This window comes from Caulobacter sp. FG121, from assembly GCF_057809815.1.
The window spans coordinates 1-180,294 of sequence record NZ_JBMDKR010000007.1; the positions used below are offsets into that span (position 1 = coordinate 1).

Annotated in this window: 195 protein-coding genes, 1 tRNA gene, 1 pseudogene and 2 riboswitches; of the genes and pseudogenes, 80 read left to right on the top strand and 117 right to left on the bottom strand. The window is 67.9% G+C overall.

Annotated features, from left to right (window positions below; genetic code table 11):
• The 31 genes from ACODSL_RS16015 to ACODSL_RS16165 form a co-directional block, all read right to left on the bottom strand.
• The coding region (locus ACODSL_RS16015; RefSeq protein WP_488901718.1) for a hypothetical protein at positions 1 to 1,321 on the bottom strand (1,321 nt) is incomplete at its 3' end.
• Positions 1,318 to 2,991 (bottom strand): DUF935 domain-containing protein, encoded by a 1,674-nt coding sequence (locus ACODSL_RS16020; protein ID WP_488901719.1) that lies wholly within the window; start codon positions 2,989 to 2,991, stop codon positions 1,318 to 1,320. The genes ACODSL_RS16015 and ACODSL_RS16020, both read right to left, overlap by 4 nt.
• Positions 2,991 to 4,568, bottom strand: coding sequence for a hypothetical protein (locus tag ACODSL_RS16025; RefSeq protein ID WP_488901720.1), 1,578 nt, complete (start codon positions 4,566 to 4,568; stop codon positions 2,991 to 2,993). Before ACODSL_RS16025 ends, ACODSL_RS16020 begins: the two co-directional genes overlap by 1 nt.
• Positions 4,565 to 5,140: a phage protein Gp27 family protein gene (locus ACODSL_RS16030; RefSeq protein ID WP_488901721.1), complete on the bottom strand. Its 576-nt coding sequence runs from the start codon at positions 5,138 to 5,140 to the stop codon at positions 4,565 to 4,567. Before ACODSL_RS16030 ends, ACODSL_RS16025 begins: the two co-directional genes overlap by 4 nt.
• A 4-nt stretch (positions 5,141 to 5,144) precedes the next feature.
• Positions 5,145 to 5,450: a VpaChn25_0724 family phage protein gene (locus ACODSL_RS16035; RefSeq protein ID WP_488901722.1), complete on the bottom strand. Its 306-nt coding sequence runs from the start codon at positions 5,448 to 5,450 to the stop codon at positions 5,145 to 5,147.
• Positions 5,447 to 5,827, bottom strand: a complete 381-nt coding sequence (locus tag ACODSL_RS16040; RefSeq protein ID WP_488901723.1) for a DUF2730 family protein — start codon at positions 5,825 to 5,827, stop codon at positions 5,447 to 5,449. Before ACODSL_RS16040 ends, ACODSL_RS16035 begins: the two co-directional genes overlap by 4 nt.
• Positions 5,824 to 6,060 carry a hypothetical protein gene (locus tag ACODSL_RS16045; RefSeq protein WP_488901724.1) on the bottom strand — a complete coding sequence of 79 codons (237 nt, stop codon included), beginning with the start codon at positions 6,058 to 6,060 and terminating at the stop codon, positions 5,824 to 5,826. The genes ACODSL_RS16040 and ACODSL_RS16045 overlap by 4 nt, the downstream gene beginning before the upstream one ends.
• Entirely contained in the window at positions 6,044 to 6,577 is a 534-nt protein-coding gene (locus tag ACODSL_RS16050) for a hypothetical protein (RefSeq protein WP_488901725.1), read from the bottom strand. The genes ACODSL_RS16045 and ACODSL_RS16050 overlap by 17 nt, the downstream gene beginning before the upstream one ends.
• Before the next feature lie 106 nt (positions 6,578 to 6,683).
• Positions 6,684 to 7,013, bottom strand: coding sequence for a hypothetical protein (locus tag ACODSL_RS16055; protein WP_488901726.1), 330 nt, complete (start codon positions 7,011 to 7,013; stop codon positions 6,684 to 6,686).
• Entirely contained in the window at positions 7,006 to 7,635 is a 630-nt protein-coding gene (locus ACODSL_RS16060) for a glycoside hydrolase family 108 protein (protein ID WP_488901727.1), read from the bottom strand. Before ACODSL_RS16060 ends, ACODSL_RS16055 begins: the two co-directional genes overlap by 8 nt.
• A gap of 62 nt (positions 7,636 to 7,697) precedes the next feature.
• A complete protein-coding gene (locus tag ACODSL_RS16065; RefSeq protein ID WP_488901728.1) occupies positions 7,698 to 8,093 on the bottom strand; it encodes a helix-turn-helix domain-containing protein in 396 nt (131 codons plus the stop codon).
• The gene (locus tag ACODSL_RS16070; protein ID WP_488901729.1) at positions 8,093 to 8,344 is read right to left on the bottom strand and encodes a hypothetical protein; all 252 of its coding nucleotides are present in this window, start codon (positions 8,342 to 8,344) and stop codon (positions 8,093 to 8,095) included. The genes ACODSL_RS16065 and ACODSL_RS16070 overlap by 1 nt, the downstream gene beginning before the upstream one ends.
• A complete protein-coding gene (locus ACODSL_RS16075; protein WP_488901730.1) occupies positions 8,341 to 8,592 on the bottom strand; it encodes a hypothetical protein in 252 nt (83 codons plus the stop codon). The genes ACODSL_RS16070 and ACODSL_RS16075 overlap by 4 nt, the downstream gene beginning before the upstream one ends.
• On the bottom strand, positions 8,592 to 9,161 hold the full coding sequence (locus tag ACODSL_RS16080) for a gp16 family protein (RefSeq protein WP_488901731.1): 570 nt from the start codon (positions 9,159 to 9,161) through the stop codon (positions 8,592 to 8,594). Before ACODSL_RS16080 ends, ACODSL_RS16075 begins: the two co-directional genes overlap by 1 nt.
• Positions 9,158 to 9,451, bottom strand: a complete 294-nt coding sequence (locus tag ACODSL_RS16085; protein ID WP_488901732.1) for a hypothetical protein — start codon at positions 9,449 to 9,451, stop codon at positions 9,158 to 9,160. Before ACODSL_RS16085 ends, ACODSL_RS16080 begins: the two co-directional genes overlap by 4 nt.
• Positions 9,448 to 10,290, bottom strand: coding sequence for a hypothetical protein (locus ACODSL_RS16090; RefSeq protein WP_488901733.1), 843 nt, complete (start codon positions 10,288 to 10,290; stop codon positions 9,448 to 9,450). The genes ACODSL_RS16085 and ACODSL_RS16090 overlap by 4 nt, the downstream gene beginning before the upstream one ends.
• Before the next feature lie 148 nt (positions 10,291 to 10,438).
• Positions 10,439 to 10,762: a hypothetical protein gene (locus ACODSL_RS16095; RefSeq protein WP_488901734.1), complete on the bottom strand. Its 324-nt coding sequence runs from the start codon at positions 10,760 to 10,762 to the stop codon at positions 10,439 to 10,441.
• Complete coding sequence (locus ACODSL_RS16100; protein WP_488901735.1) at positions 10,759 to 11,550, bottom strand: hypothetical protein; 792 nt, start codon at positions 11,548 to 11,550, stop codon at positions 10,759 to 10,761. Before ACODSL_RS16100 ends, ACODSL_RS16095 begins: the two co-directional genes overlap by 4 nt.
• The gene (locus tag ACODSL_RS16105; protein WP_488901736.1) at positions 11,550 to 11,774 is read right to left on the bottom strand and encodes a hypothetical protein; all 225 of its coding nucleotides are present in this window, start codon (positions 11,772 to 11,774) and stop codon (positions 11,550 to 11,552) included. Before ACODSL_RS16105 ends, ACODSL_RS16100 begins: the two co-directional genes overlap by 1 nt.
• Positions 11,771 to 12,070 carry a hypothetical protein gene (locus ACODSL_RS16110; protein ID WP_488901737.1) on the bottom strand — a complete coding sequence of 100 codons (300 nt, stop codon included), beginning with the start codon at positions 12,068 to 12,070 and terminating at the stop codon, positions 11,771 to 11,773. Before ACODSL_RS16110 ends, ACODSL_RS16105 begins: the two co-directional genes overlap by 4 nt.
• Positions 12,067 to 12,594 carry a host-nuclease inhibitor Gam family protein gene (locus ACODSL_RS16115; RefSeq protein ID WP_488901738.1) on the bottom strand — a complete coding sequence of 176 codons (528 nt, stop codon included), beginning with the start codon at positions 12,592 to 12,594 and terminating at the stop codon, positions 12,067 to 12,069. Before ACODSL_RS16115 ends, ACODSL_RS16110 begins: the two co-directional genes overlap by 4 nt.
• Positions 12,591 to 12,812: a hypothetical protein gene (locus ACODSL_RS16120; RefSeq protein WP_488901739.1), complete on the bottom strand. Its 222-nt coding sequence runs from the start codon at positions 12,810 to 12,812 to the stop codon at positions 12,591 to 12,593. The genes ACODSL_RS16115 and ACODSL_RS16120 overlap by 4 nt, the downstream gene beginning before the upstream one ends.
• Positions 12,809 to 13,087 carry a hypothetical protein gene (locus ACODSL_RS16125; protein ID WP_488901740.1) on the bottom strand — a complete coding sequence of 93 codons (279 nt, stop codon included), beginning with the start codon at positions 13,085 to 13,087 and terminating at the stop codon, positions 12,809 to 12,811. The genes ACODSL_RS16120 and ACODSL_RS16125 overlap by 4 nt, the downstream gene beginning before the upstream one ends.
• Positions 13,088 to 13,097: 10 nt before the next feature.
• Positions 13,098 to 14,087, bottom strand: a complete 990-nt coding sequence (locus ACODSL_RS16130; protein ID WP_488901741.1) for an AAA family ATPase — start codon at positions 14,085 to 14,087, stop codon at positions 13,098 to 13,100.
• Positions 14,088 to 14,167: 80 nt separating this feature from the next.
• Positions 14,168 to 16,144, bottom strand: a complete 1,977-nt coding sequence (locus ACODSL_RS16135) for a transposase domain-containing protein (RefSeq protein ID WP_488901742.1) — start codon at positions 16,142 to 16,144, stop codon at positions 14,168 to 14,170.
• Positions 16,141 to 16,605: a hypothetical protein gene (locus ACODSL_RS16140; RefSeq protein WP_488901743.1), complete on the bottom strand. Its 465-nt coding sequence runs from the start codon at positions 16,603 to 16,605 to the stop codon at positions 16,141 to 16,143. The genes ACODSL_RS16135 and ACODSL_RS16140 overlap by 4 nt, the downstream gene beginning before the upstream one ends.
• Positions 16,602 to 16,910 carry a hypothetical protein gene (locus ACODSL_RS16145; protein WP_488901744.1) on the bottom strand — a complete coding sequence of 103 codons (309 nt, stop codon included), beginning with the start codon at positions 16,908 to 16,910 and terminating at the stop codon, positions 16,602 to 16,604. Before ACODSL_RS16145 ends, ACODSL_RS16140 begins: the two co-directional genes overlap by 4 nt.
• On the bottom strand, positions 16,907 to 17,080 hold the full coding sequence (locus tag ACODSL_RS16150; RefSeq protein ID WP_488901745.1) for a hypothetical protein: 174 nt from the start codon (positions 17,078 to 17,080) through the stop codon (positions 16,907 to 16,909). Before ACODSL_RS16150 ends, ACODSL_RS16145 begins: the two co-directional genes overlap by 4 nt.
• Positions 17,077 to 17,283, bottom strand: coding sequence for a hypothetical protein (locus tag ACODSL_RS16155; protein WP_488901746.1), 207 nt, complete (start codon positions 17,281 to 17,283; stop codon positions 17,077 to 17,079). The genes ACODSL_RS16150 and ACODSL_RS16155 overlap by 4 nt, the downstream gene beginning before the upstream one ends.
• Positions 17,276 to 18,193, bottom strand: a complete 918-nt coding sequence (locus tag ACODSL_RS16160; RefSeq protein ID WP_488901747.1) for a ParB/RepB/Spo0J family partition protein — start codon at positions 18,191 to 18,193, stop codon at positions 17,276 to 17,278. The genes ACODSL_RS16155 and ACODSL_RS16160 overlap by 8 nt, the downstream gene beginning before the upstream one ends.
• Positions 18,194 to 18,195: 2 nt before the next feature.
• A complete protein-coding gene (locus ACODSL_RS16165; RefSeq protein ID WP_488901748.1) occupies positions 18,196 to 18,510 on the bottom strand; it encodes a helix-turn-helix domain-containing protein in 315 nt (104 codons plus the stop codon).
• Positions 18,511 to 18,570: 60 nt separating this feature from the next.
• Here ACODSL_RS16165 and ACODSL_RS16170 point away from each other — a divergent pair, with 60 nt between their 5' ends.
• Both ACODSL_RS16170 and ACODSL_RS16175 read left to right on the top strand, forming a co-directional pair.
• Positions 18,571 to 19,257: an XRE family transcriptional regulator gene (locus ACODSL_RS16170; protein ID WP_488901749.1), complete on the top strand. Its 687-nt coding sequence runs from the start codon at positions 18,571 to 18,573 to the stop codon at positions 19,255 to 19,257.
• A 111-nt stretch (positions 19,258 to 19,368) separates the two neighbouring features.
• A complete protein-coding gene (locus tag ACODSL_RS16175) occupies positions 19,369 to 19,785 on the top strand; it encodes a hypothetical protein (protein WP_488901750.1) in 417 nt (138 codons plus the stop codon).
• A 361-nt stretch (positions 19,786 to 20,146) separates the two neighbouring features.
• On the opposite strand, the gene ACODSL_RS16180 is transcribed toward ACODSL_RS16175, so the two are convergent.
• Positions 20,147 to 20,581, bottom strand: a complete 435-nt coding sequence (locus ACODSL_RS16180; RefSeq protein WP_488901751.1) for a hypothetical protein — start codon at positions 20,579 to 20,581, stop codon at positions 20,147 to 20,149.
• 32 nt (positions 20,582 to 20,613) lie between these two features.
• On the bottom strand, positions 20,614 to 20,955 hold the full coding sequence (locus tag ACODSL_RS16185) for a hypothetical protein (RefSeq protein WP_488901752.1): 342 nt from the start codon (positions 20,953 to 20,955) through the stop codon (positions 20,614 to 20,616).
• 148 nt (positions 20,956 to 21,103) lie between these two features.
• On the opposite strand from ACODSL_RS16185, the gene ACODSL_RS16190 reads away from it, so the two are divergent.
• The 7 genes from ACODSL_RS16190 to ACODSL_RS16220 all read left to right on the top strand — a co-directional run bounded on the left by ACODSL_RS16190 (position 21,104) and on the right by ACODSL_RS16220 (position 27,695).
• Positions 21,104 to 21,586: a MerR family transcriptional regulator gene (locus ACODSL_RS16190; RefSeq protein WP_488901753.1), complete on the top strand. Its 483-nt coding sequence runs from the start codon at positions 21,104 to 21,106 to the stop codon at positions 21,584 to 21,586.
• A 40-nt stretch (positions 21,587 to 21,626) separates the two neighbouring features.
• Positions 21,627 to 23,417 carry an acyl-CoA dehydrogenase C-terminal domain-containing protein gene (locus ACODSL_RS16195; protein WP_488901754.1) on the top strand — a complete coding sequence of 597 codons (1,791 nt, stop codon included), beginning with the start codon at positions 21,627 to 21,629 and terminating at the stop codon, positions 23,415 to 23,417.
• Entirely contained in the window at positions 23,417 to 24,580 is a 1,164-nt protein-coding gene (locus tag ACODSL_RS16200) for an acyl-CoA dehydrogenase family protein (RefSeq protein WP_488901755.1), read from the top strand. Before ACODSL_RS16195 ends, ACODSL_RS16200 begins: the two co-directional genes overlap by 1 nt.
• A 22-nt stretch (positions 24,581 to 24,602) precedes the next feature.
• A complete protein-coding gene (locus ACODSL_RS16205) occupies positions 24,603 to 24,983 on the top strand; it encodes a VOC family protein (RefSeq protein ID WP_488901756.1) in 381 nt (126 codons plus the stop codon).
• 2 nt (positions 24,984 to 24,985) lie between these two features.
• Entirely contained in the window at positions 24,986 to 25,369 is a 384-nt protein-coding gene (locus ACODSL_RS16210; RefSeq protein ID WP_488901757.1) for a hypothetical protein, read from the top strand.
• Positions 25,369 to 25,851: an OsmC family protein gene (locus tag ACODSL_RS16215; protein WP_488901758.1), complete on the top strand. Its 483-nt coding sequence runs from the start codon at positions 25,369 to 25,371 to the stop codon at positions 25,849 to 25,851. Before ACODSL_RS16210 ends, ACODSL_RS16215 begins: the two co-directional genes overlap by 1 nt.
• Before the next feature lie 107 nt (positions 25,852 to 25,958).
• Positions 25,959 to 27,695, top strand: a complete 1,737-nt coding sequence (locus ACODSL_RS16220) for an ATP-binding protein (RefSeq protein WP_488901759.1) — start codon at positions 25,959 to 25,961, stop codon at positions 27,693 to 27,695.
• Here ACODSL_RS16220 and ACODSL_RS16225 read toward each other — a convergent pair whose 3' ends face one another.
• The 4 genes from ACODSL_RS16225 to ACODSL_RS16240 all read right to left on the bottom strand — a co-directional run bounded on the left by ACODSL_RS16225 (position 27,696) and on the right by ACODSL_RS16240 (position 31,484).
• Positions 27,696 to 28,112 carry a very short patch repair endonuclease gene (locus ACODSL_RS16225; protein ID WP_488901760.1) on the bottom strand — a complete coding sequence of 139 codons (417 nt, stop codon included), beginning with the start codon at positions 28,110 to 28,112 and terminating at the stop codon, positions 27,696 to 27,698.
• Positions 28,109 to 29,308 carry an FAD-dependent oxidoreductase gene (locus ACODSL_RS16230; RefSeq protein WP_488901761.1) on the bottom strand — a complete coding sequence of 400 codons (1,200 nt, stop codon included), beginning with the start codon at positions 29,306 to 29,308 and terminating at the stop codon, positions 28,109 to 28,111. Before ACODSL_RS16230 ends, ACODSL_RS16225 begins: the two co-directional genes overlap by 4 nt.
• A gap of 6 nt (positions 29,309 to 29,314) precedes the next feature.
• Positions 29,315 to 30,289: a cysteine synthase A gene (cysK, locus tag ACODSL_RS16235; RefSeq protein WP_488901762.1), complete on the bottom strand. Its 975-nt coding sequence runs from the start codon at positions 30,287 to 30,289 to the stop codon at positions 29,315 to 29,317.
• A 73-nt stretch (positions 30,290 to 30,362) separates the two neighbouring features.
• Positions 30,363 to 31,484, bottom strand: coding sequence for a DNA cytosine methyltransferase (locus ACODSL_RS16240; protein WP_488901763.1), 1,122 nt, complete (start codon positions 31,482 to 31,484; stop codon positions 30,363 to 30,365).
• A 46-nt stretch (positions 31,485 to 31,530) separates the two neighbouring features.
• Here ACODSL_RS16240 and ACODSL_RS16245 point away from each other — a divergent pair, with 46 nt between their 5' ends.
• Positions 31,531 to 31,986 (top strand): COG3650 family protein, encoded by a 456-nt coding sequence (locus tag ACODSL_RS16245; protein WP_488901764.1) that lies wholly within the window; start codon positions 31,531 to 31,533, stop codon positions 31,984 to 31,986.
• A 3-nt stretch (positions 31,987 to 31,989) separates the two neighbouring features.
• Here ACODSL_RS16245 and ACODSL_RS16250 read toward each other — a convergent pair whose 3' ends face one another.
• Together ACODSL_RS16250 and ACODSL_RS16255 are read right to left on the bottom strand one after the other, a co-directional pair.
• Positions 31,990 to 32,121 carry a hypothetical protein gene (locus ACODSL_RS16250; protein WP_488901765.1) on the bottom strand — a complete coding sequence of 44 codons (132 nt, stop codon included), beginning with the start codon at positions 32,119 to 32,121 and terminating at the stop codon, positions 31,990 to 31,992.
• A 186-nt stretch (positions 32,122 to 32,307) separates the two neighbouring features.
• Entirely contained in the window at positions 32,308 to 33,483 is a 1,176-nt protein-coding gene (locus tag ACODSL_RS16255; protein WP_488901766.1) for an acetyl-CoA C-acyltransferase, read from the bottom strand.
• 195 nt (positions 33,484 to 33,678) lie between these two features.
• Here ACODSL_RS16255 and ACODSL_RS16260 point away from each other — a divergent pair, with 195 nt between their 5' ends.
• The gene (locus ACODSL_RS16260; RefSeq protein ID WP_488901767.1) at positions 33,679 to 35,421 is read left to right on the top strand and encodes an N-acyl-D-amino-acid deacylase family protein; all 1,743 of its coding nucleotides are present in this window, start codon (positions 33,679 to 33,681) and stop codon (positions 35,419 to 35,421) included.
• Positions 35,422 to 35,432: 11 nt separating this feature from the next.
• Positions 35,433 to 36,455 (top strand): TauD/TfdA family dioxygenase, encoded by a 1,023-nt coding sequence (locus ACODSL_RS16265; RefSeq protein WP_488901768.1) that lies wholly within the window; start codon positions 35,433 to 35,435, stop codon positions 36,453 to 36,455.
• Positions 36,456 to 36,491: 36 nt separating this feature from the next.
• Here ACODSL_RS16265 and ACODSL_RS16270 read toward each other — a convergent pair whose 3' ends face one another.
• The 7 genes from ACODSL_RS16270 to ACODSL_RS16300 form a co-directional block, all read right to left on the bottom strand.
• Positions 36,492 to 36,929 carry a DUF1330 domain-containing protein gene (locus ACODSL_RS16270; RefSeq protein ID WP_488901769.1) on the bottom strand — a complete coding sequence of 146 codons (438 nt, stop codon included), beginning with the start codon at positions 36,927 to 36,929 and terminating at the stop codon, positions 36,492 to 36,494.
• Between the two features lie 225 nt (positions 36,930 to 37,154).
• Positions 37,155 to 37,820, bottom strand: coding sequence for a polyamine aminopropyltransferase (locus ACODSL_RS16275; RefSeq protein ID WP_488901770.1), 666 nt, complete (start codon positions 37,818 to 37,820; stop codon positions 37,155 to 37,157).
• 3 nt (positions 37,821 to 37,823) lie between these two features.
• Positions 37,824 to 38,528, bottom strand: a complete 705-nt coding sequence (locus ACODSL_RS16280; RefSeq protein WP_488901771.1) for a TPM domain-containing protein — start codon at positions 38,526 to 38,528, stop codon at positions 37,824 to 37,826.
• A gap of 1 nt (position 38,529) precedes the next feature.
• Positions 38,530 to 39,273, bottom strand: coding sequence for a TPM domain-containing protein (locus ACODSL_RS16285; protein ID WP_488901772.1), 744 nt, complete (start codon positions 39,271 to 39,273; stop codon positions 38,530 to 38,532).
• A 70-nt stretch (positions 39,274 to 39,343) separates the two neighbouring features.
• Positions 39,344 to 39,994 (bottom strand): LemA family protein, encoded by a 651-nt coding sequence (locus tag ACODSL_RS16290; RefSeq protein ID WP_488901773.1) that lies wholly within the window; start codon positions 39,992 to 39,994, stop codon positions 39,344 to 39,346.
• A gap of 79 nt (positions 39,995 to 40,073) precedes the next feature.
• The gene (locus ACODSL_RS16295; RefSeq protein WP_488901774.1) at positions 40,074 to 40,481 is read right to left on the bottom strand and encodes a GFA family protein; all 408 of its coding nucleotides are present in this window, start codon (positions 40,479 to 40,481) and stop codon (positions 40,074 to 40,076) included.
• 12 nt (positions 40,482 to 40,493) lie between these two features.
• A complete protein-coding gene (locus ACODSL_RS16300) occupies positions 40,494 to 41,834 on the bottom strand; it encodes an acyl-CoA dehydrogenase family protein (RefSeq protein WP_488901775.1) in 1,341 nt (446 codons plus the stop codon).
• 151 nt (positions 41,835 to 41,985) lie between these two features.
• Here ACODSL_RS16300 and ACODSL_RS16305 point away from each other — a divergent pair, with 151 nt between their 5' ends.
• From ACODSL_RS16305 to ACODSL_RS16350, 10 genes are all read left to right on the top strand, one after another.
• Complete coding sequence (locus tag ACODSL_RS16305) at positions 41,986 to 42,411, top strand: hypothetical protein (RefSeq protein WP_488901776.1); 426 nt, start codon at positions 41,986 to 41,988, stop codon at positions 42,409 to 42,411.
• 199 nt (positions 42,412 to 42,610) lie between these two features.
• A complete protein-coding gene (locus ACODSL_RS16310; RefSeq protein WP_488901777.1) occupies positions 42,611 to 42,919 on the top strand; it encodes a DUF8200 family protein in 309 nt (102 codons plus the stop codon).
• Positions 42,920 to 43,046: 127 nt separating this feature from the next.
• Positions 43,047 to 43,298, top strand: a complete 252-nt coding sequence (locus tag ACODSL_RS16315; protein WP_488901778.1) for a hotdog family protein — start codon at positions 43,047 to 43,049, stop codon at positions 43,296 to 43,298.
• 181 nt (positions 43,299 to 43,479) lie between these two features.
• Complete coding sequence (locus tag ACODSL_RS16320) at positions 43,480 to 44,034, top strand: F0F1 ATP synthase subunit delta (protein ID WP_488901779.1); 555 nt, start codon at positions 43,480 to 43,482, stop codon at positions 44,032 to 44,034.
• Positions 44,035 to 44,039: 5 nt separating this feature from the next.
• Positions 44,040 to 45,575 carry a F0F1 ATP synthase subunit alpha gene (atpA, locus tag ACODSL_RS16325; protein ID WP_488901780.1) on the top strand — a complete coding sequence of 512 codons (1,536 nt, stop codon included), beginning with the start codon at positions 44,040 to 44,042 and terminating at the stop codon, positions 45,573 to 45,575.
• Positions 45,576 to 45,606: 31 nt separating this feature from the next.
• Positions 45,607 to 46,482, top strand: a complete 876-nt coding sequence (locus ACODSL_RS16330; protein WP_488901781.1) for a F0F1 ATP synthase subunit gamma — start codon at positions 45,607 to 45,609, stop codon at positions 46,480 to 46,482.
• Between the two features lie 31 nt (positions 46,483 to 46,513).
• On the top strand, positions 46,514 to 48,124 hold the full coding sequence (gene atpD, locus ACODSL_RS16335; RefSeq protein WP_488901782.1) for a F0F1 ATP synthase subunit beta: 1,611 nt from the start codon (positions 46,514 to 46,516) through the stop codon (positions 48,122 to 48,124).
• The gene (locus ACODSL_RS16340) at positions 48,124 to 48,384 is read left to right on the top strand and encodes an ATP synthase F1 subunit epsilon (protein ID WP_488901783.1); all 261 of its coding nucleotides are present in this window, start codon (positions 48,124 to 48,126) and stop codon (positions 48,382 to 48,384) included. The genes atpD and ACODSL_RS16340 overlap by 1 nt, the downstream gene beginning before the upstream one ends.
• A 101-nt stretch (positions 48,385 to 48,485) precedes the next feature.
• Positions 48,486 to 49,148, top strand: a complete 663-nt coding sequence (locus ACODSL_RS16345) for a hypothetical protein (protein ID WP_488901784.1) — start codon at positions 48,486 to 48,488, stop codon at positions 49,146 to 49,148.
• 6 nt (positions 49,149 to 49,154) lie between these two features.
• The gene (locus tag ACODSL_RS16350) at positions 49,155 to 49,415 is read left to right on the top strand and encodes a CBU_0592 family membrane protein (protein ID WP_488901785.1); all 261 of its coding nucleotides are present in this window, start codon (positions 49,155 to 49,157) and stop codon (positions 49,413 to 49,415) included.
• Here ACODSL_RS16350 and ACODSL_RS16355 read toward each other — a convergent pair.
• The 13 genes from ACODSL_RS16355 to obgE form a co-directional block, all read right to left on the bottom strand.
• Positions 49,387 to 50,142, bottom strand: coding sequence for an alpha/beta fold hydrolase (locus ACODSL_RS16355; RefSeq protein WP_488901786.1), 756 nt, complete (start codon positions 50,140 to 50,142; stop codon positions 49,387 to 49,389). The two genes, ACODSL_RS16350 and ACODSL_RS16355, sit on opposite strands and share 29 nt — an antisense overlap.
• A gap of 64 nt (positions 50,143 to 50,206) precedes the next feature.
• Entirely contained in the window at positions 50,207 to 51,343 is a 1,137-nt protein-coding gene (locus ACODSL_RS16360; protein ID WP_488901787.1) for an alpha/beta hydrolase, read from the bottom strand.
• Between the two features lie 16 nt (positions 51,344 to 51,359).
• Positions 51,360 to 51,833 (bottom strand): RNA pyrophosphohydrolase, encoded by a 474-nt coding sequence (locus ACODSL_RS16365; RefSeq protein WP_488901788.1) that lies wholly within the window; start codon positions 51,831 to 51,833, stop codon positions 51,360 to 51,362.
• Positions 51,830 to 53,014: a divergent polysaccharide deacetylase family protein gene (locus ACODSL_RS16370; RefSeq protein ID WP_488901789.1), complete on the bottom strand. Its 1,185-nt coding sequence runs from the start codon at positions 53,012 to 53,014 to the stop codon at positions 51,830 to 51,832. Before ACODSL_RS16370 ends, ACODSL_RS16365 begins: the two co-directional genes overlap by 4 nt.
• A 56-nt stretch (positions 53,015 to 53,070) precedes the next feature.
• Positions 53,071 to 54,507, bottom strand: a complete 1,437-nt coding sequence (locus ACODSL_RS16375) for a S41 family peptidase (protein WP_488901909.1) — start codon at positions 54,505 to 54,507, stop codon at positions 53,071 to 53,073.
• 80 nt (positions 54,508 to 54,587) lie between these two features.
• The gene (locus tag ACODSL_RS16380) at positions 54,588 to 55,682 is read right to left on the bottom strand and encodes a murein hydrolase activator EnvC family protein (protein WP_488901790.1); all 1,095 of its coding nucleotides are present in this window, start codon (positions 55,680 to 55,682) and stop codon (positions 54,588 to 54,590) included.
• A 27-nt stretch (positions 55,683 to 55,709) separates the two neighbouring features.
• On the bottom strand, positions 55,710 to 56,174 hold the full coding sequence (rlmH, locus tag ACODSL_RS16385) for a 23S rRNA (pseudouridine(1915)-N(3))-methyltransferase RlmH (protein ID WP_488901791.1): 465 nt from the start codon (positions 56,172 to 56,174) through the stop codon (positions 55,710 to 55,712).
• 96 nt (positions 56,175 to 56,270) lie between these two features.
• Positions 56,271 to 56,690, bottom strand: a complete 420-nt coding sequence (gene rsfS, locus ACODSL_RS16390) for a ribosome silencing factor (protein ID WP_488901910.1) — start codon at positions 56,688 to 56,690, stop codon at positions 56,271 to 56,273.
• Between the two features lie 82 nt (positions 56,691 to 56,772).
• Positions 56,773 to 57,450, bottom strand: coding sequence for a nicotinate-nucleotide adenylyltransferase (locus tag ACODSL_RS16395; RefSeq protein WP_488901792.1), 678 nt, complete (start codon positions 57,448 to 57,450; stop codon positions 56,773 to 56,775).
• Entirely contained in the window at positions 57,416 to 58,690 is a 1,275-nt protein-coding gene (locus ACODSL_RS16400; protein WP_488901793.1) for a glutamate-5-semialdehyde dehydrogenase, read from the bottom strand. The genes ACODSL_RS16395 and ACODSL_RS16400 overlap by 35 nt, the downstream gene beginning before the upstream one ends.
• Before the next feature lie 32 nt (positions 58,691 to 58,722).
• Positions 58,723 to 59,865, bottom strand: coding sequence for a glutamate 5-kinase (gene proB / locus ACODSL_RS16405; RefSeq protein ID WP_488901794.1), 1,143 nt, complete (start codon positions 59,863 to 59,865; stop codon positions 58,723 to 58,725).
• The gene (locus tag ACODSL_RS16410; protein ID WP_488901795.1) at positions 59,865 to 60,305 is read right to left on the bottom strand and encodes a hypothetical protein; all 441 of its coding nucleotides are present in this window, start codon (positions 60,303 to 60,305) and stop codon (positions 59,865 to 59,867) included. Before ACODSL_RS16410 ends, proB begins: the two co-directional genes overlap by 1 nt.
• A gap of 16 nt (positions 60,306 to 60,321) precedes the next feature.
• The gene (obgE, locus tag ACODSL_RS16415; RefSeq protein WP_488901796.1) at positions 60,322 to 61,383 is read right to left on the bottom strand and encodes a GTPase ObgE; all 1,062 of its coding nucleotides are present in this window, start codon (positions 61,381 to 61,383) and stop codon (positions 60,322 to 60,324) included.
• A 117-nt stretch (positions 61,384 to 61,500) separates the two neighbouring features.
• Between obgE and ACODSL_RS16420 the strand changes: the two genes are divergently transcribed.
• Entirely contained in the window at positions 61,501 to 62,169 is a 669-nt protein-coding gene (locus ACODSL_RS16420; RefSeq protein ID WP_488901797.1) for a DsbA family protein, read from the top strand.
• A gap of 4 nt (positions 62,170 to 62,173) precedes the next feature.
• Here ACODSL_RS16420 and ACODSL_RS16425 read toward each other — a convergent pair whose 3' ends face one another.
• From ACODSL_RS16425 to ACODSL_RS16440, 4 genes are all read right to left on the bottom strand, one after another.
• Positions 62,174 to 62,707: a GNAT family N-acetyltransferase gene (locus tag ACODSL_RS16425; RefSeq protein WP_488901798.1), complete on the bottom strand. Its 534-nt coding sequence runs from the start codon at positions 62,705 to 62,707 to the stop codon at positions 62,174 to 62,176.
• 130 nt (positions 62,708 to 62,837) lie between these two features.
• Positions 62,838 to 63,113, bottom strand: a complete 276-nt coding sequence (gene rpmA, locus ACODSL_RS16430) for a 50S ribosomal protein L27 (protein ID WP_488901799.1) — start codon at positions 63,111 to 63,113, stop codon at positions 62,838 to 62,840.
• 33 nt (positions 63,114 to 63,146) lie between these two features.
• A complete protein-coding gene (rplU, locus tag ACODSL_RS16435; RefSeq protein WP_488901800.1) occupies positions 63,147 to 63,743 on the bottom strand; it encodes a 50S ribosomal protein L21 in 597 nt (198 codons plus the stop codon).
• A gap of 190 nt (positions 63,744 to 63,933) precedes the next feature.
• On the bottom strand, positions 63,934 to 64,224 hold the full coding sequence (locus tag ACODSL_RS16440; RefSeq protein ID WP_488901801.1) for a DUF3147 family protein: 291 nt from the start codon (positions 64,222 to 64,224) through the stop codon (positions 63,934 to 63,936).
• A gap of 89 nt (positions 64,225 to 64,313) precedes the next feature.
• Here ACODSL_RS16440 and ACODSL_RS16445 point away from each other — a divergent pair, with 89 nt between their 5' ends.
• On the top strand, positions 64,314 to 64,961 hold the full coding sequence (locus ACODSL_RS16445; protein ID WP_488901802.1) for a hypothetical protein: 648 nt from the start codon (positions 64,314 to 64,316) through the stop codon (positions 64,959 to 64,961).
• A gap of 18 nt (positions 64,962 to 64,979) precedes the next feature.
• Positions 64,980 to 66,047 (top strand): CobW family GTP-binding protein, encoded by a 1,068-nt coding sequence (locus ACODSL_RS16450; protein WP_488901803.1) that lies wholly within the window; start codon positions 64,980 to 64,982, stop codon positions 66,045 to 66,047.
• A 210-nt stretch (positions 66,048 to 66,257) separates the two neighbouring features.
• Here ACODSL_RS16450 and ACODSL_RS16455 read toward each other — a convergent pair whose 3' ends face one another.
• Positions 66,258 to 66,710, bottom strand: coding sequence for a biopolymer transporter ExbD (locus tag ACODSL_RS16455; protein ID WP_488901804.1), 453 nt, complete (start codon positions 66,708 to 66,710; stop codon positions 66,258 to 66,260).
• A gap of 155 nt (positions 66,711 to 66,865) precedes the next feature.
• Between ACODSL_RS16455 and ACODSL_RS16460 the strand changes: the two genes are divergently transcribed.
• Entirely contained in the window at positions 66,866 to 67,858 is a 993-nt protein-coding gene (locus ACODSL_RS16460) for a WD40 repeat domain-containing protein (protein ID WP_488901805.1), read from the top strand.
• A 130-nt stretch (positions 67,859 to 67,988) separates the two neighbouring features.
• Here ACODSL_RS16460 and ACODSL_RS16465 read toward each other — a convergent pair whose 3' ends face one another.
• On the bottom strand, positions 67,989 to 68,651 hold the full coding sequence (locus tag ACODSL_RS16465; protein WP_488901806.1) for a nitroreductase: 663 nt from the start codon (positions 68,649 to 68,651) through the stop codon (positions 67,989 to 67,991).
• A gap of 326 nt (positions 68,652 to 68,977) precedes the next feature.
• Between ACODSL_RS16465 and mtgA the strand changes: the two are divergent.
• Together mtgA and ACODSL_RS16475 are read left to right on the top strand one after the other, a co-directional pair.
• A pseudogene (gene mtgA / locus ACODSL_RS16470) lies at positions 68,978 to 69,643 on the top strand (monofunctional biosynthetic peptidoglycan transglycosylase); the annotation flags it as partial.
• Positions 69,644 to 69,915: 272 nt separating this feature from the next.
• Positions 69,916 to 71,751, top strand: a complete 1,836-nt coding sequence (locus ACODSL_RS16475) for a M2 family metallopeptidase (RefSeq protein WP_488901807.1) — start codon at positions 69,916 to 69,918, stop codon at positions 71,749 to 71,751.
• 188 nt (positions 71,752 to 71,939) lie between these two features.
• Here ACODSL_RS16475 and ACODSL_RS16480 read toward each other — a convergent pair whose 3' ends face one another.
• Entirely contained in the window at positions 71,940 to 72,743 is an 804-nt protein-coding gene (locus ACODSL_RS16480) for a sterol desaturase family protein (protein ID WP_488901808.1), read from the bottom strand.
• A gap of 91 nt (positions 72,744 to 72,834) precedes the next feature.
• Positions 72,835 to 73,887, bottom strand: coding sequence for an AraC family transcriptional regulator (locus ACODSL_RS16485; protein ID WP_488901809.1), 1,053 nt, complete (start codon positions 73,885 to 73,887; stop codon positions 72,835 to 72,837).
• A gap of 161 nt (positions 73,888 to 74,048) precedes the next feature.
• On the opposite strand from ACODSL_RS16485, the gene ACODSL_RS16490 reads away from it, so the two are divergent.
• From ACODSL_RS16490 to ACODSL_RS16500, 3 genes are all read left to right on the top strand, one after another.
• Positions 74,049 to 75,404, top strand: a complete 1,356-nt coding sequence (locus tag ACODSL_RS16490; protein WP_488901810.1) for a pilus assembly protein TadG-related protein — start codon at positions 74,049 to 74,051, stop codon at positions 75,402 to 75,404.
• A gap of 85 nt (positions 75,405 to 75,489) precedes the next feature.
• Positions 75,490 to 76,959: a TadE/TadG family type IV pilus assembly protein gene (locus tag ACODSL_RS16495; RefSeq protein ID WP_488901811.1), complete on the top strand. Its 1,470-nt coding sequence runs from the start codon at positions 75,490 to 75,492 to the stop codon at positions 76,957 to 76,959.
• A 55-nt stretch (positions 76,960 to 77,014) separates the two neighbouring features.
• Complete coding sequence (locus ACODSL_RS16500; RefSeq protein WP_488901812.1) at positions 77,015 to 78,856, top strand: ubiquitin-activating E1 FCCH domain-containing protein; 1,842 nt, start codon at positions 77,015 to 77,017, stop codon at positions 78,854 to 78,856.
• 61 nt (positions 78,857 to 78,917) lie between these two features.
• Here ACODSL_RS16500 and ACODSL_RS16505 read toward each other — a convergent pair whose 3' ends face one another.
• The 4 genes from ACODSL_RS16505 to kefF all read right to left on the bottom strand — a co-directional run bounded on the left by ACODSL_RS16505 (position 78,918) and on the right by kefF (position 84,889).
• On the bottom strand, positions 78,918 to 81,344 hold the full coding sequence (locus ACODSL_RS16505; RefSeq protein ID WP_488901813.1) for an ATP-binding protein: 2,427 nt from the start codon (positions 81,342 to 81,344) through the stop codon (positions 78,918 to 78,920).
• A 69-nt stretch (positions 81,345 to 81,413) separates the two neighbouring features.
• Positions 81,414 to 82,349 carry an isopenicillin N synthase family dioxygenase gene (locus tag ACODSL_RS16510; RefSeq protein ID WP_488901814.1) on the bottom strand — a complete coding sequence of 312 codons (936 nt, stop codon included), beginning with the start codon at positions 82,347 to 82,349 and terminating at the stop codon, positions 81,414 to 81,416.
• A 75-nt stretch (positions 82,350 to 82,424) separates the two neighbouring features.
• Positions 82,425 to 84,323 carry a monovalent cation:proton antiporter-2 (CPA2) family protein gene (locus ACODSL_RS16515; protein ID WP_488901815.1) on the bottom strand — a complete coding sequence of 633 codons (1,899 nt, stop codon included), beginning with the start codon at positions 84,321 to 84,323 and terminating at the stop codon, positions 82,425 to 82,427.
• Complete coding sequence (gene kefF / locus ACODSL_RS16520) at positions 84,323 to 84,889, bottom strand: glutathione-regulated potassium-efflux system oxidoreductase KefF (protein WP_488901816.1); 567 nt, start codon at positions 84,887 to 84,889, stop codon at positions 84,323 to 84,325. Before kefF ends, ACODSL_RS16515 begins: the two co-directional genes overlap by 1 nt.
• A gap of 95 nt (positions 84,890 to 84,984) precedes the next feature.
• On the opposite strand from kefF, the gene ACODSL_RS16525 reads away from it, so the two are divergent.
• From ACODSL_RS16525 to msrA, 3 genes are all read left to right on the top strand, one after another.
• Entirely contained in the window at positions 84,985 to 85,695 is a 711-nt protein-coding gene (locus ACODSL_RS16525) for a CoA transferase subunit A (RefSeq protein WP_488901817.1), read from the top strand.
• The gene (locus ACODSL_RS16530) at positions 85,695 to 86,336 is read left to right on the top strand and encodes a 3-oxoacid CoA-transferase subunit B (RefSeq protein ID WP_488901818.1); all 642 of its coding nucleotides are present in this window, start codon (positions 85,695 to 85,697) and stop codon (positions 86,334 to 86,336) included. Before ACODSL_RS16525 ends, ACODSL_RS16530 begins: the two co-directional genes overlap by 1 nt.
• A 64-nt stretch (positions 86,337 to 86,400) precedes the next feature.
• Positions 86,401 to 86,982 (top strand): peptide-methionine (S)-S-oxide reductase MsrA, encoded by a 582-nt coding sequence (msrA, locus tag ACODSL_RS16535; protein WP_488901819.1) that lies wholly within the window; start codon positions 86,401 to 86,403, stop codon positions 86,980 to 86,982.
• Here msrA and ACODSL_RS16540 read toward each other — a convergent pair.
• Positions 86,979 to 88,556, bottom strand: coding sequence for an ArnT family glycosyltransferase (locus tag ACODSL_RS16540; protein ID WP_488901820.1), 1,578 nt, complete (start codon positions 88,554 to 88,556; stop codon positions 86,979 to 86,981). The genes msrA and ACODSL_RS16540 overlap by 4 nt on opposite strands.
• A 280-nt stretch (positions 88,557 to 88,836) precedes the next feature.
• Here ACODSL_RS16540 and ACODSL_RS16545 point away from each other — a divergent pair, with 280 nt between their 5' ends.
• From ACODSL_RS16545 to ACODSL_RS16575, 7 genes are all read left to right on the top strand, one after another.
• On the top strand, positions 88,837 to 91,395 hold the full coding sequence (locus tag ACODSL_RS16545) for a TonB-dependent receptor (protein ID WP_488901821.1): 2,559 nt from the start codon (positions 88,837 to 88,839) through the stop codon (positions 91,393 to 91,395).
• 118 nt (positions 91,396 to 91,513) lie between these two features.
• Positions 91,514 to 92,512, top strand: a complete 999-nt coding sequence (locus ACODSL_RS16550; RefSeq protein ID WP_488901822.1) for an agmatine deiminase family protein — start codon at positions 91,514 to 91,516, stop codon at positions 92,510 to 92,512.
• Positions 92,512 to 93,390, top strand: coding sequence for an N-carbamoylputrescine amidase (aguB, locus tag ACODSL_RS16555; RefSeq protein WP_488901823.1), 879 nt, complete (start codon positions 92,512 to 92,514; stop codon positions 93,388 to 93,390). Before ACODSL_RS16550 ends, aguB begins: the two co-directional genes overlap by 1 nt.
• Positions 93,387 to 93,920 (top strand): GNAT family N-acetyltransferase, encoded by a 534-nt coding sequence (locus ACODSL_RS16560; RefSeq protein WP_488901824.1) that lies wholly within the window; start codon positions 93,387 to 93,389, stop codon positions 93,918 to 93,920. The genes aguB and ACODSL_RS16560 overlap by 4 nt, the downstream gene beginning before the upstream one ends.
• Positions 93,921 to 94,109: 189 nt before the next feature.
• On the top strand, positions 94,110 to 95,486 hold the full coding sequence (locus ACODSL_RS16565; protein ID WP_488901825.1) for a hypothetical protein: 1,377 nt from the start codon (positions 94,110 to 94,112) through the stop codon (positions 95,484 to 95,486).
• Between the two features lie 11 nt (positions 95,487 to 95,497).
• Positions 95,498 to 96,400, top strand: a complete 903-nt coding sequence (locus tag ACODSL_RS16570; protein ID WP_488901826.1) for a metal ABC transporter solute-binding protein, Zn/Mn family — start codon at positions 95,498 to 95,500, stop codon at positions 96,398 to 96,400.
• Entirely contained in the window at positions 96,397 to 97,194 is a 798-nt protein-coding gene (locus tag ACODSL_RS16575) for a metal ABC transporter permease (RefSeq protein ID WP_488901827.1), read from the top strand. The genes ACODSL_RS16570 and ACODSL_RS16575 overlap by 4 nt, the downstream gene beginning before the upstream one ends.
• Before the next feature lie 86 nt (positions 97,195 to 97,280).
• Here the strand turns inward: ACODSL_RS16575 and ACODSL_RS16580 are convergent, their stop codons facing one another.
• Positions 97,281 to 98,132 (bottom strand): MaoC/PaaZ C-terminal domain-containing protein, encoded by an 852-nt coding sequence (locus ACODSL_RS16580; RefSeq protein ID WP_488901828.1) that lies wholly within the window; start codon positions 98,130 to 98,132, stop codon positions 97,281 to 97,283.
• 157 nt (positions 98,133 to 98,289) lie between these two features.
• Between ACODSL_RS16580 and ACODSL_RS16585 the strand changes: the two genes are divergently transcribed.
• The gene (locus ACODSL_RS16585; protein WP_488901829.1) at positions 98,290 to 99,084 is read left to right on the top strand and encodes a SapC family protein; all 795 of its coding nucleotides are present in this window, start codon (positions 98,290 to 98,292) and stop codon (positions 99,082 to 99,084) included.
• A gap of 48 nt (positions 99,085 to 99,132) precedes the next feature.
• Here the strand turns inward: ACODSL_RS16585 and ACODSL_RS16590 are convergent, their stop codons facing one another.
• Positions 99,133 to 99,525 (bottom strand): acyl dehydratase, encoded by a 393-nt coding sequence (locus ACODSL_RS16590; RefSeq protein WP_488901830.1) that lies wholly within the window; start codon positions 99,523 to 99,525, stop codon positions 99,133 to 99,135.
• Between the two features lie 4 nt (positions 99,526 to 99,529).
• Positions 99,530 to 100,546 carry an NADP-dependent oxidoreductase gene (locus ACODSL_RS16595; RefSeq protein WP_488901831.1) on the bottom strand — a complete coding sequence of 339 codons (1,017 nt, stop codon included), beginning with the start codon at positions 100,544 to 100,546 and terminating at the stop codon, positions 99,530 to 99,532.
• Positions 100,547 to 100,628: 82 nt separating this feature from the next.
• Here ACODSL_RS16595 and ACODSL_RS16600 point away from each other — a divergent pair, with 82 nt between their 5' ends.
• A complete protein-coding gene (locus ACODSL_RS16600; protein WP_488901832.1) occupies positions 100,629 to 102,764 on the top strand; it encodes a protein-disulfide reductase DsbD family protein in 2,136 nt (711 codons plus the stop codon).
• An 8-nt stretch (positions 102,765 to 102,772) separates the two neighbouring features.
• Here the strand turns inward: ACODSL_RS16600 and ACODSL_RS16605 are convergent, their stop codons facing one another.
• Complete coding sequence (locus ACODSL_RS16605) at positions 102,773 to 103,240, bottom strand: hypothetical protein (protein ID WP_488901833.1); 468 nt, start codon at positions 103,238 to 103,240, stop codon at positions 102,773 to 102,775.
• Between the two features lie 78 nt (positions 103,241 to 103,318).
• Here ACODSL_RS16605 and pgi point away from each other — a divergent pair, with 78 nt between their 5' ends.
• The 5 genes from pgi to ACODSL_RS16630 all read left to right on the top strand — a co-directional run bounded on the left by pgi (position 103,319) and on the right by ACODSL_RS16630 (position 109,836).
• Entirely contained in the window at positions 103,319 to 104,881 is a 1,563-nt protein-coding gene (pgi, locus tag ACODSL_RS16610) for a glucose-6-phosphate isomerase (protein WP_488901834.1), read from the top strand.
• Positions 104,882 to 105,234: 353 nt separating this feature from the next.
• Positions 105,235 to 106,707, top strand: coding sequence for a histidine--tRNA ligase (gene hisS, locus ACODSL_RS16615; protein ID WP_488901835.1), 1,473 nt, complete (start codon positions 105,235 to 105,237; stop codon positions 106,705 to 106,707).
• Positions 106,704 to 107,834 (top strand): ATP phosphoribosyltransferase regulatory subunit, encoded by a 1,131-nt coding sequence (locus ACODSL_RS16620; protein WP_488901836.1) that lies wholly within the window; start codon positions 106,704 to 106,706, stop codon positions 107,832 to 107,834. Before hisS ends, ACODSL_RS16620 begins: the two co-directional genes overlap by 4 nt.
• Positions 107,831 to 108,793: an ATP phosphoribosyltransferase gene (gene hisG, locus ACODSL_RS16625; protein WP_488901837.1), complete on the top strand. Its 963-nt coding sequence runs from the start codon at positions 107,831 to 107,833 to the stop codon at positions 108,791 to 108,793. The genes ACODSL_RS16620 and hisG overlap by 4 nt, the downstream gene beginning before the upstream one ends.
• A 455-nt stretch (positions 108,794 to 109,248) precedes the next feature.
• Positions 109,249 to 109,836 (top strand): AAA family ATPase, encoded by a 588-nt coding sequence (locus ACODSL_RS16630; protein ID WP_488901838.1) that lies wholly within the window; start codon positions 109,249 to 109,251, stop codon positions 109,834 to 109,836.
• A 65-nt stretch (positions 109,837 to 109,901) separates the two neighbouring features.
• Here ACODSL_RS16630 and ACODSL_RS16635 read toward each other — a convergent pair whose 3' ends face one another.
• The 8 genes from ACODSL_RS16635 to ACODSL_RS16670 form a co-directional block, all read right to left on the bottom strand.
• On the bottom strand, positions 109,902 to 112,019 hold the full coding sequence (locus ACODSL_RS16635) for a M13 family metallopeptidase (RefSeq protein WP_488901839.1): 2,118 nt from the start codon (positions 112,017 to 112,019) through the stop codon (positions 109,902 to 109,904).
• Positions 112,020 to 112,154: 135 nt separating this feature from the next.
• Positions 112,155 to 114,224, bottom strand: coding sequence for a M13 family metallopeptidase (locus ACODSL_RS16640; RefSeq protein ID WP_488901840.1), 2,070 nt, complete (start codon positions 114,222 to 114,224; stop codon positions 112,155 to 112,157).
• A gap of 124 nt (positions 114,225 to 114,348) precedes the next feature.
• Positions 114,349 to 115,998, bottom strand: a complete 1,650-nt coding sequence (locus tag ACODSL_RS16645; protein ID WP_488901841.1) for an acyl-CoA synthetase — start codon at positions 115,996 to 115,998, stop codon at positions 114,349 to 114,351.
• Positions 115,999 to 116,103: 105 nt separating this feature from the next.
• On the bottom strand, positions 116,104 to 116,538 hold the full coding sequence (locus ACODSL_RS16650) for a copper chaperone PCu(A)C (RefSeq protein ID WP_488901842.1): 435 nt from the start codon (positions 116,536 to 116,538) through the stop codon (positions 116,104 to 116,106).
• Positions 116,539 to 116,561: 23 nt separating this feature from the next.
• The gene (locus ACODSL_RS16655) at positions 116,562 to 117,038 is read right to left on the bottom strand and encodes a copper chaperone PCu(A)C (RefSeq protein ID WP_488901843.1); all 477 of its coding nucleotides are present in this window, start codon (positions 117,036 to 117,038) and stop codon (positions 116,562 to 116,564) included.
• A gap of 17 nt (positions 117,039 to 117,055) precedes the next feature.
• A complete protein-coding gene (locus ACODSL_RS16660) occupies positions 117,056 to 118,390 on the bottom strand; it encodes a PepSY-associated TM helix domain-containing protein (protein WP_488901844.1) in 1,335 nt (444 codons plus the stop codon).
• Positions 118,391 to 118,446: 56 nt separating this feature from the next.
• A complete protein-coding gene (locus ACODSL_RS16665) occupies positions 118,447 to 120,504 on the bottom strand; it encodes a TonB-dependent receptor family protein (protein WP_488901845.1) in 2,058 nt (685 codons plus the stop codon).
• Positions 120,505 to 120,561: 57 nt separating this feature from the next.
• A complete protein-coding gene (locus ACODSL_RS16670; RefSeq protein ID WP_488901846.1) occupies positions 120,562 to 120,963 on the bottom strand; it encodes a DUF2946 family protein in 402 nt (133 codons plus the stop codon).
• Between the two features lie 83 nt (positions 120,964 to 121,046).
• On the opposite strand from ACODSL_RS16670, the gene ACODSL_RS16675 reads away from it, so the two are divergent.
• Positions 121,047 to 122,831: a cation:proton antiporter domain-containing protein gene (locus ACODSL_RS16675; RefSeq protein ID WP_488901847.1), complete on the top strand. Its 1,785-nt coding sequence runs from the start codon at positions 121,047 to 121,049 to the stop codon at positions 122,829 to 122,831.
• On the opposite strand, the gene ACODSL_RS16680 is transcribed toward ACODSL_RS16675, so the two are convergent.
• Complete coding sequence (locus tag ACODSL_RS16680) at positions 122,773 to 123,117, bottom strand: hypothetical protein (protein ID WP_488901848.1); 345 nt, start codon at positions 123,115 to 123,117, stop codon at positions 122,773 to 122,775. The genes ACODSL_RS16675 and ACODSL_RS16680 overlap by 59 nt on opposite strands.
• A 141-nt stretch (positions 123,118 to 123,258) precedes the next feature.
• Here ACODSL_RS16680 and ACODSL_RS16685 point away from each other — a divergent pair, with 141 nt between their 5' ends.
• The 10 genes from ACODSL_RS16685 to ACODSL_RS16730 all read left to right on the top strand — a co-directional run bounded on the left by ACODSL_RS16685 (position 123,259) and on the right by ACODSL_RS16730 (position 130,876).
• Complete coding sequence (locus ACODSL_RS16685) at positions 123,259 to 123,897, top strand: TetR/AcrR family transcriptional regulator (RefSeq protein ID WP_488901849.1); 639 nt, start codon at positions 123,259 to 123,261, stop codon at positions 123,895 to 123,897.
• Positions 123,897 to 124,877, top strand: a complete 981-nt coding sequence (locus ACODSL_RS16690; RefSeq protein ID WP_488901850.1) for an HlyD family secretion protein — start codon at positions 123,897 to 123,899, stop codon at positions 124,875 to 124,877. Before ACODSL_RS16685 ends, ACODSL_RS16690 begins: the two co-directional genes overlap by 1 nt.
• On the top strand, positions 124,874 to 125,791 hold the full coding sequence (locus ACODSL_RS16695; protein ID WP_488901851.1) for an ABC transporter ATP-binding protein: 918 nt from the start codon (positions 124,874 to 124,876) through the stop codon (positions 125,789 to 125,791). Before ACODSL_RS16690 ends, ACODSL_RS16695 begins: the two co-directional genes overlap by 4 nt.
• Entirely contained in the window at positions 125,788 to 126,912 is a 1,125-nt protein-coding gene (locus ACODSL_RS16700) for an ABC transporter permease (RefSeq protein ID WP_488901852.1), read from the top strand. Before ACODSL_RS16695 ends, ACODSL_RS16700 begins: the two co-directional genes overlap by 4 nt.
• A 140-nt stretch (positions 126,913 to 127,052) precedes the next feature.
• Positions 127,053 to 128,105: an OmpA family protein gene (locus tag ACODSL_RS16705; protein WP_488901853.1), complete on the top strand. Its 1,053-nt coding sequence runs from the start codon at positions 127,053 to 127,055 to the stop codon at positions 128,103 to 128,105.
• Between the two features lie 204 nt (positions 128,106 to 128,309).
• Complete coding sequence (locus tag ACODSL_RS16710) at positions 128,310 to 128,669, top strand: AtpZ/AtpI family protein (RefSeq protein ID WP_488901854.1); 360 nt, start codon at positions 128,310 to 128,312, stop codon at positions 128,667 to 128,669.
• Between the two features lie 8 nt (positions 128,670 to 128,677).
• The gene (locus ACODSL_RS16715; RefSeq protein WP_488901855.1) at positions 128,678 to 129,454 is read left to right on the top strand and encodes a F0F1 ATP synthase subunit A; all 777 of its coding nucleotides are present in this window, start codon (positions 128,678 to 128,680) and stop codon (positions 129,452 to 129,454) included.
• A 57-nt stretch (positions 129,455 to 129,511) separates the two neighbouring features.
• The gene (locus ACODSL_RS16720) at positions 129,512 to 129,739 is read left to right on the top strand and encodes a F0F1 ATP synthase subunit C (RefSeq protein WP_488901856.1); all 228 of its coding nucleotides are present in this window, start codon (positions 129,512 to 129,514) and stop codon (positions 129,737 to 129,739) included.
• 61 nt (positions 129,740 to 129,800) lie between these two features.
• Entirely contained in the window at positions 129,801 to 130,364 is a 564-nt protein-coding gene (locus tag ACODSL_RS16725) for a F0F1 ATP synthase subunit B family protein (RefSeq protein WP_488901857.1), read from the top strand.
• Positions 130,364 to 130,876, top strand: coding sequence for a F0F1 ATP synthase subunit B (locus ACODSL_RS16730; protein ID WP_488901858.1), 513 nt, complete (start codon positions 130,364 to 130,366; stop codon positions 130,874 to 130,876). The genes ACODSL_RS16725 and ACODSL_RS16730 overlap by 1 nt, the downstream gene beginning before the upstream one ends.
• Before the next feature lie 101 nt (positions 130,877 to 130,977).
• Here the strand turns inward: ACODSL_RS16730 and ACODSL_RS16735 are convergent, their stop codons facing one another.
• The 7 genes from ACODSL_RS16735 to ACODSL_RS16765 all read right to left on the bottom strand — a co-directional run bounded on the left by ACODSL_RS16735 (position 130,978) and on the right by ACODSL_RS16765 (position 138,854).
• A complete protein-coding gene (locus ACODSL_RS16735) occupies positions 130,978 to 131,373 on the bottom strand; it encodes a hypothetical protein (RefSeq protein ID WP_488901859.1) in 396 nt (131 codons plus the stop codon).
• A 137-nt stretch (positions 131,374 to 131,510) separates the two neighbouring features.
• Positions 131,511 to 133,082, bottom strand: coding sequence for an aminomethyl-transferring glycine dehydrogenase subunit GcvPB (gcvPB, locus tag ACODSL_RS16740; RefSeq protein ID WP_488901860.1), 1,572 nt, complete (start codon positions 133,080 to 133,082; stop codon positions 131,511 to 131,513).
• Positions 133,079 to 134,422: an aminomethyl-transferring glycine dehydrogenase subunit GcvPA gene (gene gcvPA / locus ACODSL_RS16745; RefSeq protein ID WP_488901861.1), complete on the bottom strand. Its 1,344-nt coding sequence runs from the start codon at positions 134,420 to 134,422 to the stop codon at positions 133,079 to 133,081. The genes gcvPB and gcvPA overlap by 4 nt, the downstream gene beginning before the upstream one ends.
• 118 nt (positions 134,423 to 134,540) lie before the next feature.
• Positions 134,541 to 134,906 carry a glycine cleavage system protein GcvH gene (gene gcvH / locus ACODSL_RS16750; protein WP_488901862.1) on the bottom strand — a complete coding sequence of 122 codons (366 nt, stop codon included), beginning with the start codon at positions 134,904 to 134,906 and terminating at the stop codon, positions 134,541 to 134,543.
• A 14-nt stretch (positions 134,907 to 134,920) separates the two neighbouring features.
• Positions 134,921 to 136,033, bottom strand: a complete 1,113-nt coding sequence (gcvT, locus tag ACODSL_RS16755) for a glycine cleavage system aminomethyltransferase GcvT (protein ID WP_488901863.1) — start codon at positions 136,031 to 136,033, stop codon at positions 134,921 to 134,923.
• 59 nt (positions 136,034 to 136,092) lie between these two features.
• A riboswitch (glycine riboswitch) is annotated at positions 136,093 to 136,174 on the bottom strand.
• Between the two features lie 3 nt (positions 136,175 to 136,177).
• A riboswitch (glycine riboswitch) is annotated at positions 136,178 to 136,267 on the bottom strand.
• A gap of 50 nt (positions 136,268 to 136,317) precedes the next feature.
• Positions 136,318 to 138,156 (bottom strand): arginine--tRNA ligase, encoded by a 1,839-nt coding sequence (locus ACODSL_RS16760; RefSeq protein WP_488901864.1) that lies wholly within the window; start codon positions 138,154 to 138,156, stop codon positions 136,318 to 136,320.
• Positions 138,153 to 138,854: a Tat pathway signal sequence domain protein gene (locus ACODSL_RS16765; RefSeq protein ID WP_488901865.1), complete on the bottom strand. Its 702-nt coding sequence runs from the start codon at positions 138,852 to 138,854 to the stop codon at positions 138,153 to 138,155. The genes ACODSL_RS16760 and ACODSL_RS16765 overlap by 4 nt, the downstream gene beginning before the upstream one ends.
• 170 nt (positions 138,855 to 139,024) lie before the next feature.
• Here ACODSL_RS16765 and ispH point away from each other — a divergent pair, with 170 nt between their 5' ends.
• Positions 139,025 to 139,984: a 4-hydroxy-3-methylbut-2-enyl diphosphate reductase gene (gene ispH / locus ACODSL_RS16770; RefSeq protein ID WP_488901866.1), complete on the top strand. Its 960-nt coding sequence runs from the start codon at positions 139,025 to 139,027 to the stop codon at positions 139,982 to 139,984.
• Here the strand turns inward: ispH and ACODSL_RS16775 are convergent.
• Positions 139,981 to 140,370, bottom strand: coding sequence for a type II toxin-antitoxin system death-on-curing family toxin (locus ACODSL_RS16775; protein ID WP_488901867.1), 390 nt, complete (start codon positions 140,368 to 140,370; stop codon positions 139,981 to 139,983). The two genes, ispH and ACODSL_RS16775, sit on opposite strands and share 4 nt — an antisense overlap.
• Positions 140,371 to 140,376: 6 nt before the next feature.
• Positions 140,377 to 140,604 carry a hypothetical protein gene (locus ACODSL_RS16780; RefSeq protein ID WP_488901868.1) on the bottom strand — a complete coding sequence of 76 codons (228 nt, stop codon included), beginning with the start codon at positions 140,602 to 140,604 and terminating at the stop codon, positions 140,377 to 140,379.
• Positions 140,605 to 140,688: 84 nt separating this feature from the next.
• Here ACODSL_RS16780 and thrB point away from each other — a divergent pair, with 84 nt between their 5' ends.
• The 4 genes from thrB (at position 140,689) to ACODSL_RS16800 (ending at position 143,746) form a co-directional block, all read left to right on the top strand.
• The gene (gene thrB / locus ACODSL_RS16785; RefSeq protein ID WP_488901869.1) at positions 140,689 to 141,648 is read left to right on the top strand and encodes a homoserine kinase; all 960 of its coding nucleotides are present in this window, start codon (positions 140,689 to 140,691) and stop codon (positions 141,646 to 141,648) included.
• The gene (gene rnhA / locus ACODSL_RS16790) at positions 141,645 to 142,091 is read left to right on the top strand and encodes a ribonuclease HI (RefSeq protein ID WP_488901870.1); all 447 of its coding nucleotides are present in this window, start codon (positions 141,645 to 141,647) and stop codon (positions 142,089 to 142,091) included. Before thrB ends, rnhA begins: the two co-directional genes overlap by 4 nt.
• A 63-nt stretch (positions 142,092 to 142,154) precedes the next feature.
• On the top strand, positions 142,155 to 143,300 hold the full coding sequence (locus tag ACODSL_RS16795) for an Acg family FMN-binding oxidoreductase (RefSeq protein WP_488901871.1): 1,146 nt from the start codon (positions 142,155 to 142,157) through the stop codon (positions 143,298 to 143,300).
• Positions 143,300 to 143,746, top strand: coding sequence for a MarR family winged helix-turn-helix transcriptional regulator (locus tag ACODSL_RS16800; RefSeq protein ID WP_488901872.1), 447 nt, complete (start codon positions 143,300 to 143,302; stop codon positions 143,744 to 143,746). Before ACODSL_RS16795 ends, ACODSL_RS16800 begins: the two co-directional genes overlap by 1 nt.
• Before the next feature lie 9 nt (positions 143,747 to 143,755).
• On the opposite strand, the gene ACODSL_RS16805 is transcribed toward ACODSL_RS16800, so the two are convergent.
• The 6 genes from ACODSL_RS16805 to ACODSL_RS16830 all read right to left on the bottom strand — a co-directional run bounded on the left by ACODSL_RS16805 (position 143,756) and on the right by ACODSL_RS16830 (position 148,859).
• Positions 143,756 to 144,214 carry an NfeD family protein gene (locus ACODSL_RS16805; protein WP_488901873.1) on the bottom strand — a complete coding sequence of 153 codons (459 nt, stop codon included), beginning with the start codon at positions 144,212 to 144,214 and terminating at the stop codon, positions 143,756 to 143,758.
• Positions 144,215 to 144,226: 12 nt separating this feature from the next.
• Entirely contained in the window at positions 144,227 to 145,159 is a 933-nt protein-coding gene (locus tag ACODSL_RS16810) for an SPFH domain-containing protein (RefSeq protein ID WP_488901911.1), read from the bottom strand.
• A gap of 57 nt (positions 145,160 to 145,216) precedes the next feature.
• Entirely contained in the window at positions 145,217 to 145,684 is a 468-nt protein-coding gene (locus ACODSL_RS16815) for a TIGR02301 family protein (protein WP_488901874.1), read from the bottom strand.
• 67 nt (positions 145,685 to 145,751) lie between these two features.
• On the bottom strand, positions 145,752 to 146,132 hold the full coding sequence (locus tag ACODSL_RS16820) for a globin domain-containing protein (RefSeq protein WP_488901875.1): 381 nt from the start codon (positions 146,130 to 146,132) through the stop codon (positions 145,752 to 145,754).
• On the bottom strand, positions 146,129 to 147,244 hold the full coding sequence (locus tag ACODSL_RS16825; protein ID WP_488901876.1) for a Rieske 2Fe-2S domain-containing protein: 1,116 nt from the start codon (positions 147,242 to 147,244) through the stop codon (positions 146,129 to 146,131). The genes ACODSL_RS16820 and ACODSL_RS16825 overlap by 4 nt, the downstream gene beginning before the upstream one ends.
• A 139-nt stretch (positions 147,245 to 147,383) precedes the next feature.
• A complete protein-coding gene (locus ACODSL_RS16830) occupies positions 147,384 to 148,859 on the bottom strand; it encodes a M20 family peptidase (protein WP_488901877.1) in 1,476 nt (491 codons plus the stop codon).
• Between the two features lie 181 nt (positions 148,860 to 149,040).
• On the opposite strand from ACODSL_RS16830, the gene ACODSL_RS16835 reads away from it, so the two are divergent.
• Entirely contained in the window at positions 149,041 to 150,156 is a 1,116-nt protein-coding gene (locus ACODSL_RS16835) for a serine hydrolase domain-containing protein (protein ID WP_488901878.1), read from the top strand.
• A gap of 41 nt (positions 150,157 to 150,197) precedes the next feature.
• A complete protein-coding gene (locus ACODSL_RS16840) occupies positions 150,198 to 151,397 on the top strand; it encodes an MFS transporter (protein ID WP_488901879.1) in 1,200 nt (399 codons plus the stop codon).
• Positions 151,398 to 152,155: 758 nt separating this feature from the next.
• On the opposite strand, the gene ccrA is transcribed toward ACODSL_RS16840, so the two are convergent.
• Positions 152,156 to 153,436, bottom strand: a complete 1,281-nt coding sequence (gene ccrA, locus ACODSL_RS16845; RefSeq protein ID WP_488901880.1) for a crotonyl-CoA carboxylase/reductase — start codon at positions 153,434 to 153,436, stop codon at positions 152,156 to 152,158.
• 292 nt (positions 153,437 to 153,728) lie between these two features.
• On the opposite strand from ccrA, the gene ACODSL_RS16850 reads away from it, so the two are divergent.
• From ACODSL_RS16850 to ACODSL_RS16865, 4 genes are all read left to right on the top strand, one after another.
• Positions 153,729 to 154,475 carry an enoyl-CoA hydratase/isomerase family protein gene (locus ACODSL_RS16850; protein ID WP_488901881.1) on the top strand — a complete coding sequence of 249 codons (747 nt, stop codon included), beginning with the start codon at positions 153,729 to 153,731 and terminating at the stop codon, positions 154,473 to 154,475.
• 74 nt (positions 154,476 to 154,549) lie between these two features.
• Positions 154,550 to 155,338 carry a hypothetical protein gene (locus ACODSL_RS16855; RefSeq protein WP_488901882.1) on the top strand — a complete coding sequence of 263 codons (789 nt, stop codon included), beginning with the start codon at positions 154,550 to 154,552 and terminating at the stop codon, positions 155,336 to 155,338.
• 78 nt (positions 155,339 to 155,416) lie between these two features.
• Complete coding sequence (locus ACODSL_RS16860) at positions 155,417 to 157,408, top strand: methylmalonyl-CoA mutase family protein (protein ID WP_488901883.1); 1,992 nt, start codon at positions 155,417 to 155,419, stop codon at positions 157,406 to 157,408.
• An 85-nt stretch (positions 157,409 to 157,493) separates the two neighbouring features.
• Positions 157,494 to 157,661 (top strand): hypothetical protein, encoded by a 168-nt coding sequence (locus tag ACODSL_RS16865; protein ID WP_488901884.1) that lies wholly within the window; start codon positions 157,494 to 157,496, stop codon positions 157,659 to 157,661.
• Between the two features lie 202 nt (positions 157,662 to 157,863).
• On the opposite strand, the gene ACODSL_RS16870 is transcribed toward ACODSL_RS16865, so the two are convergent.
• Complete coding sequence (locus ACODSL_RS16870) at positions 157,864 to 159,273, bottom strand: MFS transporter (protein WP_488901885.1); 1,410 nt, start codon at positions 159,271 to 159,273, stop codon at positions 157,864 to 157,866.
• Between the two features lie 110 nt (positions 159,274 to 159,383).
• Between ACODSL_RS16870 and ACODSL_RS16875 the strand changes: the two genes are divergently transcribed.
• The 3 genes from ACODSL_RS16875 (at position 159,384) to ACODSL_RS16885 (ending at position 162,006) form a co-directional block, all read left to right on the top strand.
• Positions 159,384 to 159,935, top strand: a complete 552-nt coding sequence (locus ACODSL_RS16875; protein WP_488901886.1) for a carboxymuconolactone decarboxylase family protein — start codon at positions 159,384 to 159,386, stop codon at positions 159,933 to 159,935.
• 106 nt (positions 159,936 to 160,041) lie between these two features.
• Positions 160,042 to 160,797, top strand: a complete 756-nt coding sequence (locus tag ACODSL_RS16880) for an extensin-like domain-containing protein (protein WP_488901887.1) — start codon at positions 160,042 to 160,044, stop codon at positions 160,795 to 160,797.
• 66 nt (positions 160,798 to 160,863) lie between these two features.
• Entirely contained in the window at positions 160,864 to 162,006 is a 1,143-nt protein-coding gene (locus ACODSL_RS16885; protein WP_488901888.1) for an alpha-L-fucosidase, read from the top strand.
• A 1-nt stretch (position 162,007) separates the two neighbouring features.
• Here the strand turns inward: ACODSL_RS16885 and ACODSL_RS16890 are convergent, their stop codons facing one another.
• Complete coding sequence (locus tag ACODSL_RS16890; RefSeq protein ID WP_488901889.1) at positions 162,008 to 163,015, bottom strand: hypothetical protein; 1,008 nt, start codon at positions 163,013 to 163,015, stop codon at positions 162,008 to 162,010.
• Positions 163,012 to 163,383 carry a hypothetical protein gene (locus ACODSL_RS16895; protein ID WP_488901890.1) on the bottom strand — a complete coding sequence of 124 codons (372 nt, stop codon included), beginning with the start codon at positions 163,381 to 163,383 and terminating at the stop codon, positions 163,012 to 163,014. The genes ACODSL_RS16890 and ACODSL_RS16895 overlap by 4 nt, the downstream gene beginning before the upstream one ends.
• 182 nt (positions 163,384 to 163,565) lie before the next feature.
• On the opposite strand from ACODSL_RS16895, the gene ACODSL_RS16900 reads away from it, so the two are divergent.
• Positions 163,566 to 164,342, top strand: a complete 777-nt coding sequence (locus ACODSL_RS16900; RefSeq protein ID WP_488901891.1) for an SDR family oxidoreductase — start codon at positions 163,566 to 163,568, stop codon at positions 164,340 to 164,342.
• Here the strand turns inward: ACODSL_RS16900 and ACODSL_RS16905 are convergent.
• Genes ACODSL_RS16905 through ACODSL_RS16915 form a run of 3 tightly spaced genes read right to left on the bottom strand, consistent with a single transcriptional unit; the run spans position 164,339 to position 166,209 of the window.
• Positions 164,339 to 164,773 (bottom strand): type II toxin-antitoxin system VapC family toxin, encoded by a 435-nt coding sequence (locus ACODSL_RS16905; RefSeq protein ID WP_488901892.1) that lies wholly within the window; start codon positions 164,771 to 164,773, stop codon positions 164,339 to 164,341. The two genes, ACODSL_RS16900 and ACODSL_RS16905, sit on opposite strands and share 4 nt — an antisense overlap.
• A complete protein-coding gene (locus ACODSL_RS16910; protein WP_488901893.1) occupies positions 164,770 to 165,006 on the bottom strand; it encodes a FitA-like ribbon-helix-helix domain-containing protein in 237 nt (78 codons plus the stop codon). Before ACODSL_RS16910 ends, ACODSL_RS16905 begins: the two co-directional genes overlap by 4 nt.
• Before the next feature lie 39 nt (positions 165,007 to 165,045).
• On the bottom strand, positions 165,046 to 166,209 hold the full coding sequence (locus tag ACODSL_RS16915) for an aminotransferase (RefSeq protein ID WP_488901912.1): 1,164 nt from the start codon (positions 166,207 to 166,209) through the stop codon (positions 165,046 to 165,048).
• A 45-nt stretch (positions 166,210 to 166,254) separates the two neighbouring features.
• Between ACODSL_RS16915 and ACODSL_RS16920 the strand changes: the two genes are divergently transcribed.
• On the top strand, positions 166,255 to 166,710 hold the full coding sequence (locus tag ACODSL_RS16920; RefSeq protein ID WP_488901894.1) for a GNAT family N-acetyltransferase: 456 nt from the start codon (positions 166,255 to 166,257) through the stop codon (positions 166,708 to 166,710).
• On the opposite strand, the gene ACODSL_RS16925 is transcribed toward ACODSL_RS16920, so the two are convergent.
• On the bottom strand, positions 166,707 to 167,099 hold the full coding sequence (locus ACODSL_RS16925; RefSeq protein WP_488901895.1) for a nuclear transport factor 2 family protein: 393 nt from the start codon (positions 167,097 to 167,099) through the stop codon (positions 166,707 to 166,709). The genes ACODSL_RS16920 and ACODSL_RS16925 overlap by 4 nt on opposite strands.
• Before the next feature lie 122 nt (positions 167,100 to 167,221).
• Here ACODSL_RS16925 and ACODSL_RS16930 point away from each other — a divergent pair, with 122 nt between their 5' ends.
• Both ACODSL_RS16930 and ACODSL_RS16935 read left to right on the top strand, forming a co-directional pair.
• A complete protein-coding gene (locus tag ACODSL_RS16930) occupies positions 167,222 to 167,602 on the top strand; it encodes a DUF6481 family protein (protein WP_488901896.1) in 381 nt (126 codons plus the stop codon).
• A gap of 57 nt (positions 167,603 to 167,659) precedes the next feature.
• On the top strand, positions 167,660 to 168,052 hold the full coding sequence (locus tag ACODSL_RS16935) for a nuclear transport factor 2 family protein (protein ID WP_488901897.1): 393 nt from the start codon (positions 167,660 to 167,662) through the stop codon (positions 168,050 to 168,052).
• A 6-nt stretch (positions 168,053 to 168,058) separates the two neighbouring features.
• Here the strand turns inward: ACODSL_RS16935 and ACODSL_RS16940 are convergent, their stop codons facing one another.
• The 5 genes from ACODSL_RS16940 to ACODSL_RS16960 all read right to left on the bottom strand — a co-directional run bounded on the left by ACODSL_RS16940 (position 168,059) and on the right by ACODSL_RS16960 (position 176,732).
• Positions 168,059 to 170,401 (bottom strand): DEAD/DEAH box helicase, encoded by a 2,343-nt coding sequence (locus ACODSL_RS16940; protein ID WP_488901898.1) that lies wholly within the window; start codon positions 170,399 to 170,401, stop codon positions 168,059 to 168,061.
• Positions 170,402 to 170,867: 466 nt separating this feature from the next.
• Entirely contained in the window at positions 170,868 to 171,914 is a 1,047-nt protein-coding gene (locus tag ACODSL_RS16945; protein ID WP_488901899.1) for a DUF4238 domain-containing protein, read from the bottom strand.
• A 344-nt stretch (positions 171,915 to 172,258) separates the two neighbouring features.
• Entirely contained in the window at positions 172,259 to 173,383 is a 1,125-nt protein-coding gene (locus ACODSL_RS16950) for an AlbA family DNA-binding domain-containing protein (RefSeq protein ID WP_488901900.1), read from the bottom strand.
• Positions 173,384 to 173,596: 213 nt separating this feature from the next.
• A complete protein-coding gene (gene typA, locus ACODSL_RS16955) occupies positions 173,597 to 175,432 on the bottom strand; it encodes a translational GTPase TypA (protein WP_488901901.1) in 1,836 nt (611 codons plus the stop codon).
• A gap of 400 nt (positions 175,433 to 175,832) precedes the next feature.
• On the bottom strand, positions 175,833 to 176,732 hold the full coding sequence (locus ACODSL_RS16960) for an N-formylglutamate amidohydrolase (RefSeq protein WP_488901902.1): 900 nt from the start codon (positions 176,730 to 176,732) through the stop codon (positions 175,833 to 175,835).
• 147 nt (positions 176,733 to 176,879) lie between these two features.
• Between ACODSL_RS16960 and cpdR the strand changes: the two genes are divergently transcribed.
• Positions 176,880 to 177,236, top strand: a complete 357-nt coding sequence (cpdR, locus tag ACODSL_RS16965) for a cell cycle two-component system response regulator CpdR (RefSeq protein ID WP_488901903.1) — start codon at positions 176,880 to 176,882, stop codon at positions 177,234 to 177,236.
• 61 nt (positions 177,237 to 177,297) lie between these two features.
• A tRNA-Val gene (locus ACODSL_RS16970) sits at positions 177,298 to 177,372 on the top strand.
• A 92-nt stretch (positions 177,373 to 177,464) separates the two neighbouring features.
• Here ACODSL_RS16970 and ACODSL_RS16975 read toward each other — a convergent pair.
• A complete protein-coding gene (locus ACODSL_RS16975; RefSeq protein ID WP_488901904.1) occupies positions 177,465 to 178,298 on the bottom strand; it encodes an enoyl-CoA hydratase/isomerase family protein in 834 nt (277 codons plus the stop codon).
• Between the two features lie 61 nt (positions 178,299 to 178,359).
• Between ACODSL_RS16975 and ACODSL_RS16980 the strand changes: the two genes are divergently transcribed.
• Entirely contained in the window at positions 178,360 to 179,169 is an 810-nt protein-coding gene (locus ACODSL_RS16980) for an enoyl-CoA hydratase (RefSeq protein WP_488901905.1), read from the top strand.
• Here ACODSL_RS16980 and ACODSL_RS16985 read toward each other — a convergent pair.
• The 3 genes from ACODSL_RS16985 to ACODSL_RS16995 all read right to left on the bottom strand — a co-directional run.
• Positions 179,166 to 179,597 carry a hypothetical protein gene (locus ACODSL_RS16985; RefSeq protein WP_488901906.1) on the bottom strand — a complete coding sequence of 144 codons (432 nt, stop codon included), beginning with the start codon at positions 179,595 to 179,597 and terminating at the stop codon, positions 179,166 to 179,168. The two genes, ACODSL_RS16980 and ACODSL_RS16985, sit on opposite strands and share 4 nt — an antisense overlap.
• 66 nt (positions 179,598 to 179,663) lie before the next feature.
• On the bottom strand, positions 179,664 to 180,020 hold the full coding sequence (locus tag ACODSL_RS16990) for a hypothetical protein (RefSeq protein ID WP_488901907.1): 357 nt from the start codon (positions 180,018 to 180,020) through the stop codon (positions 179,664 to 179,666).
• A gap of 83 nt (positions 180,021 to 180,103) precedes the next feature.
• The coding region (locus ACODSL_RS16995) for a hypothetical protein (RefSeq protein WP_488901908.1) at positions 180,104 to 180,294 on the bottom strand (191 nt) is incomplete at its 5' end.

Below are 180,294 nucleotides of genomic sequence, written 5' to 3' on the forward strand. Positions count from 1 at the left end.
TGACCTTCAACTCAATGTCGGCGCCCGCCGTCGGCTCGAAGATCATGTCGGTGGCAGCGCCGGCGGTCATCAGGCCGGCGGTGAGCGTCAGGGTTCCCGAGATAGTCGCGGCGCCGTTGACATCCAGGGCGACGGTCGGCGTCTTGCGGATCCCCACGAGGCCGCCCTTGGTGATCGTGAACACGGTGTCGAACGACGCGGTCGCGTCGGCGGCGCCGGTGACGGCGGTATTGCTGTAGTAAAGCGACCCGTCCGACGCCAAGGTCAGCGCCGCCGCGTAGCCGCTCGCGTAGTACTTCCAGGCTCCCGAATAATAGGAGTTGAACCGAAGGCCGCGACCGCTTCCGCCAATCAGGATGTCGCCGCCGACGGTCAGCTCGGCCTTGACGTTGGTGGTCTTGACCCCCAGTCCGGTCGTAACCAGCCGCATCTGCTCAGCACCGCCGTTCGCCCACGCCTGGGTGTCGGCCGCCGGCTGAAACCATCCGGTGTTGGAGTCGCCGGCGAAGGCGACGCCCGGCGCGGCGGCCGTACCGATCGTAACGCCGAGGACGCCGGCCAACACCTGCGCGGCGATCGACGACATCGACAGGCGATCGCTGATGTCGGCCTGCACCGTCGGACCCACGGTGTCGAAGGCCTGGACCTGCGTGCCGATCGTCAGGCCCAGGGTGGCCCGCATCTGCGCATAGGTGGCGTCGTCGAATAGTGTTTGGGCGGCCGGCGTGATGCTGGCCAGCAGGTCCTGCACCTGCTGCGCCGCTGCCAGCGCGGGCGCCTGCAGGTACTCGACGAACTCGTCCTGGCCCGCGTCTTCTTCGAGCTCCCCGGACGCGATCAGCTCCTTCAGGAGCGAAAGGGGCGGCGCGCCGGCGTAGCGAACCAGGACAATGCCGACATTGGGCTGCAGCGACAGGACCGTCGATGGCATCCCGCGCCGGAGACTGCGAATGGCGAACGCGGCGCTGAAGATCTGATCAAACCCGTCAACGGTGACTTCGCCAATCACGTGGACCAGGTCACGCGCCACCACGCCGCCGGTGGGCAGCAAGGCTTGAGTGTCGGCCTCGCTGAGGGGAAAGGCGATCCGATGGGCCAGCCCATCGACGCCGTTGACGCCATAGATCTCCCGTAGGACGGAGCCCTCGCCGTCCATGATGCGCTGAAGGAAGACGCGTCCTGTCAGATCCTGCGGCAACGCGGGGCCGGACTCCTGGGTCGCGACCAGATCGACCTTCAGGGTGGCGGCGATGTCCCGGTAGCCCAGGAACGATCCGTCGGCCCGATAGAAGGCGCCTTCGGCGGGGATCTGTACGGTCATGCCGGCTCCTCGGTATCGGTCAGGGTCAGGCCGGTGACGCCGGCGAGGCGGGCGGCGAAGGCGGCCTGCGCCAGGCGCTCGGAGAAGGCCGAGACGTCCATCGTCTGGGCGGCGATCGCGAGCTTCTCGCGGGCCTCTTCCAGGCTCGAACAATCGGCCAGGACGTCATCGATCGCGGCGGCCATCGGGGCCATGACCCACTCGCCATCGCCGACGACGTCGTCGATCAGCTGGTCGATCGGGTCGGGCGCAGCGGGCGCAGGGCCATCGGCGCGGGCGACGTTCGGGGTTTGGTGCGGCCGTGAGAGGCTATGAGAAGCCTGAGAAGGGCCTCGGGTGGGTTTCCCGGGGGTCAGCGGCTCCCCGGGGGCGGCGGGCGGCCGTGGCGCGGCGTCCTGCGGGGCCGTCGCGGCCGGCGGCGGTGAGGGCGCGACGAGCACTTCAGCGCCGGCCTTGGCCTCTGGTATGCCGATGCGATCGCCGATGACCGAGGCCTCCACGCGACCGCCCAGTTCGACGAAGGCCTTGATCGCCGGCATCATGACCCCGACGTCCCAGGCGTCGGCCCGACCGATCACCAGGCGCGGATAGGCGCCCTTCTTCGGCGGCCCGCGATTGAGGTCGATCATCGGCCGGACCAGGTCGCGGTTTAGCGTGGCGGCCAGGCCCTTGGCGTCGGCGCGCTCGATGTCGCCGCGAACGTCGTTGTGTTCCTTTCCCGAACCCAGGCCACCGGTGACCGCGTCGGTGGTCGCGGTCTGGCCCAGGACGGCTTTGGAGATCTGCAGGTCGAACCATTCGGCCATGCCGCGGAACAGCGCGCCGTCGGCGGTGGAGCCCTTGCCGTCGACGAACTCGATGTCCATCGACTTGGGGACGGCGGCAGCGGCGTCCGCGCCAAAGTCGGCCAGGGCCCGCAGCAGGGTGCGGATCTCCTCGGGCGTCGCGCCGCTCTCGTACTTCCCGAGGCGGAATGGCATGCCGTAGACCTCGGCGAAGGCCACCCAGTCCTTCACCGTGTAGTTCTTGAACATCCACAACCAGCTGACCGGCCGGGCCAGGCCGCCGCGGATCGGCAGGCCGCTGCTGGCCCGCACCCGGTGGAAGATGAACTTGAAGGCCGCCAGATCCTCGGGCGTGCCGTTGTCGCCGATCAGCATGGGGAGACGGCCAGTGACGCGGTCGAACCGGACGAAGCGCGGATCCACGTATTCGATCCGGCCTGGCCACCACTGCCGCTCGCTCATGTCCCAGATCAGCTCGCAGAGGGAGAACCCTTTGCCGACCGCGTCCATGACGTCGAACAGGTCGTCGTCCAGGGTGTCGCGCTGCAGCCATTGGCGGACCAGGTCGGCGTTGGCGACGTCGTCGGCCGAGTCGCTCGCGGCCTCGACCGTGATCTCCAGCTGGCAGACCTGGCGCTTGCGCGTGCCCAGCACCGACAGGTAGTGGAGATCCTTCTCCTCCATGTCCTGGGCCAGCTCCAGGTAGGCGACCGGATCGTCTGCCTCGGCCTGGCGCAGGATGCTGGCCAGGCGCCCGGGGGTGAGCCCCTGGGCAGGGTGGCCGGAGATGATCTGCCGCACGCCCGACACCGTCGGCACGGCGACCTCCCGCTTCAGCTGGCCCAGGTCGATCGGGCGGCCGAGATGGTCAACGAGGCCGGCCATCACCAGGCTCCTGCGCGTTTGAGGTCTTGGGAAAGAGTGGCGGGCCGGTCGTCGTCGTCGTCGTGATCGCGGCCGATCGGCTGGTCGGCGCGGCGGGAGACGCCGGTGTAGGCATACTCGCTGACCTCGCCGCTGGACGCGGCGTAGGCCAGGGCCAGGGCGACCGCGAAGTCGCCGTGGCGCCAAAGCCCGTCCGAGCCCTTCGACCGCGCGTTCGGCGGGACCATGGGAACGCCTCGGGTGATCTTCACCTGGCGCAGGTCATCGACCACGTCCGCGTGCGCGGGGATCGAGATGTCGCGGTCTTCAAAGGCCGCCTTCATCGGCGGCATGTTTTCGCGGTACCACTCCTGGCTGGGCTTCACCGCTTCGATGCGGCTGGCCCCGAACTTCTGCAGGGTGACCTGGCCGAGGAACGAACCGTTGCCGTTGGCGTCCAGCTTGCCGCCGGAGAACCTGGGCAGGCGCTCGGTCACATAGAAGACGACCTGCTTTTGCTGCTCATGCGGGACGCCGCGCATCTCGATCAGGAAGGGCACGGACCGCTTCAGCGACCGCTCGATGCACATGGGCGCATAGCCCGACACATCGCCGGTCAGGGCGAAGTCCTGGCCGAAGAAGTGGCGCAGGCCTCGGTCGAGCTTCTTCAGCTCCGGCGCCACGATCTGCTCAAGCCAGGCGTCGACGTAGGACCGGCGTTCCGCCTCGGGCTTCAGCTCGAAGTCGGGCGGGACATGCAGGCGCAGGACCGGTCGGTCAGGAACCGAGCAGGCCTCGATCACCGCGCGGGTCAGGTAGACGCCGGAGCCCTGGCTGGGGATGACGTCCAGCTCTTCGGCCGCGCCGGCGCCGTAGTTGGCCCGGATGCCGGCCTCGAACTCGGCTTCCTTTTCGGGTGTCCACTCCACGCCCTGGGTCAGGCAGATGCGCCGATAGAGACCGTCGTCGAGCGCGTCGCGGAAAGTCGTCCGCAGCAGCTCGAACGGCTTCTTCCTCGCGCGGCACTCCTCGACCAACTCGTTGAACGGGTTGTCCACGCCGTCGTGGGTGGAGATGATCCAGACCCGGCCGCCCCAGATCAGCAGCGCGAAGGCCGCCTTCAGCATCTCCTCCAGGTCGTCCATGAAGGCCGCCTCGTCGAGGATGACGAAGCCTTGCTTGCCGCGCAGGTTGCGGGGGCGGGAGGTCAGGGCGACGATCTCGTTGCCCGAGGCGAACCGGATTCGGAAGGCCTGGATCGACCGGTCGCCGACGGGGTCCTGCTCGACGAACAGGAACTCCTCGACCGTGACGGCGGCGACGCTGAAATGCTTGGCCCAGAACGCGCAGTCGTCGATGAACCCGCGCGTCATCTCCTTCTCATAGCCGATGTAGAGGGTGTCCATCCCGCCGTCGGACTTGCTGACCGAGGAGGCGAGAACGGCCGCCGCCGCCGCCGCCCATGAGATGCCGATCCGCCGGCTCTTCTCGTAGACGACCACGTCCGCCGTCGAGGCCAGCAGCCGCTGCTGGTAGGACAGCATGACGGCGGGCGGACCTTGCAGCAGCTCCACGGTGGGCGGCGTGGTCAGCGTCATGTCGCGATGCCCAGGATGCTGGCCTTGATCGCGTCGGCCGTGGCCTTGGTCAGACCCTCGGCCTTGACCACCTTGTCCACCGCGGCGGCCGCTTCCTGGGCGGCTTCCTTGCGGGCCTCGACCCGCATCTTCATCTGCCGATCGGCGTCCACGCGCTGGGAGCTGATCAGGCGCTGCAGCGACAGCGAAAGGGCCTTCATTTCGCCGGCGTCGAGCCGGGCGACCTCACCGGTTTCCTCGTCGACCGGGCGCTCGGTGAGCAGCTCCATGATGGCGCCCTGCAGGATCGCCATGTTGGCGCGGCCGACGCGCTCATCGGTCTCCTCGCCGAACTGGTCGACCACGAACCGGGCCATCTCGCCGGCGCGGCGCATGTCCTCGCCGATCTCGGCCATCGACTTGACGTGACGGCCCACGGCCGATCGCGAAACGCCGGCCTGCAGCTGCTCCAGATGCTGGTGGATCTCGGTGACCGTCCGGCCTTCACGCTTGAGCTTGGCGATCAGGTCTCTCAGCTCGACCGGCAGGCGGTCTATGGTCGAAGGCTGGCGCTTCTGTCTGGGTCCGGCCATGGGTTCAGACCCCCATGGACGGTTCGGCGACGCCCTCGACCGTGATCTTCCCGTCGGTGACGGCCTTGCCGCGCTTGGTGATCTTGGCGACCTGGACGCGATCGCCGAACCATTCGGTCTTCACGCAGCCGGCGGTCTCCAGAAAGGTGAACTCCTCCCGCACAACATCGCGGTCCACGCCGACACGGTGGCCGAGCGCGCTGAGGCCCTTCTCGATGACGCTTTCGCTGGCCTCGCCCCTGGCCTCGACCAGCAGGCGCAGAATGGCCAGGCGACGATCCTGGGCTAGGAAGTCGGCGAAGTTGCTCACGCGCCCTTCTCCAGGAAGTAGCGGTACAGCCGATCGACGGAGTCCTGCGTGGACCCGGCCGACTCCTTGACGGCGTCGAGCTTGGCGCCTTGGGCCGCCTGGGTCTGGGCCACGCCGTGGATCGATGTCGCCAGCCGGGCCATGTCTTCCTTCGTGGGCAGGTTCCTGACGCCCTCCTCCAGGACGGTCAGGCGATGGCCGTGATCGTCGGTGATGCCCTCGATCCTGCGGTCTTCAGCGGAGAGCTGGTTGTGCGAGGCATCGACAAGCGCCTTGACCTCTTTCTGGGCCAGCTGGCGGAGGGACCAGGCCACGCCGGTGGTCACCGCGTTGATGACGAACAAGGCCAGCGGCCAATAATCGAGAAGCTGTTTCACTGAGGCGCGGCTCCGGCCAACTCGCACGCCTTCCGGGCCGCGAGGATAATTCCCAGGCGCGCGCCCGAGATGTCGATGAGATCGTCCAGCCAACGGCCGCCGGACGCGTTGTGATCGACCACCGCGTCATCGGCCGGCGCGAGGTCCGCGCCGGCGTCGCGCCAGAGGTCAGGCGGGCAGTAGAGCCGCGTCTCGGTGCGGACCTCGACGACCGGATCAGCCGCCCGGGTCATGGGTGTCTCCGGTCCCCTGGCGGTCGCGCAGGCAACGAGCGTCACAGCGGACACGGCCATCAGGAGTGCGAGGCGCGCGGTCAACGGCGGCTTGGGCACGGAGCTTCCTCTCGACTTGGGTTCTGGCGTCGGTCTCGGCGCGACGGATTGCGGCGGTCTGATTGGTGCGCAGGGCGGCCATCTCGGTGATCACGCCCGCCAGCTCGGAACTGACAGCGTCCCGCTGGGCCTGCACCGCCTTCACGGCGGTGGAGCAGTTGTTGGCCACGCCGTAGCGATTCTCGGGAACCGCACTCAGGGACGCGTCGCAGGTCTCGGCCTGGACGGCCCGGGCCCAGCGGGCGGCGGTCACGGGGTCGCAGAGCTTGCGGGGGTCGGCGCCCAGTTTCGCGTCTGGCCGGATGGCCGCGACGCAGGTCCGATGCGCGCTAACCGCGCGGCCCAGCGACAGGTTCAGGCCGACTGACGCCAGCAGCAGCACGCCGGCGATCATGGAGAGCTTGGCGGTCAGGCTCATCTGGGCCTCCCCACGGCGCGGAGATAGAGGCCGAACAGACCCAGCACCCCGACGCCGACATGGAACAGCAAGCCGCAGACCTGCAGGTATCCGGCGAGGAGGGCGCTCACGTCGTCACCTCCGCCTGCAGGTCCTTCGAGCGGTAGTGGGTCAGCACGCCCAGCGCCCCGACCAGGGCGGCGACGCCCTCCCAGGACAGCGGCTCCCCGGCAAACCCGAACAGGCGCGCCAGGGGCAGGACGATCGCGTTGACCACGATCGCCAGCACGCACACCCAGGCGGCGGCCGAGCGCCAGCCGCCGCGGATGTAACGGCCGAACGAGCCCCACTGACCCGTGACCACGCCGGGCAGGGTGATGTTCCGGGCCTTCAGCTCTTGCGCAAGCTGGGCCAGCAGGTCGTCAAATCGGGTGGGCAGGGCGGCGGGATCAGACACGACCAAGCTCCTGGGCGCGGCGCAGCCAGCCGTTCAGAAAGCGGGACTGGCCTGGGTCGATCGCGGCGATGGCGCGGTAGCGGTTGGCCGCCTCGGTGCGGTAGACCTCCAGCAGCCGGCCGCCCCGGATGGCCTCGGCGACGCCGGCCCGGGTGATCGGGCCCAGGACGCCGTCGTCCTTCAGCGCGACCCCGCATCGGGAGCAGGCGCGCTGCAGCAGGCGGATGGCGGCGGTGGTCCCGCCGTTGACGGCCTGGTCGAACACCGCCGCGTCGATCGGGCGAGGCAGCGACCAGAACCCGGGGCCTTTCCAGAAGTGCTGGAAGTAGAGCGCCTCGGCGATATCGGCGGTCAGGGTGCGGACATCGAACCCGTCGATCACGCCGTCCAGGTTCAGATCCAGATCCTGGAACCCGTCGCGGTTGGCGTCGATCCCGCCCTGGGCCTTGGCGAAGCGCAGGCTGATGCCGAACTTGGTGGCCCCACCCCGATCCCTGCCGTCATCGACGAAGCCGCCCTCGACGCGGAGGATGCGGGCGAAGACCTGGTTCCAGCGTTGCTGATCGCTGCTGGTCCAGCCCTGGGGCTTGGACGGGAACGGGTAAGTGTGGGCGGCGCTCATGCCACCGACGCTACGGTCGGAGCCAGGTGCGTTCTTTGCTGAAATACTTCAGCAGGAGCCGGTCAGAAGAGGCTCGGCTGCAGCGAGGGGGTCCCGGCGCGTTCCTCTTCGAGGATCTGGTAGACGCGCCGCTCGGTCATGCGGACCTTGGCCGCAATTGCGGCTTTCGTCCATCCAGCAGCGCCAAGGTCGATCACCTCCTGCCGGCGGGCCGGGGTGATCGGCAGGGTCAGGGTGCTGCCGGCGAAGTTGGCGGCCAGCTGCTGGGCGGCCTCCAGGCCGGCGGCGACCGCCAGCGGGTGGGCCTCACCCAGGCGCGCCGGAACATAGATCCTGCGGCCGCCGAACACGGCCGAGAGCTTCTGCACCGCCTCCTCGCCCAGCAGCGAAGTCAGGCTCCCCAGCGTCGGGCTGACATCGCCGGTGTCTGTGTAGAAGGGCTCGCGGGCGAGGGCCATCAGCCGTTCTCCCGAACCGGCACGCCGGTCTGGAACCGCAAGGAAACATGTCCCAGCTCGCAGGGACGATCGAACAGGATCTCCGCCACGAAGCTGCGGCCGATGACCATCATCAGCGCCGACTGGCGGAAGGTGACGCCCTGCATCTCCAGCCAACGCATCCGCTCGGCGATCGACTCCGGCGCCATGGCGCGGGCCGCCTCGATCGGCAGCAGCCAGATGGGGCTGAGGCGTGGCGCGGCGGCGGTCACTGACCGGCCTCCAGACGGCGGAGCGCGGCGGCGGCTTCGAGGGCCGCCACCGTGCAGGTTCGCAGATGCCGCGCGCGGACCTCGCGGTTGGACGGCGTCGCCCTGCGGTTCCAGTAGATCGCCTGCCGCCAGGCATCCTCGGCTTCCTCCAGGCGCGCCCTTGCCGCCGCGATGACGCTGACCTGGGCGATGCCCTGGTCGTCGCCGTCGAACGTATCGTCGCGGTAGGGCAGGCGGGCGGCGGTCATCAGAGGTCGCGCGCCTCCGCCGCCCTGACGGTCAGCAGCGCCTCCAGGCGATCGCGCAGAACCTGGCCCTGCTGGTCCAGCGGCACGCCGGCGACGTCCTGGGACCAGCCGGCGCGGGTGGCCATGGCCTTCAGCGCCTCGATCAGCTTGTAGACCAGCGCCTGGTCGGCCCACTGCAGGCGCTCGACCTTCAGCTGGCGGCGAGCGAACGCCTCCAGGCCGGCCTCGCTCGGATCACGGATGACGTCCAGGCGATGGAGCGAGATCCACAAGGCGCGGGCCTTGCCGGCCGCCGGGTGATCGGCCCGGCGTGGCCGGCGATCCGTGCGGCGGGGCGCGGCGACGGCGCTGCCGGCGACGACCGTGGGCTTCCAGCCCTTGGCCTTGAACTCGTCCAGCACCCGGTCGAGCTGGGCGTCGGTGCAGTCGGCCGAGCTGGTCTCGCCGGTCAGGCGCTGCAGGATGGCGCGATAGGTCTCGTCATCCAGGGCCAGCTCCTTGCGGGCGATGTGGATCTTCGCCAGGCGTGGATTGCGGCCCGGGCGCGGGGCGTGAGCGGCGGCAGTCATGAGGACAGCCTTCCCCGGACCCAGCCGTGGAGCGCAACGCTGAAGCACTCTGTGAACAGCTGGCTATGGTCGCCGATAACCTTCGCGAAGTCGGCCTTCGGACAGACGTGCTGAGCCCCAAGCGCCGCGGCGGCCATGAGCGCCGCCTCCATAAAATCGGCGGGATGAAGCGCGCCATGGGCGGCCTCCTCGTCGTCCCACTCGTCATGGAGAACAACCAGCAGGGCGTTGGAGAGTCGCTCCACCCTGGCAATCTCGGCAGGCGTCCGATCAGGAAGAGGCGCGCTCATTGATCCGCACCCCGGCGGCGACGCTTGCGGCACTTGCGGAAGCTGACCACGGCCAGGGCCTTCCAGGTCACCACGCCATGGGCGCCCGCGAAGAGGGCCGCTTCCTTTTCCAGGTCCCCGGCCGAGCCGGCGATCAAGGTCCTCAGGTCCTCGGCCTCCAGCACGCCTGCGTATTCCGAGCCGTGGAGCAGCAGATCGACGGCCTTGATCCAGTTCGCCCCTACCGGCGCGCAGCCGGCGGCGACCAGGATGGTCAGGACTTGGACGGCGGCGTTGTGATCGCGACGCTTCACCAGGGCGTCGATCGCGCCGACGGCGATGGTCTCTCCGGCGCGGAACCCGTCGTAGCGGGGCGACTTCAGGACCACCACGCCGGCCTCACGGCAGGCCCGGTTGATGGCCTGGGCGTCCACGTCGCCGGCGGCGGCCGCGGCCGCGTGCATCTGCATCGGCGTGAGGTTCAGGCGCTCCTTGTTGTGGCCGACGAACGCGGCCGCGCGCTCGGCCTGGTGATCAGCGACCACGATCATCACCGGGATCTTGTCGATGAGCGGATGGCTGGCCGCGCCGATCGCGGTGTGCTGGCCGTCCAGAACTTCCAGGCCGGCCGCCGTCCTGGCGACCACTGGCGGCTTGTATTTGCGCCAGTCCCAGCCGCCGACCATCCGCCGGATCAGCTTGATCGAGCGGTTCGACAGACCCCGCTGGTAGCTCTCGTCGACCAACAGATCCTGCGGATCGACCAGGGCGAACCGGGGAGCCTCCGTGGCCGGCACGTTCGGGGTCAGCTGCGCCAGCACTAGCGTGCGCACCGGGCGAAGACCGACCGGCGTTGGCACGGTCGCTGCAGGGGGGGGGGGGGCTGGATGTCGTCCAGGCAAAGCCGTCGGGCTTGGCCCGCAGGACCGCGCTAACATAGGCCTGGTCGCGGGCGAAGGCTTCACCATTGGTCCCGCCGAATGGCGAGATATCCGGAGCGTGGGTCACTTAGGCGGCCTCGATGTCAGGTTGATGGGCGGCGCGCAGATCCGCGCCGGAGATCCGCCACGAGAACTTCACACGGCTGTCGATCACCTCCGCTTCGGTGATCGGGTCCCAGCCATGGCGGAGACGGACGATGACGGTGGGCCGCTGGCCGGTGGCGGTCCCAAAGGTGGCCGTCCAGGTCGAACCCCGAACGGTCGGCTGGACCTTGACCTGATGGGGTGGCGTCCAGTCTTTGGCGAACCTGTCGAACAGCTCGGCGAACGATGGCTTCCACGCCAGCCATTGGGCGATCGGGCGGCCCGGCGACTTGATCCGGCGGCTCATGCCACGCCCTCGCGCTTGCGGACCAGGCGGGCGGCGCGGCGGTTCTGATCGACGGCCGCCTTCCAGTTGCCGTTGCCCGCTGGGGCCGTCCACAGATGGCGCTCCAGAGACGAGAGGCCGGCGGCCTGGCCAGGCTGCAGCACGGTCACCTTCCCGGCCGCCACGGCCGCATCGATCAGGGCGCGCAAGTCGGTGTCGATCACCGGGCCGGCGGGCTTGGGGGCCGGGCGGCCTCGGGCGGACTTATGTGACGGCGTGAACCCGGCGGCCCGCGCGGCCTGCCACTTGCGGCTGGTCGCCAGCGCACCGAGGGGCGCGTTCTCCCGCAGGATCTCGCGGCGCAGCTCGGCCAGGACGGAGGGATCGCGGCGCGAGGGCAGGCCCAGGCGCGAGGTCAGCGCCACGACCTGGCGAGCAGTGCAGCCGTCGCCCAGGCGGCGGGCAATCTGGTCGCCCGACAGATTGTCGATCAGGTAGAGCCTGGTCGTCAGGGCGATCCTGGCGTCATTCCAGACGAACAGGCCGCGCGCCGCATCCCGGGCCCGGCGTTTCTCACGGGCGCGGATGCCGACGGCGGAGCGCTGAGCCTTGATCATGGCCGGGTCCCGGCCCTTGGCCAGGCCCATGGTCGCCACCTTGCGGCTGACCACCCGAGGACCGACCGCGACGCCGGCGTCCTGGCTGAGCAGGTCGGCGATCTGGTCGACCTGCAGGCCTTCCTCGCGATAGGTGCGGACCAGCAGCGCGGTGCGCTCCGGGGTCCAGCGGAAGATCGGGGTTCGGGTCATCAGGCCGCTCCCCCGGCGGGGCCAGCGGCCATGCGAGCGGTCGCGGCCTTCTCACGCAGCTCAGCGGCGAAGGCGTCGGCCTGGTCGGCGGTCATCAACGTCTGGGTTCCAGGCGTGCGGATCAGGACGCCGGCGCATTGGCCGTCGAAGACCACCGGCGAGATCATCACCGGACCATCCTCAAGCTGCACCTGCCGGGACGGCGTGAGGGCCAGGCCGGTCATGGCCGGGCCTCCGAAGCCTGGGCCGCGCAGACGCCCCGAACGCCGCGCGGGTCCATCGGATCGGAGGCGACCGAAATGGTGAAGCCTGGGACGGCCAGCGAAGCCATCGCCCGCACCGCCTCCCGGAAGGCGCAGAATTCCTCGGGCGTGGTCCGCATGTCCGGACCGTCCTGGATGAACCGCTCGCAGATATCGGCCACCAGCGACCGCTCGAACTCCGACAGGACCTGAGAGCAGAAGGTGAACAGCACGCCGCCGGTGGCGATCTGGCTGACTTCGGTGTGGGTGATTTTCACGCCGCCACCTCGGCCAGCTCGCCGGCGAACGGCTCGACGATGAAGTCTTCGCCAGCCGACCCGATCTTCACGCCGGGGATGGTGGCGGCGAACTGCGGCGCGCCGAGCAGCGCCTCCTTGTTCACCTCCTCCTTGATGCGCAGGAAGCTCATGCCGCCCTTGGCCGAGCGCAGGAAGTTGATCACATCCTCGACCTTGCGCAGCGTCACTGACGGCGGCCGATGACGCCAGCTCACCTTGCCGGTGGTGAACTCGACCGTCTTGGTCTTGCCCTGGCGGGCCAGCTCCTCGCGATTGACCTCGCACCACCGGGCGATCTTGTCCTGGGCCGCGGCGATCTCCTGCTTCAACGGCAGGGCGCGCTCCTCGGCGTGGCGTTTGATCTCGGCCAGTCGGTCACCGAGGTTGGCCTCGTGCCGCTGCAGCTCGCGCTGATGTTGGCCGATCTGTGCGATCAGCTGCTCGACCTCGTCCCGCGACTGGGCGGCGGGCGCGGCGGCGGTCTTGGTCTTCGTCTTGGTCAACGGTCGTCTCCATGGGGCATGAGCGCGATGGCGCGCTGGTTGGGTGAAAGGTCGGCGAGAAAGGCGCGGCGGGCGGCGATGGCCTGGCGCTGGCGGTCGCGGTCGGGATTGCGTTCGCACTCCCGGTAGGCGGGGCCCGTGGTCACCAGCTGGCGGTAGGCGCGCCAGCGGCCGATCGCCGCCGGGATGCCAACCAGCCAGCGGGCGAGGGCGATCATGAGAGCCCTCCGTCGATGCACTTCAGGCGTCCGTAGGACCGCGCCTCGGTGTCGGTCGGGCCCGCGTCCAGGGCCGAGATGCCGTCGCGGGTGACCGCAAAGAACTCGGGCTCGCCCTCGATCGATTCCAGCTCGCGCTGGACGCCGTCCGTCGTGGTGAGCAGGCGGTCGATCAGGAAGTCGAAGCTCTCCTGGTCGAGGCGCTGGGCCAGGGCCAGGGTGCGCAGCATCTTGATGTCGCGGCGCAGGCGGTTGGGGAGGTAGAGGTCAACCATGATACCGCCCTCACGCCGCGGCCAGCGGGCGGGAGGAGAGTTGCTCCCACGCGCTTTCCAGGTGGTCGAGAACGCGGTCGTCGCCCTGCTGCTGGGCCAGCAGGGTGGCCAGCTCCAGGGTATGGGTCAGGCTGCGCACGCCGCCGCCGCCGGCCTTCAACGCGACCTTGCGCAGGAAGACGCGCTCGGGCTCGCGGGTCACGGCCCAGGCGTTGAGCAGCAGCTCCACGTCCTCGACTTCCGGCTTGGAAAAGATGTGGCGGATCGAGACCCGGCTGAACAGCTGGGCGAAGGCGGCGGTGCGGGCGGCGCCCTCGATCCGGGTCAGTACTTCCCGGTTTCCGACCAAGGCGATGCCGATGCCGGTGTCGTCGTGGATGGCGCGGATCTCTTCGAGCGCGCGCTCGGACATGTGCTGCGCCTCGTCGATCAGGAACAGGCCCTGGCGGTTGGCGACCTTGTCCCGGATCATGATTGACAAGGCTTCGCTCGCCCCGCCCAGGCGGCTCGCGCCGAGGGCGCGCATCAGGGCCAGCAGGCAGGCGTTGAGGGACGAGGTCGAGGGCGACATCGTCGCCTTCCAGACGTTCGATCCGGTGATGTGAAACTGGTCCAGGGCGGCGGTCTTGCCGGTCCCGGGGTCGCCGACGATGACCACGATCTTGCCGCGCTGGGCGAAGGTCAGACAGGCGTGGATCCGGCGGGCCGTGCGGGTCGCCTGAAACGGCGGAATGATCGCCGCTTCCCGGTCCAGCTGGCTCTGGCTTTCCACCCGCATGAAGAACCGGTGGACCTTGGTGGCGATCTCATGGGTCTCGTGGATCTTGCCGTTGTTGTAAGTGCCCGGGACCCATCCCGAGAGGGTGCCCTGGGCGACGCCGGTCAGTTGGCCGATGCGGCCCCAGCTGTAGCCGTTGGCTTCCTTGAAGGCCCTCAGACGCTCGCGCAGAGCGTCGATTTCGTCGGGCGTGAAGTGGGTTTGACCCCGGTCGAGGTTCATGCGACTCAATCTCCTGTTCCTGTTGGGCCTTTCGGCCCGGCTACCGGCCGCGAGGGGGTTCCAGCCCCTCGCGGCCGTTCTCATTCCAGGCCGCCGTCGACGACGGTGAAGGCCTGGCGTTTAGGGGTGGCTGCAATGGATTCCATGGCGTCGGCGAACTGATCGATGACGACGGTGCGCTGGGGCGCGGGGCGGGCCGCGACGGCCACGCCGCGGGTCCGCACGGGGCGCAGGGCCGCCGGCTGGGGCGGTGTTTCGTCTTCCTCGGCGTCGGGCAGCATGGCCGCCAGCTGGGCGGCGGTGAGCAGGTTCTCGGCCTGCTCCAGGGCCTTGGCCTTCTTCTTGACGTCGGCTTCCTGGCGGGCGCGGACCTTGGCCGCGCCGGCGTCCAGGAACCCGGTGGCGGCGATCACCGGCGCGCTGGCCAGGAAGGCTCCGTCCAGGGTGTAGACGTGGATCTCGGACTGCAGATCGTCCGGGTCGAACCGGACCGTCACCCGTTGGCCTGCCACCGCGTACAGCTCATCGGACCAGTAGCGGTTGCCGTAGAGCGAGATCTCGCCGGACTTGGGCGCGGCCCTCAGCTGGTCGGCGGCCAAGAGGGCCAGGCGCAGCTGTTCGGGACCGGCGTGGCGGATCGCCGAGCGGCGATACGAGGCCTCGAACGCCTGGTCGAAACTGCCCCCGCGGGCCATCTCGGTGCGGCGGCCGGTCTTGGCGTTGTGGGCGGCGATGCCCTGGTCGACGATGCGCCGGAACACGTCCAGGTCGATGGCGCGCGAGCCGTAGTTCTCGGGCTTGGCGTCGGGCCGGTTGCCGGTATAGGCGCCCTCGAAAGCGGGGTGTTTGGCGATGGCGTCGCAGAAGTCTCTGAAGCCCCGCTCAATGGGCTTTGAGGAGCCTCTGAAGGGCAAGGCCCAGTGGATCTTCACGCCCAGAGAGGTCAGCAGACCCGTGGGTTCTTCGGGCCTGATCTTGAACCGGAACCGGCTCTTGGCCCCGCCGGTGATCCATTTGCTGGCGAAGGCCCGGCCGTTGTCCATCAGGCAGGCGTCGGGGATGCCCCAGTGCTTGAAGAGGTCGGCGAACGCCAGCCGGGTCAGCACCGCCGACTCCGTCTCGGCGATGCGCCAGGCGACGAACTTGCGGCTCATCACGTCCTGGATGGCGACCATCATCGGCCGGGCGATCGTGCCGTCTGGCCAGCGGACGAACACGTCCCACCGGTGACCGTCGATATTGACCAGCTCCAGGGCGCGCAGGTCGGCGACCGACCGCTGCTGGTGGGGGATGGTCGCGCGCAGGGCGTCCTGACCAGACCGCTTGGCGATCACCAGCCGGCCGTCCACGTCGCGCTCCAGGCGGCGCTGGAAGGTCTTCAGATGGGGGATCTCGACGCCCTGCTTCTGGGCGAAATCGAGGGTGCGGCAGTAGACGCTGGCCATGGTCGGCGCGCTGGGCCGCAGATAGTCGGACAGGAACACCTGCCACACCGCCGGGTCGATCTCGGAGCAGGCTCCGCCACCCTGTCGGCGCGGGGCCAGGCGCGGCAGGCGATGCTCGGGCGCGGCGCCCTTGATCATGCCCAGCCAGAGCCAGAGGGTCGCCGGGCTGACGCCGCGTGTGGCTGCGGTCAGGGCCACGGCCGCCGACCGGGTGGAGCCGCCGGCCTCATGCGCCAGCACCGCGTCCACGGCCTCCAGCCGCGCCTGGGCCTCGGCCTTGACCTTCGAGGTCTGGCGCTCGAACCAGGACCACAGATGGTCGGCGGCGGTCGGGTTGGCGACGATGACATTGGCCGGGACCGCCAGGCCTCGGCGGATCAGCTCGGCGGCCGCCGCGGGCGGCAGGACGGAGTGATGATATTCCAGCCCGCCGCCGCGCTGGCCGGCCCTCGGCCGGGCCAGGGCCGCGCCGGCGCTGTCGACCTGCAGGGCCCAGCGGCGGGCCTTGGCCAACTCGTTGATCTTGCGTTTCACGCCGGGCAATCCGGGCAGCGCAAGGTCGGCCAGCTCGGCCGCCGTAAACCAGGTCTGACGCCCCCCCACCGTGGTCATTTTCGGCGACCTCCGGTGCGCGGTTCGGCGACCGATTTGAGGGTCCGAAGGCGGCTGTCGATCGTGCGCTTCTGAGCTTCCAGGTGGCCGATCTCGGCCAGGAACACTTCCTCGCCGACCAGCAGATCGCAGCCGATCCGGCGGAGCAGGGCGCGCAACACATCGTATCGGCCGGTGGCGGCGATCAGCACCAGCATGCGGTCGAACGACACGCGGTGACCGTCGCGGGCTTCGCTGGCGTAGGCGTCCAGCATGAGCTTGGAGACCTCGTCGTCGATCAGCGCGCTCATGGCGGCGGCGACGTCGTAGCGGTTCCGCGGGTCGCGCCGCAGGATCTCGGCGACGGCCGAGGCGCACTCCCGCGCCAGGGCGCTCAGGGCGCCATCGCTGGTCGCGGCCTCTGGCACGCCAAGGGCCAGGTCCAGCTGGGCGTCATCGAAGGCGTGGCGGCGCTTGGTCATGCGGCCTCCCGAACGGGGAGGTTGACGCGGTAGGAGGAGAGGTGGGCGACCTGGTCGCGGCAGCCGTTCACCGCGATCTCGGTGATCGCCTGGGCGCCATAGGTCGCCTTGATGATCTCGGGCAGGGGAGCGACGCCGAGGAACGAAGCCCAGACAAAGGCGCGCACAATGAACGGCTGCGGCCCCCAGCACATGCCGTCGGAGAACTGGCCGATGTAGAGGCGATCCGCGAGGGCATGCAGCTCGGCCGTCTTCTGGCGCAGCAGCTCGGCCTCGTCGGCGGTGGGGATGATGCGGTCCGTCATTGGCCCGCCCTTTCCCGGGCCAGCCGCGCCTTGCGATCGGCCCAGGTCTCGAACAGTTCCTTGTCCCAATTGTTCACCACCGAGCGGCCTGGCTCGATTTCGTGGGGATAGACCGGCTGGCCAGAACGAGGCGCGAGCCGAGCCTTGCCGGGCAGGGCGCGGCCGCTCATGCGTCACCTGCCGGGCAATGGCAGACGGCCAGGACCAGGTCGGACCGGCCGCCGTCGAAACGCACGGTGGCGAAGGTGTCCAGCTTGATCCGGAACACCTTCGCCATCGGCTCTGGACCGACGCCGGCGGCGATCCGGTCGCGGATCACGTCACACCAGATCGAGGTGGAGTGCTGCAGAACCCAGTCGATCGACCTAAGCATCCGTCGCCCCCGTGAGGAGCGCGATCTCTTCCTTGCTGAGCAGGGGGCGGATGGTCGTCAGGGCGGCCTTCCGCTCGGCGCGGCCCATGCGCTGCAGCGCCCCGATGAATGCCGACAGGCGCTTGGCCTCCGCCGAGGGCTGAACCTTGCCGGCCAACAGCGCGACGGCCTCGCCGGCGCTCTTGACCCGGCCCTGCAGGATCATCTCGCAGGCCCGCTTCTGATCGGCCTCTGACAGCTTGGTCAGGGCCCGCAGCTGGGCGGCGTTTCGGCCCACCGGATGGGCCCGGAGCTGAGCCGCGACGGAGGGGGTGAGGCGGCGGTAGAGTTCGAGATCGCGCTCGATCGAGCGCTTGTTCAAGTTGAGGCTTTCGCCGATCTCGGCGGTGAAGCCGTATACGAGCGACATCGTGTCGCTCGCATCCTGAGCTTCAGCTTTCAGGACCTTTTGCCACCGCGCGGCTATTGCGATGGCTTGTGGTGAGGCCTCCGGATCAACACCTGCCCGAGCGCGCATCACTTGGTGAAGCTCTGCAACGAAGGCCGCTCGATCGAGCGGGTCGAGGCCCTTGCGCCAGAGGTTCTCGGAGACCTCGCGCCGCCGCCGGTCGAGCGCGTCGGCCGACTTCACCACGGCCTTGATTTCGGTCCAGCCCTCGGCGCGGGCGCCGGCCAGGCGGTGGCCGCCGGTGATCAGCTTCCAGCCATTCCGACCAGGCAGCCGGCACACCGAGATGGGATCGTCCTGGCCGTCGGCGGTCATAATCCTGCCGAGCGCGGCGGCCCAGTTCGGATCAACCGGCCGCAGCCGGTCGCTGTCGTCGATCATGTCGATCGGCAGCATCACCGTCTGCTCGACGACCGCGAGGTCGGTGGTGGAAGTCGCGACGGAAAGAGCGGGAGAGGCCATGTCTAACGCGCCCCCGCCGATAGACGGTGCGTTGTCGGCTGTTCGGGATTATCTTCATCACGAACGTGACGGATGCGACCACCTTCAGGGTCGTATCTCGTCGGCCACAACTCATGGAGAGACACGCCCAGGAACTTTGAAATGACCTTGTCGGCTTCCGGCTGAGGTCTGATCAGGGCCGCACGAACCGCACTCTCATGGAGCCCGTGGTCCGTCGCGAGGCGCGAAAGCGTCATGCCCCGCATGCGGATATGCGCCTTGATCAGCTCCGGATGACGATCAACGGGCTTCTTGGCGGCCCGGGGAGAAGTCGACACGATTGGGGTCCTCACGTCACGAACGTGATATTTCCCCCCGTTTCAGGATTCCGTCAAGGCGTGACGGACCGTTTCGGCATGAACGATTTGGAATTTGACCCTAATTTCGACTACCGGGGCTTTGGCGCTCGCCTTCGCGAAGCGATGGAACCCGAGAAGCCGACGGCCTTCGCGGCCCGGGCGGACGTCCCCCAGAACACAGTCTCGAAATATGTGCGGGGCGACGGGAAGGCTGGGCCGCGGCTCGACATCGTAGCCAAGATGGCGGACGCGCTTGGGTGCTCGATCGACTGGTTGGTGTGGGGCCGGGGCGACGGCCCTGATTCGGATGGGACCTTTGTCAGGATCCCCCGTTATTCAGCGACGCTGGCCGCCGGCGCAGGGTCTTGGAACGATGGCCGGCGTCGCCTCGATGATGTTCCGTTTACGGGCGCGTTCCTCCGGAAGCGCCTAAACCGCACGTCGGCATCGGGCCTGGCTGTCTTGGAGGCTCGCGGGGATTCCATGGAGCCCGGCATCAAAGACGGCGCTCTCCTGATGATCGATGAAGGTGATCAGCGCATTTTCGATGGGATCTTCGCCTTCGTCCTGGCGGGCGACGCTCGCGTAAAACGATTCCGTCGTTTGGCCAGCGGGATCCAGCTGATATCTGACAACCCGGCCTATCCCGCTGAGACCATCGAAGGCGGCGACATGGGCAGTCTGCAGATCATCGGCCGCGTCCTCTGGGTCGGCCAGCTACTCTAGGAGCGCAGTGTGAAACGGTTCCTATGTTCACTTTCTTTGGGGCTGTTGGTGGGGTGCGGCCCCAACCCGCCTCCGCCGGAGACGGCCGCTGCGGAGACCTATCCCGCTAGGATGGACCGCCTGGCCGCGTTGCAGATCGCCAGCCATAATTACTCGCCTTCGGTGCCCAGTGCGGTCCTACACACCGCGCCTTCCGACGACGGATTCGCGTGCGATTTGGTTGTGGTCGAAGAGACCACCTTCCGTGCGTGCGGGCGCGGGCCGACGGCGATAGATAGTTTGGTCGCCTTCGGCGAGCATGCCAACCGGGGTAAGCGCTACGGGGCGATGGCGACGGCGACCAAAGCCATCTTCGACGTCGTCGATCCGAACGCCGACCCCGTTCATTTCGCTCGCGTCCAGCGAGAGGTCGAGGCTGCTACCGATATCGGCGGAGACAACGTCCGCGCCTGTACGCCGGCGGCCTGCGTCAAGGTCAGCGCCAGCGACGAGATATGGACCTTGGTCGCGACGGTTCGGCAGCCCTAGAGCTCCAGTAGACCCGACCAGCAGGGTCCCACTTCTTTAATCTGCCGGCGAAGGCGCCTCGCCGCCACGTTTGCTCTAACCCCTTATGGTGATAGCCTTCCCGGGAAGTGGGACCCCCAACCCTAAGTGGGACCCCCTGAGGTCCCACTTCGGCGTGCAGTCGGTCGGCCCGATTTTTCCGGACGCGCCTCGGCAAGCGCCAGCGCGAGTTCGGCAACCCCTTTCTGATAAGGCGTTTGGGCGGCCCTCATCGACCTCTGAGAGATCGGTGCGCCGGGGGCGCGGACTCTAGCCGGTCCTGTCCCGGGCCCGTCTAAACCGGCGGCGACTCTAGACAGCGCCGCGCCTTCGTCGATGATCGCTATCGGCCGATTTTTTCCTTGTGGGTCAAGGGTTCATCCCACGGTGTCCCGGCGAATCCCATCGTATGCCGCGACTCCAGCCTCTCTTGTCTCCCCACAGCCAGAACGCCGACCGCGCCGAAGGCCGTGACCGCGAGAAATGACAGGTGAACCGTGACCTCAAGGCTTGCCTGCACCCATTTGGCCAGATCGCCGGCCAGGGCGAGCATCTGGAACCCGCAGGCATAGACCGGCCACGGCCGTGGCGCGCGCCAGGACAGGCCGACGAGGGCTCCGAGCACAGTCGCGTCAATGATCGGCAGCCACAGGCCGGGTGAAGTCTCGCCGGACAGCCACTGGGCAAACAGCGACGCCAGCCAGGCGCAGATAAAGAGGGCCGCGCCCTGCCGCTCGACGAGTCCGCCTCTGAACAGCGCGCCGACCGCCGCGATCACCAGGAGGACGGCAAACGCTCCATGGGTCAGGGTCAGTCGAGTGACAGCCTTTCCATCCGGCCCTCCGCCGGCTTGATCAGCGGCCCGAAACCGAGGGTGTCGAGACCCAGCTGCCTGCCGACGCGTTCCAGTTCCTGATGGGTTCGGACAACTTCACGTCGCGCCTCAGTGAGCGCGTCGACCGCCGCCGCTACGCGCGCAAGCGCCAGGCTTCCGGCAGGGGGCGACAGGCCCAGCGCCGGTCCCGCCCCCTTCATCTGGCGTTTCAAACCCACGGCCCGGGCGATCGCCGTCTCTACGGCCCTCTCGGCCTCGAAAAGTGATTCCGCCACGGCTGATGCGACCTGAATCCGGTCCATGCCCGTCTCCGCCATTGTGATCTCCGGCGCGGACCACACCACTAAAGGTGATGGCAATCAATCATGCAATCTTCGGTAGGCATCACGGAATTGCGACTGTTGACGTTGACGTAAGGGGCATATACGCCTGTCCCAACAAGAAACGGTGGCACGGGAGGAAACAATGCCAACCGAACTGCGGCGTCCTGAACGCACTTTCACCATTCGCCAGCTCTGCACCGAGTTCAAAGCCACGCCTCGCGCGCTGCGCTTTTACGAGGACAAGGGCCTCCTGACCCCCGCCCGTGACGGCATGAACCGGGTCTATTCCTACAAGGATCGCGCCCGGCTGATCCTGATCCTGCGCGGGAAGCGCGTGGGCCTGTCGCTGCAGGAAATCCGCGAAATCCTCGAGCTCTATGGCGAGCACGACGAGGCGATGCAGCAGAACGCCCACTCCCTGAAGAAATTCAAGGAAAAGATCGTCGACCTCGAGCAGCAGCGCGAGGACATCGAAGGGGCCATCAACGAACTGCGCGCGGCCTGCGACCGCCTCGAAAAGCATCTCTCCGAAAAGCGGCCCGACCTTCTGCCGAAGGCCGCCGACTATGACCAGATGCTGCGGGCCCGCCTCGACGGTCATGCCGAGCACGCCCTCGGCAAGTAGCCGAGTCTGACGTCCAGACCCCCGACCCAACGGAGCGCCCATGGCCTATCAGCCGCCGGCTCGCGATCACGTGTTCCTCCTGCGCGATGTGCTGGAGATAGACCGGTATGCCAATTTGCCGACGTTCGCCGACGCCTCGATGGATGTCGTCGAGCAGATCATCGAAGAGGCGGCGAAGTTCACCAGCGAGGTGCTGGCGCCCCTGAATTCGGTCGGCGACAAGCAGGGCTGCCAATGGAGTCCTGATTTCACCGTCAAGACTCCCGACGGGTTCAAGGAAGCCTACAAGCAGCTTTGCGCCGGTGGCTGGACGGGTCTGGGATCCGACACGGCCTATGGCGGCCAGGGTCTGCCGCACGTGGTCAACCTTGCCTTCAGCGAGATGTCGAGCTCGGCCAACATGGCCTTCTCGATGTACCCGGGACTGGCCCACGGCGCCTATTCGGCGATCCATACCGGCGGCAGCGACGACCAGAAGCAGACCTACCTTCCGAAGATGGTCTCGGGCGAGTGGACCGGCACCATGAACCTGACCGAGCCGCACTGCGGCACGGATCTGGGCCTGCTTCGCACCAAGGCCGTTCCGGAGGCCGACGGCAGCTATCGCATCAGCGGCCAGAAGATCTGGATCAGCGCCGGCGAGCACGACATGGCGGACAATATCGTCCACCTCGTGCTGGCCCGAATCGAAGGCGCACCGGCCGGGGTGAAGGGCATCAGCCTGTTCATCGTGCCGAAGTTCCTGCCCAATGCCGACGGCTCGGTCGGCCCGCGTAACGAGGGCGTCAAGTGCGTCGGCCTCGAAGAGAAGATGGGCATCCACGGCAACGCCACCTGCGTGATGCAGTACGAGGAGGCCAGGGGCTTCCTCATCGGCGAAGAGAACAGCGGCCTCAGGATCATGTTCGTCATGATGAACGAGGCCCGCATCGGCGTCGGCCTGCAGGGTATCGCCCAGGGAGAAGCCGCCTACCAGGCCGCCCGGGACTTCGCGAAGGACCGATTGCAGGGCCGGTCCCTGACCGGACCGAAAAACCCCGATGGCCCGGCCGATCCGATCCTCGTCCACCCTGATGTGCGCCGCATGCTGCTCGACAGTCGCGCGGTCATCGAGGGCGGCCGCGCCTTCCTGTTCTGGACCGCCCTGCACGGCGACCTGAGCCACGGTCACCCCGATGAGGCAGTTCGCCAGAAGGCCAACGACTACATGGGGCTGCTGACGCCCGTGCTCAAAGGCTACCTGACGGACAAGGGCTTCAAGGCCTGTGTCGACGGCATGCAGGTGCACGGCGGCAGCGGCTTCACCGAGCATTTCCCGGCCAGCCAGTACCTGCGCGATTGCCGCATCGCGCTGATCTACGAGGGCACCAACGGCATTCAGGCGCTCGATCTGGTCGGCCGCAAGCTGGCCGCCAACGGCGGTCGCGCGGTGATGAGCTTCTTCGCCGAGATCGACGCCTTCGTTGAGGAGAACGCCGCCGACGCCGCCATGAAGCCGTTCCTTGACGGTCTGGCTTCGGCCAAGGCGCAGCTGCAGGACGGCACGATGTGGCTGATGCAGAACGGCCTGCAGAATCCGGACAATGCCGGCGCCGCCTCAACCGACTACATGCACCTCTTCGGCATCACGGGCCTGGCCTACATGTGGGCCCTGATGGCCAAGGTATCGCTCGCGAAGATCGCGGCCGGCGACACCGATCCCTTCTACGCGAGCAAGCTTTCGGTCGGTCAGTACTTCCTCGAGCGCATCCTGCCGGACACCGGCGCCCACCTGACGAAGATGAAGGCCGGCTCGGCCAACATGATGTCCATTCCCGCGGAGGCCTTCTGATGGGCGTTCTGAACCTCGAGCGCACGCCCTCCCTGGCGGAAGAAGACATCGTCATTTTCGAGGACGCCGTCGGCAAGTTCTTCGACGAGAAGGCCCCCGAATTCCGTGTCTCCAAATGGCGCGAGGACGGCAAGGTCGAGCGGGAGTTCTGGACCGAGGCCGCCGAGGCGGGGCTCTCCTGCCTGTCGATTCCCGAGGAATACGGCGGCATGGGCGGTGACTACCGCCATGAGGTCATCCTCATGGAGCAGCTGGGCGCCAAGGGCGTCGACGGCTTCGGCCTGTCCCTGCACAACGCCATCGTCGCGCCCTATATCCTGCACTGCGGGACCGAGGCGCAGAAGCAGCGCTGGCTGCCGAAGCTGGCGACCTGCGAACTGGTCAGCGCCATCGCCATGACCGAGCCGGGCGCCGGGTCCGACCTGCAGGGCATCAAGACCACGGCGAAGCTCGATGGCGACGAATACGTCATCAATGGCTCCAAGACCTTCATCACCAACGGCCAGACCGCCAACTTCATCATCGTCGTCTGCAAGACCGACCCGACCCAGGGCGCGCGCGGCACCTCGCTGATCGTCGTCGAAACCGACAACGCGCCGGGCTTCGAGCGCGGCCGGAACCTCGACAAGCTGGGCCAGGAAGCCGCTGACACGTCCGAACTGTTCTTCAACGACGTCCGGGTCCCGGCCGCCAATCTGCTCGGCGGCGGCGAAGGGCACGGGTTCTTCCAGCTGATGGGCCAGCTGCCGCAGGAGCGGCTGAACATCGCCGTTCAGGCTATCGCCACGATCGAGCGCGCGCTGGCGCTGACCATCGACTACGTCAAACAGCGCAACGCGTTCGGCAAGAAGATCATCGACTTCCAGAACACCCAGTTCGAGCTCGCCGAGTGCAAGACGGAGGCGACCGTCGCCCGGGTGTTCGTCGACCACTGCATCGAGCAGCATCTCAAGGGCAAGCTCGACGCCGCGACGGCTTCGATGGCCAAGTACTGGCTGACCGATCTCGAGAATAAGATCATTGACCGCTGCCTGCAGCTGTTCGGCGGGTTCGGCTACATGGCCGAGTACCCGATCGCCCGCATGTATCGCGACAGCCGCGTGCAACGGATCTACGGCGGCACCAACGAGATCATGAAGGTTCTGATCGCGCGCACGCTCTGAGGACGCCGCGCCGGGAGGGCGGATGATCGATCATCTTTCCATCGCGGTCAGCGACCTCACCCGCAGCGCGGTCTTCTACGACGCGGTGCTGGGTGCGCTGGGATACCGGCGACTGGTGGAGCGGCCGGGGACGGTCGGGTTCGGCAAGCGCTACCCCGAGGTCTGGCTCAATCACCGTCCCGGGATGACGCCGGCCGATCCGGACACCGGTCACCATGTCTGCCTTCGAGCTTCCAGCGATGAGGCTGTGCGCGCCTTTCACGACGCGGCGCTGGGCCATGGCGGTCGGGATGCCGGAGCGCCCGGCCCGCGTCAGGCGGCCCTGACGCCCTATTTCGGCGCCTTCATTTTCGACCCGGACGGCGCCAAGCTGGAGGCCGCCTGTTTTCCCCGGGAGGCGTAGCCGTGCTGGACGAGGTTCCTGCCATCATCTGCGTCGAGAACCACTCGGACCAGGCAATCCTCGGCCGCTTGCGCGACGGCAGGAGCCGGGTCGTGAAGGTCACGGCCGCCAACGGACAGTCATCGAGCGCCCGCGAGCCATTCTGGCAAACGCCGCTGGCAAGGGTGGCGCCGGGCGAAACCGGTTGTGTCGAAGGCCTGGCCTCGACCCTGAAGCGCCCCGTGCTGAACCTCTGGACCACCCGGCCCTCTCATGTGCTGTTCAACGGCCGTGAAGACTTCACCGACTGTCGGCTTCCCCGCCCACTCCCGGCCGGCGTCCGCCTGACCTATACCTACGCCCCCCGCGCCATTGGAGCGGCCTGTCGGGTCAAGGAGGACCGCTGATGGCAGCCTACACCGCGATCATCGACTGGACGCTGAAGCCTGACGAAGACTTCCTCGCCGGCCGCTACAGCCGCCTGCACAGCATCGCCTTTGACGGCGGGATCACTATTCCGGCCTCATCCTCGCCCAGCGTCGTGCCGTTGCCCTGGTCGTCCGCCGACGCAGTGGATCCGGAGGAGATGCTGGTGGCGGCCCTCAGCAACTGCCACATGCTGACCTTCCTGCATAAAGCCAGGGAGGCCGGTTTCGTGGTCACGGCCTATCGCGACCGGGCCGAGGGCGTGATGCGCAAGACGCCCGAGGGAAGGATCGCCGTGACCCGGGTGGCCCTTCGCCCCGAGATCACCTTCGACGAAAGGCAGCCGACCGGTCAGGAACTCGACGCGCTTCACCACGCCGCGCACGAAGAGTGTTTCATCGCCAATTCGGTGAAAACCGAGGTGGTTGTCGAAGCTCCGATCAAGGGCGCCGGTGCGGGCTGATTTTCGCCCGGAAGGTTCACGCCGTTAACCATTTCGGAAAACGTCGCTCTTTCACTGAGTCTTAGGGAGACTGCCCGCAGGATGTCCCCAAGACCGGGGAGGTCGACGTGACGACGAACACAAAGCCATTGGACAAATTCGGGATCGGGGCTTCGACATTTGCCCGGCAGCGCCATATCGGGCTGCGGATCGCCACCGCGCTCGTCGTCGGCGTCGCACTGCATCTGGCCCTTGGCTGGTGGATGACCTGGTTCTGGTCGGCCGCCTACATCGGCACCCAGTATCTTGAGTCCTGGATGGCCCCGCGCCTGTTGCGCAAGCCGGTCGAGACGCCCGCCGAAGCCGCCAATATCGCCGTCGCCCTGTTCTCCCCCGGGGCGCTCGTGTTCGGCGGGCTGGCGGTGGCCCTGTGGGTCAACGTTCCGGGCTACGGCCCCGCCCTGGGCGTCGCGGTCATCGCCAGCGCCATGATCAACCTGATCGCGCTGAGCCGCGGCTCCCGGCTGGCCTTCGCCGCCTCGGCGACCCCCTACGGTCTGTACCTCCTGGTCATGCCGATGCTCGACTACGGTCGCGTCGCCGGGCCGATGCTGACCACCATGATGATCGGCGTCGGCCTGATCATGCTCAACATCATCGGCGCCTGGATCAGCACCGAGGAAGCGCGTCGCGCCCAACTGCTGGCCCATGAGGAGGCCGATCGCCGCCGCGCCGAGGCCGAGGCCGCCGTCGAGGCCAAGTCCGCCTATCTGGCGATGATCAGTCATGAACTCCGCACGCCGATCAGCGCCATTCTCGCCGGCGCCACGGAACTGGAACGCACCGCCCCGGGACAGGGCCGCGCCCAGGCCCGCCTGATCCGGGGGGCCGGACAGATGATGCGCGGCCTGCTCGATGACCTGCTGGATCTGGCCAAGATCGAGGTCGGGCGGATGGAGGTCGAGAGCGTCGCGTTCGACCTGCGCGAAGCCGTCACCGAGGCGCTGCGCATGTGGCGACCGGAGGCGCGCAACAAGGGCCTGAAACTGCGCGTCGAGGGCGCGCACGAACTGCCCGACTGGGTCATGGGCGACCCGACCCGTATCCGGCAGGTGCTCAACAATCTGATTTCCAATGCCCTGAAGTTCACTGCTGAGGGCTCGATCACCCTGCGCCTGGCCGCGCAGCCGACCGGCGAGGGCTGGTCGATCCAGGTCGCCGTCGCCGATACCGGGCCCGGCATGACGCCCGACCAGGTCGCCCGTCTGTTCACGCCCTTCGACCAGCTCGATGCCGGGACGGCGCGCAAGCACGGCGGCTCCGGCCTGGGCCTGGCCATCAGCCGCGAACTGGCGCGCCTGATGGGCGGCGAGCTGACCGCTTCCAGCGCTCCGGGCGAAGGCGCTGTCTTCACCCTCAGCCTCACGCTGGCGAAGGCCGAGACGCCGGCCGAAGCCAAGGCCCCCGAGGCCGTCGAGGCGCGCGTGCTGGTCATCGACGATCATGTGATCAACCGTCAGGCCGTCGCGCTGATGCTCGCGCCGCTCGGCATCACGCCGGAAACGGCCGCCTCCGCCGAGGAGGGCCTCGAGCGCCTCGCTCGCGAGCGCTTCGACGTGGTTCTGATGGACGTCTACATGCCTGACATGGACGGCCGGGAAGCGACCCGCCGCCTGCGCGCCCAGGCCGGACCCAACCAGTCCGTGCCGGTCATCGCCATCACGGCGTCGGCGACCGAACGCGACTGGGAAGCCTGTCGCGCGGCGGGGATGACGGGGCACGTGGCCAAGCCGATCGACCCGGCCGCCCTCTACGCGGCGCTCGACGTCGCCCTTGGAGACGCGGACGACAGGGCTGCCGCCTGATCAGGCGGACTGGTCCAGAAGGCTCGAAAGTCGCGCTGCAAGCGCTGCCTCGTCCTTCATGTCGCATTCCCAGATCGTCTCGACACGCCAGCCGGCGGCCTCCAGCGAAGTCCGACTGACGACGTCGCGCTCGCGGTTGCGAGCGACCTTGCCCGGCCAGTAGTCGCGATTGGTCTTTGGAATGCGCGCGCCACGCGCGCAGTCGTGGCCATGCCAGAAGCAGCCGTGAACAAAGATCGCCAGGCGGCGACCGGGCATGACGATGTCCGGATTGCCCGGCAGATCCTTGCGGTGCAGCCGGTACCGCGCGCCCAGCGCCGTCAGCAGGCGGCGTATGGTCTTCTCCGGTCCGGTATCGCGTCCCTTGACCCGTCGCATGACGGCCGAGCGCTTCGCCGGATCGAAGACGTCGGTCATGGCCGTGTGGCGTCGGGCCAGCGGCTGAGCCGCGCCGTGCCGGTGAGAACCGCCGCGCCGAACTGGCGGATGCCCGGGGTTCGCGACAGCGGTGTGAACAGCCAGCGCCGTACGGCCGCCCAGAAGCCGCCGCGTGACTGGAACAGCGGCGTCATGGCCCATGAGATGAACTGATAGGGCATCACATGCCAGCGCCGGCTGGTTTCGTAGGCGCGGGCCGTGACGGCGACGGATGTCGTCGTGGACGCGAACCGCTCGCCCAGTTCCACGGCGTCGACCAGCGCCAGATTGGCGCCCTGGCCGAGTTGCGGGCTGGTCCCGTGGGCGGCGTCGCCGATCAGCAGGGTTGCGCCTTCGCTCCAGCGGCCGACCCAGACATCCCGATAGACGGCGCGGGCCATGACCTCTGGACCGGTGAGCGTATCGATCAGGGGCGTCGCCGCCGGCCACACCTGACGTACGTGCGCCTTCCAGGCGTCGAAGTCGCCCGCGAAGAAGGCGTCCATGTCGGCGACCGGCAGCGACCAGAACAGGCTCACCAGCGGGGTGTCGCCACCCTCCGGCCCGCGTCCCACCGGCAGCACGCCGACCATCACCTCGGCACGGTCGTAGATCTGGCGCAGGGCCCCGGTCCAGGCGCCGTCGGGGTCCGGCGCACTGGTCCAGACCGCCCCCCAGGGGTAGGGACGCGCGCGCGCGCGAGGCCTGACGATATTGCGCAGGCCTGACGCCGACCCATCCGCGACCACGGCCAGATCAAACGGTCCATGCGCCCGACCGACGGCGTCATGGAGCACGGGTCGCCCCCGGTCTTCGAGGCGCACGATCCGGGCGCCGGTCACCAGCGTCACACCGGCGGGCGACAGGGCCCGGTGCAGGGTATCGAACAGCACGCCCCGGTGGATGCCGATCCCGTGTCCGCCCTTTCGCCAGTCCGCGTAGTCGACGTCGAGCACCTTGCGGCCGGCCAGATCGCGGCCGTCGAGCCGATCGATCCGCGCGCCTCGTTCCCGAACCGACTCCTCCAGCCCCAGGACGCCAAGGGCCTTCAGGCCGGTCGGCTGCAGCAGCAGGCCCGAACCGACCGGGCGTGGCGCATCGACCGCCTCCAGAAGCGTGACCTCATGGCCGCGCCGGGCCAGGGCGACGGCCGCCGCCATGCCCCCGACCCCGCACCCGACGACGCCGACCTTCACGGGCGGCTACAGCCCTTCGAACAGGGCCGTCGACAGATACCGTTCGGCGAAGCTGGGGATGATGGTGACAATCACCTTGCCCGCGTATTCCGGTCGCGAGGCCAGATCGAAGGCCGCCGTCAGCGCCGCGCCGGACGAGATGCCGACCGGGATTCCCTCGACCGACGCGCACTTGCGGGCCATGGCGATGGCGTCGTCATTGCTGACCTTGACGATGTCGTCGATCACGCCGCGATCAAGGATGCCCGGCACGAACCCCGCGCCGATGCCCTGGATCTTGTGCGCGCCCGGCTGTCCGCCGGACAGCACCGGGGAGGCCTCGGGCTCGACGGCGACCATCTTGAGAGACGGCTTGCGCGCCTTGAGCACCTGTCCGACGCCGGTGATCGTGCCGCCCGTGCCCACGCCGGACACCACCGCGTCGACCGCGCCGGCGGTGTCGTTCCAGATCTCCTCGGCCGTCGAGACCCGGTGGATCAGCGGGTTGGCCTCATTCTCGAACTGCTGCGGCATCACCGAACCGGGGATTTCCTCGAGGATTTCCTGGGCCCGCGCCACCGCGCCGCGCATGCCCTTTTCGGCCGGGGTCAGTTCCAGCCGCGCGCCGAGGATCAGCAGCATCTTGCGCCGCTCCATCGACATGCTTTCGGGCATGACCAGCGTGATCCTGTAGCCCTTGGCGGCGGCGACGAAGGCCAGCGCGATGCCGGTGTTGCCGCTGGTCGGCTCGACGATCATACCGCCGGGCTTCAGGTGGCCCTCGGCCTCCAGCCACTCGACCATCGCCACCCCGATGCGGTCCTTGACCGAGTTCATCGGGTTGAAGAACTCGAGCTTGCCCAGCACGGTCGCGCGCGGCTTGAGCTCGGCGGTCAGGTTGGGCAAGCGCACCAGAGGCGTATCGCCGACGGTGTCGAGAATGGACTCGTAGATTTTGCCGCGACCGGCGCGCTTGTAGCGGGCGGCGTCATACTTGCTCATGGGGGAGGTCTCCGGAAGGTCAGGCGCCCTTTGTCGCGGGAAAACTATAGCCCCGCGATAGGGTTGTCAGCGCTCATTCGGCGGCGAAGGCGACGGTCCGGCCACTCGCAAGCAACGGCTCAAGCAGATGTGACGCCAGCCAGCGCACCACCGGAACCGCGACGCCGTCGCCAATGACGTGGAAGGCGGCGGTGTCCGAGTTTGGCAGGGTGTAACTGTCGGGCAGCCCCATCAGCCGGGCCCCTTCGCGCGGGGTCATCAGGCGCGAGCGAACGTCGCCGGCCTCGGCCACCACCACAGACTGCCGGGATGAGCCGCCCCGCGCGGTCCGAAGACAACCCGCCAGCCCGTCGATGCGCACTTCGGCCTGGGGCACACCCCCGCGGGTGCGGCGGTAGACCGCGCCGACCGTCCGGCCGTTCTGTGCATCAAGACGCGCGCGGTTGAGCGGCGTCATCTGGTTCAGCAGTTCGTCCGTCTTCGCCTGTGATCGCCAGGCAACCGCGCGGCTGTCTTCGAGCAATGCGGCGAGATCGGTATTGCACGTGGGCGGCGACGGCAGGTTCCACCACACCCATTTCGCCTGCAGATCGGCGGGAAGACGGGCGTGCGCCTGGTCAACAGCCCGGGTGTGGAACGCGCAGCGCCCCGTCAGTACGGGTGCGGCGTCCCGGGTCGCGACCACGAACACCCGCGGCCGGCTCTGGGGGGTGAACCGGGCGGCGTCGATTTCCAGAGCGCCGAAGCGATAACCCTGTCCGGCCAGCGCGCGACAAAGCGCCGTGAAATCCTCGCCACTATGCGAGGTGAACAGGCCGACGACGTTTTCGAGCACGATGGCGCGTGGCGCGCGGCCCTCGTGGTTCAGAGCCTCGATCAAGGTCCAGAAGCCGAAAAAGGCTGAGGACCGACCGCCGCCCAGGCCCGCGCGGCTGCCCGCGAGGCTGAAGTCCTGACAGGGGCTGGACGCCCAGGCGAGGTCGGCCTGTCCGGGCAGGTCGGCCGGCTTGACCTGCCAGACATCGCCCTCGTGAAGGTGCTCGTCAGCGTCGGTGAAATTGGCGCGGTAGGTCGCGGCCTTCACCGGGTCGAAGTCGTTGGCGTAGAGGCATGACCAGCCGTCTCCCAGGCCGAGGCGGGCCATGCCGCCTCCGGCGAAGAATTCATAGAATCCGAGAGGACCGTTCCGACTCATCAAAAGGCAGCGTAGCCTGTTCCGGCCCTGTCGAGGAGAAGCCGCCGTGCGCCGCATCATCGTCCTGTCCGCCGCCGCCCTGTTGCTCGCCGCCTGTCAGCCGGAAGCACCTGGCGGGGGGGAAGCAGCGCCGCCGGCCGACGCGCCTGCGGCCACGCCCGCGCCGGCGGCCGATGCCGGCGCTGCGTTCAGGGTCGACTTCAGCGCCAGTGGAACCGAGCCGTTCTGGCGGGTCGACATCAAGGGGACCGACATTGTCCTGACCCGTCCGGACGCACCGGCCGCGACCGCGACCAACGCTGGCCTCGCCGCGACGGACGCCGCCGCGACCTGGACGGCCCAGGCCGGAGCGACCCCGGTCACCGTGACAGTGACCGCAGGCGAGTGTTCCGACGGGATGAGTGATCTGAAGTACGGCTACACCGCCCAGGTGGTCTGGGGCGGCGAGACGCTGAAAGGCTGCGGGTTCCCGACGGCGGCCCAGCCGCGCGAAGGGCAATAGGGCTCAGCCCCGGCTCAGGTCCATGGTCTGGATCGACGAGGCGCGGGCTTCCGAACGCTGGTTCGGCAGCGGCAGCAGCATCGCAATGGCGACAGCCAGGGCGACGGCGGCGGCGAAGGCGGCCTTGACGGCCATGGTCGTTTCTCCTGAAGGGTCGACAGGACACAATTGCGCCCACAGCCTTAACGGCCGATGAACGGAAAAGTTGCGGCTGAATACAGAACGGCCCCCGGGAAGGTCCCGAGGGCCGCCAGACCCGGTAAAACCAGGCAAAGGTCGATCCGCGCCCTGACCATTCGGCCAGAAACGCGCCCGTCTATACTAGCTGTAGATTTCGAACAGGCCGGCGCCGCCCTGGCCGCCGCCGATGCACATGGTGACAACGCCCCACTTGGCCTTGCGGCGGATGCCTTCCTGCAGCAGGTGGCCGGTGCAGCGGGCGCCGGTCATGCCGAAGGGGTGGCCGATGGAGATGGAGCCGCCGTTGACGTTGTACTTGGCGGGATCGATGCCGAGCTTGTCGCGGCTGTAGAGGCACTGGCTGGCGAAGGCTTCGTTCAGTTCCCACAGGTCGATGTCGTCGACCTTCAGGCCCTGACGGGCGAGCAGCTTGGGCACCGCGTAGACCGGACCGATGCCCATTTCATCGGGTTCGCAGCCGGCGGCGGCCCAGGACACGAAACGGCCCAGGGGCTTCAGACCGCGGCGTTCGGCTTCCTTGGCTTCCATCAGCACCACGGCGGCGGCGCCGTCCGACAGCTGGCTGGCGTTGCCGGCGGTGACGAAGTTGCCCGGACCCTTGACCGGCTGCAGGGAGGCGAGGCCTTCCAGCGTGGTTTCAGGACGGTTGCACTCGTCCTTGTTGACCACGTAGTCGACCATGGACTCTTCCTTGGTCTCCTTGTTGACGACCTTCATCTTGGTCGCCATCGGCACGATTTCGTCGGCGAACAGGTTGGCGGCCTGGGCGGCGGCCATGCGCTGCTGGGACTGCAGGCTGTACTCGTCCTGGTACTCACGGCTGATGTTGTAGCGCTTGGCCACGATGTCGGCGGTGTCGATCATGGCCATGAAGATCGCCGGAGCGATGTTCATCAGTTCCGGATCAACCGTGCCCGAGCCGCCCATGCCGCCGCCCGGGATGGAGATGCTCTCCACGCCGCCGGCCACAACGCAGTCGCCGCCGCTGGCGCGGATGTAGTCGGCGCCCATGGCGATGGCCTGCAGGCCTGAGGAGCAGAAGCGGTTGATGGTCACGCCGCCGGTGTTCACCGGCATGCCGGCCAGCAGGGCGGCCAGGCGGCCGATGTTCGCGGCGCCGTGGGCGTTGTTGCCCAGGTAGCAGTCCTCGACGAAGTCCAGCTCGACGCCCGACTTGGCGACGGCGTGCTTGATGGCGTGCGCGGCCATCGACATCGGCGGCGTGGCGTTGAACCCGCCGCGACCCGCCTTGGCGAGGCCGGTACGGGCGTAGGACACGATTACGGCTTCGCGCATGGCGTTTTCCCTTTGCTCTCAAACAACAGTTTGAATTGTCGGTCGCGACCCTAGGCGAAGCCGACGAAAAGGAAAAGTTCACGCGCGCGTAAACCGACCGCCAGGCCCCGGAATGACGTCGCCTCGGCCAATGTCAGGGTTGACGTTCGCGTCACCCGGACCGACCATCCTGATCAACGATAAGGGATGGAAATCATGGCCGAACGGGCATTTGACCTCGTGGTGCGGGGCGGCAGCGTCATCGACGGATCCGGAGCGCCGGCCTTTGCGGCCGATGTCGGGGTCAAGGACGGCCTGATCGCCGCCATCGGCCCGAATCTGCCGGCCGGGACCGAGGAGATCGACGCGAGCGGCCGGATCGTGACGCCGGGCTTTGTCGACATTCACACTCACTATGATGGCCAGGCGACCTGGGACGAGCGACTGCAGCCCTCTTCCTGGCACGGTGTCACCACGGCCGTGATGGGCAACTGCGGCGTCGGCTTCGCGCCCTGCAAGCCGGAGGATCACGACCGCCTGATCCGGCTTATGGAAGGCGTCGAGGACATTCCCTTTCCTGTGCTGACCCAGGGCCTGCCGTGGACCTGGGAATCTTTCCCGCAGTACCTCGACGCGGTCGGAAAACGTCGCTTCGACATCGACATCGCCGCCCAGCTGCCGCACGCCGCGCTGCGGGTCTATGTGATGGGCGAGCGCGGGGCCAACCGTGAGCCGGCGACGGCCGAGGATATCGCCGCCATGGCCGTGATCGCCAAAGGGGCGGTCGAGGCCGGGGCGCTGGGTTTCTCCACCTCGCGCACCCTCAATCACCGCACCAGCGACGGCCAGCCGACCCCGACCCTGACGGCCGGGGAGGACGAACTGACGGGCATCGCCCTGGCGCTGAAGGCCGCCGGCAAGGGCGTGCTGCAGTTCGTCTCCGACTTCCAGGATCCGGCCGGGGAGTTCGCCATGTTCCGCCGGCTGGTCGAGGCCTCGGGCCGTCCGCTGAGTTTCTCACTGGCCCAGAGCGCGCGGGGCAAGGACGGCTGGAAGATTCTGCTCGCCGCTCTGACCGACGCCGTGGACGCCGGCTTGCCGATGAAGGCCCAGGTGGCCGGCCGGCCCGTCGGCGTGCTGTTCGGGCTGGAGCTGACCCTCAACCCGTTCAGCCAGCATGCGACCTACAAGGAGATCGCCCATCTGCCGCTGGCCGAGCGGGTGGCGCACCTTTCCGACCCCGCTTTCCGCGCCCGGCTGCTGAGCGAAGAGATCGACCCCAAGGGACCCTTCGCCGGCAGCGCGCTGCGCGCCTGGGACAACATGTTCCTGATGACCGAACAACCCGACTACGAGCCGACACAGGACGATACGGTCAAGGCGCTCGCCGCCGGCCGTGGCCTGTGGCCGGACGAGGTCGCGCTGGACCACATGCTCAGCAACGGCGGGCGGGGCATGCTCTACCACCCGTTCCTGAACTATGCGGACGGCTCGCTCGACCCCAGCTTCGCCATGCTCAGCCACCGGGACACCGTGCCGGGCCTGTCCGATGGCGGGGCCCATGTGGGCATGATCTGCGACGGCAGTTTCCCGACCTCGAACCTGACCCACTGGACCCGCGATCGCACGCGCGGGCCGAAACTGGCGCTGGAAGAGGTCATCCGCATGCAGACGCGGGACACGGCGGCGGCCGTCGGTCTGTTCGATCGCGGTCAGATCGCCGTGGGCTTGCGCGCGGACCTCAACGTCATCGACTACGACGGCCTGACCCTGCACGCCCCGAGCGTGGCGTACGACCTGCCGGCCGGCGGGCGACGGCTGGTGCAGCGGGCGGACGGCTATGTCGCCACCGTCGTCGCCGGCCAGATCACCTACCGCGACGGCGAGCCGACTGGCGCGCTACCGGGGCGTCTGGTGCGTGGCGCCCAGGCCGCGCCGATGGCCATGGCTGCGGAATAGGGAGACCGGCCATGACGCCCCGGACCCTTGAGGCCGAATGCGAGTGGACCGCCGCCGACGTCGCAGATCCGACGGCCTGGACCGAAATCCTGACCGAGGTTGAGATCGCCGAGATCGACGCCGCCCTGGTTCATGCCCGGTCCGTGTCCGACGACCTGCTCGACATCGGCAAGGCCGACTTCCCCCTGCCGACGCTCGGCAGGCGGCTTGAGGCCATCGAACAGACCCTGATCAACGGCCGGGGCTTCGTCCGCATCCGGGGCCTGCCCCGCGCCCGCTACAGCAATGACGACATGTGCCTGGCCTACTGGGGCATCGGGGCGCATCTCGGCAAACCCTGGCCGCAGAACAAGCACGGCCACCTGCTGGGCGATGTGACCGATCAGAACAAGGCGCCGGGCGACCCCACCGCGCGGGGCAACGAGATCGGGCTCGTCGGACTCGATTTCCACTGCGACGGCTCGGACCTCGTCGGTCTGATGTGTCTGCAGACGGGCGTCTCCGGCGGGCTCTCCGCGGTGTGCAACTCGGTCGCCATCCACAATGCGCTGGTGCGCGAACGCCCGGATCTGGCCGCTGAACTCTACAAGCCCCAGCCCTTCGACGCGCGGGGCGAGCAGGGACCCGGCAGACCGGGCTGGTACGGCCTGCCGGTGTTCAGCGAGATGAACGGCCGCCTCTTCGTGCGGCTGATCGCGCCCTACATCCATGCTTCCCAGCGCCACCCGGACGCGCCGCGTCTGACCGCAAAGGCGAAGGAGGCTCTCGCCTGGATTCTCGAGGCGTCGGAAAGCGGCCGCTACAGCGTGTTCATGGACTTCCAGCCCGGCGACATGCAGTTCATCAACAACTTCCACGTCCTGCACGGCCGCACCGCCTACGAAGACGACCGGGCGGCGGGGAAGATCCGCCACCTGAAGCGGCTGTGGCTCGAGACCCAGGCCCTGACTGATCGTCCCGCATACTTCCGCAACACGGTGTCGGATCACTGGGGACGGAAGAAGGTCATCAGCCGGCTGGATGCGGTGGGGTAGGGGACACGTACCGGCTTCGCCGGATACATGTCCCCGCTACTCCCCGAACCCTTCGCCCAGCTCGGTGATCGGGGCCATGCGGATCAGGCGGCTGTCCTCGACGCCGGCCTGACGGTGTTTGACCACCTCGCGGTATTCGGGGTCAGTGATCATGGCGAGGAACGCCCCGCCGCCCGGATATTCGGCGATGAAGGCGATGTCCCAGCGCTCGTCGGTCGGGCCGGTGACGACCACGTCGGGCCGCCCGGCCCAGACCTGCCGGCCGCCGACGCGCTTGAAGATGTGCGCGCTCTCCCGGCCGTAGGCGCGGTAGGCCTCAAGGCCCGTCATCCCCTTGCCGTGGTTCGGATGACCTTCCGGATAGTCGGCCAGGGCGCGTACCCGCACGAGATTGAGCATGTGGATCGGTTCGGCGCGGGGCAGGGCCTTGAAGACGTCGAACTGCGGACGTGTGGGGTCGATGGAGCCGGTCATGGGGGTATTCACCGCTGGAGATGATGGGGACCGCCGCCTTTTTCTGGCAGGGATCATCCTGATGTCTTGATGAGCATTCTTGCTCCGGCGGGACCTTCGTCAAGGACGGGCCCGAAAGGCCCGCCGCTGCGCGGCCGCGAAGCGGTCCTTGACCAAGGTCACCGTCCGGAGCGGACCATTCCATCAAGGCCTTCAGGGCGTGTCAGCATCAGCTGATCTTCCCGATCAGCCCTTTCTGGCCATCCAGATCGTGTGGCGCGCGCCCCGGCCGCGGTGGGCGCGGACCCCGATCTCTTCCACCGCGTAGCCCGCGCGTTTGAGGCGGTTGGTGAAGCCGTGGTCGGACGACGAGGACCAGACGCCGAGCATGCCGCCTGGGTTCAGCGCTGCCTTGGTCGCGCCCAGGCCACCGAAGCTGTAGAGCCCGTCGTTGCCGGCGCGGCTGAGACCCTGGGGGCCGTTGTCGACGTCCAGAAGGATGGAGTCCCAGCCGCCCTCGGCGATCATCGCCGCCACGTCGCCCTCGCGGATTTCGCCGCGTTTGTCGGACAGACTGTCCCCGTACAGGCCCGCCAGTGGCCCCTTCGCCCAGTCGACGACGGCCGGGACCAGCTCGGCGACAACGATCCGCGCCTTCGGCCCGAACGCGGCCAGCGCCGCCCGCAGGGTGAAGCCCATGCCCAGCCCGCCGATCAGCACGCGCGGCGCGGCGACCCCGGCCAGCCGTTCATGGGCCAGCGTCGCCAGCGCCTCTTCCGAGCCGCTCAGCCGACTGTTCATCAGCTCGATCGATCCGGCCATGATCGAATACTCGGTCCCGCGCCGCATCAGGCGCAGCTCGCCGCCGTCGCCGGGTACGACGGCGCTCGCCAGGTGTTCCCAGGGGATCAAGGGTCAGCCCTTGCCCGGACCCGGCAGCTCGACCAGCCGGTCGGGCAGCTCGTTGGGATTGTCCGCGCCCGGCGGGACGTGCGCGGCGAGAATCCGACCTGACAGCTCGACAGCGGCGACGAAGCCGTCGGCCGTCTTGCGCTTCTTCAGGCCGGCGATCAGCAGGGCGACGACCTCGTCCCAGACCACCGGGTCGGTGACCTTGAAGATGCCCTCGTCGGCCACGACCTCGGCGCGCCGCTCGGCGAGCGAGGCGAACAGCAGGACGCCGGTCCGGTCGCGGGTGGCGTGCAGGCCGTGGCTGAGGAACTGCTCCATGGCCGCCCGATGCACCCGCTCGGCCTTGAGGCTGGCGGGGGTCAGGGCCCGGCGGACCGGCGGAATAGCCACGAACAGTGCCGCGACGATGAAGACCGCCGCCTGCAGCGCCACATAGATGGTCAGGGCCGCCAGGATGGTCGAGTCGGTCGCCGCCGCGTGGCCCACCGTCCAGCCGCCGAACAGGGCGGTCAGGGTCTGGGGCTGGAACCCGAGCAGCAGGGCGCCGGCTGGAAGGATCAGCGCCGCCGCCGTGGCCCAGGCCAGAGGCGTTTCCCGGTAGTCGGACACCGCCGGCGCGAGCACGCAGTAGATCTCGCCGGCTGTCTTGAGCTCGGCGGCCGCGACCGCCGCGGCGATCCGATCGTGATCGGTTTCGGTCATCGCCATGTCACCAGCCTCCCGAGGAGCCGCCGCCGCCGAACGAGCCGCCGCCGCCGGAGAATCCGCCGCCGCCGCCGCCGCCCCAGCCGCCGCTGTCACGTCCGCCGCCGCCCATCGAGCCCAGGATGATCCAGGGCAGGGCCGAGCCGAGGCCGCCACGACGCCGGCCGCGCAGGCTGGCGATGATCACCCAGAACACGATGAAGAAGATAATGAAGGGAAGCGGCGGACCGCTCTTGTGCTCGCGCGCCTTGGCGGCCGCCGCCGTCGCGTTGGCCTTTGCCTGATCGTCCGGAAGGCTGAGCTGCTGAACCAGCGCGTCGGTCCCGGCGACGACGCCGCCCTCCATATCGCCGGCCTTGAACCGCGGCAATATGGCGCTCTGGATGATCACGCTGGACAGGGCGTCGGTCAGGACGCCCTCGAGACCGTAGCCGACTTCGATGCGCACCTTGCGATCATTGGGCGCGACGATCAGCAGGGCGCCGTCGTTGCCCTTCTTGTCGCCGATCGCCCAGGCCCGGCCCAGCTGGTAGCCGTAGTCCTCGATCTCGTAGCCCTGCAGTGTCGGCAGGGTGACCACGACCAGCTGGTGGCCAGACGAGGTCTCCAGTCCGGACAGCTTTTCGGTCAGGGAGGCTTCGACGGCCGGCGACAGGATGCCCGCGTCATCAACGACCCGGCCCGTGAGCTTCGGGAAGGTCGGCGCGGCGAGCGCCGGCAAGGCGATCAGCAGGATGGTGAGCGCCATCAGGGACGCCCACATCCTTCCCCACGCGATCGTTGATCGCGGGGGAAGGACCTTGGTGGTGGCGGTCAAGTTACTTCGTCGCTGGCGCGGTCGTCGGGGCCGGAGCGGCCACCGGCGGCGTCGGATCGAAGCTGACGGTCGGTGCGGTCTGCGCCGTGGCGGCGGCCTCGAAGGGCAATGCAGGCTTCTGGGCGCCGTAGAGTGTCTTGGCCCAGATCACCGTTGGGAAGGTCCGCAGGCTCGTATTGTAGAGGCGCACGGCCTCGTTGTAGTCGCGGCGCGAGACGGCGATGCGGTTCTCGGTGCCTTCCAGCTGGCTCTGAAGGGCCAGGAAGTTCTGGTTCGACTTCAGCTCGGGATAGTTCTCCTGGATCATCATCAGGCGGCCGAGCACGCCGCTCAGCTTGTCCTGCGCCGCCGCGTACTGCTGGAACTGCGCGGGGTTGGTGATGGTCGAGGCGTCGACGCGCACCTGGGTGGCGCTGGCGCGGGCCTCGGTGACGGCGGTCAGCACGTCCTTTTCCTGGGCGGCGTAGCCCTTCACGGTCGAGACCAGGTTCGGGATCAGGTCGGCGCGACGCTGGTACTGGTTCTGGACGTCGCCCCAGGCGGCCTTCACCTGCTCGTCGCGGGTGGGAATGGTGTTGATGCCGCAACCGGCAAGGCTCGCGGCGATCGCGAGCACGGGAATGAAGCGGACAAGACGGCGGATGGCGATCATGGATGACCCCTCGATACAGCCGCGAGCGCGGCCCGAGGTCTTTATATAGGGGATATCGGCGGCGCGTGGGAGAACCCCGCTAGCCGGGATTTTTTCCGAACGTCGGAATTCCTTCCGGGATCGCCGTGCAGGCCATCGCGCTCTCGGTCCAGATGTGAATCTGAGGCGTCACCCAGCTCGGGTCGTCGAGCGTCCCGGCCTTGATGAACACCAGCGCCGGGTTGGCCGGCGCTTCAGAGAATACCGGCGAACCGCAGTCGGGGCAGAACAGCCGGTCGACCGTCCCGCCGCTGTCGCCCTTGTCATGAAAGGTCTTGAGCGTCCCGGTGACCGTCAGCGCCCCCTTGGGGACGCCGACGATCACCGAAAAGGCCGTGCCGGCCTGGCGCTGGCAGTTCTTGCAGTGGCAGACGGCCTGGAAGGCCGGTTCCGCATCGCCGCTGTAGTGAACCTGGCCGCAGAGGCAGCCACCTTCGATATGCGCCATACCGGCCTCTCCCTACATGCCCAGTTCGCGGTCGTTCTTGCCGGCGGCGCGACCGGCGGCCCACTCTTCTTCCAGCGCCTTGAACTCCTGACGCTTCGGCCCGAGGTAGCCGAACAGGAAGGCCGCGACCTTGCGCTGCTGGATCTCTTCCGAGCCCTCCGTGATGCGGTAGCGGCGGTGGTGGCGATAGATGTGCTCGAACGCCTTGTGCCGGCTGTAGCCCATGCCGCCGTGCACCTGCATGGCCCGGTCGGCCGCCTCGCAGCAGAGGCGGTTGCCCCAGTAGTTGCAGATCGAGACCTTGTCGGAGATCTCCCGCTCGATGGTCTTGTGGTCCATCGTGTCCATCTGCCAGGCGGTCTGGCGGATCAGGAGGCGCAGCATCTCGCACTGGGCGTGCAGCTCGACGAGCGGGAACTGGATCGCCTGGTTGTCGCTCAGCGCCTTGCCGAACGGCTTGCGCATGCGGGCGTACTTGACGCTCTCGTTGATGCAGTAGACCGCCGCGCCGAGCGACGACGCCGCCTGGCGGATGCGGTTCTGGTGCACGAACGACTGGCCCAGACCGAGGCCCCGGTCGACCTGACCCCAGTAGCTGTCCTCCGGGATCCAGCAGTCAAACGAGATGCGCGGGTGATCGGTTGGCATGTTGAAGGTCCACATCCACTCCTCGATCTTGATGTGCTCGCGGGGCACCAGGAAGCAGGTGATGCCGAGGGCGTCTCCGTCCTTGCCGCTTGTCCGGGCGAAGACCATGACGTGGGTGACCACGTGCATGCCGGTGGTCCACATCTTCTCGCCCTTGATGCGCCAGCCGGGCTTGCCGTCCTTCACCTCGGGAACCCCCGTGGTCTCCATGAAGGTGGCGTCGCTGCCGTGATTGGGCTCCGTCAGGCCGAACGCCGCGCGCATGGTCCCGTGCAGCAGTTTGTCGCCGTCGCGGGCCACCTGCTCCGGCGTGGCGAATTCCTTGAACATCAGCACGAAGGGATTGTTGCCGACGATCGAGTGTTCGTTCTGCAGGTCGTTGAACAGCCCCAGGCCCTTGGCCGCCAGGTGTTCGCGGATCACGGCCATCCACAGCTGCGAGCCTTCCTTGCCCCCCATCTCTTTGGGCCAGGCGAAGCGATAGTGGCCGGCGTCGTCGGCGAGCTTGCGGGCCTTGGTGAGCAATTCTTCCCATTCAGGACGCGGCAGGCCGTCGTTGTCCCAGTCGGTGCGGGCGTGCTCGCGCCGGTGATCGAAGAACCGGTCGTTGTCGTCCTGCGCCTGCAACGGGTTGATCGTGGTCTCGATGAACTCGTCCAGCTCGGCGAGGTAGGCGACAAGCTTGGGGTCTAGGGCGAAATCCATGGGGCGCTCCCGTCGTTTCTGTTTGGTTTTGCGGTCCAGTATGCGCCGCCTTACGCGCACGGCAACCGTGACCCGACGGAAGCCGAAGGCTTTGGAAATCGAACCCCCGGGCGCCGTCGCGTCAGCACTTCATTCACCATGACGCTCGATAATGCCCGCCATGATCCTGATCATCGCCGCAGCGATTCTAGGGGCCGGCATCGGGCTGTTCCTGCAGCCCAGGATGTTCGCCATCGCCGTCTCCCTCTCCGTGGCGGGGGCGACGCATGTCGTGCTGACCTTCGTGCACCGGTTGGCGGCCAAGTCGCCGAACCGCGAGGTTCTGGCCGAACGGCTGGAAATGATCACGGGTACAGATCCAAATGGCATCTGGCCCGTCATGGCGGCCGCCGGCGCGGGGACGATTCTGGCAGCCGTGCTCTGGTCGCTCACCCAGCGCCAGTCGACAGATGCCTTCTGGTTCCTGCCGCAGGATGGAGACCGGCGGAACGGCATCCGGTCCATGGCCCTGGTCAAGGACAGGGACGAGGTGCACGACGAGGCCAAGCGCCGCCTGGACGAGCTTCTCGAGCGCTGAGAGCGATTCTCAAAAAAATCTAAGCACTGTGCAGATTCCGCTTGCGCGGCGTTTGTTATCGTTGATATCTAAGCAATGCTTAGTTCGTCTCGCGGCGTTGGTGGGGATACCAGCGTCACCTTAGCGGGGCGGATCGGGCCAGTAACGATCCAAGCTTGATCATCGATCACCACCCCGATTTACGCCGGAGGGCGAACCCATGAAACTCCGTATGCTGACGGCTGCCGCCGTTCTCTCCCTGTCCTTCGCCGGTGCGGCTTTCGCCGACGGCAAGGTTTCTGCTTCGCTGGCCGCCCCCGTGGCCGCCAAGACGAAGGTCGTCGCCGCCGGCGCGCTCTTTGTTTGCGAAGGCTCCACCTGCGTGGCCGCCTCGAACCAGGCCCGCACCGTCACCGTCGCGGGTTGCAAGGAACTGGTGAAGGCCGTCGGCCCCGTCACCGCCCTGACCAACGGCAAGCGCACGCTTGAAAGCGCTGATCTGGCGACCTGCAACGCGGTCGCCCGCTAGCCTTCTGTTGAATGGACGGTCCGCCGTCCGGTTTGTTTCCTCGAGCAACTCGCCAGTTGTGCAAGGGCGGCGGTTTCGACCGCCGCCCTTTTTCTTTGGCGCCGCCGGGGGTAAGGCAGCCGCCGTGATGACTCAGTATCCTTCCCTGGCCGGCGTTCTCGAACGCGCCCTCATCGACGCGGCCGCTGATGGCCGCGACGTGGTCCCGGTCTCCCTGACGCTGGATTATGGCGCCGGCGGAGACCCCGCGGATGTCGCGGTCGCCGCCCGTGTCGACCGGGCGACTCGCAGCCTTGTCTTCGTTCATGGCGAGGCCATTCTGCCCGATGGACGCCGCGCGGCGAGCGCGTCCGGCGTATTTCGGGTCAAAGGCGGCTAGTTCTGGCGGCCCCGCGCCGTTGCGATGCAGCAGAACGCATGCTATCAGGCGCGCGGCTTCGGGCCGGAGGACATTATCGGCCCGCCGGCTCTCGTGCTTTTCCAAGCACTTTCAAGACTTTAGCGCCGCGCCGAGGGGCATACCCAGGACGCGGTGCGCGACGCACCGGACGGTTGAACAAGTGGCGGACGACACCAAGGCGACGGATGTAGGCCAGCGTTACGCGCGGGCCCTGTTTGAACTGGCGGAAGAGGCCAGGTCGACCGCTGCGGTCGAGGCTGATCTCGTGAGCCTGAAAAAGGCCTGGGCCGAGAGCGCCGATCTGCGCCGTCTGCTCACCTCGCCAACGTTCACGGCTGACGAAAAGGGCGCCGGTCTGGGCGCCATCGCCGACAAGGCGAAGCTCAACGCCGTGACCCGCAAGTTCATCGGTCTGCTGTCGGCCAATCGTCGGACCGCAGCCCTGCCCGACGTCATCAACGCCTTTATAAAGCTGTCGGCCGACAAGCGTGGCGTCGTCGCCGCCGAGGTGGTCACGGCCCTGCCGATGTCCGCCGCCCAGAGCAAGGGCGTCGCCGCCGCCCTGCGTCAGGCCCTGGGCAAGGATCCTGAAATCTCGACCCGTGTCGATCCCGCCATCCTTGGCGGTATCAAGGTGCGCGTCGGTTCCCGCCTGTTCGATGCTTCGCTGAAGTCGAAGCTCGACTCCCTGAAATTCGCCCTCAAGAGAGCGTAAGACCTATGGATATCCGCGCCGCCGAAATTTCGGCCATCCTCAAGTCGCAGATCGCAAGCTTCGGTGAAGAGGCTGATGTGTCCGACGTCGGCTCCGTCCTGAGCGTCGGTGACGGCATCGCCCGCGTCTACGGCCTGGACAAGGTCCAGGCCGGCGAAATGGTCGAGTTCCCGAAAGCCGGGGTGAAGGGCATGGCCCTCAACCTCGAACGCGACAACGTCGGGATCGTGATCTTCGGCCAGGACCAGCAGATCAGCGAAGGCGACGAAGTCCGTCGCCTCGGCGAGATCGTGGACGTTCCGGTCGGTCGTGGCCTGCTCGGTCGGGTCGTCAACCCGCTGGGCGAGCCGATCGACGGCAAGGGTCCGATCGTCGGCTCTTCCGAGCGTCGCCGCGTGGACGTGAAGGCCCCGGGCATCATCCCGCGCAAGTCGGTGCATGAGCCGGTGCAGACGGGCCTGAAGGCCATCGACACCCTGATCCCGATCGGCCGCGGCCAGCGCGAACTGATCATTGGCGACCGTCAGACCGGCAAGACCGCCGTCGCGATCGACACCATCCTGAACCAGAAGGCCGTCAACGCGACCGGCGACGAGAGCCAGAAGCTCTATTGCATCTACGTCGCGATCGGCCAGAAGCGCTCGACGGTCGCCCAGATCGTCAAGACGCTCGAAGAGCACGGCGCGCTCGACTACACCATCGTCGTCGCCGCCACGGCTTCCGAGCCGGCTCCGCTGCAGTTCCTGGCTCCGTTCGCGGGTTGCGCCATGGGCGAGTGGTTCCGCGACAACGGCATGCACGCCGTCATCATCTATGACGACCTTTCCAAGCAGGCCGTGGCCTATCGCCAGATGTCGCTGCTGCTGCGCCGTCCGCCGGGCCGCGAAGCCTATCCGGGCGACGTCTTCTACCTGCATAGCCGCCTGCTCGAGCGCGCCGCCAAGCTGAACGAGGACAACGGCTCCGGCTCTCTGACCGCCCTGCCGGTCATCGAAACCCAGGCCAACGACGTGTCGGCCTACATCCCGACCAACGTGATCTCGATCACCGACGGCCAGATCTTCCTCGAAACCGACCTGTTCTTCCAGGGCATCCGCCCGGCCGTGAACGTCGGCATCTCGGTGTCGCGCGTGGGCTCTTCGGCCCAGATCAAGGCCATGAAGACCGTCGCCGGCCCGATCAAGGGCGAGCTTGCCCAGTACCGGGAAATGGCCGCCTTCGCGAAGTTCGGTTCGGACCTCGATGCGGCCACCCAGCGCCAGCTGGCCCGCGGCGAGCGCCTCACCGAGCTGCTGAAGCAGCCCCAGTACGCTCCGCAGTCGGTCGAAGAGCAGGTCTGCGTGATCTACGCCGGCACGCGCGGCTATCTCGACGCGATCCCGACCAGCGCGGTCGGCCGCTTCGAGCGTGAGTTCCTGGCCCGCCTGCACAGCAAGCACCAGGATCTGCTCGACGCGATCCGCACCACCAAGGCCCTCGGCTCCGACCTTGAGGACACCCTCAAGAAGGCGCTCGAAGGCTTCACGGCGACCTTCGCCTAAGCCGGCCGAGAGCGAGAGAGAGTAGCCCTCGATGGCCAGCCTCAAGGACATGCGTGTTCGGATCTCGAGCGTGAAAGCCACGCAGAAGATCACGAAGGCCATGCAGATGGTCGCCGCCGCCAAGCTGCGCCGCAGCCAGGACGCCGCGCAGAACGCGCGTCCCTATGCGAGCCGGATGGCCGCGGTGATCGCCAACCTCGCGTCCGGCGTGAGCGGTGACGGCGCCCCCCTGCTTCTGGCGGGCACCGGCTCCAGCAAGCGTCACCTGATCGTCGTCGCCGCCGCGGATCGCGGTCTGGCCGGCGGTTTCTCCTCGTCCATCGTCCGGGCGGCCCGCGATCGCATCGCGTCGCTGCTGGCCGAGGGCAAGGACGTGAAGATCATCACGGTCGGCAAGAAGGCGCTTCCGCCCCTTCGCCGCCTGTACGGCGACCGGATCATCGAGAGCTTCGACCTTTCGGGCGAGCGCTCCCTGACGCTGGCCGTGGCCCAGCCGATCTCCGACCGGATCATCTCGCTCTACGAGGCCGGCGACGTCGATGTGGTCACCCTGTTCTACAGCCGCTTCAAGTCGGTGGTCAGCCAGACCCCGGTCGGCCAGCAGCTCATCCCGGCCCAGGTCGAGGGCGCGCCCGTCACCGATCTGCAGGGCGCGGTCTACGAGTACGAGCCTTCCGAGGAAGGCATTCTCGAGACCCTGCTGCCGCGCAACATCACGGTGCAGGTGCTGTCCGCCCTGCTCGAGAACATGGCCGGCTTCTACGCCAGCCAGATGACGGCCATGGACAACGCCACGCGCAACGCGGGCGACATGATCAAGGCCCTCACCGTCCAGTACAACCGAACCCGCCAGGCGCAGATCACCAAGGAGCTGATCGAGATCATCTCCGGCGCCGAAGCCCTCTGACCGCATAAAGATCGCACGGAAGACCAGACCAATGGCAACCGCCCCGAAGAAGCCCGCCGCCGCCAAGGCCCCCAAGGCCGCCGCCGCGCCCAAGGCTCCCGCCGCCACCAAGGCCGCCGCTCCCAAGGCGGCCGCCAAGGCTCCCGCCGCCAAGACGGCCGCGCCCAAGGCCGTGAAGCCGACCGCCCTGGTGGCGACCGGCAAAATCGTCCAGGTCATCGGCGCCGTCGTGGACGTCGAGTTCGAAGGTCACCTGCCGGCGATCATGAACGCCCTGGAGACCACCAACCTCGACCAGCGCACGGGCGAGCCGTTCCGCCTGGTTCTGGAAGTGGCCCAGCACCTGGGTGAAAACACTGTCCGCACCATCGCCATGGACACGACCGAGGGTCTGACCCGCGGCCAGGACGTCGCCGACACCGGCAAGGGCATCACCGTTCCGGTCGGCCCGGCCACGCTCGGCCGCATCATGAACGTCATCGGCGAGCCGATCGACGAAGCCGGCCCGATCGTCACCCCGCACTACAACGTCATTCACCGCGAGGCCCCGAGCTTCGCGGAGCAGTCGACCTCGGCCGAAGTGCTGGTCACGGGCATCAAGGTCATCGACCTGATGTGCCCCTACACCAAGGGCGGCAAGATCGGCCTGTTCGGCGGCGCCGGCGTGGGCAAGACCGTGACCATGCAGGAGCTGATCAACAACATCGCCAAGGCCTACGGCGGTTACTCGGTTCTGGCCGGCGTCGGCGAGCGCACCCGCGAAGGCAACGACCTCTATCACGAGATGATCGAGTCCAACGTGAACGTGGACCCGAAGAAGAACGGCGGCTCGACCGAAGGCTCCAAGTGCGCCCTGGTCTACGGCCAGATGAACGAGCCTCCGGGCGCCCGCGCCCGCGTCGCCCTGACCGGCCTTACCCAGGCCGAGTACTTCCGCGACGTGGAAGGCAAGGACGTGCTGCTGTTCATCGACAACATCTTCCGCTTCACCCAGGCCGGCTCGGAAGTGTCGGCTCTGCTGGGCCGCATCCCGTCGGCCGTGGGCTATCAGCCCACCCTGGCCACCGAGATGGGCAACCTGCAGGAGCGCATCACCTCGACCAACAAGGGTTCGATCACCTCGGTTCAGGCCATCTACGTGCCCGCCGACGACCTGACCGACCCGGCGCCCGCCGCCTCGTTCGCCCACCTGGACGCGACGACCGTGCTCAGCCGCGACATCGCCGCCCAGGCCATCTTCCCCGCCGTGGACCCGCTGGACTCCACCAGCCGGATCATGGACCCGCTGGTGATCGGTGAAGAGCACTACGGCGTCGCCCGCCGCGTTCAGGAAATCCTCCAGCAGTACAAGCAGCTGAAGGACATCATCGCCATCCTCGGCATGGACGAGCTGTCGGAAGAGGACAAGCTGACGGTCGCCCGCGCCCGCAAGATCAGCCGCTTCCTGAGCCAGCCGTTCTTCGTGGCCGAGCAGTTCACCAACAGCCCTGGCAAGTTCGTCGAGCTGGCTGACACGATCCGCTCGTTCAAGGCGATCTGCGAAGGCGAGTACGACCACCTGCCGGAAGGCGCCTTCTACATGGTCGGCGCGATCGAAGAGGCCGTCGAGAAGGCCGAGAAGATGGCGATGGAAGCCGCCTAATGGCTGACAAGCTCACCTTCTCCCTGGTCGCGCCCGAGCGCGAGGTGTTCTCCGGCGAGGTCGACCGCGTCGATGCGCCGGGCGCCGAGGGCGACTTTGGCGTTCTGGCCGGTCATGCGCCGTTCATGACGGCCCTGCGAGAAGGCGTGGTGGTGGTCCATGACGGATCCACCAGCCGCACCTTCCAGATTCACGGCGGCTTTGCCGACGTAAACGCCCAAGGGTTGACCATCCTCGCCGAGCACGCTGTCGAGGCCTAAGGTCTGTCCAACCTCCGCCGCAAAGCCAGCGCAGATTGGCTTGCGAGGGAACGCCCGGCGGTCTTGAATGATCGCCGACCAGAGAAAAGGATCTGACCGACATGCGCCGTCTCGCGCTCCTCAGCCTGACCGCCGCCGCCCTTGTGGCCGGCGCCGCCGTCGCCCAGGAACAACCCGCCGCCCCGGCGGCGCCCGCCGCTCCGGCGACAGCGCCTGCCGCGCCTGACGCGCCTGCCGCCCCCGCGACTCCGGAAGCGGCGCCCGCGCCGGAAGCCCCGCCTGCTCCGCCGCCGGAGCCGACGGACGTCACCTCGCTGGCCGTTATCAACACCATTGAACGCGTCTGCAGCCCGATGGTCCGCGGCACCAACATCGCCCAGCTGGCCCCCTCGCTCGGCTTCAAGAAGAAGCGCGATGTCTGGACCTGGGCCTACGCCAAGGGCTACTCGGTTTCGATCCAACCCTCCTCGACCAACCCGACGGTCTGCACGATCGACGTGAACCATCCGGTCGAAACCGTCGCCCCTGCGGCCACGCTGGCGACTGACCTGCACTACTGGGCGCAGCGTCAGGGCGGCGGCTGGTTCCTGGCCCGTTTCGACAAATACGTGACGGACATGGAACGCACGACCCGCTCCTGGGAAAAAGAAGGCGACACCGAGGGCGTGGCGCTCGTGCTGATGACCGAGCGCAAGACCGACGGTTCGCCGGTCAACGCCAAGTTCGATCACACCCAGGTTCTGTTCAGCATTCGTCCGAACTGACCGCCTGTGGTCTGGACTGATGTCGTCGGGGTGGCCGGGGTCCTTATGGTCCTGGCCGCCTACGCCGCCGCCGCGCTCGGCCGGCTCGACGTCAAGGGCGCGCCGTCGCTGTTCGCGAACTTCCTCGGCGCGTCCCTTATTCTTCTGTCGCTGTCCGTCGACTTCAACCTGTCCGCACTCCTGATGGAGGGCAGCTGGGCGCTGGTCTCGCTGGCCGGGCTGGTCCGCGTGCTGCTGCTCAGGCGGCGGCCTGGCGGCGCTCGCTGAGCCAGGACAGGCAGAGCGCCGCGACTTCGTCCCACCCGGGCTCGCCGGGCAGCCAGTGGCTCATCTCCCGCAGAACCTCGAACCGTGCCGACAGACGGTCGGCGGTCTGCTTCACCGTGGCCGGCGGATGGATTACGTCCCGACCCCCGGCGATGACCAGGGCCGGCGCCTCGACCCGGCCCGACGACACCGATGTCGTCATGAACGGATCCAGCCACCAGTTCAGCGTCTGCCAAAGGGCCAGGCCGCTTTCCGGCGTCATGCGCGCGAAAATCGCCTTGCGATCAGCCTTGTCCATACGGTCGAGGCTGTAGAGTTTGGCCAGGGCATAGTCGGGATCGATGGCCTGCAGCCAGAACGGGCCCAGCGCATAGAGGCTGACGGCCGAGATCGCCTCTTCCATGCTGGCGCCAGGCACGCCCCAGGGCGGGGATGGCGCGAGCAGGATCAGACCGGACACAGGCGCCTTTGCCGCCGCCAGGTGGGCCACCAGCCCGCCCATGGAATGGCCGATCAGGATCGGCGGCTCTGCGCAGTTCCGACAGAGGCCGGCGATATGGTCGGCGTAGTCCCGCATCGACCGGTTGGCGGGCGAGCCGCCGGGTGAATGGCCCGGCAGGTCCGGCGTCAGCACCACGTGGCCGGCCGCCTCGAACGGCGCGCGGAAACGGTCGAAGACCCAGCCGCCACAGAAGGCGCCGTGCACCATGATGACGGGCGCTGACATCAATTCCCCTTACGATGCCGGCGACGGACCTGCCTGGGCCGCGCCTGTCCGGACCATCGGGACATTACGTTGATTTCGGCTTGCGCACAGGCGGTTTCGCCTTCGAAGGCGCCTTTGCCGCGGCCTTGGCCGCGGTTCGGGCGGGTTTCACCCCAGCGGATTTGGCGGCAGGCGCGGCCTTCACCGCCTTGACCACCCTGGGGGCGGCCGGCTTGGCAGGCGCCTTGGCGGCGGGCGCCGGGGCTTTCGCCTTCACGGCTGGCGCGACCTTCGCGCCCGTCTTGACGGGCGCCGCCTTCGGGGTAGCGGGTTTGGCCGCGGTGACCGGCTTGGCAGGGGCCTTTGCGGGGGCCGGCGCCGCCTTCACTGCCGCAGCCGTCTTCACCTTCGGCACCGCCTTCTTCGAGGGCGCTTCAGGAGTCAGGCCCTTGTTGCCCAGCCAGGTCTGGATGTCGGCGATGACCTGGTCGCTGCCCGGCTCGTCGACGATCCAGTGTCCGTGGTCGGGATACTCCAGATAGTCGCCGCCAACCCGGGAGTACTTCTCGGCCAGCAGGCGCACGTCGCCGATCGGCACGGCGCGGTCGCGCGCACCGCCGAGGCTGAGGATCGGCGCCGTGATCTTCGTCTCGTCGACATAGGCCGAGCGCTCTGGATCGCGGTCGGGATAGCCGATGTCGGTGTAGACGCCGCCGCTGTCATAGACCGTACCGGCGAAGATACCGGCGTGCTTGGCCTTCGGCACGCGGTTCAGCACGCCCCAGGAGAAGCCCCACCGCCAGATCTTGTGGCTCTTCGCGCCGACGTCGCCGCTCAACAGGATGTTGGCGAAGGTCACTGCCTGGCCCGGCGCCCGGGGACCCCTGCAGTCAGCGGGCGAGGCCGGCGTGACCAGCACACCGGCCCGGCCGACGCCGCGCTCCAGTAGTTTCTGCACGACCAGTCCGCCCATCGAATGGCCGAACAGCACCGGCGGGACACCCGTCTCGGCCTCCAGCGTTGCCGCCAGGGCGGCGATATCGTCGATGTAGTCCTTGAGCCGTAGCGACGGCAGATCAGCCGGCGGGTTCTCGGCGACACGCTTGTCAGGCCTCAGGGTCGGCGTTTCAACGCGCCAGCCCTTGGCCCGGAACGCCGGCGCGAACCGTGACCAGGTGGCTCCGGTGCCGCCCACGCCGTGCAGCATGATGATCGCGCTCATGGTCGTCTCCGCCCCGCTAGCCGGCGAACCGCCCGAAGGCGGCCGCCACGGTTTCATAGGTTGAACGCTTGAAGGGTATGATCAGTCCCGGGGTCTCGTCGAGACGGGCCCAGCGCCAGGCGTCGAACTCGACCTGGTGGTGGGCGTCGAGGCGGATCTCCGACTCATCGCCTTCGAAGCGGAACGCGAACCAGATCTGCTTCTGGCCCTTCCACCGCCCACCCCGGGCCAGCACCTCGGGCGGAAAGTCATAGACCACCCAGTCGCCCGTGCGGTCGAGCAGGGACACGCTGGTGACTCCGGTCTCCTCGTCCAGCTCGCGCAGCGCGGCTTCATGGAGGTCCTCGCCCCGGTCAACGCCCCCCTGCGGGAACTGCCAGTTCCAGGGCGCGGGCGTGTTCACGCGCCGGCCGAGCCACACCAGCCCTTCCGGATTGAACAACACCACCCCGACGTTCGGCCGGTGCTGGGGATGGTCGTTGAGGTTCACCGGTGCGCCAGCGCTGATGCCGGCGCGAGCTGGAAGCCGCGTTCGGCCAGGCCACGGGCCCAGATGGCGGCCTGATCGACCGTGACCGGATAGGCGAAGCCGGAGCCCAGCGCCTGGCCGCGCGCGCGGGCGGCGGCTTCAAGCGCGGTCAGCTGCAGATTGATGGCCTCGGCTGACAGGTCGTCGTCGATCACCCGGTTGGCCGAGGCGCGAAGCGGACCCGCGCCCTTCCCGGCGGCCGCGCCGTCATCGACGAAGGCAAGGCCGCGTGTCTTGAGAGCCCCGGAGAATGCCGCCATGGCCCCGGGCGTCGCGACGAAACGCGAGCCGAGATAGTTGGTCAGCCCGAAATAGCCGGTCGCCCGCGACAGCAGCCATTCCAGCTTGCGCACGGTCTCCTGCGGACTGCTGCCGGCCAGCAGGGTCATGGGGCCGGGGTCATTCGACGGATAGTCGGCCGGCTCCATCGGCGCCTCAAGCAGCACCTCATGGCCATTGGCCCGCGCCAGGTCGATCCATCCCTGCAGACCGTCGGCGTAGGGCGCGAACGACAGCGTCACCTCGCCGGGCAGGGTCTCGATCGCCTTGCGGGTCAGGGCCGCGTTGAGGCCCAGCCCGCCGACGACCAAGGCGACGCGAGGCTTACCATTGGCGGTGAAGGGGCGGGCGTAGGCCTCAGCCGGCGTGCGGCCGCCGGGTCCGATGATCGGCAGCAAGGCCCCGCCGGGACCGGGTTCTGTCAGGCCGGCGATCGGGGCCGCGGGGAGGGCGCTCGATGGAGCGTCCTGGGCATCGCCGCCTTCAGGCAAGGTGATGAAGGCGGAACCGGCAATCGGGCTGGCCTCGGCCATCTGGATCGGGCCGTCGGAGAGGTCGTAGACGCCCGTGGTCAGGGGGGCGTGGGCGGCCTCGGGCGCCAGGGCCTCGCGCCAGCCGGGGACGGCTGCGCCGCTCGCGGCGGCTTCGGCCAGGGAGATGCGCACGTGCGGCGCGCCCGCCTTGGGATCGGCCGTGATGACGACGAGGGTCGCCAGCGTGAGGAGAAACAGAAGACCCGCGCCGCCGGCGCTGATCCACGGATTTTGCAGGGCTGTCAGGGCCGCTGCGCGCGCGCCGGCAAACCGTCCGGATCCGGCGGCGGTGCTGACGGCATAGGCGGGGGCGGGTTTTCTGGAGAACATGACAAGGCGACGGAGACTACGCGCCGCCAACCTCGCCGATTATGGTTAATGAAGCCCTATTTCGGCTTGCCGTCAGAGGGCGGCGGCACCAGTCGGCCGTCGACCATGGCCGCGATTTTCGGCGCCGGCTTGGGCAGTTTCGGGGTCGCCGCAACCGAGCCGTTGCGCAGCACGTCCAGAGCCCGCTGCAGCTGGAAATCGCACTTCAGCTCGAGGCCGGCGCTGAGCGACGTGATCGGGCGCTTCTTGCAGCTTTCCTCGTCAAACGTCGCCGGCGGGGCTTCCGCCGGGGCGTGAGCCGCCCGCCGGGCCGCGCCGTCCTCGGTATCGAGGGCTCCGCGCAGCGAGGCTTCGCTGTACTGGAAAGACCGGGTCGCGATCAGCTCGGCCTGTTCGCGGCTGGAGGCCACTTCCAGGTTCGGCTCGATGCCGGTGCGCTGGATCGAGCGACCGGACGGCGTGTAGTAGCGCGCCGTGGTCAGCTTCAGGGCGCCGTCCGCGCCGCCGCGCAGCGGGATCACCGTCTGGACCGAGCCCTTGCCGAAGCTGGTCAGACCGACGATCTCGGCCCGCTTGCGGTCCTGCAGGGCGCCGGCGACGATCTCCGCGGCCGAGGCGGAGCCGGAGTTGACCAGCACCACAACCGGCAGGCCGTTCAGCATGTCGCCGGGACGGGCGTTGTAGCGTTCGATGTCGCGGGCGTCGCGACCGCGCTGGCTGACGACTTCTCCGCCGTCGAGGAAGATGTCGGCCACGCCGACCGCCTGGTCGAGGAGGCCGCCGGGATTGTTGCGCAGGTCGAAGACCAGGCCCTTCATTTTGGGGTTCTGGGCCTGCAGACCCTTGATGGCCGCGACCACCTCGTCGGTGGCCTTTTCGTTGAAGCCCGACAGGCGCACGTAGCCGTAGTCGCCCTCGAGGCGCGCCGTGACCGACTTGGGTTTGATCACTTCACGGACCAGAACGACGTCAAAGGCGTCGGTCTTCTCGCGGGCGATGGTCAGGGTGACCTTGTCGCCGGCCGGGCCCCGCATCAGCTTGACCGCTTCGTTGGTCGGCAAGCCGATGACGCTCTCGCCGTTGACGGCGGTGATGTAGTCGCCCGGCTGCAGACCGGCGCGGGACGCGGGGGTGCCGTCCATCGGCGAGATGATCTTGACCACCCCGTCCTCGCTGGTGATCTCGATGCCCAGCCCGCCGTATTCCCCGCGAGTGGTGTCCTGCATGTCCTCGAAGCCTTCGGGAGCGAGGTATCCGGAGTGCGGGTCCAGCGAGGCGACCATGCCTTCGAGCGCGGCCTGGATCAGCTTCTTGTCGTCGACCTCGACGACATACTGCTTCTGGATGATGTCCAGCACGTCGCCGAACAGCTGCAGCATCTTGTAGGTCTGCGCCCTGGGCTGCGCGGTGGCCTCGGCCGACTGGCCCACATAGGCCATCGTGCCGGCGCCCAGAACAAAGGCGCACGCGCCGATCAGGAGGTTCTTCTTCAACATAGCCTTGCTGGAGGCTCCCTTTGCGGCCCTACGCGCCGCGTTCCGACTAAAGCCCGCGCACGGGCCGAAATTGTGTCCTACCGGACCACCGCTGCAACTCCGGCGCCGTCTTTCAGCCAGGGGGCCGGATCGATCGGCGTCCCTGACCTGCGAAGCTCCAGATAGAGCTCCGGCTCGCCGCCTCTCGCCATGCGTCCTATGGGCGCGCCGGCGGCGATGGTCTGTCCCGGCGCGGCTGTGGCTTCGCCAAGTCCCGCCAGAACCAGATGGTACGGGCCGGAGGTCCGGAGAATCAAGATGACCCCCCAACCCGTCACCGGCCCAGCGAATTCAACCACGCCTTGAGCCGGACTGACGACCGCGGCGCCCGCCCTGGCGCGGAATGAGACACCCTCCGCCCGCCCGCCGTTGCCCATGGCGACGCCGAAGCCCCGCGTCTGGACGACGCCGGCCGGCCGCAGAATTGGCCCGGGCCCCCTGTCAGGACCCGTCAGGCGCGGGAAGCTGTCCGCCAGCCCGCCGGGGCTGCCCAGATCGCGACCCGCGGCGACGGCGTCGTCGGGGTACTGGCGCTCGATGTCCGCCTGTTCGGTGAGCAGCTTCTCGACGTCACCGCGCCGGTCGGCGGCGAGGCTCTCGCTGGTGAACAACGACTCGTTGGCCGCCGCGGCCTGCCGACGCAGGGCGGCGATCTCGCGCGCCTCGGCTCCGTAGGCGCGGGCGCGGCGTTCAAGGGCCGGCGTCATCGCCCGGATCAGGATCGCAGCCCGGACGGCGTCGCGAGCGTCCTCGGGCCGGACCAGTAGGGCCGGCGGCGGATCCCGGCGAAAAAGCTGCAGCGCCCCGAGCAACCTGGCCAGCCGGTTGCGATCGCGACCCAGTTCGGCCGTCAGGGCCGTTTCACGGACATTGAGCATCTGCAGACGCCCCCGCGCACTGGCGACGTCGCGACTGCTCTGGGCCTGACGCGAGGCGAGGCGGTGCAGCTCTTCCCGCAAGGCCTCGATCTGGCGGCGCGCTTCCGCACGCCCGGCCGATCCGGCGGACCCGGACTGGATGGACAGGACTTCCATCATCCGCGGCGACGGGGCGTCGGCCGGCTCCTGCGCCGCGCCGCGGGCGGCGATGGCGCAGAGGATTAGAACGGCGAAAGTGGCCAGTCGGCGACGCATGGGAGGCTGATAGCAGAGGGCGCGCCGTCAGTCGCGGTGGTAGGGGCTTCCTGCCATGATGGTCACGGCGCGGTAGACCTGTTCGGCCAGCATCGCCCGGGCCAGGGCATGGGGCCAGGTCTGCGGTCCGAACGCCATCTTCGCGTTGGCCGCGTCGAGGATCGAGGCGTCGAGCCCGTCCGCCCCGCCGATCAGGAACACCAGCCGGCGAACGCCATCGTCGCGCAGGCGGCCGATCCGGGCGGCGAAGTCGCGGGAGGGCCAGACTGCGCCATGTTCATCACAGGCGATGACGAAGGCGTCCTTGAGGTGGGGAAGCAGGACCTCCGCCTCGGCGGCCTTGCCCGGCTTGCGGGCCTCGACCTCGACGATCTCCACCGGCCCAAGGCCGAGCGAGCGGCCGCTGGCCGTGGCGCGTTCGACGTAGTCCTTCGCCAGCAGGGCCTCGGGCATGCGGCCCAGCCGGCCGACAGTGAGGAGCGTGATCTTCATGCGTGCGTCCTTCGACACGGCCCTTCGGGCCTGCTCAGGATGACGTGCAATTTTACGTCATGGTGAGCAGCGCGAAGCGCGTGTCGAACCACGCAACTAGTTCGCCGGCGTGATGTGCGGCGAGTCGACCGACCAGATCTTCTCGATGTTGTAGAAGGTGCGCACTTCCGGGCGGAACAGATGAACGACGACGTCGCCGGCGTCGATCAGCACCCAGTCGCAGTGCGGCAGGCCTTCGACCCGCGCCTTGCCGTGACCGGCTTCCTTCAGGGCGCGCATGACATGGTCGGCCAGCGCGCCGACATGGCGATGCGAACGGCCTGACGCGACAATCATCGAGTCAGCCATCGGGCTTTTGCCCTTGAGATCAATCAGGACAACATCCTCTGCCTTGTCGTCATCGAGACGGGCCAGGATCAGATCTTCGACCGAACCGAAACTTTGTCGAGGTTCGTCGGATGAAGCCCCCGAAAGGGCCTCGTGCGCCTCGGGCGCCAACTCGCGATTCAGCGGAATGCTCCTCTATTCGCCTCGCTAAGCGGGACCCATAGCACGTCCCGGCCTGAACGTCAGCGAATCAGTGTCCCCGATTGTCCCGCTATGTCCCGGGGGTATCTGTCCCGGGAGTTCCGCGTTGGCGGTCGCGGATCGCGGTGGAGCTGGCGAAGTTGAACGGTCCGCGCAGATAGACCCAGGCCGGGGCCTTCATGGTCGCCAGCAGCGGGCCTTCGCGGGCGGGTCTGCGGAAATGCGCGAAGCGTTTCGCGGCTGGCGAGGTGCGCGCCTTGAGCGCCGCCCAGGGGCGCGAGACCACGGCGACGGGCAGCTCGCGCATGATCTGCGTCCAGCCGCGCCAGCCGTGGAACCCGGCCAGACTGTCGGCGCCCATGATCCAGACGAAGTGCACGCCCGGGAACCTGGCCTTGAGCACCCGCACCGTATCGATGGTGTACTGGGAGCCGATTCGCGTCTCCGCATCCGAGATGATCATCGCCGGTCCCCGCGCCCGGGCCCTGACGCCAGCCATGCGATCCTTCAGCGGCGCCGTCTCGTGTCGCTGCTTGAGGGGGTTCTGCGGCGAGACCAGCCAGACCACCCGGTCCAGGCGCAGCTTCTTCAGCGCCGTCTCGGCCACGTGCACATGGCCGTCGTGGACCGGGTTGAACGAGCCGCCATAGAGTCCCACCCGCATGCCCGGCTTCAGGTCGAAGCCAAGGCGCAGGGTGCGGGGCCTCCCGGCCTCAGGGACGAGTCTGGCCGGTCCCGCGAACCACATATTTGTACGTTGTCAGTTGCTCGGCCCCGACCGGACCGCGGGCGTGAAGTTTGTCTGTGGCGATGCCGATCTCGGCGCCGAAACCGAACTCGCCGCCGTCGGCGAACTGGGTCGAGGCGTTGACCAGGACGATCGCGGAGTCGACCAGCGCAATGAACCGGTCCGCCGCAGCCGGGTCCTCGGTGACGATGGCGTCGGTATGCCCCGATCCGTAGGCCGCGATGTGGGCGGCCGCGCCTTCGACGCCGTCGACCACCGCGACATTGAGGACCGCCGCCAGATGTTCGGTGGTCCAGTCCTCGCTTGAGGCCTGTTTCATCGATGGTTCGATCGCCCGGGCGGCCGAGTCGCCGCGCATTTCGCAGCGTTCACGGATCAGGGCGTCGGCGATCGGCGGCAGCAGCCGCGCCGCCGCGGCGCGGTCAATCAGCAGGGTCTCCGCCGACCCACAGACCGACACCCGGCGCATCTTGGCGTTGACGACGATGTCGCGGGCCTTGGCGATGTCGGCCTTCTCATGGACGAAGACGTGGTTGAGGCCTTCCAGATGGCCAAGTACGGGCGCGCGGGCCTCGGCCTGCACCCGGGCGACCAGGCTCTTGCCGCCGCGCGGGATGATCAGGTCGATGTGGCGGTCCAGGCCCGACAGGATTTCACCGACGGCGGCGCGATCGGTGGTGCGCACCTGCTGGATGCAGCTGGCGGGGAGGCCGGCCTTGAGCAGACCCTTCACCATCGCCGCATGCAGGGCCAGGTTCGTGCGCAGGCACTCAGACCCGCCGCGCAGGATCGCCGCGTTGCCCGAACGGATGCACAGCGCCGCGGCGTCGGCCGTCACGTTGGGCCGGCTTTCGTAGATGATCGCGATGACGCCGATTGGCGTGCGGATCCGGGCGATGTCCAGACCGTTGGGGCGGGTCCAGCGAGCGATTTCGGTTCCGAGCGGATCGGGGATCGCCGCGACCTGGGCCACGGCGTCGGCGACGTCTGCCAGCCGGGCTTCGTCGAGCATCATCCGGTCGAGCATCGGGCCGGAGAGGCCGGCCGCCTTCGCGGCGGCGAAATCAGCGGCATTGGCGGCGAGAATGGCGGGCGCGCTCGCCCGGATGGCGTCGGCGGCAGCGAGGATCGCGGCCGAGCGCTGGTCGGCGGTCGACAGGCGCAGGGCGCGCGCGCCGTCGCGGGCGGACCGTCCGGTCGCCAGCATCGTCGCCTGCAGGGATGCGCCCGCGTCGTCCACGGATCAAAACCTCGTTTTGCTCAGACTGAGCCTTAGCGGCTTTCCGCCAGCCCGACCAGCGCAAGGTCATCGGCGTGGATCAGCGGGCCGGCCGTAAAGCCCAGCGCCGCCTCGATCGCGTCCGACCGAAGGCCGGCGATCCTGCGGGCATCAGCCGCCTCGTAGCGCGCCAGGCCCCGGCCAATCTCGCCGTCCGGCCCTCGCACGAGCACGGCATCGCCCTTGTCGAAATCGCCCTCGACAGCGGTCACGCCCGCCGGCAGCAGGCTCTTGCCGGCGCGCAGGGCGGTGGCGGCGCCGGCGTCCACCGTCAGGGTTCCCGCCGGCGCCAGCGAGCCCGCGATCCAGCTCTTGTAGGCGGCGGCAGGGCTGATAGCGGCCTCGATGATCGTCGACGGCGCGTCGTCCTCGATCGCCAGCAGCGGCCGGGGTCGACTGCCCAGGGTGATGATGGTGGCGCAGCCGGCCGCGCGGGCGATGCGGGCGGCGGCGATCTTGGTCGCCATGCCGCCGGTGCCGACGCCCGAGGAGGCATTGGCGCCGCCGGCCATTTCGGCGATCTCCGGCGTGATGTCGGCGATCCGCTCCAGCCGGACGGCCGACGGATCGCGGCGTGGGTCGGCGGTGTAGAGGCCATCGATGTCCGACAGCAGCACGAGCATGTCGGCCCCGATCATCTGGGCCACGCGGGCAGCCAGGCGGTCGTTGTCGCCGTAGCGGATCTCTTCGGTGACGACGGTGTCGTTCTCGTTGACGACCGGCACGACGCCGAGGTCCAGCAGGGTCTCGACCGTGGCGCGGGCGTTCAGCCAGCGGCGGCGGACCTCCGTGTCGTCCCGCGTCAGAAGCACCTGGGCCACGGCCTGGCCGTGGGGTTCGAACGCCTCTTCCCAGGCGCGCATCAGCAGGGACTGGCCGGCGGCGGCGGACGCCTGCTTTTCCGGCAGGGTCAGGGCCTTGCGCTTGAGGCCCAGGCGGCGACGGCCCAGCGCGACGGCGCCGGACGAGACCACGAGCAGTTGCTGGCCCCGGGCCCTAAGGCGGGCGGCGTCGGCGGCGAAGGCGGTCAGCCAGTTGCGTGCGGGAAGGCCGGATTGCGCGTCGACCACGAGGGCGGACCCGACCTTGATCACCACGCGCCGGGCGCTGCTCAGGCCGGTCGACGAGCCGCTCATCAGTTGGCCTTCAGCTTCTCGACGAAACCCTTGCAGACCTCGGGAACGCCGCTGGCGGCCCAGGCCGTGACGAAGCCCTGCCTGTCGAACGCGATGGCCAGGCGGCACTGGAAGGGGTCGCCACGCAGGCAGCGCATGGACAGGGTCTTGGGGTCCATGCCGCAGGTCATCTCCTGCTCGACCTTCAGTTCCCAGAACACCACTTCGCCATCGCTGGCCGGACGGGTTCCGGACGAGAAGCCCAACTTGCCACGCAGGCGATCGCCGGACTTGCCCTTGTAGGGGGCCATCAGGGCGTTGATCTCGGCGATCACCGGATCGACGGCGGGCTTTTCGGCGGTCGGCGTAGCTGTCGCCGTCGCCGCGACAGGCGGGGCCGCGGCCGCGGCCGGGTCACCGGCGGCCAACAGCAGAAGCGAGAACAGACTGGCGATCAGCATGGCTATGATCCTCGCATCACACCGGCGACCAGCCGGGAGCCGCATCATCGGCGGACTCGACCGTCGCTTCGGCTGCTTCCTCCGCCCGGTGCGCCCTGACGGCCTGGAACGTGGCGCGCAGCATCTCCTGCACGCCCTCGCCGGACACGCCGGAAATCAGGCGAGGCGCGACGCCCGACGCCTTTTTCAGCGCCTTGGCCTTGGCCTTCCGTTCGTCGGGGTCGACCGCATCGACCTTGTTGAGGGCGAGAATTTCGGGGCGGTCGGCCAGGCCTTCGCCATAGGCCTCCAGCTCGCCGCGCACGGTGCGCCAGGCCCCCACAACATCGTCCTGGGTCGCGTCGACCAGGTGGATCAGGGCGCCGGCGCGCTCGACGTGGCCGAGGAAGCGGACGCCAAGGCCCGCGCCTTCGGACGCGCCCTCGATCAGACCGGGAATGTCGGCGATGACGAATCGTTCCTCTGACGAGAGGTCGACGATGCCGAGGTTCGGGACCAGGGTCGTGAAGGGATAGTCGGCGATCTTCGGCTTGGCCGCGCTGACCGCCGCCAGGAAGGTGGACTTGCCGGCATTGGGCAGGCCGACCAGTCCGGCGTCGGCGATCAGCTTCAGCCGCATCCACAGCCAGCGTTCCTCGCCCGGCAGGCCGGGGTTGGCGTGCTTGGGAGCCTGGTTGATCGGGCCCTTGAACCGGTCGTTGCCCCAGCCGCCGTTGCCGCCCTTGGCCAGCAGGATGCGCTTGCCGGCGGCGTCGAGGTCGGCGACCAGGGTCTCCTTGTCGTCTTCCAGCACCTGGGTGCCGACCGGGACCTTGAGGATCACATCCTCGCCCGCCGCGCCGTGGCGGTTGCGGCCCATGCCGTGGATGCCGGTGCCGGCCTTGAAGTGCTGCTGGTAGCGATAGTCGATCAGGGTGTTGAGGCCTTCGACGGCTTCGATCCACACGTCGCCGCCCCGGCCGCCGTCACCGCCGTCCGGACCGCCGTATTCGATGTACTTCTCGCGCCGGAACGAGACAGCCCCGCCGCCGCCGTCGCCCGAACGGATGTAGATCTTGCACTGGTCGAGAAATTTCATCGCGCCCTTATGGGCCAAGGCAAGGGTCCAGAAAAGGGCGGCGGCCCCATCGCGGGGTCGCAAAGATGCCCGGATGGCGGCATAGGAGACCGGAATGCCGTCTATCGGGAGCCTTTCATGCGCGGCGCGCTTCGACTGCTGATCGGGCTGACCGCCCTCCTTCTGTTGCCGGCGGCCTCGATGGCCGCCCGTCCGACCCTGCGGCCGGACGACATGACGCTGGGCAGCCCCACGGCGAAGGTCGTTGTGGTGGAGTACGCGTCGCTCAGCTGTCCGCATTGCGCGCGGTTCCACAAATCCGTCTTCCCGGCGTTCAGGAAGAAGTACATCGACACCGGCAAGGTGCAGTTCGTCTACCGGGAGTTCATCACCAGTCCGGCCGAGATCGCCGTGCCCGCGACCATGCTGGCCCGATGCGCGGGCAAGGATCGGTATTTCCAGGTCGTCGACCGGGTCTTCGCCACCCAGGACGAGATGTTCGACGACGGGACGATCGCCGGAGTTCACCGGATCCTGCGTCGGGAAGCGGCGGCGCTCGGCATCGACAGCGCGGCCTATAGCGCCTGCGTCCAGGACGAGGCCGCTTTCGAAGCGCTCAAGGCCCGTGTCGAACAGGCTTCGACCGGGGACAAGGTCGATGGCACGCCGACCTTCGACGTCAACGGCAAGCGGGTCGAGCCCCCGCTGGGCAAGGAGATGGACCTGGCCACGCTCGACGCCGCCATCGCCGCGGCGATGAAGGGCAAAGGCGGCCCAGGCCTGCTCGGCCTGTTCCGCAAGCCCTGAGGCGTCAGGCCAACCAGACCATCGACCGGCAGGGAACCGTCTCGCCGCGAGCCAGGCTGTCGCGCAGCTCGACCCGGCCGGTGTAGAGGAACCCTGCGCGGCACAGCACACGGCCGGACGCGGGGTTGTCCGAGAAATGCGCGGCGGAGACGACGCGCTTCTTCCAGCCGCGAGCGGCCCAGTCCATGGCGCCGACGAGGGCTTCGCTGGCCAGGCCGCGGCCCCAAAACGGCTTGCCGATCCAGTAGCCGACCTCCAGCGCGTCTTCGGCGTTGCAGAAGAAGCCCAGGCCACCGACCACGCCGGCGTCGTCATGGTCGATCATGAAGTTTATGTCGGTCCGGCGGTCAGCGATCGCGCAACCGGCGATGAAGTCCTCTGCGTCGCCCAGGGCGTAGGGCCAGGGCATGCGCGAGGTCATGCGGCTGATGTCGAAGTCGTTGCAGAGCTCGGCCAGACGCGGGGCGTCTTCCATCAGGGGCGCCCGCAGGGTCAGCCGCCTGGTCTCGATCCGGGGCGTGGTCTCGATCACGCACATGGTGGTCCTCCCGGCCCCTCTCCGGGGGCCTGAACATGCAAAAGCGGGGAGCCCGGCGTCCGGACTCCCCGCTTGAGGAATTGCATGTCCGGATCGCCTGTATCGGGCGATCCGGAGGAGGTCGGGTCGCCTATTCGGCGGCCTGGGCGACCTCGGCCGGAACGACCGTCGCGTAGGTGCGATTATTGCGCTTGGTCACAAACTTCACCGCGCCGTGTACGAGCGCGAAGAGGGTGTGGTCCTTGCCGATGCCGACATTGGTGCCCGGCCAGAACTTCGTGCCGCGCTGACGAATGATGATGTTGCCGGCGAGGACCTTCTCGCCGCCGAATTTCTTCACGCCGAGACGACGGCCGGCGGAGTCGCGACCGTTGCTCGAGGAGCCGCCTGATTTCTTGTGAGCCATTGTGCTCTCCTGTCTCTCTGGAGGCGCCGCCGCTTAGGCGTCGCCGTCCTTCTTGGCGGCCGGCTTCTTGGCAGCGGCCTTCTTGGCGGGGGCGGCGTCAGCGTCGGCCTTGGCGGCCTTCGGAGCAGCGGCCTTCTTCGGCGCGGCGGCCTTGGGAGCAGCTTCAGCCTTGGGGGCGGCGGCCTTGGCGGCCGGGGTCGCCTTTACAGCCTTCGGCGTCGCGCCGCCGAGCGGCTGGAAGGCCAGGCCACGGGCGCGGGCGTCGAGTTCACGCTTCGTGGTCAGGCTGACTTCGCCGTCCCACTTGTCGGTCTTGCCGGCGCCGGCCACGGCGGTGACGCGCAGCACGGTCTCGTGCTGACGGTGACCCTTCGTGCGGCGATAGCCCTGACGGCGGATCTTCTTGAAGATCTTCACCTTGTCGCCCTTGCGGGTCTCGATCAGGGTGGCGTTGACCGTCGCGCCATCGACCAGGGGCGCGCCAATGGTCACCGCGTCGCCGTCGCCGAGCATCAGCACTTCACCGAACGCGACATCCGCGCCCGGCTCACCCGCCAGCTTCTCGACAACGAGCAGATCGCCCGCCTTGACCCGGTACTGCTTGCCGCCGGTCTTGATCACCGCGTACATGGTGTTCGCCTTGAAAATCTTGAGTTCGCAAAATAGATCGCGCCCGCGAGGTGTCCCGCGGGCGAGGGAGCGGTCTTATACAGCCGGCGACTTCTGAGTCAACGCCGCGAAGGCAGTTGAAGCCCCTATCGTCAAAGCTTCAGGCCAAAGCGCGGCCCGGCCCAGATCATCAGGCCGTAAAGAGCCATCGTCAGGACGCAGCCGGCCGCCAGCGCGGGGTAGAAGGCACGCCCCGCTTCAACAGCGCCGGCACCAGCAGAAGCAGCGGCAGGGACGGCAGGACGAACCAGAAGGTCGCCTGGGAATGATCTGCCAGTCGTTGGACATCGCCTGTGTCGCGCCACAGCCACATCATGCCGATCACGGACACCAGCGGCAGGGAGGCGATCAGGCCGCCGACACCCGGGTATCGTTTCGCAATCTCCGAAACGATGGCGATGATGGCCCCAGACAGGCCTGCCTTGATGATGAGGTAAAGCATGGTCGGGCCATCATGACCTTTCAGGCTGACGCGCGCGAGTCGCCGCATGGCCACTGGAACGTTACTATGTAACAGGCTATAGCCGTCGGGTGATCTCGCCCTTCTTCCTCTCCTTCGCCGCGGCCGGTTTCGGCGTCGCCCTCGTGCATGTGGCTATCCCCACGCACTGGCTGCCGTTTGTCCTGGTGGGGCGGGCCCAGGGCTGGACCCTGCGCCGGGTGCTCGGCGCGGCCACGGCGGCGGGTGTGGGACATATCCTGACGACCTCGATCGTCGGCGTTCTTATCCTGATGGCCGGCCGGTTCATGGAGCAATGGCTGCAGGGGCTGCTGCACTACGCCGCCGCCGCGCTGCTGTTCGGCTTCGGCGTCTTCTATCTGATGCGCGCGTTCCAGCGCAGGCTGGCGGTCGCCGGGATCAGTGACGAGACGCTGACCGCCCCGCCGCGGGTCAGTGACGGCGCGGCCTGGTGGGGTGTCGTCGGAGCCCTGGCGCTGTCACCCGGCGAGGTGCTGCTCTCCTTCTATCTTACGGGCGACAGCCACGGCTGGCCCGGCCTCGTCCTGCTGAGCACGGTCTTCCTGATCGGCACCCTGGCGGGCATGGTCGCGTTAATCAGCCTGACCTGGGCGGGCATGGCCCATTTCCGCATGGAGCGGCTGGCGCGCTATGAATCGGCGGCGCTGGGCGCGGTTCTGATCGCCCTCGGCGTCGCGGTAGTGGTTTTCAGCGCCTGAGCCGCCTATCTAGCCGCCATGACCGAAGCTTCCGCGACCCGCATCCCCGTCACCGTGCTCACCGGCTATCTCGGCGCCGGCAAGACCACGCTCCTCAACCGCATTCTCACCGAGGACCACGGCAAGCGATACGCCGTGATCGTCAACGAGTTCGGCGAGATCGGCATCGACAACGACCTGGTGGTCGGGGCCGACGAGGAAGTGTTCGAGATGAACAACGGCTGCGTCTGCTGCACGGTGCGCGGCGACCTGATCCGGGTGGTTTCCGGCCTGATGAAGCGCAAGGGCGGGTTCGACGCGATCATCGTCGAAACCACCGGCCTCGCCGATCCCGGTCCGGTGGCCCAGACCTTCTTTGTCGACGATGACGTGCGCGCCCGCACGAAACTCGACTCGGTGACGACGGTCGTCGACGCCAAGCACCTGCCTCTGCGGCTGGCTGACAGCCGGGAAGCGGTGGAGCAGATCGCCTTCGCCGACCAGATCCTGCTCAACAAGACCGACCTCGTGACGCCGGCCGAACTGAAGGCCGTCGAGGCGCAGATCCGCCGCATCAATCCGCTGGCCCCGATCCATCACACCCAGCGCTCGGCCGTGCCGCTGGACGCCATCCTCGGCCGGGGCGGGTTCGACCTCGACCGGATCACCGAGCTGGAGCCGGAGTTCCTCAACCCGGCGCACGGTGAAGCGGGTCATGTGCATGATGAGGACTGCGACCACGACCATGGCCACGACCACCATCACCACGATCATGGCCATGACCATCACGCGCACGACCATGTCGCCGAGGCCGGCATCCGGGGGGTTTCCCTGACGCTGGAGCGGCCGCTGGACAGCATCAAGGTGACCAACTGGCTGAACCAGCTGCTCGCCGACAAGGGTCCCGACATCCTGCGCGCCAAGGGCATCCTGGATGTGAAGGGCGAAAGCCGCCGCCTGGTGTTCCAGGCCGTGCACATGATCCTTGAGGGCGACTTCCAGCGCGACTGGAAAGACGGCGAGCATCGCTACAGCCGCATGGTGTTCATCGGCCGGGATCTCGACGAGGCCGCGCTGAAGGCCGGCTTCGAAGCCTGCGCGGCCTGATGCTCCCCATCGGGGGAGCTGTCGGCGCGTCGCGCTGACTGATGGGGTCACCCGAAATCTGAGCGGACCCACTCAGTCTCGCCGGAGTTTATCCTCGGGCGCGCTCCGCGCGACCCGGGGGGCGATCCACCTCCCCCGATGGGGAGGATCAAAAGCAAAAGGGCCGGTGTTTCCACCGGCCCTTCGCATGTCTGGCCTGGAAGGCGCGACCTATTCGATGTCTTCGTTGATCAGGCCGATCTTGAAGTAGCCATTGGCCTGCAGAACGTTCAGCACGGCCATGAACTGCTCGTAGGTCACTTCGGCGTCCGCCTGCACGAACACGCGCTCGTCGGTGAAGTTGCCGGTTACGCCTTCCTTCTGCATCGCCAGCGGAATGTCGGTCGGCAGGTTCGGCAAACCGGACTGGACGGCGTTGATGAAGACGGCGCCCGAGCGCTGTACCGACACGATCACCGGCTTCTTCGGCGGCGGCGCGTCTTCGGGCGGCGGAATCGCGGGCGGCAGGTCGAGGGCGATCGACACGGTGGCCATCGGCGCCGCGACCATGAAGATGATCAGCAGCACCAGCATGATGTCGACGAACGGCGTGACGTTGATGTCGCTGTTCTGACCCAGATCGTATTTGCTGCCGCCGCCGGCGCCACCAAGCTTCGCACCCATTCGGACACTCCCTTACGCGGTCCGGTACGTCCGGTCCGCTGTCATTCGTCCAATCCCATTACGCGGTTGAAGCGGCTTGTAAAGCCTGTCTCGCTTGGCAGGCGAAAACCATCCGCCGCTGGGCAAGGCCTGTTCAGGGATATAAACGCGCCACCATGACTTTCGTTTTCGACGCCTATGTGACCGCCGCGCTTTTCGACCGTTCCGGGCGAACGATGTTCGCCCTGGGCGACGGGACGGTGCGGGCAGTGACGGGAGACGGGTTCGTCACCGTCGAAGCCCACCAGGGCGCGATCCTGTCCGCCTGCCTGCACCCGTCGGGCCTCGGCGTCCTGACCGGCGGGGATGACGGGCGCGTGGTCTGGACGCGGCTGGAGGGCGGCGAGATCGCCGCGACCCTGGTCGCCGAGGTGAAGGGGCGCTGGATCGACTCGGTCGCCGCCAGCGCCGAGTCGGGCCTGATCGCCTTCACCGCCGGCCGGGACCTGCATGTCCGCGACTCGAAGGATGCGGACTTCAGCCGCATCTTCACCCATGAGAAGTCGGCCGCCCACGTCGCGTTCGATCCGAAAGGCCGTCGCCTGGCGGTCGCGACCTATAACGGCGCGGCCCTCTGGTACGCGCGCATCGCCGACCAGAAGCCGCAGCTGCTGAAGTGGGCCGGCAGTCATGTGCTGGTCGCCTGGAGCCCAGACGGTCGCTTCCTGATGAGCGCCATGCAGGAGAACCAGCTTCACGGCTGGAAGGTCTCCGACGAGAAGAACCTGCGCATGGGCGGCTATCCGGCCAAGGTGAAGAGCCTGGCCTTCCTGTCGAACGGGTTGATGATGGCGACGTCCGGCGCCAATGGCGCGGTGATCTGGCCGTTCGCCGGTGCGACCGGCCCGATGGGCAAGGAAGCCGCCGAGATCGGCTATGACCAGTCAGCTATGGTCGTGCAGGTGGCGGGCACGCCTTCGGCCAATGTGCTGGCCGCGGGCCTCGACGACGGCCGCGTCTGGGCCGCCGACCTGAAGAGCGGGAAGATCGAGCACCTCAAGGCCGAGAAGGGCGCCGCCATCAGCGCGCTGGCGGTCAGCCTCGACGGCTCTCGGGTGGCCTGGGGCGACGAGGATGGTGGCGCCGGGGTGGTGGAGACGCGGCTGTAGGAGTTTGCGTCCTTCGAGACGCTCGCTTGAGGCTCGCTCCTCAGGATGACGCGTGTTGGGGGGGCTTCGACGGTCTTCGTCATGGTGAGGAGCGAGGCATCAGCCGAGCGTCTCGAACCACGCAACCTGTCTACTCAAACCCCTCCATATCGCACCACACCTCAAACGGATCCCGCCGCGTGCGGAGGCTGTTGATCGGGGCGGTCTCGTCCGCGTAGCCGAGCGCCATGCCTGAAAACAGCATGTAGTCGTCGGGCAGGCGAATGTGGTCGGCGACGGTCTTCGGGTAGCGGGCCCAGAACTCCTGGGCGCAGGTGGCGAGGCCACGCTCGACGGCCAACAGCATGACCGTCTGCATGTACATGCCGACGTCCGCCCATTGCGGCTGGCCGAGTTTGCGGTCGAGGCTGAAGAAGATGCCCACCGGGGCGCCGAAGAACTGGGTGTTCCGGAACAGCTGCCGCAGCCGGGCCGGCTTGTCGTCGCGTGGAATGCCGATCGAGGCGTAGAGGTCCTCGCCGCATTCGAAGCGGCGGGTGCGGAACGGGTCCCAGAGATTGTCGGGATAGACGTTGTACTCTGGCGTCTCGCCGCCGGGATTGGCCGCCACCTTCGCCTTCAGCGCCTCGAGCGGCGCGCCGGCCAGGGCGTGGACCTTCCATGGCTGGAGATTGCCGCCCGACGGCGCGCGCTGGGCCGCGACGAGGATTTCCTTCACCAGGTCGCCGGGAACGGGCTTGTCCTGAAAGGCGCGGACGGACACACGGCGGTCGACGGCTTCGGTTACATTCATGGCGGGCGCTTTTCCGTGAGCGACAGGGACGGCGTCAGTGGCTAGCATCCCTCCGCCGCGTCAAGGCAAGGGAGGCAGGTTTGAGCACGGAGCCGCCGCACGAGCCGGAGGGAGACATCGTCCCCGGGGCGCAGAACCCGATGAAGGCTGTCTTTCAGTCGTCCGACCCCGCGCCCGCGCCGGAACCGCAGCCGGAACCGCCGCCGCCCGCGCCGCCGCCGCCGGCCGCACCGCCCCCCGGCTACAGCCCGCCCTGGCCGCCACAACGGCCCGCCGGTGCGCCACCGCCGAAGCTGGCGAAGCGCAAGCCGTTCTCGCTCAGCAAGCTGATCCGCACGGTCTTCGTGTGGGGGTTCCTGATCACGGTCGCCTTCCCGGTCGGATTGACGCTGGTCTACCGGTTCGTGCCGCCGCCGGTGACCATCCTGATGGTCCAGCGCCTGTTCGAGGGCAAAGGGCTGGACTACCGCTGGCGCTCGCTGAAGCACATCTCGCCGGCGCTGGTGCAGGCGGCGATCGCCTCCGAGGACGCCAAGTTCTGCACCCATCGCGGTTTCGACTTCGAGGCGATCCAGAAGGCCGCCGCGGCGAACAAGCGGCGGCCCGGCAAGATCCGTGGCGGGTCGACGATCAGCCAGCAGACCGCGAAGAACGTCTTCGCCTGGCCGCAGCGCTCTTACCTGCGCAAGGGGATCGAGGCCTACTACACGGTCCTGATCGAGGCCCTGTGGGGCAAGCGGCGGATCATGGAGGTCTATCTCAACGTCGCCGAGATGGGGGCGGGCACCTACGGCGCCGAGGCCGCCGCCCAGCGCTATTTCGGCGTCAGCGCCGACCAGCTGACCCGCGCCCAGGCCGCGCGGCTGGTGGCCATCCTGCCCAACCCGTTGAAGTACAAGGCCGTGAACCCCGGCCGCTACGTCGCCCGTCGGTCACGCAAGATCGGCGCTGCGGCGGGAACCGTTCGCAGCGACGGCCTGTCGGCCTGCGTCGGTCATCTGCGTTATCCCACCCGGTCCGAACGTCAGGACACGACGCCGGTCGAACAGCCGGCGGTTCGCCAGCCCGCGCCGACCCGGCATACCGATCCGTTGCCGTCGCCTGTGGAGGCTCCGGCCGCGGCCGAGCCGCCCGTGGTCGAGAGCCCCGCGCCCGCCGATCCGCCGGCCGATCCGACCTAGGCGGTCGGTCAGGGCGCCTTGACGGAACCCTCCGCGGCCTCTCCCATGCCGCGCCATAGAGTTCCCCTGTGAGGATACGTCCGATGTTGAAGACGAAGCTTCTGGCGGCCGGAGCCGCCCTCGCCCTGGTCGCGGGCCTCGGCGCCGCGGCGCCCATCGCCCAGGCCCAGACGCCGGCCGCCGCCGCGCCAGCTCCGACGCCTGCCGAGGCCAAGGCCTTTGTCGACAAGGCCGAGGCCGATCTGGCCGCCCTGTCGCAGTACGTGAACAAGGCGTCGTGGGTCCGCGCGACCTACATCACCGAAGATACACAGTGGCTCGAGGCCAAGGCCGGCGCCGAGGCCAGCGATCTGGGCACCCGGCTGGCGATCCAGGCGGCGCGATTCGACAAGGTCGCCGTCGATCCCGTGACCCGCCGCAAGCTGGACATCCTCAAGCGCGCGCTCGTCGCCCCCGCGCCGCAGCGCCCCGGGGCCGCCGACGAGATGGCGACCATCGCTTCGCGCCTGGACTCGACCTACTCGACTGGCAAGTTCACCTACAAGGGCAAGACCCTGACGCTGAACGACGCCGAGGACATTCTCGCGTCCAGCAATGACCCCGCCGAACTGAAGGCGATCTGGGAGGGCTGGCATTCGATCTCGCCGGTCATGGTGCCCGACTACGCCAAGCTGGTGGCCCTCTCCAACGAGGGCTCGGTCGCGCTCGGCTATGCCGACACCGGCGCCCTCTGGCGCTCGGGCTACGACATGGATCCTGACGCCTTCGCGGCCGAGACAGACCGGCTGTGGAAGCAGATCGAGCCGTTCTACAAGAACCTGCACTGCTACGTCCGCGCCCGTCTGAACGAGAAGTACGGAGACGCGGTACAGCCGCGCTCGGGGCCCATCCGCGCCGATCTGCTCGGCAACATGTGGGCTCAGCAATGGGGCAATATCTATCCGATCGTCGCGCCCAAGAGCACGACGCCGTCCTACGCGCTCGACGATCTGCTGGTGAACGCCGGCTACGATCCTGTGAAGATGGTCAAGACCGGCGAGGCCTTCTACGTCTCGATGGGACTGGCGCCGCTGCCGGAGACCTTCTGGACCCGGTCGCAGATCACTCGCCCGCGGGACCGCGAAGTGGTCTGTCACGCCTCGGCCTGGGATCTGGATGACGCCGACGACATCCGCATCAAGATGTGCACCAAGGTCAACGGCGAGGACTTCTATACGGTCCACCACGAGCTCGGTCACAACTTCTACCAGCGCGCCTACAAGAGCCAGCCGTACATCTTCAAGGGCGGAGCCAACGACGGCTTCCACGAGGCGATCGGCGACTTCGTCGGCCTGTCGGCCCTGACCCCGACCTATCTGCAGCAGATCGGACTGCTCAAGGACGCGCCGGGCCCCGACGGCGACATTCCGTTCCTGCTCAAGATGGCGCTCGACAAGATCGCCTTCATGCCGTTCGGCCTGATGGTCGACCGTTGGCGTTGGGAAGTCTTCAACGGCCAGCTGACGCCGGCGACCTACAACAGCGGCTGGTGGAAGCTGCGCACCCAGTACCAGGGCATCATCCCGCCGGGCCCCAGGCCGGCCGATGCGTTCGATCCGGGCGCGAAGTACCACGTGCCGGCGAACGTTCCGTACACGCGCTACTTCCTGGCGCACGTGTATCAGTTCCAGTTCCAGCGGGCGGCCTGCCGGCAGGCGGGCTGGACCGGGCCGCTGCACCGCTGCTCGATCTACGGCAACAAGGAAGTCGGCGCGAAGTTCAACGCGATGCTCGAGATGGGCGCCTCGCGCCCCTGGCCGGAGGCCATGCAGGCCTTCACCGGCGAGACCCGCGGCGACGCCTCGGCGGTGGCCGACTACTTCAAGCCGCTGAACATCTGGCTGACCAAGCAGAACAAGGGCGAGCACTGCGGCTGGTAAGTCGTTGATCGTTCCACGCTCCTCCCTTCCCCCTCGATGGGGGAAGGGTCGGGGATGGGGGTGATCGCGGGATGGATCGGGGAAGCCGCGACAGGGCGCTGAACCCAATCATGTCCTTCCACTCAAAACTTGCGGCCACACCCCCAACCCTACCCTTCCCCCATTGAGGGGGAAGGGTACATCCTCAGCTATTCCGCCGCCGCCAGGGCCGCGGCCCGGGGCCGCGTCACCGCCGCGAACCGCGCATGGTACTGCGGGTGCTCGGTGCCCATCCAGCGATCCCACCAGGTGAAGTAGAGGCCGTAGTTCCAGCCGGCCTGGCTGTGGTGCAGGTCGTGATGGGTGACGGTGGTCATCCAGTCGAACAGCGGCTTGCCCTCGCGGTTGGCGGGGAACAGTTCGTAGCCCGAATGGCCGAGCACGTTGCGGGCGATCTGGTGCAGCATGAAGACGCCGAAGCCGACCCACGACACCGGAACCAGCAGCTCCCAGACGACCGTAAAGGTCGCCAGCACCGCGGCTTCGGCCAGGTCGAAGCTGTAGGCCGTGAACGGCGTCGGGTTGTGCGAGCGGTGGTGACGCCGGTGGAAGCGACGGAACAGGCGCGGGTCATGCATGATCCGGTGCGCCCAGTAGAAATAGGCGTCGTGGGCGATCACCGTGATGATGAACGACACGACAATCCACACCGGCCCGGCGTGCTCGCGCAGATCGTGTCCCCACAACAGCCCGGCCTTCCACATCAGCACGCTGAGCAAGGAGACCGTCGAGAACACGGCCACGGACCGAACCGAGCAGAGAAACTCGATGACCAGCTGCTTCGCCGGCGGGGTGTCGGGCCGGATCTTGCGATGGCGCAGCAGGGGCGCGCAGATCACGCACAGCACCAGCCATGTCAGCGGCGCGGCGATGATGTAGCGCGTCATGTCGCCGCCGAAGCCTGTCAGCCAGTGGCGGCTGAGGTCGAGAAGTTGAGAGAGGATCTGGTCCACGCGGGTCACTCCGAAAGGTCGATGACCGCAGATTGCCCTGCCGGGATCGGCGCCGCTTCCCCAGGTCGGCCGGGACTGGCGGATTCCGGAATCAGCCGATGATTTCCGGATTCGGCGAGTCGGCTAGGGCCTTCAGCCGCCAGGCGGAGGGGGTCAGGCCGGTGGCGTCCTTGAACGCGCGGTTGAACGGCCCGAGCGAGCCGTAGCCGAGGTCGAAGGCGAGGGCGGAGATCGAGGCGCGGGCGTTCTCCGGCGCTGCCAGCGAGGCCTTGGCGGCCTCGACGCGGCGCGCGTTGAGGAAGTCGGCGAAGTTGCGATGGCCGAGAACCCCGTTGATCAGTCGGCGCAGGCGATGCTCGGGCGCGCCCACCTCGACGGCCAGCTGTCCGATGGTCAGCCCCTCGCGGCGCCACAGGTCGCCGTCGGCCATGATCGCCTGCAGTCGCGCGAGCAGCGGCCGGTCCTGCGGCGGCACGGCGTCGGGGGCGGCGGCTCCTGTGCGTACCGGCCTTCCGAACAGATCGGGCCGCCCCTGCAGAAAGGTGATCGCGCCCGCGAGGTTCATCGCCGCCAGGCTGGCGGCCTGCGCCAGCGAACCCCAGGCTGGATTGAAGCCCAGATCGCTTGCGATCTCGAAGCCGGACAGGATCATGCAGTAGACGCCGACCACGACCATGAACGGCCCGCGCAGCGATCGTCGCGCCTCGATCAGGTCGCCGCCCCAGCTGCGCCAGATCACGAGCATGACATTCAGCACCAGCACCACCTCGAGCAGGTTGTGCACGATCCACACGCCGCGGGCGGCCGGTGACCGCAGGACGCCGCCGACCAGGCCGACGAGCATCATGATGGCCACCGGCGTCATGCGGCTCCATGTCACCGGGCGGTCCTCGAACAGGGTGACGGCGAACAGCCAGAACCAGGCGGTGCCGGCGATGGACAGCAGCCAGATCGGTCCGGCGATGAGATGCAGCGCGCGGGTGTCCGCGCCGCCGGAGTTCATACCGAACGCGGCGACCGAGAGGCAGAAGATGGCGCCGGTCCAGCGCGCCGGGCCCCCTTGCCCGCTGCGCAGCAGTCCGACGCCGGTGGCGAGCACCGCGCCGACAGCCATGCCCCGCAACAGCAGTTCCAACGATTCCATGCCGGACGTCCCAACCCTCGAGCCGGAGATTCCCACGGGTCAGGGGCCTCGTCGATAGGGCGTCATGGTTTCCCGACTTTGACCTTGTCTGGTGGGGCATGCGTTTACCGCGTCGGCGTCATCCTTGGTGGTCATCCGCAACTCTGTTCGGGGCAGGGGCCATGAAGATGAAGCTGTCGGTTCCCGGCTGGATCAGCCGGTGTCTTGTGCGCGCCAGGCGGGAGGATGGCGCGGTCGCCGTCCAGTTCGCCCTTCTGCTCGTACCCATGACCGTCATGGTGTTCGGGGCGGTCGACGTCAGCCGGGCCTCCGGCGAAAAATCGCGGCTGCAGGACGCGCTGGACGCGGCGGCGCTGGCCGCTGCCCGGTCGACCGAGACGACGGACGCCGGGCTGAAGCTGGTCGGCGACAAGGTGCTGGTCGCCGACCTTGCCGCCAGCAAGGCGGTTCTCGCTTCGTCGACGTTCCACCTCGAGGGCACGAAGGTCATCGCCACCGCCCAGGCCTCGATGACCACCACCGTCGCGGACCTCTGGACCTCCGGCGACATGACCATCGGCGCACAGTCCGAAGTCACCCGGTCATCGCACAACGTGGAGGTCGGACTGGTGCTGGATGTGACCGGATCGATGGCCGGTTCCCGGATCGCCGACCTGAAGACAGCGGCCAAGGACCTTGTTGATCTGGTCGTCCAGACGCAGCAGTCGCCCTACTACACCAAGATGGCGCTTGTTCCGTACTCGTCCGCCGTCAACGTCGGCGGCTACGCGGCCAGCGTCCGCGGGACGTTCACCGCCGGAACCTGCACCACGCCCGGCTGCGCCAGCTTCAAGTTCACCAGCGCCGCCGGAACATCAAAGACCTTCGCCATCAGTGACTGCGTGAGCGAGCGGACAGGCTCCGCCGCCTACACGGACGTCTCGCCGGCGACGGCGTTCCTCGGGCGCGATTATCCGAGTTCGGCCAACCCCTGCCTCTCAAGCAGCATCATGCCACTGACGACCGATCGGGGAGCGTTGAAGACGCGGATCGACGGCCTGTCCGCGGCGGGTTCGACGGCCGGCCACATCGGCATCGCATGGGGCTGGTACATGGTCTCACCGAACTTCGCGTCACTCTGGCCTGCAGAAAGTCAGCCTGCGGCCTATGGCGCGGACAGGTTGCTGAAGGTCGTCGTGCTGATGACCGACGGCGCCTTCAACACCACCTACTGCAAGGGCGTCATCAGCCAGGATTCAGGGTCGGGCAGCGGATCGGCTTCAGACCACATCAACTGCAACGCCCCCAATGGCGACGCCTTCAGCCAGGCCCAGTCGCTGTGCGCCAACATGAAAGCCGCCGGGGTGATCATCTACACGGTCGGGTTCGACGTCAGCAGCGACCCCTCGGCCCAGGCGATCATGCAGCAGTGCGCCACGGACGCGGAACACGTCTATCTTCCGTCGACGGGCGCCGCCCTGAAGGACGCCTTCCACGCCATCGGCGAGGACATCTCCCGACTACGGATATCCCGATAGGGCCAACTCTTAACGGCGAATTCACCATGCCCGTTGGCGGTTCCCTTACCGCTTTCTGACAGTCTGTCGGGCTGAAGGGACTGTGATGATGTTTCGCGCCTCGATCCCGCCCGGCTTCGGGCCTGCCGCGCTGGCCGTGCGCTTCTTCCGCCGCTTTCGCGGGGAGAGCGGCGCCGTGGCCGTGTGGTTCGCGGTCCTTGCCTTGCCGGCCGCGGTCCTCGCGTTCGGCCTCGTGGACGTGAACCGGGCGGTTGTCGAGAAAAACCACCTGCAGGACGCGCTCGACGCCGCGACCCTGCTGGCGGCGCGGTCGACGGCGACGACGGACGCCAAGATGCAGACAATCGGCGCCGCAGCCCTTGTTGCGCAGATGTCCGGTGTGAGTGAAGCCACCATCAAGACGTCGTCCTTCAAGATTGTCGGCTCGGAGATTGTCGGCTCCGCCAGCGCGACGATCGAACCGGTCATCGCCAAGCTCTGGACCGGCGGCAACGTCGCCATCAGCGCGGCGACCACGGTCAGGCGTGGTCAGGACTCTCCCGTCGAGCTGGTGATGGTGCTCGACACCACCGGGTCCATGGCCGGCGCCAAGCTGACCACCCTGAAAACCGCCGCCGCCTCTCTCGTGGACAAACTCACGGTCGATGGGGCCACGAGCGTGAAGATTGGCGTCGTGCCGTTCGCCCAGTACGTCAATGTCGGCGTCGCAAACCGCTACGCCAGCTGGATCAGCGTTCCAGCGGACTACAGCACGACCACCACCACGAAGGGCGTCTGCACCACGGTGTCCACCAAGACGACGTGCCAGACCCAGACCTATGCCTGCACCAAGTACACGGATGGCGCCCCCTACTCCGCGACCTGCAGCAAGTCGGTCAACTGCGTGACCACGCCAATCACGCCGGTCACGACCTGCACGGCGGACAAGACCACCACCACGACCTACAAGTTCTCCGGATGCGTAGGCTCGCCCGCCTACCCGAAGAACGTCTCCGATGATGATCCGTCCCGGGTCTATCCCGGCTTCCTCAATCTCACGTGCGCCACGCCGTTCACGCCGCTGACAAGCAGCACGTCGACCGTGAAGGCCGCGATTGCGGCGCTGACGGCCACCGGCGACACCTACATTCCCTCGGGCCTGGCCTGGGGCTTCAACATGCTGTCGTCGGTCCAGCCCCTGACGGACGCCGCCGCCTATGACCCGTCAGGCAACAATCGCAAGCCGCGCAAGGCGATGGTCCTGATGACAGACGGCGCGAACTCCAAGCTGATGAACGCCAGCACCGGGCGGCACGATGTCGCCCCGACGCCCAACCCGGACAGCCCAGCGACCAAGGCGAATACGTATACGTCCGAGCTTTGCGCCAACATCAAAGCCAAGAAGATAGAATTGTTCACGGTCGCGTTCAACGTGACGGACACCAACATCAAGTCAATTCTCAAGTCGTGCGCAACGGACTCAAGTCACTACTTCGACGCTACGGACACCGCAGGGTTGCTGGCGGCCTTCCAGAACATCGCGGATGCTTTGCGGAGTCTTTACATTGCCCGCTAGTCAAACCGAAAATTCGAATGCCCGCGGCCTCATAGGGTGGCGGACTGCGGCGCTCATGGCGGGGCGCTTCCTGCGGTCGAAATCCTCGCCGAGATCCCGGCAAGCCGCGCCTCTTTCGGGCTTCCTGCGCCGGTTCCGGAGCGAGAGCGGCGCCGTCGCCATCTGGTTCGCCGTCATGGCCCTGCCCATGGCGGTGCTCGGCTTCGGCCTGATCGACGTCAACCGGGCCAGTGTTGAAAAGCGTCAGCTGCAGGACGCGCTCGACGCCGCGACGCTGCTGGCCGCCCGTTCCACCGCCACGACGGACTCGGGCATGCAGGATATCGGCGAGCCCGCCCTGACCGCCCAGTTCGGGACGGGCAGCGAGGCGACAATCACCTCGTCCAGCTTCAGGATCGTCGGCACCAAGGTGGTCGGTACGGCCACGGCCAGTGTGACGCCGGTGATCGCCAATCTGTGGCTCAACGGCAATATGTCGGTCAGCGCCAACACCGAAGTGGCCCGCGCCTCGACGAACCTTGAAGTGTCGCTGGTGCTCGACATCACCGGCTCGATGAGGGGGCAGAAGCTTCTCGATCTGAAATCGGCGGCCAAGGACCTGATCGACCTGGTCGTGTCGGTCAACCAGACCCCCTACTACTCGAAGGCGGCGCTGATTCCGTTCGACATCGGGGTCAATCTCGGCAGCTATGCGCCGAGCGCGCGGGGTGCGGTCACCGCGCCGACGAACATCACCGCGGCGTCCTGGTCGACAGGCACGGCCAAGCTGATTACCGCCGCCACAAAAGCAAACCCGGTCGTGATCACGTCGACCGGTCACGGTTTCAACAACGGCGACGTCGTCTGGATCAGCGGCGTGACCGGGATGACCCAGCTGAACAACAAGGCCTATGTGGTCGCCAACAAGACCGCCAACACCTTCCAGCTCTCTGGGGTGAACGGGTCGAAATACGGCAAATATACAGCCGCCGGCACCGCGACCAAATGTCAGGTGTCCGACTGTTCGATCGTCCTGACCTCGGCCGGCCATGGCCTCGACAACGGCGACCCCGTCTACATAACTGGCGTCCTGGGCCTTACCCAGATCAACGACACCACCTTCACCGTGGCCAACAGAACCGCCAACACCTTCTCGCTGTCCGGCGTGAACGGCGCGACCTACGGCCTCTATCTGTCGGGTGGCAAGGCCTACTGCATGCTGCTGGGATGCCAGTACTACCGGTTCACCGACGCGAACGGGGACCTTGAGAATTTCCAGATCAGCACCTGCGCGACGGAGCGCACCGGCGGCAATGCCTATACGGACGTCTCGCCGGGAACGAGCCCGGTAGGCCGGCTGTACCTGGCCGACACGAATGACTGCACGGCGACCTCCGTCGTTCCCCTGTCGACCGACAAGACCTCGCTGAAAAGCACGATTGACGATCTGGCGGTCGGCGGCTCGACCGCCGGCCAGATCGGCGTGGCCTGGGGCTGGTACATGGTCTCGCCCAATTTCGCGTCGCTGTGGCCGAGCGCGAGCCAGCCGGCGGCCTATACGGCCCCCGACGTTCTGAAGGTCATTGTGTTCATGACCGATGGCGACTTCAACACGGCCTACTGCAACAACGTGCTCAGCAAGGACTCGTCCGGCAGCAACAGCGACCAGATCAACTGCAACGCCACCAACGGTGATCCGACGGACCAGGCGCAGGCCATCTGCACGGCTGCGAAAGCCAAGGGGGTGGTGATCTACACGGTCGGTTTCCAGGTCGGCGCGCGGTCCCCGGCGGAGACCTTCATCAAGGGCTGCGCGACGGACGCCGCGCACGTCTATCTGCCGTCCAGCGGGTCGCTGCTGAAGGATGCGTTCGCTGCCATCGGCCGGGACATCACCAAGCTGCGGCTGTCGAAGTAGCGGTGAAGGCTGGCGACGCCGGCGGTTCGTCGGCGCCGACCTGTCCGTCAGGCCCTAAGTGTCAGGCGCTGAGGATCTCGTCCCGGGCGAACGTGCAGGCGCAGGCGGATTCCAGCGCGCCGAACAGGGCTTCGGCGGAGACCGGCTTGCTCAGATGACCGTCCGCGCCGGCGGCCATAGATGCCGCGACATGTTCGGGCAGGGCGTTTGCGGACAGGGCCCAGACCGGGGTCGATGGCAGCCCGTTCGCCGCCTCCTCGGCGCGAATGGTCCGGATGGCGGTGAGTCCGTCCATGACCGGCATCTGCATATCCATCAGGATCAGGTCGAAGGGCGCGCTGCGCGCCGCGTCGACCGCCTCGGCGCCGTTCTCGACGCAGGTCAGTACGACGCCGGTTCCGTCGAACAGCAACTCGACGACCTTGCGGTTGATGGGGTGATCCTCGGCCAACAGGACCCGGGGCGCGCGCTCCAGAGGCAAGGTCTGGGGAAGGTCGCGATCCGACCGGATCAGCGCCTCGGCGCTGGCCGGCAGGCCGACATGAAGGGTGAAGCACGAGCCGGACCCGGCTTCGGAACGCGCGTCGAGCGAACCGCCCATCGCTTCAGCCAGGGCGCGTGAGATCGCCAGACCGAGGCCCGTGCCGCCAAACCGGCGGGTGATCGAACCGTCGGCCTGTTCAAACCGCTGGAACAGTCGCTCCTTCACGTCGTCGTCGAAGCCGATGCCGGTGTCACGCACCGCGATCACCAGGTTGTCGCCGGCGTCGCGGTGGGCCTCAAGGCGGATTTCGCCCGCGCCGGTGAACTTCACGGCGTTGGACAGCAGGTTGCAGACGATCTGGCGGATGCGCACCGCGTCGCCGACAAAGGCGCCGGTCGCTGAGTCTTCAATCGCCAGGGTGAAGGCGAGCCCCTTCGCCGCCGCGCCGGGCTGGAACAGGGCGGCGGCGGAACGCAGGCAGGCGCCCAGGTCGAACGGCTCGGGCTTCAGCTCCAGGCGGCCGGACTCGATCCGCGCCAGATCCAGGACATCGGCCAGAATCGCCTCGAGGGTCTGGCCGGAGGTCTCGATCAAGCCGACCATTTCCGCCTGGGCCGGGGTCAGGTCCGTGCGGGACAGCGCCGAGGCGACCCCCATCACGCCGTTGAGCGGCGTGCGGATCTCGTGGCTCATGTTGGCCAGGAACTCGCTCTTGGCCCTGTTTGCCATTTCGGCCAGATCGCGGGCCCGGACGGTGGCCTCTTCGACCTGCTTGCGGCTGGTGATGTTCTTGAGCACGCCGAGGACGCCGTTGATCCGGCCGTCCTCGCCCTTGATCAGCTCCGCGGCCGAGAAGGCCCAGACTTCGCGACCGTCGGGCGGGTTCATCCGGTACTCGGTGCGGAAAGGCCGCCCGGTTTCCAGATGATCGTTCCAAGTCGCCTGGGCCGCCGCCCGATCATCGGGGTGGACGGTGATCCACATGTCCCTTGCGAGATCCTCGAAGGTCAGGGCGCCGTCGAAGAATGTGTCCGCTGCGCCATCGATCGTCAGGGTCTTCGCCCGATAGTCGAGCTCATAGACCAGCACCTCGGCGATCTCGAGCGCCAGTCCGAGACGTTGCTTGGAGCGTTCGGTTTCCTCGAGTGAGGCGATGACAGCGCTGATGTCGTGGCTCATCGAGATCAGGCCGCCGACCTGGCCGTCCGCGTCGAACCAGGGGCAGAGCGTCGCGCGTAGCCAGCGGTCGGGCCGCCGTTCGCTGGGCACCAGGATCCGTTCGGCCGTGATGGTATTGCCGGCGAGGCATTCAAAATAGGAGGGCGCGTGCACCGGATAGGAGGCCGGGAACAGGTCTTTCATGGTCCGGCCGAGCGCCTCGGCCGAACTGATGCCCTTTTCCAGCTCCCATTGCTCGTTGACATAGAGGTAGCGCAGGTCGCGGTCCGTCATGCCGAGGGCCACCGGCGAGGAGCGCATGATGACGTCCTTCAGGTCCGTGGCGGCCCGGGATGTCTGTTCGGCGGTCTCGCTGCGACGCTGGGCGCGCAGTCGCTCGATGGCCTCGGCCAGCAGCGCCGCCAGATCATTGAGCGTGGCGACGACCGCCTCATCACGATCCGCCGGCTGTTTGAAGATCAGACATAGCCCGCCGAGCTTCATCGACGCGCCCAGCATGACGGCGGCATTGGCGTAGCCGCGGGCCCCGGCGGGACCGCTGACCCAGGGATGATCCGGCCAGGTATCCCGCAGGTCGCGGACCCACAGGGTGTCATGACAGTCGATGTTCCGCGCGGTCGTCGAGTCGGCCATTGGGCCGATGGCTTCCGGGACGCCGTCGAAGCCTGACTGCCAGACGTGATCCTCCTCGACGAGCACGACATAGGCATGGGCGGCGCCCGAGGCCTGGCGTGCAAGCCGCGTGACCCTCTCGATCACGGGCCGCAGCGCGTTCAGATCGAGAGACCGTATTTCCGTCAGTCTGGCGGCGTCCGACGTCGCCATGTTGCTGCCCTCCAGAAACCCTGCCCCCAACCTGATCGAGCAGGGTTAATTCAGGGTGACCTCGCCCGGTCAGAGCAGTTTGATCTCCTTCAGGCGCTGAACGAGGAATTCGTCGGCCGTGATCGACTCCGGATAGCGGTCCGGATTTTCGGGCGTCGCACAGCCCGGCAGGGTGCGGATTTCGTAGTCCGGCGCGAAATGAAGGAAGAAGGGCGTCGAATACCGCGGGAAGGCCCGGCGCTCGGGCGGCGGGTTGACCACCTGGTGGATGGTCGAGGGCAGCACGTGGTTGCAGGCCCGCTCCAGCATGTCGCCGATGTTGATCACCAGGCAGCCGGGGGGTGGATTGATCGGCAGCCACTTTCCGTCGCGGTCCTTGACCTGCAGGCCGCCCTCTTCCGCGCCGAGCAGCAGGGTGATGGCGTTGATGTCGCCGTGGGCCCCGGCGCGAACGCCGGTCGCATCGGCCGGAATCGGCGGGTAGTGCAGCAGCCGCAGCACGCTGTTGCCGTACTCGACCGCGTCGTCGAACTCATGACGGGGCAGGCCCAGATAGTGGGCGATCGCCTGGAGCACCTTGGCCCCCATGCCGTCGAGCGCGCTGTAGAGCCAGGCGACATTATCGTGGAAATCGGCGATCTCGGCCGGCCAGACGTTGTCCGGCATCTGGGCGCGGTAGCGATGCCCGGCCGGCAGGTCCCGGCCCATGTGCCAGAACTCCTTCAGGTCGAAGTGGTCCGCGCCCTTGGCCGTCTCGATGCCGAACGGAATGTAGCCGCGCTGACCGCCCTTGCCGACGGCGTACTGCCGCTTCACGTCCTCGGGCAGGGCGAAGAAGCGCTTGGCGGAATCGATCGCCGCGTCGATCCGGGCCTGGTCCAGATCGTAGTCGGACAGCACCGCGAAGCCATAGCGGCGGAAGCTGTCGCCGAGGGTTCTGGCGAAGCCTTCGAAGTCGGTCGCATAGGCCCGGAAAGAGACGGGGGCGATGGCGGACTGGGGCAAGGCGGTTCTCCCGAAATTCGAAACCCGGTGTCTTACACCTCTCGGCGGCGCCTGACGACGCGGCAATGATCCAGGTCAGGCGTCCCTGTCGAACGCTTCGGCCCGCTGTTCCTCGTCGCGCCCGCTCGTATCCCATCCGTCGGCGGCCCCGGGACGCATCTTCGCCAGGTCGGCCTGCAGCAGCTTGTCCATCGTCTGGGCGGCGTCGCGCGACGCGAGCAGATAGGCTTCGGTCTGGCCCCACATCGGCCGCAGCTCTTCAAAGGTGCGGTTGTCGTGACGCCGGAAGAAGTCGGCCGCCCGCAGGGCGCGGTGGGCGCGGAAGCCCAGCGACTTCAGCGCCGTCACACCCATGGCCAGAGCCGCCTCGAAGGTTTCGCGCTCGACGGCGTCAGCGCCATTGGCCAGCAGGTCGTAGGCGTGCCGCCGGTCGAAGGCCCGGGCCAGGATGGTCAGGTTGGGGAAGGCCTCGCGGGCCCGCTCGACCAGTTCGGTGGCCTTCTCCTGGTCGTCGATGGCCACGATCAGCATCCGCGCGTGTTCGGCCCCGGCCTGCCGGAGCAGGTCCAGCCGGGTGGCGTCGCCATAGTGCACGCGGCGGCCAAACCGGCGCAGCAGATCGATCTGCTCGATGTCCGCGTCCAGCACGGTCGACTTGAAGCCGTTGGCGGTCAGCATTCGACCCGTCACCTGACCGAAACGGCCGAAGCCCGCGATAATGATGTCCGGCTCGGCGTCCGCCTCCTCGAAGGTCGGATCAGCGATCGTCTCGGTGGGCGTATTGCGGTCCAGCGCGGTGAGGATCTTCTCGAAGGCGATCACCGTCAGGGGGGTCATGGCCATCGACACGGCCACGACCGCCGTCAGCAGATCGGCCAGCGGCCGACTGATGACGCCGGCGCCGACGGTGAAGGTCAGCAGCACAAAGGCGAACTCGCCGCCCTGCGCCAGGGCGACCGCCACGGTCGAGGCCAGGCGGTTCGAAGCCCCGCCGACCCGGGCGAGGGCGAACAGCACCACGAACTTCAGCGCCATCAGGCCCAGCACGAGCCCGACCAACAGCAGCGGCTGGCGCAGGATCAGACCGAAGTTGATCGTCGCGCCGACGGTGATGAAGAACAGGCCGAGCAGCAGGCCCCGGAACGGCTCGATGTCGGTTTCCAGCTCGCGGCGGAACTCGCTTTCGGCCAGCACGACGCCGGCGAGGAAGGCGCCCAGGGCCGGCGACAGGCCGACGATCTGCATCAACGCGGCCACGCCGACGACGATCAGCAACGCCGAGGCGGTGAAGATCTCGCGCAGGCGGGATTCGGCGATGAAGCGGAACACCGGCCGGACGACGAACCGGCCACCGCCGACCACCAGGCCCACGGCGCCCAGCACCGCCAGGGCCTGGAGCCAGCCGGGCAGGTCCGCCACGAGGCTGGTGGAATGCGCGTTCGCGGTCAGAACCACCGGTCCCGTCGCCAGCAGGGGCAGGAGGGCGAACAGCGGGATGATCGACAGGTCCTGCAGCAGCAGGACGCCGAAGGCCGCCCGGCCGACGGGCCCCTGTCTCAGTCCCTTCTCGTCGAGGGTCTGCAGGACGATCGCGGTCGAGGACATGGCCAGCACGAGCCCCGCCGCCAGCGCCGTCGGCCAGGCCAGTCCGAACAGCATGGCCGCGCCGGCGATCGCCAGGGCCGTCGCGACCACCTGGGCGCCGCCGAGGCCGAAGATCGTCTTGCGCATCGACCACAGCAGGGCGGGGCGAACTTCCAGGCCGATGAGGAACAGCAGGATGACCACGCCGAACTCGGCGAACTTCATCACGTCCTCGGCCTCGCCGGTCAGATTCAGGGCGAACGGACCGATCACGGCGCCGGCGATCAGGTAGCCGAGCACCGAGCCGAGGCCGAGCTTCTTGGCCGCCGCCACGGTGATGACGCCCGCGGTCAGATAGACCAGCGCCTGGATGAGGAAATCGCCATGCATCAGACGGTCTCCCGGGCGCCGGCGACCAGGCCTACGAGGCGCTGGCGATAACGGTCCGCCTCGCCCTGGATGTGGGCGTCATCCTTCAACCGGGCGGCGTGGACGATGAACGGGTTTTCCCAGATCATGCCGCACAGGCTCGCCGTCTGTTCCAGCGGGCGCAGGAACTCCTCCATCGTGAACCGGTTGTAGCCGCGCTTGTGGTAGGCCTGCGCCGGGCCGCCCGTGGTGCAGGCCACGAACAGCTGCTTGCCCTTCAGTTTGTCGCCTCCGGCGCCGTAAGCGAAGCCGTGCAGCCAGACGAGGTCGAGCCACTCCTTCATCAGGGCCGGCGTCGAGTACCAGTAGAAGGGGAACTGCAGGGCGATGACCTGATGGGCCAGCAGCTTCTCCTGCTCGGCCTCCACGTCGATGACGAAATCCGGGTAGAGTTCGTACAGGTCATGAAAGCGGACCCCCGCCGCCTGACGCCCGGCATCGGCCAGCATGGCATTGGCCCGCGACCGCTCAAGCGCCGGATGGGCGAAGACGAGCAGCACCGAGGGTTCGCGGCCTTCAGGCTCCATGATAGCGTTCTCCTGACAGGCCCATTTTATTCATCGAGGGTTGAATTTCTGGCCCGGCCGGGTCAGAGGAGCCAACCCTTTTGAGCGGAGCGATCATGGCGGACAAGGTTCGCAAGGACGCCGTCGGGGCCCTTGAGGGGCTCCTCTTTGACGGCATGACGATCATGGCCGGAGGCTTCGGCCTCTGCGGCATTCCCGAGAACCTGATCGCGGCGATTCGCGAAAGCGGGGTCAGGGACCTCACGGTCGTCTCCAACAACTGCGGCGTCGACGGCTTCGGGCTGGGCATCCTGCTCGAGAACCGCCAGATCAAAAAGATGATCAGTTCCTATGTGGGGGAGAACAAGCTGTTCGAACAGCTCTACCTCTCCGGCGAACTGGAACTGGAGTTCAATCCGCAGGGCACCCTGGCCGAGCGCATCCGCGCCGGCGGGGCCGGCATCCCGGCCTTCTTCACGAAGACGGGCGTCGGCACGCTGGTGGCCGAGGGCAAGGAAGTCCGCGAATTTGACGGCGACCTCTATGTGATGGAGCGTGGCCTCGTCGCCGACCTCTCGATCGTCAAGGCCTGGAAGGGCGACGCCGAGGGCAACCTCGTCTACCGGAAGACCGCGCGGAACTTCAATCCGATGATGGCGACGGCCGGCAAGGCCACCGTGGTCGAGGTCGAGCAGCTGGTCGCCATCGGCGACCTGGACAAGGACAACATCCACACGCCCGGCATCTACGTCGACCGCCTGTTCAAGGGCGCCGTCTTCGAGAAACGCATCGAGCGCGTGACCACCCGCGTGAAGGAAGCCGTCTGATGGCCTGGACCCGCGAAGACATGGCCGCCCGCGCGGCGCGGGAGCTGCAGGACGGCTTCTACGTCAACCTCGGCATCGGCATTCCGACCCTCGTGGCCAACTACATCCCCGAGGGGATGCATGTGACGCTGCAGAGCGAGAACGGCATGCTGGGCATGGGCCCGTTCCCTTACGAAGGTGAAGAGGACGCCGACCTGATCAACGCCGGCAAGCAGACGATCACCGAGCTCGACAGCTCGTCCTATTTCTCGTCCGCCGACAGCTTCGCCATGATCCGCGGCGGCCACATCGCCCTGTCGATCCTCGGCGGTATGCAGGTGGCCGAGAACGGCGATCTGGCCAACTGGATGGTGCCCGGCAAGATGGTCAAGGGCATGGGCGGGGCGATGGATCTGGTCGCCGGCGTCAAGCGGGTGGTGGTCGTGATGGACCATTGCGAGAAGACCGGCGCGCCCAAGCTGCTGCATCGCTGCAACCTGCCGCTCACCGGCGCGGGCGTGGTCGACCTGCTGATCACCGAGCTGGGCGTATTCGAGATCAACCGCGGCAAGACGCCGGTGCGACTGATCGAGCTGGCGCCCGGCGTGACCGTGGACGAGGTGAAGAGCAAGACCGAGGCGTCGTTCACGATCGCTATCTAGATTCTCACGGGCTGTTGACGGACGGTGATTTGCCCCGCGGCGCGGGCGGACCATGTTGACGGCAATGATCACTTGCATCCTGGCGGCCCTGGCCGCGACCGTCGCCCTGTTCGCCATCGGCCCCGCCCAGGCCGCGCCGAAGCTCGAAACCGCCTGGTTCGCCGGCGGCTGCTTCTGGTGTCTCGAGCATGACATGGCCGGGATTCCCGGCGTGGTGGACGCCGTCTCCGGCTACGCCGGCGGCGACCTGCAGAACCCGACCTACGAGAACCACGAGGGCCATCGCGAGGCGGTGCGCATCACCTATGACCCCTCGAAGATCACCTATCGCCAGCTGGTCGACCGGTTCTGGCCTCTGGTCGATGTGACCGACAACGGCGGGCAGTTCTGCGACCGCGGCCCTCAGTACTCCACGGCCGTGTGGGTGGTCAGCGAGTCCCAGCGCCAGGCGGCCGAAGCTTCCAAGGCCGCCGCGGCGGCGCGGGCGAAGGGCCATCGCGTCGTCACGCCGGTCTTGCGCTACACCTCGTTCTGGCCGGCCGAGGGCTATCACCAGGACTACGCGAAGAAGAATCCGCTGCGCTATAACTACTACCGCGCCTCCTGCGGCCGGGACGCCCGGCTGAAGTCGGTCTGGGGCCGCTAGTCCCGATCCTTTACCGGCCGGAAGCCCTCGCCGAGGATCAGCGTTTCCCGCCGCAGGCAGCGGTGTTCGTACTTCTTCTCGTCGTTGGCGTAGCGCGCCGCGCACGTCACACTGAGGATCTGGTGCAGGATTCCCGTTGACCGGCTCACGCCGAAATCGGCGGCGACACGGTCGGCCTGGATGCCCTCGAGGCTGACGGCCAGCACGCGCCGGCCGAGCGCCGGCGTCAGGGGCGCCGTTGCCTCGGCCTGGTTGCCCGCATGGCTCTTGCGCAGCCACATGGTCAGCGGCGGCGCGTCCGGCGTGCCGATATAGTCGCGACCGTAGTAGGACAGGGCGTTGAACAGGAAACGGTCGTCGACAGCGATGGCCGAGAGGCCGCCGTTGATCTGTTCGACCTGGGCGCGTTGGACGACCTGCTCGGCCATCTGGCTCCAGCCCCGCACGCGCTTGATGTCGTTTGACCGGCCGAGCCCGTCGACGATCGCCGGATTGGTCACCGCCAGCATCATGAACACGGCCAGCGCCGCCTGCAGGCCGAGGCCGATTCCCAGCCACCAGCGGGCGCGCCAGCGGACCAGCAGGGCCGCCGCGAGCACGGCGCCGGCGACATAGGCGCTGGCCGCCCAGTTGTCGTTGGCCCGCGACAGGAGGGCGCCGACCGTCACCACGGCCAGCGGCGGCAGGGCGAAGCAGAGCAGAAGCAGGTCCTGCGGCTCCAGTCGTCGACGCCAGGCGAGCAGGCCGGCGCCGCCGATCAGGACCCCGAACGGGACGGGACCGAAGACCCCGAACTGCCCGCCGAGGAAGCCGAGCATCTCACCGGGGTTGAACAGCTTGCCGCCGAGGTTGGCATTGGCCGCCGTGTGGCCGACGGTGGCGAAATGGTGCTGGGCGTTCCAGACCAGATTGGGAGCGAGGACCAGGGCGAAGGTGAGGATGGCGAGCGCGGCCATCTTCAGGTCCCACGCCCGGCGGGCGTCCTTCGACAGCGCCAGATGCAGGCCGATGGCGATGACGGCGTAGAGCGCGGCGTACTTCGACAGCATGGCCAGGCCCAGCGCCGCGCCGAGGGCGGCGGCCAGCACGAGCCGCCGTCCGCCCTGCTGGATCTCGACATAGGCAAGCAGCGCCAGCGACAGGAAGCAGAGCAGGGGAGCGTCCGTCGCCAGGATGAAGGACGACAGCGCCACGCCCGGCATGAGCATGTAGATCGCGCTGGCCGCGACCCCGGTCCATTCGCCGTAAAGTCGCCGACCTACGGCGAACAGCGACAGGCCGGCGACTGCGTGGAACAGCGGCGCGGAGAAGCGCACCCAGGCCTCCGCATCGCCGCCAATCGTTGTCGTCGCCCAGATCGCCCAGGCGATCATCGGCGGCTTGGAGAAATAGCCGAAGTCCAGCGTACGGGACCAAAGCCAGTACTGGGCCTCTTCGGGATTCAGCTCGAGCGGGCTGGCGAAGATGGCGGCCAGCCGCAGCACCGTCAGCACAAGGACGAGCGTCGCGGCGATGCGAAACGGGCGGCTATAGCCGTCGGGGGAGGGCGGAGCGTCGGGGTCTGGGAGGGTCATGGGCGGGGCGGACGCTCGCCCGCGTCCGTGCCCATGTAAAGGCGAACCATGCCCAAAGGTGTCGCAATCTTGCGACAAAGCGCCCCAAAAGCGCGCCAAACGTTAACACCGTCTTGCCTCTTTTCGCGCCCGGCCTAAAAGCTCAAGGCAGGCGTTTCAGGCTCTTTTCGGGCGTCGTCACCTTAGCTTCGCAATGTCGGAGTAAGGGCGTGACGATTGTCCGGGCCGGGTCGATCAAGGTTTCAAACCGGCGTCGGGATTGAGAGGGGATACTCAAACTATGACCAAGAACAAGCTCGCCTTCGTGGCGACTACGGCGCTCGTTGGCAGCATGATGCTGGCCTCCAGCGCTTTCGCGCAATCCACCGGCACCACCGAAGTTGAAGCCGTTGTCATCACCGCGGCCAAGGGCCAGCCCAACATCGACGGTGTGATCTCCGCCGAGACGGCCCCCAAGGCCAAGGCTACGATTGACCAGGAGTTCATCGCGACCCAGCAGACGGGTCAGACGATCATCCAGACGCTGAACCTGACGCCGGGCCTGAACTTCACCAACAACGACCCGTACGGGTCTTCGGGCGGCAACCTCCGCATTCGCGGCTTCGATGGCCCGCGCATCTCGCTGACGTTTGACGGCATTCCGCTGAACGACACGGGCAACTACGCGATCTACACCAACCAGCAGCTCGACCCTGAACTGATCTCCAAGGCCAGCGTCAACATGGGCGCCACCGATGTGGACAGCCCGACGGCCTCGGCCACCGGTGGCACGATCAACTACACCAGCCGCAAGCCTGCCAATGAATTCGGCGGAATGCTGAACGCCGCGGTCGGCAGCTTCAACTATCGTCGCGTGTTCGGCCTGGTCGACACCGGCGACATCCTGGGCACCGGCGCGACTTCCTACTTGGCCGCCTCGTACCAGAAGTACGACAAGTTCAAGGGTCCAGGCGACCTGGAGAAATGGCAGATCAACGGAAAGATCTATCAGCCTCTGGGCGACAACGGCGACTTCGTCTCGCTGGCCTTCCACTACAACGAAAACCGCAACGACTTCTATCGCACGGCCGCGATCGCCACGTTCAAGCTCAACGGCATGGACTACGATAACAATCCGACCTACCTGCCGATCGTCTCGACGCCGGCGGCCCCGGGCGATGTCGACGCCGACCCGGCGGCCAACTCCGACTTCTACGGCCTGCGGATCAACCCGTCGAACACCGGCAACATCCGGGAACAGGCCAAGTTCACCCTGACCGACACGCTGACCCTGACCGTCGACTCGGCGTTCCAGTACGTCCTGGCCAACGGCGGCGGCAGCACCACGGTCAGCGAAGTGGCGGCGGTCGGCGCCAACACGGTTGTCACCGGCTCCACGGGCGGCGTGGCCTGCGCCGGCGGCGGCTCGGGCTTCGACATCAACGGCGACGGCGATTGCCGCGACACGTTCGTGCGCTACTATTCGCCCAGCACCACCAACACCCGGCGCTACACGGTGGCCAGCTCGCTGATCTGGGAGCCGAACGACAACAACACGTTCCGTATCGCCTTCACCTACGATCGCGGCCGCCACCGTCAAACCGGCCAGTACGGCCTGATCGGCGCCAACGGTGATCCGCTGGACGTGTTCGGCGGCAAGGACGGCTACGGCCAGAAGGTGTTCAACGCCGACGGCTACGCCCTCCGTAGCCGCGACCGTCTGTCCTTCGCCATCCTGAGCCAGCTTTCGGCTGACTGGCGCGGCAACTTCATGGACGACAACCTGTTCGTGACGGTTGGCCTTCGGGCGCCCGTGTTCAAGCGTGAGCTGAACCAGTACTGCCTGACGCAGAACAATGGCTTCTCGGTGCTCTGCACCAGCCAGCCGGTGTTCGGCAACGTCGACGCTGATCCGGCCGCCGGCGTTCAGGCCAGCGCCAATCTGGTGACGCTGAACGCGGCCGGGACGGGCACCCGTTACATCCGTCCGTTCTCCGCCGAGGTGGAATACAAGGACGTTCTCCCGAACGTCGGCCTGTCCTACCAGCTCGCCCCGGGTCACACGGTCTTCATCAGCTATGCTGAAGGCCTCAGCGCGCCCCGGACCGACAACCTCTACACGGCCGGCGTCGTCACCACCTCCGTCAACGCGCCGGTGGTTCTCTCGGACGTGGATCCCGAAACCAGCCAGGCCTGGGACCTGGGCTACCGCTTCCGCTCGCCGACGATGATCATCTCGGCGGCGCTGTGGTCGAACAACTTCCAGAACCGTATCGTCTCGGCCTTTGATCCGGACCTCGGCTTCAACGTTGACCGCAACGTCGGCGACGTGAAGCTCTGGGGTATCGACGCCCAGGCCGGCTGGACCCCCAACGCGGCGTTCAGCCTCTACAGCTCGATCAGCTACACCAACGCTGAACTGCAGGACGATCTTCAGCTTTCGGCCACCCCGACCTACTTGCCCACCAAGGGCAAGACTCTGGTCGAAACGCCGGAATGGATGTTCACGGCTCGCGCCCAGTGGCATGTGACGGAAGACTTCACGGTTGGCTTCCAGGGCAAGCACGTCGGCGACCGCTTCACCACGGACGTCAACGACGAGCAGACCCCGGCCTACAACGTGTTCGATCTGGACCTGCGGTACGACCTGCCGTTCGGCGGCGAGGGCACGTCTCTGCAACTCAACGTCACGAACATCTTCGACGAGGAGTACTACGCGAACATCAGCTCGGGTAACAACGCCAAGGTGATCCCTGACGTGAACCCCGGTCCGGCGGTTACGTCGAAGAGCGCCAGCGGCGCCTTTGTCAGCATCGGCGCTCCGCGCACGCTGCAACTGAGCCTGCGCACGCGCTTCTAGTTCGAAGACTCTACGGTTAAGGGAAGGGGCGGTCCGGAAACGGGCCGCCCTTTTTCGTTGGGGCCGGGATTGCCGCGCCCTTGACGCAACCCGCTCTCAGGGCCACTTCCCCCGACCCATGAACACTCCGCTCGTTCCCGCTGAATGGTCTCCGCACCGCGCCATGTGGCTTGGCTTCCCCAGCCATGCCGATCTGTGGCGCGAGGACCTGGGCCAGGCCCAGGATGAAGTCGCCGCCCTGGCCATCGCCCTCGCCGGTCCCGGCGAGGAGCGCGTGCGCCTGATGGTCTGCGGCGATGACGCCGAGGCCGCGGCCCGTGCGAGGCTGGACGGCGTCGCCGGCGTCGAGATCGTCCGCGCCCTGTTCGGCGATATCTGGATGCGCGACACCGGCCCGATCTTCCGCAACGACGGCCGCGCGGCCGGCTTCCGGTTCAACGGCTGGGGCGGCAAGTTCGAGATGGAGGGCGACGACCAGGTCGCGGCCCAGATCGCCGCCGCCTCCGGCGCGCCGCTGGACGCCAACCCGTTCATTCTCGAAGGCGGCGCGCTTGACCATGACGGGCTGGGCACCGTGCTGACGACCCGCCAGTGCCTGCTGAACACCAACCGCAACGCCGGCTGGACCGAGGCGGCGGCCGAGGCGGCGCTGGGCGAGGCGCTGGGCGCCCGCAAGGTGCTGTGGCTGGATGACGGCCTGCGCAACGATCACACCGACGGCCATGTCGACAACCTGGCCCGTTTCGTCGCGCCGGGCGTCGTGGCCTGCCCGATCGCCTGGGGCCGGGGCGACCCCAACGCCAATCTCTACGACGCCACCGCGCGCGCGCTCTCGCGGATGACCGACGCCAGGGGCGGCCAGCTGCAGGTCATGCGCATCCCGTCGCCCGGCTGGATCGACGGCGACGGTGGCCCCTCACCCGCCAGCCACATGAACTTCATCATCGCCAACGGGGCAGTGATCGTGCCGCTCTATGATGACCCGAAAGCCGGCGCCTTCGCCGTCGACGCGGTGCAGAGCCTGTTTCCCGAGCGCAAGGCCATCGGCCTGCCGTCCAACGCCGTCCTGACCGGCGGCGGCTCGTTCCACTGCATCACCCAGCAGGAGCCCGCCTGATGGCCCGGACGCTCAGCCTCGCGGCGATCCAGACGTCCTACGGCCTGGATATGGACGCCAACATCGCCAAGACGGAGGCCTTCATCCGTGAAGCCGCCGCCGGCGGCGCACAGGTGATCCTGCCGTCCGAGCTGTTCCAGGGCCCCTACTTCTGCGTGACCCAGGAAGAGCACTGGTTCGCCCAGGCTCATCCCTGGCGCGAGCACCCCTGCGTCAAGGCGCTGGCCCCGCTGGCCGGCGAACTGGGCGTGGTCATCCCGATCTCGATCTTCGAGCGGGAAGGCCCGCACTACTTCAACAGCCTCGTCATGGCCGACGCCGACGGATCGCTGCTGGGCGTCTATCGCAAGAGCCACATCCCCGACGGGCCCGGCTACCAGGAGAAGTACTACTTCAAGCCGGGAGATACGGGCTTCCGCGTCTGGGACACACGCTTCGGCCGCATCGGCGTCGGTATCTGCTGGGACCAGTGGTACCCGGAAGCCGCACGCGCCATGGCCCTGATGGGCGCCGAGGCGCTGTTGTATCCGACCGCCATCGGCAGTGAGCCGCACGACGCCAGCCTCGACACGGCCCTGCCGTGGCGGCGGGCGATGCAGGGCCACGCGGTCAGCAACGTCATTCCAGTGGTCGGCGCCAATCGCATCGGCTTCGAGCCGTGGGACGGCTACCCGAACGGCGGCCAGGGCTTCTACGGCTCGTCGTTCATCGCTGATCATCGCGGGGACCTGGTCTCCGAACTCGGTCGTGACGACGAGGGCCTCGTCCAGACGACGGTCGACCTCGACTTCCTCGCTACGCACCGCGCCGCCTGGGGCTTTTTCCGCGATCGCCGGCCGGACCTCTACGGCGCCCTGTCGAGCCCGCGCCCTGCATGATCGAGACGCCGCGCCTGATCCTGCGAAACTGGCGCGACGGTGACTTCGAGCCCTGGGCGGCGCTGAACGCCGACGCCGAGGTCATGCGCCATTTTCCCTCGACCCACACGCGGATCGAGAGCGACGCCATGGCCGCGCGCAATCGCGACTACATCGACGAACACGGCTTTGGTCTGTGGGCGGTCGAGCGGCGCGAGGACGGGGTCTTTCTCGGCTTCACCGGACTGATGACCCTGCGCGACAGCAATCCATTGGCCCCCGGCGTCGAGGCCGGATGGCGCTACGCCCGTCACGCCTGGGGACATGGCTACGCCACCGAGGCGGCGCGGGCGGCGATGGACGACGGTTTCGCGCGGCTGGGCCTCGCGCAGATCGTCGCCTTCACGACCACGACCAACCTGCCGTCCCAGGCGGTCATGGCGCGGCTGGGCATGACCCGTCGTCCCGACCTCGACTTCGATCACCCGATGCTTCCGCCCGGCGATCCATTGGAGCGGCATCTGGTGTGGTCCGCGGATCGGCCGGCGTAGGCCTGGTTCCGGGGGCGCCGCCGCGTGCGCCCATGCCGTCCGCTCTGTCCCCTGGACGACGAATGGTCGTGCGCGGTCAGGCGCAAAGCCGCCGCGGCCTCTTGACGACTGGATATGTTATTTCATAACACTTCCCCGTCTCGCCGGGACCGTCCGGTGCGGCCCGTCCAGATCGTCCGGGGAAATTCCATGTCCAGAGCTTTCGGCGGCCTTCCAATGGTCGCGGCCGTTGTCGCCCTGAGTTCGGCGGCCCTGCCCGCCCGCGCGGCCGAGCCGGCCGACGTGGTCGCCATCCGCGCCGAAATCGCCGCCATGAAGGCCGACTACGAGGCGCGGATCGCCGCCCTCGAGGCCCGGGTCGCCGCGGCCGAAACGGCCCAGTCCGCCGCCGCCGAGCCGGCCGATGCGCCCGCGGAGCCTGCCGATCCCGTCGAGCTGGCCGACGCAGGCGGCGCCGGCGACGGCGGCGCGGCTCCGGTCGCCTCGGCCAACGCGCTGAACCCCGGCATCTCGGTTGTCCTGAACGGCAACTACGTCGCCTCGTCGGAAGACCCGTCGATGGCCCGCATCCCCGGCTTCGCGCTGGGAGACGAAGCCGGCCCGATGACGCGGGGCTTCTCCCTCGCTGAATCCGAGGTGACTCTGGCGTCCAACGTTGATCCCTACCTCTATGCCAGTCTCACCGTGGCCTTCGACGGCCAGGGGGAGGCCGCCGTCGAGGAGGCCTACATCCAGACCACGTCCCTGCCGAACGGCCTGACCCTCAAGGGCGGGCGGTTCTTCTCCGGGATCGGCTATCTGAACGAGCGCCACGCCCACAACTGGTCGTTCATCGACATGCCCTTGCCCTACCGGGCCTTCCTCGGCGGGCAGTACGGCGACGACGGCGTGCAGGTCCGCTGGCTGGCGCCCACCGACATGTTCCTCGAGTTCGGCGCCGAGGTGTTCCGCGGCGACAGCTTCCCTGCCGGCAACGGCGCCGACCGCGGCGCGGGCACGCAGACGGTCTTTGTCCACACGGGCGCCGACATCAGCGCCTCGTCCAGCTGGCTCGCGGCGGCGTCCTGGATTCACACCAAGGCGGACGCTCGCGAGACGACAGACCCGGTCTTCGGCCTCGACCAGTTCAGCGGCGACAGCGACGTCGCCATCGTCTCCGGCGTCTACAAATGGGCGCCCGGCGGCAACGGCACGCAGCGAAACCTGACGCTCAGCGGCGAAGTGTTCTTCGGGACGGAGAGCGGGCGGTTCAACGGCATCCCGGTCGACGCCGACAAGACCGGCTGGTACGCGCAGGGCGTCTATCAGTTCAGGCCGCGCTGGAGCGTTGGCCTTCGCTACTCGGCGCTGGACGCCGGCGACACGCCCGCCCCGCTGGCCGGCACGACCCTCGACGGCCTCGGCCTGAATTCGTGGAGCGCCTCCGCGCTCGTCGAATATGACTCCAGCGAATTCGGCCGCTTCCGCCTGCAGTACTCGCGCGATGAAAGCGACCAGCGCGCGCGCGACGAACTGCTCCTGCAATACACCGTCGTCTACGGCCCGCACGGCGCCCACCGCTACTAAGGAAGCCTCTGATGTTCAGATCTCTTGTTCTCGCGGTGCTGCTGGCGCTCGGCGTCAGCTCGCCAACCTGGGCGATGGGCGTGTTCGCCTGCGAACCCGAATGGGCCGCGCTGGCCACCGAAATCGGCGGCGCGAAGGTCACGACCTACACCGCCACCACCGCGCTGCAGGATCCCCACCAGATCCAGGCGCGGCCGAGCCTGATCGCCAAGGCGCGCACGGCCGATATCGCGGTCTGCACGGGATCGGAGCTGGAGATCGGCTGGCTGCCGCAGATTCTGACCCAGGCCGCCAACAAGAAGATCATGCCCGGCGCGCCGGGATCCTTTGAAGCGACCCGCTACGTCAATCTGCTGGAGCGCCCTGCGCGGCTGGACCGGGCCGAGGGCGACATCCACGCCGGCGGCAATCCGCACATCCAGACCGACCCGCGCGTCATGCTGCCAGTCGGCAAGGCCATGGCCGACCGGTTCGCCCAGATCGACCCCGCCAACGCCGCCTACTACCAGGCCCGCTACGCCGCCTTCGCCGTGAAGTGGAACGCCGCCCTGGTCCGCTGGCAGGCCCGCGCCGCGCCTCTGCGCGGTCAGCCGATCGCCGTGCAGCACAAGACCTGGATCTATCTGGAGACCTGGCTGGGCGTGAAGCGGATCGTGGCGCTGGAGCCCAAGCCGGGCGTGCCAGCCTCGAGCGGATACCTCGCCCAGGTGCTGGGCGTCCTGCAGAAGACCCCGGTGAAGATGGTCATCCGCTCGGCCTACGAGGACGGCCGGTCATCGGACTTCGTCTCGCAGCGCGCCGGCATTCCGGCCGTCGTGCTGCCCTACACCATCGGCGGCACGCCGGGGGCGAAGGACCTCTACTCGCTCTATGATGATACCCTCACCCGGCTGCTTGGGGCTCTGAAGAAGTGAACATCGGCGCGATCGAACTTTCCATCCTGCTGCCGGCCCTGCTGGCCGGCCTTCTGGTGCTGTCCACCCATGTCCCGATGGGCCAGCAGGTGCTGAACCGGGGCATCGTGTTCATCGACCTGGCGATCGCCCAGGTGGCGGGCCTTGGCGTGACCGTCGCCAGCGCCATGGGCGCCGAACCGGCTGGCTGGCACGTCCAGCTGGCGGCCTGCGTCGCGGCCCTGATCGGGGCGCTGGTCCTGACCTGGACCGAGAAGAAGTGGCCGCAGGTGCAGGAGGCCCTGATCGGCGTGCTGTTCGTCGTGGCGGCGTGCGTCGAGCTGCTTTTGCTGGCCAACAATCCGCACGGCGGCGAGCATCTGAAGGACCTGCTGGTCGGCCAGATCCTCTGGGTGCAGGTTCCCGCGCTGATCCCGATCGCGGTGTTCTATGCCGCCGCCCTGGGCATCTGGTTCTTTCTGCGTCACCGGCTGGGCCAGCTGGGCTTCTATGTGCTGTTCGCGCTGGTGGTCACCCAGTCGGTGCAGCTGGTCGGGGTCTATCTGGTGTTCGCCAGCCTGATCGTGCCGGCGCTGGCCTCGCGGCGGTTCGCGCCGAAGCTCCGGCTTGGCGTCGGCTATGCCGTGGGCATCGTCGGCTACGTCGCCGGGCTGGTGCTGTCGTCGGTGCTCGACCTGCCCACGGGTGCGGCCATCGTCGTCACCCTGGTGGGCGGCTTCGTACTGGCGGTGATCGTCTCGCTCGTTGTCCCGGCCCGTCTGCGCGCCGAGCCGGAGCCGGCGCCGGTCCACTGAGCGGAGGGGACATGTAACGCAGGTACTTGTCCCCCAATCGAGCGGCCGGGTTTAGGGGACACGTACCGGCGGTACATGTCCCCGACTCATCCCAGCAGCGTCTTGCCGTTCTTCACGACGGTGACGCCGCGCGACTTCACCCGGGCCTCGAACGAGACGACATCGCCATCCTTCCACAGGTCGACGGTGATCGTTTCGCCCGGGAACACCGGACTGGAGAAGCGCACCTGGTGGCTTTTGATCTTTGCCGGGTCAAAGCCGCAGTATTCCTGCAGCACCGCGCGGCAGGTGATCCCGTAGGTGCACAGCCCGTGCAGGATCGGGCGCGGAAAGCCGGCCGCCGCCGCGATCTTCGGGTCCGAGTGGAGCGGATTGCGGTCGCCGCTGAGGCGGTAGATCAGCGCCTGATCAGGTTTGGTGGCGATGTCGACCGACAGGTCCGGCGCCCGAGTCGGCACCTCATGCGGCTCCGGCGCGCCCTCGGATGGCCCGCCGAAATGGCCGTCGCCGCGTGCGAAGGTCGAACCGGTCAGGGTGGCGATCTTCTCGCCCGTCTTCGCGTCGGCCAGCACGGTCTCGTTGTAGATCACCGCGCCCTTGTCGCCCTTGTCATAGGCGCCGATCACGCGGCTGGAGGCGAGAATCGAGGCTTCGGTCGGCAGCGGCTTGTGAAATTCGACCTTCTGCTCGCCATGGACCACCAGCAGGAAGTTGATGCCAAGCTTGCCGAGACCCGGTCCGGCGCCCCAGGCGACTGTGGTGGCCATGGTCGGCACGGCCTTGAGCCCGCTCTCGTAGACGAACGGCAATTCCTCGAGGTTCATGGGATCGGAGCCCATGCCGATGCCCAGGGCGTAGAGCATCGTGTCCTTGTCGGTCCAGGCGTACGGCTGGTTCTCGGTCGCGAGCGACAGAATCTCGGGATAGGCGATGGGCATGGACGGCTCCGGGGGTTTTCTTCTTGCCGTGATTGAAGCGCGTTCACCCCAGGGACCGCAAGACGGGAGGTCGGATTGCCGGGTTCCCCGTGATCGGCTAGAAGCGCCGGCTCACCTTCATCGCGGTCGCCTCCGCCCGCAACAGCAAGAGTCTCGAATGGCCCAGACCCCAGCCGCCGACAGCCCCGTCAGCGGGAGCCTTCTTTTCTACACCACGCCCGAACCCCTGAGCCGTGAAGTGCACGGTGGACTGGGCGTGCAGCGGATGGAGAAGCCGTTCGGATTCGCCCGTGAAGCGCACGTCGTGCCGCTGACCGTGGCCGAGTTCACCTTCGCCGCGATCAGCTTCCCGATCATCTTCGCCGGCCCCGAGCGTCTGCCGCTGGCCGTGCTGGGCATCAACCAGGGCGAAAATCTCTTCGTCAACGAAGACGGTTCATTCGCGATGGGCGGCTATGTGCCGGCCTATATCCGGCGCTACCCCTTCGTGCTGGCGTCCGACGAGGCGCAGCAGCGCATGGTCGTGTGCATCGAGCGCAGCGCGGCGATCTTCGTCGACAAGGCCGTGGCCCACCAGCCGCTGTTCATGGACGACGGCGAGCCGTCGGAATACACCCAGAACGCCATCAAGTTCTGCGAGGACTTCGAGGCCGAACGTCGTCGCACCGACGCCTTCCTGAAGCTGCTCAACGACCTCGACCTGTTCGAGATGCGCGAGACGGTGTTCAACGTCCCCAAGGAAGACGGAACGTTCGATCCTGTGAAGCTGGCCGAGTACTACGCCGTCTCTGAAGCCAAGCTGAACGCCCTGACGCCCGAGCAGCTGGCCCAGCTGCGCGACAACGGCGCGCTGGAAAAGATCTACAACCACCTGACGTCGCTGATCGGCTGGGATCGTCTGATCGCCATTGCCACCGACAAGGCCGTCCTGCCCGAAGCCGCGGCCAGCTAGAACCGCGATAGACGACCACTCCGTCCGGAGTGGTCGTCGCCGCGCGCTCTACCGGGCGAACACACTCCGCGTCAGGCAGGAGAAGACGAGCCGCCCGGCCTCGTCCAGCAGGTCGTGCTGGGCGATGATGATGCCCTTGTCCTCGCCGACCGGATCCTTCCCCATCACCGTCATGCGGCCACGCAGCAGTTCGCCGACCGGCGGATTGCGCGCCCAGCGCAGGGCGTCGACGCCCAGTTTCTTGGTCTGGGGCCAGTCGGCCGAGGCATGCTCCTCCAGCCGGGACCACAGGGCGTAGATCATGGCGTCGGGCGCGCCGCGCTCAACGCCCCACCCCGGCGCGAAGGCGCGGATGAAGGCTTCCAGCGCCTGGGCGTCCACGGCCACTGCGCCGAGGTTGATCACCTGACCGATCGAGATGTCGTCAAAGCTTGAGGGCATGGCGTCAGGGCTCCGCGGAGATGCGGACGAGTAGCTTGCCGTCGTGCCCGCCGGTGAACAGCAGCTTGACCGCCTCGGCGGCGTTTTCCAGACCGTCCACGGCGTGGGCCTTCCACTTGATCTGGCCGCCGAGCACCCAGGGCGCCAGTTCGGCCAGCGCCTCGCCCGCCCGCGGGATGTAGTCGATGACGATAAAGCCCTTGATCAGGATCCGCCGCATCAGCACCCGGGCGAAGTCGCTCGGGCCCGGGATCGGCCCTTCGGTGTTGTAGGTGCTGATCATGCCGCACAGGGGCATGCGGCTGAAGTTGTTCATCCGGGCGATGACCGCGTCCATGATCGCCCCGCCGACGTTCTCGAAGTTCACGTCGATGCCATTCGGGCAGAGCCGGTCGAGCGCCGCGCCGACGTCCTCGTTCTTGTAGTCGATGGCGCCGTCGAACCCGAGTTCGTCCGTCAGCCAGGCGCATTTTTCGGGACCGCCGGCGATGCCGATGACCCGGGCGCCCTTGAGCTTGGCGATCTGGCCGGCGATCGAGCCGACCGCGCCGGCGGCGGCGGAGACGACGACCGTTTCGCCCGGCTGGGGCTTGCCGATATCGACCATGCCGAACCAGGCCGTCAGGCCGGTCGCGCCGAGCACGCTCATGAACGCCGTCATGGGCACACCAGGCAGCATCGGCACGGGGTTGAGCCCGCCCTCATGGGCGATGGAATAGCTCTGCCAGCCCGACAGGCCGGCGTTGACGGCGGTCCCGACCGGGAACCGCTCCGAGCGGCTTTCCTCGACCACACCGATGGTCCCGCCGCGCATCACGTCGCCGACCTCGACCGGCGGCAGGTACTGGTCCTGGTCGCTCATCCAGATGCGGTTGGTCGGGTCGAGCGAGAGGTAGACATTGCGGATGAGAACCTCGCCGGCCTCAAGGTCGCGCAGGGGGCGTTCGACATATTCCAGATCGCCGGGCGCGATCTCACCGACAGGGCGTTTCTTCAGAATCCAGGCGTGATTGACCGGCATCTCAGTCCTCTTTGATTTGGCGTCGATCATGGCGGTCGCATCGCCGTTGTCGAGGGGGCCTCGGGGGCCATATAGCTGCTTAATGCGACTGATCACCCTTCTCGCCGTTCTGCTGGCCCTGACCGCCGCCCCCGCTTTCGCGGCGCCGGTGAATACGGGGCATATCGAGGCGGAACTGGTGGCGCAGGAGGCCGCGGTGCCGGGCGGCACAGTGTTCGTCGCGGTGCGGCAGAAGATCGCCGCGGACTGGCACACCTACTGGCGCAATCCCGGCGACGCCGGCAACGCCACGAAGCTGACCTGGACCCTGCCGACGGGCTGGAAAGCCGGGGAGATCGTCTGGCCGACGCCGAAGTTGCTGCTGGAGGGCGAGGCGCCCAACCAGCTCGGGGTCTATGCCTATGAGGGCGAGCTGCTGCTGCCCGTGCCGGTCGAGGTCCCCGCGTCCGCGAAGCCTGGCCAGACCGCGCATCTGCAGGTCGCCGTCAGCTTCCTCGTCTGCGCAGAGACCTGCATTCCCGAGGACGCCACGCTGACGCTTGAGTTGCCCGTGGTCGCCGAACCGCCGCAGCCGGATGCGATCTGGGGGCCTCGTATCGGCAACACCCTGGCCAAGGCGCCCAAGCCGGCCAACCTGGCCGCAGTCTTCGCGGTGACCGGCGGCAAACTGTCCATCGCCGTGACCGGGGCGGAGCTGAAGGACGTCGATCTCGCCGGGGCATGGTTCTATCCGTTCAGCGGCACAGCCCTCAAACACGCCGAACCGCAGGTCGTCGAACGCGGGCCCGATGGCCTGACGATCCGCGTTCCCGCCGGCTATGACTTCACGCAGGGGACCGCGCCGAAGATGCTCGACGGCGTGCTGGCGCTGGGCGACCGGGCGTTCGAGATCTCGGCCGAGGCGGGGACCCCGCCCGCCGGCACCTCGGGCCTCGGCGTGGTCGCCGCGCCTACCACGGGCTTCCCGCTCGGCCTGCCCGTCGCCCTGCTGTTCGCCTTCCTCGGCGGGCTGATCCTCAATCTGATGCCCTGCGTCTTCCCGATCCTGTCGATGAAGGCCGCTTCCCTGGCGGGGCATGCCCACGAGGCGAAGGCCGCGCGGCATCAGGGTCTGGCCTATCTGTTCGGCGTGGTCGCGTCGTTCGTCGCGCTGGCGGGGGTGCTCATCGCGCTGAAGGCCGCCGGCGCAGCTGTCGGCTGGGGCTTCCAGCTGCAGTCGCCGGCCGCGGTGGCTGCCCTGTCGGTGCTGATGCTGCTGGTGGCGCTGAACCTGTCCGGCGTGTTCGAGATCGGTACGTCGCTCCAGGGCGTCGGCGGCTCGCTGGCCGACAACAGCCGCGGCCTGCTCGGCAGCGTCCTGACCGGCGTGCTGGCCGTGGTCGTGGCCGCGCCCTGCACCGCGCCCTTTATGGGCCCGGCGATGGGCTTCGCCCTGACCCAGAGCCCCATCGTCTCGCTGTCGGTGTTCGCCTTCCTCGGCCTCGGCCTCGCATCGCCCTTCGTGGCCCTGTCCTTTGCCCCGGCCCTGCTGCGGTTGATGCCCCGGCCTGGCGCCTGGATGGAGGCGCTGCGCAACGTGCTGGCGTTCCCGATGTACGGCACGGCCGCCTGGCTGACCTGGGTGCTGGCGCAGCAGACCGGCTCTCTGGGCCTCGGCCTCGGCCTCGCTGCGGCCGTGACCGCGGCCTTCGCCGTCTGGCTGTTCGGCCGGGCGCAGAAGCGCGAGAAGGCTCCGGTGCTGCGCGGGCTGGCGCTTCTGGCGCTGCTGGCCGTGGCCGGGCTGATCCTTGGCCTTGCCCGGGCCCCGCGCGCTGACGCTGGTGTCGCCCTGACCGAGGCGACGTCGTGGTCGGCCGCGAAGGCGGATCTGCCGTCCGAGCCCTGGTCGCCCGAACGGGTCGCGGCGCTACGGGCGGAGGGACGGCCGGTGTTCGTCAACTTCACCGCCGCCTGGTGCGTGACCTGCCAGGTCAATGACGCGGCCGCCATCTCGCGACCCGCCGTGGCGGAAGCTTTCAAGGCCGCGGGGGCGGTTTACCTTGTGGCCGACTGGACCAATCGCGACGCGACGATCGCCGCCGCCCTGGCCGAAAATGGTCGCGCCGGGGTGCCGTTGTACCTCGTCTATGGCGCGGACGGGTCCGAGCCCGTGGTGCTGCCGCAGCTCCTGACCGAGGGTCTGGTGCTCAAGGCCATCGGCAAGGCGGCGATGCGGTAGCGGCGGCGCTACGTCCCGCTCGTCGCCGTCGGAGGGGTGGTGATCACCTCGACGTTGTCCCGCAGCAGCCAGAACATTTCCTTCAGCGCCATGTCGCGCGTACGGGTGTCGGCGGCGTCCTGGACTTCCTTCAGGCGCACCGGCAGGTCCTGCGAGATGCCGCGCAGGATGCACTTCAGGTCGCCGTCCGTACCGCGAGCCTTGAGCAGCAGGTGGGCCTGCATGTCGAGTCCGGAGAGTTCGGTGATCTGTGTGCTGAAGGCGTCCCAGCCGGGCAGGGGACCGTCCTTGCCCTTCCAGCCATCAACCTCGGTCTTGAGCGCATCGGCGCGTTTGACGATGTCGACAAACAGAGGCTCGCTGGCCACCGATGACGGCGGCGCGCTGACCGCGACGGCGGGCGTCGCCGTGGCAGCCATCGGGCTGGCGGCGGTGAGCCACAGGGTGGCGGCAAGGGCGACGGCGTCACAGGACATGGAGCGTCCCTCGGTGAATGGGCGTTTGCGCTCTGGTAAGCCCAACATGGTAAACGGCGTCTTGCTGACGGAGCCCTCATGACCGAACTCGCCGCCGCCTGGACCGCCTTCGAAGGCGCAGCCCGCAATGATGGCGCGATGCGCATCGTCGACCATTTCGCTGCCGAGCCCGACCGGCTCGAGCGGATGGTGGTCGAGGCCTGCGGCCTGCGCCTCGATCTCTCAAAGCAGCCATGGAGCAAGGCCGGTCTGGTCGCCGGTCTGGACCTTGCCCGAGCCGCTGGCGTGGAGGCCGCGCGGGGCCGGCTGTTCGCCGGCGAGACCGTCAACGTCACCGAGAAGCGCGCCGCGCTGCACATGGCCCTGCGCGCGCCGGACGGAGCGGACTTCAAGGCTGTCGGACGGCCGGTGTCCCGTGACGTCGAAGCCGTGCGCGGCCGCATGAAGGCCTTCGCCAAGGCTGTGCGCTCGGGCGAAATCAGCGGCGCGACGAGGCGGCCGTTCACGACCATCGTCCATATCGGCATCGGCGGCTCCGACCTTGGCCCCCGTCTGGTCTGGCGGGCGCTGAAGCGGCTGGAGCATGACATCGACGTCCGGTTCGTCGGCAACGTGGATCCTTCAGACCTCGCCCAGGCGATGGCCGGGCTGAACCCCGAAACCACCCTGGTGGTGATCGTCTCCAAGACCTTCACGACCCAGGAGACCATGGCCAACGCGACGGCCGCGCGCGGCTGGCTGCGCGCGTTTCTAGGGCCGGACGGCGATGCCAACCTAGCGGCCGCCTCGACCAATCTGGAGGCCTGCGCGGCCTTTGGCATTCCGGCCGAGCGGGTGTTCGGCTTCGAGGACTGGGTCGGCGGCCGCTACTCGGTGATGTCTGCCGTGGGCCTTTCCTGCGCCATCGCGCTCGGCTGGGACCGGTTCGAAGCGCTGATGGCCGGCGCGGCGGCGATGGACGAGCACTTCCGCACCGCGCCGCTGGCCGCCAACGCGCCGGTGCTGCTGGCCCTGGCCCATGTGTTCAACCGCAACGGCCTCGGCCGGCCCGTGCGGGTGGTCGAGCCCTATGCCGACCGGCTGGGCCTGCTGGCCAGCTACCTGCAGCAGCTGGAGATGGAGTCCAACGGCAAGCAGGTTAGGCTGTCGGGCGCGCCCGTGGCCCACGCCACCTCGACCGCCGTGTTCGGCAACGCCGGCACCAACGACCAGCACGCCTTCTTCCAGATGCTGCACCAGGGGACCGACGTGATCCCGGTGGACTTCGTCGCCGTGGCCAGGGCGGAAGAAGGGCCCAAGCCGCAGCAGGCGATCCTGCTGGCCAACGCCATCGCCCAGGCCGAGGCGCTGATGACCGGCTCCGCCAATGCCGCCGAGCCGCACCGCCACTTCCCCGGCGACCGGCCGTCGAGCTTCATCCTGCTGGACCGGCTGACGCCGAAGACTCTCGGCGCCCTGATCGCCCTCTATGAGCACAAGGTCTTTGTCGAGGGCGTGCTGTGGGACATCAACAGCTTCGACCAGTGGGGTGTGGAGCTGGGCAAGACCCTGGCGACGGCTGTGCTGGGTGAGCTGCAGGGCGGGGTGGCGGGGGTGCACGATGCGTCCACGGCGGCGCTAATTGAGCGGCTGAAGGGCTGACCACCCACCGCCGTCATCCTGGGCCTTGTGCCCAGGACCCCTCTGAACGTGTTCCGAACCTGTCAGGCTTGAAGGACGCTCGTGCGATTGAACGAGGGATCCTCGCCACAAGGGCGAGGATGACGGGTTGTTGTTGGGCCCTGCCCGCTAGCCCTTCCGCAATCTTTCCCTTATACCCCCGCCCCGATGACCCGCGCCTCGCACCATCACGGCTGCCACCACCACGCCATCCCTCGCGGGACGGAACGGGTTCGCGCGGCCTGAGGCCAGCGCTCCACCCCTCCGGCCCCGCCCGACGCGGATGGGGCTGAAGACAGCTCCATCCGGCCCGACCGACCCGATGAGAGCTTGATATGACCGACCAGCCTTTCCGCCCCGAAGCCCGCGCCCCGCGCGGATTCGCCGACAAGCGCGCCGCGACCCTGCGGGCCGAGCGGCGGATCGTCGAGGCCGTGTCGAAGGTCTACGAGCAGTGGGGCTTCGAGCCGCTCGACACCGGGGCGTTCGAGTACGCCGACGCGCTGGGCAAGTTCCTGCCCGACAGCGACCGGCCCAACGAGGGCGTGTTCGCGCTGCAGGACGATGACGAGCAGTGGATGGCCCTGCGCTACGACCTGACCGCGCCGCTGGCGCGGTTCGCGGCGCAGAACTGGGAGACCCTGCCCAAACCCTACCGCCGCTACGCCTTCGGGCCGGTCTGGCGCAACGAGAAGCCGGGTCCCGGCCGGTTCCGCGAGTTCATCCAGTGCGACGCCGACACGGTCGGCTCTGCGCGGCCGGAAGCCGACGCGGAGATCATCGCCCTGGCTGTGGCCGGTCTCGAAGCCGCCGGCCTGCCGCGCGGTACGGCGGTGATGAAGATCAACAATCGCAAGCTGCTCAACGGGCTGCTGACGGCCGCCGGCGTGACCACCGAGGGCCAGAAGCTGGGCGTGCTGCGCGCGGTCGACAAGCTGGACCGGCTGGGCGCCGAGGGCGTGACCCTGCTGCTCGGCGAGGGCCGCAAGGACGAGTCCGGCGCCTTCACCAAGGGCGCGGGTCTGGGCGCGAAGGCGATCGAGTCGGTGCTGGCCTTCGTCGCCGCCGGCCAGCCCGACCGGTCGGGCACGCTCGACGCCCTCAGCAAGGTCATAGGCGGCTCGGCCGAAGGCGACGAGGGGCTGGAGGAGCTGGCGAAGATCGGCGCGGCGCTCAAGGGCCTCTGCGTCGGCGATGACCAGGCGAGCTTCGATCCCTCCATCGTGCGCGGGCTGGAGTACTACACCGGCGCGGTGTTCGAGGCCGAGCTGCTGCTGGAGACCACCGACGAGAAGGGCCAGCCGATGCGCTTCGGCTCGATCGGCGGCGGCGGGCGCTATGACGACCTGGTCGCTCGGTTCACCGGCGAGCGCACGCCGGCGACGGGCTTCTCGTTCGGCGTCTCGCGACTGGCGGCGGCGTTGAAGGCGGCGGGTCGCGACGAGGCCGGCGAGAACCGTGGGCCGGTGGTGATCATCGCCTTCGACCAGGCGCGGATGGCCGACTATTTCGCGGTCGCCGGCGAACTGCGGGCGGGCGGGATCGCCGCGGAGGTCTATCTGGGGACCTCGGGTATGCGGCCGCAGATGAAGTACGCCGACCGTCGCATGGCGCCGGCTGCCGTGATCATCGGCGAGGACGAGTTCGCGGCCGGAACCGTGACGATCAAGGATCTCGATCTCGGCCGGGATCTGGCGAAGGACGTCGCCGACAACGCTGCCTGGAAGGCCGAGCGGCCGGGCCAGCAGACCATCCCCCGCGCGGACCTCGTGGCGGCCGTGCGCAAGATCGTGGACGCCGCCCGATGAGACTGGAGCCCCCCGTTCCCGCCGAGGCCCTTGCGGCCATCCGCGCGCCGTTCGTGGCGGCCGGCGCGGCCGCTGTCGAGGTTCCGGTGCTGCAGCCGCTGGCTCTGCTGCTCGACCTGTCGGGCGAGGCCATGCGTCCGCGCCTGTTCGTGGTCCAGGCCGAGGGCGGCGAGGAGCTGGCCATGCGGCCGGATTTCACCATCCCGGTTGCCCGCGCGCACATCGCCGGCGGCGCGACCTCGGGTCGCTATGCCTATGAAGGCAAGGCCTTCCGCGCCGCGCCGGCAGGGTCGGCCCGCGCCGAGGAATTCCTGCAGATCGGTGTCGAGGCCTTCGGCGGCGAGGACGCCGCGACGGCCGATGTCGAGGTCGTCGGCCTGGCCTGGCGCTCGGCGGCGGCCGGTGGGCGGAGCGACCTGTCCCTGATCCTCGGCGACATCGCCCTGTTCGCCGCTTTCGTCGACAGCCTGGCCCTGGCCCCGGCGCTGGCCGCGCGGCTCAAGCGGCTGTTTACCCGGCCGCGCCTGCTGCAGGCCGAGCTCGACCGCGCCGGCCAGGCGACCGACGACGCGGCCGCCCGTCTGGTCAATCCGCTGGAAGGCGTTCCGGCCGGGGACGGCGAGGCTGCCCTGCGCCGACTCTGGACCCTGGCCGGGATCGAGCCCGTGGGGAGCCGGCCGACCGCAGAGATCGTCAGCCGCCTGGCTGAACGCGCCGAGGCCGCGCGCATGCCGCCCCTGACGGTCGCCGAGGGCGATGCGGTCCGACGGTTTCTGGCCGTGTCTGATGCACCGGAAGCCGCCCTCGGCGCGATCCGGGCGCTGGCCGGACCGGCGCCCGGGGCCCTTGATGCCGCGCTGGCGGTCTGGAGACGGCGCCTGGAGGGACTGGCCGCTCAGGGCGTGCCGGCCGATCGGGTCCGCCTGACCGCCGCCTTCGGGCGGGCGTTCGGCTACTACGACGGGCTCGTTTTCGAGGTGCGCAGCGCCGCGCTCGGTGAGGAACGGCCCGTCGCCGCCGGCGGGCGCTACGACAGCTTGCCGGCGCGTCTCGGGGCGCCCTCGGCCCAGGGCGCGGTCGGCTGCATGGTGCGGCCGGCGCGGGCTTTCGCGGGAGGCGTGGAATGAGCGGACCGTTGATCCTGGCAATCCCGTCCAAGGGGCGGCTGAAGGAGCAGGTTGAGGCCTGGCTGGCCGATGCGGGGCTGCCGCTGTCGTCGGCCGCCGGCGGCCGTGGCTATACGGCCGCGATCCCGGCCCTGCCCAAGGTGGAGGTTCGGCTGCTATCGGCGTCCGACATCGCCGCCGCGCTCGACAGCGGCGAGATCCACCTCGGCGTCACAGGCGAGGATCTGCTGCGTGAGCAGGTCGCCGATCTCGACAGCCGGGTCATGCTCCTGCGCGCGCTCGGCTTCGGCAAGGCTGACCTGATCGTCGCCGTGCCGCGTGGCTGGCTGGACGTCGAGACCATGGCCGACCTGGAGGAGGTGGCGCACGCCCATCTCGTCCGCACCGGCAAGCGATTGCGCGTGGCGACCAAGTATCTGGTCCAGACGCGGGCCTTCTTTGCCCGCTGCGGCGTGGCCGACTATCGCATCGTCGAATCCGGCGGCGCGACCGAGGGGGCGCCGGCCTCCGGCGCGGCGGAGATCATCGTCGACATCACCACCACCGGCGCGACCCTGGCGGCCAATCATCTGAAGATTGTCAGCGACGGCGTGATCCTGAAGAGCCAGGCCCAGCTGGCGGCCTCCCTGTCGGCCGACTGGGACGCCGACAGGCTGGCGGTCGTCCGGCAAATGCTGGGCGTCGTAGAGGCGCGGGCGCGGGCCCGGGGCTCTATGATGCTGGTCTGGCCCGCTGAGGCGGATGGGGCGGCCCGCTCGGCCCTCTCTGATCTCGTCGCGCGGGGCGCCCGGCCGCGCGCAAACGGCCTGCTGATCGCCGAGCGGGACCTGCTGACCGCCCAGGCGCTTCTGTCGGGTCAGGGAATCGGTCCGGTGGCCGCGAGTCGGCCCGAGCACCTTTTCGAGCCCGTATCCGATGCCGCGGAAGCTCTGGTTACCCGGATCGGGCAAAATAACTGACACCACCGTCAAAAGAACGCGTTCTTTTGACTGACGGGTCCAACAATCAACCCCGATTTCGCCAATTCGGCGTATTTTGTTGCGCGCGGCGCCCCTCGCAACCCTTGACAGAGAAAGAGCCTTGCCGTCTTTTGACGGTGCGCGAGGAACTAGAACCCCTGAGAGTTCTTACCTCACGGCGTTTCGGGGAGGAAACGCCCGCTTGGATCGAGTGATCGAGGAATAAACCGGACCCGCCGCGACTATCCCCCGCGGCGGGTCTGTGTTTTTCGACGCTGCCGTCAAAAATAGCCCCATCATCCATGAGTGTGCGTGGTTCGAGACGCTCGGCTGATGCCTCGCTCCTCACCATGACGAAGTTGGTCGCCATCAAACCCAGCCCGTCATCCTGAGGAGCGGACCCTCGGGTCCGCGTCTCGAAGGACGCACAAATCCACTTCACTTCAGGAGACGCCATGACCCCGACCCTGGAGGACGGCTACCAGCCGTCCAGCGTCGCCGATCGCCGCTGCCGCGCGGTGATCATCACCGGCTGCTCCGGCGGCGGGAAATCGACCCTGCTGACTGAACTCGGTCGGCGGGGCTATCGGGTGTTTCCCGAAGCCGGCCGGCAGATCGTCCGCGAGCAGGACTGGATCGGCGGCGACGCCTTGCCCTGGTCCGCGCCGGCGAAGTTCGCCGAACTCCTCCTGTCGCGAAGTCTGCACCAGCGGATCATGGCGGCCGGCGAGCCGGGTCTGGCGTTCTTCGACCGCAGCGTGGTGGAGCCCCTGTCCGGTCTGGCGCGGATGGGTCTGCCGGTCCCGGCGCACTTCGAAGGGGCGGGGCAGTTGTGCCGGTACGATGAGACGGTGTTCGTCGCCCCGCCCTGGCCCGAGATCCACCACGTCGACGCGGAACGCCGCCACGGCTTCGACGAGGCGCTGGACGAGTACGAGCCGCTGTTGGCGACCTATCGCCGGCTTGGCTATCGGCTGATCGAACTGCCGAGGCTCCCCGTCGCCGAGCGCGCGGATTTCGTTCTGGCCGAGCTCGAGGTCTGACCGACGCAAAAGGGGCGACCCTCGCGGGCCGCCCCTTCGCGGTTCAGTTTACCAGGCTCTGAAGCCTACCAGATCTTCACCCGGTCGGCCGGAGCGACATAGAGCTTGTCCCCGGGCTGGATGCCGAAGACGTCGTACCAGGCGTTGACGTTCCGGATGGTGCCGTTGACGCGGTAGTAGGCCGGCGAGTGCGGGTCGGTGACGACCTGCTGCCGGACGAAGTCCTCGCGGGCCTTCTGACGCCACACCTGGGCCCAGCCAAGGAACACGCGCTGCTGGCCGGTGAAGCCGTCGAGGACGGGGGCGGGCTTGCCGTCCAGTGACACCAGGTAGGCGTCATAGGCCAGCGACAGGCCGCCCATGTCGCCGATGTTCTCGCCCATCGTCAGGCCGCCGTTCACGTGCGCGCCGGGGTAGGGCTCGAACGCCGAGTACTGGGCGCCGAGACGGTCGGCCTGCGCCTTGAACTTGGCAGCGTCTTCCGGCGTCCACCAGTCGCGCAGCACGCCGTCGCCATCGCCCTTGCGGCCCTGGTCGTCGAAGCCGTGGCTGATCTCGTGGCCGATCACGCCGCCGATGCCGCCGAAGTTGACCGCCATGTCGGCGTCCGGGTGGAAGAAGGGCGCCTGCAGGATCGCGGCCGGGAAGACGATCTCGTTCTTCACCGGGCTGTAGTAGGCGTTGACCGTCTGCGGGGTCATGCCCCACTCGGTCTTGTCGACCGGCCCGTTCAGGCGGGCGACCTCGTAACGCCACTCAAACACCGCCGCGCGCTGGGCGTTGCCGTAGGAGTCGTCAGCTTTGACCACCAGGCCGGAGTAGTCGCGCCACTTGTCGGGGTAGCCGATCTTCACGCCGAACTTGGCCAGCTTGTCGAGCGCCTTGACCTTGGTCTCGGGGCTCATCCAGTCGAGGTGTTCGATGCGGGTCTTCAGGGCCGCGCGGATGTCAGCGACGAGCCCCTCCATCTTGGCCTTCGACTCGGCCGGGAAGTAGCGCGACACATAGACCTTGCCGACCGGCTCGCCGAGCATGCCGTTGACGTAGCCGACGCCGCGCTTCCAGCGGGGCTTCTGCTCGGGCTGGCCGGCGAGGGTCTTGGCGCGGAACTCGAAGTTGGCGTCGGCGAAGCGCTTCGACAGCAGCGGCGCTGCGCCGTCGACCAGATGGAACGCCTCCCAGGCCTTCAGCGTGTCGACCGGGGTCGCCGCATAGATGGCGGCGAATTTCGGGAACGCCGTGTTGGTGCTCACGATGTAGCGGTTGACGCCCTTCAGTTCCGTACCCGGCAGGTAGCGATCCCAGTTGAAGCCCGGCGTCGCCGCCTGGAGCTCGGCCAGGGTCATCGGGTTGTAGGTCTTGTCGCGATCCCGGCGCTCGACGCGAGTCCAGGAGGCCCCGGCCAGCTGGGTTTCGAAGGCCAGGATCGCCTTGGCGGCCTCGGCCGGCTTGGCCCAGCCGATCATCGTCAGCATCTGGACGATATAGGCCTCGTAGGCGGCCTTCTTCGGCGCGAACTTCGGGTCGAGGTAATAGTCGCGGTCAGGCAGGCCGAGACCGCCGGCGCCGGCATAGACCGCGTACTTCGTCGGGTCCTTGGCGTCGTCGCCGATGCCCAGGCCGAAGATCGCCGAGAAGCCGGAGGTGTTGGACTTGCCCATCAGGGCGGTGATGTCGTCGCGGGTCTTGGCGGCCATGATCTGGGCCAGCTCGGGCTTGAGCGGCTTGAAGTCCAGCTGCTCGGCGCGGGCCTCGTCCATGAAGGCGGCGTAGGCGGCGCCGATCTGGACCGCTTCGGGGCCCGTGATGCGGCCAGCGGCCGAGTCCTCGATGATCGCGCGGGTGCGGGCCTCGGACAGGATCGACAGGGCGTCGAAGTTGCCGAAGCGGGTGCGGTCGGAAGGGATTTCCGTGCGGGCGTTCCACGCGCCGCTGGCCCACATGTAGAAGTCGTCGCCCGGTTTCACCGAACGGTCCATGCCCGTCAGGTCAAAGCCCCAGGCGCCGTAGCGCGGACTTTCCAGCGAAACGGCCTGTCCACCGCCCGTGGTGTCGGTCGCCGTGAACAGGGACTCGTTGAAGCAGAAGGCGTCGAGACAGCCGTGCTCTTCGTGAGCCGAAGCCGGAGCCGCTGCGAGAAGCAGAACGCCCGCCGCGGCGGCGCCCATCCAGAAGGTCTTCATGGTGGAAATATCCCCAAGGCTGAAATTCGCGCGTGACATTGCACGCCAGACGCCGCTTGGGGACGTTAAAGATTCTTCATGCGCGGCAAACTGCGGACGTTCTCTCCCCAAACCGGGGAGAGAACGTCGCGCGGCCTACCAGATGCGGACGCGGTCTTCCGGCTTCACGTACCATTTGTCGCCGGGCTTCACGCCCCAGGCGTCGTACCAGGCATCGACGTTGCGCAGCGTGCCGATGACGCGGAACTGGGCCGGCGAGTGCGGGTCGGACACCACCTGCTGACGGATCGCGTCGTCCCGGTACTTGCTGCGCCAGATCTGCGAGAAGCCGAGGAAGAAGCGCTGGTCGCCGGTCAGGCCGTCGATCACGGGCGCAGGCTTGCCGCCGAGCGACAGGTGATAGGCGTCCAGCGCGACCAGGATGCCGCCCAGGTCGCCGATATTCTCGCCCATCGTCAGATCGCCGTTGATGTGCGAACCCGCGACCGGCTCGAACGCCGAGTACTGGGCGCCGAGACGCTTGGTCTGGACCTCGAACTTGGCCGCGTCGGCGGGTTGCCACCAGTCACGCAGCGAGCCGTCGCCGTCGAACTTGCGACCCTCGTCATCAAAGCCGTGGCTGATCTCGTGACCGATCACCGCGCCGATGCCGGCGTAGTTGACGGCCGCGTCGGCGTCCGGATCGAAGAACGGCGGCTGCAGGATGGCGGCCGGGAAGACGATCTCGTTGAGGGTCGGGTTGTAGTAGGCGTTGACCGTCTGCGGGAACATGCCCCACTCGTCGCGGTCGACCGGCTTGCCGAGCTTGGCGACGTTGAAGGCCCATTCGAAGGCGTTGGCGCGCTGGACGTTGCCGTAGAGGTCGTCCGCCTTGACCGTCAGGGCGCTGTAGTCCCGCCACTTGTTGGGATAGCCGATCTTGACCGTGAACGCGGCCAGCTTGGCCTGCGCGCGCACCTTGGTCTCGGGGCTCATCCAGTCGAGCTTGTCGATGCGGGCCTTAAGCGCGACGCGCAGGTCGGCGACCAGCTTTTCCATCTTGGCCTTGGACTCGGGCGGGAAGTAGGCCTCCACGTAGAGCTTGCCGACCGCTTCGCCGAGATTGCCGCTGACCAGCGACACGCCGCGTTTCCAGCGGGCGCGCTGCTCGGGCTGGCCCGAAAGCGTCTTCGCGCGGAACTCGAAATTGGCGTCCGCGAAGCGCTTCGAAAGATAGGGGGAAGCCTGATCCACCGTGTGGAACGCGTCCCAGGCCTGCAGGGTAGCGACCGGGGTCGCCGCGAAAATGGCGGCGATCCTGGTGAAGGCGGTCGGCTCGCCGACGATCACCTTGGTCGCCTTGTCGAGGCTCGCGCCCTTCAGCCAGGCCTGCCAGGGGAAGCCGGGCGCCAGGGCCTGCAGCTCGGCGATGGTCTTGGGGTTGTAGGTCTTGTCCGGATCGCGCTGGTCGGCGATCGGCCACTGGGCCTGGGCGATGGTGGTTTCCAGCGCGACGATGTCGGCGGCGGCCTTGTCGGCGTTGGCCCAGCCCGCGAACGTCAGCAGTTTCGCGACATAGGCCTGATAGGCGGCCTTCTTCTCGGCGAACTTGGCATCGAGGTAGTAGTCGCGGTTGGGCAGGCCGAGGCCGGCCTGGGTCACGTTGGCGACGTTGACGTTCGGGTTCTTCGCGTCGGAGCTGACATAGGCCGCGAAGAAGCTGCCGCCGAACCCGCCGTTGGAGGCGCCCATCAACGCGGCGATGGCGTCGCGGGTGTTGGCGGCGCGAATTGCGGCCAGGTCGCCTGCCAGCGGCCTGGCGTCGAGCGCCTCGACCGTCGCCTCATTCATGAAGCTGTTGTAGAGACCGCCGATCTGCTGGGCCTCGCCCGTCGCGTTGGTCGTGGCGGCGGCGGTGTCGATCACCGCCTTGATGCGGGCGTCGGACAGCTCGCGCAGGACGGCGAACGAATTCCAGTTGGTCCGGTCAGCGGGGATGTCGAGGTTGGCCAGATAGGCGCCCGAGGCGAAGCCGACGAAGTCGTCGCCCGGCTTGATCGAGCGGTCCATGCCCGAAAGGTCGAAGCCCCAGGGCCCCATGCGCGGGGCCTTGGCGATGTCGGCGGCGGTGATCGGGGCCGGTACGGCGCGGGCGTAAGCCACGGTTGCGCCGGCGGCGGCGGTCAGGGCCAGCGCGGCGGCGGCGGAAAGCAGTATGCGTTTCATGGTGGGGGTTTCCCGTGTGAACTGATTGCCCGGGACCATGCACATCGGCGGCCCGGGCGCTTCTTACAAAAGAGTCATCTAGGGCAGCGGTTGCGCGGGAACCCGGTTCAGGTCCCCGTCGCCGCTACGCCGCCGTGACTCCAAGCGCCGCGAGCGCCTGGATGCGCACCGCCTTGTAGTCGACCTTGCCGTTGGCGGCGCGGTGGACCGGGGCCACAACCAGTTCACGCGGAGCCTTGTAGTCGGCCAGCCGGCCGCGCACGTGGGCAGCCAGTTCGGCGAGTCCGGGAGCCGTCGCCGAGCCGACGTCGACCACAGCGCAGATGCGTTCACCGAACCGCTTGTCCGGCACGCCGACGACGACGGCGTCACGGACCAGAGGATGGGTCTTGAGCGCCTCCTCGACCTCTTCGGGGAAGACCTTTTCGCCGCCGGTGTTGATCACCTGCGAGCCGCGGCCGAGCAGCTTGATCGTGCCGTCCTCGTTCACTTCGGCGAAGTCGCCGGGCACAGACCAGCGGCGCCCCTCGAAGGTCTGGAAGGTCTTGGCCGACTTCTCCGGGTCCTTGTAGTAGCCCGTCGGGATGAAGCCGCCGACGGCGACCAGCCCGCGCTCGCCGCTGCCCGGTTCGACGCGGGTTCCGTCTTCCTTGAACACCGCCGCGTTCGGCCCGACGAGGAACTGGGCGGTGGTCGCCTCGGCGCCGGCGACGGAGGTCGATCCGCCAAGGCCCACGGCCTCTGACGAGCCGAGGCTGTCCATGAGCATGGCGCCGGGCGGCAGATGCTTCAGCAGCGCCTGCTTGTTCTCATGGCTCCAGACCGTGCCGGACGAGCCGATGCGGGTGATGCAGCTGAGATCCCAGCGCCCCGGATTGGCGTCGAGCGTCTCGAGCATCGGCGTGGCGAAGGCCAGCCCGACGATCGAGATGCTGTTGGCCCGCAGGCGGTCGACCTCGTCGAACAGTTCTTCGGCGCTGAAACGCAGGGAGGGCAGGGTGATGATGCAGCCGCCGCCGGTCATGGCGCCAAAGCTGCCGAACTGGGCCGTGCCGTGCATCAGGGGGCAGGCGGCGACCAGGCTGGTCGGCGGCGGCAGGTGCATGTCGCCGGCGCGGCCGGTGCGGACGCGGACGCCGGCCTCGTGCGGCGTCTCCAGCGGCGGGATCATCGCCAGCACATTGCCGCCGGCGCCGAGCACCTGGAACAGGTCGTCCTGACGCCACATCACGCCCTTGGGCATGCCGGTCGTGCCGCCGGTGTAGAGCAACAGCAGATCGTCGCCCGACCGACCTTGAGGCGCGACGACGCGGTCGGCCCCGGGCGCGGCGATGCTCTCGTATTCGGTAGCCCAGGCCGGGATCGGCGCGCCTTCGTCGGCCACGGCGATCCAGCACTTCACCTTGGTCAGGCGGTCCTTGATGGCCTCGAGCTTGGGCGCGAATCCGGCATGGAAGACGATCGCCTCGGCGTCGGCGTTGTCGAAGAGATAGAGCAGCTCCTCGGTCTCGTAGCGGTAGTTGGTGTTGACCGGCGCCAGGCTGGCCTTGAACGCCGCGTAGTAGGTCTCGAGGTACTCCGGAGTGTTGTAGAGGTAGGCCGCGACCTTGGCCTGATGGCTGAGGCCGGCCTTGAGCATGTGGGCCGCGAGGGCGTTGGCGCGGCGATCGAAGTCGCCCCAGCTGATGACGCGCCGACCGCGAATCTGGGCCGGCCTGTCCGGCGCCGCCGCGGCGATCTCTTCCCAGACGTCGGCGAAGTTCCAGCCGGACATGCGCGCACTCTCCCGTATCGGCCTCTGACGGGCCTGAGGGACGAGTTAGCGGCGTTCACCCATGCCCTGTCAACGCGTGACCCCGCGTTACCGCAGTGGGGAATTTCAGCCGGCGGGGGCTGTCGACTGGACGGAAAACTGGACCGTCACCTTGCCGGCCTTCTTGAAGGTCAGGGTCGCCGGATAGTGGTCGCCCGCTTTCAGGGGCTGCTTCAGGCCCATCAGCATGATGTGCCAGCCGCCGGGCTTCAGGGCGACGGTCGAACCGGCCGGAACGTCGAGCCCACCTGGACGGGGGTGCATCATCGCCTGGCCATTCATCACTATCGTCTCGTGGATTTCGACGCGCGCCGCGACCGGGCTGCTGACCGCGATCAGCGTGTCGGCGGCGGGGCCGGTGTTGGTGATTACGGCGTAGCCGGCGCCGTTGCCGCCCTGGGGCGCGGGGCGGGACCAAGCCTGGCTGACCTGCGGGCCCGAGGCGGCGAGCACGGGGGCGGCGATCAGGGCGACGGCGGCGGCGAAGACAAGGGGTTTCATCGGAAAGCTCCTGGGCAGGGTATCTAGTGATCGTGGGGGGCCATGCCGGCCATTCCGGGCATGCCGCCCCCGCGAACGACCAGTTCGATCGGCGTGCGGCCCGCGTTGCGGAAGACCAGCGTGGCGGGAATGCGGTCGCCTGCCTTCAGAGGCTGTGTCAGTCCGATGAACATCACGTGCTTGCCGCCCGGCTGGAACCTGACCGTCTGACCGGCCTTGAGCGGAACGCCGTCCTTGAGTTCATCCATCCGCATCATGCCGTCAGCCATGGAGGTCTCATGCATCCTCACCCTGGCCGCGATCGGCGATTCGACGGCGATCAGGACATCGGGACCGGTGTTGTTGTTGGTCACCGAGAAGAACCCGGCGCCGGTGCCGCCGGCGGGCGCCGGGCGGCTGAACGGCTCGGCGACCGCGATGCCGGCGCTGCTGTAGGACGGCGGCTTCGCGGGCGAGCAGGCGGCGAGAAGCAGGGCGGCGAAGACAGGCGCGAGACGCATGGAATGTCCCTTTCGATCTAGAGTGCGTGTTTCAGCTTCAGGGCCTGCGGCGCAAGCCTGTCGACGGCGAACGCCAGCAGAATTGACAGGCCGAGCAGCGGGAAGATCAAACCGGTCGCGAGGGCGAAGAGGGCGAAGCCGCTGACCGGTCCCGGCTGGGCGGGGGGCGCGGCCAGCCGGCCCACCGGCCGCCGTCGCCACCACATCACCGCCGCCGAGACGCTGAGCGTGATGATGGCCAGGCATCCCGCCAGCATGACCAGTTGGTTGATCAGTCCGTACTGACCGCCGGTATGGACGGCAATGCCCCATTCGACCGCCTTCGACACCGGCCCGTAGGCCTGGAAGCCGACGTCGGCGATGACCCGGCCGCTGTACTGGTCGAGGTGGATGACGCGCTGCCCGGTTGCCTGCCGGGGGTAGCTCTGGATGGTGTAGACACCGCCGGCCGAGGTCGGCAGCCGGACGGCGTAGCCGGGGACGACCCCGCGCCGGGCGGCGATGGCCAGGATGTCGGCGATCGGGATGGGGCGGGGGCCGGACACCGCGACGGTCGGGGTGGCCGATGGGTCCATCGTCCAGGAGCCGGACTTCGTCGCCGCCAGCGCCGCGTCCGACGCGACAGCGGTCGCCTTGACCTGGGCCGGCATGCCGAGGCCGGACTCGTTGACCAGGCGCCGGAAATTCTCACCCCAGAACCCTGACCAGGGCATGCCGGTCACGGCCAGGAACAGCAGGGTGACGCAGGCGAAGGCGCCGGTCACCGCATGAAGGTCCCGCCACCAGACGCGTCTGGCGGGGGTTGCGCGCAAGGTGACCACGCCCTCTGTCCGGCCGCGTGGCCACCAGAGGAAGATGCCGGAAGCAACGAGAAGAATGGCCCAGCCACCGACCACTTCGATGATCAGGTTGGGTGCCTTGCCGAGTATCTCCAGGCTGTGGATGTGGCTGATCAGCTTCATGGGCCGCTGTTCGTCGGCGATCCGGCCCAGCACCGCGCCGGTCGAGGGAACCAGGAACACCGACATGACTTCGCCCTTCGGATCGCGAATCCCCACCTCGGCCGAACGGTCCGGCGCCGGGGGCGGCGTGAAGCGGACCGGCGTTCCGGGCTGCACGGCCCGGGCCCGATCGATCAGCGTTTCTGGCGACAGGGAGGCGGCCGTCGTCGGTTCGACAATCAGTCGGTGGTGTTCGAGCACCGGAGCGAGCTCGTCCCGGAACAGATACAGCGCGCCGGTGGACGCCAGCAGGATGAAGAAGGGCAGGCAGATCAGGCCGGCGTAGAAGTGCCAGCGCCAGATGGTGCGGTAGAGGCGGCTCGCGCCGGGCAGGGTGTCGTCGACCGACATGGCTTGTCTCCGGACGGGCGGCGGCGAGCTACGCCGCCGCCCTCGGGTTGCTTGGACTAGAACGAGACCGTCAGACCGCCGAACAGCGACCGGCCGTCACCTGGCCAGTAGGCGGCGGTGGCCGGACCCGCGAGGATCGCCGCCTGGACGTTGGAGACATAGGCCTCGTCAGTCAGGTTGCGGGCGTCGAGGAACAGGCTGATCCCGTTTTTGACCTTCCAGCCGGCGTTCAGATTGAACACCGCATAGGACGGAGCCGTCGTGGTGTTGCGGTAGTCGACGGTGATGTCCGAGGCCGACCATTCCACCGACGGCGCGACGAACCAGCCGGCCGGCGCCTCATACCGCAGTTCCGCCCGATAGAAGTGTTCGGGCACGATCGGCAGGCGGTTGTTGCCGTACTGAACGTCGCCGTCGAAGCGGAAGTCCGACCAGGTCCAGGTCTGGCGCAGCCGCCATTGCGGGGTGAGCCGCCAGTCCAGCGCCGCCTCGAGACCCTGATGGATCGTGCGGTCGGCGTTGAAGGTCGACGCCGGGATGCCCGGCGCGACCGTATACTGCAGCATCTCCTTGTCGAGCACCGCACGGTAGATCGTGACGTCCCAGGTGAACGGGCCGCGGCGCCCCCGCGCGCCGGCCTCGGCGGTCCAGGCTTCCTGCGCCTGAACCGGGGCGAAGCCGGTCCCGGTCGGCGACATCGAGCCGAAGTTCGGCGGCTCGACGGATTTGGTCAGGTTGGCGAACAGCTGCGCGCCGTCCTCGGCTTCCCACAGGAGGCCGATGCGCGGGGCGAACCAGTCGTAGTCCTTCGCAGCCTTCAGGTTGAAGGTCCCGGCCACGCCCGGCAGGGCGAAGCTCTGGTAGTCGCGCCCGGCCCGGCCCCAGGTCCCGCCGCCGACGAGGGCGAGGCGGTCGGTGACGAACAGCCGGCCCTCGGCGAAGACGTCCGCGGCGTCGGCATTCTGCAGGGTGCGCGAGCGTGGCGCGCCCCGGGCGCCCTTCAGGTTGACGTAGAAGTTGGAGTCCATGTCGCCGGTGCGCAGCCAGAGGCCCGCATAGGCGTCGGCCTTCAGGCCGCCGATCTCGCCCTGCCAGTCGAGTCGGCCGAAGGCGCCCCAGTTGCGGCTCTGCTGGTCGATGACCTGGAAGATCGGGTGGTCGAGGTCCTTCCACAGGCCGTAGACCGCGCCCTCGAACACCGTGCTGTCGCTGAGCCGCCAGGTGGTGCGCAGGGAGGCGCGCAGGCCGCGCTGGTTGCGGCTCTGGTCATTGGCGTAGTTCGCCGGCGCCGGCCGGCGCGGATTGGCCTGGAACTGCGCCCGGGTCAGGACGCCGGGGATTTCCTGGTTGATGTTCGAGCCATTGACGATCAGCCGCACCTCACGGTCCTCGCCGAACGACCGGCCGAGATTGAGCGAGCCGAACTGGATGTTCTGCTGGCTTTGCGGGCGCCAGCCCTGGGCGGTCTGGTTGGTGCCGGCGACATAAACGTCCCAGTCGCCGGCCTCCCGGGCGAGGGCGAGATTCTCGCGCAGCAGGTCGAATGACCCGCCGTCGACGCGGACCTGCTGCTCGAAGCCGGCGGTGGCGCCGGTGGGGGTGACCATGTTGATCGCGCCGCCGAGCAGGGAGCCGCCAAAGCGCAGGGCGTTGCCGCCGCGATAGACCTCGACGAACCGCGTGGTCAGGGGATCGGCGATCTGGCTGTCGCCGTAGCCGTCCGCCTCGTTCAGCGGCACGCCGTCCTGGGCCAGCAGCAGACCGCGGTTGTGGTTGGCGTTGCCGATGCCCGAACCGCGGATCGAGATGCGCACATCGCCGCCCCACTTGCGCTGGGCGTAGACGCCGGGGGCGTCGCGCAGCATGTCGTCGAAGGCCAGGGCCTCGCGGCTGGCGAAGGATTCGGCCGAGATGACAGAAACGGCGCCCGGTGTGCGCGACAGACGCTTGCGGGCGTCGCCCACGACCGCGGGGTCTTCCGGATCGGGGCGGGCGGTGACGATGACGGAGTCGACCGTGGTCGGCGTATCGGCGGCGTGGGCGAAAGCGGGCGCGGCGAGACAGCTCGCGCCGAGGAGGAGGGCGCGCAGGCGCGCGCCTTGGATCTTGGTCATGTGAATGGAATTCCAGAAAGGTCTGACAGGGCGCGCGTCGGCGCGCCCGGCGAAGGGTCAGGCGGTCTGGAAGGCGGGTGGTCCGGTGGAGGGGGGACGCGGCGGCGCACGTGCGCCGGGCAGGCGACTGGTGCGGGCGATCGGCGCGAGACGCGATTCGGCCGCATATCGAACGGGCAGTGCAGGCGCATCACCGGGTGAGACGACCGCGATCGACGCCATGACGCAGTCGTGACACTTCAGTCCGCCGAAGCCGTGATGCTGCGTATCGCCGCCTGGAATCGTGACGGTCTTCGTCCCGTCGACCGTGCAGAGCACGACCGTCCGGGCGTCGCCTTTCGCTTCCGTGGCAAGGGATGCGGCCGGAATGAGCAGCTGGACGCAGAGCGCGAGCAGGGCCAGCGCCGCGGGCAGGGCGCCGCGACGCGCGGGCCGCCGGACATGGCTGCTGCTGCGCATGCTCGGGCGACTACGCCCCCACGCGGGGTTTCGCAAGCGGTTCGCCGGCCCCCATATAGAGCCACTGGCAATCCGGAGGCGGCATGGCGGCGGAGGTATCTCCCGGCGAGTACAAGGACGTCGTGCTGTTCCTGGCCACGGCGGGCGTGGTGGTGCCGCTGTTCCGGCGCTGGCGGATCAGTCCGATTCTCGGGTTCCTCGGCGCCGGTGTCGTGCTGGGCCCCTACGGTCTGGGCGCCCTCGCGGATAGCATCCCATGGCTGGCCGCCGTCACCATCGAGAAGCCCCAGGACGTCGCCCAGTTGGCCGAGTTCGGGGTCGTCTTCTTGCTGTTCATGATCGGGCTTGAGCTGAGCTGGGAACGGCTGAGGCTGATGCGGCGGTTCGTATTCGGCATGGGCGCGCTGCAGGTGGCCGTCTGTTCCGTAGCCATCGCCGCCGTGGCCGTCTGGTTCGGCCAGCCGCTGCAGGCCGCCGCCGCCATCGGCGCGGCGCTGGCCCTGTCATCCACGGCGATGGTCATGCCGCTGCTGGCCGAGAGCAAACGCCAGCACAGCCAGGCCGGGCGGGCGACGTTCGCCGTGCTGCTGTTCCAGGATCTCGCGGTCGCGCCGATCCTCATTACGCTGACAGTCATCGGCAGCCAGGGCGGCGGCGAGATCTTCTCGCCCAGGATGCTGCTGACCTTCGCCCCGGCGGCTATCGGCATCGTGGCGCTGGTGGCGTTCGGCCGGCTGTTGCTGCGGCCGATGATGAAGTCGGTGGCGCGGGCCAAGAGCGAAGAGCTGTTCATGGCCGCCTCGCTGCTGATCGTCATCGGCGCCGGGCTGGTGGCCGCGCTGACGGGCCTGTCGATGGCGCTGGGCGCCTTCATCGCCGGACTGCTGCTGGCCGAGACCGAGTACCGTCACGAGGTCGAGGTCACCATCGAGCCGTTCAATGGCCTGCTTCTGGGCCTGTTCTTCCTGTCGATCGGCATCGGCCTCGACCTGTCCCTGCTGGTGCAGAAGCCGGTGATGATCGTCGGCATGGCCGTCGGTGCGCTGCTGCTGATCGGCAGCGTGGTGTTCGTCCTGGGACTGATCTTCGGGCTCAAGCCGCGCAAGGCGCTGGAGGCCGGCCTGCTGCTGGCGGCCGGCGGCGAGTTCGCCTTCGTCATTCTCGACACGGCGATGAACAGCGGTCTCGTCGGTCGCGAGGTGGGCCGTACGGTGCTGGTCGCCTCGACCCTGACGATGTTCTGCATTCCGGTTCTGGCCGCCCTCGGCGCGAAGCTGGGCGGACGTCCCGGCGCCAATCCGGCTGCCAGCGTGGCCGTTGACCCGGTCGCCACGACAGACGCGCCCACGGTCCTCGTGATCGGCTACGGCCGCGTCGGGCGGCTGGTCGGCGACATGCTCGGCCGGCACGAGATTCCCTGGGTGGCCGCCGAGCGGGACCCGAAGCTGGTGGAGGCCGGACGCCGGGCCGGGGTCGACATCTTCTATGGCGACGCCTCGCGGGCGGAATTCCTGCGCCGCTGCGGGCTGGACACCGCCCGCGCGCTGGTCGTGACAATGGACAATCCCGAAGGCAACGAGGTTGTGGTCGCCACGGCTCGCGAGCTGCGTCCGGACCTGACCATCGTCGCCCGGGCCCGCGACGCACGACACGCCAAGCGGCTCTACGAGCTAGGGGCGACCGACGCTGTGCCGGAGACAATCGAGGCTTCGCTGCAGCTGTCGGAGGCGGCGCTGGTCGATATCGGCATCCCGATGGGCCTTGTCATCGCCTCGATCCACGAGCGACGCGACGAGTTCCGCAAGGAGCTCAACCGGCCGGAGGCGCTGGGCGGGCGGCGTCGGCTGCGGGATGGGGTGAAGCTCTGAAGTGGCCGTTGAGGGCGCCGCCCTTCATCGCCGGATAGGCCAGGGCGAACGACACCAGCGCCACCAGCACGAGGGCCGGAATCAGGGCGCCGTCCTCGCGCTTCCGGCCCAGCAGCAACACGATGCCGCCCAGCAGGGCCAGGGCGAAGCCGAAGGCGATGGCCTTGAGGACATCCGTGAGCAGGCTGCCCGTCGGCGCGGTCAGCATGATCACCGGAATCTGGAACACCGAAGCGGCCGCCCAGATCATGCCGAACCGACGCGCGAGGGGATGTTGCAGGGTCATGGATCGTCTCGCCGGCGGAGTGTTGGCCGCAGCATAACCTCAATCCACCGGGCGTCCCGCGCTGTTTCAGACAGCGGCGCGGCTTGACTCGTGGGCGCGGAAATTAAATAACTGACCAGTCAGTTATAAACGCGAGGACCCATGCTTCCGCTCGGCGAACCCCGATGGCGGCGACGCAAGGAAGCCCGCCCCGGCGAAATCGTCGCCGCGGCGCTGGAGGTGTTCGCCGAGAAGGGCTTCGCCGCCGCCCGCCTGGACGACATCGCCGCCCGCGCCGGGGTGAGCAAGGGCGCGCTCTATCTCTACTTCGAGACCAAGCAGGACCTGTTCGCCGCCGTGGTGCGCGACGCGGTCAGCCCCAACATCGCCGCGGTCGAGGCGTTGGCCGCGGCCATCGATCTGCCGTTCGCGCAGGTCGCGCGGATGCTGCTGGGCCGGGCCGCCGAGATGATGGTCGTCTCGCCGGTCGGGCCGGTGGCCAAGATGGTCATCGCCGAGTCGCGCAACTTTCCTGAGCTGGCCCGGGTCTGGCACGACGAAGTGGTCGCCCGGATGCTCGGCGTCCTGACCGGCCTGATCGAGCGGGCCCAGGCGAGGGGAGAGGTCCGGCCCGGGGACTCCCGATACCATGCGCTGTCGCTGATCGGGCCGATGCTCATGGGCCTGCTATGGCGCGAAGTGCTCGAGCCGGCCGGCGCGCGGCCGCTCGATCTGAGAGCGCTGGCGCAGCAACATGTCGAGACCGTCCTGAACGGTCTTCTGACCGAAGGAGGCCGCTGATGACCCCGAAAGTCCGCATCGCCGTCGCGGTGGTTGTCGTGCTCGCCGGAGCAGGCGCCTGGTGGATGTTTGGCCGCAAGCCCGCCCGGGACGGCGCCCTGTCCGGCTACATCGAGGGCGAGGCGCTCTATCTTTCGTCCTCGACGGCCGGGGCGGTTTCGACCGTGGCGGTCGTCCGTGGTCAGCGGGTCACGGCCGGTCAGCCCCTGTTCGCGCTCGACGCGACGCCGCTGGTCGCACAGCGCGACCAGGCCGCCGCTGTCCTGGCCGAGGCGGAGGCCCGGCTCGACGACGCCCGGAAGGGTCAGAGGCCGCAGGAACTCGCCGTCACCGACGCCCAGCGCGCCGCCGCCGAGGCCGCCGTCCGTCAGGCCCAGGCCGAATACAACCGCATCGCGCCGCTGGTGAAGCAGGGCATCTACGCCCCCGCCCGCCTCGACACCGTGCGCGCCGCCCGCGACTCGGCCGTCGCCAACCTCAACGCCGTAACCAGCCAGCGGACGGCCCAGACCCTGGGCGCCCGGCCGGACGCCGTCCGCGCCGGCGAGGCGCAGGTCCAGCAGGCGCGCGACGCCCTCGCCGCCGCCCAGGCGCAGCTCGACCGCACGGGCCCGCGCGCGCCGGCCGACGCCCGCGTCGAACAGGTCTTCTACCAGGCCGGGGAATGGGCCGCGGCGAACCAGCCTGTCGTGTCGCTGATCCCCGACGACCGCGTGAAGGTGCGGTTCTTCGTGCCGCAGAAGGATCTGTCGCGTTACGGGATCGGCCAACGGGTCGCGTTCAGCTGTGACGGCTGCGCCCGCGGCCTGTCGGCGACGATCGACTATGTCAGCCCGCGGCCGGAGTTCACGCCGCCGATCATCTACAGCCGCGACAGCCGGGACCGGCTGGTGTTCCTGATCGAGGCCCGCCCGAACGCGCCCCGCGCACTGGCTCCGGGCCAACCTGTCGACGTCACGCCCCTGGGAACCGACCGGTGACCCTGGCGGTCGATGTCCGCGGGCTCAACAAGAGCTTCGGCGACAAGCATGTCGTTCAGGACCTGTCGATCCAGGTCGAAACGGGCAAGATCACCGGCTTTCTGGGCCCCAACGGATCGGGCAAGACGACCACGCTGCGCATGCTCTGCGGCCTGCTGACGCCCGACAGCGGCGAGGGCGAGGTGCTGGGCCTGGATTTCCGGCGCGAGGCGGAGCGGATCAAGCGCCAGACCGGCTACATGACGCAGCGGTTCTCGCTCTACGAAGACCTGTCGATCGAGGAGAACCTGACCTTTGTCGCGCGGGTCTACGGGCTCGACCATCGCAAGCGGCGGGTCGATGCGGCGCTGGAGCGGCTGGGCCTGGAAAACCGGCGACGTCAACTCGCCGGCAGCCTGTCCGGCGGCTGGAAGCAGCGGCTGGCGCTGGCCTCCGCGATCCTGCACGAGCCGCGCTTTCTGCTGCTGGACGAGCCGACCGCCGGCGTGGATCCCAAGGCGCGCCGGGAGTTCTGGGACGAGATTCACGCGCTGTCGGCCGAGGGGCTGACGGTCATGGTCTCCACCCACTATATGGACGAAGCCGAGCGCTGCCACGACATCGCCTACATCGCTTACGGCCGGCTGATGGCGCGCGGCACGGGCGCGGAAGTCATCGCGCGATCGGGGCTGGTGACGTTTCGTGCCGAGGGGCCGGGCGCCGACCGGCTGGCCCGCGAACTGGCCGGCAAGCCCGGCGTGGTCATGGCCGCCCCGTTCGGCGCGGCGCTGCATGTCAGCGGAACGGACCGCGCAGCGCTCGAATCGGCCATCGCACCCTGGCGACGCGATCCTTTCCGCTGGAGCGAAGTCTCGCCGACGCTGGAGGACGTGTTCATCCACCTGATGGGTCAGTCGAAGGACAACTTCGAATGAGCGCCACCCGGATTCTCGCGGTCCTGATCAAGGAATTCACGCAGCTGACCCGCGACCGGCTGACCTATGCGCTGATCCTGGCCATGCCGATCGTCCAGCTCCTGCTGTTCGGATACGCCATCAACAATGACCCCCATCACCTGCCGACCGCGGTTCTGGTGCAGGACCACGGTGCGTTCGCCCGCTCGACCCTGGGGACGCTGGCGCGCAGTGATTATTTCGACATTATCGAGGTGGCGCGCACGCCCGAAGAGCTCGACCAGGCGATCTCACGGGGCCGGGTGCAGTTCGCGATCACAATCCCCGCCGACTTCAGTCGGCGCGTCGTGCGCGGTGATCAGGCCCAGATTCTCGTCGAGGCCGACGCTTCCGACCCTTCCGCCACCGGGTCGGCCATCGCCGCGCTGTCGGCGCTGCCCCAGCAGGCGCTGGTTCACGACCTGACCGGCGCGGTGGCGGGTCGGGCAGGCGGGGCCGCCCCGTTCGAGGTGATCGTCCACCGCCGCTACAACCCGGAGGCCATCGCCGCCTACAACATCGTACCGGGCCTGCTGGGCGTGATCCTGTCGATGACGCTGGTGATGATGACCGCGCTGGGCGTTACGCGGGAATACGAGCGCGGCACGATGGAGACGCTGCTGGCCACGCCGGTCGAGCCGCTCGAGGTGATGATCGGCAAGCTGGCGCCCTACGTTCTGGTCGGGCTGGTCCAGACCGTGGTGATTCTGGCGCTCGCGCGGGTGCTGTTCGATGTGCCATTCGGCGGCGGGTGGGGCGCGCTGGTGCTGGGCATTCTGCTGTTCATCGTCGGCAGCCTCGCGCTCGGCTTCCTCATCTCCACGGTGGCCCGCAACCAGCTGCAGGCGATGCAGATGTCGGTCTTCTATATCTTCCCGTCGATCCTGCTTTCCGGCTTCATGTTTCCGTTCCGGGGGATGCCTGTCTGGGCTCAGGGTCTCGGAAACATCATTCCGGTCACCCACTTCCTGAGGGTCGTGCGTGGCGCGTTGCTCAAGGGACTGGGCGTTGTCGACCTCTGGCCCAGCCTCGCGGCCCTCGGCCTGTTCGTCCTGGTGGTGGTTTCGATCGCGATGGCGCGGTTCCGCACAACCCTCGACTGAGAAACTCGCCGTTCACGGTTCTTGTGGCCAAATTAGGCTCCAGTGTGGCTTCACCGACACTTGGCGACCGATGCTGGGTTGATATAACAAAGACTTCGAGCGGCCTTTGGTCGCATCGCGAGCAGGAGAGGGCTCTCATTATGAAATTCAAGCTTCTGGCGGGTGCGGCTTTGGCCGTCACGACGCTCGCAGCGACGGGTGCGGCGGCTCAGGACAGCGGCTGGTACGGCGCTGTCGACGTTGGCTACCACTGGTCCGACAACACCACCTTCGACACGGCCATTGGCCCGGGAAGTCTCGACGGAGACGACGACTGGACCGCGATGGCCCGCCTGGGCTACCGCCTCTCGCCGAACTGGCGCGTGGAAGCCGAAGGCGGCTGGCGTCCCGGCACGCTTCAGGTTCCGTCCGTCAGCAGCACCGGCGAGTTCGAAGTGCTCTCGCTGATGGAAAATGTCATTTTCGACATTCTGCCTGACTCGGATCTGCATCCGTTCCTGGGCGTGGGCGTCGGTATCGCCCGCGGTCAGCTGCAAGCCGTCAACGCCCCGGCGCTGGTTGTCGATGACTCGAACATCGCCTGGGCCTGGCAAGGCATCGCCGGTTTCACGGCGAAGGCCAGCGACCGGATGAACGTCGATCTGACCTATCGCTACTTCCAGACCCAGGACTTCACCTTCCAGGGTGGCGGCACCGCCGGTGAAATGACTGGCAGCTACAACGACCAGTCGGTGACGGTCGGCATCCGCTACAGCTTCCAGGAAGAAGCCGCGCCGCCGCCCCCGCCGCCGCCGCCTCCTCCGCCCCCGCCGCCTCCCCCGCCGCCTCCGCCGCCGCCGCCTCCGCCGCCGCAGTACGAAGCCCGGGAATTCATCGTCTACTTCCCGTTCGATCAGTACGTGCTGACGCCGGAAGCCCAGTCGGTGGTGTCTGAAGCGGCCCAGTACGCTCAAGCCGGCGGCGCCACGCGCGTCGTGGTCGTGGGTCACACCGACTCCTCGGGTTCGCCCGCCTACAACGTCCGCCTGTCGGAACGCCGCGCCAAGGCCGTCGCCGATGCGCTGGTGGGCCTGGGTGTCTCGGCCGGTACGCTGGCCGTGGACTGGAAGGGTGAAACCGATCTCGCCGTCGCCACCGGCGATGGTGTGAAGGAACCGCTGAACCGCCGTTCGACGATCTCGATCAACTTCTGATCCCGATCTTCGGCGTAAAGCTGAACCAAAGCGGGGCCCCGGTGGAAACACCGGGGCCCTTGCCTATGGAAATACTGTTGATTCAAAGGCTTGGCGGCCATCCGCCCAACCTTGACGCACTGCAGCGAGGCCTATAGGTTCCGCCGCGATCAAGCCGGGCCCGGGGAAACATTCTCCGGGCTGATTTCGGACCCGACCGCTCCCATGCCCAAGGCCGCCGACCCGCGCGAAGAGGCGCTACGCAGCCTCGACGAACGGGCTCGGGCGCTGAAGGCGCGAACGACCCGTCCCCCCTCGCCGGTCGGCGAGATGACGGCGACCAGTCAGGCCTACCGCATACTCGCGGAACTGCTGGGCGGAGTGTTGCTCGGGATCGCGCTGGGTGCGGTGGTGGACTGGCTGGCCCACACCACGCCCTGGGGTGTGATCAGCGGGGTCCTTCTGGGCTTCGCGCTGTCGATTTATATGGCGCGCCGTACGGCCAACCGGCTGATGGCGCAGGCAGAGGCGGAAGAAGCCGCGCGCAGGGCGCAGGTTTCCCACGTCGGGGAAGACCAGGAGTAGAAGGCCCAATGGCTGGTCCGCTGGAACAGTTCGAGATCCACAAGCTTGTCGATTTCCCCGACATCACCCTTCCGTATGTCGGAACGGTCGATCTCGCGTTCACCAATTCCCACCTCGCCATGACGATCGTGTTCGCCGTGATCGTGGCGTTCCTCGGCGTCGTCACCGCGAGCCCCAAGGTCGTGCCTGGCCGCCTTCAGACCATGGGCGAAGGCGTCTTCGGCCTGATCGACAACATGACCGAGTCGATGATCGGCCATGAGGGCCGGAAGTACTTCCCGTTTGTCTTCACGCTGTTCCTGCTGATCCTCGGCATGAACATGCTCGGCCTGATGCTGACGTTCACCGTCACGTCCCAGCTGGCCATCACCGTCACATTCGCCGTGCTGACCTTCGCGCTGGTGATGATCATCGGCGTGATCAAGAACGGGTTCGGCTTCCTGAAGCTGTTCTGGCCGATGGGCGCCCCCCTGGTGATGCGCCCCGTCGTCGGCTTCATCGAACTGATCTCGTTCTTCCTGCGCCCGTTGACCCTGTCGCTTCGTCTGTTCGGCAACATGATGGGCGGCCACGTCGCCCTGAAGGTGTTCGCCGGCTTCGTCGCGGTGGCCGTCGGCGGCAGTCTGGGCGTCCTGCTCAGCGCACCCGTCGGCCTGCTGTCGATGGGCATGGTCGTCGCCCTGACGGCTCTGGAGTTCCTGGTAGCCTTCCTCCAGGCCTTCGTCTTCGCCATCCTGGCCTGCATCTATCTGAATGATGTGGTCAATCTGGATCACGCCCACTAAAAGCCGGGCCAATCCAAACCTCCAACCCACCTTCTGACTAATTAGGACAAGAGAATCATGGACGCTGCAGCCGCCAAGTACATCGGTGCGGGCCTCGCCACCCTCGGCATGATCGGCGCCGGCATCGGCGTGGGCAACATCTTCGGCAACTTCCTGTCGGGCGCCCTGCGCAACCCGTCGGCCGCCGCCAGCCAGATCGGCAACCTGTTCGTGGGCGCCGCCCTCGCCGAAGCCCTGGGCATCCTGGCCTTCGTGCTCGGCTTCCTGATCTTCTCGGCCTCCTAAGGACCGGATGAGCGGCGACGCCCTTCCGGCGTCGCCGAACCTTCCACGGGACGAACAGGTCATGGCTGATCCAAACGAGCCCGCGGTCACGCACGACGCGGCCGCCACGGGCGAATCGACGACGGCCGAGCATGGCTCGGGCGGCGGCATTCCGCAGTTCGAGTTCCAGCACTGGGGTGGGCAGATCGCCTACCTCCTGGTGCTGTTCGCGATTCTCTACGTGCTGATCTCGCGCGTCTTCGCCCCCCGCTTGCGGAAGGTGATCGACGAACGCGCCGACGCGATCAACGGCGCGCTGGAGGCAGCCAAACAGGTCCAGGCGGAAGCCCAGGACCAGGCCAGGGCCGCCCAGGCCGAGGTCGCGGACGCCCGCGCCCAGTCGCAACGCCTTGCGTCTGAAGCCCGCGCCAAGGCGATGGCCGAGGCCGCCGAGCGTTCAGCTCTCGCCGAAACCGAAGTGGCCGCCAAGGTCGCCGAGGCCGAGGTCCGGATCGCCGCCATGCGTGACCGCGCCATGGCCGACGTCGGCGCCATTGTCGGCGAGACCACCCGGGCCATCGTTGAGAAGCTGACCGGCACGGCCGCCACGGCGGCCGAGGTGAAAGCCGCCGGAGGAGCCGCCTGATGCCCGCATTTTTCGAAGCCCACTTCTGGGATCTGTCGAACCCCGAATTCTGGGTCGGCGTCGGCCTGTTGCTGTTCTTCGGCATCGTCTGGTGGAAGGCGCGCGCGACGATCGCGGGCATGCTGGACGCCAAGTCGGTCGCCATCCAGACCGACCTCGATGAGGCCGCCCGTCTGCGAGCGGAGGCCGAGGCCATGCTGGCCGACATCCGCGCCCAGCGGGAGACCGCCGAACGTCATGCGGCCGAAATGCTGAAAGCCGCGGAGGACGACGCCGTCCGTCTGGCGGCCGAAGCCAAGATCAAGCTGGAAGAACAGATCGCCCGCCGGGCCGCTCTGGCTGAACGCAAGATCGCCTCCGCCGAGGCGGAAGCTGCCGCCGAGGTCAAGGCCGTGGCTGCCGACCTGGCCGCCCAGGCCGCCGAACAGATCCTCGCCGCCCGCCTGGCCTCGGCCAAGTCGGACCCGTCGGTCGACGCGGCGATCGCCGGCATGGCCGCGCGCCTGCAGTAGTATTTCGGGGACATGTACCGAAGGTACGTGTCCCCCAGTCGAGCTATCGATGATCCGGATTGGGGGACACGTACCTTTGGTACATGTCCCCTTTTTCGCATCTAGCGCCGGCGGAAGTGCTTGCGCACCTTCTTCACGAAGCGCCGTTCCTTGCGCAGGACAACGCGCTCCATTCGCAGGATGCCCTGCCACATCACCGGCATGACTTCCGGTTCGCGCCGCAGGAGGCGGCGGATCGGGAAGACCATTTTCGGGTGCGCGCGCTGGAACTTGATGAACTGCCGCTTGGCCCAGAAGCTGTTGCGCAGCGTGACCATCAGCCCCACCACGATCACCGGCAGGCCGCCCGGTCCCGGTAGCGGTGCAATCAGTACACCCAGGCCGATGATCGCGATGCCGAGCCCCATCAACAGCCAGCGAGCGGCGCGCGAGATCAGCTCGCGGGCGGCGTCATCGGCAGGCGTGAAGGCGCGGGGCATCGTCAGGACGAGGGACATGGGTCACGTGAAAGCGGGCTTGGTCGCGCCGCGTTCCCGAGGGTTCCCGTCGCTGCACAAGTGGATATGTGCAGCCGATAACGGCGCGTAAAGGACCGCGTTCCGGTTATGACAAAGTCTTCACAGGTCCTGCATGGCTATTCAGCCGCCAGTGGCGGAATTGTCTCAGGGCGCCACCGCAGCCGGGGCTTGCGGGCCGCCAGGGTCTCATCGAGCCGCCTCAGCGGCGCATGGAACGGCGCGCCCTTGAAGCGGTCGACCTCGCCGGCCTTCGCCGCGCCGGCCAGGGCGCGCAGGGCGGTGATGAAGCGGTCGAGCTCCTGCTTGCTCTCGGTCTCGGTCGGCTCGATCAGCATGGCGCCGTGGACGACCAGCGGGAAATACATGGTCATCGGGTGGAAGCCTTCGTCGATCATCGCCTTGGCGAAGTCGAGCGTGGTTACGCCGGTGCCCTCAAGCCAGCTGTCGTCGAACAGCGCCTCGTGCATGCAGGGGCCGTCCGGGAAGGCGGGACTCATCACGTCCGACAGGCGGGCTTTGATGTAGTTGGCGTTGAGCACGGCGTCCTCGGCCACCTGGCGCAGGCCGTCGGCGCCGTGGCTGCGCATGTAGGCGTAGGCGCGGACGAACATGCCCATCTGGCCATGGAAGGCGCTCATCCGGCCGAAGGCCGCTGCGGCCTCGCCCGCCTGGTCCTCGACCAGCTTGAAGCCGTCCGCGCCGCTGACCACCCAGGGGGCCGGCGCGAACGGCGCCAGGGCGGCGCTGAGCACCACCGGACCAGCGCCCGGGCCGCCGCCGCCGTGGGGCGTGGAGAAGGTCTTGTGCAGGTTGATATGCATGGCGTCGACGCCGAGGTCGCCCGGCCGCACCCGGCCGACGATGGCGTTGAAGTTGGCCCCGTCGCAGTAGAAGTAGGCCCCGACGGCGTGGGTCAGGCGGGCGATCTCGATCACATCCCGCTCGAACAGGCCGCAGGTGTTGGGGTTGGTGACCATGATCGCCGCCACATGATCGCCAAGCTTGGCTTCCAGGTCGGCGAGGTCGACGCGGCCGTCCTCGGTCTGGGCGATCTCGACCACGCTGTAGCCGACGAAGGCGGCCGTGGCCGGGTTGGTGCCGTGGGCGCTGGTGGGGCAGAGCACGGTCTTGCGGTGGCCCTGACCGCCTCCCTCGTGCGCCGCGCGAATGGCCAGCAGGCCGCACAGCTCGCCGTGGGCGCCGGCCTTGGGCGTCATGGCCACCGCGGGCATGCCGGTCAGGGTCTTCAGCCAGTGGGCCAGCCGGTCGATCAGCTCCAGCGCGCCCTGAACGGTCGAGACCGGCTGCAGCGGATGGATGTCGGCGAACCCGGGCAGTCGCGCCATCTTCTCGTTGAGACGCGGGTTGTGCTTCATCGTGCAGCTGCCCAGCGGATAAAGGGCCAGATCGATGGCGTGGTTCTTCTGGCTGAGCCGCACATAGTGGCGGACCGCCTCCGGCTCGCTCAGGCCCGGCAGGCCGATGGCCGTGTCGCGCATCAGGCCGGACAGGCCATCGTCGGCCTCGCCGGCTTCCGGCAGGTCGACGCCCGTCTTGTGCCAGCCGCCCAGTTCGAAGATCAGCGGCTCGTCCTGCAGCAGCCCGCGGGCGCCGGTCAGGGTCGGGTGGATGAAGTCATTGGTCTGGTTCGGGGCGGTCGGACGGCCCACGGAGTTCATCGAGCTCATGCCATCACCTCGGTCAGGGCGGCCTTGAAGGCGACGATGTCGCCCTCGGTCACGGTTTCGGTCGCGGCGACGAGCAGGACATCGTCCAGCCCGGCGCCCGGGTCGAGGCGGCTGTAGGGTACGCCGCCGAGTACGCCTTTCGCCGCAAGCGCCTCGACGACGCCGGCGGCCGGCCTGGCGAGCTTGACGGCGAACTCGTTGAAGAAACGTGGGGTCAGGATCTCGACGCCCTTCACGCTCGCCAGCGCCGCCTTCAGCTCGCGGGCCCGCTGGTGGTTCAGCGCGGCCAGCCGGCGCAGGCCGACCTCGCCCAGAAGGCTCATGTGGATCGAAAAAGCCAGGGCGCAGAGGCCGCTGTTGGTGCAGATGTTCGACGTCGCCTTGTCGCGGCGGATGTGTTGTTCGCGGGTCGACAGCGTGAGCACGAAGCCGCGCCGGCCGTCGGCGTCGACGGTCTCGCCGCAAAGACGCCCCGGGGCCTGACGGATCAGCTTTTCCCTGCAGGCGAACAGACCGACGTAAGGCCCGCCGTAGTTCAGGGCGTTGCCGATCGACTGGCCCTCGGCCACGGCGATGTCGGCGCCCATCTCGCCCGGCGACTTGAGCAGGCCGTAGGACACCGCCTCGGTGGTCACCACGATCAGCAGCGCCCCGGCGGCGTGGGCCGCTTCGGCGATCTTCGTCACGTCGGTGGCCGTGCCGAACACGTTGGGGGTCTGGACCACGACGCAGGCGGTGTTCGCGTCGATGGCGGCGATCACCGCGTCTTCCGCGTCGACGGCGGCCGGCAGGCGGACGGTGTCCATGCCGTCAGCGTGGGCCAGGGTCTCGGTGGTGCGGACGTAGTGGGGATGCAGACCGCCCGACAGGACGGCCTTGCCGCGACGCGTGACCCGCTGGGCCATCATCACCCCCTCGGCGCAGGCGGTGGAGCCGTCATAGAGGGAGGCGTTGGCCACCTCCATGCCCATCAGCGCCGCGACCTGGGTCTGGAACTCGAACAGCACCTGCAGTGTGCCCTGGGCGATCTCGGGCTGGTAGGGCGTGTAGCTGGTCAGGAACTCCGACCGCTGGATCAGATGATCGACGCTGGCCGGGACGTGGTGCCTGTAGGCGCCCGCGCCGCAGAAGAAGGGGACCGATCCGGCCGCGACGTTCTTCGCCGCCAGCGCCGCCAGCTCTCGCTCGACCTCAAGCTCGCCGGCGACCTGCGGCAGGTCGACGAAGCCGGTGCGACGGGCGGCGGCGGGCACGTCGACGAACAGGGCGTCGATCGAGTCCACGCCGATATCGCCCAGCATCTGGACGCGGTCATCGGGGGTCAGGGGGAGGTAGCGCATGATCAGTTTTTCCTGTCATCCCGGCCGAAGCGTAGCGGAGAGCCGGGACCCAGATTCGGCATGGACTCGATCTGGGTCCCGGATCGGCCTGTCGGCCGTCCGGGATGACAAATGAGAGTTACAGGGTGGCGAGGAACGCTTCGTAGGCCGGGCGGTCCATCAACGCTTCGACCTGGGCGGGGTCGCTGACCTTGATCTTCGCGAACCAGCCGCCGGCTTCCGGGACGGCGTTGACCGTCTCGGGCGCGTCGCCCAGTTCGGTATTGGCCTCTACAACCTCGCCCGACACCGGGGCGTAAACGTCGGAGGCGGCCTTGACGCTTTCGACCACGGCCATGCCGTCGCCCTGGGTCAGGGTCTTGCCGATGTCGGGGACCTCGACGAACACCACGTCGCCCAGCTGCTCGGCGGCGTAGGCGGTGATGCCGACGGTGGCGATGTCGCCGTCGAGGGCGACCCATTCATGATCCTTGGTGAAACGCATGGCTGGACCCTCTCTCAGACTTTGCGGACGTAGCGGTTGGGGACGAAGGGCATGGCGACGACCTCGGCGGCCCCCGCCCGGCCGCGGACGATGACGTTCAGCTTTGTGCCCACGGCCGACAGGGCCGGCGGGACGAAGCCCATGGCGATGGGGCAGCCGAGCGAGGGGGCGAAACCGCCGCTGGTGACGACTCCGACGACCTTGCCGTTGATGTCGGCGATCTCGGCGCCCTCGCGGGCCGGTGGACCGCCCAGCACCTTCAGGCCGACGCGGACGCGGGCAGGGCCCTCGGCCAGTTCCTTGACGATACGCGCGGCGCCGGGGAAGTCCTGCGCGTCACGGCGCTTCTTCGACACGGCGAAGGTCAGGGCCGCCTCGACCGGGCTGACGGTCTCATCGACGTCATGGCCGTAGAGTGGCAGGCCGGCCTCGAGCCGCAGGGAGTCGCGGGCGCCCAGGCCGATCGGCCGAACGCGCTCATCCTCCAGCAGGGTGTTCCAGATCCGTTCGGCGGCGTGACCGGGCACGGAGATCTCGTAGCCGTCCTCGCCGGTGTAGCCCGAGCGGGAGATCAGCACGTCGACGCCGAAGCCGGTCGTGGCCCAGCTGTCCATGAACACCTTGCCGGCGGCTTCGGGGATGTGGGCCTTGAGCACCTCGACAGCCTTCGGGCCCTGCAGAGCCAGCAGCGCGCGGTCCTCCAGACGGTCGATGCTGACCTGCGGCGCCAGCTCGTCGTTCATGACGTGGAAGTCGTTGTCCTTGCAGGCCCCGTTGACGATGACGAACAGACCGTCGTCGTCGGGCCGCGAGGCCATCAGGTCGTCGATGATCCCGCCCTTGCGGTTCAGCAGCAGGCTGTAGCGCTGCTTGCCCGGCGCCAGGCCGATGAAGTCGCCGGGGGTGATCTCCTCGAACGCCGACAGGGGCGAGACCCCGCGCAGCCGGGCCTGCCCCATGTGAGACACGTCGAACAGTCCGGCACTCTCGCGGGTCCAGAGGTGCTCCTTGAGCACGCCGTCCTTGTACTGGACGGGCATCTCATAGCCCGCGAACGGGACCATGCGCGCGCCGGCGGCGACGTGCGCGTCATAGAGCGGGGTCTTCTTGAGGGTCTCGTCAGACACGCGGAGCTCCGGCGGGGTCGATGCGGCTCACCGGGTCTGACGACCTGGCGATTCGCCCCCGCTGTCTTGGAGCCTGAGAGATTTCGGACCGTGACGACGGCCCTTGCTCCTTCGGCGGCCACAGATGCGGCCTTTCCAGCGTTTCGATGTCGCGCGGTCCGTTTGCCTGAGCGTTTCCGGGGCGGTTGCGCCTTCGGCCTCGGGGCGAATCCCGATGTCTCCCGCGAGACAGAGGCTAAGTGCGGGACGAGGGGCGGAGAGTCAACCGTGGCAGGCGTGCCGCCTTACATCCGCTCCGGCGTCTCGATGCCGAGCAGGTCAAGCGCGATCTCGAGTTGGCGCAGGGTCGTCGCCGCAAGGCCGAGCCTCGACGCGGCCACCGCGCTGTCGCCGGCCTGGAAGATCGGGCAGGCGGAGAAGAAGCGCGAGAAGCTCTGGGCCAGCTTGAAGGCATGTTCGGCGATGAAATTCGGGGCCTTCTTGTCGTAGGCCTCGACCAGAGCCGCGTCGAAGGCGTCCAGCAGCATGGCCAGTTCACGCTCCGCCGGCTCGGCGATGGTGATCCGCCCCGGTTCCAGGTGCTCGGCCCCGGCCCGACGCAGGAGCGATTTGATCCGCACGGACTGGTACTGCAGGTAGGGTCCGGTCTTGCCCTCGAAACTCGAAAAGCGGTCGAGGTCGAAGATGTAGCTGGTGCCGCGATAGTTGGACAGGTCGGCGAACTTCAGCGCCGCCACGGCCACCTTCTGCGCGGTGTCCTCGTATTCTTCCGGCGTCAGTTCACTGCCGGCGCCGGCTTCCTTGAGCCGCTCGCGAGCCTTGGCGCGGGTCATCTCGATCAGGTCGTGCAGCTTCAGCACGCCGCCTTCGCGGGTCTTGAACGGCTTGCCGTCCGGACCGTTCATCGTGCCGAAACCGATGTGTTCCAGCGAGCCGGGCTCGGCGTAGCCGGCCATGTAGGCGGCCCGGAACACCTGCTCGAAGTGGTCGGCCTGGCGCTGGTCCACGCAGTAGAGGATCAGGTGCGGGTCAAACGACCGGCGCCGGTCCAGCACGGTGGCCAGATCGGTCGTGCCGTACATCGCCGAGCCTTCCGAGGAGACCACCAGCAGCGGGTCGGGACTCGGCGCCTCGTAGACCGTGCCGTCCGGGCGCTTCTTCTTCTTCGTCTCGCCGGGGCGGGCCAGATGAATTACCCGTGCGCCCTGGTCGTCGGCCAGCAGGCCCTTGGTCTCGAGCTCGTGAACCATCGGGTCGATCAGCGCGTCGACGTCGCTTTCACCCTTCCACAGATCGAAATCGATCCCCAGCGCGTGGAATTCGCGCTCGAGCGCGACCCGGCTGACCTTGACGAAATGCTTCCACAGCAGCCGGTAGCCGAGGCGGCCGCCCTGCAGTTCCGCCGTCGCGCGGCGCGCGCGGTCGCGGTACTCGGCGTCGGTCTTGGCCTTGCCGGCGGCTTCCGGATAGAGCCGGTCCAGCAGGGGCAGATCTATGTGATCGACAAGCGCGCCCATCACCTGCACTTCGTCGGCCGGGCTGACCGGCGCCGTGCCGGAAAGCCGTTCCATCAGCGTGCGGACGAACGGATCCTCGTCGCAGGCCGCCACGATGAGCAGGCCCATCTGGAAGCCCCAGTCGCCAAAGTGGGCATCGCCCAGCACCTCGTCGCCGCGATAGCGGTACAGGCGCTTGACCGACTCGCCGATGATCGAGGCGCGCAGGTGCCCGACGTGCATCGGCTTGGCGACGTTCGGGCCGCCGTAGTCGACCATGATGCGCCGCGCTTCGGCCACTTCGCCCGCGCCGGTGCGGGGATCGGCGGCGATCTCGCGAGCCCGGTCGGACAGCGCCTTGGCGCTGACCCGGAGATTGATGAAGCCGAGGCCCGCGATCTCGACGGATTGCAGCAGCGGGTGACCCGACAGGCGTTCCACCACGGCGGCGGCGATCTCGCGCGGCGGCTTGCCCGCCACCTTCGCGGCCGGCAGGGCGCCATTGCACTGGAAATCGGCAAGGTCCGGACGATCGGATGCGGTGACCCGGCCCAGTTCAGCAGGAAGTCCCAGGGCGACGAAGGCGGCCTGGACCGCTTCGCCGAGGGACCGCTTCAGGTCGCTCATGGGTTCGTGGCGGCTCCGGGAGCGGCCGTCGGGGCGGCGCCCGCGTTCACGCGGAACCGTTTGCCGTCGCGATTGAACGTGGCCATCTGCGGCGTTACGTCGAAGCCGACGAGGACCTCGAAGTTGGCGCCGCTGGTGTCGGCGCTGGCGCGCGGAATGGTGATGTTGGCCAGGGTGTCGCGCACATAGACGCGATCCTCGCCGGCGCCGAAGGTCACCGGCAGATCGAAGTATTCCTTGGCGATGACCTGCTGGTTGCGCTGGGTCACGGCGACCCAGTAGCGATAGGTCTTGGACTGGCCGACCGATGCCGGGCCGCGGCCCATCGAGAACAGCAGTTCAACCTGCACCTTGATCGGGTCGGCGTCCTTGTATTCACAGCCGGCCGAGACGCCCTGGAACTCACCGGTGTAGCCGACGGTCGTGGCGCTTTCCTTGCCGTCCTTGAACTCCACGTAGCGGCTGGCGTCGTAGAGCACCTTCACATAGGGGCAGGGGCCGGCATTGCGCAGCTGCGGCAGGGGCGCGCTCGGCTGGTTCCATTCCTGGTCACGCTTTTTCTTGCGCGCGGCTTCTTCTTCCTGCCGGCGGTCGGCATCGCCCTGGCTCGGGCGGCCCTGAGCAAACGCGGGGCTGGCTGCGGCGAGGGATCCGGCGGCGAAGAGGGCAAGAAAACCGATATTCAAAGTGCGGCGCATGTCACGTCCGGATAACTGGGGGACCGGCGCGGCTGCCCGGCCGAAAAGCTGATGCAGTCTGATAAAGGCAAAGGCATGACGTCGCAACGCGGCTTCATCCTCGGCGCGAGCCGCGGCGCAGGAAACGGTTCTCTCTGGCGGGAGCGAAGCCCAGGCCTTACCTTGGCGGCATGGACGACGCCGCCCCTATCAAACCGCCGCTCAAGGTTCTTCTCGCCAGTCCCCGCGGCTTTTGCGCCGGGGTGGACCGGGCGATCCAGATCGTCGAGCGCACGATCGAGAAATTCGGCGCGCCCGTCTTTGTCCGCCACGAAATCGTCCACAACCGGCATGTCGTGGAACGCCTGAAGGCGCTCGGCGCGATCTTTGTCGAGGAGCTGGACGAGGTCCCCGACGATCGTCCCGTGGTGTTTTCGGCCCACGGCGTGCCCAAGACCGTGCCGGCTGAGGCGCGCGCGCGGCAGATGGTGTTTCTCGACGCGACCTGCCCCCTCGTTTCCAAGGTTCACGTTGAGGCGCAACGGCACCATGACGCGGGCCGCGAGATCGTGCTGATCGGCCATGCCGGGCATCCCGAGGTGGTCGGTACGATGGGCCAGCTGCCGGAGGGTGTGGTGCGGCTCATCGAGCACGCCGCCGATGCCGAGGTCTTCGAGCCGATCGATGCGATGAATGTCGCCTTCGTCACCCAGACCACGCTGTCGGTTGACGATACCGCCGAGATCGTCGCCATCCTGCAAAGGCGCTTTCCCGGGATCGCGGCCCCACACAAGGAAGACATCTGCTACGCCACCACCAACCGGCAGGAGGCGGTAAAGCGCCTTGCCGAGGGCTGTGAGCTCCTGCTGGTCGTCGGATCGCGCAATTCATCAAATTCCGTGCGGCTGGTCGAGGTCGGCCTGCGCGGCGGGGCGACCAAGGCGCAGCTGATCGATGACGCCGCCGGGCTCGACTGGGCATGGCTCGATGGGGTCAGCGCCGTGGGAGTCACGGCAGGGGCTTCGGCGCCAGAGGTGCTGGTCGAAGGTGTCATCGACAGGCTGGCCGAGCGCTACACCCTGACCATCGAAGAGGTCGCGCCGACCCGCGAGACGGTGACCTTCAAGCTGCCTAGGCTGCTGACGGTTTAGGTAGGGATAACCCGGATCCGGAGCCACAAGGCTACGTCCTCGATTGTGACATCTCCCCGCGCGACGGCCATCATGGTGTCGGTCGCGTCGTCTGCCGCCGCTTCAAGCCGCAAGCCGTTGTCTTCAAGGAAGAGACCGAGGGCCATGAAGGCTGATCGCTTGTTGCCGTCGATGAAGGGGTGGTTCGAGGCGATAGCGACAGCGTAGGTGGCGGCCAGCTCAATCAGATCTGTCAGACCCTCATAGGCGAAACGATTGAGTGGCCTGGCCAAGGCAGAGTCTAGCAGTCCTTCATCGCGAACGCCCGCCGCCCCGCCGGTCGCGGCGAGGATATCGTCATGAAGGAGCAGCACGAGATCGCGATCGAGCCAAAGGGGTTCGACCATGGCAGGCTATTTGGCGAGTGCTTCGAACGTCGGGCGGTAACGTTCGAGAAATGCACGACCTCGCTCGCGCCTTTCCTCAAGGCCAGGCTGGGATTCCGTCAGGCTGAATCCGTCGTTCATGGAGCCTTCAAAGTGAAGCATCCGCGTCGGATCAGCGCTCAAGACGGCCTTGGCTTCATCCGTGAGGACGGCAACCAGCTCATCTCCACGCCTCACGATTTTCAGGGCGACCATTGGCGACCTCCTGTCCATCTTTGTAGCACGGGTTCCACGGCGTCCCAACTTGACGGAGGAGGCGCTGTCCCCCATCCCCACGTCATGGCCGTCTATACCGACATGTCCGACGACGAACTGGCGACGCTGCTGGCCGACTACGACATCGGCCAGGCCATCGCGTTCAAGGGCATCGCCGAGGGCGTCGAGAACTCGAACTTCCTGCTGGAGACCGACGTCGGCCGTTACATTCTCACGCTCTACGAACGGCGGGTGCGGGCGGACGACCTGCCCTATTTTCTGAACCTGCTTACCTGGCTGGCTGACCACGGCTTTCCGAGCGCACGCCCGGTTCCGGACCGCGAGGGTCGTACGCTGAAGACGGTGCGCGGCAAGCCGGCGGCGATGGTCGAGTTCCTGATGGGCATTTCGGTGCGCCGACCAACCGCCGCTCACTGCCGCGAGGCGGGGGCGGGGCTCGCCCGCCTGCACCTTGCAGGGCAGGGCTACCCGGGTCGGCGGGAGAATGATCTGGGCCAGGGAGCCTGGGCGCCCTTGTTCGCCCGGCTGTGGGATGCGGCGGAGGCGCTCAAGCCCGGGCTGGCCGACACCATTCGCGCCGACCTGGACTATCTGGGACGCGACTGGCCGCGCGGTCTTCCGTCCGGCGTGATCCATGCCGACTTTTTCCCCGACAATGTCTTCTTCCGGGATGGCCGGTTCGCCGCCGCGTTCGACTTCTACTTCGCCTGCGACGACGCCTACGCCTACGATCTGGCGATCGCGCTGAACGCCTGGTGTTTCGAGCCGGACGGCTCGTTCAACCTGACGGCGGGACGGTCGATGCTCGCCGGCTATCAGGCCCACCGCCCGCTGACGGTCGAAGAGCGGGCAGCCCTGCCCATTCTCGCCCATGGCGCGGCCATGCGCTTCTTCCTGACGCGCCTGAGCGACTGGGGCTCGACCCCGGCCGGGGCGCTGGTTCGGCCCAAGGACCCGCTGGAGTACGAGCGCAAGCTGGCGGTTCACCGCGCGGGGCTGGCGCTGCTCGGCGACCACGCATGACGCCGAAGGTGCTGATCTATACCGACGGCGCTTGCCGGGGGAATCCGGGGCCGGGCGGCTGGGGCGCGATCCTGATCTCCAACGGGCGGGAAAAGGAACTCTGCGGCGGCGAGCGGGCCACGACGAACAACCGCATGGAGCTGATGGCGGCCATCCAGGCGCTCGAGGCGCTGAACAAGCCCTGCAAGGTCGAACTGCATACCGACAGCCAGTACATGCGCAACGGGATCATGACCTGGATCCACGGCTGGAAGGCGCGCGGCTGGAAGACGGCCGACAAGAGCCCGGTCAAGAACGAGGACCTCTGGAAGCGGCTCGACGCCGCCCGGGGCCGGCACGAGGTCGACTGGCGCTGGGTCAAGGGTCACGCGGGCCATGAACTGAACGAGCGCGCTGATGGACTGGCCAACAAGGGCATGCGGGAAACGCTCGGCGAAATTTGAGGCTTGACTAGTTCAAGATTGAACGACCTTGTATTGTTCAATCTTGAACGAAAGGCGCTCACCATGCATCGTCGTGACTTCATCCGCGTTCTGGGAGGCGGCGCGATTTTCGCCGCATCGGCCGCCACCCTGACGGCCTGCGCGCCGGCCGGGGTCGATCCTCGCGCCCCGTGGGTGCATCCGGGCGCGGGCGAGACCGAAGTCCGCCGCAAGGCCCTGGCCTGGGCGATCCTCGCGCCGAACCCGCACAACATGCAGCCGTGGATCGTCGATCTGTCGACGGCCGACGAGATCACGCTCTTCATCGATCGTACCCGTCTGCTGCCCGTGACGGATCCGTTCAACCGTCAGATCACCATCGGCTGCGGAGCCTTCCTCGAACTGCTGATGCAGGCGCTCGCCGTTCAGGGATACGCGGCGGAGGCGGTCCTGTTTCCGGATGGGGAGCCCCAGCCCCTGCTGGACGGACGGCCCCTGTTCCGGGTTCGGATCGCGCGTGCGGCCACGTCGCCAGACGCGCTGTTCGCGCAGGTGCTTCAACGCCGAACGAATCGTGGTCCCTTTACCGAAACTCCGATCCCGGCCGCGGCGGTCGCAGCCCTCTCCGGCTCTGTCCCGGCCGGCCCGGCGACCCTGACGGTCGAGACATCTTCTGACCGTGTGACGCGCCTCAAGGACCTCGTGTACCAGGGGGCGTTCATCGAGGCCCATACGCCGACGGCTCACCATGAGAGCGTCGAGCGCACCTTCATCGGCGCCAGGGACGTGGCGGCCCATCCCTGGGGCATCTCCCTCGACAACGGCATGATGACGACCCTGAATACCGTCGGCGTCCTGACGAAGGCGAAGATGGCGACCCCCGGAACGATCGCCTACGACGAGGCCCTTAAATATCTCAAGGTGGCGGCGGACACATCACGCGGCTTCATCTGGGTGATCACGCCAGACGACAGCCGCGCCCACCAGATCGCCGCCGGCCGCGCCTACGTCCGTGCCAATCTCGCCGCCGCGGGACAGGGTCTGGCCATGCACCCCTGGAGTCAGGGTCTGCAGGAATACGCCACGCAGAAGCCGGTCTACGACGCCCTCCACCGAGAACTGGCCCCGACGGGCGGCCGCATCCAGATGCTGTCGAGAATCGGCTATCCCAAGGCCGACATTCCGCCTGCGCCCCGCCGGGGGCTGGCGGCCCAACTGAAGACGAGCTGATGGCGCCTCAACCGAAGGACCGACCCGATGTTCGGGTGATGACCGAGATCGGCATCATCGCCCAGCTGTCCACGGCCCGGCTGGAGCGGAGCCTGCCGGACGGCATGAGCGCGGCGCAGTTCGGCGTCCTCACGCACTTCATGCGCCGGGGTGGCCGGGAGAGCCCGGCCCAGCTGGCCAGCGCCTTTCAGGTCACCAAGGGAGCGATGACCAATACGCTGCAGCGACTTGAGGCCCAGGGCTTCGTCGCCATCGCCGGAGACCCGGAGGACGGGCGCCGCAAGTGGGTGACGCTGACGGACGATGGCGCGCGCGCCTTCGACCTGGGACTCGCCGCCATGCGGCCGCATCTGGAAGGGATGCGCGCCGCCTTCACGGAAGACGAATTCAAGGCCGCCTTGCCGTTCCTGCAGGCGCTCAGGGTGTGGCTGGACGAAAACCGCTGACCGGGGGCGTCAGTAGGCCTTCACCTTCAGGATGCCGCCGTCCGCCGAGAGGACTTCGACGCGCTGGTCGAGCAGCGGGACCGCGCCATCGTCAGCCACCGCCGCCCATTCCTTGCCGTCGATGAAAACCCGGCCGCGGCCGTTCTCGAAGGCCGAGACCGCCATGCCGTAGTGGCCGACCAGCCGGCCAACGTTGTCGTTGATGTCGGGGCCGTCGCCGGAGGCGTTCCGCGGCAGGTAGCGACGCGCCAGCAGGGTCGAGGCGATCGTCAGCACAGCGAAGACCGCCAGCTCGACTGCGAAGTTGCCCTTCAGCAGGAAGGTCAGCGCCGCCACGACCACCGCGCAAGCGGCCGGCCACAGCAGCCACCCCGTCGTCGTGGCCACCTCCACCGCCAACAGCACCGCCGCCACCGCCATCCAGATCCAGAACGGGTGGGCGACATAGAGTTCAGCCAGCCAGGTCATGGGCGTGATCTCCTAGCCCTTTGTCCGGGGCACGGTCGTCCCGCCGGCCGGCGGTGAGGCCCGGCCGTCGGCCAGCGACTTCACCAGCTCGCCAATGCCGGCCACCGTGCCGGTGATGCCGGCGAAGTCGGCCGGCACGATGATCATCTTGGAGTTGGGGCTGGCCGCCAGCGCGCCGAACGCCTCGACGTACTTCTGGGCGACGAAGTAGTTGATGGCGTTGATGTCGCCACGGGCGATGGCTTCCGACACGAAGGCCGTGGCCTTGGCCTCGGCCTCGGCTTCCCGTTCGCGGGCCTCGGCGTCGCGGAAGGCGGCTTCCCGGCGACCTTCCGCCTGGAGGATGGCAGCCTGTTTGGAGCCTTCAGCCTTGGTGATGGCGGCCTGCTTCTCGCCGTCGGCCTCGGTGATCACCGCGCGGCGTTCCCGCTCGGCCTTCATCTGCCGCGCCATGGCGTTGGTGATGTCCGGCGGCGGGGTCAGATCCTTGATCTCGATGCGCGTGGCCTTGACGCCCCAGGGGCTGGTGGCGTGGTCGATGGTCGCCAGCAGGCGGGTGTTGATCTGGTCGCGCTGGCTGAGCACCTCATCCAGCTCCATCGAGCCGACCACGGTGCGCAGGTTGGTCATGCACAGCTGGCTGATGGCGTAGGTCAGATTGTCCACGCGATAGGCGGCCGAGGCGGCGTCCATCACCTGGATGAAGACGATGCCATCGACCTTCACCGACACGTTGTCCTTGGTGATGACCTCCTGCTGCGGGACGTCGAGCACCTGTTCCATCATGTTCACGCGGCGGCCGATGCCCTCGATGAACGGCGTCAGCAGGGCGATGCCGGGCTTGAGCGTGCGCGTGTAGCGGCCGAACCGCTCGACCGTGAACTCACGACCCTGCGGCACGATCTTGATGACGCTGACCAGCAGGAACAGCGCCAGCACGATCATCACGACAGCGAAAATTGCGAAGGACATCTGTCCCCTCCATGCAAGCTGGAGGCGAATCTAGCGCGGCGCGGGGGTCCCCGCCACGGAATCCGGACCGCCGCTATCCGATTCTCCGGAAGGCGCGTCCGAGCCCAGGCCCCGCACAACCCGGGTGACGGCGCTTAGCCGGTTGGCCAGCGCCTGACCCTTGCGGGCGACGGCCTGCTCGGCGCGCTTGCTGAGCGGGCTGCAGGTCGGGAATTCAGTCTGGCGCGTGGCGAAGCCGCTGTTGAACTGCTGCTTCAGCCGGCCGTCGAAGGCCGCGTCGGCGGCCTCGGTCTCGGTCATCCGCACCATGCGATCACGCCAGAACTGGTCGCCGTCGCCTTCGCAGGCCTGCCGCAGGGCATGGCTTTCGCCGAGCGTGTAGGCCAGATCGAGCAGGGTCTGCCGCTCGGGCGGCGTGCGTTCCTGCGCCGACGCGGGCGCGACGGCGGGCAGCGCGAAGGCGCTCAGGACGGCGATGGCGAAGACGCGCCTCTGCATGCGCTGATCTAACGGCAGTCCGGCTCGTCTGTCACGACCGCGCAAGCGTGGGGCGAAGGTCATTGGCTCAGGCCGCCGCCGCGCGGGCGAGGACGCTGGCCCAGGCGGCTTCCATGTCGTCGGTCCAGGCGTCGCCGGCCGTCTCGCGGAAGGTCTCGTGGACCACGGTGAAGAAGGTCGCGAAGACGTCGAACGGTACGCCGATCTGGTCGTGATTGACCCGCTCGGCGCGGATCATGTTGGCCGGCCATGCCGCGCCGTCGGCCATCTGGGTCAGGGTCTCCAGCACCATCTGCAGCATATGGCCGCGGGCCGCGCCGGCTTGGTCGTTGACGAACAGGTCGCGCATTTCCGGCTGCTGTGCGAACAGGCGTTCATAGACCCTCGTCGTCGGATCCCCGCAGCGTTCGGCGACGACCTCCAGGCTGGCGGTCAGGGCGTCGGTCAACTGATCCACTTCAGGGTGACCGGCTTGACCGGATTGACGAACGGCCGGCCCTCGGCGCGGCTTGCGGCCCATTCGCGCTTCAACTGCTGGTACCACTTGGCCTGGGTGTCGGCGTCGTCGATCCACAGCAGGGACGGGTCGTACTTCAGGCCCATGTTCTGCAGGTTCACCATGTCGCCGTCCTGATGGATGAAGGCGCGGGCGAACGGTTTGATCAGCCATCGGAGCAACATCGCCGGGTGGTCGGACCACATGAGCTGGGTCAGGCGGGTCTTCGTCTCTGTGATCGGGGTCAGGCAGGTCAGCGCCAGCACCTGGAACCGGCCGACCTGGATGTGCTCCCAGCGATAGCCGGGCAGGCGGAAGGTGATCTCGGTCTGCGGCTGGCCGCCGAGGATGGCGTAGATCCGGTTGGCCTTGCTGGTGGCGTGGCGGGTCATCACGAAGCCTTCGGGCGAGGGCTCGAAGACCTTGGCCTTGGGCTTCATCCGGCGCGACGAACGGGCCCACCATGCGGCGTGGACATAGGGCGCATGCGTCGGGTCCATCAGACCGACGATCGCGTGGTCCATATGGGTGTCGAAATCCATGTGGTCGACGATGGCCGGCTTGCCGTCGGCGCCGGGGAAGACCGGCGGCGGCTGGTCCGGCTCGACCTCGGTTCCCAGGCCGGCGCGAGTGTCGGCGGCGAACCAGACGAAGACCATCCCCTGGCTCTCCGCCGCCGGATAGCGCTTCACCCGGATGCGGGAGATGTCCATCTCCTGGTCCCCGGGCAGGAAGGGGATGGCCTTGCACACCCCGTCCGTGCCGAACCGCCAGCCGTGATAGGGGCATTCGACGCTCTCGCCGCCCCCGGTCTCGGGCACCAGCTTTCCGGCCGACAGAGGCGCGGCGCGGTGAGGGCAGATGTCCCGGATGGCGTAGACCGCGCCGTCGCGGCGGCGGCCCAGCAGCACCGGCTCGCCGAGCAGTTCGAAGCGCTGCAGCTTGCCGGGCTTCAGTTCATGGGCCTGGCAGGCGAAGTACCAGCAGTCACGCAGCCAGCCCTCGCCGAACTTCATCGGCGTGGACCGGGCCTTGGCGGCGGGTTTGGCGGCGTCGTCGGGCATGGTGTCCTACATACCGGCTGTCAGTCGGCGCGCGAAGTGCGTCCTTCGACACGGCCCTATGGGCCTGCTCAGGATGACGTGCATTGCTCTACGTCATGGTGAGCAGCGCCGGCAGGGCGCGTCTCGAACCACGCAACCCTTACCCCGCCGCCGTCGCGATCAGGCGGGTGTAGAAGTCGGTCATTCGCTGCAGGTTCTCCAGCGACATATGCTCGTTGGTGCCGTGGATCATGGCGAACTCTTCGACCGAGGCGTGCATGGGCGCGAAGCGGTACACGTCCTGCGCCACGCCGGTCATGTAACGGCTGTCGGTGCCTGCCGTGACCAGGCCCGGGGCGACGGGGACCGAACCGCCCTCCGACGCCAGCGCCGCGAGGATCTTCCAGCCGTCAGACGTGGCCGAGGAGACCGGCGAGGGGTCGATCGCCCGGCCGCCTTCCCACGACAGCTGGACATCCAGGCCCTTGGTGACCTGCTGTGCGCGGGTCATGACCTCCTGGGCCGTCTGGCCGGGCGCGATGCGGTAGTTGATCCAGGCCGTCGCGTCCTGCGGCAGGACGTTTTCCTTCGGGCTGCCTTTCAGCATCGTCGGGGCGATGGTCGTGTGCAGGGTCGCGGCGCTGGCCGGGCTCTTCGACAGCTGGCTGATCAGTACGGGGCCGAACAGCCAGGTGTTGGCGGCCGCGACCTTGACGATGCCGCCGGCATAGGGCGCGACGGCGCGGATCATGTCGGCGCCCGGACCCTGGAACTTCATCGGGAAGGGATGGGAGGTGACGGCCAGAACGGCCTTCGCCAGCGTCTCCACGCCGGTCTCCGTCGGCGGGGCGGAGGAGTGGCCGCCCTTGGCCGGGGCGACGATCTTCAGGGTCGCGTAGCCCTTTTCGCCGAGGCCGATGACCGCCACCGGGCGGCCCACCATCGGGAAGTCCTTCACCACGGCCATGCCCTCGTCGAGCACGAACAACGCCTTCACCCCGCGCGTCTTGAGCAGGGCGGCGGCTGCCTGCGCCCCGGTCCCGCCGGCTTCTTCGTCCTGGCCGCTGACGAAGATCACCGTCCGCTTCGGCTTGAAGCCCTTCGCCGCCAGGGCGTCGGCCGCTTCGAACATCATCACCAGGGTGCCCTTGTCGTCGACCGAGCCCCGGCCCCACACGGCGCCGTCGGCGATCTCGCCGGCGAAGGGCGGGTGTTTCCAGTCGCCTTCGGTCCCGGCGGTCACCGGCACCACGTCCTGGTGGCCCATCAGGATGATCGGCGCCAGCGACGGGTCCGACCCCTGCCAGGTGTAGACCAGCGCCCGGTTGGGCAGGATCTCGCGGGTCATCGCCGCGTGGGCGGCCGGATAGGTCGCGGCCAGCCAGGCGTGGAGCTTGTCCCACTGGGTCCAGTCGTTCTCGTCGCGGTTCTGGTGGCTGACCGTCAGGATCTGCACGGCCTGGGACAGGTGCAGGGCGGCCTTGCCCTGGTCGACCGGCGTGACGTCGGCGATCTTGACCGCCGAGAGGTCGACCTGGGTGGCCGGTTTGAAGGTCGCGGTCCGGACCGCGACGACCCCGCCCAGCAACGCCGCTACGCCCACGCTCGTCAGCGCGATTTTCGCCCAGGTTTTCATGCGATCCTCCCCGATCTCTTGTTGGGGGGACAGTAGGAGGGAGCTTGTCATCCCGCCAAGTCACTTTCCTCTCCCGGAGGGAGAGGACGAACCCGGCCGCCTCCCTGTCCGAACCGTAACTTGCGCTCGCCGTCATCTCGCGTTGCAACGGCCGGCCGGTGGCAATTTCGAGGACATCTGGATGACTTTCGACAGACGACAGGTGCTGACGCTCGGCGCCGGGGCGGCTCTCATGGGCGGTGCGGCCCGTGCGGCGGAGGACCCCGATCAGGCGGCGCTCGACGCGCTGCTGACCAGCACCGGCGTTCCCGCGCTGGCCGGCGCGGTGGTTACGCCCAGGGGTCTGGGAACCCTGATCGCCGGCGGCGTGCGCCATCTGGGCGCGCCCGACAGGGTCACGACCGGCGACCTCTGGCACCTGGGATCGAACACCAAGGCCATGACCGCGGCCCTCTATGGTCGACTGGTCGACGCGGGTCTGGCGCGCTGGGGCGCGACCCTGCCGGCCCTGTTCCCGGATCTGAAGCTGGATCCCGCCTGGTCGACGACGACCATCGAGCAGCTGATGAGCCACACGGCCGGCGCGACGGACAGAGGCGCCATCGACACGCCCTGGCTGATTGCCGCGCATGGCGCGACCAATCCCGTCACGGAGCAGCGGACCGCGTTGGCCGCAAAGGTGCTGGCCGCGCCGCCGGCCGGAAAGCCGGGTCAGTTCGAGTACGCCAACCTCAACTTCATCCTCGCCGGCGCGGCCATCGAGCGCATCGTTCGGACCAGCTGGGAGGTCGCCATCACCGACCGGCTGTTCAAACCGCTGGGCATGACCAGCGCAGGCTTCGGCGCGCCGAAGGGTGCTCAACCCTGGGGCCATCGCCGGCCGCCGCTGGGCGTCGGCGAGCTGATTCCCATGGACCCGAAAGGCATCGCCGACAACCCGCCGGCGCTGGGCCCGGCCGGTACGGCCCATATGACCCTGACGGACTACGCCAAGTTCATTCGGCTGTTCCTCACCGACGGAGGCGACTTTCTGAAGCCTGAGACGGTCGTCCACCTGACCACGCCCGCGCCGGGCGCCGGGTACGCTCTGGGCTGGGGCGTGACCAGCGGCCAGCCCTGGACGCGTGGCCCCCAGCTGGCGCACGAGGGCTCGAACACGATGTGGCACATGCTGGCCGTTCTCGCGCCGAAACGCGGCGTCGCCTTCATCACCGCGGCCAACGCCATGATGCCCGATGGCAAGAGCGCTCCCCGCCAGCTTTTCCGGCAGCTCCAGCAAAGGTTCGCACCGGCATGAGGCTGGTCTAGTCTCGCCGTCTGTCACGCTCAGGGGGAGCCATGACGAGCACTTCGGGATTGACGGCGCGTCGGGCCCTGATCGCTATTGGCCTGTGCCTGCTGGCGGCCATGCTCGAGGGGTTCGACATCGCCTCGATGGGCGTGGCCGCGCCGAAGATGATGCCGGCGCTGGGGCTGTCGAAGCCGGAAGCCGGGTGGGCCTTCAGCGCCAGCCTGTTCGGCCTGCTGTTCGGCGCGGCCATCGCCGGGCCGCTGTCGGACCGCATCGGACGCAAGCCGGTGCTGCTGACGGCGGTGACGGTGTTCGGCCTGTTCTCGCTCGGCACCGCCCTGACCCATGCCTATGAGCCGTTGCTGGCGGTGCGCTTCCTGACCGGGCTGGGCCTGGGCGGCGCCATGCCGATGCTGATCGCCATGGCCTCGGAGCTGGCGAGCGAGGGGCGCCGCACAATGGTCGTTTCGACGGTCACAGCGGGCATGCCGCTGGGCGGGGCGCTGGTCGGGCTGCTGGCGCGGACCGAGCTGGCGGCCGGCGACTGGCGGGTGATCTTCCTCGTCGGCGGGGCCGCGCCGCTGCTGCTGGCCTTGGCCCTGTGGCTCGGTCTGCCGGAGACGGGCGGCCGGTCCGCCGCGCCGGAGAAGGGCGCGAGTCTGATGGCCCTGTTCGGCCCGGGCCGGCTGGGCACGACGCTCAGTCTGTGGGCTTCCTACGCGGCCATCGCCCTGGTGCTGCACCTGTTCCTCAACTGGCTGCCCAGCCTGCTGGTCGCGCGCGGCGTCGAGGGCCGGGCGGCAGCCGGGATTTCGACCCTGTTCAATCTCGGCGGCGCGGCCGGCGGGGTGCTGGTCGGGCTGACCATCGACCGGCTGGGCGCGCGCTGGCCGCTGGCGGGGGCGGTCGCAGGGCTTGTGGCCGTGCTGTTCGCGCTGGCCGCGCCCGGAGCGGGTCTGCCGACGACCGCGGGACTGGCGTTCGGGGCTGGCTTTCTCATCATGGCCACGCAGTTCGGCCTCTATGGCGTCGGACCCGGATATTACAGCCCGGCCGTGCGCGGGACCGGCGTCGGCGCGGCCATCGCGGCGGGGCGGTTCGGATCAGCGCTGGGCCCGGTGATGGCGGGCCAGCTGCTCGGCGGCGGAGCGAGCGCGGGGCAGGTGGTGCTGTCGACCGTGCCGATCGTGCTGCTGGCGGGGGTGATGGCCATGCTGCTGACAGTGGTGGGGAAGAAGGCGGAGTAATCTCCCCGCTCCCACCAGTTCCGCTCATCCTCGCGGAAGCGAGGACCCAGGTTTGCCGAAGGTGCACTCACTTCAAGGGATGTCTGGCGCGGGGCGTGTATCCGGAGATTTGCTGAACAACAGCCCCGACCGTGAGTGCACCGGCCGTAAACCTGGGTCCTCGCTTCCGCGAGGATGAGCGGGGGGTGGGGTGATGACACTCACCCCAAAGCCTTGATGGAATGGGAGCGCGAGCGGTCGCCTTGGTCAAGGACGGCCCTCTGGGCCGCCGCGTCGCGACCGGCGAAGCCGGTCCTTGAGCAAGACGCCCGCCCGCGCAATGCTCGGCCAAGGCAGAAGGGCGGGGACCGCCGGATGCCGAAAGCCGACGCTCCGGAGGGCGGCTATGGGTGGGAAGCGGATATTGCGTCAGGTGAATGGCCGACCGGGCTCGTCCTCGTAGTCGTATGTGTTCCATGGCTCGGGCAGGCCAGGAACGCGCGCCTCGAAACAAGCGATGTGGCACCACCAAGTCTTGGTGACTTCGCTGCGCGTGCCGACAGTCATGTAGGTGGGGTCGGCACCCGAGTAGTCGAGCCTGCCGCAAAAGCAGCAGGGCGTTATTGGGTGGGGCTGGTCGCTCATCGCGACAATGTGCCAAGACGCGCGAATGACGACAACGGGTCGAAAACAGACGCGGGCCTACTCGCAGCCCCCCAAACGCAAGACGGCGGCTCCCTCGCGAGAGCCGCCGCCCGAATGCGATCGGATGTGGAAGCCTAGACCCCCATCTCCGCCGAGATCTCCTGGACCTCCTCGAAGGTGCGCAGGCCGGGGCGCTGGGCGCACACGAGGACGCCCATGTTGCCGGGCAGGTGCTGGTTATCGAGCATCTTCTCGTGGGCGGCCGGGATATCCTCCCAGCGGAACACTTCGGACAGGCAGGGGTCGACCTGGCGGTTGATCACCAGCTGGTTGGCCGCGCTCGCCTGCATCAGGTTGGCGAAGTGGCTGCCCTGGACGCGCTTCTGGCGCATCCACAGGAAGCGGGCGTCCATGGTCAGGTTGTAGCCGCTGGTGCCGGCGCAGATGGCGACCATGCCGCCGCGCTTCACCAGGAAGACCGAGACCGGGAAGGTGGACTCGCCGGGGTGTTCGAACACCATGTCGACGTCCCTGTTGCCGGTGATCTGCCACACGGCTTTCCCGAACTTGCGGGTCTCCTTCATGTAGTCGTTGAACTCGGGACCGTTGACCGTCGGCAGCTGGCCCCAGCAGTTGAACTCCTTGCGGTTCAGCACGGCCTTGGCGCCCTGGCTGAGCACGAAGTCGACCTTGTCGTCGGAGCTGACCACGCCGATGGCGTTGGCCCCGGCCACGGCGGCCAGCTGCACGGCGAACACGCCCAGACCGCCCGAGGCGCCCCAGACCAGCACGTTCTGGCCGGGCTTCAGCTCATGCGGCTTGTGGCCGAACAGCATGCGATACGCGGTGGCGAGGGTGAGGGTGTAGCAGGCGCTCTCTTCCCAGGTCAGGTGGCGCGGGCGCGGCAGAAGCTGGCGCGACTGCACCCGGGCGAACTGGGCGAAACTGCCGTCCGGCGTCTCGTAGCCCCAGATCCGCTGGCTGGTGGAGAACATCGGATCGCCGCCGTTGCACTCCTCGTCGTCGCCGTCGTCCTGGTTACAGTGGACGACCACCTCGTCGCCGAGCTTCCAGCGCTTCACCTTGGAGCCGATGGCCCAGACGATCCCCGAGGCGTCGGATCCGGCGATATGGTAGGGGTGCTTGTGGCCGTCGAGCGGGCTGATCGGCTCGCCGAGCGCGGCCCAGACGCCGTTGTAGTTCACGCCGGCCGCCATCACGAGCACCAGCACTTCGTCCTCGCCGATCTCCCAGGTGGGGACCACCTCGACCTGCATGGCGGTGGCCGGGCGCCCGTGGCGCTCCTTGCGCACCGTCCAGGCGTACATGTTCTTCGGGACATGGAACGGCGGCGGGATCTCGCCGATCTCGTACAGGTCCTTCACGGGCGTCATTTCGAGCGTGGCGGTGGTCATCTGGCGGTCCGTTGAGCGTTCTTGGGGGCGCGTTTCTGTTGCAATGCAGTAGCGCCGGGTCGTGTTCCGGCGGTTCGCGTACCATCGGGCCGCCCGACGAAAACCGGCCCGTGATCCGTCTGTTTTCCCGGAATCGACGCAAAGCTTTGCCCTGAGACATCGCCGTTCGCCGCCCGTAGGGGAAGGATCGTGTGACAACTGTTTGAAACTGGCAAGCGGATTCTTGTGCGCCGCAACATGGTCGGGGCCGCGCGCGGGTGTTACGGCTGGCGAACGGGAGGGCCGCATCGCCATGACCATCCATTTCAGCCGGCCGGCGCCTCATGTCGCGTTGATCGAACTCGACCTGCCGCCGACCAATGCGCTGGGTAACGCCATGCGTCGCCAGCTGGCCGCGGGGCTCGACGCGATCGAAGCGGATCCCGACGTGCGCTGCATCGTCCTGACCGGGCGCGGCAAGCTGTTCTGCGCCGGCAACGACCTGCGCGAGCTGGCCGGCCGGGCGGCGGACGACCTGTCGCCGATCAGCGACTTCAATGCGCTGATGGGCCGGATCGAGGCGCTGCGGATGCCCGTCATCGCGGCGGTCAATGGCGGGGCGTTGGGCGGCGGCCTGGATCTGGCGCTGTCCTGCGACATCCGGCTGGCGGCAGAGGGCGCGACCTTCACCGCCTCCGGTGTCAATGTCGGGTTGATGGCCTCCGTCGGACGTCTGCCGAAGCTGATCGGCGTGGGGCCGGCCAAGGCCATGTTGCTGACCGGCCTGCCGGTTGACGCCGCGACGGCGCTACGGACGGGACTGGTGACGGCCGTGTATCCGACGGACCGACTGATGGGCGAGGCCCTGACCCTCGCCGGCCAGATCGCCGCCCGTGCGCCGCTGGCCGTCGAGGCCGCCAAGCGCTTCGCCGGCATGGACGCCGCCGGGCAGGCGCAGTGGATGGACGCGACGCTGGTGTCCCTGGCTGACAGCGCCGATCATCGGGAGGCGGTAGCGTCGTTCCTGGAGAAGCGGCCGCCGGTGTTCCTGCGGGTATAATTCGGCCATGCCGGCGCATGAAATCAAGGGTTGCGGCGCGGCATAAACACCGACACAAATCCCGCATGACGAGAGTGGAAATCATCGAACTGGCTGAACGACGGAAGAAGTTCGCCCGGTTTCAGGCGCTGCCTGCCTCGATCGCTTTCGTAGTGGTGGTCCTTATGGGCGCTGCGGTGTTGGTGCTGGGCCCGTCCTCTAGCGAATTTCCGATTGGTCTCGAACTCAGCGGGCTGTTGTTTCTCATGTTCAGCGGCGTCCTGATCACTCAGGTCCAACTCGCCGCCGAGAGCCAGGCGATTCGATACGCAGGCGGACCGCTGATCGTCCAGAGCCGCCCGAGGCATCTGGCTGTGCTCCTGCTCGGGAGCGTCTTGGCGACGTTGGGATCAGGCCTTTTGGTCGCGGCGCTCGTCGCGTTTATCAATGGAAGCCTGCTGATAGCGCTCGGGTTCGTGGCCGTTGGCTCAATGGTCGGCGGCCTTGTTTCGATCGGGGTTTTCGTCCGGCGCCTGTATCGACCAGAGCCCATCGTGGTCGTGTCAGACGAGGGCGTCTTCGCGCCGGCTGTTATGCGCCGCCCTGTACCTTGGGAAGACATCGAGTCAGTGCCCGTCGCTGCCAGTGGAACCCCGCTTCTGATTGCGCTGAAGACTCGGAAGGACCCGGAAAATTATCGCTCAGTCTGGTCGCGCCCTTTGAACAAGATCGCCACCCATGTCGTCTATGGGCGGGCTGCGGATGCAAGCCAGGCGGACGTACTGCTGGCCATCGCCCACTACAGACCAGCGTTGATCGACGCCCTGACGCTGCCGGCGGCCAAAGGACTTCGAAGCGCAATTTCACCTGCACGCACGATCTAATCGCCACCACCCCGATCCGTGCCGCCACCGCGAAACTTTGTTGCGTTGCAGCATTGGCTCGCGCATCTTCCGTGCGCCATGACCCAGAAGCCTTTCCAGCACGCCCCTGACGCCCCGTGGATCTTCCGCACCTATGCGGGCCACTCCACCGCGGAGAAGTCCAACGCCCTGTACAGGCGCAACCTCGCGGCGGGGCAGACCGGGCTGTCGGTGGCCTTCGACCTGCCGACCCAGACCGGCTACGACGCCGACCACATCCTGGCGCGGGGCGAGGTGGGCAAGGTCGGGGTGCCGGTCGGGCATCTGGGCGACATGCGGCTGCTGTTCGACGGCATCCCGCTCGACAAGATGAACACCTCGATGACGATCAACGCCCCGGCCGCCTGGCTGCTGGCGATGTACGTCGCCCTGGCCGATGAACAGGGCGCGCCACGCTCGGCGCTGCAGGGCACGACGCAGAATGATCTGATCAAGGAGTATCTCAGCCGCGGGACCTATATCTTCCCGCCCGAGCCGAGCCTGCGACTGATCGGCGACATGATCGCCTGGTGCTACCGCGAGGTTCCGAAGTGGAACCCGATGAACGTCTGCAGCTACCACCTGCAGGAAGCCGGGGCGACGCCGGAACAGGAGCTGGCCTACGCCCTGGCGACGGCCATCTCGGTGCTCGACACGGTCAAGGCCGGCGGTCAGGTCCCGGACGAGGATTTCGAGATCGTCTGCTCCCGGATCAGTTTCTTCGTCAACGCCGGCGTCCGGTTCGTCACCGAGCTGTGCAAGATGCGCGCGTTTACCGCCCTGTGGGACGAGATCCTCAAGGACCGCTACGGCGTGCAGGATGCCAAGGCCCGCCGGTTCCGCTACGGGGTGCAGGTCAACAGTCTCGGCCTGACCGAGCAACAGCCGGAGAACAACCCCTACCGCATCCTGATCGAGGCCCTGGCTGTGACGCTGAGCAAGGACGCCCGCTGCCGCGCCCTGCAGCTGCCGGCCTGGAACGAGGCGCTTGGCCTGCCCAGGCCCTGGGACCAGCAGTGGAGCCTGCGCATGCAGCAGGTGCTGGCCTATGAGACCGACCTGCTGGAATACGAGGACCTGTTCGCCGGCAGCCATGTGGTCGAGGCCAAGGTTGCCGAGCTGAAGGCCGGGGCGCTGGCCGAGCTGGCGAAGATCGACGCCATCGGCGGGGCCGCCGCGGCCATCGGCTACATGAAGAGCGAGCTGGTCGGGTCCAACGCCGCGCGCGTGCGGGCGGTCGAGACCGGCGGTATGACCGTGGTCGGCGTGAACCGCTGGACGGACACGGAGCAATCGCCCCTGTCGGCCGGCGAGGGCTCGATCGAGACCGTTGATCCGAAGCTGGAAGCGGGCGTCGTCGAGCGTCTGAAGGCCTGGCGTGCGTCGCGGGACCACGCCGCCGTCGAGGCCGCCCTCGCCGACCTGAAGGCCGCCGCCCGCGATGGCCGCAACATCATGGAACCCTCGATCGTCGCGGCGAAGGCCGGCGTGACCACCGGCGAATGGTCCTTCGCCCTGCGCGAGGTGTTCGGCGAATATCGCGGCCCGACCGGCGTGGCCGTGGTCGTGGCCACCGGAGAGGACGCCGAGGACATCGAGGCCGTGAAGAAGGACGTCGAAAGGGTCAGCGAAGTGCTCGGTCGCACCCTGACCTATCTGATCGGCAAGCCGGGCCTCGACGGCCACTCCAACGGCGCCGAACAGATCGCCACCCGCGCCCGCGCGGTCGGGATGGAGGTCCACTACGACGGCATCCGATCGACCCCGGACGAGATCGTCCGCCGCGCCAAGGAGACCAACGCCCACGTCGTCGGCCTGTCGATCCTCAGCGGCTCGCACCTCGATCTGGTGCAGGAGGTCGTGCGGGTCATGCGGGTCGAGGGGCTGGGCCACATCCCCGTGGTGGTCGGCGGCATCATCCCGCCCGACGACGCCCTGATCCTGAAGCAGATGGGCGTGCGCCGGGTCTATACGCCCAAGGACTTCAAGCTCACCCAGATCATGGCCGACGTGGTCAAGGTGGTGGAGGACGCGGCGCTGGCGCCGGCCTGAACGATTTGTAACGTCAAATCAGGCCCGTCAGGGGTGGCCTTTCCGGGCGGAGCGCTTTAGGCAAGCGCCCCGAAAGGAATTAACCATGTCCGACACCCGTGCTTTCCGGATCGACGCCGCCGACGCCGCCCCCGCGATCGGCCTCGCCGCCCTGTTCTCCGGTGTGGATGGCCTGGCCCGCGCGGCCGGCGCCGTGGCCCTCGGGTCCTTCCTGTTCGGCATGATCGTCGTTCTGGTCGCCGCGGCGGCCTGACTTCCCCGTGAGGCCGGGTTAGCCTCATCCCATGCCCCTCCCTGATCGCCTGCGCCGGCCGAACCACAGGCTGACGGCGCTCGGCTGGATCGTGCTGTCCTCAAGTCTGGCCATGGCGGTTGCAGGACTCGTCTGGGCCGTGCGCACGCCGGGCGGCCTCTGGATGCTGCTGGCGGTCGGCGTGACCGGCGGCGCGCTGCGGTCAGTCCTGCGGCGGCGTCAGTCCGCCCAGCCGCCAGGCGGCCAGCCAGCCCGCGAAGGACACCGGCAGGAAGGCCGCGAACAGCCAGGGGCCGTTGGCCAGCGCCAGACCGGGGTCGACGCCGTCGGCGAACCCCAGGGCGCCGGCGACCGCGCTGGCGGCGGCGGCCCCGAAAGCGCCTCCGATCAGCTGGGCGGTCGGGACGGCTGACGATCCCAGCGGCTGTTCGGCGTCCGGCAGGCTGGCGACGATGCGCTTGGCGACAAAGGCCCAGGACATGCCGAACCCGGCGCCCATGACGATCATGGCCGCGACGATCGAGGCGATCGACCCGTGCGGTACCGCCCAGGCGCCGCCGGCCGTGCCGAGGAAGACCAGCGTCGCCCCCAGCCGGATCATCTGCCCGTCACGGTTCTGCACCCCCGCCACGAGCATGGCGACCAGGGTCCAGCCGGCGGCAATGGCGGTGATCACATAGCCGGCAACCAGCGGCGTGGCCCCGTGCAGTACCTGCACGAAGGCCGGACCATAGACCGTGAAGGTGATGGTCGCCGCCTCCAGCCCGAAGATCATCAGATAGCCGGCGCCCGCCGTCCGGGTCAGGTCGCCGGCGGACAGGGGCAGCAACACCCCGCCGGCCCTGGCGTCGATCCGCAGCAGCAGCGCGAGGCTGGCGAGCCCGGCGACCCCCAGGGCGACGGCCATCCAGACGGCGCCCACAACGCCTGCCGCGGCGATCAGCGTCACGCCCGCGGTCAGTACGACGAGCTGCGACATGGGAACCCTGGTTTTCGTCTCCGGTGGAGGAACGGACTTCTTCACCAACAGGAAGGTGGCGGCCACGAAGATCAGGCCCTGGGCGCCGAAAAACCAGAACGCGTCGCGCCAGACCCCGCCTTCTGCGAACACCGCGCCGATCATCGGCCCGAACAGGGTCGCCACCCCCCAGACGCCGGCGATGGCTCCATAGACCCTCACCCACAGCTTTTCAGGGAAGAGGGCGTTGATGGCGACATAGCAGAGGGCCACGACGGCCCCGGCGCCGAGCCCCTGGATCAGGCGTCCCGCGACGAAGATGAAGAAGCTCGGCGCCAGGGCGCTGATCGCGCAGCCGACGGCATAGGCCGCCCCCGCCAGCGCCGTCGCCGGTCGAAGGCCCAACGCCAGCGAGACCCGCCCGGACGCGGCGCCGGCGACGATCGAGGCCAGCAGGAAGGCGGCCACCGACCAGCCGAAATACTGAAACCCGCCGATGTCCTTCGCGATGGTCGGCGTCAGGGTGACCGTCACCAGCGCGTCCGCCGCGTTCAGCCAGATGCCGAGGCAAAGAAACGCGAATCGCGCCGCAAGGCCGGGCGCCATCAGGTCGCGCCAGCCCGCGCCGTCGGTCTTGTCGATCGGGTTCGCCATGAGTGAGCTTAAATGGACGTATCCGGCGGTCCCGCCAAGGGCGCTGGCGTCCGCGTTCAGGCCGCGCAAAAATGGCGAAACGACAAAACGACTGAACAAGGAAACGCGCCATGGCCCTCGTCCCCTTCGCCGATATCGACAAACTTCCGCCCAAGGCGAAGGACTACTGGGACAAGCTGGCGGCGAAGCTGAACATCTTCCGCATGCTGGCCAACGCCGACACGATGATGGAACCGGCCCTGCGCTTCGGCGGGGCGATCCTCAGCAAGCAGGACCTCGGCGCCGACCTGCGCGAGCTGGTCATCCTGCTGGTCGCCGAGCTGGAAGGCGGCGAATACGAGTGGAACCAGCACGTGCCGATCGGCCTGCGATGCGGCTGCACCCGGCCGCAGATCGACGCCCTGGCGGCCCGGCGCCTGGATGACGCCAGCTTCAACGCGAAGGAAAAGGCGCTGCTGGCCTTCGCCGCCGAGGTGATCGAAAAGGTCAAATCCAGCGAAGAGACCCTGGCTGAGGCGCAGAAGCACTTCAGCCCCAAGGAGATCGTCGAGATCATCCTGACCTGCGGCTTCTACATGACCATGGCCCGGCTGACCGAGACGACCCGCACCGACATCGACCCGCCCGCCGGCAGCGTGGTTGTCGACGCACTGCGGCGGTAAGGCCCCCCGCCGGACTCCCCAAAAGGAGCCGGCGGTCCTATAGGACAGCCCGCGAGGCTGTCATTTTCCTGACGCAGGCAAGGATCAGCTTCGCGCCGGAAACCCCATGGCCGCCTATCGCGCACCGCAATCCCGCAAGCCTCACATCGAGAGGCATGCCCGACGCCAGACGCTGGCGGCGCGGGTGATCGGGTTTGTCCTGCTGTGGGGACTGGTGGGGCTGATGACGCTGGTGGCGGACCGGGCGATCCCCCGCGAGCACCTGCCGTGGAAGACACTCGAGGTGATCGATCCGGTCGGCGCCTCGACCCGGATCAAGGCGGCCCGCGCGGGAGACGACCCGGCGGCCTGCCGCGCGATCCTCGCCCAGGGCGGCATCGAGTATGTCGAAGTTCCCGCCACCGTCGGCCAGTGTGGACTGAGCGATACGGTCCGGTTGACCTCCGGCCTCGCACCGCTGTCTCCGACCGACGCCCCGCTGACCTGCAAGGAGGCGCTGGCCTTCAGCATCTGGGAGCGTCAGGTGGTCCAGACTGCGGCCTTCGACGAGCTGGGCCAGGCGGTGGTCGGCATCGATCACTACGGCAGCTATGCCTGCCGCCATCAGTACAATCGCACCGAAGGGCCGATCAGCGAGCACGCAACGGCCAACGCCATCGACGTCGCCGCATTCCGTCTGGCCGACGGCACGGTAATTTCCGTGGCCCGCGACTGGGGCGATCCGGGACCCAAAGGGCGCTTCCTGCACCGGGTTCGCGACGGCGGCTGCCGGATTTTCCTGACCACGCTCAGTCCCGACTACAACGTCGAGCACCACGACCATTTCCATCTGGACATGGGCGGCTGGCCGAAGTGCGGTTGAGCCGTTGCCTTCCCTTGGGGAGGCCGGGAGACCCTCGTCGAACGACAAGACGGCGCGGGGACAGACATGGCGGACTTCAGCAGCTTCGTGGGGCGGCCTGTCCCTGACTGGTATGCCGAGCCTCAGCTGGGGATCTTCATTCACTGGGGGATGGCCGCGATCCCCGCTTTCGCGCCGGCGGGGCGGTCGATCACCGATCTGTTCGTCAGCGACTACGAGCGGGCCTTCGTGCTGGGACCCTACGCGGAGTGGTACGACAACGCCCTGCGGGATCCCGACAGTCCGACCCGCGCCTATCACCAGGAACGCTGGGGCGATGCGCCCTATGCCAACTTCCGCGAGCCGTTCGAGGCCGCCGCGGCCGCTTTCGACGCCGACGCCTGGGCGGACCTGTTCAAGGCCGCGGGCGCGAAGTACGTGGTGTTCGTCACCAAGCACCATGACGGCTTCTGCCTCTGGCCGACCGGGGTCGACAACCCGAACCGGCCCGGCTGGCATTCGAAGCGTGATTTCGTCGGTGAACTGGGTGAGGCGGTCCGGGCCCGGGGCATGTGCTACGGCCTCTACTACTCCGGCGGCCTGGACTGGACGTTCCGGCCCAGCCTGATCCGCAACATGGGCGAGATGTTCGCCTGCGTCCCCACCGACGAGGCCTACAGCGCCTACGCCCTGGCCCAGGCCCGGGAGCTGATCGACCGTTACCGCCCCTCGGTCCTGTGGAACGACATCGCCTGGCCCAACGTCGAGGACCTGCCCGGCCTGTTCGAGCACTACTATGCCGTCGTGCCCGACGGGGTGATCAACGATCGCTGGATGGCGTCGAAGCCGCTGTTCGAGAGCCTGCGGGATCCGGCCAACTGCGCCGCGTTCAACGCCATGGTGAAGGCGCGGATCGCCGAGGTCGGGGTGCATGGCGGCAGCACCTCGACGCCGCCGCACTGCGACTTCCGCACGGTCGAATACACCACCGGCGACCACATGGTCGGCAAGGGCAAGTGGGAGTCCACCCGGGGGCTCGGTCTGGCTTTCGGCTACAACGCGGCCGAGGCGACCGACGACTACATGACCGGCCCGCAACTGCTCGACCTGTACCGGGAGGTGACGGCCGGCGGCGGCAACCTGCTGATCAACGTCGGCCCACGCGCAGACGCGACGATCCCGGAGATCCAGTCGGAAACGCTGCGGGCGCTGGGGCGGGCGTTGGGTTGAACTAGTGGTCGGCGTCGGCTGACCGCCCCGCGCTACAGGCGGCGAACGCCTGCTGGGTCATCGTCACCTTGGCGGAATCGGTAACCCCGGATCCCTGAATGAGGACCTGGGCTGCCTGCAAGCACTGTGCGGTGGCGGTAATCGTGGCGCTCCGCCTCAACCCGTCCGTCACATTCTGGGATGCCATGCCCGTAGAGAAGACTTTTCCGAGAGTCATGCTCGCCGTAACGGAGGGTGAGGACGAGCCTTCACCGGGTTTGGACGATGTGCTCCCGTTACCGCTTGTGGTGTTGTTGAAGCTGCCGAACACGGAGTAGGCGTCCTGACGAACGCTGGATCCCTGACGACGAAGGGACTCTTCCAGCGCGGCCACCAGGGTGTCGGCGTTCTTTCGCGCGTCGCTGGCTGCGGTCAGCTCCTGCTGTCGGGCCGCGAGCGTCGAGCGCAGGTTGGCAATAGCAGCCTGTGCGGCATCCCGTTTTGCTGTCAACGACGCTTCCGTCTCACCCTGAATCGAAGCTGGCGAGCCATCAGGATTCGCCGGCAAGGTGCGAACCACATCCAGCCTGGCCTGGAGCGCGAGGACTTGTTGATTTGCAGGGTCGCTGTCCAGAGCGATCCTGGCCTTGTCGACCTCCGACTGCGCCCTGGCCTCCGGCTTCAAAGCCTCCGAGGCGGCCTTACGGGCGGCTTCCAGGCGCTCTTCTCGAATGTCGCCGTCTGAGGAATTGTTGTCGCCTGCAGATATGACCGTAATCGGATTCAAGCCGTTGCAGCCGGTCGATCCTGCAGCCTTTGTACAGGGCTGCGAGACTGCCACGGGCACATAAGCCGTATCAGCGGCCTTGTACCCGATGTTGACGTCCACGCCTGGCGAGTCCGCGACCGTCGTAACAATCGAGAGGCCGCCCGATACCTTCGAGCTGTACACGAGCGGCGCCTGCGCAAGCGGCGCACAGGCGCTGGCGAGAAACGCGGCGGAACAGATGCTGAGGACCATTCTGGTCATGGCTTTTCCTTCGGGCTGATGTCGCAAATGTTGGTGGTCGTGACGCCCTGGGCTTTCAGGGCGGCGAAGAAGGCGTCGATTCCGGCCGAGGTCTCGGCGAACAGGACCACGCGGCACTGCTCGGGGTCATAGAAGTAGGCGGCGGTTTCCCGGGCGTAGCCGATGGTCACGCCGGTGGCGCCCGGCACCAGACCGGCGCCGCGCACCTGGTAAACCAGGACGCCGGCGCCCTTGCCGGGGCTGATCCTGACGACACCAAGGTGGCGCTCGACCCTGGGTTCGGGGCCTTCGATCCTGATCGTCGTGCAGCCGGTCGCGAGCGCGCAGGTTGCGACGAGCAGGCAGAATTGTGAACGCCGTCGAGTCACCAAGCCCCCAAGAGCAACCCAAGGTAGTCATCTCGTCATGGGGGATCGTTGGAGTCAAATGCAATCGGAGGGGGAATTGAGGCAATCGGGATATTGGCTTGTTCAGGCAGTCGCTTGACGCCACGACCCCTTCGCCTCAGGTTGCCCGGCAACTTCAAACAAGCGTTTAGGGGAGAGACGTCATGGCTGCCGAAGGCACCCTTTTCGACCTGACCGGCAAGGTCGCGATCATCACCGGCAGTTCGCGCGGCATCGGCAAGGCCATCGCCGAGCGCATGGCCCAGCACGGCGCCAAGGTGACCATCTCCTCGCGCAAGGCCGGCCCCTGTGACGAGGTCGCCGCCGAGATCAACGCGACCTACGGCGCGGGCACGGCCATCGCGGTTCCGGCCAACATCTCCTCGAAGGAAGACCTGCAGCGGCTGGTCGACGAGACGCGCACGGCGTTCGGCAAGGTCGACATCGTCGTCTGCAACGCCGCGTCCAACCCCTACTACGGCCCGCTCGCCGGTATCGCCGACGACCAGTTCCGCAAGATTCTCGACAACAACATCGTCTCCAACCACTGGCTGATCAGCATGGTCATCCCGGAGATGATCGAGCGGAAGGACGGGGCGGTGATCATCGTCTCCTCGATCGGCGGCCTGCGCGGCAGCCCAGTGATCGGCGCCTACAACATCTCGAAGGCGGCCGACTTCCAGCTGGCCCGCAACCTGGCCCACGAGTACGGCAAGCACGGCATCCGGGTGAACTGCATCGCGCCGGGCCTGATCAAGACCGACTTCGCCAAGGCCCTGTGGGACAATCCCGAGACCCTCAAGCGCTCGACCGAAACCGTGCCGCTGCGCCGCATCGGCGAGCCGGACGAGATCGCCGGCGCGGCGGTGTTCCTGGCTTCGGCGGCCGGCACCTTCATGACCGGCCAGGCCGTGGTGGTCGACGGCGGCGCGACGATCTAGGCGGTCAGGGCGGCGGCTTCGGCGAGGGTCAGCACCTCGGCCTCGTCGAACTTCGCCGCCCGCAGCTTGCGGACAAAGCTGAGATCCGACGTGACATACGGCAGGCCTTCCGCGGCGCTGAGCGCCAGGAAGAAGCAGTCGTACGCCGGGTGGTCGAACGCGATAGCCATCGCTCCGGCCTGGACCGACAGGCCCATCATGTCCTTCAGGGCGACCTCGCTCAGGGCCAGACCCTGACAGGCCAGAACCGCCTCGTCGGCGCTCAATTGGCCACGTCGCGCCAATTTCCAGAAGGCGTTGACGCATTCGGCGATCAACAGATGCGGCGCCACGAGTTGGTGTCGATCGCGCAGATCGAGGGCGGCGTCGGAATCGTCCTCGCTGACGAACCATTTGATCGCGACACTGGAGTCGACGACCAGACGGCTCATCGATCCTCGCGGCCCTCACGGATGAGCACTTCGGACGGCGTATGGTTGCGACCCGCCGTCGCAGTCCGAAGCCTGGCGGAGATCTCCTCGAAGCTTAGTCCTCGGGCGTCGTCCAGCGCACGCCTCAGGATGTCCCGATGCTCGGCTTCCACGGATCGGCCGTTCTCGGCGGCGCGGACCTTCAGGCGTTCGACGAGCTCATCGTCGAGGTTTCGGACGTGCAGGTTGGCCATGACGCGCACTTCTTGAAGGTTGCGATAATGATAGCAAATTCACGCCATAGACGCAATCCGCGCCGCCGCCAGCCGTTCTATCCCCGCGTCCAGCGTCTCGTCGCGCTTTGCGAAGCAGAGGCGGATGATGTGGGTTGGGGCGTCCTGTTCATAGAAGGCCGAGACCGGGATCGCCGCCACGCCGTGCTCCCTGACGGCGCGCAGGCAGAAGTCCCGGTCCCTCTCGGTCACGCCGGATGCCGCGAGATCGACATTGAGGAAATAGGTCGCGGCCGCAGGCAGGACGCTGAAGCCCTCGCGGGTCAGGCCGGCCGACAGCCTGTCCCGTGATGCCTGCAGCGCGCCAGGCATGGTCGCGAACCAGTCGGCGCAGTTGTCGAGGCCCCAGGCCACGGCCGCCTGCAACGGCGGCGGGGTGGTGAAGGTCAGGAACTGGTGCGCGCTGACCAGGGCCCTGGTCAGCGCCGGAGCGGCGCAGAGGAATCCGACCTTCCAGCCGGTCAGGGCGAACATCTTGCCCGCCGAGCCGATCTTCACCGTCCGCTCGCGCATGCCGGGGAAGCACATCATCGAGCGGAAGACACGGCCGTCGAAGACGATCTGCTCCCACACCTCGTCGCAGACGGCGATCGCGTCGTGCGCCACACAGTATTCCGCCAGCAGGGTCAACTCGGCGTCGGAGAAGATCACGGCCGCCGGGTTCACCGGGTTGTTCAGCACCACCATCCGCGTGTTCGGCGTGAAGACGCTGTCCAGCATCTCGCGGGTGATGCGCCAGTGCGGCGGTTCAAGCCGGGCGAGGCGGGGAACGCCGCCCGCGCGACGAACCATCGGGGTGTAGGCGTCGTACAGCGGCTGGAACAGCACGACCTCGTCGCCGGGCGAGATCAGGCTGAGGAAGGCGGCGGCCAGCGCCTCGGTGGCCCCGGAGGTGACCGTCACCTCGGTCTGCCAGTCGAGGTCCAGACCCTGAAAGCGGGCATAGTGATCGGCCGCCGCCCTGCGCAACTCAGGCAGACCGCGCATCGGCGGATACTGGTTGTAGCCGTTCAGCGCTTCCTCCGCCGCGCGACGACGCACCGCTTCCGGCCCCGGCTCGTCAGGAAATCCCTGGCCCAGGTTGATCGCGCCGGACTCGCGGGCGAGGCCGCTCATCACCTCGAAGATGGTCGTCGGCAGGTCGGCGTAGACGGGGTGGATCACGAGAGCCTCCTTGCGGGCGGAACCGGCCTTGCCCAAACTCATGCCATGCCCATCGTCGATTTCGAACCCCGTCACGCCGAGGCGTGGCGAACGCTGAACGAAGCCTGGATCACCCGGCACTTCGCCATCGAGCCCGCCGACGCCGAGGTGCTGGCCGATCCGGTCGGCAAGGTGATCGCCCCGGGAGGCCATATCTTCATGGCCGAAGACACGGTAGGCGACGCGATCGGCTGCGTAGGCCTCAAAGCCATGCCTGACGGCGGCTTCGAGGTGATCAAGATGACGGTCAGCGAGGTAGCGCGCGGGACAGGCCTCGGCCGCGATCTTATGCAGGCCTGTATCGAACGGGCCCGGGCGCTCGGCGCGCCCCGTCTGTACCTTGAAACGAACAGCGCGCTGGGGCCGGCCCTCGGTCTCTATCGCGCCATGGGCTTCACCGACCTGCAGGCGCAGGACACACCCTATTCGCGGTGCGACGTCTGGATGGCCCTGACGCTCTAGCCCGCCATGCTCTGCAGCATGGCGCCCATCTTCTGGTGCAGCAGGTTGATGGCCTTCAGCGGCCGCACCATCACCTTGAACCGGGTGATCTTGCCGGCGTCGTTCCAGTGGATGATGTCGACGCCGTTGATCCTGATGCCGTCGATCTCGGTGACGAACTCGAGCACCGCGCCGGTCGGCGAGAACCACTCGTGTTCATAGTGGAAGCTGTCGTTATTGAGCACGGCCGCCGCGCCGAGCAGGTACTTCATCGTGATTGGCCGCCCGGCCTGCGGCGTGTGGACGACCGGCGATTCGAACACGACGTCCTCGGCCAGCAGGTCCTTGAGCGTCGCCGCATCGAGCGTCTCCATGTAGGCATGCCATTGCTGGATCGGGGCGGGCGTCATCTGGAACCTCCGGTCTGGGTGCGATGCTTCTACCACAGAGGTGGTCGATCCGGCGAAACCGGGCTTGCCTCGCCCCGGATTTTTCGCTTTTAAGCCCCCGTGAAAAATCGCTGAAAGATCCTATGAGTCTGCTGAAGCAACCGACCTTCGCCGAGCGCCAACAGGCCGCGGCGGACGCCAAGAAGGCCATGCTGGCCAAGTTCAAGCCCAAGCCCGCCGTCGCCGATCCCAACTTTGTCCACCGCGAAGAGCGTCTGGCCGCTGAGCGCGAGGCGGCCCGCGCCGCCCGTGAACTGGCCAAGGAAGAGGCCCGCAAGGCGGCCGAAGCCAAGGCCGAACTTCAGCGTCAGGCCGAAGCCGCCGCCGCCGAAGAGCGCCGTCTCGCCCTGTTGAACGACGCCGACGCCCAGCTCGCCCTGAAGCGCGACGAGCGCAAGGCGCGCAAGGCCGAAGCCAAGGCCGAGGCCCGCGCCAAGCGCGAAGCCAAGCGCATGGGCCGCTGACCGCCTGACGGCGGACCCAGGATCGACGCCGCGCCGACGGGAGGCTAGGGGGAGATCATGACCTCTCCCGCCGATGCGATCCGGGCGCGCCGCAAGCTGACCAACCGGCTGATCGCCGCACATGACGCGGCGCGGCTGAAGCCGTTCTTCCATCCGGAGATGACGGTCATCGCCGGCGACGGCAGCCGCCTGACGGGCGCGGCCATGGTGCTTGAGGCCTTCGCCGCCCAGTTCATCGACCCGGCCTTCGTCACCTATGAGCGGACGACCGATACGGTCGAGCTCGACGCCGCCGGGGCGCGGGCCGCCGAGTCCGGGCGCTGGACGGCGCTCTGGCGCGGCCCGGACGGCGAGACGGTCCTGACCGGGACCTATCTCGCCGCCTGGCGCAAGGTCACCGGCCAGTGGGTCATCGAGTCAGAGCTGTTCGTGACGCTGTCCGGCGACTGACGGGAGCTACGGCTTCCAGTCGTTGCCCTTGTTCTTGGGCTTGAAGGTCTTCTTGGGGCCCTTGAACGAGGACTCAACGCCGGCCTTGAACGGCTTGGGCTTGCCGCCGGCCTTCGGGCCCTTGTAGTCGCCGCCGGTCTTGAAGGCGCCGCGGCTCGCGGGCGCCCCGTCGGGTTTCTTGAAGCCGGTGTCATTGCGCGGGCCGCCCTTGAAGTCGCGCGGCTTCTTGAACGGCGCCCGCTCGGGCGCGGCGCCCTCGGGCTGGTAGGGGGCCGACTCGCGCGGGCCGCGGCTGTCGCTGGCGCGGGGTTTCTTGAAGGCGGGACGGTCGGAGGTCGCTTCAGGACGGTAGGGCTTGGGCGCGGGCGCGGCGTCGCGCGGACGGTCGTATTCGCGGCGCGGCTTGACGGTGGCCGCGGGCGCGGCCCGCTCCTCACGGGGCGGGCGGGCCTTCCATTCGGGACGGTCGCCGGCGGGAGCAGGACGATCCTCACGCGGCGGGCGCGGCTTCCACTCGGGACGCTCAGCCGCGGGCGCGGCGTCGACGCGCGGGGCGCGATCTTTCCAGGCGGGACGCTCGGTGCGCTCGGGACGGTCACCGGACGGCGCCGGACGCTCGGCGCGAACCGGGCGCTCGCTGCGCTCAGGACGTTCCGTCCGCTCTGGACGATCGCCGCGCGGGGCGAAGTCGCGCTTCTTGGGGCCGAAGTCCTTCGACGTCGGCATGGTCGAGGGCGTGACCTTGATGTCCTCGGCCGCCGTCGCCTTGATCGCCTCGGCGAAGCGCGGGCTCATCTCCCCGGAGATCTGGAACTTGGTCTCGTTGTCGAAGATGCGGATCTGGCCGATGTCCTTCTTGGTCACGTGACCCAGACGGCAGATCAGCGGCAGGATCCACTTGGGATCGGCGTTCTTGCTGCGGCCGATCGACAGTCGGAACCACGACGCATCGGCGAACTCGCCGTGGTCGCGGGCCCCGCGCTCGCCGCCGTCGTCGAACTCGCGCGGCGCGCGCTCGGGGCGGCCGGCGCCGCGGTCGCCGCCGTCATACAGGTCTTCCGGTTCCGGCAGGCGGGCGCGGTACATGCGCACCAGCGCCGTGGCGATCTCCTCGGCCGTCTTGCCCTCCATCAGGGTGCGGGCGAGGGTCAGGTCCTCCTCCGACGGCGCCTCGGTCAGGGTCGGGTCGTTCAGCATACGGACGGTGTCGCCGGCGCGGATCTCCTCGGCGCTGGGTGGACCGCTCCAGACGGCCTCGACCCCGGCGTTGCCGATCAGCATCTCGGCCTTGCGGCGGCGGGTGTAGGGCACCAGCAGGACCGACACGCCCTTCTTGCCGGCCCGGCCGGTGCGGCCCGAGCGGTGCAGCAGGGCGGCCTTGTTGACCGGCAGGTCGGCGTGGATCACCAGGCCGAGGTCCGGCAGGTCGAGGCCCCGCGCGGCCACGTCGGTGGCGACGCAGACCCGGGCGCGGCGGTCGCGCAGGGACTGCAGGGCGTCGTTGCGCTCCCGCTGGCCCATCTCGCCCGACAGGCCGACGACCTCGAAGCCGCGCTCGCGCAGGCTGGAGTGCAGGTGGCGCACGGCGTCACGGGTGGCGCAGAACACCAGGGCGCCGCCGGCGTCGAAGTGGCGCAGCACATTGACCACCGCATGCTCGATCTCGTTCGGCGCGATGCGGATGGCGCGATACTCGATGTCGCCGTGCGGGGCATTGCGCGTCGTCGTGTCGATGCGCACCGCGTCGCGCTGGAAGGTCTTCGCCAGGGTGGCGATGTCCTTGGCGATGGTCGCCGAGAACAGCAGCGTCCGGCGCTCGGCCGGCGTCGCCTCGAGGATGAACTCCAGGTCCTCGCGGAAGCCCAGGTCGAGCATCTCGTCGGCTTCGTCGAGCACGGCGACCTTCAGCGACGCCAGGTCGAGGTGGCCGCGCTCGAGGTGATCGCGCAGGCGGCCGGGCGTGCCGACGACGATGTGGCAGCCGCGGTTCAGCGTGCGCTGCTCGCTGCGGGCGTCCATGCCGCCGACGCAGGAGACGACGATCGCGCCGGTCTTCGCATAGAGCCAGGTCAGCTCGCGGCTGACCTGCAGGGCCAGTTCGCGGGTCGGGGCGATGATCAGGGCCAGCGGCGCGCCGTACTGGCCGAAGCGCTCTTCCTCGCCCAGCAGCGTCGGCGCCATGGCCATGCCGAAGGCGACGGTCTTGCCCGAGCCGGTCTGGGCCGACACCAGCAGGTCGCGCCCCTCGGCGTCGGCCTCCAGCACGGCCAGCTGCACGGGGGTGGGCTCGAGATAGCCCTGATCGACAAGCGCGCGATCAATCGCGGGGTTCACGGAAGGAAAGGTCATCGGTCGTCCTGACGGTGCGAAAACGCGTCGGACGCCCATGTCTCGCGCCTGCGAGGGGCTGGTTCAGCGTTTCGGAGTAGGTGAAGGCGGGCTCATACAGCGAAACCTGTGGAAAAGCCACCCCGGCGGCGATCTACGGCGATCCTCCCCGGAGCGCAGCGAGGGGGAGGTGGCCTGCGGAGCAGGCCGGAGGGGGCGGCGCCGGCTTGGCAGGATCGGGCGCTTCAAGCGATGCGACGTGAGTCGCCTGTGCGGCCCCCTCCCCGCGGGCGGTGGAGAGGGATCCCCTTCGATCTCATGCAGGCCAGCCTGCCGGACGAGCCGGGTTGGTCAAGGGCGCTTCGCGTCGCCGGAGGCGATGGCCCGCAGGGCCACCCTTGAGCAACCCGGCTCGTCCGGCGATCGTCTCGGCAAGAGATGAAGGGGGTGGTGGGGGTTGAGGCTTATTTGGGTCTCCTCCAGGAAGCTAGGCCAGCTGCATTCTCGGTCCGGTCCGTAGACTTTCGTCGCCCGCGATCATGTTGCGCACCAAAGAAAAGTCACCTGTCGCGGAGATCACCCTGCGCTCGGCGTGAATCACCTGAAGCGAATTGTAGTAGTCCATATTCTCGGGACTGCTCATCAGGGGGCGTTGGTCCCGGATTGCCTCGATGTCCGCTCGCAGCCGTTCGAGCCGCACCCTTAGGTCAGCATGCATCTCTCGAATCTTGTCGGCCTCCTGTCCCACTCCTAGCAGCGCGACTGGGGCAGTTTTGCGGTAGCTCTCTTCCGACTGCTTCAGCCCGTGTTCCAGAAACGTCAGCAGCGTCGGGCACCAGAATGCCACAGCGAGGTGTGGGGCGAGGGGCAAGTAGATTTCAATGCCTGCTGATTTGAGGCCGAGATTTCCTCTGATCCCCATCTCGTTCTGGTTGGATTTAACAACTGGGCTGTCGCCAAGCAGGAATGTGGTTCCGGGTGCTGCTCCGACCAACAGCATTACTTTGTCTGCGAAGCTCTCTGTGAAACTAGGAAGGTTCTCCTGAACTAGCTTCATGGCCGTCAGTTTGATCATTCCCGGATCATCACCACCTCGCAGCTGGGGGATATCCTCGGGATCGTGACCCATCGAGCGGACGCGCTCACGCATCTTCTCCCCAATGTCGATCATATTGTACCGCGTGCTCGGCCCACGCACCTGCTGGAGCGCGACAAAAGCCATGACCTTGACGCGATCTTCCAGCGTTAGCCACGCCAACGACCGGCTCTCCCTAATCCGTTTGAAGACGGGGGCTGCCTGGTCCTCGATCTTCCCGAGGCCTTCTTCCATGCAGACGATGTATCTGCCGTCCTCGTAACGGTTGAAGTCGCGCTCATGGAGGACGTTTTCTGGTGCGGTCCGGAAGGTTCGATCTTCTTGTTTGTCGAAGACATAGACTTGGTCGAATTTTCCCCGACCAGCCGTGGCAAACGCGCTCTGCAACATGCAGGGCACGTAGTGCTGTCCTCTTGTTTTAGAGGGGCCGTCCGTCATTGCCTTATCTCGAAGCAACTCGCTTGCGAACAATATATGAACACCCGATTGCGCTCGCCAGCTAGATCGGATTGCGGGCTTCAGGATGGAGTGCAAGAAGCGGGCAAGCGACGGTCGATAGCGGACGCCGCGTGTTCCAGGAGTGCGAGAGCGGGATCATGGCCCCGAGCGACGCGGCGGTGGGACTGATCGGGGTGCTCAATCGGCATTCCGGAGGAGGTGGAGGTAATGAGGGCGATGATGTCTGGGGCATAGTGACCCCTGCCCCATTGGGACCGATATCCGCGAAATGAGCGGGTGTGCCCCGTCTTCGGTATTCGCCGTTTTTGGTGCCTACGCTCGGATCAGAAGTCCCGAGGAGCCTGATCGACTCCAAACAAACGCCAGAAGCCATCGATGAGCGGCTGCAAGCTCTCCGGCCCGAGCGCGTCATCGACGACCTCGCCTAGGTAGGCCGGGTCTTGCCACGCTGCATCCGTGTAGTAACTGGCGTCTATGACGACGCGGTATTCGCGTATGCCGGTCAACGTCACCATCGCGACCCACGGCCCCTCAATGCCTAAACTTCTCAGGCGCGCTACCGCACTGCGCGCCGCTCCGATTACCTGTTCGTCAAAATACTTGCGCCAGATGATCTTTTGCCCGTCCTGCGTTCGCCCGATCGCCCAGGCGAAATCCACATAGCCACGCCGGTGATTGACCGACCATGTGCGCACCGCCTTGCTGTCTGGGTCGATCGGCGAGTGGACGACTAGGCCGTCCAGGCCGATCACCATGTGTATCCCGCCACTGACACGCGGTGGCAGAACCGCCGTCTCGCGCGTCACGCGGATATCGCGCGCCTCACGCAGAACCGACAGGGGAGCGACGGTTAGAACCGCGGCCGGCGCTTCGTCCAAGCGGCAAGGCATGTCCTTCCCGATTGTCGCCTCGACGGCCCGACAATGAAGATCCCGAATCTTGCGCGGCATTTCATCCGAAGCCGCAAACGCCTGCCGCAGCTCGCCGGTGCTCAATTCGTAGTTTCCCCGACTGTTCCGGCCAAAGAAGCGGCTACTCTTGTTGTATGTGACGCGATGGGGAGCGACAGCGCTACTGCCCACGCGCATCACGAGGACCACATTTCCGCTCGCTAGTGTGATCGTCCGCACCCAGAACTGGGGAATGCGCGGATCGACACAGTTTCGTAGCTGATCCTCGATCCGCAGCAGATCGCTGTCCAAGGCTGCGGCAGATATGCCGACGATCTCGGCGGCAATACCGTTGCCGTCCTCCCGCACCCCGATGACAATATCCCCGCCATCGGTGTTGGCGAATGCGGTCACGTCAGCGAGGAAGTCCTTAACGGCCCTTTCGCCGGTACCCGGAAAGGTCAGTTTAAAGTCCAAGCTGCGGCCTTCAGACCGGCCATAGTTCACCAGGGCTTCGAGGTCGGCGACGCTGATCTGGTCGAGTGGCTTGTCAATCATGTCGTCGGTTATCACGGGGACAGCGGCGGCTGAAAAGGGGCGCTTGTGAAAAGGGAGACACGCCCCACTCTAACTTGGCCGATTCAGCGATCCATTGTCCCCGCCCCCAAACGCAAAAGGCGGGCCGCCCTTCAGCGTCCCGCCTTCAATCGCCGGCCTCTCGGCCGCTGCATCATAAGGGACAGACACCGCAGGTGTCTGTCCCGCTGAGCGCTACTCGTCCTTGACGCGCCGCTTCCGGAAGCTCGGGTTCAGGACCTTCTTCCGCAGGCGGATGTTCTTGGGGGTCACCTCGACCAGTTCGTCTTCCTGGATGTAGGCGATGGCCTGTTCCAGGGTCGGGCGGCGCGGCGGGGTCAGGCGGATGGCTTCGTCCTTGCCGCTGGCGCGGACGTTGGTCAGCTGCTTGGCCTTCATCGGGTTGACGTCGAGATCGTCCGTGCGGGCGTTCTCGCCGATGATCATGCCTTCATAGGTCTTCTCGCCGCCGCCGACGAACATCGTGCCGCGATCCTCGAGGTTCCACAGGGCGTAGGCCGCCGTTTCGCCGTCGGAGTTGGAGATCAGCACGCCCTTGCGCTGCTGGTCGATGGGACCCTTGTAGGCCTCGTAGTGGCTGAACACGCGGTTCAGCACGCCCGAGCCGCGGGTGTCGGTGAGGAACTCGCCCTGGTAGCCGATCAGCGAGCGCGAGGGGGCCAGCAGCTGGATGCGGGTCTTGCCGCCGCCCGAGGGGCCCATGTCCTTCAGCTCGGCCTTCCGGGCGCTGAGCTTCTCGATGACGATGCCGCTGAACTCGTCATCGACGTCGATCTGGATGTCTTCCATCGGCTCGAGGCGGGCGCCGGTTTCCGGGTCGGTCTGGAACACCACGCGCGGACGGCTGATGGAGACCTCGAAGCCTTCGCGGCGCATGCTTTCGATCAGCACGCCCAGCTGCAGTTCGCCGCGACCGGCGACTTCATAGGCGTCGCGTTCGGCGGTCTCGCTGACCTTGATGGCGACGTTGCTCTCGGCTTCCTTCAGCAGGCGGTCGCGGATCACGCGGCTCTGCACCTTGTCGCCTTCACGGCCGGCGAGGGGGCTGTCGTTGACCGAGACGGTCATGGAGATGGTCGGCGGATCGATCGGCTGGGCCGGCAGGGCCTCGGTGACGTCCATGGCGCACAGGGTGTCGGCCACGGTCGCCTTGCTGAGGCCGGCGATGGCGATGATGTCGCCCGCCTCGGTGGCCTCTTCGACCGGCTGGCGCTTCAGGCCGCGGAAGGCCAGCACCTTGGTGATGCGGCCGCGCTCGATTTCCTTGCCGTCGCGCGACAGGGCCTTGATGGCCATGCCGGGGACGGCCTTGCCGGATTCGATGCGGCCGGTCAGCAGGCGGCCGAGGAACGGATCGCTTTCGATCAGCACCGAGAGCATCTGGAACGGCTCGTCCTTGCGGGCCTCGGCCTTGGGGCTCGGCACGTGCTTGACGATCAGGTCGAACAGCGGGCCCAGGTTGTCGTTGGGCTTGTTCATGTCCATCGTCGCCCAGCCCTGCTTGCCGCTGGCGTAGATGTGCGGGAAGTCGAGCTGCTCGTCCGTGGCGCCCATGATGGCGAACAGGTCGAAGGCGTCGTTGAGGATCCGGTCGGGATCGGCGTGCGGCCGGTCGACCTTGTTGAGGCAGACGATGGGCTTCAGGCCCATCTTCAGCGCCTTGCCGAGCACGAACTTGGTCTGCGGCATGACGCCTTCCTCGGCGTCGACGAGCAGCACGCAGCCGTCCACCATGCCCAGGATGCGCTCGACCTCACCGCCGAAGTCGGCGTGGCCGGGGGTGTCGATGATGTTGATGCGGGTGTCGCCCGCCTCGCCGTGCCACAGCACCGAGGTGCACTTGGCCAGAATGGTGATCCCGCGCTCGCGCTCCTGGTCGTTGGAGTCCATGGCGCGTTCGGTCTGCGCCTCGTTGGCGCGGAAAACGCCGGACTGGGCCAGCAGTTGGTCAACCAGGGTGGTCTTGCCATGGTCGACGTGGGCGATGATGGCGATATTTCGCAGGGACATGAGACGACTTTTTCGGAAACGGACGGGCGGGAGCGGGAGGCGCGCGCTTGTACGCGAGCCGGCCGGGTTTAGCCACCCCGGGGGGATGACGCGGATCGGGGCGCCGTCAAACGGCTGTTTTTATTCGTCAAAGCGTGAATTCAGGCGGCGACTGCCTGGGCATTGTGCATCGCACAATGACACTGGTTTGGCAAGAATGCCCCAACGGCATAGGGTTTTCCGAATGTCGGCCACAGAATTTCTCGGGTCCGACGCATGTTTTGTTCTTGTCTTTTGTGCGCCGCACACTAACTTGGAGGTGTGAGGCGGCTTTGCCCCTCTGCCCTTCCTGGGCGTTTCCTCCCTAATGAACTGCGGCGACTTCGGTCGCCGCTTTTTTTTGGCCTGCGGTCCGGGCCGCTCAGGCGGATCGCAAGGTCGGCCAGGATTGCGCCAGCACGGCGGCCAGTTTGCCGATGTCGGCCGTCAGCGTCGCGAGCCCCGCGGTCGGCTCCAGCGTCTTTTCATCCAGATAGAGCGCCCGGCTGATCTCGATCTGCAGGGCGTGGGTTCGGCTGGCCGGGCGGCCGTAGTGCTCGGTGGTGTAGCCGCCCGCGTAGGGGGCGTTGCGCGCCACGTGGTAGCCCATCCCTTCCAGTTCCCGCTCGACCAGATCCGTCAGCTTGCGGGTGCAGGACGCGCCGAAGCGGTCGCCGAGGACAATGTCGCAGCCCTTGCCGTGCCGGGCGGTGACGGCCGTGCGCGCGGCGGCCTCCGGCATCGAGTGCCAGTCGATCAGCACGGCCATGCCGTGCGCGGACCGGGCTCTGGCCAGCAGGCGGTCCAGCGCGTCGTGGTAGGGCCTGTGGGTCCCTTCGACCCGGGCCCGGGCCTCGGCGAAGGTCAGCTTGCGGGCATAGATCTCGCGGCCTTCCGCGGCCAGCCGGGCGATCGCCCCCAGACCCGCCGCGACACGCGCCGACCGCCCCCGGGCGTACTCGGGCAGGTCGTCGCTGAACATCGCCGCGTCCAGCTCCCAGGGCGCGCGGTTGAGATCCATCCAGGCGCGGCCGTAGCGGGCCGTTATGACGGCCGCCCCGACATCGCTGGACGGCGCGATCATCGCATCAACGAACGCGTCCTCCGACCGGCGCAGGGCCTCCGCGCCGACCGCCGCCGCCTCGAGCATCTCCCGGGGGTAGTACCGGCCGGAGTGGGGCGAGGCGAACACCAGCGGCGTCAGCGGCGGATCGGCGGCCACCAGGGTGAAGGCCGCGTCATCCGCCTCCAACCCGTCCCGTCCGGAAATCTCGCGCCGCATGTCCATCACGGTGAATGATCGGCGCCGGACGGGGCCGGGTCAAAGCCTTTCGCCACTCACCTCGCGCGCGAGCTTCATCGCGCCTTTACGCCTGACAGGTTAGCATGCGTTTCTGTCGCAAGTTTCCCGGGGGCCCGTTTTCAGACCATGCCACGCATTCTCCTGGCCGAAGACGACGATTCGCTGCGCAACTTCCTGGCGCGGGCGCTGGAACGCGCCGGTTATGAAGTCACCGCCTGCGCCGATGGCGAAGAAGCCGCCGCCGTCCTTGACCAGGACTGGGACCTGCTGCTGACCGACATCGTCATGCCCGGCATGGACGGCATCGAGGTGGCCCGCCACGCCGCCGCCCGGCACCCCGGCCTGCGCATCATGTTCATCACCGGTTTCGCCGCCGTGGCCCTGACCGCCGGCGAGCGCGCCCCGGCCGGCGCCAAGGTGCTCAGCAAGCCCGTCCACCTGCGCGACATCGTCACCGAGGTCGAACGGATGATGGCGGCCTGAAGCCGCTCTGACCGGTTGCGCGGCGCTCAAAGCATCGCTATACCGCCGGCCTCCCCGGTAAGGACGCGTAGCTCAGCGGGAGAGCACCTCGTTGACATCGAGGGGGTCACTGGTTCAATCCCAGTCGTGTCCACCACCCTTCGCCCTGCGGGCTTCGGGTGGCAAGCCGGAACCTCCCCATTCAGTGCAAGATGCCACGCCGAAACTCCGGCGAAGGCGGGCGGTTGATCAACGCCCTTCAAATCTTGGCGACCGCTTCTCGCGGAACGCCGCGATGCCTTCGCGCACGTCGGCGCTCGGGTTGGCGATCATCACCGCGTGCTGGGCGTCGATCAGCGAGTCCTCGAGGCTGATCTGGCCGGCCCGGACCATCATGGTCTTGCTGAGCCGGACAGCCAGGGGCGCGCGGGTCGCGAGGGCCTCGGCGAAATCGAGGGTCCGGGTTTCCAGCGCCTCGTCCGCCACGACCTCGGTCACCAGCCCCAGTCCGGCCGCCGTCGCCGCGTCATAGACTTCGCTCAGCAGGGTCATCTTCAGCGCGCGATCGAGACCCATGAGGCGCGGGAACAGCCAGGCGCCGCCCTCGTCGGGCAGCAGACCGACCTTGTTGCTGGTGTCGCCCAGCTTCGCGCTCGCCGCCGCCAGCCGGAAGTCGCAGGCGCAGGCCAGGGCCAGTCCGCCGGCGACCGCGTAGCCTCGGATCATGGCGATCGACGGCTTGTCCAGAACGCGCAGGGCCAGCACCACCGCCTGCATGCCCTCGCGCATCTCACGGCCATGGCCCATCGGCGCGGCGGCCACGGCGGCGGAATGGGCCGGTTCGCTGCCCGAGATGTCGCCGCCGGTGCAGAAGGCCCGGTCGCCCGAGCCGGTCAGGATCAGCGCCCTCAGCGCATCGTCATCGCGGAAGGCGGCGATCGCGGTCTGCAACTCCTGGGTCATGCCGAAGCTGTAGGCGTTCATCGCCTGCGGCCGATTGAGGATGATCCGCGCGACGCCGGGCGCCGGACGGTCGCAGATCAGGGTCCCGAACGCGGATTCTCCGAACGCACTGGCCGTCATCGCCTCGACTCCCGTCTCGCCTGCGGTAGGCTCCCGGCAACAAGAAAACCGGGAGGCCGCCATGAGCTATCAGGACATTCTCTATCAGGTCGAGGACGGTGTCGCCGTCGTGACTCTGAACCGGCCTGACCGGCTCAACGCCTGGACGGGCCAGATGCATACCGAGGTCAAGGCGGCCATGCGGCTTGCGACCGACGATCCCGCGGTCAAGGTCATCGTTCTGACCGGCGCCGGGCGCGGCTTCTGCGCCGGCGCGGACATGAACGGCCTGCAGCAGATCGGGACGGGTGAGCGCGAGGCGGTCGTCGACGGTCACTTCGACCCGGACGCGGCCGAGGACTTCCGCAAGACCTATTCCTACTTTCCCAGTGTGCCCAAGCCGATCATCGGGGCCATCAACGGCGCCTGCGCGGGGCTGGGCATGGTCATGGCGCTCTATACCGACATCCGTTTCGCGTCGGACAAGGCGGTCTTCACGACCGCCTTCTCGCGCCGGGGCCTGATCGCCGAGCACGGCGTCAGCTGGCTGCTGCCGCGGCTGGTCGGGTTCGCCCATGCCGCCGACCTGCTGTTCTCGGCGCGTCGTGTCACGGCGCAGGAGGCGGAGCGGATCGGACTGGTCAATCGCGTGATCGAGGCCGACCGCTTCATGGACGAGGTGATGTCCTACGCCCGCATGCTGGCGACCGAGGTCTCGCCGCGTTCGATGCGGGTGATGAAGCAGGAGATCTGGGCGGCGCAGTTCCAGAGCCTGGGTGATGCGATCGAGACAGCCAACGGCGACATGACCGAGAGCTTCGCCTCGGCGGACTTCAAGGAAGGCGTGGCCCACTTCGTCGAGAAGCGGGCGCCGGCCTTCACCGGGCTTTAGCCGGACGCGGGCCTGTTTCGCCGCCGCTCGAGCAGGCCCGCGACGCCGCCCCACAGGACGCAGACCAGCACCATGTAGCTCCAGATCATGTAGGCGGTGATCGCGGCCTTGGGCCAGATGCGGTGATCGAGGATCATGGCGAAATGGCTGGCCATGGTGAGGGTCTGGAACGCGGCGACACCGCCCAGCCACGGCTGGCGTCCCCGGATGGCCATGACCACGAAGGTGATCATCAGAACGGTGTCGAACACCAGCTGGGCATAGTCCGGGTTTTTGAACGAACGATCCTGAACCGCCGCGGAAGCGATCCAGGTGACGAACACGACCAGGGCCACGACCTTCTGCGATCGCCCCCCCGCCCACGCCGTGAAGGCGCAGATCAGCGCCATGACAAGCGCGCCGATCTGGGAGGCTGGAGTCAGAAACATGGCCGGAACGCACCTCGCGGATCGTTCCGGCCATTTCATCTCAATTCAGCAGATGACGTAAGAGGCTCAGGCCGCGGTGCGGCCACCCGCCACGGTCCGCAGACGGCCCTCGATCGGCGGGACGTTTTCGTCGGGCTTGTCATCGCCGCCGAGGGCGACGGCGCCCAAGCCGATGCTGTGCTGCACGCCGGACAGCTCGCGGTGGGTTTCGACGATGCCCCGACGGGCTTCGATGAGGGCGGCGATGGTCTGGCTGGACCGGTCGAACACGCCCTGGCCGACGATCGCGGACAGGCGGGCCTCGATGCGCGCCGTCGGCAGCATGGCGGTAAGTGTTGCGACCGCAGAGAGGGCGCCGTCGATAGCGGCTTCGGCGGCGAACAGCTGGTCAGCGACCTGATGACCCAGAATCTTGCGCTTCATGACAAACTCCTCCCGTCCGCGCCGAGGTGTCGGCGCGGCGGATGCGATGATGATTTTCGAAAGTGTGGGACCTTTGGTCCCGGCTATCTGTTCCAGCCGGACATGCTCTGCTGGATCACGTACGAGAACTCGTGGCTCGCGATGATCACCGCGCTGAGCAGAAGGGCGGCCAGGATGGCGGCGCCCCCGATGAGCGCCAGACGGCGAAGGGGGGCTAGGTGTCGTTTCCAAGAAGGTTGTTCACACGCTGCCATGGTGTGAGGCCGTTGATGCC

Coding starts and splice junctions, on each gene's coding strand:
- ACODSL_RS16850 (WP_488901881.1), top strand. CDS start 153,729: ATGACCATCCATTTCAGCCGGCCGGCGCCTCATGTCGCGTTGATCGAA.
- ACODSL_RS16150 (WP_488901745.1), bottom strand. CDS start 17,080: ATGAGCGGCCGCGCCCTGCCCGGCAAGGCTCGGCTCGCGCCTCGTTCT.
- ACODSL_RS16260 (WP_488901767.1), top strand. CDS start 33,679: ATGGCCGAACGGGCATTTGACCTCGTGGTGCGGGGCGGCAGCGTCATC.
- ACODSL_RS16440 (WP_488901801.1), bottom strand. CDS start 64,224: ATGCTTTACCTCATCATCAAGGCAGGCCTGTCTGGGGCCATCATCGCC.
- ACODSL_RS16830 (WP_488901877.1), bottom strand. CDS start 148,859: ATGAAAACCTGGGCGAAAATCGCGCTGACGAGCGTGGGCGTAGCGGCG.
- ACODSL_RS16145 (WP_488901744.1), bottom strand. CDS start 16,910: ATGACGGACCGCATCATCCCCACCGCCGACGAGGCCGAGCTGCTGCGC.
- ACODSL_RS16680 (WP_488901848.1), bottom strand. CDS start 123,117: ATGACCCTGCAACATCCCCTCGCGCGTCGGTTCGGCATGATCTGGGCG.
- ACODSL_RS16225 (WP_488901760.1), bottom strand. CDS start 28,112: ATGACCGACGTCTTCGATCCGGCGAAGCGCTCGGCCGTCATGCGACGG.
- ACODSL_RS16065 (WP_488901728.1), bottom strand. CDS start 8,093: ATGGCCCTCGCCCGCGAGCCCTTCTACACAGACACCGGCGATGTCAGC.
- ACODSL_RS16840 (WP_488901879.1), top strand. CDS start 150,198: ATGACGAGCACTTCGGGATTGACGGCGCGTCGGGCCCTGATCGCTATT.
- ACODSL_RS16360 (WP_488901787.1), bottom strand. CDS start 51,343: ATGAGCGCGATCATCATGCTGCACGGCGTGGGCGGCACCGGAGCCACC.
- ACODSL_RS16515 (WP_488901815.1), bottom strand. CDS start 84,323: ATGCATGGCGATTTCCTCATCCAGGCGCTGGTCTATCTGACCGCGGGC.
- ACODSL_RS16250 (WP_488901765.1), bottom strand. CDS start 32,121: ATGGCCGTCAAGGCCGCCTTCGCCGCCGCCGTCGCCCTGGCTGTCGCC.
- ACODSL_RS16490 (WP_488901810.1), top strand. CDS start 74,049: ATGAAGATGAAGCTGTCGGTTCCCGGCTGGATCAGCCGGTGTCTTGTG.
- ACODSL_RS16865 (WP_488901884.1), top strand. CDS start 157,494: ATGTCCGACACCCGTGCTTTCCGGATCGACGCCGCCGACGCCGCCCCC.
- ACODSL_RS16495 (WP_488901811.1), top strand. CDS start 75,490: ATGATGTTTCGCGCCTCGATCCCGCCCGGCTTCGGGCCTGCCGCGCTG.
- rpmA (WP_488901799.1), bottom strand. CDS start 63,113: ATGGCTCACAAGAAATCAGGCGGCTCCTCGAGCAACGGTCGCGACTCC.
- ACODSL_RS16795 (WP_488901871.1), top strand. CDS start 142,155: ATGCATCGTCGTGACTTCATCCGCGTTCTGGGAGGCGGCGCGATTTTC.
- ACODSL_RS16645 (WP_488901841.1), bottom strand. CDS start 115,998: ATGTCCGGCTGGAACTTCGCCGACGTCTGGGAAGAGATCGCCGCGGCG.
- ACODSL_RS16650 (WP_488901842.1), bottom strand. CDS start 116,538: ATGAAACCCCTTGTCTTCGCCGCCGCCGTCGCCCTGATCGCCGCCCCC.
- ACODSL_RS16530 (WP_488901818.1), top strand. CDS start 85,695: ATGGCCTGGACCCGCGAAGACATGGCCGCCCGCGCGGCGCGGGAGCTG.
- ACODSL_RS16080 (WP_488901731.1), bottom strand. CDS start 9,161: ATGACTGCCGCCGCTCACGCCCCGCGCCCGGGCCGCAATCCACGCCTG.
- ACODSL_RS16730 (WP_488901858.1), top strand. CDS start 130,364: ATGCCCGCATTTTTCGAAGCCCACTTCTGGGATCTGTCGAACCCCGAA.
- ACODSL_RS16240 (WP_488901763.1), bottom strand. CDS start 31,484: ATGAGTCGGAACGGTCCTCTCGGATTCTATGAATTCTTCGCCGGAGGC.
- ACODSL_RS16195 (WP_488901754.1), top strand. CDS start 21,627: ATGGCCTATCAGCCGCCGGCTCGCGATCACGTGTTCCTCCTGCGCGAT.
- ACODSL_RS16780 (WP_488901868.1), bottom strand. CDS start 140,604: ATGGTCGCCCTGAAAATCGTGAGGCGTGGAGATGAGCTGGTTGCCGTC.
- ACODSL_RS16585 (WP_488901829.1), top strand. CDS start 98,290: ATGGCCCAGACCCCAGCCGCCGACAGCCCCGTCAGCGGGAGCCTTCTT.
- ACODSL_RS16950 (WP_488901900.1), bottom strand. CDS start 173,383: ATGATTGACAAGCCACTCGACCAGATCAGCGTCGCCGACCTCGAAGCC.
- ACODSL_RS16835 (WP_488901878.1), top strand. CDS start 149,041: ATGACTTTCGACAGACGACAGGTGCTGACGCTCGGCGCCGGGGCGGCT.
- ACODSL_RS16105 (WP_488901736.1), bottom strand. CDS start 11,774: ATGACCGGCCTGGCCCTCACGCCGTCCCGGCAGGTGCAGCTTGAGGAT.
- ACODSL_RS16705 (WP_488901853.1), top strand. CDS start 127,053: ATGAAATTCAAGCTTCTGGCGGGTGCGGCTTTGGCCGTCACGACGCTC.
- rlmH (WP_488901791.1), bottom strand. CDS start 56,174: ATGAAGATCACGCTCCTCACTGTCGGCCGGCTGGGCCGCATGCCCGAG.
- ACODSL_RS16395 (WP_488901792.1), bottom strand. CDS start 57,450: ATGTGGTTCGCGGGACCGGCCAGACTCGTCCCTGAGGCCGGGAGGCCC.
- ACODSL_RS16700 (WP_488901852.1), top strand. CDS start 125,788: ATGAGCGCCACCCGGATTCTCGCGGTCCTGATCAAGGAATTCACGCAG.
- gcvPB (WP_488901860.1), bottom strand. CDS start 133,082: ATGAGCTCGATGAACTCCGTGGGCCGTCCGACCGCCCCGAACCAGACC.
- ACODSL_RS16805 (WP_488901873.1), bottom strand. CDS start 144,214: ATGACCTGGCTGGCTGAACTCTATGTCGCCCACCCGTTCTGGATCTGG.
- ccrA (WP_488901880.1), bottom strand. CDS start 153,436: ATGACCACCGCCACGCTCGAAATGACGCCCGTGAAGGACCTGTACGAG.
- ACODSL_RS16660 (WP_488901844.1), bottom strand. CDS start 118,390: ATGTCGGTCGACGACACCCTGCCCGGCGCGAGCCGCCTCTACCGCACC.
- ACODSL_RS16025 (WP_488901720.1), bottom strand. CDS start 4,568: ATGACGCTGACCACGCCGCCCACCGTGGAGCTGCTGCAAGGTCCGCCC.
- ispH (WP_488901866.1), top strand. CDS start 139,025: ATGGACGACGCCGCCCCTATCAAACCGCCGCTCAAGGTTCTTCTCGCC.
- pgi (WP_488901834.1), top strand. CDS start 103,319: ATGACCGAACTCGCCGCCGCCTGGACCGCCTTCGAAGGCGCAGCCCGC.
- typA (WP_488901901.1), bottom strand. CDS start 175,432: ATGTCCCTGCGAAATATCGCCATCATCGCCCACGTCGACCATGGCAAG.
- ACODSL_RS16815 (WP_488901874.1), bottom strand. CDS start 145,684: ATGCAGAGGCGCGTCTTCGCCATCGCCGTCCTGAGCGCCTTCGCGCTG.
- ACODSL_RS16670 (WP_488901846.1), bottom strand. CDS start 120,963: ATGCGCAGCAGCAGCCATGTCCGGCGGCCCGCGCGTCGCGGCGCCCTG.
- ACODSL_RS16200 (WP_488901755.1), top strand. CDS start 23,417: ATGGGCGTTCTGAACCTCGAGCGCACGCCCTCCCTGGCGGAAGAAGAC.
- ACODSL_RS16655 (WP_488901843.1), bottom strand. CDS start 117,038: ATGCGTCTCGCGCCTGTCTTCGCCGCCCTGCTTCTCGCCGCCTGCTCG.
- ACODSL_RS16990 (WP_488901907.1), bottom strand. CDS start 180,020: ATGAAGCGCAAGATTCTGGGTCATCAGGTCGCTGACCAGCTGTTCGCC.
- ACODSL_RS16175 (WP_488901750.1), top strand. CDS start 19,369: ATGGACCGCCTGGCCGCGTTGCAGATCGCCAGCCATAATTACTCGCCT.
- ACODSL_RS16130 (WP_488901741.1), bottom strand. CDS start 14,087: ATGAACCTCGACCGGGGTCAAACCCACTTCACGCCCGACGAAATCGAC.
- ACODSL_RS16410 (WP_488901795.1), bottom strand. CDS start 60,305: ATGCTGATCGCCAGTCTGTTCTCGCTTCTGCTGTTGGCCGCCGGTGAC.
- ACODSL_RS16620 (WP_488901836.1), top strand. CDS start 106,704: ATGAGACTGGAGCCCCCCGTTCCCGCCGAGGCCCTTGCGGCCATCCGC.
- ACODSL_RS16155 (WP_488901746.1), bottom strand. CDS start 17,283: ATGCTTAGGTCGATCGACTGGGTTCTGCAGCACTCCACCTCGATCTGG.
- ACODSL_RS16905 (WP_488901892.1), bottom strand. CDS start 164,773: ATGAGCCGTCTGGTCGTCGACTCCAGTGTCGCGATCAAATGGTTCGTC.
- ACODSL_RS16715 (WP_488901855.1), top strand. CDS start 128,678: ATGGCTGGTCCGCTGGAACAGTTCGAGATCCACAAGCTTGTCGATTTC.
- ACODSL_RS16945 (WP_488901899.1), bottom strand. CDS start 171,914: ATGACGGACGGCCCCTCTAAAACAAGAGGACAGCACTACGTGCCCTGC.
- ACODSL_RS16860 (WP_488901883.1), top strand. CDS start 155,417: ATGACCCAGAAGCCTTTCCAGCACGCCCCTGACGCCCCGTGGATCTTC.
- ACODSL_RS16580 (WP_488901828.1), bottom strand. CDS start 98,132: ATGCCCATCGCCTATCCCGAGATTCTGTCGCTCGCGACCGAGAACCAG.
- ACODSL_RS16310 (WP_488901777.1), top strand. CDS start 42,611: ATGAAACTCCGTATGCTGACGGCTGCCGCCGTTCTCTCCCTGTCCTTC.
- ACODSL_RS16975 (WP_488901904.1), bottom strand. CDS start 178,298: ATGACGGCCAGTGCGTTCGGAGAATCCGCGTTCGGGACCCTGATCTGC.
- ACODSL_RS16540 (WP_488901820.1), bottom strand. CDS start 88,556: ATGACCCTCCCAGACCCCGACGCTCCGCCCTCCCCCGACGGCTATAGC.
- ACODSL_RS16525 (WP_488901817.1), top strand. CDS start 84,985: ATGGCGGACAAGGTTCGCAAGGACGCCGTCGGGGCCCTTGAGGGGCTC.
- thrB (WP_488901869.1), top strand. CDS start 140,689: ATGGCCGTCTATACCGACATGTCCGACGACGAACTGGCGACGCTGCTG.
- ACODSL_RS16720 (WP_488901856.1), top strand. CDS start 129,512: ATGGACGCTGCAGCCGCCAAGTACATCGGTGCGGGCCTCGCCACCCTC.
- ACODSL_RS16560 (WP_488901824.1), top strand. CDS start 93,387: ATGATCGAGACGCCGCGCCTGATCCTGCGAAACTGGCGCGACGGTGAC.
- ACODSL_RS16885 (WP_488901888.1), top strand. CDS start 160,864: ATGGCGGACTTCAGCAGCTTCGTGGGGCGGCCTGTCCCTGACTGGTAT.
- ACODSL_RS16300 (WP_488901775.1), bottom strand. CDS start 41,834: ATGGATTTCGCCCTAGACCCCAAGCTTGTCGCCTACCTCGCCGAGCTG.
- ACODSL_RS16050 (WP_488901725.1), bottom strand. CDS start 6,577: ATGAGCCTGACCGCCAAGCTCTCCATGATCGCCGGCGTGCTGCTGCTG.
- ACODSL_RS16465 (WP_488901806.1), bottom strand. CDS start 68,651: ATGAATGTAACCGAAGCCGTCGACCGCCGTGTGTCCGTCCGCGCCTTT.
- ACODSL_RS16330 (WP_488901781.1), top strand. CDS start 45,607: ATGGCCAGCCTCAAGGACATGCGTGTTCGGATCTCGAGCGTGAAAGCC.
- ACODSL_RS16280 (WP_488901771.1), bottom strand. CDS start 38,528: ATGGCGATGACCGAAACCGATCACGATCGGATCGCCGCGGCGGTCGCG.
- ACODSL_RS16380 (WP_488901790.1), bottom strand. CDS start 55,682: ATGCGTCGCCGACTGGCCACTTTCGCCGTTCTAATCCTCTGCGCCATC.
- proB (WP_488901794.1), bottom strand. CDS start 59,865: ATGAGCGGCTCGTCGACCGGCCTGAGCAGCGCCCGGCGCGTGGTGATC.
- ACODSL_RS16295 (WP_488901774.1), bottom strand. CDS start 40,481: ATGGCGCATATCGAAGGTGGCTGCCTCTGCGGCCAGGTTCACTACAGC.
- ACODSL_RS16215 (WP_488901758.1), top strand. CDS start 25,369: ATGGCAGCCTACACCGCGATCATCGACTGGACGCTGAAGCCTGACGAA.
- ACODSL_RS16960 (WP_488901902.1), bottom strand. CDS start 176,732: ATGCGGCGCGAGATTTCCGGACGGGACGGGTTGGAGGCGGATGACGCG.
- ACODSL_RS16290 (WP_488901773.1), bottom strand. CDS start 39,994: ATGATCGCCATCCGCCGTCTTGTCCGCTTCATTCCCGTGCTCGCGATC.
- ACODSL_RS16305 (WP_488901776.1), top strand. CDS start 41,986: ATGCCCGCCATGATCCTGATCATCGCCGCAGCGATTCTAGGGGCCGGC.
- ACODSL_RS16030 (WP_488901721.1), bottom strand. CDS start 5,140: ATGGCCGGACCCAGACAGAAGCGCCAGCCTTCGACCATAGACCGCCTG.
- ACODSL_RS16630 (WP_488901838.1), top strand. CDS start 109,249: ATGACCCCGACCCTGGAGGACGGCTACCAGCCGTCCAGCGTCGCCGAT.
- rnhA (WP_488901870.1), top strand. CDS start 141,645: ATGACGCCGAAGGTGCTGATCTATACCGACGGCGCTTGCCGGGGGAAT.
- ACODSL_RS16605 (WP_488901833.1), bottom strand. CDS start 103,240: ATGTCCTGTGACGCCGTCGCCCTTGCCGCCACCCTGTGGCTCACCGCC.
- ACODSL_RS16420 (WP_488901797.1), top strand. CDS start 61,501: ATGCGCGGCGCGCTTCGACTGCTGATCGGGCTGACCGCCCTCCTTCTG.
- aguB (WP_488901823.1), top strand. CDS start 92,512: ATGGCCCGGACGCTCAGCCTCGCGGCGATCCAGACGTCCTACGGCCTG.
- cpdR (WP_488901903.1), top strand. CDS start 176,880: ATGCCACGCATTCTCCTGGCCGAAGACGACGATTCGCTGCGCAACTTC.
- ACODSL_RS16925 (WP_488901895.1), bottom strand. CDS start 167,099: ATGACGCCCGCCCCGATCCAGCAATGGCATGCCTACATGGAGACGCTC.
- ACODSL_RS16600 (WP_488901832.1), top strand. CDS start 100,629: ATGCGACTGATCACCCTTCTCGCCGTTCTGCTGGCCCTGACCGCCGCC.
- ACODSL_RS16100 (WP_488901735.1), bottom strand. CDS start 11,550: ATGACCCGAACCCCGATCTTCCGCTGGACCCCGGAGCGCACCGCGCTG.
- ACODSL_RS16875 (WP_488901886.1), top strand. CDS start 159,384: ATGGCCCTCGTCCCCTTCGCCGATATCGACAAACTTCCGCCCAAGGCG.
- ACODSL_RS16270 (WP_488901769.1), bottom strand. CDS start 36,929: ATGACCGGCTCCATCGACCCCACACGTCCGCAGTTCGACGTCTTCAAG.
- cysK (WP_488901762.1), bottom strand. CDS start 30,289: ATGAGCAAGTATGACGCCGCCCGCTACAAGCGCGCCGGTCGCGGCAAA.
- ACODSL_RS16085 (WP_488901732.1), bottom strand. CDS start 9,451: ATGAGCGCGCCTCTTCCTGATCGGACGCCTGCCGAGATTGCCAGGGTG.
- ACODSL_RS16735 (WP_488901859.1), bottom strand. CDS start 131,373: ATGTCCCTCGTCCTGACGATGCCCCGCGCCTTCACGCCTGCCGATGAC.
- ACODSL_RS16460 (WP_488901805.1), top strand. CDS start 66,866: ATGACTTTCGTTTTCGACGCCTATGTGACCGCCGCGCTTTTCGACCGT.
- ACODSL_RS16120 (WP_488901739.1), bottom strand. CDS start 12,812: ATGATCGCCCTCGCCCGCTGGCTGGTTGGCATCCCGGCGGCGATCGGC.
- ACODSL_RS16075 (WP_488901730.1), bottom strand. CDS start 8,592: ATGACCGCCGCCCGCCTGCCCTACCGCGACGATACGTTCGACGGCGAC.
- ACODSL_RS16930 (WP_488901896.1), top strand. CDS start 167,222: ATGAGTCTGCTGAAGCAACCGACCTTCGCCGAGCGCCAACAGGCCGCG.
- ACODSL_RS16160 (WP_488901747.1), bottom strand. CDS start 18,193: ATGGCCTCTCCCGCTCTTTCCGTCGCGACTTCCACCACCGACCTCGCG.
- ACODSL_RS16725 (WP_488901857.1), top strand. CDS start 129,801: ATGGCTGATCCAAACGAGCCCGCGGTCACGCACGACGCGGCCGCCACG.
- ACODSL_RS16095 (WP_488901734.1), bottom strand. CDS start 10,762: ATGAGCCGCCGGATCAAGTCGCCGGGCCGCCCGATCGCCCAATGGCTG.
- kefF (WP_488901816.1), bottom strand. CDS start 84,889: ATGGAGCCTGAAGGCCGCGAACCCTCGGTGCTGCTCGTCTTCGCCCAT.
- hisS (WP_488901835.1), top strand. CDS start 105,235: ATGACCGACCAGCCTTTCCGCCCCGAAGCCCGCGCCCCGCGCGGATTC.
- ACODSL_RS16485 (WP_488901809.1), bottom strand. CDS start 73,887: ATGGAATCGTTGGAACTGCTGTTGCGGGGCATGGCTGTCGGCGCGGTG.
- ACODSL_RS16810 (WP_488901911.1), bottom strand. CDS start 145,159: ATGATCGTGCTGGCGCTGTTCCTGCTGGTCAGCGTCATCAAGATCGTG.
- ACODSL_RS16505 (WP_488901813.1), bottom strand. CDS start 81,344: ATGGCGACGTCGGACGCCGCCAGACTGACGGAAATACGGTCTCTCGAT.
- ACODSL_RS16760 (WP_488901864.1), bottom strand. CDS start 138,156: ATGAGCGACCTGAAGCGGTCCCTCGGCGAAGCGGTCCAGGCCGCCTTC.
- ACODSL_RS16045 (WP_488901724.1), bottom strand. CDS start 6,060: ATGACCCGGGCGGCTGATCCGGTCGTCGAGGTCCGCACCGAGACGCGG.
- obgE (WP_488901796.1), bottom strand. CDS start 61,383: ATGAAATTTCTCGACCAGTGCAAGATCTACATCCGTTCGGGCGACGGC.
- ACODSL_RS16900 (WP_488901891.1), top strand. CDS start 163,566: ATGGCTGCCGAAGGCACCCTTTTCGACCTGACCGGCAAGGTCGCGATC.
- ACODSL_RS16545 (WP_488901821.1), top strand. CDS start 88,837: ATGACCAAGAACAAGCTCGCCTTCGTGGCGACTACGGCGCTCGTTGGC.
- ACODSL_RS16340 (WP_488901783.1), top strand. CDS start 48,124: ATGGCTGACAAGCTCACCTTCTCCCTGGTCGCGCCCGAGCGCGAGGTG.
- ACODSL_RS16345 (WP_488901784.1), top strand. CDS start 48,486: ATGCGCCGTCTCGCGCTCCTCAGCCTGACCGCCGCCGCCCTTGTGGCC.
- ACODSL_RS16020 (WP_488901719.1), bottom strand. CDS start 2,991: ATGGCCGGCCTCGTTGACCATCTCGGCCGCCCGATCGACCTGGGCCAG.
- ACODSL_RS16920 (WP_488901894.1), top strand. CDS start 166,255: ATGCCCATCGTCGATTTCGAACCCCGTCACGCCGAGGCGTGGCGAACG.
- ACODSL_RS16550 (WP_488901822.1), top strand. CDS start 91,514: ATGAACACTCCGCTCGTTCCCGCTGAATGGTCTCCGCACCGCGCCATG.
- ACODSL_RS16880 (WP_488901887.1), top strand. CDS start 160,042: ATGGCCGCCTATCGCGCACCGCAATCCCGCAAGCCTCACATCGAGAGG.
- ACODSL_RS16685 (WP_488901849.1), top strand. CDS start 123,259: ATGCTTCCGCTCGGCGAACCCCGATGGCGGCGACGCAAGGAAGCCCGC.
- ACODSL_RS16870 (WP_488901885.1), bottom strand. CDS start 159,273: ATGGCGAACCCGATCGACAAGACCGACGGCGCGGGCTGGCGCGACCTG.
- ACODSL_RS16825 (WP_488901876.1), bottom strand. CDS start 147,244: ATGCCCGACGACGCCGCCAAACCCGCCGCCAAGGCCCGGTCCACGCCG.
- ACODSL_RS16675 (WP_488901847.1), top strand. CDS start 121,047: ATGGCGGCGGAGGTATCTCCCGGCGAGTACAAGGACGTCGTGCTGTTC.
- ACODSL_RS16455 (WP_488901804.1), bottom strand. CDS start 66,710: ATGGGTGCGAAGCTTGGTGGCGCCGGCGGCGGCAGCAAATACGATCTG.
- ACODSL_RS16500 (WP_488901812.1), top strand. CDS start 77,015: ATGGCGGGGCGCTTCCTGCGGTCGAAATCCTCGCCGAGATCCCGGCAA.
- ACODSL_RS16135 (WP_488901742.1), bottom strand. CDS start 16,144: ATGACCACGGTGGGGGGGCGTCAGACCTGGTTTACGGCGGCCGAGCTG.
- ACODSL_RS16450 (WP_488901803.1), top strand. CDS start 64,980: ATGACCGAAGCTTCCGCGACCCGCATCCCCGTCACCGTGCTCACCGGC.
- gcvPA (WP_488901861.1), bottom strand. CDS start 134,422: ATGCGCTACCTCCCCCTGACCCCCGATGACCGCGTCCAGATGCTGGGC.
- gcvH (WP_488901862.1), bottom strand. CDS start 134,906: ATGCGTTTCACCAAGGATCATGAATGGGTCGCCCTCGACGGCGACATC.
- ACODSL_RS16595 (WP_488901831.1), bottom strand. CDS start 100,546: ATGCCGGTCAATCACGCCTGGATTCTGAAGAAACGCCCTGTCGGTGAG.
- atpD (WP_488901782.1), top strand. CDS start 46,514: ATGGCAACCGCCCCGAAGAAGCCCGCCGCCGCCAAGGCCCCCAAGGCC.
- ACODSL_RS16315 (WP_488901778.1), top strand. CDS start 43,047: ATGACTCAGTATCCTTCCCTGGCCGGCGTTCTCGAACGCGCCCTCATC.
- ACODSL_RS16185 (WP_488901752.1), bottom strand. CDS start 20,955: ATGGCGGAGACGGGCATGGACCGGATTCAGGTCGCATCAGCCGTGGCG.
- ACODSL_RS16205 (WP_488901756.1), top strand. CDS start 24,603: ATGATCGATCATCTTTCCATCGCGGTCAGCGACCTCACCCGCAGCGCG.
- msrA (WP_488901819.1), top strand. CDS start 86,401: ATGATCACTTGCATCCTGGCGGCCCTGGCCGCGACCGTCGCCCTGTTC.
- ACODSL_RS16285 (WP_488901772.1), bottom strand. CDS start 39,273: ATGGCGCTCACCATCCTGCTGATCGCCTTGCCGGCGCTCGCCGCGCCG.
- ACODSL_RS16775 (WP_488901867.1), bottom strand. CDS start 140,370: ATGGTCGAACCCCTTTGGCTCGATCGCGATCTCGTGCTGCTCCTTCAT.
- ACODSL_RS16425 (WP_488901798.1), bottom strand. CDS start 62,707: ATGTGCGTGATCGAGACCACGCCCCGGATCGAGACCAGGCGGCTGACC.
- ACODSL_RS16265 (WP_488901768.1), top strand. CDS start 35,433: ATGACGCCCCGGACCCTTGAGGCCGAATGCGAGTGGACCGCCGCCGAC.
- atpA (WP_488901780.1), top strand. CDS start 44,040: ATGGATATCCGCGCCGCCGAAATTTCGGCCATCCTCAAGTCGCAGATC.
- ACODSL_RS16910 (WP_488901893.1), bottom strand. CDS start 165,006: ATGGCCAACCTGCACGTCCGAAACCTCGACGATGAGCTCGTCGAACGC.
- ACODSL_RS16665 (WP_488901845.1), bottom strand. CDS start 120,504: ATGACCAAGATCCAAGGCGCGCGCCTGCGCGCCCTCCTCCTCGGCGCG.
- ACODSL_RS16190 (WP_488901753.1), top strand. CDS start 21,104: ATGCCAACCGAACTGCGGCGTCCTGAACGCACTTTCACCATTCGCCAG.
- ACODSL_RS16635 (WP_488901839.1), bottom strand. CDS start 112,019: ATGAAGACCTTCTGGATGGGCGCCGCCGCGGCGGGCGTTCTGCTTCTC.
- ACODSL_RS16765 (WP_488901865.1), bottom strand. CDS start 138,854: ATGCGCCGCACTTTGAATATCGGTTTTCTTGCCCTCTTCGCCGCCGGA.
- ACODSL_RS16890 (WP_488901889.1), bottom strand. CDS start 163,015: ATGACCAGAATGGTCCTCAGCATCTGTTCCGCCGCGTTTCTCGCCAGC.
- ACODSL_RS16800 (WP_488901872.1), top strand. CDS start 143,300: ATGGCGCCTCAACCGAAGGACCGACCCGATGTTCGGGTGATGACCGAG.
- hisG (WP_488901837.1), top strand. CDS start 107,831: ATGAGCGGACCGTTGATCCTGGCAATCCCGTCCAAGGGGCGGCTGAAG.
- ACODSL_RS16570 (WP_488901826.1), top strand. CDS start 95,498: ATGTTCAGATCTCTTGTTCTCGCGGTGCTGCTGGCGCTCGGCGTCAGC.
- ACODSL_RS16935 (WP_488901897.1), top strand. CDS start 167,660: ATGACCTCTCCCGCCGATGCGATCCGGGCGCGCCGCAAGCTGACCAAC.
- ACODSL_RS16985 (WP_488901906.1), bottom strand. CDS start 179,597: ATGTTTCTGACTCCAGCCTCCCAGATCGGCGCGCTTGTCATGGCGCTG.
- ACODSL_RS16355 (WP_488901786.1), bottom strand. CDS start 50,142: ATGTCAGCGCCCGTCATCATGGTGCACGGCGCCTTCTGTGGCGGCTGG.
- ACODSL_RS16370 (WP_488901789.1), bottom strand. CDS start 53,014: ATGTTCTCCAGAAAACCCGCCCCCGCCTATGCCGTCAGCACCGCCGCC.
- ACODSL_RS16060 (WP_488901727.1), bottom strand. CDS start 7,635: ATGAGCGCCGCCCACACTTACCCGTTCCCGTCCAAGCCCCAGGGCTGG.
- ACODSL_RS16565 (WP_488901825.1), top strand. CDS start 94,110: ATGTCCAGAGCTTTCGGCGGCCTTCCAATGGTCGCGGCCGTTGTCGCC.
- ACODSL_RS16940 (WP_488901898.1), bottom strand. CDS start 170,401: ATGACCTTTCCTTCCGTGAACCCCGCGATTGATCGCGCGCTTGTCGAT.
- ACODSL_RS16980 (WP_488901905.1), top strand. CDS start 178,360: ATGAGCTATCAGGACATTCTCTATCAGGTCGAGGACGGTGTCGCCGTC.
- ACODSL_RS16125 (WP_488901740.1), bottom strand. CDS start 13,087: ATGGTTGACCTCTACCTCCCCAACCGCCTGCGCCGCGACATCAAGATG.
- ACODSL_RS16690 (WP_488901850.1), top strand. CDS start 123,897: ATGACCCCGAAAGTCCGCATCGCCGTCGCGGTGGTTGTCGTGCTCGCC.
- ACODSL_RS16140 (WP_488901743.1), bottom strand. CDS start 16,605: ATGACCAAGCGCCGCCACGCCTTCGATGACGCCCAGCTGGACCTGGCC.
- ACODSL_RS16475 (WP_488901807.1), top strand. CDS start 69,916: ATGTTGAAGACGAAGCTTCTGGCGGCCGGAGCCGCCCTCGCCCTGGTC.
- ACODSL_RS16255 (WP_488901766.1), bottom strand. CDS start 33,483: ATGCGCGAAGCCGTAATCGTGTCCTACGCCCGTACCGGCCTCGCCAAG.
- ACODSL_RS16640 (WP_488901840.1), bottom strand. CDS start 114,224: ATGAAACGCATACTGCTTTCCGCCGCCGCCGCGCTGGCCCTGACCGCC.
- rplU (WP_488901800.1), bottom strand. CDS start 63,743: ATGTACGCGGTGATCAAGACCGGCGGCAAGCAGTACCGGGTCAAGGCG.
- ACODSL_RS16590 (WP_488901830.1), bottom strand. CDS start 99,525: ATGCCCTCAAGCTTTGACGACATCTCGATCGGTCAGGTGATCAACCTC.
- ACODSL_RS16710 (WP_488901854.1), top strand. CDS start 128,310: ATGCCCAAGGCCGCCGACCCGCGCGAAGAGGCGCTACGCAGCCTCGAC.